This window comes from Arthrobacter sp. 10L424 (assembly GCF_056395325.1).
Genome location: NZ_JBFTJH010000007.1, coordinates 1 through 187,089, shown reverse-complemented (window position 1 = coordinate 187,089; position 187,089 = coordinate 1). Strand labels below are relative to the sequence as shown.

Sequence of the window (187,089 nt, the reverse complement as noted above, 5' to 3'; positions counted from 1 at the left end):
CCCATTCCGAACCCGGAAGCTAAGACCCACAGCGCCGATGGTACTGCACCCGGGAGGGTGTGGGAGAGTAGGTCACCGCCGGAACATCATTACACGGTCGAGAGCCCCAACCACAGGTTGGGGCTCTCCCGCATTTAACCCACAAACCAAACCACACCCCCGGGCGCATACGGTCCAACCCTCCCGCACGACCGGTACGCGCCGCACAGGCCCTCTCGCACATCCGGGGGCATAAAACCCGACCCTCCCGCACCTCCGGGGGCACATAGCCAAACCCTCCCGCACGTCCGGTACGCGCCGCCCCGACCCTCCCGCACACCGGGGGGCGTATAGCCGCACCCTCCCGCACCTCCTGCCGGAGCGTCCAGGGGTCCACACCATCGCCGGCAACCACAACGGCCCCACCCGCCTCCGAACCGCGCACGCCAGGCCAGCAGCCGGCCGGATGCCGCCGTCGTCGGCCACCGGGACAAGCGCGGCAGCGTCGCCCCGGATAGCAGCGGATCTGCGGCAGCGCCGGGGCGGATGCCGCCGGAGCTGCGGGAGCGACGCCGTTATTCCTGCCGGATCTGCAGGAGCGTTGGTACCTAACCTGCCGGACGTGAGGGAGCGCCGGGGCGCGGGTAGAGTTGGTGCCCATGGATAACCTCTTCAGCCACGCAGCCCCTGACGCCGACAAGACGCCGGAACCAGAAGCGGCAGACGGGCTGGACCCTGTCGTCTATAGCGTCACTGTGCCGGGCGCCGTCGCCCGCGCGTTCGTGGGTTTCACCGAGCACACCCACCTGTGGTGGCCGCTGGAGGAGCACGGTGTCTTCGGTGCCGGCTCCTATGTGGAGTTCGAGGAGAACTTGATCCTGGAGACTGCGGATGACGGCAGGACCTCCATCTGGGGGTCCATCGACGACTGGCAGCCGCCGCTCTCCTTCCACGCCAGTTGGCACCCCGGCTCGTCCGCTGCATGGTCCACGGAATTGCGCGTCGCGTTTCGGGCCGTCGAGGGCGGTACGGAGCTGCGCCTCGTCCACAGCGGGTGGGAGGGCGCCGAGGACCCTGCCGCAACGCGGGCGGATTACGCCGCCGGCTGGCCCGGAGTCCTGGACCGGTTTGTGCGTTTCATGGGTGGTACCAGCGACTGAGCGCGGCCGGATCGGCACTGAGCGCGCGGCAGGGGCATCAGCGATGCCGGACCCCCGATGCCTGGAGCCACGCCACAATCAACCCGTCACTCCGGCGCGCCCGGATCCACGCCTTAGACTGAAGGCCGGATTCGACGAACTGGAGACCGCATGAGCATCATCGACGAGCTCACCTCTGCCCTGGGCCCGGCGAAAATCGCGCTGGATGCCCCCACCCTGAGCGTCTACGCCGTGGACCAGGCGCCGGTGCTGGACTATCAGCTGCCGCAGGCCGTTGTCCATGCCGAATCGATCGACGACGTCCAGGCCACTGTCCGCGCCTGCGCCGCCCGCGGAGTGCCGCTGGTGGCCCGCGGCGCCGGCACCGGCGTGTCGGGCGGAGCGCACGCGAGCAAGGGCTGCGTCGTGCTGAGCCTGGAACGGATGAACCGCATCCTGGACCTCAACCCCGACGACGAGACGGCCGTCGTCGAACCTGGCGTCGTCAATGCTGACCTCAACGCCGCCGCGGCGCTCCACGGGCTGATGTACGCCCCGGACCCGGCCAGCTTCAAGCTCTCCACCATCGGCGGCAACGTCGCCACCAATGCCGGCGGCCTGCGCTGCGCCAAGTACGGGGTTACCCGGGACTCGGTGCTGGCGCTAGACGTCGTACTGGCGGACGGCTCGCTCATCCACACCGGCCACCAGACGTTTAAGGGCGTCGCCGGCTACGACCTCACGGGGCTGTTCGTGGGCTCCGAGGGGACGCTGGGAATCGTCGTCGGCATCACCGTCCGGCTCAAGTACCTCCCGCAGGACGTCCACACGATCGCCGCTTTCTACCCGGATTTCCGCAGCGCCGCGGCGGGCGTCCTCGCCGTAGGCAGGGCCCGCGTGCAGCCGGCCATCATGGAACTGCTCGACAGCGGCACCCTTGCGCAGCTCGATGAGATCCACGGCTCGGACCTCGCAACCCGCGGCCAGTCGCTGCTGCTGATCCAGACCGACGGCTTCGGCGCGTCGGCGGAGGCGGCGGCCATCCGGCCGGTCCTCGTGGCGGGCGGTGCCGTGGTGACGATGGAGGCCAGCGCGGAAGCGGAGCGGCTCGTGGACCTGCGGCGCAACAGCCGGGGCGTGGAAGTCGACGACGAATACCGGGTTGGCGAGGACGTCGCCGTCCCGCGCTCCCGGCTGGTGGACTACGTCGCCGAACTGGAGGCCATGGCCGCGGAATACGGGGTCAGGCTCAAAGTGGTGGCGCACGCCGGCGACGGGAATCTGCACCCGACGTTCTGGGTGGACCGGGTGGACGCCGCCGTGGACGCCGGTGCCATGGAGCGCCTCGGCGCTGCCCTGGACAAGTCCATCACGGTGGCTCTGGCGATGGGCGGTACCATCACCGGGGAACACGGGATCGGCCAGTTCAAGCTGCGCTGGCTGGGGCTGGAACAGAAGAAACCCGTGCGTGAACTGCAGCACCGGATCAAGGAACTCTTCGACCCCGCCGGCATCCTGAACCCCGGCAAAGCGATTTAGCCCGGCTGTGCTGTTACCGGCGTGCCCCTAGTCGTCAGAGTCGGGGTATTCGTCGATTGACTCGTCGCCGCCGTAGCGAGATTCCTCGGTTTCGACCTCCAGGATCTTGAGCAGTCCTGTGTCCGGGTTGAGCATAATGGCAGCCTCGTCCCGGCGGTGGCGCAGCTCGGAGTCAATGTAGGACTGCACGGCTTCGGCCAACGGGATGTGCCGGTTCTCCTTCTCGGACATGTACCAGCGGTGCTCCAGGATCTCGTGCACCGCTTCCGCCGGTTCCAGCTTCCCGGACAGGTCGCGGGGGATGGAGCGGACGATCGGTTCGAAGATCTGGCTGACCCACAGGTGGGCGCTGTATTCCTCGTCCATCCCGGGGTTGTTGTCCGCCCGGAAGGAATCCATGTCGTTCAGGAGCCGGCGGGCCTGGTTTTCCTGCGCATCCAGGCCGGTCAGGCGCAGCAGCCGGCGCTGGTGGTGGCCTGCGTCGACCACCTTGGGCTGGAGCTGGATAGTGGAACCGTTCTGCGTCGTCTTGATCGCGTATTCCTCGACGTCGAACCCCAGCTCGTTGAGCTTCCGGATGCGGGCGGCCACGCGCCAGCGTTCGCCGATCTCGAACGATTCCTTCTCCGTCAGCTCGGTCCAGAGGCGGCGGTAGCTGTCCATGATGAGCTCGCTCGTGGCCACGGGGTCCACTTTTTCCTCGATGAGGCCGCCGTCGAGCAGGTCCATGAGCTCCCCGGCGATGTTGACGCGGGCGATTTCCAGATCGTATTCGCGCTGGCCGGTGGAGAGGTCCGGATACAGCTCGCCGGTCTCCGCGTCCACGAGGTAGGCGGCAAACGCGCCGGCGTCGCGGCGGAACAGCGTATTGGACAGCGAGACGTCGCCCCAGTAGAAGCCGATCAGGTGCAGGCGGACCAGCAGCAGGGCCTGGGCGTCGATCAGGCGCGTCAGGGTGTCCTTGCGCAGCATCTGTGAGAAGAGCGCACGGTACGGCATGGAGAACTTCAGGTGCCGGGTGACCAGCACGGGGTTCAGCGGACGGCCTTCCGGGGTGGTGCGGCCCGTGATGACGGCGACAGGTTCCACGCAGGGGACGTCCAGCCGGGCGAGTTTGCGGAGCATGTGGTACTCGTGGCGGGCCACGTGTTCCGAGGTTTCCTTGATGGCGATGACCGAGCCGCCAAGATGGGCGAAGCGCACGATGTGGCGGGAGATGCCGCGGGGGAGGGCGGCGAGGTATTCCGCCGGCCAGTCTTCCAGTGCGATGTGCCACGGCAGGTCCAGGAGTTCCGGCTCGGTGGCGGCGGCCGTGATGCTCAGCGAGCTCGAGGACACGGATCCCTTGCTGTCATTGGCGCTGGCGGCTTCGAACCGGGGCAGCTTGCCGATCTGGCCGTAGTCGGTGGGCTCGTCGTGCCACTGGGCACTGTTTTCCTCGGTGCTGGGGCTTTGCTCGGTCATAAACCAATTCTTCCGTACTAAGGGCGCCGGCCCTAACGAATGGGTGCTGCAACGTCAGTTAAAGCCCGACGGCGGCCCTCCAGTGAGGAGGACCGCCGTCGGACGCGCGATACAGGTGCCGTGGGTGGGCCCACGCTGGCTGGGTTCCCTGGCCGACGCGGAGCGAGGCTAGGGAGCCGGTGGGGACTAGTCGCCCAGGCGCAGACCCGTCTTGGTGTCGAACAGGTGTACGTGGCCTGACTGCGGGCGGACCCAGACGGTCTCGCCCTTCATCGGGGGACGGCGGCCGTCGACGCGGGCCACGATGTCGTGGTCCTTGCCGTCCAGCGTGGTGTGACCGTAAACGTAGGCGTCCGCGCCGAGTTCCTCGACGACGTCGACCTCAACCTGCAGGCCTTCGCCCTCCGGTGCGGTCTCCAGGTCCTCAGGGCGGGAACCGACGGTGACAGTCTGGCCGTGGGCTTCCTCGAGGACGTCGCGCGGTACCGGGTACACGGTGCCGCCGAACTGGACGCCGCCATCGACGACGGGGAGTTCCAGCAGGTTCATCGCGGGGGAGCCGATGAAGCCGGCGACGAAGACGTTCTTCGGCTTGTCGTACAGATTGCGCGGGGTGTCGACCTGCATCAGCAGGCCGTCCTTCAGCACGGCGACGCGGTCACCCATGGTCATGGCCTCGACCTGGTCGTGGGTCACGTAGACCGTGGTGACGCCCAGGCGGCGGGTCAGGGACGCGATCTGCGTGCGGGTCTGCACGCGGAGCTTGGCGTCAAGGTTCGACAGCGGCTCATCCATGAGGAAGACCTGAGGGTTACGCACGATGGCGCGGCCCATGGCCACACGCTGGCGCTGGCCGCCGGAGAGTGCCTTCGGCTTGCGGTCCAGGTACGGCTCGAGGTCCAGCAGCTTGGCGGCTTCACGGACGCGCTCGGCGCGCTCTTCCTTGCTGACGCCGGCGATCTTCAGGGCGAAGCCCATGTTGTCCGCAACCGTCATGTGCGGGTACAGGGCGTAGTTCTGGAAAACCATGGCAATGTCGCGGTCCTTGGGGGGAACGTCGGTGACATCGCGGTCGCCAATCAGGATTCGGCCGGCGTTGACGTCCTCAAGACCTGCAAGCATGCGCAGGGAGGTCGACTTGCCACAGCCGGAGGGTCCAACGAGGACCAGGAATTCGCCGTCGGCGATTTCAATGTTGAGCTTGTCAACAGCGGGCTTATCCGTGCCCGGGTACAGACGTGTTGCGTTATCAAAAGTAACTGTAGCCACAGTTATCAATCCCTTCACCGGCAGGTACGTGCCGGACGATCCGTAGTGAATGGTCTTATTCTTCAGTTGTTAATTCAGTTGTCAGCACCTAATCGTGCGCATACTCCCCGGCCGAAGCCGAGGAGTATCCAATGACGCCGCACGGTACTTGTGCGCCACATCACAACCAGAGTATGTCAGATGTATGGCAAAAGGGTCAAAGTGTTACAGATGTCACATGTGATTCGGCCGACTTCCGGGCCGGCATGAGCTAGGGGTCACACGCCGAGAGCGCGCTTCCGTTCCCGCAGCAGGGCCTCCAGCAGTTCGGAAACGTGTACCGGAGCCTCGACCCGGAACTGGGCCTGGGTGAAGTCCAGGCCCACTTTCACGCCGATATCCCCGGGGAGCAGGCGGGCCAGGGCGTCCTCGTCGGTGGTGTCATCGCCGGCGAAGATGGTGGCGGTCGCGTCGGTCGCCTGGCGCAGGAAGGCTATGCCTTCCCCCTTCGAGGCATGGATCACCGAGGTTTCCAGCACCCGGTTGCCGCTCTTCAGGAACACGCCGGGCCGGTCCTGCAGGACGGCCCGGGCCGCGGCGACGGCGTCCTCGGCGACATCGTCCGTGGCCAGCCGGGTGTGCAGTACGACGCCGGCCGGCTTGTCTTCCAGCAGGGTACCCGGCGCCACTTCCACGATGCCCTCCAGCTCGCGCCGGACGTCCGCGAGCAGTTCACGCCGGTCATCATCGAGTTCCAGCTTCGAAGACCCGGGTCCCATCCAGACCTCCGCACCGTGGCTGCCGATCAGCAGGGTCTTCTCCGGGGGGAAAGCGACCGCCCGCAGGCTGTCCAGTGCCCGCCCGGAGATGAGCGCCGTCGTCGTCCGCGGAAGTTCGGTCAGCGCGGCGAAGGCCGCGGCCGAGCGGGGGAGGGAGCGAGCATCCCCGGCATGGTCCACGAGCGGGGCCATGGTGCCGTCAAAGTCCATCGCGACCAGCAGGTGCTCCGTCGAGGCGATGGCGCGCAGGGCCGCCAGCAGGTCCGGGGAGAGCGAAAGGGGGGTCTGCTCCGGGGATAGCTCAGGAGTCATCGCGGATCACCTTCTCTTTGAGCGCGTTCAGGAAGTCGGCGGACCAGAGATCAACATCGTGGTCCAGGATCTGTTTGCGCATTGAACGCATCCGCCGCGCGGCTTCCGCGGGCTGCATGTTGACGGCCTTCATGATGGTGTCCTTGAGGCCGTCGATGTCGTGCGGGTTCATGAGCAGGGCCTGCTTGAGCTGGTCCGCGGCGCCCGCGAACTCGCTCAGCACCAGCGCGCCGTCATTGTTGGTCCGGGCGGTGACGTATTCCTTGGCCACCAGGTTCATCCCGTCCCGCAAGGCGGTGACGAGCATGACGTCGGCCGCCAGGTACAGCGCCACCATCTCCTCGACGGGGTAGCTGTGGTGCAGGTAGCGGACCGCAGTGTTCTGCATCGTGTCGTAGGTGCCGTTGATGTGGCCGACGGTGCCTTCGACTTCCTCGCGGAGCAGGCGGTACTGCTCGACGCGCTCGCGGCTGGGGCTGGCCACCTGGATCAGGGTGGCGTCCTCCACGGTGACCTCGCCGTCTGCCAGGAGCTCCTCGTAGGCCTTGAGCCGGTGCCGGATCCCCTTGGTGTAATCCAGCCGGTCGACGCCCAGCAGGATGGTCTTCGGGTTGCCAAGGTCCCGGCGGATCTGCTCGGCGCGCTCAATGATTTCCGGATTGCGGGCCAATTCGCTGATCGCTTTGACATCGATGGAGATCGGGAAGGCCTGGGCGCGGGCAATATGGGTGGTCTCGCCGTCGTTGCCCTTGACGTGGACCTGCTGCTGCTTGACGCTGGCGCCGAGGAACCGGCGGGCGGAGCGCATGAAGTTGCCGGCGTCGCTGCTGCGCTGGAATCCGACCAGGTCGGCGCCGAGCAGGCCGTCGATGATGGCGCGGCGCCAAGGCAGTTGGGCGAAGATCTCCGGCGGCGGGAAGGGAATGTGGTTGAAGAAGCCGATCTTGAGGTCCGGGCGGGCTTCGCGGAGCATCTTGGGGACAAGCTGGAGCTGGTAGTCCTGCACCCAGACCGTGGCGCCCGGGCCGGCGTGGTGGATGACGGCGTCCGCGAACCGGCGGTTGACCTTGCGGTAGGAGTCCCACCAGGTCCGGTGGAACTCCGGCGGAGCAATCACGTCGTGGTAGAGCGGCCAGAGCGTGGCGTTGGAGAAACCCTCATAGAAGAGTTCAATGTCCTGCGTGCTCAGCTGGACCGGAACGAGGTCGATGCCGCCATGGCTGAAGGGCTCGAGCTGCTCGTCCGGTGCGCCGTGCCAGCCGACCCACGCGCCGTCGGTCTTGGTCATCATGGGGGCGAGGGCCGTGACCAGGCCGCCGGGGGAGCGGCGCCAGCCATCCTCACAGCCGGGCTCGTCCGGGGAGCACCGGTCGACAGGCAGGCGGTTGGAAACCACCATGAAGTCATACTGCGCGTCCGGATCGGTGTCGCTGGTGCCGTGCACGGCAGCGTCTTGCACGGACGCGTCTTCGGATTTTGGATCCGATTCGGCGTGTTTCGTGGCCTGCATTGGTGCCCCCTGGGGATCGCTCGTGGCTCCTATCCACCCTAGCCGGGCGGAATCTTCTGTGCTATTCGTCCGTTGGGACGCGTAGGGGAAGGTTGAAAGCGCAAGTTCCCAGTTTTCTCCCCTAAAATGATGAATTGCCACCCCGTGGACACCACAGGCCGATCGACCCGAGGAACTAATGAGCCCCGCAAACGAACCCCGTCAGTCCAAGTCAGAGCGCACTGCCGCGGCCCGCGAGAAAGCCCGTGAGATCCGCGAGGCGCAGCTGAAGAAGGACAAGCGCAACAAGCTGCTCATCGGCTGGGGCATCGTCGCCGCCGTCGTCGCCATCATTGTTGTGGTGGCGCTGGTTGTTACCACAAACCTCCAGAACAACGCGCCGGTCGCGGATGAGGGGCCCACCCCTGCCAACGGCAACGTTTACGGCGGCGTGACCCTGCTGGCGAACACCGAGGTGGCGAAGACCGAGCCCGCCACCGTCCGGGTCGCCGACATTCCCGCTCCGGCCGCAACCCCGCCGGCAGTGGTGACGGCGCCCGGTGCCGAGGCCGAAGCCGGCAAGCCGGTCAAGGTGGTCCTCTACATCGACTTCATCTGCCCGGTGTGCAAGAACTTCGAGGCCCAGTACAACGAGACCCTCACGAGCCTTCGCAACGAAGGAAAGATCACCGTCGAGTACCGTCCGCTCGGCTTCCTGGACACCCGCTCCACCACCAACTACTCCTCCCGAGCGGCCAACGCGGCGGCCTGCGTCGTGAATGAGTCGCCGGAGAAGTATGCGGACTTCGTCAATGTGCTCTTTGAGAAGCAGCCAAAAGAGGGCGGCGCCGGCATCTCGGACGCGGATCTGAAGAAGATGGCCACCGACATCGGGGCCAAGAGCATCGACACGTGCGTGGAACAGAAGACCTTCCGCCCGTGGGTAAAGTACACCACCCAGCAGGCTGCCTCCATCGGTGTCACCGGAACACCGACCGTCTTCGTTGATGGCCAGCAGTGGGGCAAGGGCGAGAGCGCCCAGACCCCGTTCGATCAGTTCCTGAAGGCCGCCATCGACGCGAAGCAGTAAACGGCCCAGCTCATAGCCAGGCCCGTGATAACAAAAACGGGCCCGGCTCCGGATTCTTCCGGGGCCGGGCCTGTTTTTATGACCGGGCATCCGTGGGCTAACCTTATCTAGCGCCATGGCGCCAGGTCCTTCGTTTGCGGCCCGGTGCCGGCCCGTGCGCAGGAAATGCCTCCTTAGCTCAGTTGGCCAGAGCACCGCTCTTGTAAAGCGGGGGTCGTCGGTTCGAATCCGACAGGGGGCCCGAGAAGAACCGCGTCGCTACCGGGATGTTGCCCGGTGGCGGCGCGGTTTTCGTTTGGCCCTCACGTAGCCCGTTGCGCTGCTCCAGCGGGACGTTAGGCCCTAGACCGTATTAAGGGTGAAGCGGAGTCTGGGCACATGAGCGAAACCAATCCGGGCAAGACGCCGGACATCAAGTCCACCGAACTCGATGAACAGCCGACGGCGGTGCTGCGCGAGACCGTTCCGATGAACGCCCTGAAGGAGTTCTTTGGGCGCGCCTACCAGGCCGTGATGACCGCGGCGGAACAGCAGCAGGTCCAACTGGCGGGCCCGCCGTTCGCCCTTTACCACGGGAAGCCGACCGACGTCGTGGACGTGGAGGCTGGCTTTCCGGTGGCCGCACCCCTGCCGTGGCCGGGCAGCCAAGGCGGAGTGACCGCGGGGTCCCTTCCCGCCGGCCGCGCAATGGAGGCGATGCACGTGGGTTCATACGAGAAGCTACCTGAGACCTACAGCGCCATCACGGGAAAAATGCAGGCCGAGGGGGTGACCCCCGGGAAGGTGATGTGGGAGTACTACCTCAGCGATCCGGCCGCCGAACCTGACCCGGCGACCTGGAAGACACTCGTCGTCTGGCCGGTGGCCGGAGGGGTGTCCCGCCGCTGACCTGCCCCGGAACACGTCCATGGAGCCGCCGGCTGTGGCCCGTTGGGCACGTCCCGGATACACGCGCTCGACGTAAACTGTCGGGTTCACCACACTATTCTTCATCTGCGTGCATAATGTCCTAAACTGCTTCACTGAGGTGCCTGAAATGGCGCTGCGCAGCAACGAAAGTGAACCCCCAAATGGCTACCGATTACGACGCACCACGCAAGACAGAAGAAGAGTCTCCCGCTGAGTCGCTGGAGGCCCTTCAGGCGTCCCGCGGCGGCGGCGCGCAGACTGCTGTCATCGACGTCGACGAGAACGACACAGCTGAAGGCATCGATCTTCCCGGTGCCGATCTTTCCGGCGAGGAACTGACCGTCATTGTTGTTCCCGAGCAGTCCGACGAATTTACCTGCTCCTCCTGCTTCCTGGTCCGGCACCGGTCCCAGGTGGCCAAAGAAAAGAACGGCCTGAAGTACTGCCGCGACTGCGAAGGCTAGGGGATCTTCCACCGCGCACCACCACCAAGGCAAAGCGAAGCGCCGGAACCCGCAAGGGGACCGGCGCTTCGCCGTTTCCACGAGTTTCCATGAACACGCACGACGGCGGCGCAACCGTCCCGTGACCCGGTGCGGCGCTGCCTAACGGTTGGACGCCTATCCGTCTGGGGCCCTCGATTCAGCTAGGAATCGCTCCTATTCTGGAGCTATCTCATCTCGCGAGGGGGCGGCCCAAATGAAGAAGTTCCGGGTGTGGCTGATAGCGATCCTGGTGGCTGTTGGTTCGGGGCTCGTGGCGCCCGGGCCCGCATCAGCGGCTCCCTACTGCGGGCTGGTGTGGGGATCCCTGGTCAAAGCGGACCCCGCCATGAGCCAGGCCAAACTGACCAGCGTGCGCACCGGCCGGCACTACTGCTTCGACCGCCTGGTCATTGAACTCAACGGGCCCGTCGGCGGCTACACCGTCCGCTACGTGCCGCAAGTTACGCAGGACGGTTCCGGAGCGCCGGTCCCGCTGCGGGGGCAGGCGTTCATCCAGGTTGTGGCCAATGCCCCGGCCTATGACGACAACGGCAATGCCACCTACAACCCGGCAAACCCGAATGAACTGGCCGACGTCAACGGCTACCAGACGTTCCGGCAGGTGGCCTGGGCGGGGAGCTTCGAAGGGCTTTCAACCCTTGGGCTCGGGGTAAGGGCCCGGTTGCCGTTCCGCGTATTTAGCCTGGCCGGGCCGGACACGGGCTCTCGGCTGGTGATCGACGTCGCGCACTTCTGGTGAGACGTGGTTCCGGGCAGGATGATCCCCGTTAAAGCGAGTTGAGGTCCGCCCGGAGGGGGTACTCGCGGCCGTCCAGGACCAGCTGGGCGCAGCGGCGCGTCATAGGGTTCAGCACGATCGGCGCCATCAGGTTCACCGTGGTGGCTTTGGGGGAGTGGTTGAGCACCACGAGGACCTGGAGGTCCTGGTCGTGCTCCAGTTCCAGGGCCTGCAATGTGACCGCAGGGACCGGCGGGGCGTAGCCCGGAACGAACACGGCGGCATCGGCGAGGAAGAGCCGCACCGGGCTGGGCGAACCTGCTTCCAACGCGTAGAGGCCAGTGGCGCCTTCGACGCTGCGCAGGGTGAAGTCCTGGACGTTCTCGAGGCCCGGCATGGGCGCGGTGAAAGTCACCGGGGTGTTGGTGACGGGCGCATCAGCCACGGGCGTGTTCATCGCAGGAAGTCCATCAGCGTGGGCTGCAGAACCCGCGCCGTGGCGGCGAGAGCCACTTGATAGTTCGTTTCCTGGAGCTTCAGGTCCATGATGACGCTGCCGAGATCTGCCTTCTCAATGCCGGTCCGCTGGGCATCCAAGGTGGCCTCCAATTCTGTGTTGACGATGCCGGCGCGCTCCAGCTGCGCCTGGCGTGTTCCTACTTCAGCACGTCCGTCGACGATGCTATTAAATCTAAGCTCCACGTTGCCGAGTTGCGTCGATGTGGGGGCCGTTCCGGCTTTCAACGCGACAGAGATCGAGTTGATGGCGTCGAAGACGGAGCTTGCGCCGCTGCCAAAGATCTTTTCGCCGTCGGCGTCGACACGAACAGTCTGGGTGGCACTGAAGCGACGTTCCACGGGGCTGGCTCCTGCGCCGGTGAAGCTTGGCGGCATGGCACCGCTGAAAGCCTCTGACTCATCAGAGTTCCCGGCGAAGATGTTCCGGCCCAAGTGCTTGGTGTTGGCGATCGAGACAAGGTCCTTGTTCAGGGCCTCCAGCTCGATGGCGATGGCGTTTTTGCCGGACTGGTTCAGCGAGCCGTTACCTGCCAGCACGGTGAGGTCCTTGACGCGGTGCATGATATTAGTGGCTTGCTCGAGTGCGGAATCCGCCGCCGTCAGCCAGGTGTTGCCGTCGTCGATGTTGCGGCCGTACTGGGCGTTGGCGGCGAGAAGGGAGCGGGTCTCCAGCGCCTTGGCAGTAGCGGCGGGATCGTCCGAGGGGCGGGAGATCTTGTTGAGTGTGGTGGCCTTGTCCTGCAGGTCTGACAGCCGGGACTGCTGCGTCTGGAGGGTCCGCAGCGCGTTTGCGCTCATGGTCAGGTTTGTTACACGGTTCAGCATGGTCTACCTTCCTACCAATCCGGTGCGGTTGATCAGGACGTCAAGGGCTTCGTCGACGGCGGTCATCACGCGTGCCGCGGCCTGATAAGCGTGCTGGTTGGTGAGCAGGCTGACGTTTTCTTCGTCTAGGCTGACGGAAGTCTGGGAGGCCCGGCCGGTCAGGGCGGAGGCCTGGGCTGCGTTCGTGAGTGACTCGTGCTGCTGGGCACCACGGGACTGCACGCCGATCCCAGTGACGATGCCCGACCAGATCTTGTCCGGGGAATCCGCTCCGGTGCCGAGCTGCGAGATCTGGTCCGCAATGCCGGTGTCCAGGGCGCCCTCGTTGGGGCGCTTGAGTGCAATGCCGGCGATGTTAGCGGGTCCCTTGATGCCAAGCGCCTCGCTTCCGGCCGGACCCACCGTGAAGAAGTCATGACCCCCCGGGTTGCCCGAAGTATCGTCGGCCAGCTGGCCCTGGCGGTGGACTTCATTGACGATTCTGGCCAGGTCGCTGGCGAAGCTGTTGTAGGACGCCGCCGCCTGGGCAATCGCACCGCCCTTGTCGGCCGGCGCCAGTACCGAGAGGGCGCCGGCGAGTTCGCCGCCGTCGAGGGCTGCTGTGCTACCGGGAGCGGGCGTGGTCCACTCGACGCGAGGGGCATTGCCGCTGGCATCGGCCAGCCTCGTTGCGCCCGCCAGCTGCAAGGTCCGTACGGAGCCGCCCGTGACGAGGGCGTTGCCGCCGACGAGGACGTCCACGGTGCCGTCCGGCTGTTCGCGGACGGTGCCGCCGGCGAGGCCTGCGATTTTGTCGGTCAGTTTGGCCCGGGCGTCGATCAGCTCGTTGGCCGATCCGCCGGCGGCGAGCGTGGAGCGGATGGTGGTGTTGTAGGAAGCAACCTGGGCGGCTGCCGCGTTGACGGCGGTCACCGCGTCCTGTGCCTGACCGAGGACACTGCTCCATTGCGAGTCGAGGGCCTTGTAGGCGGAGGAGATCTTGTCCGTCACAGAATTGGCGGCGTTCAGCAGCAAGCCCTTGGGCCCGGACTTGTCCGGCTGGGTTGCGGCGCCCTGCCATGCTGACCAGAAGCCCTGCAACGCGGTGGAGATGCTGTTGTCGCCGGGTTCCTGAAGGACTCCCTCGATGCCCTGAAGCGCTCCGGAACGGACGCTGGCGTAGCCGGCCTGGGCGCCTGCGGAGCGGACACCGGCGTCGAGGAAGCTGCTGCCCAGCCGGGCGATGGCGTTCACGGACACCCCCTGCCCGGCCTGCAACGCTCCGCCGCTGAAGAGTCCACGGGCGGGTGCTGCCACAGAAGACTGATCGACGCGCTGCCGGGTGTACCCCTCGGTGGCGGCGTTGGCAATGTTCTGTCCGGCCACGTTCATGCCCTGCTGGGCTGCGGTCAGCCCGCGGTAGGCGGTGTTCAGGGCGCCAAAGGTACTCATGGTCGCTTCCTTAGAATTGCTTGTCGAAGATGCGGGAGCCGGCGGTGTCCCCGGTCTTGCCGTGCGCGTCGTAGGTGCCCGCGGCGGCAGCCGGGCGCAGATCGGCCAGTGACTCCTGGGTGGAGCGGACGGCAGTGCGCAGGTACTGCTCGTTGGAGTCGCGCAGTTCCTTGATCAGGGCGGTCTGGCGGGTCAGTGCGGTGAGGTGGGCAGTGAGGATCTCGGCCCAGGCACCTTCCGGGGCGGCAGCGGCGAGGTCAGCCAGGGAAGCGTCCGTGGGGAGTCCCCAGACCTCGGCGACGACGGCGGCCTCGATAGTGCGCGCCAGGCTCGCTTGGGCCAGGTGCCCGAGGACCTGTTCCACTTCCCGGGTGCCGTGGGGCAGCCAGCGGGACTTGCCCGAGGTAAGCAGCAGTTGCTCTTCTTCCAGCTTGAAAGTAAGAACGTCCAGGAGTTCACGCTCCCGCCACAGCAGGGCTGAAAGTTCGTGGATGGCCATGTTCCGGACGGCTCCCTCAAAGGTGACTAATACGGTGGTGCCGGGCATGCAGTACATAAGGAGTCAGCTGCAGCCTTCAGCAGGGTTCGTAGAAACTATCGGCAGGGGAGAGGGATGCGTTAGCGGGAATAAGGCTGATTACAGGCGGAATAGCGGGGAAAGCCGTCAGAAAAAGATTTTCGCAATTTTCCTTACGTGTGTATTCGAAAGGGCGATAGCTACTGCTGAAGGCCCACGGATGGGCCATCGCTTACAGTCCCACTCACGGAGGAAACATCATGGGCTTCCAGATCAACAACAACCTCGCGGCGAACAACTCTTACCGCAACCTCAACAACACCCAGAACGACCTCTCCAAGTCCCTGGAGAAGCTGTCCACCGGCCTGCGCATCAACCGCGCCGGCGATGACGCAGCAGGCCTGTCCATCTCCGAGGGCCTGAAAGCTCAGGTCACCGGTTCGGCCCAGGCCGCCCGCAATGCCCAGGACGGCATCAGTGTTATCCAGACTGCCGAAGGCGCCCTGACCGAGGTTCACTCCATTCTGCAGCGCGTTCGCGACCTTGCTGTCCAGGCCGGTAACGACTCGAACAACTCTGACGCCCGTGATGCGATCAAGGACGAAGTCAACGCACTTGGCGGCGAGCTCAAGCGCATCGGTGACTCCACCAACTTCAACGGCRCGAAGCTGCTGAATGGCTCGGCGACGGCAGTTACCTTCCAGGTCGGTGCGGGTGACCAGGCTACAGAGGACCAGWTCGTTCTGGATCTCTCAGGTGCCGACGTGTCGGCTCTCGGTACCACCATCTCAGCACTCACGTTTGACACTTCAGCCAATGCGCTTCTGTCCATCACTGCAGCCGACACCGCAATCAAGGACATCTCGGCCGAGCGTTCAAACCTGGGTGCAACTCAGAACCGTCTGGAGCACACGATCAAGTYGCTGAACGTTGCCGGTGAGAACCTGCAGGCCGCTCAGTCCCGCATTGCCGACGTCGACATGGCTCAGGAAATGGTTAAGTTCACCAAGGCCAACATCCTGTCCCAGGCCGGCACGGCAATGCTGGCCCAGGCAAACCAGTCCAGCCAGGGTGTTCTTTCGCTCCTGCGCTAAACCGGTTCCGGCCGTTCGGTAGTCCAGCAGTAGGGCTCCCACTCTGATCGGACGAAGACTTAATCCCGATCAAGTTCCAGCGGAAGGGCCGGACGATGCGAGCAATCCATCGTCCGGCCCTTACGCGCAACGTCTGAAGTTCCGAACACCAAGCAACAACAGTCATGTGCGGCAATGAAAGGCAGCGATGGGAATCTCACTCGACGGACTAGCCAGTGGGCTCGACACCACTGCCCTCATCAGCTCCGTAATGCAGGTTGAGGCCATCCCGCAGACGCTGCTGAAGTACAAGTCCCAGGACCTCCAGTCCATGGTGTCCGCGCTGCAGGGACTCAACAGCAAGGTAGCCGCGCTCGCCACCCAGGCCACTTCCGCGGCCAAGCCTGGAGCCCTTGACCTCAACACCGCAACCACCAGCAGCGACAAAGTCACCGCCACCACCACGGCCGCCGCCAAAGCCGGTGCGCTCGACTTCCAGGTGACCAAGTTGGCGCAGACCCAGGTCACCGTTACACCCAAAGTGAACGCAGTGGTCGGCTGGCCCTACACCACCATGACCATCAACAGCGGTGGCCAGTCGTACACGATCGAGCCGCTCTCCAGCAACCTCGACGACGTCGTGAAGTCCGTCAACGCGGCCGGAGCCGGCGTTACCGCCAGCAAGGTAGCTGTCGGCGCTGGCGAGTACCGCCTGCAGTTCACAGCCACTAAGTCCGGCGAAGCCGGTGCCTTCACCATCAGCGATCCCGGCACGACGTTCACCGACGTCAAGGCGGCGCAGGACGCGGAGATCACGCTCTGGCCGAACTCAACCGTGACGCAGACCGTGAAATCGTCAACCAACACTTTCACGGATCTCCTCCCAGGCGTCTCAGTCACCGCCAAGGAAGTAAGCGCCACGCCCGTTACGCTCACCGTGGCCCGCGACGACGCCGGCATCACCAAGCTCGCCTCAGACCTCGTCTCCGGCGTCAACGGGATCTTCTCCTACGTTGCCGCCAGGACCGCCGTCACCAGCACCACTGGCACGAGCGGGACCTCCACCAAGGCTGGCATCTTCGCCAGCGACAGCGCCGTGCGCTCCGTGAACCAAAACATCCTCTCCGCCGCGTCCTTGCCGGTGGGCACCCCGCCGCGGTCGCCGTCGGAAATCGGGATCAGCATCACCAAGACCGGCACCATGGAATTTGACGAGAAGAAGTTCTCGGCCGCCCTCGCCGCCGATCCCGCAGGCACCGCAGCCAAGGTTCAGGAGATTGCCACGCGCGTCGCCGCGGCCGCGACTAATGCCTCAGACAAATACGACGGCACGCTGACCAAAAAAATCACTGGCCAGGAATCCGAAGTCCGTGACCTCGCGAACCGGATCAGCGACTGGGACACCAGACTTGAGTCCCGTAAAGCCACGCTGCAGCGTACCTATTCGGGCCTGGAAGTGGCCCTTAGCAACATGCAGGCCCAGCAGTCGTGGCTCACCGCCCAGCTCGGCGGCCTTTCTTCAGGAAGTAAATCGCAATGACCACCACGTCCTTCGGCAACGGCTACGGCGGCGCCGCCCAGCGCAACCAGTATCTCGCCGATTCCGTCCTCTCGGCCCCGCCGGCTCGCCTGCTCACCATGCTCTACGACCGCCTCATGCTGGACCTCGGCCGGGCGGAAAGCGCGCAGGAGTCTGCCAACTGGCCCGTCGCTTCGGAGAACCTCCTGCACGGCCAGGCCATCATCGCCGAACTTATCTCGTCGCTCAAGACGGACGCCTGGGACGGCGCCGACGGCCTCCTTGGCCTGTACAACTACGCCTTCACCGCCCTGGTCAACGCGAACATCCAGCGCGACCCGGCACTGACCCGCGAAGCCATCGAACTCCTGGAACCCTTGCGCCAGGCCTGGCACGAGGCGGCCGCCGCGATTCCGGCACCGGCCGGTGCCGCTGCATTCGCAGCCGCCCCCACGGGATTTTCCGCAGCGGGCGGATGGAACACCCAGCCAGGAACAGGTGGCGGGAGCCTCGGGTTTGGGTAACCAAACGGACGTGGAGACCGGCTTCGGGGGAGCCGGCATCCAGCTCTCCGAATCCACCCCGAGCACGCCCGCGGACACTGCCCTGGCGGCGTGGAATGCGATTCTGGACGTGCTTGAGATGGCCGTTGGCGCCGCAGAGCGCACCCTGAAGGACCCGCTCGGCCCGCTGTCCGCCGCACCCCAGTCCGTGGCGGCGCCCCTGCTGGAGACGCGTTGGCAGCCGCCGGCGCCTCCGGGGCCGTTGCCGGCCGAAGCCCGGCGCCGCGCAGTCGCGCTCTCGGCGGCCCAGGAGCGCGTCGCCAAGAGGCTCGAGGAGGCCCGGCTGGACGTCGCGAAGCAGCTGCAGGCGGTCGCTTCCGTTCCCGGCGTCGGCGGTCCCTCGGGTGCCGTCTACCTCGACGTGAACGGCTGACCGCACCCGGCCTCGCAGCCCGCCGAAACCACCCGGCAAAAAACCTGCAAAAATACTTTCACATTTTCTGCTAACGCGCGGCTGACCAGTGCCGATAACCACTGATAGAGCACGGATCGCTCGTTTACCGGCCACGGATCGGCCACCCCACCATCCCAGGCAGGACTCTGTGCTCGAATCCGTGACTTCCGCCGCCTTGGCCAGCGCCATGGACGGCCTCGCGCTGCGCCAGCGCGCCATCGCGAACAACATCGCGAACGTCAACACGCCGAACTACCGCGCGAAGCGCGTTAGCTTCGAGGCAGCCCTCGCGGACTCCGTGCGGTCCGGTGTCGGCAGCGTCGGGGCCACCACCGGCACCTCGCTTGAGCCCACCCAGTTGAACGGCAACAACGTCAACCTGGACACCGAGACTCTGTCCAACATCGACACCGTGCTGCGCTTCCAGTTCGCGGCCCGCGCCATCGGCGGGGAATTCAATGCAGTGCGCGCCGCGATGAGGACCAACTAATGACCTTCGACGCAATCGGCATCGCCGGCTCAGCCTTGACGGTTCACCGCAAATGGCTCGACGCCGTCTCGGACAACCTGGCCAACATGAACAACGCCTCCCGCACCAACGGACCAGCATTCCAGGCCAAGTACGTCGAGGCCGCCGAAGGCGCCGAGGGCAGCGGCGTCTACGTCAAGAGCACCCAGCTCGGCAACGGCGAAGGCCGGATTGTCTACCAGCCGGACCACCCCCTGGCCGACGCCGACGGCAACGTGAAGTACCCGGACATCGACATGGCCGAACAGATGGGCGCCCTCATCATCGCCCAGCGCGGCTACCAGGCAAACGCCCAGGTTGTGGACCGCGCCCGTGAAAGTTACTTGGCCGCCCTTGAGATTGGAAGATCCTGATGCCTGTTTCCCCAATCGCTCCCGTCCAGGGCGTTATGCCCACCGACTACATCTCCGGTGCGGGCGCCGCCACCGGCACTGACGGCTCCGCCTTTGGCGCGTCCCTCACCGGTGCCGTCGACAACCTCCAGCAGCTGCAGTCAACATCGAAAGAGCTCGCCATCTCCGCCGTCACCGGCAACCTGGACGACATCCACAACGCCACCCTTGCCTCCAGCCGGGCCCAGATCACGCTCGAGCTCGTCGCCGCCATGCGCAACAAGGGCGTTGACGCGTTCAACGAGATCATGAGGATGCAGGCCTGATGCCTCCGCAGATTACGGGCTTCTTCCAGCGCTTCGGCGCGGGCCTCAAGGGCTTCACCACCGGTCAGCGCACCGTCGCCGTGATCGGCGCCGCCCTGCTGGTAGTCGGCATCATCGCCCTCTCGGCCTGGCTGTCCAAGCCCGCCCTGACGCCGCTATTTTCTGGTCTCAAAGACACCGACGCCAACGGGATCGTGGAGCAGCTGCGTAAGGACAACGTGCCGTATGAGCTCAGTGACGGCGGCTCCACCATTCTGGTGCCGCAGGACAAGGTCTACGACGAGCGCCTCAAAGCCGCCGCCGCGGGCCTCCCCACGGCCGCAGCTACCGGCTACTCCCTGCTGGACAAGATGGGCGTCACCTCCTCCGAGTTCCAGCAGTCCGTCACCTACAAGCGGGCCCTCGAAGGGGAACTGGCGAGCACCATCTCCGCTATGGACGGCGTCAAGACCGCCGCCGTCCGCCTCGCGATTCCGGAAAAGACCGTCTTCGTCTCCAAGACCCCGGACACCACCGCCTCCGTCTTTGTGGAGACCGCCCCCGGCTCCACGCTCTCCGGCGATAAGGTCCAGGCGATCGTCCACCTGACCTCTGCCGCCATCGAAAACCTCAAGCCCGCCAACGTCTCTGTCGTCGACTCTCAGGGCAACGTCCTGTCCTCCGTCGGCGGCGGCGCCACGGGATCCGCGTCCAAGCAGGCCACTGACTACCAGCAGCGCACCTCCGACGCCGTGAAGGCCGTCATGGACCGCGTGGTTGGCCCGGGGAACTCCACCGTGGCCGTGGCCGCGGACGTCACCGGCGAATCCGCCCAGCAGAAAAGCGAAACCTTCACCAACGCCGAGGGCGCCCTTCCGCTCAGCGAGTCCTCCAAGACGGAGAAGTACACCGGCACCGGGGGAGGCGCCGCGGGCGTCCTCGGGCCGGACAACATTGCGGTTCCCGGCGGCACCAGCGGCAACGGCAACTTCGATTCGTCCACCGAAACCAAGAACAACGCCGTCAACAAGATCACCGAGGACCGGGTGATCCCGGCAGGCGCCGTCAAACGGCAGACCATCTCCGTCGCCGTCGACCAGGCCTCCGCCGGTGGACTCAACCTCGCTTCGCTGACCGCGCTCGTCACCGCCGCCGCCGGCGTCGACGCCACCCGCGGCGACGTCGTGACCGTTGAAGTCGTGCCGTTCAGCACCGCCGCCGCGGACCAGGCTGCCGCGTCCCTCGAGGCCGCCAAAGCCGACCTTGAAGCCCAGAAACAGTCTGCGTTCTTCGGCACCCTGGTCACGGCAGGCAGCATCCTGCTCGGTTTGCTGATCCTCGCCCTCGTCATCGCCATGGTGCTGCGCCGCCGGCAGAAGCGCGAACCGGTGGATCTTGGCGAACGCCTCGACCTGGAGATGATTCCGGTAATGCCAACCGTCACGGCACTGCCGCCGGCACCCGCGACGTCGGCCATCCCGCTCACCGCCCTGCCGCCGATGGTGCCGCCGCCCGCCCAGGTGGAGGCAGAGCGGCGCCGCTTCGAGATCGACAGTATGGTCGCCTCCAACCCGGAGAAAGCGGCCGACTACCTGCGCGGCCTCATGGATGACAGGCAACCGGTATGAAACTAGCCGATTCGACCCTCACCGGCACCCAGCGCGCCGCCGTCGTCCTCATGCAGATGAGCCCGGCCAACGCCGCCAAGGTGATGGCCCAGTTCAACGACACCGAGGCCGAGGACATCGCCGCGGAAATCGTCCGGCTCCGCAAAGTGGATCCTGATGTCGCCGAGCAGATCATGAAGGACTTCCACGAGGCTGCGATGTCCAGCCCGCGGCAGGCCCGCGGCGGCCGCGAGCTTGCCGAAGGCCTCCTCGAGGCATCCTTTGGCTCGGAAAAGGCCGCCGGCCTGCTCAACCGGCTCACCGTCAACATGGCCGGCAAGTCCTTTGAGTTCCTCGAAGACATAGAACCGGTCCAGATCCTTGCCCTGATCGACGGCGAGCTGCCGCAGACCATCGCCCTGGTCCTGGCCCACCTCAGCCCCCGAAAGGCCTCTGCCGTGATGTCCGGGCTGCCCGGCTCGCTGCGGGCCGACGTCGCCCTGAGCATCGCGACCATGGGTTCCGGTGCGCCGGAGGCAATCGGCATTGTGGCCGACACCCTCAAACTGCGCGGCGGCGCGGCTGTCTCACAGCAGGCGTCCAAGGTGGTGGGCGGCATCCAGCCGCTGCTGGAAATCATCAACCGGACCGACGCCGGCACGGAACGCTCCGTGCTGGACGGCCTGGACCTGCTGGATCCGGACCTCGCCGTGGAAATCCGCGCCCAGATGGTCACCTTCGACGACATAGTGAAACTGGAACGCCGCGACGTGCAGCTGGTCCTCCGCGGCCTCGACGCGTCCGTGCTGGCCGTGGCCATGAAGGGCGCCTCGGAGCCCGTCCTGGAGACCATCACCACCAACGTTTCCGGCCGCAACCTGGAGATCCTCGAATCCGAGATCGCCGCGCTGGGGCCGCTGCGCGCCTCCCAGATCGAAGAAGCCCGTGCCGCCGTGGTCCGGTCCATCCGCGAACTCGAGGCCGAAGGCCAGATCACCATCCAGCGCGGGGACGAAGAAGATTATGTCTACTGACGGGACCGCTACCGACAGCGCGCCGGCCCGGATCATCTTCCCCTCGCTGCGCGCCAGCGGGCCCGCCAGCGAACAGGCCGGCTACACCGAAGGCCACGCCGCGGGCTACGCGGCCGGCGTCCGGGCCGCCGCCAAGGAACAGCGCCGCTGGCGCGACCGCATGACGGCCGAGCAGGCCGCCACGCTGGCCTCCGGGCAGCAGGACCTCGACCGAGCGGTCCGCGCCCTGGCCGTGGCCCGGACGGACTTCGCGCACCGAAACGTCCAGGCCCTGCACGACGCCGAGGAGGTCCTCGCCCGCACGGCGCTGGAACTCGCCGAGGCCATCCTGGGCTACGAACTGGCTGAGGGAACCCGGACCGCCCGCGCCGCCCTGGACCGGGCCCTCTCCGGAAACGACGCCGCCACAGTGCTGGCCATCCGGCTGAACCCGGCTGACATCGAGGTCCTCGCCGAGGAAGGCCAGGACCTGCCGGCCGGCCTGCCGCTGCTCGCCGACCCGTCGCTCAACCGCGGCGACGCCAAGGTCGAATACCAGCAGGGCTGGCTCGACGCGAGCCTCGGCAACGCCCTGGCACGCGCCCGCGCGGCGCTGCTGGGCGACCAGGACCGGGCAGAGAATTCTTCGGGGGACCAGCGATGATCGCCGAGTGGCGGCCCAAGGGGGCCGACTACGCCTCGGCCCTGCGCGCCGCCGCCCCGCAGCGGGTCGGCGTCGTGACCTCCGTCATGGGCCTTGGCCTGGAAGTGTCAGGACTCGACTGTGCCCTGGGTGACCTGGTGACCGTGGGCTCGCACCCGGGACTCGACGCCGAGGTGGTGGCGGCCCTGGACAGCTCCGTGCGGTGCATGCCGCTGGGCCGGCTCGCCGGTGTCGCGGCGGGCGATCCCGTCCGGGCCAAGGGCAGTACCGTCCTGGTCCCCACCGGGCCAGGGCTCTTCGGCCGTGTCATTGACGGACTCGGCCGGCCTATTGACGGCAAGGGACCGCTCACCAGCGGCCCCCGCGTGCCGATCGACAACGAAGCGCCCAATGCCATGAAGCGCGCCCGCATCGACACTGCCCTGCAGACCGGGGTCCGTGTGCTGGACACGATGACCACGCTCGGCAAGGGCCAGCGCATGGGACTCTTCGCCGGTTCCGGCGTCGGGAAATCGTCCCTGCTGTCGATGATTGCCCGCGGCACGGACGCGGAGGTTTCGGTGATCGCCCTCGTGGGGGAGCGCGGCCGTGAAGTCCGCGAATTCCTCGAAGACGATCTCGGCCCTGCCGGCCTGGCCCGGTCCGTCGTCGTCGTCGCCACCTCCGACGAACCCGCCCTGATGCGCATGCGTGCAGCGTTCACCGCGACCCGCATCGCCGAATCCTTCCGCGACAACGGCCAGGACGTCGTCTTGATGATGGACTCCCTCACGCGCGTGGCGATGGCGCAGCGCGAGATAGGACTCTCCGCCGGCGAACCGCCCGCCACCCGCGGCTACCCGCCGTCGACTTTTTCCATCCTGGCCCGGCTGCTGGAACGCGCCGGCACCGCCGAGACCGGCTCCGTCACCGGCATTTACACCGTACTGGTGGACGGCGACGACCACAACGAACCGATCGCCGACGCGGCGCGCTCCATCCTGGACGGCCACGTGGTCCTGGACCGGAAGCTTGCCGTCACCGGGCACTTCCCCTCGGTGGACGTGCTCGGCTCGGTGTCCCGCGTCGCCACCAAGGTCAACGCCCGCCCGCACCTTGAAGCGGCGGCCACCTTGCGGCGCGTCCTCGCGGCCCGCAAGGCCGCGCAGGACCTGATCGACGTCGGCGCCTACCAGACGGGTACCAACCCGCTGGTGGACGCGGCCCTGAACCACGAGCAAGACGTCAGCGCCTTCCTGCAGCAGCCGATGGACGAATCCACGGCCCACCCCGAGTCCTGGCAGCGGCTCAACCACCTCACCTCGATCCTGGGAGCAGCAGCATGAACCGCCAATTCTCACTGGTAGGGCTCCTGCGCCTTCGCCAGATCCAGCAGGACCAGGCGGCCACCGGGCTGGCCAGCGCCCGGTCGCGCTCCAGCTCCGTGCGGTCCCGCGAAGCGTCAGCGCGCCGCAGCCTCGCCGACGGCAACGTGCCCATTTCCAGCTCCGCATCCCTGCGGGCCGTCGCCGCGGCCCGGTCCTCTTCCCACAGCATGCTCGCGGACCTGCAGAACCTCTCGCGGATCGCGGAGACCGAGGAGGCCACCGCCCGCGAGGAGTTCATCGCCGCCCGCACCCGTTCCGTCGGCCTGGAGAAACTGAAGGCCCGCCACGACGCAGAGGTCCACACGGCGGACCTGCGAGCCGAGCAATCCACTCTCGACGAGATCGCCTCCACCGTCTGGCACCGCGAAGAGCAGGAGGTGAGGTCATGAGCATGACCGAGGCAATCGGCCGGATGCAGGGCATCCAGTCGATGATCGCTGAACTGACACGCCCCGCATCCTCCGAGGCCAACGCCGCCGCGCTGAAGTCGGCGGCCGCAACCTCACTCGCTACCGGGACCGGCAGCGGAGACGCGGCGTCCTTCACCGAGGCGCTGACCGCCGCGCTGGGCGGAACCAACGGCACCGACATCTCCTCCCTCACCAACAGCCTGGGGCTCGGCGGAACGACGGCGATCGGCGCACTGAAGGGCCTCACCGCACCAGCGACCGTTCCCGCAGCCGGGGCGGCGACGGGCACCGACGTCGTGGCCATGGCCAAGAAGTACATCGGCGTCCCCTACGTCTGGGGCGGAACCAACCCGGCCACCGGCATGGACTGCTCCGGCTTTACGCAGAGGGTCTTCAAGGACCTCGGCATCGAGATTCCCCGTGTGGTGAGTGACCAGATGCGCCAGGGCACGCCGGTGGCGTCCCTGGCCGAGGCCAAGCCCGGTGACCTGCTGGTGAGCTTCGGCGGGGACCACATCTCCATTTATCTGGGCAACGGCAAAGCCATCGACGCGCCGGTCCCCGGCAAGACCATCCAGATCCGCGACGCCTGGGAGCAGCACTCCAACCTGACCTCCATCCGGCGCATTGTCCCGGCAGGGACGGCGTCATGAAAGGCATGGATTTGGCCTCCTCCCTGGCCGCGCCGGTCCAGGGCCGCGTCCAGGACGGCGCCCGCGGACAAGCGTCCGTCGGGAGCAAGGACACGGCGGCGTTCGCGGCGGTGCTCGACGACGTTCAGGGCTCAGCGGACTCAACGCATGGTCCAACCCCCGACGCCGGCAGTGAGGTAGCCGATGACGCGCAGAACAACACTTCGTCCGGCGCCTTGGACCAGCAGCCCGGCGGGGGAGCCGACGGCGGGGCCGCCACTGTGCAGGATCCTTCCAACGCCGCCAACGTAGCGTCGCTTTCGGGTACCTCCTACACGGCGGCTGTTACTCAACTGCCCTCCGATGGCCAGGCCGGTCTGGCGAATACGCTGCCCGCCTCGGGTGTGCCTGCCGCTTCGGCCGTTCCCGCTATGGGTATTTCCGGTGTTCCGGGCACCGGCAGCCGGGAACAGGCCGGGACGGCCGTCGCCGACTCAGTGACAGTGACGCCGGGGCAGCGGCCCGGACTCGATCCCCGGTTTACGTCAGTCGCAGGACCGCAGCCTGGAACCGTACCGCCTGGAACCGTACCGCCTGGAACAGCTCAGCCAACCGCACTGGCGGGGGCGCCGGGCGAACAGATCGCCGGCATCCGCCCCAGCCAGGCACTTCGCGCTGCGGCTGGACCCGCGGCGGTTCCCGGCACCGGCGCGATAGTGACGACTGGCAAGGTGACAACAGCTTCCTTGGCGGCCCAGCAACCTGCCGGCGCGCAGGACCAGGCCCTGGCGCCGTCCAATGCCGTCACCGTAACGCTTCCAATGCCTCCCGGGGGTCCCGGCACGACCGCCCCGGCCGGTGCGCCTCAGGAATCCTGGCCGGTGCAAACAGTTTCCGCAGCCACAACAGCCACAGCAGCCACAGCGGCCACAGCGGCCACAGCGGTGACTGGGGCGCCCGCAGCCCCTGCGGAAACTAAAACGGTTGCGGTAACCCCGTCCGTTGGGAAACCAGTACCACCAGCCGTTCCTGCAACGCCCGCTGCACTGCCGCCGGCAACAGCAGGCCAAGCCAATGTGCCCGCCGTGGCCGCCGGCACCGCCTCCGGTTTCCCGGGCACGGCGCCCGCCGAAGGCAGCACGTCCGGTGCCTCCCGCATTGAAACGGCACCCGCGGCCGCATCAGCTTCCGCGCCCGCCACGGCTCCCGCCGATGCGCTCGTCACGGCCGGAAGCGCAGCAGCCGCAACCCCGGTCAGCCAGCCGCCGTCGTCAACCGCTTCCGCGCCGCAACCCGCGGCCCCAGCGGCGCCCCAGCCGGGCGCCACGCTCCAGCCGCAGTTGGCTAAGCCGCTCTTCACGCTCGCCGGAGCCCCGCAGGGGCAGCACATCATGACGCTGCAGGTCACCCCCGAAGACCTCGGCCCGATGACGGTCAGGGCGCACATTGATGCCGCAGGCGTCAGGATCGAACTCTTCGCCCCGGGCGACGCCGGACGCGAGGCCATCCGCGGGGTCCTGCCGGAACTCCGCAAGGAACTCGCCGATGCGGGCTTCGGTGCCAGCCTCGACGTCTCCGAACACACCGGGCCGGGCAACACAGCCCGGGACGGCACCAGCCAGGACGGAACCAGCCAAGGCGGCGCCGGGCGGGACTCCGGCTCCGGACCGGGCAACCGCAACGGACCTGGCGAACAACGGCCGGGCCACCGCTGGGAAGCCCTGGCCGATGGCGCGGCCCTGCGCGACGCCAGGATACTGAACGGCCCACAGACCACCCTCGACATTCTTGTCTGACACGAAGGAAAGCGACTCATGACGATTCAGCCCATCGCCTCCCAGCCCATCGGGGCCGCGGGGGAGACCGCCCAGGCTGCTGCCGTGCGGGCACCCGTGCAGACCATGGATTCGGAGGTCTTTATGTCCCTCCTGGTGGCTCAGCTCAAGAACCAGAACCCGAGCGCGCCCATGGACACCAACCAGATGATGAGCCAGACCATCCAGCTCTCCATGATGGAGAAGATGCAGGAACTGACAACCAACAGCAAGGAAGGGTTCTCCCTGCAGATGCGCCAGGCCGCCGCCCAGCTGGTCGGCCAGTCCGTCGACTACACACTGGGCGACGGCACCACAGGCACCGGAATCGCCAGTTCCGTGTCCTACTCCGGGGCAGTTCCCACCGTCAAGGTCGGCGAACTCTCCATCCCCCTAGACTCCATCACCGGGCTCACCGCACCGGCCGCTTCCTGACCAGTTTTCCACCCGTAGAAAGGCAGTTCCCATGCTCCGCTCGCTGTATTCCGGAATCTCCGGCCTCCGCGCCCACCAGACCATGCTGGACGTCACCGGCAACAACATTGCCAACGTCAACACGGCTGGGTTCAAGGCTTCTTCCACCCAGTTCCAGGACACGCTCTCCCAGATGACCCAGGGCGCCTCCGCGCCGCAGGGCGAGACCGGCGGCAGCAACCCCGCCCAGATCGGCCTCGGCGTCCGCGTCGCCGGCGTCAGCACCAACTTCGCCCAGGGCTCCTCGCAGAGCACCGGCCGCGCCACTGACCTGATGATCTCAGGCGACGGCTTCTTCGTCACCAGCAAGGGCGGCCAGCAGCTCTTCACCCGCGCGGGCGCCTTCAGCCCCGACGCCGCCGGCCAGCTGGTCAGCCCCGACGGCGGCATCCTGCAGGGCTGGGCGGCAGACGTCAACGGTGTGGTCAACACCGGCGGCGCGGTCAATGGCATCACGCTGAACTCGAACACCCTGGTTCCGGCCAAGGCAACGTCTTCGGTTACGCTGGACGGCAACCTGCCCAGCGACGCCGTTGTCGCTCCGCCCACCACGCTTCAGCGCGTTGTCAAGGTCTACGACGCTGCCGGTGCCGAGCGGAACATCACTGTCGATTTCACCAAGACTGCCACCGGCTGGGGCGTTTCAGCCAAAGACGGCGCGGCCACCTCCAACATCACGCTCACCCAGGGTACGGGCGGCACGCTGACCCCGAGCGGTCCCTTGGCGGTCAACGGAGTCGACGTAGATCTCACCTCGGCGTCGGGATTCGCCGGGATGACTTCCCTCGCCGTCAGCGGCCAGAACGGCTCCGCTGCCGGCAAGCTGCAGTCCTACACCATCGGGAACGACGGATCCGTGATCGGTTCCTTCAGCAACGGCGTCAAGCAGGTCCTCGCCAAGATCGCGCTGGCCAACTTCACCAACCCCGCGGGCTTGGAGAAGGCTGGCGGCTCCTCGTACGTCGCCACCGCCAACGCCGGCGGCGTGCAGCTCGGCGGAGCAGGCGACGCCGGCATCGGCAGCCTCGCCGCCGGCTCGCTGGAAATGTCCAACGTGGACCTCTCCCAGGAATTCACCAACCTGATCGTCGCGCAGCGCGGCTTCCAGGCCAACGCCCGCATCATCACCACCTCGGACGAGGTGCTGCAGGAGCTCGGCAACCTCAAGCGCTAAATAATCGGAAACCCCGGTCGTCTCCCGCTGATGGCGTCCACTCCCTGCCCAGCCTGGCGGAAGTGGGCGCCATCGTCGCGATCATCGCCCAGCACCACGCAACGCCGACCACGAAGACGCTGCAGACACGAGGCGCGGATATCTCGCCTATCAGCGGGCCTGCGCTCGCTCGCCATACACTCACGGCATGACCACCCTTTCTGTCCGGCCACGGTTCCGCTCGCTTGTGCCGCTGAATCTCCGCACTGGCATCCTGCTGCTTGTCCTTTTCGGGCTGGCGCGCGTGGCCCTCGTTCTGCAGGCGAACGTGACTGGCAGCTATCAGGCTGTCAGCGTCGTTTTTGTGGCGATGATTGCGCTGCCGTGGATACTTCTGACCAAGGAAGGGCGCCAGCGCGTCGGCCTGGTCCGGCCAACGCGGCGACGCTGGATCGTGCCGGCCGCGATAGCCGGTGTTGCAATGGCGCTCGCAGTCCATTACACGGCTGCCGCTGTGTGGGGACACAGCATGTCCAATCCGTTCGCATACATCGCACTTTCGTATTCAAACGTGCCGGCGTCGCCCTCCGAGGACGGCCGCTTGATCTACTTCATCATCTTTGCCGTCGTCGGGATGCTCTTCAGCCCGATAGGTGAAGAGGTGCTGTACCGCGGAGTGGCCCACGAGAGTTTCGCCGCGCAACTCGGTGACCGGCGGGCAGCCCTCATCGACGCGGCAGCGTTTGCAGTAACCCATCTGGCGCACTTTGGGGTGGTGTTTGTGGCCGGCTCCTGGGCGTTCCTGCCACTCCCGGCGCTGTTCTGGGTGGCTGCGATGTTCGCGGCGTCCCTGGCGTTCTACGGCTTCCGGAAGCTCACGGGATCATTGGCCGGGGCAGTAGTTGCTCATGCCGGGTTTAACCTCGCCATGAACTGGATCATCTTTTACGCGATCATGCCCTAACGACGACCGAGCCACCGCGGAACCGCCGGAGGAGACGGATCCGTCTGCTCAGGCTTGTGCAGCGGCGCGCGGCGGGTGCTGCGGCATCCGTCGCGGGTAGGATCGTGAGGTGAAAAAACAATCCTGCAGTGCCTGCGACTCGGCCGTGTTCTTTGAAAACTCAGTCTGCCTGCACTGCGGAACGAACCTCGGCTACGTGCGGGAGCTCCGCGCGATCGTCGCAGTGGACGGGCAGGGGCGGCACAAGGACTCCTCCGGCACCGAACGGTACATCTGCACGAACCTGATGCTCTCCGGGTGCACCTGGCTTGCCCCGAAAAGCGGCGGCCAGTGCTTCAGCTGTGACCTCACGCGGACACGCCCGAACGACAAAGACGCCAAGGGCCTTTCCCAGTTCATTGTGGCGGAGCGGGCCAAGCGTCAGCTCATCGCCGAGCTGGACGGGCTTGGCCTGCCGATCGTCACCCGCGCGGAAGACCCCAACTAGGGCCTCGCTTTCGACCTGCTGTCCAGTGCCAACGAGAACGTGGTCATCGGACATGCCTCCGGGATCATCACCATTGACCTCGCCGAGAGCGACGACGCTTACCGCGAAAGAATGCGCGCCCGGCTCGATGAGCCGTACCGGACGATGCTCGGGCATTTCCGGCACGAGGTGGGCCATTATTTTGAGGACGCGCTGGTTTTCAGCGATGACGAGCGGACCCGCGCGGCACGGGATCTCTTCGGCGACGACACCAAGGATTATCAGGCAGAGATTGACCGCCACTACTCCAAGGGCGCCCCGGCGGACTGGGAGCAGCACTACATCTCCCGGTACGCAACAATGCACCCGTACGAGGACTTTGCCGAGTCCTTTGCCCACTATCTGCACATCAGCGACACCATCGAAACCGCCCGGGAATTCGGCCTGGTATCGAAGACGTCGGAGACCTCGTCTTTCCGCGCCCTAGTGGAAACCGAATGGCTGCCGCTCTCGATCGCACTGAACCAGGTCAACCGGAGCATGGGGAAAGACGATTTGTACCCCTTCGTCCTCCCAGGCGCGGTGATCGACAAGCTCGAGTTCGTCCACGCCCTCCGCACTTCAGCGAAGGCCTCCGCCTAACGAACCGGCCGCCTCTGCCGACAGTAGGAGGAGAACACCCTTCCCTTGCTGAACCACGCTGAGCGGAACACGCTGAGCAGAAAAACAGAGCAGAATCGGCCCATGATCGTCGTTACACGCCTCAACGGAACGCGCTTCGCGGTCAATCCGGACCTGATCGAGCGTATCCACGAGAGCCCGGACACCCATCTGGTGACCCTGGACGGCGCCGCCTATGTGGTGCTGGAAAGCCTCGCGGAAGTGGTCGAACTTATTGCCGACTACCGGGCGTACGTCCTGAGTAAGGCGAGGGACTTTCCCGCCGTGACGGGATACCCGCTGAGCCTCGTGCCGCCGTCGGACCCCGCGGACGATGGCCGCCGCCCCGCACCTGAGCCACCAAGAAAGTAATCCATGGATCCCGCAACAGTCATAGGACTGCTCCTCGCCTTTGGCTCCCTCATCGTTATGGTCCTGCTGGAAGGCGGCAGCCTCTCCTCACTGCTGCTGCCCGCTCCCATGATTCTCGTTTTCGGGGCCACCCTGGCCATCGGGCTCGCCGGCAACACCCTCAAGGACGTCATCCAGGCGTTCAAAGCAGTGCCGGCGATGTTCATCGGGAAAACCGCGAAGCCGCAGGACAGCATCGACCAGATGGTCCGGTTCGCGGAAAAGGCGCGCAGCGAGGGCCTGCTGTCCCTCGAGGAAGAAGCCGCCAGCGTCAACGATCCCTTCCTTGCCCGGGCCCTGCAGAACATCGCTGACGGCACCGACGCCGAAGACCTCCGGATGCAGATGGAGGATGAAATCGACACGAAGGCGCGCAGTGACCACTCCAACTCGAAGTTCTTCGCGTCCCTCGGCGGCTACGCCCCCACCGTCGGCATCGTCGGAACCGTCGTGTCCCTGACCCACGTCCTGGAAAACCTGTCCAAGCCGGACGAGCTGGGGCACATGATCGCCGCCGCGTTCGTTGCCACGCTCTGGGGGCTGCTGTCCGCCAACTTCATCTGGCTGCCCTTCAGCGGACGCATGGCGCGGCTGTCCGAACTGGACATCGAACGCCGGACGCTGCTCATGGAAGGGATGCTCGCCGTGCAGGCCGGCGCCCAGCCGCTGTTGCTCGCCGAGCGGCTCCGCTCCATGGTTCCCGAGCACCAGCTTAAGAGCTCCGGAAGCGGCCGCAAGGCGGCTGCCGGCGACGCTGAAACGATGGACGCTGCGGCGTGAGTGGCCGCCGGCGCCCCCGCAAGAAACCCGAAGAGCACCACGTCGACGAACGCTGGATGGCGTCCTACATGGACATGGTCACGGTCCTCATGTGCCTCTTCATCGTCCTCTATGCCATGTCCACGGTGGATGCGAACAAGTTCGAGAAACTCCGCAATTCCCTCGCCACCGGCTTTGGAGCCGTCGCAAGCGAAACGGTGGACACCGCCGAGGGCACAGTGGTACCGCCGGAATTCGTGGACGAACACCTGGAAGCCTTCGCCGCGATGAAGGCGCAAGATTCAGCGGCGGCCCCCGACGCCCTCGCGGCGGCCCTCAAGGAAGTGGACCGGCTGCGTGCCCTGGAGGAGCAGATGAAGGCAGCCCTGGCAGCCGCCGGGCTCAGCGAAAACGTTGAGTTCCAGATCGACCAGCGCGGGCTCACGGTCAAGCTGGTCGGCTCCCAGACTTTCTTCGCACCGGACCGGCCGGAACTCACCGAGCGGGCCTCCCAGGTCCTGAAAATCATCTCGCCCATCCTCGGGCCAGCGGCCCTGGAGATCATGGTCGAAGGCCACGCGGCCAACGGCGTGACCGCCTACCCGTCCACGTGGGAGCTCTCGTCGGCACGTGCGGTGAATGTCCTGCGCTATATGGTGGACCGCGGCGGAATCGCCCCGGGAACCATCGGCGCCGTCGCCTTCGGCTCCGCGCGGCAGGTCAACGACGATTCCACGCCGGAGCTCATGGAGCTGAACCGCCGGGTCGACATCGTGATCATCTCGGACCAGCCCGACGTCGTCCGGGCACTGATTCCGGAAGTGCTGAAGCACAGCCAAAAATAGCGACTGTAATGCCTGCAATAGTGCAGCCTGAATTGCCACTTGGATTGCCTCCGGCATACTGCTTACGCCACGCGATCCCTTGCCGATAGTGGCAACCGTGAGTGTTTTGGATGAGCGGGAAGTGGTGCGGGAGCGGACGGTAAGCGTCTACGACTTCCGGCGCCCCGCGACGCTCGCCCGCGAACACAGCCGCGTCCTGGAACTCGCCTTTGAAACCTATGCCCGCCAGTGGGGAACCCAGCTGACCGCCAAGGTCCGCGTCAAGTCCGTGGTGCGGCTCGAAGACGTCAGTATGCTCAGCTACGACGAATACGCCGCCTCACTGCCCGCGGTCACTGCGATGGTGCTGTGCACAGTGGAGGGCCACGATTCCAAGCTCGTGGTGCAGTTCCCCGCCCCGGCCGCCCTCGGCTGGGTGAACCGGATGCTGGGCGCCTCGAACGATGCGCCCATGCCGGACCGCAAGTTCACCCAGATTGAACAGGCCCTGGTCAAAGGCCTTATGGACGAGGCCCTTGAAGACCTTGGCTACTCCCTGGGACCGCTGCTCAGCGAAACCGTACGGGTGGACACCATCCAGTACAACTCCCAATTCGCCCAGGCCGCAGCCCCCAGCGAACTGATGATCGTCGCGGCATTCACCATGAACGTCGGCGACATGAGCGCCCCCGCCACCCTGGCCGTCCCCGCGAGCATCCTGCTGGGCCGGCTCAAGAAGGTCAACCCGACCGACAACCGCGGAGATGCCGCAGCACGCGTCACCGCCCAGCTGGAACGGGTCCCGGTGGAACTTTCCGTCCGGCTTTCGACGTCGTTCGTCACCCCCAGCCAGGTCCTGGGCCTCGCGGTGGGCGACGTCCTGACCTTGCCGCACCTGGAAAACCGTCCGTTTGACCTCACCCTGGACGGCACGCGGCTCGCCACTGCCGCCCCGGCCCGCAACGGGTCCCGCGCGGCCGCCGTCATTGTCACAATCGAGGAGAATCACCGATGAGCATCACCCTGACCAGGCACGAATCGTCGGCGGAACGGCTCGTTGAAGAACTGCCGAGCCCGGTTGCGCTCAAGGTGCTGGCCCTCGTGCCGGCCCGTGCCGCCGCGCCCTACGCCCGCCAGGCCGTCACCGCGACCTTCGTCGGCTCCGTTACCGCAGACCTTGCCCTGATGCTGAGCGACCGCACCTTCCTCGACGAAGCCGCGGGTGGTATGGCGGGGACCCAGCCCGGCGTCGTCTCGGTGACCGACGTGCTGCGCCCTGCGATGGAAAGCGCCAGTTCCGTGTTCGGCGCCGGGGTCCTGAGCGACCTGCGTGAGTCCGATGCCTCCGGGCTGCTTTCGGACCCCGACACCGCCGTCTTCGAGCTTTCCGACGGCTCCAACGCCGCCGCTTGGTTCGCCGTCCGCCTCCGGGAGCACAGCACCAGCCAGGACCGTGCCGGGGACGTGTTCGCCGGCGGCGAGGCCGTAGCCGGCCGGCTCGGACGGATCAACAACATCGAAATGGCCCTGACCGTGGAGATCGGCCGGACGCGGATGTCGGTGCGGGACGTGCTCTCGCTCGAACCGGGCAAGATCATTGAACTCGACCGCTCGGCCGGTGCCCCGGCAGACGTCCTGCTCAACGGCCGGCTGATCGCCCACGGCGAAGTGGTGGTTTTGGACCAGGACTACGCCGTCCGGATCACCCGCATCCTCGACGTTGCCGAGGGGCTCAGCTGAATGGACGCACTGATCCTCGGGCTGCGGGTATTCGTGGCCCTGGGCGCGGTGCTTGGCCTCATGTGGTTGCTGCAGCGCCGGCTCGGCAAAGGCACCGGGCGGCGGCGGGCTGACCGTGCCCTGACCATTGTCAGCCGGCAGAGCGTCGGCCAGAAGGCCTCCGTGGTGGTGGTCGACGCCTCCGGGCAGCGTTTCCTGCTGGGCGTCACCGAACACGCCGTCAACGTCCTGCACACCGGCGACATTCCGGCCGAAGCCGAAGAAGCGTCGGTTCCTGAAACCCGCCGCGGAGCCGGCGAATTCGCCCGGGTCCTTTCCGGGTTCGGCGCGCTTCCCAGCGGGCAGTCCAGCTTCGAAGAACTTCCCGGCGACGGCAGCGAAGACCCTGCCGGCTCCAGCCCCGGGAACGCCCCGCCGTCCCGCCGCAGCACCCTTCACCGGGACTCCCACGCCCGCGGGCCCGGGCTGCGCGGCAACGCGTCCGGCGCGGCCGGCCACCCGCCCATGCACGGTTCGATCCTTGCCGGCTCCACGTGGAAGCAGGCCGCTGCCGCTCTCAGGAGCGGACGACGCAATTGAGCTCCCTGACTTTCCGCTCCGCCCCGGCAGTTTCGGCTGCCCCCACGCTTCCGCCCGTCGCTGCCGCTGAGACAGCCCGGCCGGGCTCCATCCAGCCGGCCCCGTTCCGATTTGGCAGGGCCGTGGTCCTGGGCCTTGCCGCCGTCCTTTTCGCGGTGCTGCTGCTGTGGCTGAACGCCTCGGCCGGCCACGCCGCCCCGATCGACCCCACCCCGCCGGTCGCCCCGACGGATCCGGCGAACCCCGGCGGCGGCAACGTCAACATCGAGATCAACGGTCTCGACGGCAAACCGTCGACGGCGGTCCTGACCCTGATCGGCATCACCCTGCTCTCGGTGGCGCCGGCGCTGCTGCTGATGATGACGTCGTTCACGAAGATCTTCGTGGTCCTGGCGATGACGCGCAACGCCCTGTCGCTGCCGTCCATCCCGCCGAACCAGGTCCTCGCCGGGCTGGCCCTGTTCCTCTCGATTTTCGTTATGTGGCCGGTCATTAACGAGATGAACACGCTCGGGATCCAGCCTTACCTCAACGGCACCCTGGACTTCAACGGGGCCGTGGGCGCTGCCAGCGGCCCGCTGCAGCAGTTCATGCTGGCCCACACCCGGGAAGAGGACATCGCCCTGATGTCCCGGGCCGCCGCACAGGAGAACCCGGCAACGCCCGAGGCCGTTCCCATGCAGACCCTCATTCCCGCTTTTATGATTTCGGAACTGCGCGCCGCGTTCATCATCGGCTTCGTCATCTTCATTCCCTTCCTCGTGATCGACCTCGTGGTCTCCGCGGCCCTTATGTCCATGGGCATGATGATGCTCCCGCCGGTGATGATTTCACTGCCCTTCAAGATCCTGCTTTTCGTCCTGGTGGACGGCTGGGGCCTGATCATCACGTCCCTCATCCAAAGCTATGCAGGCACCGGATGAACGCCAACGCCGTCCTGGACATCTGCCTCCAGGCCATGATCGTCGCGGCCAAGCTCTCGGCCCCCGTGCTGGTGACAGCACTCGTGGTGGGGCTTGCCATCGCGCTGCTGCAGTCCATCACGCAGCTGCAGGAAGCCACCCTGTCCTTCGTGCCCAAGGCCGCGGCCGTGGCCGTCGCCCTCGTGATCTGCGGCCACTGGATGATCTCGGAGATGGTCGCCTTCACCAACGATCTGTTCGCCAAGATCCCGGCGCTGCTGGGAGGCCTGTGAGGTGGGCATACCGATCGACCCGACGTGGCTGGAAGCGGTTCTGCTGGCCACCGTCCGGATGACGGCTTTCCTGATCGTGGCTCCGCCCTTCGCGTCTCAGGCCTTCCCCGGCCGCGTGAAGGCCATGCTCGGGCTGGGACTTGGCCTTGCGGTCTCCCAGTGGGTGTCCGCCGGCTACACACCGCGGGACACAGCCGGCTTCATCACGGGGGTGGTCCTCGAGCTGGTCACCGGGCTGGCTCTGGGTTTCCTGGTGCTGGTGATCTTCTCCGCCGTCCAGTCCGCCGGCAGCCTGATCGACCTCTTTAGCGGATTTCAGCTGGCCCAGAGCTTTGACCCCCAGATGAACGTCAACGGCGCTCAGTTCACCAGGCTGCTGCAGATGGCCGCGCTGGCGTTGCTGTTCGCCTCCGACGGATACCAGCTGGTCATCACCGGGCTCACGGGCAGCTTCGTGGCACTGCCCCTGGCCGGCGGCATCGATCTGGCCCAGCCGGTCCAGGCCATGACGTCGGCGGTCACCGGCATGTTCCTCGCCGCTGTCCAGATCGCCGGGCCGCTCGTGGTGGTCTTGTTCCTCGCCGACGTCGGGCTGGGCCTGCTGACCCGTGTGGCCCCGGCGCTCAACGCCTTCTCGCTCGGCTTCCCGCTCAAGATCCTGATGACGCTGATGCTGGCCGGGTTCATGTTCCTGGCGCTGCCTAGAATCGTCTCCAGTCTCGCCAACCAGGCCGCCAAGACTGTGCTGGGGGTGGGCTGATGTCGGATTCACAGGAGAAAACCGAAGAGGCCACCGACAAACGGATGAAGGAGGTCCGCTCCAAGGGCCAACTTTCCCGTTCCCAGGACCTCACCGCGTGGGTCGGCGTCGGCGCCGCCGCCATCATGATTCCGGCCACCGTTGAACGCGCCTCGAACGCCGCCACGGACCAGCTCTTCAGCGTCCGCGGCATAGTTGCGGCCCCGGACCCGGGCAAGGCCGTCAAAGCGTTGGAGGACGGTCTCGCCTCCATGGCCGGGATCGTCGGCCCCATGCTGATTGTGGTGTTCATCGTGGTCCTCGCCGGGTCCGCGCTGCAGGGCGGCGTGCACATGAAGAAATTCAAGCTGGACTTCGAGCACTTCAAACTTCTCGAGGGCCTGAAGCGCGTCTTCGGCACCCAGGCGATCTGGGGCGGCGTCAAGGCGCTGCTGAAGGCCAGTGTGGTGGGGCTGGTCCTCTACGGCGTCGTGCAGGGGCTGGTTCCGGTGTTGCTGACGGCGGGGGGAATGCCGGTCTCGGGGGTTGTGCAGGCCGCGGGAGGCGGCATCGCCTCGCTGGTCCAGTTTGCCGTGGCGGCCGGCATCGTGCTGGCGGTGGCGGACTTCTTCGTCGTGATGCGCCGTAACCGCAAGAAGACCAGGATGTCCAAGAAGGAAGTCCAGGACGAGAACAAGAGCAGCGAAGGCGACCCCCTGATCCGCTCGCAGCGGCGGGCCCGGCAGATGGCGATGAGCCGGAACCGCATGATCGCGGCGATCGGGGACGCCGACGTCGTGCTGGTCAACCCCACACACTTTGCCGTGGCGCTTAAATACGAACCCGGAAAGTCCGCCCCACGCGTGGTGGCCAAGGGAGCCGGCCACATCGCGGCCAGGATCAGGGAAGAGGCCGAGGCGAAGAACGTGCCGATGGTCCAGGACATTCCGCTGACCCGGGCCCTGCACAGCGCCTGTGACCTGGGCCAGGAGATCCCGGTGGATTTCTACCGCGCGGTGGCCGGCGTCCTGGCCTTCGTGATGTCGCTTAAGGCCCGCGGCGCTGCCAGCGGGATGCACCGGATGGCAACTGCCGTATGAACACTGCTCCAACCAGCGTCTGTGAAAGGACCGCATCATGAAGAAGTTCGCCCCGCTGACAGTGCCAATCGGCATCGTCGGTATTGTGCTGCTGCTGATTGTTCCGGTGCCCGCGCCCCTGCTCGACGTCCTCATCGTCTGCAATATCCTGCTGGCGCTCCTGGTCCTCCTGACCAGCATGTTCGTGAAGAAGCCCCTGGACTTCTCGGTGTTCCCCTCCCTTCTGCTGGTCGCCACCCTCTTCCGGCTGGGCCTGAATGTCGCCTCCACCCGGCTGATCCTGGGGGAGGCGCACGCCGGGCAGGTCATCGAGGCGTTCGGCCAGGTGACCGTGGGCGGCTCCATGATCATCGGCGCCGTCGTGTTCCTCATCCTTGTGGTCATCCAGTTCATCGTGGTCACCAAAGGTGCGGAGCGCGTGGCCGAAGTCGGCGCCCGCTTCACCCTCGACGCGATGCCGGGCAAGCAGATGGCGATCGACGCCGACCTCAATGCCGGGTTGATCACGGACACCCAGGCCCGCGAACGCCGCGCCGAAGTCTCGGCCGAGGCCGACTTCTACGGCGCCATGGACGGCGCCTCGAAGTTCGTCAAGGGTGACGCCATTGCCGGGCTGATCATCATTATCATCAACTTCGTCGGCGGCATCGCGATCGGCATGCTGCAGGGCGGCATGGAGATCGGCGACGCCGTAAACACGTACGGCATCCTGACCATGGGCGACGGGCTCGTGACCCAGATCCCGGCATTGCTGATGGCAGTCTCCACGGGCATGATCGTGACCCGATCCAACGCCGAAGCGGACATGGGCCGCACTGCGTCCACCCAGCTGCTGCAGTCACCCAACGCGCTGATGATCGCCGGCGTCGCGGCCATCGCGATGGCCCTCATCCCCGGCATGCCGCCGCTGCCGTTCATCCTGGTCGGTGTTGGCCTGCTGTTGGCATCGCGCCGGATCGCGGCCCAAAAAGCGCAGGAGGCAAAGACCCTGGACGCCGAGGCCAGTGCCCTGAATTTCCCGGAAATGGATCCGAACGAGAAGCTGCTCGAGGACATGCGCGTCCATCCGGTGGAGATCCTGCTCGCCCCCGACCTCGTGGATATGGTCTCCGGCGCCTCCGATGACCTGCTGGCCCGGGTGAGGTCCCTGCGGCACAAGATTGCCATGGAGCTGGGCCTGGTCATTCCGCCGGTCCGCACCAGAGACAGCGTGGACCTGCCCCCGGCGAGCTACTCAATCCGGATCGCCGGAGTCGAAGCTGGCGCCGGCACCGCCCCCAGCGGCCAGATGCTGGCCCTGGGCGACAGCCTCGACTCGCTCCCCGGCATCGCGATGATTGAGCCTGTGTTCGGGCTGGCCGGGAAATGGATCCCGGCGGAAATGCGGCACAACGCGGAGATGACCGGCGCCACCGTGATCGACCGTGTTTCGGTCCTGGTCACGCACCTGTCCTCGATCGTCACGGCCAACGCCGCCCGGCTGTTGTCCCGCGAGGACGTCCGGGTCCTGACCGAGGGAGTGCGGAAGCAGAGCCCCTCCGCCGTCGACGAACTCACCCCCGCGCTGCTCTCCCTCGCCGAGTTGCAGCGCGTGCTCCAGGGCCTGCTGGATGAGCAGGTGCCCATCAACGACCTGGCCAGGATCTACGAGGCGCTCACCCTCCGCGCGAAGGTCTCCACCGACCCGGAATCACTGGTCGAATCCGCGCGGCAAGCCCTCGGCCCGGCGCTGACGGCCAAGTTCATGGACGGCCCGGTGCTGAACGTGATCATGATCGACCCCGTCCTGGAACAGCACATGCTCGAGGACATGCGGCCCGCCGAGGGCGGCAGCCAGATCGTGATGAACCAGGACAGGCTCGACGCAGTCCTCCGCTCGGTGCGTTCCGCCGTCGACTCCGCAGCGGCCGCCAACCGGCCGGCCGTGCTGGTCTGCGCGCCGGCGCTTCGCCCCGCAGTCCGCCGCCTCGTGGGAGCGCAGCCTGGCTCGGTGCCGGTACTGTCTTACCGCGAAGTCACTTCAGCCAACGTCCGGATCGAAACAGTAGGAGTCGTTCGCCATGCAGAACCGCTTTCGGCTTAAGGGCGCCTCGCTGGAGGAGATCCGCCGCAAGGCGGAACAGCAGCACGGCCCCGCGGCACGCATCGTCTCGGCGGAACGGGTCATCAGCCCAGGGATCGCCGGACTCTTCGCCGGCGACCGTTACGAGGCGATCGTCGAGGTGGTGACGGGGCACGAGGTGGTCACCGGTGAGGTGGTTCCCGATCCCGACATCCTGGCCGAGGCTGACGCGCCGGCGGCACCGCCGGTAGAGGCTGCAAAGCCCGCGGGGGCTGCGCCCGCCCACGACTTGAAAGGCGCCGCAATTGCGGCCCTGCTCGAGGAAGCCGACGCCGCGGAATTGAGCCTGCACCGCCCCGGCAACGCCGGGCTCTCGACGGAGTCCCCGGACTTCGCTGATCTGCTTGAACAGCTCGGCACCGGCCTGCGCGGCCCGGCCGCCGCCCCGGGTGTCCCGGCCAGCCGCAACCGGCAGGACTCCGGGGCCACTGCCCCGGCTCCTGGCGCAACCGAACTGACGTCCGGCGCTGCGGCTCCGGCAGCACCGGCGCCCGCCCCGGCCCAGGTCCTCGAGTCCGTGCCGGTGCCGCTGAGCGGTACCGGTGATCTGGTGGTCCTGGTCGGGCTCGACGACGACGCACTGGACACGGCCCTGGCGATGTCCACGGTCGCCGGCGGCGCCGATGTGCGCACGGCAGGCAAACTGTCCGCCTATGGCCATCTGCACGTGGAAGGACGCCAGGGCGCGACGGCGGCCCGCGCCCACGCCGTGATGACGGACCAGACCGTGCTCGTGGCCTTCGGCCTCGGGAAAGCCCGCGATGCCCTCGCCCGGCTCCAATCCGTCGCCATGCTCTCCGCCGACCAGCTGTGGGTAGTGGTCGACGCCGGACGCAAACAGGAGGACACGGCGCGCTGGGTCGGTGTGCTCGCCGCGCAACTGGACATCACCGGGGTAGCGGTTGTCGGGGCGGCGGAGACCGCCACTCCGGAAACCGTCAACACGCTTGGACTGCCGGTGGGTTGGATCGACTCCGGCCAGGCCCGTTCGGTCAGGATCTGAGATGCGCGGCACGATCCAGGCACCACACCAGCAGCAGGATACGTCGGCAGCTCAGCACAGCGAAGGGTAGATTGAGAGGATGCTGGTACTTACACGCAAGCCGGGCGAACAGATCATGATCGGCGACGGGATCGTCATCACTGTTCTCGAAGGCCGCGGCGACGGTGTTCGGATAGGCATTGAAGCACCCCGCGGGGTGCCGATCCAGCGCCGGGAAGTCATTGAAGCCATTGCCGCGGCGAACCTGGCGGCGGCTGAAGCGGGCGCGGAATCCGGCCCGGACACGGAAGACGCGCTGCGCGGGCTCCTGCCGCCGTCGGCCCCAGCCCCCGCCGCGGACTGAATGCCGGGACGGGAACCCGGTCAGCCGCGGTTGCCGCCGAGGTACTGGTCCAGGAGGGGCTGTTTGGTCCTGCGGGTGACTGCCAGGGCGCGCTCAATGTTCCCCGCCGTCGTCAGCTGATCAAGAACCCCAGCGGTGTCCGCCTGCACAGGCGCGGCGTCGCCGTTGCGCGGACCGGCCGACGCGCCGGATGCCACTGGACGGCTCAGGTTGCGCAGCGTGTCCTCGCTGGTCCGGGCGGCATCGTTGAGCTGCCGGAGCAAAGTGCGCAGACCGTCCAGATGATCCTGCAGGACTTCGGCCCAGGCGCCGGGCGGTGCCCCCGCGACGAGCTCATTCAGCGTCGCCTGGGCGGGCAACCCCCACTCGGCCGCCACCGCTGCCGACTCGACACTCCGTGCCAGCGCTTCAAAGCGCAGCCGGTCAAGGACGCTCTCCACTTCGGAGGCGGTGAAGCTCAACCACTGCAGGTTGCCGGCCAGGACATGGAGACGCTGCGTCTCCAGCCTGAATAAGAGCAATTCCAGCTGACGGCGCTCCTGCCAGAGAGCCGCCGAAAGATCACCTGCACCCATGGGCCCCATTCCCCTTGCCGCCCCCGGCCGAGAAGCCTTACCGCATTTTCAGCCAAGCTTTTCCCTGAGGTTACACGCAGAGAGGGGATCAGGTGATAGGTTTCGTTCTGGGTGCTGCGCCCGGGTTTTTGAACTCCGACTTCCATGGGGGAGCACGGGGCCCATTTCGGGTGCGGCTCTCGGTCTTTTAAGGCTGCCGGATCCTGTCTCATGGGGGGACATTCTATTGAATCGCGTGGAACGCAACGAGATGGTCACACAGCATCTTCCGCTGGTGGGCTACCTCGTCTCAGACTTGTGCTCAAAGGCGTCACACCTTTCTCGCGATGACCTGGCGTCGGCGGGCGCCATTGCCCTGATCACCTCGGCGGACTCCTTCGACCCGGACCTCGGGGTGCCGTTCGGTGCTTTTGCGCGCCGGCGGATCCTGGGTGCTTTTGCCGACGAGATGCGGGCGAGCGACTGGGCCACCCGCTCGGCGCGGCGCCGGATCAAAGAAACGATGTCGGTCCAGGAAACCCTCGCCGCAGCCCTCGGGCGCACCCCCAGCGTCGACGAGATCGCCGCGGCCCTCGGTGTCCAGCAGAGCGTCGTCGAGGCAGCCCTCGCCGATGCCTCCCGGACGCTGACGCCCCTGGATGAAGCCGTCGTTGACACGCTGGCCGCCGAGACCCTGACCCCTGAACACTCCGTGCTCGCGGACGAGCGGCTCCAGTACCTCCGCGCGGCGGTGAAGTCCCTCCCCGAACGGATGCGCTACGTCGTCGAGGAGATCTACTTTGGCGACCGGACCGTCAAGGATCTGGCCGCGGAACTTGGATCTACCCACGCGGCGGTCTCCCAGCAGCGCGCCGAGGCCATCCGGCTCATGCGTGACGGCCTGACCGCGCACTATTCGGACGATCCCGGGCAGGGCTTCGAACCCCAGTCGCGGATCACCCCGAAACGCCGAAATGACTACCTTGCCCAGCTGGCAGAGACCACCACGGGCGGCATTACGCGGGCGATCTTCCCGCAGGGGCCGGTGCTCAACCAGGCGGTCTGAGCGGTTTCGGACGTCCTCCCCGGCCGGTAGTAAGCCGACTTAGTAAGCTGACCGAGAAATTCTTCCAGGGGCGTCGCGTCCCTCTATGCCCTGGGGTAGCGTCGGTAGCATCGAATCCAGCGGTATCGAACGCAATAGCGGCTTGGTAAAAGCGGATTCAACAGTCGCAACGGTATCGGACTTACTCAGGAGGACGCATGAAAGCATCACCAACGCTCACGACGAACCTGCAGGCAGTGCTAGTAGACCTGATCGAACTTCACGTTCAGGGCAAGCAGGCGCACTGGAACATCGTCGGGACGAACTTCCGGGACCTCCACCTTCAGCTGGATGAGATCATCGACGCCGCCCGCGCCTTCGCGGATGACCTGGCGGAGCGCATGCGTGCCCTGCACGCCCTCCCCGACGGCCGCAGCTCCACGGTGTCCAAGTCCACCTCGCTCGCTGAATTCCCGGCCGGCCTGATCAACACGAAGGACGCCATCGAGCGGATCGTCGCCGCCCTCGAGGCCGCCGTCGGAACCATGCGCAAGGTTCACGACGAAGTGGACGAGGAGGACCCCACGACGGCGGACCTGCTGCACGAGTTCATCGCCAAGTTTGAGCAGTACGCGTGGATGGTCAACGCCGAGACGATGCGGGCCAACGCCAGCGTCACCACGGCGGACAGCAAGTAGCAGCCGCCAGCAGTTTCAGCGCCCGGCGCCGGTTCCCACCGGCGCCGGGCGCTCGGCATTTAATCCTGGTCTCCAAGATGCAGAGTCCTACGGACTACCGCGCCGTTGGCACCTTCCGAAGGACGACGGCGGCGAGGACTGACGCTCCCGTCATCAAGACCAGCGCGATGGCTGCCGTGATGTGGACGCCCGAGTCGAAGGCGGCGCGGGCTGCGGTCATTACCGCGTCCGCCAGCGGTCCCGGGAGAGCTTCGGCCAGTTCCACGGCACCGGCAAGGGTCTCGCCGGCCTGGGCGGACGCCTCGGCGGGGGCGCTCTCGGCGACGGCGGCGGGCAACCGGAGATTGCCCTGGTAGGAGGCCGTCAGAATCGAGCCCAGGATGGCGGTGCCGAGCAGTGAGCCGATTTCGTAGCCCGTCTCGGAAATTGCGGCCGCCGCGCCGGATTTCTCCGCGGGTGCGGCGCCCAGGATCAGGTCGTTGGAAATGGTTTCAGCGGCGCCCACGCCGAGGCACAGCACCAGCAAGGCCGCCAGCAGCAACGCGGGGCCGTTGCCATGATCGCCGAAGGCCACCAGGAAGTAGCCCGCGGCGCTCAGGAGCAGCCCGCCGGCCACCACGAAACCGGGCCGGACCTTCTTCACCAGCGGGACCACCAGCAAGCCGGCCGCCACGGTGGCGATCAGGGCGGGAACCATGGCGACGCCGGATTCCGAGGGGGACTGGCCCTCGAGCAGCTGCAGGTGCTGCGCGAGGAACAGGATGAAGCCGTTGAAGGAGAACAGCGCCAGCACGTTCGCGATGATGGCGGTGCTGAAGACCCGGTTGCCGAAGAGGCTGATATCCAGAAGCGGAGCGGTGCGGTTCCGTGCCCCGGCGTCAGACGGTGCCGTCCTGTTCTGTGCCGGACCGCTTTGTGCCGGGGCTGCCGGCAGCAGGTGCCGCTGGCGCCGGATGAAGACGTAGCCCATCAGCAGGCCAAAGCCGATGGCGGCCAGCGGTTCCGCGGCCAGTCCGTGGGTGGCCAGGATCTTGATGCCATAGACCACGGGCACCATCACCAGCAGGGACAGGATGATGCTGGGCACGTCCACGCGGCCAGGATTCGGGTCGCGGGATTCCGGGATCAGGGCCGGCCCCAGGACCAGCAGCGGCAGGATGATCGGCACGGCCACGAGCAGGATCGCGCCCCACCAGAAGTGCTCCACCAGCCAGCCGCCGAAGATCGGGCCCAGCGCGGCGCCGCCGGAGAAGCCGGCGGCCCAGATGGCCACGGCCAGCCGGCGCCGGTTGGGTTCGGGGAAGATGTTGCGGATCAGGGAAAGGGTGGAGGGCATCAGCATGGCGCCGAAGAACCCCAAGCCTGCGCGTCCGGCGATCAGCCATTCGGCGCTGGGGGCGAAGGCGGTGACCGCCGAGACGGCAGCGAAACCCGTGCTGCCGACGAAGAGCAACCGGCGGCGGCCGATCCTGTCCCCGAGGCTACCCATGGCCACGAGAAGACCGGCCAGGACCAGGGGATAGGCGTCGACAATCCAGAGCAGCTCGACTCCGGTGGCGTCGAGGCTGCGCGCGATGGCCGGCAGCGCAAAGGTCAGGGCCGTGTTGTCGACGGCCACGAGCAGCACCGGAAACATCAACAGCGCCAGCGCCAGCCAGTCGCGCCACGGGGCACGCGGTGCATGGCTGGTTGTTGCCCCGGCGGCGGACTCGCCAACTGCGCCGGTGCTGTTGCGGGTGAAGGAAGTGTTGCTCATGGACTTAACTGTACCGTCTGGACGGTACAGTTAAGAAATGAAGCCCCCGCCAGGGGGCATGATAGGACCCATGGCCAGAAAACCCGTCGCCCGCGAAGCCGTCCTCGACGCGTTCGAATCCCTGCTGATCGAAGAGGGCGAGCGTGCCGCGACGCTGGATGCCGTGGCCCGGCTTGCCGGCGTCTCCAAGGGCGGGCTGCTGTACCACTTCCCCAACAAGGAAGCGATGATCTCCGTTCTGCTGGAACGGCTGGACCGGCTGCTCGCCGAGGACCTCGCTGCCATGGCCGCCGCCCCCGAAGGCGCTGCGGCGTTCTTCATCAAGTCCTCGGTCTGGGCTGACACGCCGCTGGACCGGGTCTTCGTCGCTGCCACCAGGCTCGCTGAGGTGGCCCATCAGGAAACCCTGCGGCGGATGGCCGCCGTGCAGGCGTCCTGGCTGGAACTGCTGGCGGCCGACGTCGGCCCTGCCATGGCCAAGCCGGTCCTTTATATGGGTGACGGGCTGTATTTCAATGCGATGCTGGCCCGCGGGCCAGGGGGATGGCTGCCGGAGGTCGGCCCCGACGTCGCAGGTCTCCTCACTGCCCTCGAGCGTCTCCGCGGCTAAGCCTGCGGCGGCCAGTCCGCCCCCGACGGCGGTCCCAGCGCGTAACTCTCGCAGGGGACCCGCCGCGGGTTTGCGGACGCGGGCCGGGCGTAGGACAATGAGAGCTGTGACTGTTGTCACGCCAAGTTAATATGCCTTTGATCTGCGGCGGGAGAGTTCTGCTTGTAGGTGCAAGCGGGCGCCGTAGGAGCAAATCCTCCCCAGGAATCTCTCAGGCCCATGTACCGCCGCGGCAAGGCAACTCTGGAAAGTAGCAGGCTGTCTTCTGACATGCTGTGCTCACCGACGGTGCAAGCGGAGCCATGCGAGAGCACGGTTGCGCGGAAACTCTCAGGTCCAATACAGAGCGGGGAGGAACCCGAGTCAATGTGGCGTACCCTGCGCCGCCTTAGTTATGGAGTTCCTTGTGACTGTTACCTCAGCCTCCACGTCCTTCGTTGACCGGCACATCGGCGCCCGCCGTGAGTCCGACGTCGACGCCATGCTGAAGGCTGTCGGCTATGACACCGTCGACGCCCTCGTGGACACCGCCGTTCCGAAGGACATCCGCCAGGACTCCCCGCTCTCGCTCGGCGCAGCGCTCAGCGAAGTCGAAGTCCTCGCCGAACTGCGCCAGCTGGCCGCGAAGAACAAGACCGCGGTCCAGATGATCGGCCAGGGCTACTACGACACGGTCACTCCGGCCGTCATCCGCCGGAACATCCTCGAGGCCCCGGCCTGGTACACGGCCTACACGCCGTACCAGCCGGAAATCTCCCAGGGCCGGCTCGAGGCGCTGCTGAACTTCCAGACCATGGTCCAGGACCTCGTGGGACTGCCGATCGCCAACGCCTCGCTGCTGGACGAAGCCACCGCCGTCGCCGAGGCCGTGCTGATGATGCGCCGGGCGAATAAGAACAAGGCCGCCCACGACGGCAAGACCGTCCTCGACGCCGACTGCCTCCCGCAGACCATCGCGATCGTCCAAGGCCGCGCCGAGGCCCTCGGCTTCGAGGTCGAGGTCGCGGACCTCTCCAAGGGACTGCCCGACGGCGTCATCAACGGCGTCGTCCTCCAGCAGCCCGGCGCCGCCGGGCGCGTGTTCGACCACACCGCCGTGATCGCCGAGGCCAAGGAACGCGGCGCCCTCGTCACCGTCGCCGCTGACCTGCTCGCGCTGACCCTCATCACGCCGCCCGGCGAGCAGGGCGCCGACATCGCCGTCGGCTCTACCCAGCGCTTCGGTGTTCCGCTGTTCTTCGGCGGCCCGCACGCCGCCTACATGGCGGTCCAGAAGGGCCTCGAGCGGTCCATGCCAGGCCGCCTCGTTGGTGTCTCCAAGGACAACGCCGGCGTCCCGGCCTACCGCCTCGCGCTGCAGACCCGCGAGCAGCACATCCGCCGCGAGAAGGCCACCTCCAACATCTGCACCGCCCAGGCGCTGCTGGCCATCGTGTCCTCGTTCTACGCCGTCTACCACGGCCCGGACGGGCTGAAGGCGATCGCCGAGACCGTCCACGGCCACGCCAGGACCATCGCCGCCTCCCTGAAGGCCGCCGGCCTGAACGTGCTGCACACGTCGTTCTTCGACACCGTGACCGTCTCGGTGCCCGGCAAGGCCGCCGAAATCGTCGCGGCCGCCGACGCCAAGGGCATCAACCTGCGTTCCATCGACGCCGACACGGTCGGCATCTCCGCCGATGAGGCCACGACGGCGGCAATCGTCGCCGACGTCGTCGCCGCGTTCGGGGCTGGCGTCGCAGACAGTGACGCCGGCTTCGCCCTGGACGCCGCCGTCGAGCGCACCTCCGACTACCTCCAGCACCCGGTCTTCAACACCCACCGCTCCGAAACCCAGCTGCTGCGCTACATCCGCCGCCTCTCGGACCGCGACCTCGCCCTGGACCGCACCATGATCCCGCTGGGCTCCTGCACCATGAAGCTGAACGCCACCGCCGAGATGGAAGCCATCTCCTGGCCGGAATTCGCCTCCATCCACCCCTTCGCCCCGGAATCCCAGACCGCGGGCTGGCGCGAACTGATCGAGGACCTCGAAGCCCAGCTCACGGAGATCACCGGCTACGACCAGGTCTCCATCCAGCCCAACGCCGGATCCCAGGGAGAGCTCGCCGGCCTGCTGGCCATCCGCGGCTACCACCTTTCCCGCGGGGACGAACAGCGCAACGTCTGCCTGATCCCGGCCTCGGCCCACGGCACGAACGCGGCCTCAGCCGTGCTCGCCGGCATGAAGGTCGTTGTCGTCGCCACCGCCCCGGACGGCACGATCGACCACGCCGACCTCTCTGCCAAGATCGAGCTGCACAAGGACGCCCTGTCCTGCATCATGATCACCTACCCGTCCACGCACGGGGTGTACGACGCCGACGTCCGCGAAGTCTGCGACGCCATCCACGCTGCCGGCGGCCAGGTCTACATCGACGGCGCCAACCTCAACGCCCTCGTCGGTCTGGCCCAGCCCGGCCTGTTCGGCGGCGACGTCTCGCACCTGAACCTGCACAAGACCTTCTGCATCCCGCACGGCGGCGGCGGCCCCGGCGTCGGCCCGGTCGCGGCGAAGGCCCACCTGGCACCGTTTATGCCCGGCAACGCGGCGGATCCGGCCAACGGCGAAAGCGGCACGCCGATCTCCGCCTCCCGCTACGGCTCGGCCGGTGTGCTGCCGATCTCCTGGGCGTACGTGAAGCTCATGGGCGGCCAGGGCCTCACCGAGGCCACCAAGTCCGCCCTGCTCGCGGCGAACTACATCGCCTCCCGCCTGAACGACTTCTTCCCGGTGCTCTACACCGGTGAAGGCGGACTCGTAGCCCACGAATGCATCCTGGACCTGCGCGAGCTGACGGCCAAGACCGGCGTGACCGCCGAGGACGTCGCCAAGCGCCTCATCGACTATGGCTTCCACGCGCCCACCCTCGCGTTCCCGGTGGCGGGCACCCTGATGGTCGAACCCACCGAGTCCGAGGACCTCGGCGAGATCGACCGCTTCATCACGGCCATGATCGCTATCCGCGCCGAAATCGACCAGGTGGCCCACGGCGACTTCACCGTGGAGCACAGCCCGCTGCGCAACGCACCGCACACCGCAGCAGCCGTCATCAGCACCGACTGGGCGCGCGAATACCCGCGCGAACAGGCCGTCTTCCCGGTGCACACGCTCCGCCAGGACAAGTACTTCCCGCCGGTCGGCCGGATCGACGGCGCGGCTGGCGACCGCAACCTGATCTGCTCCTGCCCTCCCCTCGAAGCCTTCGAGGACCATTCCGACGACTCCGCCAACTGAAGGACAGCGAACGATGACTGAGAACTACACGGCCCTTTACGAAGAGCACAAGAAGCTCGGCGCCTCCTTCACGGACTTCGGCGGCTGGCAGATGCCGCTCAAGTACAGCTCCGAACTCGCAGAGCACCACGCCGTCCGCAAGTCCGCGGGCCTGTTTGACCTCTCCCACATGGGAGAAGTCTGGGTCACCGGCCCGGATGCCGCAGCCTTCCTGGACTACGCCCTCGTCGGCAAGATCTCCGCGATGGCCATCGGCAAGGCCAAGTACTCGCTGATCTGCAACGAGGACGGCGGCATCATCGACGACCTCATCACCTACCGCCGCGGCGAGCAGAAATTCCTGGTGGTCCCCAACGCCGGTAACGCGAAGATCGTCGCCGCGGCCCTCGCCGAGCCCGCTGGTGCATTCGACGTCACTGTCGAGGACGCGTCCGCCGAAACCTCGCTGATCGCCGTGCAGGGGCCCAAAGCCGAGGAGATCCTGCTGCGCCTGGTCCCCGCCGCGCAGCACGAGCTCGTCACCGGGCTGAAGTACTACGCCGCCGTCGAAGTACCGTTCATGTTCGGCGGCGCCAGCCAGGACCTCCTGCTGGCCCGCACCGGCTACACCGGTGAAGACGGCTTCGAAATCTTTGTCGCAAACGACGGCGCCGCCGCCCTCTGGCAGGCGCTCGTCGCCATCGCCGAAGACGGCGAACTGACCGCTGCCGGGCTCGCGTCCCGCGACTCGCTCCGCCTCGAGGCAGGCATGCCGCTCTACGGCAACGAGCTCTCCCTCGACGGCGACCCGTACGCCGCCGGGCTGGGCCCGATTGTCGCGCTGTCCAAGGAAGGCGACTTCGTCGGCAAGGCCGCCCTGGCCGCGAAGAAGGAAACCGGCGCCGGATCCACCACGGGCCGCAAGCTCGTGGGCCTCAAGGGCCTCGGACGCCGGGCCGGCCGCGGCCACTACCCGGTCCTCAAGGACGGCAACACGGTCGGCGAAGTCACGTCCGGCCAGCCCAGCCCGACCCTCGGCTACCCGGTCGCGATGGCCTACGTCGACGTCGAGTTCACCGAACCCGGCACCGCCCTGGACATCGACCTCCGTGGCAAGGCCGAGCCCTTCGAAGTGGTCGCACTGCCTTTCTACAAGCGCCAAAAGTAGCCCGCGGGTGCCGGTCCCTGAGCCCTGGCTGGCTCCGGGACCGGCCGGCCGGGTTTTCACGCGTGCTCGCTCGCTTGACCCGCCGTCCCCCTAACCTCGCAAGCTCGGTCAGGGAACCCGGACGGCGGTCACTCGCTTAGACGCACGCTTTCGAAAACCCAGTCGACCGGGCCCTCGATATCGGCTCACCGCCCGAACCCAGCACCTTGGAAAGCGCCTTCGAAAGCCAAAAGTGCTGGAGGATGAACCGCCTGCCGAGGGTCGGCTCGTCCCAACGGTGTACTACGCCAAGCTCGATCATTGGGGGTTGAGCTTGACGACACCCTTGAAGCCGGGGGAGCAGCCAGGCCCCAGAAGAATACGAACGGCCACTGTTCTTTCCGGAGAACCGCTGGCCCCGAAAACTGAACTGAATAATGGCGGATGAGGGGATTCCGGAAGCGTGCGTCTAAGGGAGCGTCGCGTCCGCCCAGCGGGCGCCTTCGCGACCGAGCACGCGGAGGAATTGCCTCATCCGCCACCAAAACCCAGCCACAATTGATGTAGCCCACGACTCTTCAAACGCAAAGGAAAAACAAATGGCAAGAGTTGCCCCTGAACTGCAGTACTCCGACGAGCACGAGTGGGTTGCGCGGGAGGCCGGGAACGTTGTGTCCATCGGCATCTCCGCCGTCGCCACCGATGCCCTCGGCGACATCGTCTACGTGGACCTGCCCGAAGTTGGCGCCACGGTGACCGCGGGGGAGACCTGCGGCGAGGTCGAGTCGACCAAGTCCGTCTCGGACCTGTACTCGCCCGTCACAGGCGAGGTCACCGAGATCAACCCCGCCGTCGTCGACGATCCCGCCCTGATCAACAGCGATCCCTACGGCGCCGGCTGGCTCTTCAAGGTGGCTGCCGAATCGGACGGCCCGCTCCTCTCCGCGCAGGAGTACGCGTCGAAGAACGGCGGCGAGCTGTGAGCGCCGCTGCCGGCGCCGTAACCGGCACGTTCGAGCAGGTAGTCTCCCCTTCCCTGGACGCGGACCTGTCCGCGCTGGATCCGGAGATCGCCGCGAAGATCGACGCAGAGCTGACCCGCCAGCGGGACGGCCTGGAGATGATCGCCTCGGAGAACCACACGGCCAAGGCCGTCATGCAGGCGCAGGGCTCCGTGCTGACCAACAAATACGCCGAGGGCTACCCAGGCAAGCGCTACTACGGCGGCTGCGAACACGTCGACGTCATCGAGCAGCTCGCCATCGACCGGGTCAAGGCCCTGTTCGGCGCCGAGTACGCTAACGTCCAGCCGCACTCCGGCGCGCAGGCCAACGCCTCCGTGATGCACGCCCTGATCCGTCCGGGCGACACCATCATGGGCCTGAACCTGGCCCACGGCGGGCACCTCACCCACGGCATGAAGATCAACTTCTCCGGCCGCCTCTACAACGTCATCCCGTACCAGGTCCGCGAGGAGGACCACCGGATCGACTTGGCAGAGGTGGAGCGTCTGGCCCAGGAGCACAAGCCGCAGCTGATCGTTGCCGGTTGGTCCGCGTACGCCCGGCAGCTGGACTTCGCCGAGTTCCGCCGGATCGCCGACTCCGTCGGGGCATACCTGATGGTCGACATGGCCCACTTCGCCGGGCTCGTCGCCGCAGGGCTGCACCCCTCACCGGTGCCGCACGCCCACGTCACCACCTCCACCACGCACAAGACTCTCGCCGGTCCGCGCGGCGGCATCATCCTCTCCAACGACGCCGACATCGCCAAGAAGATCAACTCGGCCGTGTTCCCCGGCCAGCAGGGCGGCCCGCTGGAGCACGTCATCGCCGGCAAGGCCGTGGCCTTCAAGATCGCCGCGTCCCCGGAGTTCAAGGAACGCCAGGAACGTGTGCTCGCAGGCGCCCGGATCCTCGCCGACCGGCTGGTCCAGCCGGACGTCACCGCCAAGGGCATCAACGTGATCTCCGGCGGCACCGATGTGCACCTGGTCCTCGTGGACCTGCGCAACTGCGAACTGAACGGCCAGGAAGCCGAGGACCGCCTCGCGGAAATCGACATCACCGTCAACCGCAACGCCGTCCCGTTCGACCCGCGCCCGCCGATGGTCACCTCGGGCCTGCGCATCGGCACCCCCGCGCTGGCCACCCGCGGTTTCGGCGAGGCGGCTTTCGCGGAAGTTGCGGATATCATCGCTGAGGCCCTGATCGCCGACGCCGGCGCCGACCTGTCCGGTCTTCGCTCCCGGGTGGAGGCCCTCGCTTCCGCCCACCCGCTCTACCCCTCGGTTGATAACCTCGCCTAAGGGACGTATTACAGAAGTAGTAGCAGTACAGATCACGACGCCGGGCCGCCGCCACAAGCTGCCGCCCGGCGTCGTGCATCCGGCGGCACTGCCGCCAACCGGCGGCCGCACCGCCTTCCGGCAGGACCCCCTGCCGGGCCACAGTTAAAAGCCAGTTAGGAACCGACAATGGCCGTTGGAGTCTTCGACCTCTTTTCCATCGGAATAGGACCATCCAGTTCACACACGGTGGGACCCATGCGGGCTGCCGCAGTGTTCGCCGAGGAGCTCAAGGCTTCTGGGGTGCTGGACCGGGTGGCATCGCTGCGCGTTGACCTCTACGGCTCCCTCGCCGCCACCGGCCACGGCCACGGCACCATGACCGCGATCCTGCTCGGCCTGGAAGGCTTCCACCCCGAGCTGATCCTCCCCGAGGAAGTCGAGGAACGGCTCGCCGCGATTGCCGAGACTGGAAAACTGCAGCTGGCAGGCTCCGTGCCGCTGCCCTACGGCGTCAAGGACATGATCCTGCGCCCCCTGACCATCCTCCCGCGGCACACCAACGGCATGACGTTCACCGTCTCCGACGCCGGCGGCGAAATCCTGCACTCCGCCACGTTCTTCTCCGTCGGCGGCGGCTTCATTGTCCGCGAAGGCGAGGAGGACGCCGCGCTCAAGGAACTCGACGAATCCAAGAAGGAACTGCCGCTGCCCTTCCGCACCGCCGCGGAGCTGCTGGGCCGCTGCCAGTCCAAAGGCCTCTCCATCGGCGAGATCATGTTCGTCAACGAGCGAGCCTCCCGCACCGAAGAAGAGATCCGCGAAGGCCTGCTGCACATTTACTCGGTGATGGAAGGCTGCGTCGAAGTCAGCCTCAAGCGCGAGGGGCTGCTGCCCGGCGGACTGAAGGTCCGCCGTCGCGCCCCCGACTGGCATGAACGCCTCATGAAAGAGGACAAGGACCGGGACCCGAAGTACTGGCAGGAGTGGGTCAACCTGATTGCCCTCGCCGTGAACGAGGAAAACGCCTCGGGCGGCCGCGTGGTCACGGCCCCGACCAACGGCGCCGCCGGCATCATCCCCGCCGTGCTCTACTACGCCCTGCACTTCGCCCCCGGCATGGACAAGGCCACCCAGGCCGACCGCGACGACGTGGTGGTCAAGTTCCTGCTGACCTCCGCCGCCATCGGGGTGCTCTACAAGGAGCAGGCCTCGATCTCCGGCGCCGAGGTCGGCTGCCAGGGCGAGGTGGGCTCGGCGTCGTCGATGGCCGCCGCCGGCCTGGCCGAAGTCATGGGCGGAACCCCGCAGCAGGTGGAAAACGCCGCGGAAATCGCGATGGAACACAACCTCGGCCTGACCTGTGACCCGATCGGCGGGCTCGTGCAGATCCCCTGCATCGAGCGCAATGCCATCGCTGCCGCGAAGGCCATCAACGCCGCCAAAATGGCCCTGTGGGGCGACGGCACGCACCGGGTGTCCCTCGATGAAGTCATTGTGACCATGCGGGAGACCGGCAAGGACATGAGCTCCAAGTACAAGGAGACCGCGATGGGCGGCCTCGCCGTGAACGTGGTGGAGTGCTGAGACAGCTGTTCAGCGTCAGTTGTGCAGCGCCGCCCAGAGGTTCAGCGACGCGGCGAACACGATCCAGGACAGGTAGGGCAGCAGCAGCAGACCGGCCGTCCGGCTGATCGGTCCGAAGTAGAGGATGGTGACGGCAACGGCCGCCGCGAGGGCGACGATAATGCCAAAGGCGATCCACAGCGCGGAAGTGCCGAGCACCGGGTACAGGCCGAAGAAGACCGGCGTCCACAGCAGGTTCAGGACCAGCTGGACGGCATAAGCCGTCAGGGCGGGCCGCGTTCCCTCGGTCCGACGGCGCCAGACCAGCCAGGCGGCCACGGCTATTGCGGTGTAGAGGAGGGTCCAGACCGGCCCGAATACCCAGTTCGGCGGTGACCACGGCGCCTTGTCCGCGGTGGCGTACCAGCCGTTGACGTTGTTGGCGGTGGCAAGCCCGCCGAGCCCTGCCACCAGGGCGGAAGCGGCGAGGAAGGCCAGCAGTCCCAGCAGTTGGGGACCCAACGCGCGCATCGGGGCCGGGTGTCCCTGGCGTCCGGATCCTGTGGCAAGAGATTGTTGGTCAGACGGCATGCTTCCAGCGTAGCGGCTCCGTTCCGGGCCGGCGTCTGGCCGGACCACGGACCGGACGACGGGCCGGACCACGGACCTTGGCGGATAGACTTGAACCTGCATGTCCGCATGCCGCCGACGCTCCTACCGCAATGATTGGATACCGCACCCTTGCGTGAATTCACTGCCCGCTTTGCCTCTGCCGAAGAGATCGCCAACTGGGATGCCCACGTCACCGCGAATCCCAATGGCGGCAATCTCCTGCAATCGGAGGCGTTCGCCGAGGTCAAGCAGCATTTCGGCTGGAAACCCCTTCACCTTGTCTACGAGACGGCCGATTACGCGAGCTACAACCTCGTCCTGGAGAAGTCCTTCCCGCTGCTGGGCAAACTCTGGTACTTGATCAAGGGCCCGGATGTGGCCTCCGTCGAGGACATCCCCGGCATCGCGGCGGCCAACGCCGAGTTCGTGAAGCGCGCCAGGCTGGGGGTCTTCGCCATCAAGATTGAGCCGGACATCGTGCTCTCCGATGCCGCCAAGAGCGTGATCGAAGGCGCCGGCCTCGTCAAGACGCACAACCTGCAGCCAAACGACTCGACGGCACTGCTGGACATCTCCCCGGAAGAGAACCAGCTGCTGCGCAACCTGCACTCGCGGGGCCGCAACGCCGTTCGCCGCGCCATCCGCGAAGGGGTGGAGGTCCGCAACGTAGAGCCCACGGAAGAGAACTTCCGCGCCATGTACGCGCTGATGACCAACACCGTGGAAGCCAAGTCCCAGGTCCGCGTCCGCGAATACGACTACTACCAGCAGTTCTGGACGAATTTCATCAAACGGGACCAGGGGCGGCTCCTGTTCGTTTATGAGAACGGCGTGCCGTCGGTGGGCGCCTTCGTCATCAACTACGGCCGCAAGGGCACATACAAGGATGGCGGCTCGCTGCAGAAGCGCGGCCAGTACGGCGACTCCCACCTGGTGCAATGGAAGGCCATCAACCAGCTCAAGGAAATCGGCTGCACCGAATACGATTTCTGCGGCACGCCTCCCAGCGACCAGCTCAAGGACACGTCCAACCCGTTCCACGGCCTGGGCCTGTTCAAGACCAGCTTCAGCAAGACCGTGACGGATTTTGTGGGCTGCTATGACCAGGTGCTGAACCCGCTGAAGTACAAGGCCTGGATGGCCGCGGGGGAGCGCGTTGCCCGCCAGCTCTACACCCGCCGCACGGGCCAGCAGTTCTACTAAACCGGCTGCCACGGAAAACTGAGGACGCCGGAATGATTAAGGAACCTGACGGCCGCCGCAGGCCGCACACTGACGGGCTGCCCAAGACCGAGCCGATGTCGGCCACGCAGGTGCGGCAGAACGCCGCGGCCAAGCGGATGCTGCGCCGGCTGGTCCAGGGGGAGAACCCGCCCACCGCGCCGATGAGCATCGTGGACCGGCTCGCCGGCAGCCCCTACGCCAACCCGATGATCCAGGTGGGCGGGGTTGACGCCTCGGCCCGGAAGACCATCGACTTCGCGCTGCACCTGGCCGAGTCCATGTTCCGTTACGGCGCCGGTGCCCTCGAAGTGGAAACCAGCATCATCGCCATTACGGCAGCGCTGGGCCTCAAACACATCGAGGTGGACATCACCAACCAGTCGGTGGCCATCAATTACGCTCCCAAGGACCAGACGCCGATCTCGCTGCTGCGCGTCGTGCGGTCCTGGACCAACAACTACGCCGGCCTGTCCCAGGTCCACCAGCTGGTCACTGAAATCGTGGCCGGCGGGGTGGGCCGTGACGAGGCCGTGCGCAGGCTTGAGGAGATCACCCGCAGCGCCAAACCCTTCCCCCGCTGGATGGTCACCGTGGCGTTCGGAATCTTCTCCGCCGCCTTTGTTGGTGTCCTGGGCGGCGGACCGGGCGCCTCCGCGGTGGCATTGGTGTCCAACCTGCTGGTCAGCCTGCTGGCCCGGCAGTTGGGCCGCTGGCGTACCCCGGACTTCTTCATCACGGCCTCCTGTTCATTCCTGGTCACCTTCATCGCCCTGCTGTTATGGCGTTTCGGCGGCCTGGTGGGAATTCAGATTCCTCCGGCAATCGTGGTGGTCGGGGGGATCCTGCTGCTCCTGCCGACCGGGCGGCTGGTCTCCTCGGTCCAGGATGCGATCAACGGCTTCCCGGTCACCGCGGCCGGCCGGTTCCTGTCCACCATGCTGACCTTCGGCGCGCTCGTGGCCGGAATCGCCGTGGGATTCGTGGTGGGGGACATGATGGCGATGGAATCCATCGACGTCACCGAAACATTCCCGCCGGCGTATCCCTTGTTCGTGGTGATCCTTCTGATCGCCATTGCGGTGCTGATGATCGGCATCACCGAACAAACAAGCTGGACCCTGCTGCTGCCGACGGCGGCCGTGGGGGTGGTGGGCTATCTGGTCCTGTTGGAGGCAGGGAACCTGGGCATCGGCCAGCGTTTTTCGCCGGCCGTGGCCGCCGTCGTCATCGGCCTGCTTGCGCGGGTGGTGGCGCTCCGGATGGGCGCCCCCCAGCTGGTGGTCGCCGTTCCGGCCGCGCTGATCCTGCTCCCCGGACTCACCATATTCCGTTCCATGTATGTACTGACCATCGAGGAATCGGAAATCCTGCTCGGCGCGGGGGGCATGCTCAACGCCGGTGCCATCGTGATGGGTGTGGCGGCCGGCATCGTGCTCGGTGACACCCTTGCCCGGCCCCTGACCCGCGGCCTGGCCAGCAACGAACGACGGCGGGCGCGGCGCCGCTAGGTCTCCTCTGCGGGCTGCGCCCCGGGGTTCCCCACCTTTGGCGGGTTCCGACGGCGTGCCGGGGCGCCACGCGGGGAAGTCCCGCCGTCGGGATCGCAAAGGTGGGGAAACTCCCCGGCGCCGTCAGGACCTGCCTGTCCTAAAATCTTCCCGGTCAGAGTTTCCCTATGGGGAGCTTCTTCTCCGCCTGGAAGTCGTCTTCCACGCGGCCGTTCGCCCAGTAGCCGGACAACGACACCTGGGCGCGTTCCAGCCCGTGGTTCACGTACAGCACATCCCGCAGGCTCTTCATGTAGCCGCGCTCGCCGTGCGCAAAGACGTGCACGCGGCCCTCGGGCCAGTCGGCGTCGCGCACGGCCGTGACCAGCAGGTCACTGGCCCCGGCCGGCACACCGCCGCGCAGGAGCCAGCGAAGCTCGACGCCGGCTGGCGCGGCAATTGCCTGGATGTCCGCGTCGCCGTCCACCTCAAGGAAGGCGAGTCCGCGGGCGTCCGCCGGGAGCGCTTCGATCGACGCACCGATGGCTGGCAGCGCGGACTCGTCACCCGCGAACAGGTACCAATCCGCGGCCGGATCCGGGTTGTAGCCGCCGCCCGGGCCGGTGAACACCATGGCGTCGCCGGGCTGGGCGGACGCGGCCCACGGTCCGGCCAGGCCTTCGTCCCCGTGGATCACGAAGTCGATGGCGAGTTCCCCGGCCGCCTCGTCGACCCAGCGGACGGTGTAGGTCCGGGTGTGCGGCCACTGCTCCCGCGGCATGGACTCCCGGATTTCCCAGAGGTCCAGCGGATCCGGGTAGGTGATCCCGGGCTGCGGGAACACGATCTTGACGTAACGGTCCACGAAGGCGTTGTTCACGTAACCGGCGAAACCCGGGCCGCCGGCGATGATCCGGACCATGTGCGGCGAGAGCTGCTCGCGGCGCAGGACGGTGAGGTTGGTCTGCGGGCGGGAATTCCGGGTGGCCGAGGTGGCGGCGGGCACTGATGTCATAGTGCCAAGCCTAGCCAAGAGCCTGAGCCCGGCCGTACTGTGAAGCCGGCTAGGGAAGGGGCGGCAGTTCCCAGTCCACCGTGCCGTCGCCCTGTTCCCGCAGCAGCGTATTGGCCCGGCTGAAAGGCCGGGACCCGAAGAATCCCCGCGCGGCCGAGAGCGGGCTCGGATGGGCGCTGGCTATCACCGGCGTGGCACCCAGCAGCTGACGCACGGTCTCGGCGTCCTTTCCCCACAGGATCGCCACGAGCGGCGCTGGCGCACCGCTCGGCGTCGTGCGGTTCACCAGGGCGCTGATCGCCGCCGCCGTGATGGCTTCCCATCCCTTGTTCCGGTGCGAGCCGGCCGCCCCTGCCCGGACACTCAAGACCCTGTTCAGCAGCAGCACACCCTGGTCCGCCCAGCCGCTCAGGTCGCCGTGGATCCGCGGCGGCAGCCCCAGATCGGCGTCGAGCTCCTTGTAAATATTTGCCAGGCTTCGCGGGATGGGCCGGGTGGCGCCGTCCACGGCGAAGGACAGCCCCACGGCGTGGCCCGGCGTCGGATACGGGTCCTGGCCCACGATCAGCACCCTGACATCCGCCAGCGGCTGCCGGAATGCCCGCAGGACGTTCGACGGCGGCGGCAGGACCGCGTGGCCACCGGAAACCTCGTCGCCCAGGAACCGCAGGACATCCCGCAACTGCCCCTCGGCCGGCGCCAGCACTTCGGCCCAGCCTGGAGCCACGAGCTTATTCAGCGGCAGGGCGGCCAGTCCGGCGTAGCCGACGGCCTCGGCTGCGGGGGCCTCCAGCTCGAACAAGGCATCGGAATCAAGGGAATCGGAGTTCGGCACAGGGCCATTCTCGCAGGGTGGCAAATGACAACCCTGTTATTCGTCCGTAGCATGGGGGAAGACTTTTCACCGGAACCAGCCGGGCCGGAACAAGCAGGGAGTGTGTGGTGGCCGAACAAGCGCAAGAGCACCTTTCGACGGCGGAGTCCGTTGCCGCGGATGTCCGCGCCGAGTCGCCCCTGAGTAGCCGGGATCAGCAGATGCTGGCGCTGGAACGGCAATGGTGGAAGTACGCCGGAGCCAAGGAACAAGCCATCCGGGAACTGTTCGACCTCTCCGCCACGCACTACTACCAGATCCTCAATGCCCTCATCGATACCGAGGATGCGTTGGCCCATGATCCGATGTTGGTGAAGAGAATGCGTAGACTACGTACGTCACGCCAACGTGCGCGCACTGCCCGCCGCTTGGGCTCAGACGCATAAAAGCACAGCCGGATGCACGGATTCCCGCGCACCGGCCGGCGTGGACAATTCGTCAGAAATCAGCAAGGACGTCGTTTTACCATGACCAAATACGCTCGGGATGAATTTGATCGGATCCCGGAGACCTCCACACGCCAAGGTGTCCACCGGGCCGTCGCCGAATCCAGCCGCCGCCGTCTGGCGCCCATCCTGGCCGTCGGCGCTGCGGCCCTGGCCGTTGGCCTCGTGGCCTTCCTGATTCTGCCGAAACTCGGATTCTCCACCGGCGGTAACACGGTGGCCGTTTCGGCCGAGCAGGGTGCCGACAGTGCCGCAGCATCGCCCGCGCCCACAGCCTCCAGCCCCGCTCCCAGCGAGACACCGTCTGCGGCTGCCACGCCGTCCGCCACGCCGACGCCGACGCCGACTTCCGCCGTCGACAAGACCCAGCCGGTGGCGATTTACAACGGCACCACTACCGCGGGACTGGCTAACCGCGTTGGCGGAACCGTCTCCACCGCCGGCTGGAAGCTCGGCATGCTCGGAAACTGGGGAGGCGTGCCGCAGAAGAGCTCGGTCGTCTTCTACAGTGGCGCCGCGCAGAAGGGCAATGCCGAGGCCCTCGGCAAACTCCTCGGCATCCAGACCGTGGTGGACTCGGCCGAATTCCAAGTGCCGCTCGTCGTGGTGCTGGGCCCCGGCTTCGAGTAGCCCGTTCCGGTTACGCCTGAATAACTATTCGCAGACGGACCGGCCGGCTCCCTGCGCACCGGCCGGACGGTGTGGGTAGAGTACTTGCGGACAACTTTTGCATTCTGTGTTGTGCATTCTGCGTTATGCATTCTGCCGCCCGCAGTCCGCGGCGCACATCGTGGTGTGCCGCCCGCAATCCGACTGAAAGTGTGGACACCATGGCATTGGGAACCGTCAAATGGTTCAACGCCGAAAAGGGCTACGGCTTCATCACCGTGGACGACTCCGGGGCCGATGTCTTCGTGCACTGGTCAGCGATAGCGGGCGAGGGCTACCGCGCCCTGGATGAGGGGCAGCGCGTGGAACTCGAAGTCGGCGAAGGCGAAAAGGGCCCGCAGGCCGAAAGCGTCCGGCCCGCCTAGTGACCTTCACCTCCGCAGCGCACGTGTCGCAGGACCCTGCCGCAACGATTTCCGGCCGGAAGGCTGCCGGCGGCACGGTCGGGCGCCGGAGGGTGGGCCTGCGGCGCGGCCGGGCCGTGGCCGTGGCGGTTGTTGCCGCCCTGGTTACCACGGCATGTTTGGGTCCGGCGGGCGGTGCCCGTGTCGAGCAAGCCGACGCCAGCGGCGACGGGACCCTGCGGATCGGCCTGATCCTCGACAACACCGGCCCGCAAGACTTCCTCAACGCGCCCCAACTCGCCGCCGCGAAGCTCGCCGTCAAGGAAATCAACGCTGCAGGCGGTCACAAGGGCAAACCGGTGGAGTTGCTTCCGTCGACCGTCAGCGGAGACACCGCAGCGCAGGCCAAGGCACTCGTTGCCGCCAAAGCGGACATCGTCATCGGTCCGACGGACTCCAGCCGGGCGCCCGCCGCCATCGACGTCCTGTCCAACGCCAAGGTGGCCATGATTTCCCCCGCGAACACCGCCAGCGGGCTCAGCAGCTACGAGAGCAACGGCTACTACTTCCGCACCTCGGCGGCCGACATCGCCCAGGCCCCCGTTCTCGTCAAGCTTGCCAAGGACAGCGGCGCTGCAACCATTGCCGTTGTGTACGAGGAAGGCGCCTACGGCAAGGACGTATCCAACGCGGTGGCCGCCGCCGCCAAGGAAGCCGGGCTCGGGCCACTCACCGTCGCCGGGTTCGCCCCGGGACAGGCGCAGCAGGCTGCTGCTGCAGCGAAGGCAGCGGCCCCCGACGCCGTCGTGCTGGTCTCCCGTGCCGGTGCCCAGGGTGCCATCGCCGAGCTGAACAACGCCGGCCTTGCCCGCAAGAAGCTCATCCTCAGCGACGGAGCGGTGAGCCAGTACGGTTCAGGGCTGGGTTCCCGCGCCCTCGACGGTGCGCGGGGGATCCTGCCGGGAACCTTTGCCTCGGCCCACTTCCAGGGCGAGCTGGTTTCCGTGGATCCTGGACTGAAGGACATGACGTTCGCCGCGGAGACCTACGACGCCGTCAACCTTGCCGCCATCGCGGCGGCCGCAGCGCAGGACGACGCCGGCACCTCCATTGCGGCGAGCCTGCTCACCGTCTCGGGCGGGACGGCCCCGACGTCAGGCAACGGCGGGCCCGCCGGTGAGGCCGCGGTGTGCAAGAGCTACCAGGAATGCACCGACGCCATCCGGGCAGGCAAACGCCCCGACTACGACGGCGAATCCGGTCCGGTCGGCTTCGATTCCAACGGTGACGTCAGTTCCGCAAACTATGTTGTCTACACCTACGGGCCGGACAACACGGCAACCATGAGCGGCAACGAAACTGCCAGCAGCAGCGGGACTTAATCGCCCGTAGCGTAGTGTGCCGCGCCTGAGAGCCGCCAGCACGCCAATGGAGGGTCATCCTGCGCGACCACTGCTTGCACTCTCCCCGGGGGAGTGCTAATTATTGAGTTAGCACTCCCGCGTATTGACTGCTAAAACGACGCCCGGTTCGCCCGGCTGCGGAGTTGAGGCAGCCGATCCAGGAGCGAAAGAAATACCTGGCTGGGGTGAGATCCCGGGCCCAACGGCATACAGAGGCCGCCGGGCCAGGGATCGTCCGTCGCGGGCACCGCAGCAAAGGTTCATTCTTAACGACTGTCCCGAAAGGACTACTGCCGTTATGGCCAAGATCATTGCATTTGATGAAGAGGCACGCCGCGGTCTTGAGCGGGGCCTGAACATCCTCGCCGACGCCGTCAAGGTCACCCTCGGCCCGCGTGGACGCAACGTCGTCCTCGAAAAGAAGTGGGGCGCCCCCACGATCACCAACGATGGCGTTTCCATCGCCAAGGAGATCGAGCTGGACGATCCTTACGAGAAGATCGGCGCCGAGCTGGTCAAGGAAGTTGCCAAGAAGACGGACGACGTCGCCGGCGACGGAACCACCACCGCCACCGTGCTGGCACAGGCCCTGGTCAAGGAAGGCCTGCGCAACGTCGCGGCCGGCGCTGATCCCCTGTCCCTCAAGCGCGGCATCGAGAAGGCCGTCGAGGCTGTCACCCGCGAGCTCCTGGCCTCCGCCAAGGAAATCGAAACCAAGGAAGAGATCGCCGCCACCGCGTCCATCTCCGCCGGTGACAACGAAATTGGCGCCCTGATTGCCGAAGCCCTGGACAAGGTCGGCAAGGAAGGTGTCATCACCGTCGAGGAGTCCAACACCTTCGGCCTGGAGCTGGAACTCACCGAAGGCATGCGCTTCGACAAGGGCTACATCTCCGCCTACTTCGTCACCGACGCCGAGCGCCAGGAAACGGTCCTCGAGGATCCGTACATCCTGATCGTCAACTCCAAGATCTCCAACGTCAAGGAACTGGTTGCTGTCCTCGAAAAGGTCATGCAGTCCTCTAAGCCGCTGCTGATCATTGCCGAAGACATCGAGGGCGAGGCCCTGGCCACCCTCATCGTCAACAAGATCCGCGGCACCTTCAAGTCCGTTGCCGTCAAGGCTCCGGGCTTCGGCGACCGCCGCAAGGCGCAGCTCGCGGACATCGCCATCCTCACCGGTGGCCAGGTCATCTCCGAGGAAGTCGGCCTCAAGCTGGAGACCGCCGGACTCGAACTCCTGGGCCGCGCCCGCAAGGTCGTTGTCACCAAGGACGAGACCACCATCGTCGAGGGCGCAGGCGACGCTGACCAGATCGCCGGCCGCGTTTCCCAGATCCGCGCCGAGATCGAGAACTCCGATTCGGACTACGACCGCGAGAAGCTGCAGGAACGCCTGGCCAAGCTGGCCGGCGGCGTTGCAGTCATCAAGGCCGGTGCCGCAACCGAAGTTGAGCTCAAGGAACGCAAGCACCGCATTGAGGACGCTGTCCGCAACGCCAAGGCTGCTGTCGAAGAGGGCATCGTCGCCGGCGGTGGCGTTGCCCTGATCCAGGCCGGCGCCAAGGCGTTCGCCAACCTGCAGCTCGCAGGCGACGAGGCAACGGGTGCGAACATCGTCCGCGTCGCCATCGACGCCCCGCTGAAGCAGATCGCCTTCAACGCCGGCCTCGAGCCCGGCGTTGTGGTCGACAAGGTCCGCGGCCTGCCCGCAGGCCACGGCCTGAACGCAGCCACCGGCGAGTACGTCGACCTGCTGGCCGCCGGCATCAACGATCCGGTCAAGGTCACCCGCTCTGCCCTGCAGAACGCGGCGTCCATTGCCGGATTGTTCCTCACCACCGAGGCCGTTGTGGCCGACAAGCCCGAGAAGGCTGGCGCCCCGATGGGCGGCGGCGACGACATGGGCGGCATGGGCGGCATGGGCGGTTTCTAACCACCCGGCCTCCAGGCCCTGAACGCCTGGCTGACGGATTTCCGTCAGCAACGGCACGCTTGACGACGGCGGTCCCTCCTTCGGGTGGGGCCGCCGTCGGCGTTAAGTGGCCGCCCAAACGTTCCCTCAGTTGTTGCGGTGGTTTGTCCGACGTTCTCTCCGTTGAAACGGAGGTGAGGGAGCGATGGGCGGTTTGGGGCCCGAAGTGCGGGAGCGTTTGCTGGCATCCAGTGGGGCGGAGGTCTGGCAGGATAGTGCAGTGACGATTACTGCAGCAGCCGACGGTTCGGCTTTAGGAAATCCCGGCCCGGCCGGATGGGCCTGGTACGTGAACGACGACTGCTGGCGTGCCGGGGGATGGCCGCACGGCACCAACAACATGGGCGAGCTCATGGCCGTGCTGGACTTGTTCCGCTCCACCGCGCACCTGCCGGGGGAGGACCTGCACATCCTCTGCGACAGCCAGTACGTCATCAACTCCGTCACCAAATGGATGCCGGGCTGGAAGCGCAAGGGGTGGCGCAAGTCCGACGGCAAGCCGGTTATGAATGTCGACCTGCTCAAGGAGATCGACCAGGCGCTGGTCGGCCGCAAATACAAGTTTGAATGGGTGCGCGGCCACGCCGGGCACGACCTCAACGAGGCAGCGGATGACCGTGCCAGGGCCGCGGCCACGGCCTACCAGCAGGGTGTGACCGTGCGCCAGGGTCCAGGTTTCGGCGCCGCAGCCGAGGCGGCGGCAGAAGCCCTGGCCCCCGCAGCACAGGCAGGACCCGCTGCCGCGCAGGCGGCGACCCGCCCGGCGCACGCCCAGCCGCTCGCAGCGCAGGCGCTGACCGGCCGGCAGCAGTTGTTCGGAGAACCGACGCTCTTCGATGAACCCGATCTCTTCAGCGAGCTCGACGAGGACATCACGCCTGCGCCCGGCACGGACGCGAGCCCGGAAGCGATCGTCGAGGCGCTCGAGCGCGAACTCCTCCGGCCGGAAACGCGTGCCGACCTCGGCCGCACCGGGGTGCTGCTGCACCCGGACTTCACCGAAATCGGCAGCTCGGGCCGGATCTGGACCAAGGACGCCATGATGATGTCCTTGGAAGAGAACCCGGGCGGTACCGCCGAGCTGGAAATGCTGGGTGCAGACCGGCTGGGCGAGCAGACCGTCCTCCTGACGTACCGCACCCACACCCGCACGGGAACGGCCCTGCGCAGCTCCCTGTGGGTCCACGACGGCGCTCAATGGCGGCTGCGCTTCCACCAGGGCACCCCGGAAGCCTGAGCCAGCCTCCGCCGCACCGGGGGCCGGTCAGCTGAACCGCTGGGCGTTTGCCTGTTCGGCCTGGGCATAGCTCGCCGCTGCGGAATTCAGCGCCAGGTTGATCGACGCGAGGGATGCCTCGACTTTTCCCTGCGTCAGCGTCCACTCGGCGACGAGAGCCTGGAAATTGGTTGCGGCCGAGCCGCGCCACGTGGCCTGCAGCTCGTCGAGGCCGCGTTTCATGGCCTGGACGTCAGCGCCGATCCGGTCGACCGTGGCTTTGACGTTCGCGGACTTGAGCTGGAGGAGTTCCGTATCGACGGAGATGATGCTCATGGGATGGCCTCTCGACGGTGCCTGATCCGGGCTCTCCGGACACTGCGAGCCTAGGCAGGCCGCGGGACCGGGGAACGGGTCAGGTCCCTGTATGTGGAAAAGGCGTACAGAATTCCGGCCGGTTACTTCCCGGCAGTGTCACGGGCGCCGGAGCCGGCATGGGAACCCTGCTCTTCCATGGCCTCGTCCAGGAACGGCAGGCTGACCACGAGGGTGGCGCCGCCGCCGTCGGTCTTTGTGACCCGGACGGTGCCCGCATGCGAGCCGACGATGGCCGCGACGATCGCGAGTCCCAGCCCGCTGCCTCCGGTCTCCCGGGTGCGGGAGGTGTCGGCGCGGTAGAACCGCTCGAAGATCCGTGCTGCTTCCTCGTCGGGTACGCCGGGGCCGTGGTCACGGACCTCGATGACGGACTGCCGGGTGCCGTCGCCGTCGGTCCGGACGCCGACGGCCAGCTCAATGGGCGTTCCCTCAGGGGTGTAGCGCAGGGAGTTGCCCACGAGATTCCCGACCACCTGCCGCAGTTTGGCCTCGTCGCCCAGGACGGGAGCCGGCCCGGGGGAGCCGCCGTCGAGCCCGGTGAGGGTGATGACGCGGCCGCGGTCGCTCGCCTGGGTGTCCACGACGGCGTCGTTGGCAAGCAGCAGCAGATCGGCGGGCTTCTGTTGGAGCGGCCGTTGCTCGTCGATTCTGGCCAGCAGCAACAGGTCCTCCACCATGGCCCCCATCCGCTTGGCTTCGCTCTCGATCCGCCCCATGGCGGTCGCCACATCCTCCGGGGTGGCCAGGGCGCCGTGCCGGTACAGCTCGGAGAAGCCGCGGATCGTCACGAGCGGTGTGCGCAGTTCATGCGAGGCATCGGCGGCGAAGCGGCGCATTTTGGCTTCGGAGGCCATCCGGGCGGCGAAGGCCGTTTCGATGTGGGCCAGCATGGCATTGAGGGAGCTGCCCAGCCGGCCCACTTCGGTGTTGGGATTTTCGATTTCCACGCGCCGGGACAGATCGCCCGCGGCAATCGCCGCAGCGGTCTTTTCGACCCGGCCCAGCGGCCGGAAGGACCGGGAAATGCTCCAGGTGGCGATAAAGAAGGCCAGGACCAGGGTCAGCAGTCCGACGCCGACCACCACCAGGACGGCGTGTTCCATGACGGAGTCGACCGGCCCGAGGGGGAGCCCAATGACCACCACGGAACTGCGGTTGTTGCTGTCCACGACGTTGAGTGCGACGACCCGCCAGTTGCGTCCGTCCGTGCCGCGGACCTGGAAGGGGTTCTGCTCCCGGTCCGCTGTCTCGGCGGCGGTGATGCTCGTGATATCCGGGTGGATGTCCGGGTCCCCGCCGAACGGCACCGCCGGCTGCCCCGGCGCGAAGAGCATCAGCGAGTAGTCCGTGGGGACGCTATGGTTTTGGTCCCGCAACTGGCTGAAAGACTGCTGTTGGCGCACCGAGGCGACCGCGGCCCGGAGTTTGTCGTCGACCTGACCCTGCAGATAGCTGTGCAGCAGGGTCAGGGTCCCGGCGCCGGTGGCGGTGAGGGCCACCAGCATCAGTGCGGTCATGATGGCGACAAGCTGCGACCTCAGCGACGCCGACTTCCAACGGTGCAGCAACAGGATCAGCGCTTCTCGGCCGTCCGCAGCACGTAGCCGACGCCTCGTTTCGTCTGGATCAGGGCCGGGGCGTCAGGATCAAGGTCCACCTTGCGGCGCAGATAGGAGATGTAGGACTCCACGATCGAGGCGTCTCCGTTGAAGTCGTATTCCCAGACGTGGTCCAGGATCTGTGCCTTGGACAGCACGCGGTTGGGGTTCAGCATGAGGTAGCGCAGGAGTTTGAATTCGGTGGGGGACAGCTCGATCACGGTGCCGCCGCGGCGCACCTCGTGGGCGTCGTCGTCGAGCTCCAGGTCATCGACGCGGATGACCGCGTCGTCGTCCTGCAACGGCTGCGTGCGGCGCAGCACGGCGCGGATGCGGGCCACCACCTCGTCGAGGCTGAACGGCTTGGTGACGTAATCGTCGCCGCCCACCGTCAGCCCCATCACCTTGTCTTCGGTGTCATCCTTGGCCGTCAGGAAGAGAACGGGGAAGTGCTTGCCTGCGGCGCGCAGCCGGCGGGTAACGGTGAAGCCGTCCATGTCCGGCAGCATAACGTCCAGGACGGCGAGGTCCGGGGAATGGAGATCGGCCGCCGCCAGGGCCTCGCGCCCGTTGGACGCCGAGACGACTTCAAAGCCGGCAAAGCGCAGGGACGTGGACAGCAGCTCGCGGATGTTCGGTTCATCATCGACGACGAGCAGCTTGGCTTCGGGACCGTTCTTTTTCATAATTCCCATGATGCTCCCAGACTCTGGGAGTTTTCTGAATGAAAGATGTGTGTTGCATGCTCCCGCCGCGGCGGTCGCGGGGTACTTGTGGCGGTCAGGTCACTGTCCCGACGTCCTTGGCGTCCATGATCCGGTAGGCGTAGCCCTGCTCGGCCAGGAAGCGCTGGCGCTTGGCCGCGAAGTCCTGGTCCAGCGTGTCCCTGGCCACCAGGGAGTAGAAGCGTGCGGCGCGGCCGTCCTTCTTGGGACGCAGCAGCCGGCCGAGGCGCTGGGCCTCTTCCTGCCGGGAGCCGAAGGAGCCGGAGACCTGGATCGCGACCGAGGCCTCAGGCAGGTCGATGGAGAAGTTGGCGACCTTGGACACCACGAGGGTCTGCACGTCGCCGGCGCGGAAGGCATCGAAGAGCTTCTGGCGTTCCTTGACGGACGTGTCGCCCTTGATCACCGGCGCCTGCAGGCGCTCGCCGATCTCGTCGAGCTGGTCGATGTACTGCCCGATCACCAGCAGTTGCTCCCCGGCATGTTCGGCGACGAGCTGTTCCACCACCAGCGTCTTGGATTCGGACGTGGCGCACAGCCGGTACTTGTCCGCGTCCTCGGCCATTGCGTAGGCCACGCGTTCGTCCCGGGGCAGGTCGATCCGGACTTCGACGCAGTCGGCCGGGGCGATGTAGCCCTGCGCCTCGATGTCCTTCCACGGCGCGTCGTAGCGCTTCGGACCGATCAGGCTGAAGACCTCGCCCTCGCGGCCGTCCTCGCGGACCAGCGTGGCGGTGAGGCCGAGCCGGCGCCGGGCCTGCAAATCCGCGGTCATCCGGAAAATCGGGGCGGGCAGGAGGTGGACCTCGTCATAGATGATGAGTCCCCAGTCGTTGCCGTCCACCAGTTCCAGATGGGGGTACAGCCCGCCCCGCTTAGTGGTCAGGACCTGGTACGTTGCGATGGTGACGGGACGGACTTCCTTGACGGAGCCGGAGTATTCGCCGATCTCCTCTTCGGTCAGGGATGTCCGCTTCAGGAGTTCGTCCTTCCACTGCCTCGCGGACACTGTGTTGGTCACCAGGATCAGGGTCGTGGTGGAGCTTGTGGCCATCGCGGCGGCCCCCACCAATGTTTTCCCGGCTCCGCAGGGGAGCACGACGACGCCGCTGCCGCCGGCCCAGAAGTTCTCCATTGCCAGCTGCTGGTAGGGGCGGAGCTTCCAGCCGGACTCGTCGAGCATGATGGGATGCGGCGTGCCGTCGACGTAGCCGGCCAGGTCCTCGGCCGGCCAGCCGATCTTCAGCAGAAGCTGCTTGAGCTGCCCGCGCTGGGAGGAGTGCACCACAACGGTTTCGCCATCGATCCGCGGGCCCAGCAGAGGAGCGATCTTCTTGGCGCGGCTGACCTCCTCCAGCACCGGATAGTCGGAGGTGCGCATGACCAGGCCGTGCTGGGGATCTTTTTCGAGCCGCAGCCGGCCGTACCGGGACATGGTCTCTTCGACGTCGATCAGCAGGGAATGCGGCACGGGGAAACGCGAGTACTTCAGCAGCGTGTCCAGCACTTTCTCGGCGTCGAGGCCGGCGGCCCGGGCATTCCAGAGGCCCAGCGGCGTGAGCCGGTAGCTGTGCACGTGTTCGGGGGCGCGTTCCAGTTCGGCGAAGGCGGCGATGGCGTGGCGTGCTTCGGTGGCGAGTTCGTGGTCGACTTCGAGCAGGATGGTCTTGTCACTCTGGACGATCAGCGGTCCGTCGTTCACTGGAGCAATTCCTCCGCGGCTTCTACGTCAATAATCCGGTGGATGGACAGTACGCGTTCAGTGTCCTTCTCCGGGTCGAACACCCGGACCCGTCCACCGTTCACTGCTACCGGAACAACGGTTTCCCGCACGGAATTCCCCAGGCTGTCGACGACGTTCATCACCACGCGCTGTTTGAGCCGGATCGCCTTTTGCAGGGTCTCCAGGCCCAGCTGGGTTGCTTCTTCGCTGCCCGGGGCCGCCGTGGAAGGCCCGACGGCGGCCCCCGCGGAGGGCCGCTCGCTGCGCAGCACGGCCAGCTGGGCGTCGACGTCGGCTTCCGGAGGGGCCGTGCGCGGGGCGCTGTAGACCGGGCGGGCACTGCCGGGCAGTGCGGTGGTGCGGCGCAGCCGGATGCCGCCCGCCTCGGATTCCTCGACGGCGGGGGACAATCCCAGGCTTCGGAGGACCTGGGCTGTGTCCCGCGGAGCGGCGTGCGAGACCAGCACGGTGGGTGCGATCCGGACCAGTCCGAGGTTGGAGGCGCCGGGAGTGTTCAGCAGCTCCAGGAGGGCCGTTTCGTCGTCGCTCTGGATGAAACTCACGGCGGATCCCACCCGCAGCCTGGCATGGCGGGCTGCGGTGTCCTCGATCAGGTACTTCAGCGGCTGCGGGATCGCCGTGGCCGAGTGCAGGCCCAGGAAATCCAACAGCGCCTGGGCATCCTGGCCCGCGTCGAGCGCGCGCCGGACTGAGGAGACGGAGAAACGGTAGATCGTGGCCGGTCCCTGGCCCTCGGCGTCGGCCATGGTGAGGAGCTTTTCCGTCAGTTCCGGAGCGAGGTAGCCGGGTGCCACGGCGGTGAGGTCCGCCTGGAGCAGAACGTGGTTCAGGGCCGCCGGCAGGTGTTCGCCCAGGATCCCCAGTGCCTCGTCGGGCTGTTCGGCCGCGATCGCCGCCCCGATCTGGCTGAGGGCGCCCGAGCCGATGAGGCCGAGCATCTCCGACTCGGCCAGGACGCCACGGATGAGGGAACTGAAACGCCGTGCCATCCGGGGCTGGGTCCAGTCGGCGCGCTCCAGCACCGCAGCGGCGTCAAGCACCGGGGCCTGACCGTCCGACGCCGCGGCCTCCTTTGTCAGTTCAGCCAGGATTTCCAGGATCCGCTTCCGGACCACCGGGGCGTCCGGGCGCTGGGCTTCGGCTGAAAGCGCGTTGATGGTACTCCCGGCGGTGCCGCGGTGGACGGCCTGGGCCGCGGCCTGGCCGTTGACGGGCTGCCCGACGAGGGAGGGCGCGCGCTCGCTGGCAAGCCAGGCATTGACGAGCCAGAGCCATTGCTCCTGCCGCGGAAGCGTGAGCCATTCAAGCTGCGCCGGCTGGACCCAGGCGGAACTGTCCACGTCCAGGCGGATGAGACCGGACAGGGCGCACAACTCCGCCAGCACGCCGGCGTCGTGCATCTCGAGCCGCAGCCCGTCAGCCAGTCGCTTCAGCTCGCGGACGCCCACGCCGCCGCTGCGCAGGGTGACGAGGGGCTGCTCGCGAACAATATAGAGCAGTTCAGCGACCAGCCGCAGGGTCTCGGCGATCGCGCCCAGGGCGGCATTGCGGCGCAGCGCGGCAGAGGTGGAACCCAGCCGCGGCACGGGGGGAGCCAGCGCAAACTTCTCGATGACAAAACCGCCGCGCAGCGAGACGCCGACGCTGTGCGGCAGCTCCACGTGGGCGGCATCGAGCGGCACCAGCAGCCCGCGGGCGAGGAGCCAGTCCACCGGCCCGACGTCGGCGGCCTCGTGTAGCACGGAGGCGCGCCGTTGCGCCTGGGGAACGGCGCCCATGGCCCAGTTCCCGAAGCGTGCGAGCAGCGCGGTGGTGCGGTCCGGGGCGGTGTCAAGGATCTGCCGGAGGGATTCGGGAGTGGCCGTCCAGTGCTGCAGCGACAGGGCGGCTTCCATCGGGGTGGTTGCGGGGGCGACCGCCGCACCGCTGCGGTGGAGCTCCGCGACGAGCTGGACCACGCGCTGCGCGAAGGCCGGTTGGAGCCGCACGAGTTCGGTGTAGCTGCGTCCCAGCCCCGCCGGATAGATCCCGATCACGTCCTTGAGGCTGCCCACCGGCAAGTAGTACCGCTGTTTCGCGCCGGCCGGGACTGCGCCGTGCGGGGGCTCCGCCCGGTGGACGAGGGCCAGCTCCTGCAGCGAATGCAGCATCTTTTCGATCGACGCCAGGGTGGAGCCGTTGATCAGCTTCTTCAGCATCGGGGCGGAGGCGCTGTGCCCGGTATCGGTGTTGGTGCACAGGTGCAGGGTTTCGAGGACCTGCATTTCCGGGCGGTTGAGCCGCTCCAGGGCGCGTTGCACGCTAACGCGGCCGCTTGCCCGGGCGGCGAGGGCCGCGAAATCCGGCACGCCCGGTGAAATGAGGTCCGGCCGCGCGGAGAACAAGGCACGCAACGAATCATCGCTGCGTGCCTGCAGTTCCTTGCTGAGCGCGCGGATCAGGGACATCAGTGCAACGCTACCTTTCGTCCGGCCCTCGGGTGCGCCGGCGGGCTGCAACGCCGTCGATCACGAGCAAGAGCATCAGCAGGAAGGCCACGGGAAGCCCGTAGAGCGCCGTGGAGGTAATCCACACCGGCGACACGGCATTGTTGAAGGCCATCGCCATCACGACGCCGACCGCCGCGAGCGACAGCACGGCGGCGACGGCCGCAACGATCAACAGTGGCCGCCGGAAACGCAATGGAGTCATGGAGCTAACGCTAACAGTCCGGCCAGTTCCGCGCCCCAAACGGCCAAAGTGGGCCGGGCACGATAACCTTGAGGGAACAGACCAACACGGTCCGGGCAGTCATACCCTGAACCCGCATATCAATGCGGATGCGGTGACCGTCGGCCGTGTCACCAGCAGAACGAAGAAGGTTGATTACGTGCCTACCGGCAAGGTCAAGTGGTATGACAAGGAAAAGGGCTTCGGATTCCTCGCGGGCGAGGACGGCCAGGAAGTCTTCCTGCCGAAGTCCGCGCTGCCTGAGGGCGTAACCGAGCTCAAAGCAGGCACCCGGGTTGAGTTCGGCGTTGCCGACGGGCGCAAGGGCGCCCAGGCCCTGGGCTTGCGCGTGCTGGACAAGACACCGTCCATCGCCAAGGCCAAGCGGCCCAGCGCGAAGGACCTCGCCCCGCTGGTCCAGGACCTCGTCAGCGTACTGGACAACCTGTCCGGCACACTGTCCGCCGGCAAGTACCCGGAAGGCAACAAGGGCAAGGCGATCGCCGTCGCCCTGCGTAAGGTTGCCGACGAGCTGGACGCGTAAGGCCCGGCGATGACTCCGGAAACCGATCTGACCGGGCCCACAGCCGTGGACAGTACAGTTGTGGACAGTACAGCCGTGGACAGCACAGCGGTAGATAGCGCTGCCGCCGGTGACAAGAAAGCCGGAACCAAGGCGGGCTCCAAGCCGCGCGCCGGGGTGCCGGCCTGGCGCACCGGAAAGCCGGATGCCTTCCTGGCCGCCGCCGTCGACATCGCGCGTGCTGCCATCGAGGGCATCGCCCCCGCCGAACAGATCGGCCAGCACCTGGCGGCCAAGAGCGAAGGCGACCGCCTGGTCACGCACCTCTTCGAGTCAAAGCTGGCCGGCTACGGCGGCTGGCAGTGGTACGCCGTCCTGACCCGGAACTCCAGGTCCAAAGTAGTTACGGTCGACGAGCTGGGCCTGCTGCCCTCCGAAAACTCGATCCTGGCGCCCGAATGGATTCCGTGGGCCGAACGGGTCCGCCCCGGCGATGAGCAGGGCGAGGAAGAACCCGGTGAAGCCCCAAACGCGGTGCCCCGGGAAGACTCGGACGAGGCCACCTCTGACGCTGACGCGCCGGAATCCGACGCCGGCGGCGCGCCCGAAGACAATGCCGCCGAGGACGCCGACGACTCCGACGATGCCGACGACGCCGACGACGACGCTCCGCAGGGCGCGTTGACCGCCGTGGAGGCTGACTAGCGGTTGGAACTCTCAGGGGCGCTGCACAGTGAGGGCTGGACATGATGTCCACCTTCAAGTCCCTGCATATCCTGAACTACCGGATCTGGTTCATCGGCGCCATCATCTCCAACATCGGGACCTGGATGCAGCGCACTGCCCAGGACTGGCTGGTCTTTGACCACCTGACCGAGCACGACGCCGGGGCCATGGGCATCACCATGGCACTGCAGCTCGGACCTCAGTTGTTCCTCGCCCCGGTGGCCGGGCTAGTGGCCGACCGCTTCAACCGCAAGCAGCTGCTCGTCCTGACCCAGTCCGCGATGGCACTGTTGAGCGCAGCCCTCGGCATCCTCGTGGTGTCCGGGGCCGCCCAACTGTGGCATGTTTACGGTTTCGCCCTGCTGCTGGGCGTCGTTTCGGCCCTCGACGCCCCCGTGCGCCAGACTTTCGTCTCCGAACTGGTCCGGGACGACTACCTTCCCAACGCGGTGGCCCTCAACAGCGCCTCCTTCAATGTGGCCCGGATGATCGGCCCCGCTGTGGCCGGTATCCTCACGGTCGCTGTCGGCCCCGGCTGGGTTTTCCTGATCAACACGCTGACTTTTGTGGCACTGCTGCTGAGCCTGTGGAAGATACCCTCAGCGTCGCTGCGCCAATTGCCCCGGGCCGCACCCGGTAAGGGCAGGATCCGCGAGGGGCTGAGGTACGTGCGCTTCCGGCCGGACATCGTGGTGGTGCTGGTCGCGGTCTTCATCGTGGGCACCCTGGGCCTGAACTTCGTGCTGTTCATCGCGGCCATGGTCGGCACGGAATTCGGCCTGGACGCCAGCGCCTTCGGGCTGATGAACTCCATCATGGCCATCGGCTCCGTCGCCGGCGCCCTGCTTTCCGCCGGGCGCAAGAAACCCAGGCTGCGGATCATTTTCGGGGCGGCCGGAGCCTTCGGCGTGGCCTCCGGCATAGCCGCGCTGGCGCCCAGCTACTTCTGGTTCGGCGTGGCGCTGGTTCCCGTAGGGCTCTTCGCCATCACGATGATGACCAGCGCCAACGGCTACGTCCAGACGACCACGGATCCCGTGATGCGGGGCCGGGTGATGGCCCTTTACATGGCGATCTTCATGGGAGGCACACCGATCGGGGCGCCCTTCGTGGGCTGGGTCGCGAACGTGGCCGGCCCCCGATGGTCCCTGAGCGTCGCGGCGGCGTCCGGGCTGATCGCGGCCCTGATCGGGCTGGTGTGGATCATCCGTGCCAGGCAATTGCGGATCAGGTATGACCGCCGGGCCCGCGGGCTGCGCCATTTCCGGGTCGTGGCCGCCGGCGCGCCCGGCCATGACGCCACCGGCCCTGACGCGGAAGGCGCCGGCGCAACCGGCGCCTGACGCCGACGGCGCCGCCCGGGGATGCGACACCCGGACGACGCCGCCGACGGCGGTGGAAGCTGGCGCTGCCAGCCCCGCCTGATTCGGGGGAGCTACTTCTTCAGTTCGCCCACAACGAAGTCGATGCATTCCAGCAGCGCCGATACATCGTCCGGCTCGATCGCCACGAACGTTGCGATGCGGAGCTGGTTGCGGCCCAGCTTGCGGTAGGGCTCGGTGTCCACGATGCCGTTGGCGCGGAGCACCTTGGCGATTGCCGCGGCGTCGATGGACTCGTCGAAGTCGATCGTGGCAATGACGTTGGAGCGGTCCTCGGCCTGCGCCACGAACGGGGTAGCGTACTCCGAGGCCTCGGCCCAGCGGTAGATGCGGCCGGCCGAATCCGCGGTGCGCGCGGAGGCGAAGTCCAGACCGCCGCTCGCGTTGAGCCACTGCACCTGGGCGTCGAGGGTGACGAGCGTGGCCAGGGCAGGGGTGTTGTAGGTCTGGTTCAGCCGCGAGTTGTCGATAGCCGTCTGGAGGTCGAGGAAATCCGGGATCCAGCGGCCGCCGGCCTTGATCCGGGCCGCCCGCTCCAGCGCTGCCGGGGAGAACAGGCCAAGCCACAGGCCTCCGTCGGAGGCGAAGTTCTTCTGCGGGGCGAAGTAGTAGACGTCCGTTTCGGCGACGTCGACATCCAACCCGCCGGCCGCCGAGGTGGCGTCAACCAGCACGAGGGAGCCTGCATCGGCGCCGGCCACACGCCGGACCGGAGCTGCCACGCCGGTGGACGTCTCGTTCTGCGGCCAGGCGTAAACGTCGACGCCGGCCTCAGCCCGGGCCGCCGGGCGGGTCCCCGGCTCGGACTTGATGATGGAGGAGTCCGCCAGGAAGGGTGCCTTGTTGGTGGCGGAGGCGAACTTCGAGCCGAATTCGCCGAAGGACAGGTGCTGGGCCTTGTTGTCCACGAGCCCGAAGCTGGCAATGTCCCAGAACGCTGTCGACCCGCCGACGCCCAGGATGACCTCATAGCCCTCGGGTGCGCGGAAGAACTGGCTCAGCCCGCTCCGGACCGATCCCACGAGGTTCTTGACCGGCGCCTGGCGGTGGGAGGTTCCCAGCAGCCCGGAAGCCGCAGCGAGGGCCTCTATCTGTTCCGGGCGGACCTTGGACGGTCCGGCGCCGAACCGGCCGTCCTTGGGCAGGAGGTTGGCGGGAATCGTGATGCTGGTGTCGCTCACAGTGGCTCCAATTTTCGGCTGGTACAAAGCGTGGCTTGGGAGGCGGCCCGGCAGGGTGGCTGCAACGAAGCCTTGCGTTTCATTCTGCCTGACTGCCCGGCGGGGGAGGCAAAAGAGCCCGTCATAGTCCGGTCACTGAGATTATCCGGAGTAATTCAAAATAGGCTAAGCTGACCTGCGAACGTACGGCGGACCCCGCCAGGGCGCAAGCAGCTCGCGGTACGGTGGGAACACGCAAGGACGGCGCTCGAGGAGCTGAGCTGAATGACGGATCTGATCGATACCACCGAGATGTATCTTCGGACCATTCTGGAACTTGAAGAAGAGAACATCGTTGCCCTCCGCGCCCGCATCGCCGAACGGCTGCGTCACTCGGGCCCCACTGTTTCCCAGACTGTCGGCCGCATGGAGCGCGACGGGCTGGTGGTCGTTTCCGGTGACCGGCACCTTGAACTGACGGAAACCGGCCGGAAACGTGCGATTGAGGTCATGCGCAAGCACCGCCTTGCCGAGCGCTTGCTGGCGGACGTCATCGGGCTCGACTGGGCCTATGTGCATGAGGAAGCCTGCCGCTGGGAACACGTCATGAGCGAGCGGGTGGAGCGGCGCATCTTCGAGCTGCTGGATCACCCCACGGTGTCTCCCTATGGCAACCCGATTCCGGGCCTCGCGGAACTCGGCGGCCTGCCATCCCAGCCCTACGGGGATGGCGTGGTGAACCTTCTCGAAGCCATGGCCGGCTACGGTCCGGATTCCCGGGTCCGGGTCAACCGGCTGGCCGAGCCCATCCAGGTCGAACCGGAACTGCTCGTCCAGCTCGACGAAGGCGGTATCCGGCCCGGAGCCCTGGTGTCGCTGGAACGGGTAGGGGAGTACATCTCCGTCCGGGTACCCGATATCGAAGGCGCCCTGGAACTCCCGCCCGAGGTTGCGGCCCACGTCTTTGTTACCGTCGGTTAACAGGACTTAACCCACTGCTCATCGGACGACCCATGAGTTATGCACAGATTCGATAACGGATTTATCTCTGCGAGGCTTAATCGCCTATAGTTGATCACTAGTACCGATACCAAAGCGTTATCTGATCCGAAGCCGAGCTCTGCCAGCGGATCAGTAGCAGAGTCACCTTCTGGCAGGGGCGGGGGAACCACTTCCGGCTGTTCATCAGCCTTGGGGTGAAGTCCGTCAGCGGCAAGCACACACCACAGAGGGACTCTTTGGATGCCTCTGTGTCTGGACGCCTGCCACGGCGGACCGGGTCTTTGAACTCTCTGACCCGAATCCGACAGCTAACTCCGCAGGCTCTCCAGAGAGGAACCGTTTTTGACCACCCAGACCGCCAGGGGCCGCCGTCGTGCGACCGGTCCCGCTCCGGAGCCGCGACCGGCCGTCGCCGTCCTGGCCGACCGCCCACGTGACGCGCACCGCGACGAACGCAGGGGCCGCCGCAGCCCGTTCCGCCAGGTAACAGACTTTGCCGCCGCCAGCGGCGTTGGGCAAAAGGCCGGCATTGCACTCGCCGCTACGGGACTGGTCCTCACCGTCACCGTCCCCGCCACTGGCCCCGTTATGGCCACCAACGCGGGGTCGACGGGATCCATCTCGGCCGCAGTCCAGCCTGATGTCACGGCTGGCGAGGCCAAAATCGACTTCAACCGGACCGCCGTCACCACCCAGGGCGACCCGGACGGAAAGCTCAAGCAGTTGCTGAGTGCCCAGTCCGTCGGTTCGATCACCCGCGCGGCCTCCGCCGGAAGCCTCGGGGCGCCGCTGGCCCAGTTGAAAACCGCGTCACCCTTTGGATATCGCGTCAGCCCCATTACAGGCGGCTCCGGCGAGTTCCACCGTGGCCAGGACTATTCCGCCCAGTGCGGCACGGCCGTCCTGGCTGCAGCCAGTGGGACCGTGACGTTCACCGGCTGGCACCCCTACGGCGGCGGCAACCGTGTCGTGATCGACCATGGCAACGGCCTGGAGACCACCTACAACCACTTGTCCTCAGCCACCGTCAAGGTTGGCCAGCAGGTCTCCCGCGGCGAGGTCGTGGCGATGAGCGGCACCACAGGCGCCTCCACGGGCTGCCACCTTCACTTCGAGGTCATGGTCAACGGCGAAGTTGTCGACCCGACCGGCTGGCTGTAACAAAGCTGATCGGACGCTCTCGCATTCTTGTGACACGCCGTGATCCGAATGTGACATTGAGTCCCAACTGTTGTAAGTTTGACCTACGCCAACTTTTCCGAAGTTGGCGCTCTTGAGTGGATTGCCTAGCTCTGCCACCGCTCAAGGTCCGTTCGCATTACATCGTCTGGCAGGGGCGGGGGAACCAATTTTGGCCTTCGAAAGAAGGCCTTGGGGTTAAGTCGCAAAGCTTCCCAGGAAGCAGCGCGGCCGGGTGACTCCCATCCGAATCCGACAGCTCACCTCGCAGGCATTGGGAGAGGCTACTTTCGTGTCTTCACGCCACAATGCTGCGCGTCACCGCGCTTGCGCGGCTCTTACGAGCCCGCTGAAATCCGACTCCTCGGTTGCCCTTGCCGGCGCCCGGAACGGATCTCACACCGCCGCCTCAATCTCTGCTGAGTCCGGCCCGCAGGCCATGCACCTGCACGCAGTTCCCGCTTTTGGCGCGTCTTCGCAGTACACCCTTCGCTAAGTAACCCACTTCGGGGCGATCCGGCGTACCCCCAAGATGCCGGAGCGTCCTCAGCACGCGCCTGAAAAGCGCGGCCACAGGATCACGAAAGAGAGAACTTAATGACTACTCGTGCAAACGCACGGCACCGCGCCGAGGTCACCAAGACCAACTCGCTGGCTGTTATTGCCAAGGCTGTCGGCGACAACGCCGGTGGCGTGGGCCGCCAGGCAGCAGTCATCGCTGCTGCTTCCGGCCTCGTCCTGACCAGCGGCATCGCAGCCAACGCTGCTGAGGCCAACGTCCAGCGCGAATCCACCTCCGCTTCCACCCTCGAAGTCCAGTCCGCCGCCCCCGCGGCCATCTCGGCTGCTTCCAGCATCTCGATCGCTTACGACAAGACCGAAGTCGCCACCATTGCGGCCCCCGTCAAGGCGAAGCCCGTCGTGAAGGTCCAGGAAACGCCCACCGCCAACACCGCCGGCACCAAGGTCGGCGCCGCCGCCACCGCTTCCGTGGCCGGCGCCAAGGCTCCGGCCGGCGTCGCCAGCGGCATGGGCGCCACGATCGCCGCTGCCGCCTACGCCCAGATCGGCGTTGGCCAGGATTGCACCGCACTCGCCACGAACGCGCTGGCTGCTGCAGGTATCAACTACCACGGCTGGCCGGCAGGTTACCTGTCCCTCGGCCGCACCGTGAGCGCCGCCGAGGCACAGCCGGGCGACCTCGCGTACTACCAGAACGGTGGCGCGGGCATGGCCCACATCGCTGTTTACGTCGGCAACGGCATGGCAGTTCACGGCGGTTGGAACGGTGGGACCACTTCCCTCCAGACCGTAAACGTCGGCTCCGGCCCGGTCTTCATCCGCGTCGGCGGCTAAGGACAACAGCTTTTTACGCAAAGGACCCCTGCCATGCGGCAGGGGTCCTTTGCGTTGCCGCAACGTGAACTTCAGCCGACACGGGCCACGGCCGGCAAAAAAAGATTCGGTGAAACGGCACCTCGGTGTTTACTCTTGTTTTGTCGATCCATAGCCCGACCATGCAGAGGGCAGCCGGCCCTCGTGCCCCTGGCGGGTGCGGCCGTGAAGAGGTATGCGGATGCGCACTCTCGTTCTGAATGCTGGATATGAACCGCTGGCGGTTGTGACCTTCCGCCGGGCGCTCGTCCTTGTGCTGACTGGAAAGGCCAGTGTCGTGGCGGAAGGCGACGATCCCGTCGTTGGACCGCAGGACGTCCTTGGCCGGCCCTCGGTGATTCTGCTGAATCGCTACATCAGGCCCCGGTACAACACCCTGACGACCGTCAGCCGCCGCGGCGTGCTCCGCCGGGACGGGCACCGTTGCGCCTATTGCGGCAAGGCCGCCCACACCATCGATCATGTCCAGCCCAAATCCAGGGGTGGTGCGGATTCGTGGGAAAACCTCGTCGCCGCCTGCCTGCGCTGCAACAACGCCAAAGGCGACCACACGCCCGCCGAAATGGGATGGAAGCTCAGCTTCAGCCCCGCGCCCCCCAAGGGCGCAACCTGGCAGATCAAGGAGCTGGAGAAGCCCACCCCGGCCTGGGACCCGTTCCTGCTGCCGGAATCTGCCGCCTGAAACGGCGCCGCCGGCTGACCGTCGGGCCGGACTTCATCGCTTGCCGGCTGGTGGCCGATCTTTGCGACGCGGCGTCCGCGCCGGAGCGCGTTAGGCTGGGCCGGTGGAATTCGATGCAGTCATCCTTTCCGGGGGCCGGTCCTCCCGGCTGGGCGGCGTGCCCAAATCGGGGCTGATGCACGACGGCGCCACCCTCCTTGATCGTGCCCTGCAGGCCGCGCGGGGCGCGGCGGCAGTCGCCGTCGTCGGACCGGACCCGGGAACGTTGCCGGAAGGCGTGCTGAGTTGCCGGGAGGACCCGCCCTTTGCCGGACCGGCCGCAGCCATCGCGGCAGGCCTCTCCGCCCTGGAAAGGCACCGCGGTGCGGCCGGCCGCCCCCGGCCAGCGGCGCCGTTCACCCTGGTCCTGGCCTGTGACATGCCCCGGGCGGGCGCCGCTGTCCGGGCCTTGCTGGAAGCGGCAGGGGAAGCTCCTCCGGATGGCGGGCTGATGGCGGTGGCCGCCGACGGGCGTCGGCAGCCGCTGCTGGGTTTATATGGCACGGTTGCGCTACAACGGTGCGCCCGTGAAGCCGGGAAGCGCGGCACACTCGAAAACGCCTCGGTGTTCGCCCTTCTTGCTAGTCTGGAGGTGCGGGAAGTCAGCGTGCCCGGGGGGTCTACGGATGATGTGGATACCTGGGACGATGCGTCCGCATTAGGGGTAACCGTTCCACTCGGCAGCCATGGCCGCGACAGCCATGAGGCGGCCACCCGGCCCGGGGCTCCCCGGCAGAATTCGACCTTGGAGGCAAGCGGTGAAGAGCCAGGATGAAACACTGGAAGACTGGTGCCGTGCCCTGCTTCAGGCCCTGGAACTGGAAGACGTCGAGGTAGATGTGAACGCGGTTCTGGCTTTGGCCGGGGTGGCGGCGCACTCCGTGGTCCGCCCGGCCGCGCCCCTGACGACGTTCATCGCCGGTTTCGCGGCAGGCCTGGCCTCAGGCTCCGGTCAGGCCACCGATGCGGTCTCGATGCAGGCAGCAATGGGCGTGGCCGGCAAACTCGCCAAAGACTACGCAGCCAACGAAGCCTCCGGAGCATGACGCCTGCACCCCCTTCCGGCAGCGCAGCTGCCGCCGGGGATGAGCATGCCGGCGACATGCCCGCTGTAAGCCGCTCCGGTGCGACTCCCGGGGGTGGAGCCAGCGGCCCCGCCCCGGTCGAGGAACCTGAGGTGCCGCACCGGCACCTCGCGCACACCTGGCAGGAAGCCTGGCAGCTCGCCTTCGACTGCGCAGACCCCATCCCCGCCGCGCCCACTGCCCTTCGTGACGCCTTGGGGAGAAAACTCGCTGCCGACGTGGAAGCGCTCGTGGACATGCCGCACTACGCCTCGTCCGCCATGGACGGCTGGGCCGTCAACGGCAGCGGGCCCTGGATCCTCGCGGAACCCGGCCAGCGGCTGGCCCCCCACCAGGCGAGCCCGATCGCCACGGGCGGGCTGATCCCGCCCGGCGCGAAGGCCGTGCTGCGGAGTGAAAGCGGCGAGATAGCCGCCGATGAGGACGGGCTCCCGGTTCTGCAGCTCGCCGGCGCCGCCAAACCCGGTGAGCCCCGGAACGGTGAGCACATCCGGAAGGCGGCGGAGGAAGCCGCCGCCGGCGAAGTCCTGATCAAGCGCGGCACCCTGCTCAATCCCGCCCACCTGGCCCTCGCAGCCCTCGCCGGCCACGATGCGCTCCCGGTCCAGGGCAAGGCGCTGGTCCGTCTCGTGTTCACCGGCTCCGAGGTCGTCGCGGCAGGGATTCCGCGGCCGGGGGAGGTGCGCGACACGTTCGGTCCCCAGCTCGCGGCCGTTGTGGAAATGCTCGGCGGGATCTGTGCCGGCGAAACGAAAATAGGCGACAGCTACGCCGAGTGGCTCGCAGCGCTCGAGGACACCGAACCCGCCGAGGGCGCCGGCGAGGGTGCTGCGACCCAGCCTTCCGTGCATCCCGCCGCCGACCTGGTGCCAGCCGCTGAACTGCTGCCCGCCGACGTCGTCATCACCACCGGCGGCACCGGCCGGTCAGGCACGGACCACCTGCGCCGTTCGGTCGCCGAACTGGGCGGACGACTTCTCATCGACGGCATCGCTATGCGGCCCGGCCACCCCGCCGTCCTGGCAGAACTGCCCGACGGCAGGTTCATTATCGGGCTGCCGGGCAACCCGCTCGCGGCCATGATGGCACTCTCGACCATCGGGGCCCCGCTCCTGGCCGCGCTGGGTCACCGGACGCTGCCGCCGGTCACCGAGGTGCCCTGCGGCTCCATGATCGAGCCGGACCCCGGCAGGACCCGGCTGATGCCCTTCCGGCTGGTCTACGGCATGGCGTCCCCGGCGCAGCACACCGGCCCGGGAATGATGCGCGGACTGGCCGCCGCCGACGGCGTGCTGGTGGTCCCGCCGCACGGCGTGCAGCTCGGGGAACCGGTCCCGGCCTTCGCCCTCCCCTGGGGCGCGGCCCTCGCGGACCTGATGCCGGCCCAGGACAAACCTGCCCCCAAACGGGCCGCCCGGAAGCCCACGGGTACCGGCGGCCCCGTGGACTGGAGCGAACTGCTGGGGTAGTGCCCGGTGCAAAACCCGCGCTGGCCACCCGGCCCGGCGCTTGCCATGATGGAGTTATGTTGGTTAGGAGTACCTGATGGGCCGCGTCACGCAGCGCCGCAAGGTGCACAAGTATGTACTGGACGGTTCGCCACAAGCCCTCGAATTCCCGGTGCGCCACCGGGAGGACGTGCTGGCCGTCGAGGAGCCGCTGGAAATCCGGATCGGCAGCCTGTCCTTCTCTGTGACCATGCGGACCCCCGGCAACGACTTTGACCTTGTCGCGGGCTTCCTCGTTTCCGAGGGCGTCATCTGGACTCCGGACCAGCTCGTCTCGCTGCGGTTTTGCGCCGGGGAGGACGAGGACGGGGTCCAGACGTTTAACGTGGTGGAAGCCCAGCTCAGGCCCGACGTCGTCCGCCCCGACACCGGACGGAACGTCTACACGTCCAGTTCGTGCGGCATCTGCGGCACGGACTCCATCGAGGCCGTGCACAAGTCCTCGCATTTTAGTCCCGCGGCCGACCCGCTGATGGTTCCCGTGGCCACGCTCGCGTCGCTTCCGGACAAGCTGAGGGAAGCGCAGGCCGTGTTTGACGTCACCGGAGGCGTGCACGCCGCCGGCCTGTTCCGGATCGCCGGCGACGGTTCCGCCGAACTCCTGTGCCTGCGCGAGGACGTGGGACGTCACAATGCCGTGGACAAGGTGGTGGGCTGGGCCCTCCGCGAAGGTCTGCTGCCGCTGCGGGGAACCGTGCTCCAGGTCTCCGGGCGGGCGTCGTTCGAACTGGTGCAGAAGGCCGCCCTGGCCGGCATCCCCGTCCTGGCCGCGGTCAGCGCGCCGTCGAGCCTGGCCGTCGAGCTGGCCGAGGCCAGCGGCATGACGCTGGCCGGATTCAGCCGCGGCACATCGCTGAATGTGTATGCAGGCGCCCACAGGGTGGGCCTGCCCGCAGCCGTCGGCGGGTGAGGCCCGTTCTCGGTTCTGGCTTGAGGGCCGGCGGCGAAGTAAGTTATATCCATCGATTGGATGCATTTCAGCGTCATCCACGCCAGCGCTAAGAGGAACACATTGCACGACGACCGCCGTCTCACGGAAGTCCGGCTCGACCGCTTTGTTCGCGAACGCGTCGCCCCCGCGGTCTACCCGCGCAGCGTGCCGCTCACGCTGAGCAGCTGGGACGTCCCGGATGAACCGGTTCCTGTCCTGGAGGCGCTGCGGCAACAGTTCGCGCCGCAGGAGCATGGAGCGGCGTGGGGGCGGCCGTGGAGCACCAAATGGCTGCGCCTGCAGGGGCAGGTGCCGGACTCCTGGGGCACGGCGGCGGACACTTCGGTGGAAGTCATCGTGGACCTTGGCTTCAGCAGCGACCTTCCCGGCTTCCAGTGCGAAGGCATCGCCTGGCGGCCGGACGGAACGATCGTCAAGGCCATCTCGCCGCGCAACCAGTACATCCCGCTCAAGCTCCTGGGCAGCGGAATGTCCGTGGATTTTTATGTGGAGGCGGCCGCCAACCCCGACCTGTCGCAGGGGTGGACCTTCGCGGCCACCCCTTACGGGGACAAGGCAACCTCGGGCAACGAGCCAAAGTACCGTCTCGGCAGGATCGTCATTGCCGAACTCAACCAGACCGTCTGGGAACTGCAGCAGGACATCTGGACCCTCAACGGCCTGATGCACGAACTGCCGATGGAACTGCCCCGCCGCCACGAAATCCTTCGTGCGCTGGAACGGATGCTGGACATCATGGACCCCGAGGACGTCCCGGGCACAGCAGCGGCGGGGCGGGAGGCCCTCGCTGGTGTCCTGGCCCGGCCGGCCTACGCCTCGGCACACCACCTGCTCGCCACCGGGCATGCGCACATCGACTCCGCGTGGCTCTGGCCCGTCAGAGAAACCATCCGCAAATGCGCCCGCACCTTTTCCAACGTGGTGGCCCTGATGGACGAGGATCCCGGGTTCGTGTTTTCCTGCTCCTCGGCCCAGCAGTTGGCCTGGATCAAGGAATTTTATCCGGAGCTCTTCGGACGGATCCGGGAGAAGGTCATGACCGGCCAGTTCGTCCCGGTGGGCGGCATGTGGGTCGAATCGGACACCAACATGCCCGCCGGCGAGGCCATGGCCCGCCAGTTCCTGGAGGGGAAAAGCTTCTTCCTCGCCGAGTTCGGCGTCGAATGCGAGGAAGCCTGGCTTCCGGACTCGTTCGGCTATTCGGCGGCCATGCCGCAGATCGTCAAGGCCGCCGGCAGCAAGTGGTTCCTGACCCAGAAGATCTCCTGGAACCAGGCCAACCGGATGCCGCACCACACCTTTAATTGGGAAGGAATCGACGGCACCCGGCTTTTCACGCACTTCCCGCCGGTGGACAGCTACAACTCGGAACTCAGCGGCCGGGAGCTCGCCCACGCCGAGCGGAACTACCGGGACCACGGCCGGGGCACCATCTCGCTGGTCCCGTTTGGCTATGGCGACGGCGGCGGCGGGCCCACCCGCGAGATGCTGGCAGCGGCGCGCCGTACCGCGGACCTGGAAGGATCGCCGAAGGTGGAGCTCGGCCCGGCGGCCAGCTTCTTCGCCCGGGCCGAGGCCGAGTACGAGGCACTCCCCGTCTGGGTTGGCGAGTTGTATCTCGAGCTGCACCGTGGCACTTACACGAGTCAGGCTAAGACAAAACTGGGCAACCGTCGCAGCGAGCACTTGCTGCGCGAAGCCGAGCTCTGGTGCGCCACGGCCGCTGTCCGCACCGGGTACAGCTACCCGGCGGCGGAGCTCAAGCGTCTCTGGCGGCTGGTCCTGCTGCAGCAGTTCCATGACATCCTCCCCGGCAGCTCCATCGCCTGGGTGCACCAGGACGCGGAACGGAACTACACGGCCGTGGGCAAGAGACTTGAGGCGATCATCGACGACGCCGCCGGAGCCGTGCTGGGGGCAGGGGACACAGACTTCCTGCTCAACGCAGCCCCGCACGTTCGCAGCGGTGTCGCCGCGCTGGCCGCGGCCGTGCCGGCCGTCGACGGGCAGACCGTGCTGGTCACCGAGTCTGCCGGCGGCTACATCCTCGACAACGGGGTCATCCGGGCCGTCATCAACGCGGGCGGCCTCCTTGAATCCCTGGTCGACCACGCGAGCGGGCGCGATGCGATCGCCCCCGGGCAGTACGGGAACCTGCTGGAGCTGCACCGGGACACCCCCAACGAATGGGATGCCTGGGACATCGACGCCTTCTACCGCCGCAACGTCGTCCAGCTCACCGACGCCCGCTCGATGGCCGTGGAACACAGCGGCCCGGACGCCGTCGTCGTGGTGGAACGGCTGGCGGGTACTTCTGGGGTGACGCAGCGGATCTCGCTGGGGCCGGGAGCGGAATCTTTGGCGATTTCCACGGCCGTGGACTGGAAGGAAAGCGAAAAGCTGCTCAAGCTCGGGTTCGCGCTCGATGTCCGGGCGGACCGCTCGGCCGCGGAGACCCAGTTCGGCCATGTCTTCCGCCCGACTCACCTGAACACCTCGTGGGAGGCTGCGAAGTTCGAGATCTGCGCCCACCGGTGGATCCACGTGGCCGAACCTGGCTACGGCGTGGCTATTTCCAACTCGTCGACCTACGGCCATGACGTCACCCGGAACATCCGGGAGGACGACGGCGGGACCACCACCACCGTGCGGCTCTCGCTGCTGCGCGCACCCAAGTTCCCCGACCCCGGTGCGGACCGCGGCCGGCACGAATTGAACGTCACGATCCGGCCCGGTGCCAGCATCGCCGACGCCGTCCAGGAGGGCTACCGAACGAACCTTTCACCGCGGGTTCGCAAGGGTGCCCACGGCGCAGATCCGCTCGTTGCCGTCTCGAACCCGGCCCTGGTCGTTGAAGCCGTGAAACTGGCCGAGGACGGCTCCGGCGACGTGATCGTGCGGGTCTACGAATCGCTGGGGGAGCGGTCCGGGGGGCTGGTGACGGCTGGCTTCGACGTCAACGGCGTCCACACCGTGGATCTGCTGGAGCGCCCGGCCGGTGCGCCGGGCGTGACCCTGGCTGGGAACTCGGCGGAACTGGCGCTGCGGCCCTTCCAGCTGGTGACCCTGAGGTTCGTGCGCTGAGGTTGCCGCGCTGAGGACCGGAACGTCGAGCAGGGAGCTGGCCCGCGCGTCCGAATGTGCCGTTAAACAGGCTGAGTGGGAGCGGTCCAGCCGGACCGCTACCACTCATCCCCCCAATGGCGTTTGGGCGGCTGCCTCGGCTCCGCACGGATTGTTCCCGTTCACGAAGCGTATGCCGCTTTCACACATTCATGATTCTCTCACGGTCTAATGATTTTGTGAATGCTCAGCCGAGGTTCCGGCGTAATGTTGCCTTAGCGTTACCTGATGGGTTGCTGATCAGCCCGGAGAACCACAGGGCGGCAAGGCCTGCAACGTAGCCCAGAACCGCCGTGTAGTTGACGAAACGCAACGCCTCGGCCCAGGCGGCTGGGGCCAGTGAGACCGGAAGGCTAAGGATCGCGAACAGGGCCCCCAGGAGGACCAGCAGGGCTCCGGCCCTGACCAGGCGAGGCTGTCGGCTCCTGACCGTGGCCAGCAACGGGGGAACCAGAATGAGCGACACGAACGCCGGGTAGGTACGGCCCGCAGCGGTGTAATAGGCGGCCAGGGCGGCGTTCCTGCCGCCGACGTCGGAGGGGACCCGCAGCCCCGCCGATGCCCCGGCCGTGTCCAGCAGGAGAAACGTCGCCAGCACGGCCAGGCAGCAGAGCGCCAGCGCCAAGCGGCCGGCAGTGCCCGCGATGAGGCCGTAGCCTCTGGTGGCCGCGAGGCCCCTGGTGATGCGGAGGCCCACCAGCAAAACTGTCGCGAAGACAAGATAGCGCAGGATCAGGCTCGTCACATGCCGTCCACCCAGGGCGCCGTCAATCGCCACGTAGAGCTCGGAGACGGCGAGCAGGCTGCAGATCGTTGCCAGCAGGAGGATGCCGAAGACGGTTCTGTTCCGGCCCTTCACGGCGTCCGGGACCCGCAGGAGGAGCGCCACGCAGCACACGGTCAGTGTCGCCCACTCCAGCGTTGCCATCATCGGGATCTCTCAAATCGCTTGGCGGCTCAGCCCCCAATGCCTATCCAGTGAAGTCAGTTTGCATCTTCGGTGTCCGCTTAGCCACTGCCTTGGACGGCCAGTCAAGAGCGAACGGTGCGCTTCGACATCAGGCTGGAGATCCAGACGAAAGCGAGACCCAGGGCAAGACACAGTATCGAACTGAAATTGATAATGGATTCCACATATCCAACCTCCGACGGGATCAGGGGGAAGAAGGAGCCGAAGGCCATACCCGCGAAGGCGACGGTCAGCAATAGCGCTCCGATGCGGATGGCCAGGGGTAGTCTCTGGCCGACGGCAAGGCAGGTAGCGGGCAGGATGCAGGCTGCCACGTAGGAGGGGTACAGGCGACCGGCAGCGGCATACGACTCGATGAGGGCGGCATTCTGAGGGCTCCTGGCGGGGAGGTCTCTCAGCCCGGTTTCGGTTCCTGCGGTGTCGGCCAACAGGAAGAGGACCAAGGTGGCGATGCCTATGACGGAGAGAACTCCTCGACCGGCGGGGCCGACGATGAGGCGGATGCTCTTCCGCGCGTCGAAAGCCTTGGCTATCCGGTATCCGGCCAGAAGTACTGTCCCGTAGACCACGAACCGAAGGATGAGGTTGGTGTAGTTCTGCGAACCGAGCCACGAATCGATGGCCACATAGCTCGCATCAATGCCCAGCAGAATGGCGACGGTCAGGAGCAGGAAAACGCCGAAAAGTGACCGGTTCTCACCGCGCAGGGCACTGGGAATCCGCGCGATCGCAACAATGGCGCAGACCGCGAGAGTTGTCCACTGCAGGATCGAGATCATCCGAGAGGCCTGCCAGCGAGGCGCTTGGCCGCCAGCACCCGGCTGAGCCACATCAGTGTGAGCCCCAGGACGAGGCCGAGAATGGCGGTGGAGCTGATGAAGTACTGCAGGTAGGCGAGATGCCGCGGCAACAGGTCACTGAATGACAAAAGAATCATGGCGCAGGATCCTACGGCTAGGACCGCGGCCCCGCTCCGTGGAAGCCGTGGCAGCCCGCTTCTCATGGTCCTGATGGTGGCCGGCAACAGGCATGCGGCGACGAAGGACGGGTAGAACCTGCCGGCAACCGTATACAGCTTGATGAGCTCGACGTTGTTGGCACTCTGGTCCGGTAGCGTGCCCAGTCCGGTCGAGCTTCCCGTCGTGTTGGCAAGGAGGAACGGGACCACCGTGGCGACCGCTACGAGGGCCAGTACTGCGAGGCCAACCGGACCGACGATGAGCCACACGCTGCGTTGTGCGTCGAAGCCCTTGGCGATCTTGTATCCGGCCAGAAGAACCACACTGTAAATGAGGAAGCGGAGGATGAGGTTCGCAAAGTTCTGCGAACCCAGCCATGCGTCCACGGGAAGGTACACGGCGTTAATGCTCAACAAGATCGCAAACGCTGACAGCGCGAAAATACCGAATATTGACCGGTTTTCACCCCGGAGCGCACTGGGGACACGGATTATTGCGACGAGGGCGCAGACCGCCAACGTAGTCCACTGCAGGATCGCGATCATCCGAGGTTCTCCCATATCTTTTTTGTCTGTTCGTGTTCCTGCTCCTGGCGGCGCAAAGTCCGGCCTAGGGACTGCAGGCGCTCGCCGGAAAGGGCCGTGAGCTCGCCGTCGGAGAGTGCGTCCAGGGCCGCCTGCCTTGCCTCCGGCACCCAACCGGCTTCCCGCTCCGTCAACAGTCCGGTGGCGACGAGTCCGCCCGTGAATCCTACGCCAGCCGCGCGCGCGGTAGCGACCGCCAGTTCCGGGGACAGCCGGTTAGCGGTCAACTGCGCCGAATAGTTCTGGGGCGCGACTCCCGTTGCCGCCGAAACGCGGTGCCGCAGTTCGCCGTCGTCGATCGCGTCCACCCAGTTCCGGACGGAGGTGGCGTGCGGGGCTGCGCTGAGCGCGGGGGTCAACGCGCTGCCGCTGTCGCCGAAGCCGCCATACGCCGGGGACGAGCGGGAAATAACCGCGCGGAGCAGGTCCATCGTCGCAATCTGGCTCACGAGTTCTGCAGCGGTGGGCGGCTGCGGCTGCTTCGCAAGCTCCGCATAGCTGTCAAACGAGCCGAGGTCGGCCAGTGGGTTGCGTTTCAGGGCGCGGCTGATGCTTACCAGGGTGGTTTCCGCGACCTTTCCCCGAACCAGCTGCTGGGCGAGCGTGGTGCGTTTGATCCCGGAGATCCTGCAGATATCGGCCGTGCTCGCGGTGGGAGCAACGCCATGGAGCCAGTGTTGAAACGCCTTGGCGGGTAATGGCATCTATGGCTTCCTGCGGAGTCGAATGGAAGGGGCGCTTCTGAAGATCGGTGGAGCAAGAACTGCATTGATTTTACGGGAGGTGCTGATTCAACTATGCTAGATCCTCGAACCCGCTGGTCCGTACACCCCCCAAGTCCGGACCAGCGGGTTCTTTCATGCCCGGCGGCTATTGGCCGCCCGGAGCGCCCCCCGGCCCTCTGTTTTGGGCCGCGGTGAGAGGATGGACTAATGACTGCAACCCTTGTTGCCAAGGACCTCGCCGGTGGTCACGACCACCGCACACTCTTCTCCAAACTCTCCCTGACCGTCGCACCGGGCGACGTCGTCGGCGTCGTGGGAGCCAATGGTGCGGGCAAATCCACCCTGCTCCGGCTCCTTGCCGGAGTGGACGAGCCGCAGGAAGGCACGGTCAGCCTTGCCCCGGCCGACGCGTTCGTGGGCTGGCTGCCCCAGGAGCACGAACGGATCGCTGGCGAAACGGTGGGCGGATACATAGCCCGGCGTACCGGCTGCGCCCAGGCCACTGTCGAGATGGAATCCGCGGCGGAGGCCCTTGGTGCCGGAGCCCCCGGCGCCGACGACGCCTACTCCCATGCCTTCGACCGCTGGATGGCCTCCGGCGCCGCCGACCTGGAAGAACGCATCCCGGCTGTGCTGGCGGACCTCGGCCTGGAGGTAGGCCAGGACGCGGACATGACGGGGCTTTCCGGCGGCCAGGCCGCACGCGTGGCGCTCGCGGCACTGCTCCTCAGCCGCTTCGACGTCGTGCTCCTGGACGAACCCACCAACGACCTGGACCTCAACGGGCTGGCCAGGCTGGAGGCTTTCGTGCAGGGGCTCCGCGGCGGCGTCGTGCTGGTCTCCCATGACCGCGAGTTCCTCGCCCGCTGCGTCACCACCATCGTGGAACTCGACCTCGCGCAGAATTCCGTGGCCGTATACGACGGCGGGTACGAGGCCTACCTCGAAGAACGCGCCGTCGCGCGCCGGCACGCCCGTGAACGGTACGAAGAGTTCGCCAACACCAAGGCAGACCTGGTGTCCCGGGCCCGAACCCAGCGCGAGTGGAGCTCCCAGGGCGTCCGGAACGCGATGAAGAAGAACCCGGACAATGACAAGATCCGCCGCGCGGCCAGCACCGAATCTTCCGAAAAGCAGGGCCAGAAGGTCCGCCAGATGGAATCCCGCATCGCCCGGCTCGAAGAGGTCGAAGAACCCCGCAAGGAATGGCAGCTGCAGTTCACCATCGGGGCGGCGCCGCGGTCCAGCGCTGTTGTGGCGACGCTTCGCGACGCGGTGGTCCACCAGAGCGGTTTCACCCTCGGACCCGTTAACCTGCAGCTCAACGCCGGGGAACGGATCGGCATCACCGGGCCCAACGGCGCCGGGAAGTCCACCCTGCTCCGCCTGCTGCTGGGCGTCCAGCGGCCCGATTCCGGCGACGCCTCGATGGGCGCCTCCGTGGCGGTCGGCGAAATTGACCAGGCCCGCGGGCTGCTGGCCGGCGGGCTGAAACTGGCAGACGCCGTCGAAGCCGTCCTGACGGACCAGTCCCCGGCGGAAGTGCGGACCCTGCTGGCCAAGTTCGGCCTCAAGGCAGACCACACCTCCCGGCCGGTCGACTCCCTGTCGCCGGGGGAGCGGACCCGCGCCGCGCTGGCCCTCCTGCAGGCGCGCGGAGTGAACCTGCTGGTGCTCGACGAACCCACCAACCACCTGGACCTCCCGGCGATCGAACAGCTCGAAGAGGCCCTCGAAGGCTACGACGGCGCCCTGCTGCTGGTCACCCACGACCGCAGACTGCTGGAAAACGTGCGCCTCGACGCGCGCTGGAACGTGAACAACGGCGTCGTCACGGAGCTGCTGGGCGCCACCGCCCCGAAAGGCAAGAACTCATGAGCATGGACCGGGTTGCGTGGAGCTCCTTGTACAACATCACGCGCGCCTCCAGCGGCTCGAAGCCGTTCTCGAAGGAAACGCTCAAGCGTGTGTTCAGCTTCGCCCGTCCGCACAAGGGCCGGCTGATCGCCTTCGTCCTGCTGTCGATCGTGATGGCCGTGCTGGCCGTCGCCACCCCGGTCCTGGCCGGGCAGGTGGTGGATGCGATCATCGCGGGCGCGGGCACCGACGTCGTGGTCTGGCTGGCCGTGCTGATCGCCATCGTGGCGGTCGCCGAGGCCGGGCTGGGACTCGTCACCCGCTGGCTGTCCTCCACGATCGGCGAAGGCGTGATCGTGGACCTGCGCACCAAGGTCTTCGACCACGTGCAGAAGATGCCGATCGCCTTCTTCACCCGCACCCGCACCGGGGCGCTTGTCAGCAGGCTGAACAATGACGTGATCGGCGCGCAGTCGGCGTTCGCCGGGACCCTGTCCGGCGTCGTCAGCAACGTCGTTGCCCTCGCCCTGACACTGGTGGTCATGCTGGGCAAGTCCTGGCTGGTGACGGTGCTGGCCATGATCCTGCTGCCCATCTTCCTGATTCCGGCCCGTCGGATGGGTTCCAAGCTGGCCGACCTGCGCCGCGAGGCCGCGGAACACAACGCCTCCATGGGCACGCAGATGACGGAGCGTTTCTCCGCCCCGGGCGCCACGCTGGTGAAGCTCTTCGGCCGCCCCGACGAGGAATCCCGGGAGTTCGCGGCCCGCGCGGGCCGGGTGCGGGACATCGGCGTCCGCACGGCGATGCTGCAGTTCACCTTCGTGACCGCCCTGACGCTGGTCTCGGCGCTGGCCCTCGCCCTGGTCTACGGCCTGGGCGGTTTCCTGGCGCTGCAGGGGCAGCTGGCAGCCGGCGACGTCGTGGTGCTGGCCCTGCTGCTGACCCGCCTCTACGCGCCGCTCACCGCGCTCTCCAACGCCCGCGTCGAGATCATGAGCGCCCTGGTCAGCTTCGAGCGGGTCTTCGAGATCCTGGACCTCAAGCCGCTCATCGAGCAGAAGCCTGACGCGGTGCAGTCGCCGGCCGGGCCGCTGTCCGTGGAGTTCGACGACGTCCGCTTCTCCTACCCGTCGGCGGACAAGGTCTCGCTCGCCTCGCTGGAAGACGTGTCCACGCTGGACACCCGCGGCGGCGAGGAGGTGCTGCACGGCATCAGCTTCCGGGTGGAACCCGGCCAGACGGTCGCCCTCGTCGGCTCCTCGGGCGCCGGCAAGTCTACGATCGCGCAGCTGCTGTCGCGCCTGTACGACGTCGATTCCGGTGCCGTGCGCTTTGGCGGAACCGTTCCCGGCACCGGCGTGGACGTCCGGGACCTGACCTTCGATTCCATGCGGCACACGCTCGGCATGGTCACCCAGGACGGGCACCTTTTCCACGAGAGCATCGCCTCCAACCTGCGTCTGGCCCGCCCGGACGCCAGCGACGAGCTGATGTGGGACGTGCTGCGGCAGGCGCGGCTGGAAGTCATGATCCGCTCGCTCCCGGATGGTCTGGACACGGTGGTGGGGGAGCGCGGGTACCGGCTCTCGGGCGGCGAACGCCAGCGCCTCACCATCGCCCGGCTGCTCATCGCACAGCCGCGCGTCGTCATCCTGGACGAGGCCACCGCGGCCCTGGATTCCACCAACGAGGCCGCTGTCCAGGAGGCGCTCAGCGCCGCGCTCGAGGGCCGCACCGCCGTCGTGATTGCGCACCGGCTGTCCACCATCCGGGCCGCCGACGCCATCCTGGTGGTGGAGGACGGCCGGATCGTGGAGCGCGGAACCCACAGCGGCCTGCTGGCCGCCGAGGGCCGCTATGCGGAGCTGTACCGGACCCAGTTCGCCGAGGCCAGTGCCGTGGCCGAGGAGTCCGTTCCCGGGCTCTAGCCTTGCTGGCCCGAGAGGGCTGGCAGGACGTGGTCGGTGAGCAGCGGGGCGAGGTCATCCGGCAGCTCCGCCGCCAGGTCCAGCCAGCGGATCTCGGCGATCTCGGCGGAGGGCCGGGCATGCCAGACTCCGGGGGCGGTGAAGACCGTGGCCTGGATCTGCGTCGCGGCCTCGTTGGCGGCGTCCGCGAACCAGACGCCCAGGAGCACCAGCTTGTCCGCCGCGAGGACGATTCCGACTTCTTCCGCCAGCTCCCGGGCGGCCGTCTGGGCGGCTGTCTCGCCCGCCTCGGGCTTGCCGCCGGGGTGCATGAACTTGTCCGTGCCGCGTTTGCGGACGGTGAGGAGGCGCCCGGCCTCGTCGAAGACACAGACGGCGGAAACCACAATGAGCGGGTTCATGGCGGGCGTGTTCATGCGGCGTCCGTGGTCCGGTGGAGCACGGACGTGAGCAGTTGGTCCTTGGCTGGGCCGGTGACATCCCACTCGTAGCGGAACTCATCCGGACCGGTCCAGGTGTACTGCACGCGGTAGTTGTCCGGGTCGCACCAGTGCTGGTCCCGGCCGCTCTGCGGGCCGAAGCCCATGCGGTGGAACGGCCTGCCGTCGGGGAAGAACATGTCCATCGTGTCCGGTGCGCCGGCGGGCCGCAGCAGGTATTCCCGGCTCGCCGGCCCGGCGAACGGTGTGCCCGCCGGTCCGCCGGGGACGGATGCCCAGGCAACGGTGCCCTCTTCGCGGAAGCGGAGGCCGCCGTCGGGCGTTTTGGTAAAGCGGACGACGCCGGTGAAGGACCCGCGGGTGCCGGTGGACATGTCGAGGAGGGTGCGTTCCACGGTCCAGGAGCCCAGCAGGTAGGCGCGGAGATCGAAGTCCGGAGCGGCGGCCGGCGGCTGGGGGTTCAAGTGCCCTCGATTGGAATCGAACCAACGACACCGGCTTTAGGAGAGCCGTGCTCTATCCACTGAGCTACGAGGGCGGGTATCCGTGCTGGACGGCCGCGGGCCGGCCCGTTCGGACACGGATATAAGCATACAAGGTGACGGGCCGTACTACGCTCTTGGCATGGCCGCCCCCGCTGACTCGCCGTCCCAAAACATTATCTACATCCCCGATCTGCCGTCCACGCGGTTTTATGCGGGCGCACTGGCGCTGCTCAGCGTGCTGCAGTATTTCGTGGCGGAGGCGGCCGTGATCGGCGCGTGGGCGGGGCAGCAGCCGTACAGCCGCCGGACCGGTTACATTAGCGATCTGGGCGCCGCGGGCTGCGGGCTTTTCGACGGCCGCGACGTCTGCTCGCCGGCGCATGTGCTCATGAACGCCTCGTTCGTGGTCCAGGGCATCGGGATGATGGTCGGCGCCCTGCTGCTGAGTTCGGCGCTGCTGTGCACGGCAGCGCGGCCCGGCGCACAGTTCACACTGGTGCCGGGTGGCCGTTTCACTTGGGCTGCCGCGGTCTCCGCACGTTCCCTCACCGCCGTCGCCGGAGCCGGCACCGTCCTGGTGGGGCTGGTCCCTGAGGACGCCGGTTCCGTGTGGCACGGGGTGGGCGCCATCATGTATTTCGGTGCCGGGAGCCTGGCCCTGTTGCTGCTGGGGTGGCTGTGGCTTCGGCAGACACCCCTTAGCTGGCCCATCCTGGTCTGCGGCCTCGTGTCTCTCGGCGCCCTGGTCACCGGCGGGGTGACAGGGATGGACGTGCCGGAGCCGGGGACCCTGGAGCGGCTCATGGGGTACCCCATCACCATCGGCACGGCCGCCGTGGGTCTGGTGGTAGCCCAGCGGGTGGGCCGGGACCGCTCGCTCCGGAAGTCCCGCGGGGCGCTGCAGGCATGAGCCGGGCCCGACCCCATAGGGCGGGCCCGGGGACGGCCTGAGCCCGCCCTATGGGGACGGCGCCGGCGTGGGAGCCGGCGTCGTCATCAGCTTCAGCAGTTCCTCGTCGCGGAGCTTGGACCACGGCGATTCCGGTGATCCCTGCAGGGCAGCCTCGGGGCTGTCCGTCTGAGTCCACCATTTCGCCTCAAACACCCGGCCCTCAAAGAGCACCCGGTCGCCCTTGCGGTAGACCTTGGCAGGCTCCCACTGCGGCGCGGTGCCGTCCGGGGCGGTGAGCTGCGGGGTGGGCCTGTCGCCTGGCAGTACCGGGCCGATGATGCGCCACGGCGTTGCGGCGCCCTGGAGCACCGGGTTGTCCGGCGTGTCGGCCCGGGTCCACCACTTGGCCTCGTAGACATTGGAGTGCCAGACGATCCGCTCGCCACTCGTGTAGGCGGTGCTTTCGTTCCAAACCGGGTAAGGGCTGGTCGACGGATCATCGGTGACGGCCGGGGCCCGCGTCGGCTGCGCCACGGCTGCTGGCGCGGTGGGAGGACTGCCGGTGACGCCGGCACCGAGAATCGTGGCAAACGTTGCTGTTCCCTGCTCGACGCCGCTGCAGCCGTCCGAGACTTGCGTGACGTCGGGGTAGTTGGGGCTGCATGTCCGGTCACGGTTCAGGGACCACATGGACAGGCGGCCGACGCCCTTGGCGCTCGCGTAGGCGCTGAGTTCCTCCGCGTCCTTGAGCGTGAAGATTTCACCGGCGATGTCGTTCTGGCCGATCATCGGCGTCAGCCCGATCTTGCGCCATACGGTCTCACTACCCAGCTCGCTGCCGGCGTCCCGGTACAAGCCGGTGAGCTGCCGGTGGGCGGCTTCCGCAGCCGAGACGGCATTCCCGTACATCGACCGGTCCGTCAGCCTGCTGCCGCCATAGTCCATGGTCATAATGTTCACGCCGGCCAGGTCAGTCCCCGCGGCGATCATCCGGCGCACGGCGTCGCTGCCCGCCGTCGTTAGTCCGTTGGGGTCTGCCGGCAGGGTCAGCCACACGGTGAGGTCCTTGCCGCTCCCGCGGCGATCCTGCTGCAGCGCCGCGACGGCCGCTGCCCGCCGGTCAAGGGAAGCGACGTCGCTGAGGGCTTCGCCTTCGATGTCCAAGTCGATGCTGCTGACGTTGTAGCGGTCCACGACGGCGCCGTAGGCGGCCTCGAGTTTGCCAGCGTCAGTGCAGGTCGTGGCCAGTTCCTTGTTGATCAGGCCGCCGAAAGAGATCGAGACGGTCCCGCCCAACTGCTGGAGCCGGGCAACCCTGCGGTCCACGTCCAGCGCGGATCCGGCCTCGTCGAGGGAGTAGGCGGCGCCCCAACTCGGGGTGCAGCCATTCCCGGCGTCCGCCACAATGAAGGACAGCAGTACGTTTTCGGCTTCCTTCGATACCGGGTCCTCGAAGGCGTAGCGCGGAGTCGCCGTGACGTCCACGTAGCCGGAGAAAATGGACGGAATGGATTCGGCCGTCCTCACATCCTGGAAGTTGCCCCATGCGGCCACACTTCCCGCCGTGATTGCCATGACGACGCCGGTGAGAATGCCCACCCGAACGATCGATAATTTGCGGCCTGGGAATCTTTTGGACACAGGGCCCCCTTATGTCTTTTAGTGAACCGCCGGGCACACGCCGGCCATCGGGATCAGTTCGTGGAATTTCCGGGGTGTCTTATGTCCGGTAGCGGTCTGACCTTGCATTATCATAAGGGCACTCACTGGAACATTCCGGTGCACCGGGCGCGATTTGTCGTCAGCGCACGCCAAAACGCCGATTTTGCAGTCTATGGGGACCAATGTCTGATCAGCTAGTCTTGCCGCGCCCTGACGCAGAAAGCGTCGTTAGTGAACAAAAGGGTGCAGTTCGGCGCCGTCAGTGGGGCGCTGAAAAGCGGTCCGAACCGCTTTCGATTGTTCACCCACGGCCCTCCCGCCGGAAAATTATCCTTGGCCGGCTGGGCATTCTCACCACGCTCCTTGCCTGGGTCAGCTACGTCATTTCGACAATTCTGCGGGAGTTGGCCGACAACCCGAATGCCGGGTTCAGATTCCAATTTGAGACAGTCTCCTATCTGGTTGTCGTAACATTCCTGACTTTTTCGGCGCTAATGTACCTGATAGCGCGTCAGGGTGCCCTGTACCGGTTCCGGGACCATTCACGGGTTCCGCGCGGGGAATTGGACCGCCACTTCGCTGACTACGCCGAAGGCATTACGGTGCTGGTGCCGTCCTACGCCGAGGAACCGCAAGTGGTGCGGGCCACGCTGTGGTCAGCAGCACTGCAGGAATTTCCCGACCTCAAAGTTGTCCTTCTGGTTGACGATCCGCCCAATCCCTCCGACCCGGCTGATCGAGCCAAACTTGAAAGGACCCGCGGCCTGTCGGCCGAAATTTCCGCGGCTATGAGCATCCCCGCGGCGCGGTTCAACTCCGCCCTGACGGATTTCCGTCGCCGTGCAAAGACGGTAGCTCCCAAAGAGCGCGCCGAGCTGGCGTTGCTGATCGTCGAGTACGAGGCGGCAGCAGAATGGCTGGAATCCATGGCGGCAGGCGAGCAGGTCGAAGACCACGTGGACGAGTTCTTCGTGGACCTGGTCCTGATGGGGCTCGCCCGCGAGCTGCGGCTGGTCCTGGTTGGCCTGAACGCTGCTTTCGTGCAGCACGCCTCGCCGCCGTGGTCCCGGCTCGACGAGCTGTACCTGCGCCTCACCTGGATCTTCAACGTTTCCACCGAAACTTTCGAGCGCAAGAAATACGCCAGCCTCTCGCACGAGGCCAACAAGGCGATGAACCTCAATGCCTACATTTCCCTGATGGGACACTCCTGGAAGGAAGAGGACACCGCCGACGGCGTGGTCCTGCGTAAAGTCCAGGGCGACGCCGAACTTGAAGACTCGGACCGGATCCTGGATTTCCCGGACACCACCTACCTCCTCACCCTCGACGCCGACTCGCTCCTTCTGCGGGACTACTGCCTCCGCCTGGTGTACTTCCTCGAATCGGCGGGCAACGAGCGCGTCGCCGTGACCCAGACGCCCTACTCTTCCTTCCGGGGCGCACCCACCCGGATCGAACGCGTCGCGGGAGCCACGACTGATCTGCAGCACATCCTTCACCAGGGAATGACGTACTACGGAGCCACCTTCTGGGTCGGCGCGAATGCCATCATCCGGAAGCGCGCCCTCGAGGACATCGTGGAGGTTGAAGCCAGGGGGGGATTCGAGATCCGGACGTACATCCAGGACCGCACTGTCATCGAAGACACCGAGTCCAGCATTGACCTTGGTCAGCACGGCTGGACTCTCGTGAACTATCCGGAGCGACTAAGTTACAGCGCCACGCCGCCCGACTTCGGCTCGTTGGTGGTCCAGCGCCGCCGCTGGGCCAACGGCGGACTCCTGATCCTGCCCAAGCTGTGGGCCCAGCTTCGCCAGCGCCGGTCAGACCGCCGCCGGATCCTGTTCCGCGAAGTGCTGCTGCGCGTGAACTACATGGCATCCATCGCCTGGGCGAGCTTCGGCCTGGTCTTTCTGCTGGCCTACCCCTACGACAGCCGGCTGCTGAGCCCCATCGTGTTCCTCGCCGCCCTGCCTTATTTCCTGGCCATGGGCAGCGATCTGCGTGACTGCGGGCACCGCTTCAGCGACATCCTGCGGATTTATGGTTTCAACCTGGTGCTGCTTCCGGTGAACCTGGCCGGGGTGCTGAAATCGCTGCAGCAGGCTGTCACCGGCGACAAGATTCCTTTTGTCCGCACTCCCAAGGTCAAAGACCGTACCGCCGCCCCCGGGCTCTACGTCCTGACGCCCTACGCGATCGTCGCGTTCTCGCTGCTGACAGTCTGGCGCGATGCCCAACTGGGTAACTGGGGCAATGTGGCATTCGCATCGCTCAACGCCATCTTGGCTGCCGGAGCAATTCGGGCCTACATCGGTGTGTTCAATTCCGTGGTCGATATTTTCCTCGGTATGGTCAACTGGCTGTATGTCAGTCCCCGGCCCAAGAAAGTAGAGGAGAGCCTCGTGGTTGAGAAGACAGCCGAGGAGGTCGACTGGGAGACCATTTTATACCATGGCGACCGCCGGTTGAACCGGGATCTCCGCGGTTCAACCGACCGCCGTCGTCGAATTGCTGTGCGGTGAGCGTCGAAGCGCCGGTGGCGCCCGATGAGCGCATTCCGGAGGAAGGCCCGGACGCCGATTTCCCGGCCGCGACGGAGACGCCGGCCGGTGCCGTGATCGGTGTCCGCGTGCGCGACGGCGGCATCATCGAAGTCGCGCTTCCGGCCAACGCCGAAATCGAGGGGCCCGAGGCGCGCGTGGCCGGCGCTACGGTCCGCGCACTGGCCAACGGCCGGCGTATGCCGGTGCTGCTGGTCATCACCGGGGTCGTGGGCGTCAGCCTCGAGGCGCGGCACGTCTATGCCACCTCCATTGCGGCGTCGGCCTTTGCCCTCGTGGGGGAAAGCCCTGTCGACCGCGTGATCGCGCACTACCTGCTGCGATCAAAGACCGAGACGATCCCGGCGCGATTCTTCACGTCCGAGGCTGAGGCCATCGATTGGTTAGGGCAATACACGAGTGAAGACTGATCCGCCGGACCCCAGGCTGCATGCCCTCGTCGAAGGCATCGTCCGCATCGCAGGAGGCGACCTGACCACCAGGATTCCCCACTCCGGTGCCAGGGACGACGTCGCCGCGGTCATTGCCGGGATCAACCTGATGGCTGACGACCTGCAGACCATTTATCAGGAACTTGAGGAACGCGTCGAAAGTCGGACGGCGATGCTGCGCGAGGCCCAGGTCGAGCTTGAGCGGATGGCACTGACTGACCCGCTCACCCAGCTCGCCAACAGGACGGCGCTCAATTCGGTCCTGAGTCACGCCCTTGCCGAAACGTCCCGAGGCGAAATGCCGCCGGCACTGCTGGTCCTGGACCTGGATTCCTTCAAGGGCATCAACGACACCCTGGGACACAGCGCCGGCGACGACGTCCTCCGCGTGATCTCCCGGCGTCTGCAGGACGCAGTCCGGGAGACGGATACCGTTGCACGCCTCGGCGGCGACGAGTTTGCCGTCATGCTGCCGAAGTCCAACTTGGTCCGGGCCCGGCGGGTCGCGAACCGAATCCTCAAGGCGCTCGGCGAGAGCCTGGAAGTCGGGGATCTGCGCATCACGTGCGGTACCAGCATCGGATTGAGGGTGGCGGAAGCCGGGCAGACCGTCGACGATCTGGTCATGGAAGCAGACACCGCGATGTACGCTGCCAAGGCCCAGCCGCACAGCAGTATCAAGGTGTTCGAGCCGGCCCTGCTTTACGCCCGCCGGCTGCAGAGCGTCATGATCACCGAAATGCGCGAGGCGATCCTCCAGGACCAGCTCACGCTGCACTACCAGCCGGTCGTGGACCTGGCCACCGGAAAGATCGAAGGTGTCGAGGCGCTGGTGCGCTGGAACCACCCGGAGCGCGGCCTGCTGATGCCCGATTCCTTTATCCCGCTCGCTGAAGAGACGGGGATGATCGTGGACCTCGGCCACTGGGTGTTGAGGAATGCGGTGCGCCAACTGAGGCGCTGGCAGCAGGACCTGAACGTGGACGCCGACTTCAACGTCCGGGTCAACATCTCGACCACCGAGCTGCAGAACCTCGATCTGATAGAACACGTCCGCGACATCCTCCGCGAAACGGGGGTGGACGCCGCCAACCTCATTGTCGAGTTGACGGAGTCCATGGCCGTCAATGGCGGGGATGTGGACAAATACTCCCTCAGCGGCCTGCGGCGTTTGGGCGTGCAGCTTGAGATCGACGACTTTGGCACAGGCTATTCGTCCATCAGCTACCTGCGGAAGCTTCCGGTCAACGTTGTCAAGATCGACAAGAGCCTGATCGACGGGCTGGGTTCAGACGCGGACGAGAGCAAATTCGTGGAGGCGGTGCTGCACCTCATCCACGCCTGCGGACTCAAAGCTGTGGCCGAGGGCATCGAGACGGCGGAGCAGGCCGCCGAGCTGGTCCGACTGGGCTGCTCAAGCGGCCAGGGCTACTATTTCGGCCGGCCAGTTCCGGCGTCGGAGATCGAGGCGCTGATCGGGCGGGCGAGCCCGTAGCTTCGGCGGCACGAAAAAACGGTGGGTGTCGGAATCCGACACCCACCGTTCGACTACGCCGTCTCCGCTAGTTCTTCGGAGTGGAGTTCGGCCACCATTCGACAGCCACTACAGAGCCCTGGCCCGAGTTTCCGGTTGCCGAGACGGCAGCGGAGGCGGACAGGCCTGCGGCAGCCAGCGCACCGGCGACGAGGAGTGTAGCGAGGGTTTTCTTCATTTGGACTCCTGATACATAAGGGGCTGATGTGACTCATGTGGTGCGAGTTCAGTATAGGGGCACCCGACACGCCTAGAAGTAACAATATGTCTGCCAACCATAACTCTTGTGTTATTTGCGCGTAGCTGCGCAACTCCTGCGTGAATACTTCGACGCTCCCGCTTGCACGTCATGTACATTTCCCTGCCCTTGGGGACGGATAATTGGGTCATGCAACAAAACACCTTGCCTCCCGCGTACTTCGCAGCTGAGCTTCGCGCCCGGCAATACCGGGGCGAACACGACTTCAAAGCGGCTGCGCGGAGCGCGGAGGAAGCTGCTGCAACGGCTGTGGCCGCGGGGGAAGTCGATGCCGGATGGGACATGAGCTTCTTCCAGGCAGAAAACCTCTTGGACGCGGGGGAGTTCGACGAGGCGGCGGCGCTTGCAGTTGCCTTGGTGAACGGTTCCTTTGGGGTCCCAACAGCGCAGGCCATGGCAAAGGCGCATATTCTCTTGGCAATGGCGAGCCAGCTAGCTGGGCTATTGGAGCAGGCTGCTGACTCGGCGCGAACAGCTGCAGAATTGACTGTGGAGGACGCCGACGTCGAGATTAATCTAAAGGCCCGCCATGCATTGATCGCTGCTCTGGCAGACTGCGGGATGTTGGACGAAGCCTGGAACGAGTGCACCATCCTCGCCAGCATCGTTTCGGAAGAAGTAGATGAGCAGCTTGCGGGCAAGGCTTACTGGGTTATTGGCAACGTGGCGTTCCTCTGTAACCGAGTCGACGAGGGGCTGCGATACCACGAACTTGCGGCGGCGACATTCTCGCCCGCCAGGAATCTGGACGTCTGGGCGAAATTCAACAAAGCGTCAGCAGCCATGCGATTGGCTGCGGACATCGCCGACGCCGACACATTGCGGTGCATCGAGCGCGCAGAACTGGCAACTGACGTTATCGGCGGAAGTTCGAATGACTATCACTTGTTGAAACTTAACCGCGCGCACTGGACGCTACTAGCGGGCGACGCCGCGACTGCTATAGGTCTTTTGGACGATCTTTGCAGGCTGGAGGACGGAATCTCTCCACAAAGGACCGGGGAGGCATGCCTGCTGCTGGGCAGAGCGTACATAGCAACCGGAGACAAGCCGGCGGCAAAGGACGTTCTGTTGCGCGCCGCTGAGCAATTCGAAACGGCGGGCGCCCCGCAGCGCGCGGACCAGGCTAGGGAGTACCTCGCCAGCGAGGCCTGAGACCACCCTGGCTCGGTTCCCCACCGGCCTGGCGGTTACATACCGCGGCGCATGCCCTCCGGGTGCGGCGACGGGTGGACGTAGTGGGATTATGTCCAGTGGCCGGGCCTAAGGCTGGGCATGTCCCGCGGTGGGAGCCTTTGCCGCCGCAGGCTTGCGGCCCAGAAACACCGCGGCGCCCCCAACAACCAGGCTCAGCACCAGCAGCACCCACCCGGCGACGGTGAGGCCGGATGGCAGGGCAACCTGCCCGGCGTCGACAGTTTGGGCGGACAGCATCGAATCGATGGCCGCATTGCCCCACAGCCTGACTGCCGCGAAGAGCAGGGGCACGGCCCACAGCGCCCAGCGCAGTCCCTTACGTGCCACGTTGGTGCCGATGAGCAGCAGCCACGTGAAGCCGAAGATCAGCGGGAAAAGCGTACCGGCGGTTTTGTGGATGTAGTTCAGCTGCCCGCGGGCGTCTTCGTCCATGGCGGTGCGCAGCTGCTCCACGTAGCCGGAGTCGAAGCCGCCGACCAGGGAATCCGGCATAGCAAGACCCCCGCTGAGCTGGGTGAGCTGGTTCAGTGTGAGCAGGTGGAGGTACCAGAACAGGAACAGGCTGGCCACAACACCCGCAATCAGGATCAGGTTGCTGTTGCTCTGCGCCTTTTGCGGGGTCCGGCTGGTGCTGGGGTTGATCACCGACGGCAGCTGGTGCTGGGGGACGACGGCGTTCGCGCCGTGCTTCTTGATCCGCTGTGCGGGTGTCTTGGCCATGGCTCCATTATCGCCCGGGCACAGAAGTCATTGAGCGCGGATCCCGCGACGCCGTCCGCTGTCCGCCCGCCGCCTGTTCACTGCAGGCAGGCGCCGATAGGCTGGAGCGCGTGACCGAACTAGGAAAACACCGGCTCGGCCGGCACAGCTCCGCTGAACTCAATCCCGCACTGGACGACTACCAGCTCGCCGAGGCCCTCGTGCGCGAGGCCGGGACCCTCGCGCTCCTTATGCGGCAGGCCGGCTTGGAAGGCCGGCAAAAGACCTCGGTTTCCGACGTCGTTACGGCCGCGGACCACGCGGCCGAGGCTTACGTGCTGGAACAGCTCCAGCGCTGCCGGCCCGACGACGGCATCCTCGGCGAAGAGGGCGCCTCCGTGGACGGCACCAGCGGCCGGACCTGGGTTATCGACCCGGTGGACGGGACATACAACTTCCTGCACGGGTCCACCTACTGGTGCTCCGCCATTGCCTTGAAGGACTCATCCGGTGTCGTGCTCGGCGGAATCTTCCAGCCGGAGGAGGACAAGCTCTGGCTCGGTGGAATAGACAGGCCCTCAACCCTCAACGGCGAACGGCTGACCACTTTCGGTACGGAGGGGGCTCCCGGCGCCGGCCGTTCGGACGTGCCCCTATCCGAACTCGGCGCCGCGACTTACATCCACCCCACCTGGCTGGCCGACCCGCTGTGCGCCATGCCATGGCACGCCGCCGCGACCTCCGCCGCCGCGCTGCGCATGTTTGGCTCCGGCTCCTGCGACCTCAGCCGGGTGGCCGACGGCGAACTGGGCTGCTGGTTCCAGCACAGCTGCCCGGAGTGGGATTGGCTGCCGGGGAAAGCCATCGTCCTCGCTGCCGGCGGCGCGGCCGACGTCGTCCGGGTCAACGGACTGGACTGGTTCGTCGCCGGAGGCACGACGGCGGTCCGTCACCTGCGCGCCGCCCTCGAATCCGGCTCCGTGACGTAGGCCCGGGCGCCCAACTCCCCGCCGCGCGGCACATGCCCCGTTCGTGGGCCTGAGACTGGACATGCTCAGTCCTCGCTTGCACGGGTGGGGGTCATGCTCATGCTTGGCCGCGGGGCGTGGGCATGCGGGCATTGTGTCCAGTGGCTGCGGGCGGGTCGGGGCATGTGCCGAGGGGGCGGACCTGACTGTCAGTGGCACCGCCTAGACTTGTTAACACCATGGATATGTTGTTTGACCCTTACGCCGACGGACCCTTCCAAGCTGCCTCGAACACGGCGGCGCGCACCAAAACGCCTGCCGGCCATGGGATGGCGGCGCTGGATTCCGCACTGAATTCTGCCTCCGGCGCCGGGTCCAGTGGCGGCCACGGGGGCAATCCGGCCGGGGAACCGGACCACCACCGGCTTCCGGGCGCGGCCGAGCTCCTGGAGGGGCTGAACCCGCAGCAGGAAGAGGCCGTCAAGCACGCCGGCAGCGCCCTGCTGATCGTCGCGGGCGCCGGCTCGGGCAAGACCCGCGTGCTCAGCAACCGCATTGGCTACCTGATCGCCACCCGGCGCGCGCACCACGGCGAAATCCTGGCCATCACCTTCACCAACAAGGCAGCCGCGGAAATGCGCGAGCGGGTTGAGGCCCTGGTGGGCGGCCGGGCCAAGACGATGTGGGTCTCCACGTTCCACTCCTCGTGCGTCCGGATCCTGCGCCGCGAAGCCAAGAATGTCGGCCTGAACTCCAACTTCTCCATCTACGATTCCGCCGACTCGCTGCGCCTCATCACCCTCGTGGCCAAGAACCTGGACCTCGATCCGAAGCGTTTCGCGCCCAAGGCAATCCAGCACAAGATTTCGGCGCTCAAGAACGAACTGATCGACGCTGACAGCTACTCCTCCAGCGCGAACTACAACGATCCCTTCGAACAGGCCGTCGCCGAGGTTTTCAAGGGCTATACGCAGCGGCTGCGCCAGGCCAACGCGATGGACTTCGATGACCTGATCGCCGAGACGGTCTACATGTTCCGCGCCTTCCCGGCGCTCGCCGAATCCTACCGGCGCCGTTTCCGGCACGTCCTGGTCGACGAATACCAGGACACCAACCACGCCCAGTACGCGCTCGTCCGCGAGATCGTGGGCGAAGGCCCCGGCGCGGCTGAACTCACGGTCGTGGGCGACTCGGACCAGTCGATCTACGCCTTCCGCGGCGCCGACATCCGCAACATCGTGGAGTTCGAGAAGGACTACCCCGACGCCCGCACCATCAAGCTCGAGCAGAACTACCGCTCCACCCAGACCATCCTCAGCGCTGCCAACTCGGTCATCTCCCGCAACCCCAACCGGCCGGAGAAACGACTGTGGACGGCGGAAGGCGACGGCGAGAAGATCGTCGGCTACGTCGGCGAGAACGAACACGACGAAGCCCAGTTCATCGCCAAGGAAATCGACCGCCTGCAGGACGAAGGCGACCTCCGCCCCGGCGACGTCGCCATCTTCTACCGCACCAACGCCCAGTCCCGCTCCATCGAGGATGTCCTGGTCCGCGTCGGACTCCCGTACAAGGTGGTCGGCGGGACCCGGTTCTACGAGCGCAAGGAAATCAAGGACGCCCTCGCCTACCTGCGCGTCCTGGTCAACCCGGACGACGACGTCAACCTCCGCCGCATCCTGAACGAGCCCAAACGCGGCATCGGCGACCGCGCCGAGGGGGCCGTGGCCTCCCTCGCGCAGCGCGACAGGATCTCGTTCATGGCCGCCGCCCGCCGCGCCGACGAGGCACCCGGCATGGCCACCCGCTCCGTCAACGCGGTCCAGGGCTTCGTGAAGCTGCTCGACGACCTCGCCGAGGTGGCCTCCGGGTCCGGTGCTGCCGCGGCCCTGGAGGCTGTCCTCGAACAGACCGGCTACCTCGCGACCCTTCGTTCCAGCACCGACCCGCAGGACGAATCCCGGGTGGAGAACCTCGCCGAACTCGTCGCCGTCGTGCGGGAATACGAGCGGGACAACCCCGAAGGTTCCCTCGGCGCCTTCCTGGAAGGCGTCTCCCTCGTGGCCGACGCCGACCAGATCCCGGACGCGCCGGCAGGCACCGCCGACGAGCTGGCCGCCGCCGTCGCCGAAGCCAAGCGGCTCGGCGTGGTCACCCTGATGACCCTGCACACAGCCAAGGGACTGGAATTTCCGGTGGTGTTCCTGACCGGCATGGAGCACGGGCTGTTCCCGCACCAGCGCTCTGCCACCGACCCCAAGGAATTGGCCGAGGAACGCCGGCTGGCCTACGTCGGCCTGACCCGGGCCCGGAAGCGCCTGTACCTGACCCGCTCCGAAGTGCGCAGCATGTGGGGCCAGAGCCAGTACAACCCGGCCAGCCAGTTCATCGAGGAAATCCCGGCCGAGCTGGTGGAGTGGAAGCGTGAGGGCTCCACCCGCCAGGCCGGCGGCTGGGGGAGCGGCGGCTCCATTGGCTCGAGCCGGTACGGCGGATCCTTCTGGGGAGCGGGCACGGCCCGCGGCACGGAGGCCAGCCCCTCGGCCGGGTTCAACGCCGATGTTCCTGCGGCCATCGCCAAGAACCGGGTGCAGCCGCAAAAGGAGGTCGTCGCCGTCAGCGTGGGCGACAAGGTCAACCACACGAGCTTCGGCAACGGCACTGTGCTGGCCGTCGAGGGTGCCGGGGACAAAACCGTCGCCAAGGTGAAGTTCAGCGTCGGCGAGAAGCGGCTCCTGCTCCGCTACGCCCCGCTGACAAAGCTCGACGCCTAAGCGGAACGGGCCCGCCCGCCAGCGGCCGGGGACGCTGGGCGGCACCAACAACTCCGGCGCCCGGATTCTTCGGCCTGCGCTGCATCGTTGTGCCGGGGCCCCGACCCGTCTACAGTCTGAGCATCGGGCGCCAGGAAGCGGCATTCCGCTCCGGTGCGCTACCGCAAGCCACGACGGGGCGCCGCATGAAAATTCTGTTGGCCAGCCAGACGATAGCCGGACACTTCAATCCCATGACGGGCATCGGTGTCCGTTTGAAGGACGAGGGCCACGAGGTCGGCTGGTACACCGGCCGCACGCTCGCCGGCAGGCTGGACGAGCTGGGCATCCCGCACTATCCGTTCGATCGCGCGATTGAACACACCGGGGACAACCTCAATGAGCTCTACCCGCAGCGCGCCAAGCTCAAAGGACCGATGGCCATCAGGTTCGACGGCGAACGGATCTTCGCCAGCAACGTCACGAATTTCTTCGAAGACATCAGGGACGTGCAGCGGCGCTTCCCGTTCGATGCCGTCGTTATGGACAACACCATGTTCATCCAGCGGCTCGTGGCGGTGGTGCTGGGCAAACCGGTGATCAGTTTTGTCCCTATCGGCAACATGGAAAGCGATCCGCTGGTGCCGCCGATGTTCTTCGGCTTTGCCCCGGCGCGGAACCCGGCCGACAGGGTCCTCCATTCGGGCGCGCGGCTGGTCTCGGACCAGTTCGTCACCAAGCCGGCGCGGAACAGTTACGTCCGGCAACTCGCCGGTTACGGTCTCCGCACCGAACGGGGCCACCCCATCACCGACGAGCCCTACCTGTGGTCGAATGCGATCATCCAGACTGGCACTGCCTCGCTGGATTTTCCGCGGCGGAACGTCAACCCGAAAGTCCACTACGTCGGCGCCCTGCTGCCTCACCGGGCGGGAGCCGCCGACGGGCCGGACGCCCCCACCACGCAGTCCGCCCCCGCGCCGTCCGCCGACGCCCGGCAGCCGACGGCGGCGGACGGAACCCACCGCCGGACCGTCGTCGTCACGCAGGGAACGGTCGACAACAGGGACCCGGCAAAGCTGATGATCCCCGCCATCGAGGCGCTGAAGGACACGGACACCCTCATCATCGTGGCCACCGGCGGCGCGAACACCGAAGAACTCCGACGGCGGTACCCGCAGCGCAACGTCGTTGTCGAAGACTACGTCGACTTCGCCCGGGTCTTTCCGGCCACGGACGTCTTCGTCACCAACGGAGGCTTCGGCGGGGTGCTGCTGAGCCTGTCCCACGGGGTCCCGCTCGTGACGGCGGGCCTCAATGAGGGCAAGAGCGACGTCAATGCCCGGGTGGAATACGCCGGCGTCGGGGTCAATCTAAAAACCGAGACACCCAGCTCCGCCGCGATCCGCTCCGCCGTCGACACGGTACTGGGAGATCCGTCCTGGCGCGCCCGGGCGCAGGCGGTACGGGGGCAGTTCGAGGCGGAAGACAGCATCGGCGCCGCCGTCGACGTCATCACAGCTGCCGCCGCCGGCGGGACAAGCGGCGGCGGGACACCCGGCGTCGGGGGCTGACGCCGTCAGCCGCGGGCGCCGTGCATTCCTGCAGGCATAATGGAGCCCATGCGACGGACACTTCTGGGGATCCTGGCCGCCCTCACCCTGCTGGCGTCCACGGCGTGCACCATCACGCAGAAGGACCCGGACTACGTTCCGCCCGCGCCCCTGCCCGCGCTGGAGCAGCTCAGGCAAGCGCCCCTGGCGGACGCCACGAAGTACACGGCAGGCCAGGACGTCCTCAGCTTCGCCACCGCGGACCGGAACATTGTCTGTTCCCTGACGTCGGCCAGGGGCGGGCACGTGAATCTGCCCTACGAGCAGAACGGGTTCCCGGACTCCGCCAACAACAAGTTGGCCACCGTCCCGGTGGCGCACTGCGAACTCGCGGACTATCCCAAGCCTGAGGCCCAGGACATCGCAGACGATTGCGGCGGGACGGGGCTCGGCTACCTCGGGGGCGCGGTGCTGCTGACGCCGGAAAAAGCCGGTTACGGCGAATGCCGCTCGGGCGTCACACAGCAGGAAGCGGAATTCGGGCCCAGGGGAAGCCGCACGGGCCCGATCTCCCAGCTGCCGGTCCTCGGAGAGGGCCAGGGTTTGGAGCGTAACGGCCTGCGCTGCTCCGCCTACAACGGCGGTGTCGCCTGCGGAAACGTCTCCGCCGGCGTCGCCTTCTTCGTTACGCGGGACCGTTACGAACTGATTCCAAACACCGGGAAACAAGCCGCGCCGGGCCCCTCAGCGGCCCCAAAAACCCCGTAATCTAGCGGTTTTTCTACGCTCCATAGAATAGTGTCCTTACTCACATAACGGGTACTCTGGAACGGGCCGCTCCCAAGGAAGGACTAGAGTTCCGAAAGGAGCATTGCGCCGTGTGGCTCGTTTCCAGCTAGTCGCAGGGTGCGTTTATTCCGCAGCCCGGTAACCGCGATAACGTGGGGTCCGGCTGTACAGAAACTACTTCGACGTAGAAGGACACTAAACCGTGGACCTGTTTGAATACCAGGCGCGCGATATGTTCGAGGCGCACGGTGTACCCGTGCTTGCTGGCATCGTGGCGCACACCCCTGAAGAAGCAAAGGCAGCTGCCGAGAAAATCGGCGGCGTAACTGTCGTAAAGGCGCAGGTCAAGGCCGGAGGCCGCGGCAAGGCCGGCGGCGTCAAGGTCGCCAAGACCGCTGACGAGGCGTTTGAACACTCCACCAACATCCTCGGCATGGACATCAAGGACCACACCGTCCACCGCGTGATGATCGCCCAGGGTGCAGACATCGCCGAGGAATACTACTTCTCCGTCCTTCTGGACCGGGCCAACCGCAACTACCTGGCCATGTGCTCGGTTGAAGGCGGCATGGAAATCGAGCAGCTCGCCGTTGAGCGCCCCGAAGCCCTGGCCAAGATCGCGATCGACCCGGCCGTCGGCATCGACCAGGCCAAGGCCGACGAAATCGTCGCCGCTGCAGGCTTCGCCGAGGAACTGCGCGGCAAGGTCGCCGCCGTCATCCTGAAGCTCTGGGACGTCTTCAAGAAGGAAGACGCCACCCTCGTGGAGGTCAACCCGCTGGTCCTGACCGGCGCCGGTGACATCGTTGCCCTCGACGGCAAGGTCTCCCTCGACGAGAACGCGGACTTCCGCCACCCGAAGCACGCGCACCTGGAAGACAAGGACGCTGCTGACCCGCTCGAGGCCAAGGCCAAGGCGCAGGACCTCAACTACGTCAAGCTGGACGGCTCCGTGGGCATCATCGGTAACGGTGCCGGCCTGGTCATGTCCACCCTCGACGTCGTTGCGTACGCCGGCGAGAACCACGGCAACGTCAAGCCCGCCAACTTCCTGGATATCGGCGGTGGAGCTTCCGCCGAGGTCATGGCAGCAGGCCTCGACGTCATCCTGGGCGACCCGCAGGTCAAGTCCGTCTTCGTCAACGTCTTCGGCGGCATCACCGCCTGTGACGCCGTCGCCAAGGGCATCGTCGGTGCACTGGCCGAGCTGGGCAACTCCGCGAACAAGCCGCTGGTAGTCCGCCTCGACGGCAACAACGTTGAGGAAGGCCGCCGCATCCTGGCCGAGGCAAACCACCCGCTGGTTACCCTGGCCGCCACCATGGACGAGGGCGCCGACAAGGCTGCCGAGCTCGCCAACGCAGCTAAGTAAGGGACGCACCATGTCTATTTATCTGAACAAGGACTCCAAGGTCATCGTCCAGGGCATCACCGGCGGCGAAGGCACCAAGCACACCGCCCTGATGCTGAAGGCCGGCACCAACGTTGTCGGCGGCGTCAACGCCCGCAAGGCCGGCACCACGGTCCTGCACGGCGAGACCGAGATCACCGTCTTCGGCACCGTCAAGGAAGCCATGGCCGAGACCGGCGCCGACGTCTCCATCGTCTTCGTGCCGCCGGCCTTCACCAAGGACGCCGTCGTTGAAGCCATCGAGGCCGGCATCGGCCTGGTCGTCGTGATCACCGAAGGCGTGCCGGTCCAGGACTCCGCCGAGTTCTGGGCACTGGCCCAGTCCAAGGTCGACGCCAACGGCAAGCAGGTCACCCGCATCATCGGACCGAACTGCCCCGGCATCATCACCCCGGGCGAGGCCCTCGTCGGCATCACCCCGGCCAACATCACGGGCAAGGGCCCCATCGGCCTGGTCTCCAAGTCGGGCACCCTGACTTACCAGATGATGTACGAACTGCGCGACCTCGGCTTCTCCACCGCCATCGGCATCGGCGGCGACCCGGTCATCGGCACCACCCACATCGATGCGCTCGAAGCCTTCGAAGCCGACCCGGAGACCAAGGCGATCGTGATGATCGGCGAAATCGGCGGCGACGCCGAAGAGCGTGCCGCCGACTACATCAAGGCACACGTCACGAAGCCGGTTGTCGGCTACGTGGCCGGCTTCACCGCTCCGGAAGGAAAGACCATGGGCCACGCAGGCGCCATCGTCTCCGGTTCCGCGGGCACCGCGCAGGCCAAGAAGGAAGCCCTCGAGGCTGCCGGCGTCAAGGTCGGCAAGACGCCGTCCGAGACCGCCAAGCTCCTGCGCGAGGTCTTCGCAGCCCTCTAGGCTCCAAGCACCGCCAAGCACCAACGCAACGCGGGGTCACTTCCGGTCCGTCCCACCCGCTGGGATGGACTGGAAGGGACCCCGCGTTGTTTGTTTAAGAACGACGACGGCGGTCCTAGACTTTCGCGCCGGCCAGCAGCTCCTCGAGCCGCTCGTAGGCCTCGGAGAGTCCACCCTCCATCCCGGACCCCGCCATGCCGTCGCGGGCCTCCATGCTGGGATAGACGGCATGCGCGGTCAGCCGGGTGCGGCCCCCGCCGAGGTCCTGGAAGGTCAGGGACTCGATGCTGACGACGTCCGGGTAGCCGTCGAACTCGAAGGTCTGGATGGCGAACTCGTTTTCCCGGACTGTGTGGAAGACCCCGCTGAAGCCGTAGGGGGTTCCGTCCGGTGCCGTGTGGGTGTAGCGGTAGCTGCCGCCGGCGCGGAAGTCGTAGTGGTCGACGTCCATGGTCAGCCCCCGCGGGCCGAGCCACTGGGCGACGAGCTCGGGTTCCTTGTGGGCCCGGAATACGTCGGCGACGGGAAAATCGAACTCCCGCTCTATGTCGATGAAGGGCAGGCCTTCCGGAACACTGAGTTTAAGCGCGTTGGTCATGATGATGAATCCTTTGCCTGTGTGCCGCGTGCTGCGGCGCTGGATTGGAGCACGGCGTCAAGGCTGCGGAACTGCCCCTCGCGGACCAGCCGGTACTGGTCGATCCATGCGGTGAGCGCCTCCAGCCGTGCGGGGTTCAGGTGGACGGGCCGGCGCTGGGCGTCACGAGTGCGCGTGACCAGCTGTGCCTGCTCGAGGACCTGGATGTGTTTCGAGACCGCCTGCTTGGTGATCGCGAAAGGTTCCGCCAGTTCGTTCACGGTGGCAGGGCCCCGGCTGAGCCGGGAAATGATGCGCCGGCGGACGGGGTCGGCGAGGGCCAGGAAGGCTGCGTCGAGCTGTTCGTCGTCGCGTTCGTCCACGGGGTGTCTCACTTCCCTCCCGGATCCGGTGGTGTCTCTCTGCTGCTCCACTGGCAGTGACTGTGATCAAAAACTTCGGTGATCAACCACTTTGTTGATCAACCTCTAGGTTGTCAACGCTACCCCTGATCCCATGTCGGCGCAATAGTGCAACGCGGGGTCACCTCGCGCCCATCCCGCGCCCCGCGATGGACGCGGCCTGACCCCGCGTTGCTGTTTACTCTTGCTCTGCGTATCTTCAATTTGTTAGTATGTCAGGACAAACTAATGAAGGAGTAGCGAGTGCCCCTCGTGCGAATAGACGTCAATCAGGGCCGCAGTCCCGAACAGCTCCACTCGATCAGCCGGGGTATCCATGACGCCATCCTGGCAGAATACGGCATTCCGGAGCGGGACTACTTCCACGTCCTGACCGAACATCCGGCGGGGCAAATTGTCGCTCAGGACGCCGGCCTCGGCTTCGAGCGCACGCCGGATGTTGTCATGATCCAGATCTTCACCCAGGCCGGGCGGGACCAAGGGGCCAAGCAGTCGCTGTTTGCCGCCATCGCGGAGAAGCTGGCCGCCGTTGGCGTCGCAGGCGAGGACGTATTCATCGGCTATGTCGAGAACTCGGCGGGGGACTGGTCGTTCGGATTCGGCCGGGCGCAGTACGTCACCGGCGAGCTGGGCGTGCCCGGCCGGTAGCCCGCCGGCGGCCGCAAGGGTGCGCAGACGGCCGCTGCGGCGGACGGGCGGCGGGTGCATTTGGCCTCCCCGTGTCATGTTGTAAATATGTCAGTACAAACCTTTGACAGCACATAGATTCTAGGGCAAAGTAGTGGATGTGGCCCGGCTCACGCCGGCTTCCTAAGCACCGAAGCTCAGGCTGCGCAAGGTACCGAGTCTCCACCAGAAAGGTCCGCGATCACCGTGACCCACGAACTTCTCACGATCGGGCGCATCAGCGTTGATATCTACCCGAATGACATCGGGGTGGATCTGGAGGATGTCACGTCCTTCGGAAAGTACCTTGGGGGATCGCCGTCCAACGTGGCGGTCGCAGCCGCCCGCCACGGCCGCCGCACCGCCGTCATCACCCGCACAGGCGACGACGCCTTCGGCAAGTATCTGCACCGCGAGCTTCGCAAGTTCAACGTGGATGACTCCTTCGTCACCCCGGTGAAGGAATGGCCCACCGCGGTCACGTTCTGCGCAATCAAGCCGGCTACGGACGAGTTCCCGCTCTACTTCTACGGACGGTTCCCCACGGCGCCGGACCTGCAAATCAAGGCCGGGGAGCTTGACCTCGCCGCCATCAGGGACGCCGGCATCTTCTGGTCCACCGTCACGGGCCTCTGCCAGGAACCCAGCCGCACGGCCCACCTCGCTGCCCACGAGGCCAGGCCCCGCACTGCACTGAAACCGGGGCAGTTCACCATCCTGGACCTCGACTACCGGCCGATGTTCTGGGCCTCCGAAGCCGAAGCCCGGGCGCAGGTCGCCAAGATCCTCCCGCACGTCACGGTCGCGATCGGCAACGACAAGGAATGCGCAGTCGCTGTCGGTGAAGGGACCCCGGACCAGCAGGCGGACCGGCTGCTCGCCGCCGGCGTCGAAATCGCCGTCGTGAAGCTGGGCCCGGACGGAGTGATGGCAAAGACCCGCACCGAACGTGTTGTGTCCGCTCCGGTCCCGGTGGAAACCGTCAACGGACTCGGAGCCGGCGACTCCTTCGGCGGGGCCTTCTGCCACGGACTGCTCTCCGGCTGGCCGCTCGCGCAGGTCCTCGACTTCGCCAACGCGGCCGGCGCGCTGGTCGCCTCCCGGCTCTCCTGCGCTGATGCCATGCCGACGCCGGACGAAGTCACCTCCCTGCTCGCCGAACGCGGCCGCCTGGTACCGGGCACCCACGCCCCCGAAGGAGCCACCCTGTGAGCCTCATTCCAGCATCCGTGACCGCCGCCGTCGACGACGATCCCCGCCGCTACGAGCACCTGAGCGCCATCCGGCTCGAGGATCCCGCCGCGATCGCCCGCGCTGCCAAGGCGCGCCGCCGCCACCCCGGCGTCAAGGCAGGCAAACAGAACTTCATCGTCGCCGCCGACCACCCCGCCCGCGGCGCCCTCGCGGTCGGCAACGACCCGGTGGCGATGGCGGACCGCCGCCAGCTGCTGGACCGCCTGCAGATCGCCCTCGCCAACCCGGACGTGGACGGCATCCTCGCGTCCCCGGACATCATGGACGACCTGCTCCTGCTCGGGGCACTGGACGGCAAGCTCGTCTTCGGCTCGATGAACCGCGGCGGGCTCGCCGGCCTGGTCAACGAGTTCGACGACCGCTTCACCGGCCACACGGCCGCCGCACTGGAAGCACTGGGGGCCGACGGCGGCAAGATGCTCACCCGCATCTGCCTCGGCGACCCGGACACGGTGGCAACCCTGGAAGCCACCGCCAAAGTCATCGATTCGCTCGCCGAACGCAGGCTCATCGCCATGGTGGAACCCTTCCTCTCCGTCCGGGAACACGGCAAGGTCCGCAACGACCTCTCCACCAACGCCGTGATCAAATCGATCGCCATCGCCGAGGGACTCGGCTCCACCAGCGCCTACACCTGGATGAAGCTCCCGGTCGTGGCCGAGATGGAACGCGTCATGGCGGCCACCACCATGCCCACCGTGCTGCTCGGCGGGGATCCGGACAGCAGCCAGGACGACGTCTTTGCGACCTGGGAAGCGGCCCTCGCGCTGCCCGGCGTCCAGGGACTCACCGTCGGCCGCACCCTGCTCTACCCGCACGACGGCGACGTCGCCGGCGCCGTCGCGACCGCGGCCTCCCTGCTGAACCGGTCCGTCCAGCGCACCCTGTCCACCCGCACCGCAGAAGTATCGGAGTAACGTCCCATGGGAATGAGCACTGCCTCAGGAACACGCAGAATGACGGTCGCGCAGGCCGTCGTCGAATACCTGTCCAAGCAGTACACCGTTGACACGGTCGGCGGCCAGGACTTCCGGGAGCGCCTGATTCCGGGCATGTTCGGCATCTTCGGCCACGGCAACGTTGCCGGCGTCGGGCAGGCCCTCAAGCAGTACCAGCAGCTCGATCCGACGATCATGCCGTACTACCAGGGCCGTAACGAACAGGCCCAGTCGCACCAGGCCGTCGGCTATGCCCGGCACACCCGCCGCCGCCAGACCTTTGCGATCAGCACCTCGATCGGCCCGGGTTCCTCGAACCTGCTCACGGGCGCCGCGCTGGCCACCACCAACCGGCTGCCCGTGCTGCTGCTGCCGAGTGACACCTTCGCGACCCGCGCCGCGGACCCGGTGCTGCAGCAGCTCGAGCAGCCCTACGCCTACGACATCACCGTCAACGACGCCTTCCGTCCGCTGTCGAAGTTCTTCGACCGCGTGACCCGCCCCGAGCAGCTGTTCTCCGCGTTCCACCACGGCCTGCGCGTCCTGACGGACCCGGCCGAGACCGGCGCCGTCACCATCTCGCTGCCCCAGGACGTCCAGGCCGAGGCCTTCGACGTGCCCCAGGAGTTCCTCACCGAACGCGAATGGCGGATCCGGCGCCCCGACGCCGACGACGAGGACATCCGCCGCGCCGCCGAGGTGATCCGCACCGCCAAACGCCCGCTCATCATCGCCGGCGGCGGCGTCCTGTACGCGTACGCCAACGAGGAACTCGCGAAGTTCGCTGAGCTGACCGGGATCCCGGTGGGCAACACCCAGGCCGGCGTCGGCGTCCTGCCTTGGGACCACAAGCTTTCCCTCGGCGCCATCGGCTCCACCGGCACGACGGCGGCCAACGCCATCGCCGCCGAAGCGGACCTGATCATCGGCATCGGCACCCGCTACGAGGACTTCACCACCGCGTCCCGGACCGCCTTCCAGAACCCTGACGTGCAGTTCATCAACATCAACGTCGCCCCGATCGACGCCTACAAGCACGGCACCTCCCTGCCGATCGTCGCGGACGCCCGCAAGGCGCTCGTCAAGCTGAACCAGGCCATCGGCGGCTACCGGATCGGCGCTGACCTGGAACGGCAGATCGCGGCCGAGAAGACCCGCTGGGACGCCACGGTGGACGAGGCCTTCGGCACCCGCTTCACCCCGCTGCCGGCCCAGAACGAGATCATCGGGGCCACGCACCGGGCCATGGATGCCCAGGACGTCGTCATCTGCGCCGCCGGGTCCCTGCCGGGGGACCTGCACAAAATGTGGCGCGTCCGGGACCCGTTTGGCTACCACGTGGAATATGCCTACTCCTGCATGGGCTACGAAATCCCCGGCGGGCTCGGCGTCAAGCGCGCAACCCTGGCCGAAGCAGCGCGGGGCGGGGCGCAGCGCGACGTCGTCGTGATGGTGGGGGACGGCTCCTACCTGATGATGCACACCGAACTCGTCACCGCCGTCGCCGAGCGGATCAAACTGATCGTGGTCCTGATCCAGAACCACGGCTATGCCTCCATCGGTTCGCTCTCCGAGTCCCTCGGCTCGCAGCGCTTCGGCACGCAGTACCGCGCCCTGGACAAGAAGCACCACAGCTTCGACGACGGCGACCGGCTCCCCGTGGACTTGGCCCTGAACGCCGAAAGCCTCGGCGCGAAGGTGATCCGGATCGAACCGGGGGAGAAGGTCATCGCCGAACTCGAACAGGCCGTCCGGGATGCCAAGGCCGCCCCGGAACGCGGCGGCCCGATTGTCATCCACGTCGAATCCGACCCACTGCTGGATGCCCCCAGCTCCGAGTCCTGGTGGGACGTGCCCGTCTCCCAGGTCTCCGAGCTCGACTCCACGAAACAGGCCTTCCAGACCTACGCCGACCACAAGAACCGCCAGCGCAAGCTGCTGGGCTGAGCTGGCCGCTGAACCCGGGCCCGCAGCCACCACTGACTCCAACTCCCAAGGACATTCCGATGAGCACCCTCACCACCACCAAAACCATCCACCACTTCATCAACGGCGCCGAAACTGCAGGCGCGGGCAACCGCACCCAGCCCGTGTACAACCCCGCCACGGGCGCCGTCACCGCGGAGCTGCGGCTGGCCAACCGGGCGGACCTGGACGCCACGGTCGCCGCCGCCCGGGCTGCCGCCGATTCCTGGGGCGACTTCTCCCTGGCCAAGCGCACCGCCGTGCTGTTCAAGTTCCGCGAACTCGTCGCGGCCCACGTGGACGAGCTTGCCGAGCTGATCACCGCCGAGCACGGCAAGGTCCTCTCCGACGCCAAGGGCGAGATCGGCCGCGGCCTCGAGGTCATCGAGTACGCCTGCGGCGTCCCGACCCTGCTCAAGGGCGACTACTCGGACCAGGTCTCCACGGGGATCGACGTGTTCTCCTTCCGCGAGCCGCTCGGCGTCGTCGCCGGCATTACCCCGTTCAACTTCCCGGTCATGGTGCCGCTGTGGATGGCGCCGATGGCCATCGCCACCGGCAACGCTTTTATCCTCAAGCCCTCCGAACGGGATCCCTCCGCCTCGATGCTGCTGGCCAAGCTGTGGATGGACGCGGGCCTGCCCGACGGCGTCTTCCAGGTCCTGCACGGCGACAAAGAGACCGTGGACGGCCTCCTGACCCACCCGGACGTGGACGGCATCTCCTTCGTCGGCTCCACCCCGATCGCCCAGTACGTCCACGAAACCGCCACCAAGCACGGCAAGCGCGTCCAGGCCCTCGGCGGCGCCAAGAACCACGCCATCATCCTGCCCGACGCCGACCTCGACAATGCTGCGGACCACCTCGCCGCCGCCGCCTTCGGCTCCGCCGGGGAACGTTGCATGGCCATCTCCGTCGCCGTCGCCGTGGGTGACGCCGCCGACCTGCTGGTCAAGAAGGTCGAAGAGCGCGCCCTCGCCGTCAAGGTCAACAACGGCACCGAGCCCGGCGCCGAGATGGGACCGGTCATCACCCCGGCGTCCAGGGAACGCATTGTCCGGATCGTCACCGAAGCCGAGGCCGCGGGAGCTGCCATGGTGGTGGACGGCCGCGACCTCGTCGTCCCCGGCCACGAAGACGGCTTCTGGGTCGGCCCCACCGTCATCGACCACGTCAAGACCGAAATGACCGCCTACAGCGAGGAAATCTTCGGGCCCGTCCTGGTTGTGGTCCGGGTGGAAGACCTCGACGCCGGCATCGCTCTGATCAACTCCAACCCCTACGGCAACGGCACCGCCATCTTCACCTCCTCCGGCGCCAACGCCCGCAAGTTCCAGCGCTCCGTCACGGTGGGCATGATCGGCATCAATGTGCCGCTGCCCGTGCCGGTGGCGCACCACTCCTTCGGCGGCTGGAAGGCCTCGCTCTTCGGCGACAAGCACATCTACGGCCCCGAAGGCGTCTCCTTCTACACCCGCGGCAAGGTGGTCACGTCCCGCTGGCCGGAACCAACCCACGCCTCAGGCGCCTCCTACAACTTCCCGTCCAACTGACGACCCGACTCACCACCATCGACTGCTCCGTAACCGCCGTTTTGAACGTCCAAAACGGCACCTGCGGAGCAATCGATGAGAAGGAATGGCAATGACTGAGAACAAGCTGATCATCGGCACCGCACCGGACTCGTGGGGCGTCTGGTTCCCGGACGATCCGCAGCAGACCCCGTGGGAACGCTTCCTGGACGAGGTGGCCGAATCCGGCTACAAATGGATCGAACTTGGCCCCTACGGCTACCTCCCCACCGACCCCGGCCGCCTCGCTGAGGAACTCAAGTCCCGCGACCTGAAAATCTCGGCCGGGACCGTGTTCACCGCGTTCCACCGCGGACTGGACCAGTGGGAAACCGCCTGGGAACCGGCCCGCAAAGTCGCCGAACTCACCGCCGCGATGGGCGGCGAGCACATGGTAGTCATCCCGGCCATGTGGCGCGACGACGTCACCGGCGAAGCGGTGGAAAGCGGCGAACTTAGTGAGAAGGCTTGGAGTGACCTGTTCGCCGGCCACAACCGGCTTGGCAAGACCCTGCTGGAGGACTTCGGCCTGCAGCAGCAGTTCCACTCGCACGCAGACTCCCACGTCGGCGCGCAGAAGGACATCGAGACCCTCCTCGCCGCCACCGACGCCAAGTACCTCAACCTCTGCCTGGACACCGGCCACGCCGAATACTGCGGCGCTTCCAGCCTGGATCTGATAAAGAACTACCCGGACCGGATCGGCTACCTGCACCTCAAGCAGATCAACCCGGACATCCTCAAAAGGGTCAACGAGGAGAACCTGACGTGGGCTGCCGCAAACCTGGCCGGCGTGATGACCGAACCGCCGAGCGGACTGCCGGACCTGCGTGCCGTCATCGAAGCCGTCGAGGCGCTGGACCGGCCGATCTTTGGCATTGTGGAGCAGGACATGTACCCCGTTGCCTTCGACGTCCCGATGCCGATCGCCAAGCGGACCCGCAACTACCTGCTCTCCTGCGGCTCCCGCACCGCGGTCAACTAGACGCAAACCAGAACGAAGGACAAGAACCATGACGAAGACCCTCCGCGTAGCTGTCATTGGCGCCGGCCGTATGGGCGCAGACCACATCCAGCGGCTCAACACCCGCATCCACGGCGCCGAAGTTGCCGCCGTCGTCGACGTTGACCTTGCCCGCGCGCAGGCGGCCATCGAAGGAATCCCGGGCGCCGTCGCCCTGGCCGACGCCGACGAGGCGCTCAACAACGGCGACGTCAACGCCGTCCTGATCGCCACCCCCGGCTTCCTGCACGAGGACATCCTGCTCAAGGCGATCGCCAAGGACATCCCGATCCTGTGCGAAAAGCCGCTCACGCCTGACGCCGCCTCCGCCTGGAAGATCGTCCAGGCCGAGGAGAAGCTGGGCCACCAGCGCATCCAGGTCGGCTTCATGCGCCGGTTCGACGCCGAATACGCCGCCCTGGGCGACATCATCCGGAGCTCCGAACTCGGTGAACTGCTGATGCTGCACCACCAGCACCGCAACCCGACCACCCCGGCCGGCTTCACGAACGAGATGCTGATCAACGATTCCGTGGTCCACGAGTTCGACGCCATCCGCTTCTTCACCGGCGAGGAGATCACGTCCGTCCAGGTCCGCCTGGGCAAGGCCACGAGGAACGCCCCGGCCGGCCAGCACGACCCGCAGCACGTGCTGGTCGAAACGGAGTCCGGTGTCCTGGCCGACGTCGAGATCTTCGTCAACGCCAAGTTCGGCTACGAGGTGGCAACCCAGGCCGCCTTCGAGGACGGCATCGTCAACATAGGCGGCGACAAAGGCCCCTACACCCGCAGTGCCGGCCGCTGGGGCGGGAACGTCACCCCCGGCTTCGAGGAGCGCTTCGGCGCCGCTTACGACGTCGAGATCCAGTCCTGGGTGGACGCCGCCCTCCGCGGTGAAATCGGCGGTCCGACGGCGTGGGACGGGTACGCCACCGCAGCCTGCTGCGAGGCCGGTGTCGAAGCGCAGAAGAACGGCGAGAAGGTCGCCGTGAAGCTGAACCCGAAGCCCGGCCTGTACAGCTAGGACCAACGGGAGGTGCCGCGGCCCCTCCCGTTCGTTCGTGCCACGCACAACCCGACTGACCCACAATGGAGTGTTCCACGTGAAAATCGCACTTGATCCCACGCCCTTCCACCACTCGCACAGCCTGCTCGAATTTCCCCGGGTGGTGGCGGACCTCGGCTACAAGTACATGCAGATGACCCCGCACGCCGACCTCATCCCGTTCTACAACCACCCCAAGGCCGACGACGAACTGGTGGGCCAGCTGAAGGCGGCCTGCAAGGACGCCGGGATCGAAATCGCCTCCGTGCTGCCGGTTCTCCGCTGGTCAGGCCCGGACGAGGACGCACGCGAAGCCGCCGTCCGCTACTGGAAGCGTGCCATCCAGATCGCCGTGGACCTGGGCGTCAGCACGATGAACACCGAATTCAGCGGCCGGCCGGAGAAGGCCGAGGAATCGGAACGCGCGTTCTACCGCTCCATGGAGGAACTGCTGCCCATCATCGAACGCGAAGGCATCGACCTCCTGATCGACCCGCACCCGGACGACTTCGTCGAGGAGGGCCTGGCCGCGATCCGGGTGATCCGCGGCCTGAACTCCAAAAATGTCGGCCTGGTCTACGTGGCTTCACACAGCTTCCACATGAAAAACGCGCCGCTGGACATCATGCGCGCGGCGGGAGACAAGCTGCGCCTGGTCCACGTCGCCGACACCATGGACCACCACGCCTCACACGGGCTGCGCTACATCACCAACCCGCCCGGCAACCCGGTCCGGGTGCATCAGCACCTGAAAATCGGCGACGGCGACGTGAACTGGGACGAGTTCTTCGGCGGCCTGCACGAAATCGGGTTCCTCGACCGCGAGGACACCGTGATGGTCTCCAGCGTGTTCGCAGAGGACGACGACGCCGCCGAGGTCTCCCGCTACCAGCTGGAGACCATGAGGCAGCAAATCCAGAAGGTGAGCGTATGACGTCTACGGCCACCGCCCACCAGCGGAAGGTGCCGGGAAACCACAAACGGGCGCTGCGCACAGCGACCATCATTTCCACCTTCGGCGGGCTGCTCTTCGGCTACGACACCGGAGTGATCAACGGCGCCCTGCCGTACATGCAGGAAGACCTGGGCCTGACCCCGCTCACAGAAGGGCTGGTGACCTCCTCGCTGCTCTTCGGCGCGGCCTTCGGCGCCCTGTTCGGCGGGCGCCTGGCGGACCGCAACGGCCGGCGGAAGATGATCATGGTGCTGGCCGTGATCTTCCTGATCGGCACCCTGGCCTGCACGTTCGCCCCGAACACCGAAGTCATGATCCTGGCCCGCTTCGTCCTCGGCCTCGCCGTCGGCGGCGCGTCCGTCACCGTGCCCGTCTACCTCGCCGAAGTCTCGCCGAGCGCCCGGCGCGGACGGATCGTCACCCAAAACGAGCTGATGATCGTCACGGGCCAACTGCTGGCCTTCATCTTCAACGCCTACCTCGGCAACACGTTCGGGGAGTCCGGCGGGATCTGGCGCTGGATGCTCGTCATCGCCACCCTGCCGGCAATCGCGCTCTGGATCGGGATGAACTTCATGCCCGAAAGCCCGCGCTGGCTGGCCTCGATGGGCAGCTTCGGCGAAACCCTCAGTGTGCTGCAACGGATCCGCTCCCAGTCCGAGGCCCGGGCCGAGTTCGAGGAAGTCAAGGCCATGGCCGTGGAGGACTACAAGTCCAAAATGGGTTCCTGGAAAGATCTCAGCGTCCCCTGGCTGCGCCGCATCTTCGTGGTGGGTGTCGGCCTCGCTGTCATCCAGCAGATCACCGGCGTGAACTCCATCATGTACTACGGCACCCAGATCCTCGCCCAATCCGGCTTCGGAAGGGAAGCCGCCTTGACGGCGAACATCGCCAACGGCGTCATCTCGGTCGTGGCCACGTTCGTTGGGATCTGGCTGCTGGGCAAGGTGGGCCGGCGCAGGATGCTCATCACCGGCCAGATCGGCACGACGGCGGCGCTGCTGCTGATCGGACTCTTCTCCCTGATCCTGCCCGAAGGCACCACCCGCGGCTTCGTGATCCTGGCCCTGACCGTGACGTTCCTGGCCTTCCAGCAGGGCGCGATCTCCCCGGTCACCTGGCTCATGCTGTCCGAGATCTTCCCGCTGAAGATCCGGGGCCTCGGCATGGGCGCCTCAGCCTTCGTGCTGTGGACGGTGAACTTCCTGGTCGGCTTCGGCTTCCCGCAACTCCTTGCCGCGATCGGGCTCTCCAACACCTTCTTCGTCTTTGCCGTGCTGGGCGTCGGAGCCATCACGTTCGCCGCGAAGTACATTCCGGAGACCAAGGACAAGAGCCTGGAAGACCTGGAGCACCACTTCAAGAACGCGGCGGCCAAACAACCCGCCACCGCCTAGCCTGACCAGGAAGCCCGCCCCGGCACCACCCAAGTAACCAGCAGCAGGGGCCGTTTTGAACCCTCAAAACGGCCCGTGCTGCTAGCCAGTTGCGCTGCCGTGGTGCGGGGCGTGCTGTGTCCCCGCCCTAGACCACGGCGTGGAGCCGGGGGAGCGCATCGACCAGCGGCGCCAGTTCCGGCACCTCCTGCGCCTCGGCCAGCGCACGCTCCAGTGTGGTGTCATGGCTGGGCCGGGCCTCCTCCAGCAGCTTGATCCCGCTCGGGGTGAGCTCCGTGTAGATTCCCCGGCGGTCATCGGCGCACAGGATTCGCGTCAGCAGGCCCCGGTCCTCGAGCCGGTTGACCAGCCGCGTGGTGGCGCTGGCGCTCAACGCGGTGGCGCGGGCCAGCTGCTGCATCCGCATGTGCCAGCCGTCCTGGCGGCTCAGCGCATCCAGCACCGTGTACTCGACGACGGACAGCTGCGCCGCAGCCTGCAGCGCGCGTTCCAGCTCCGCCTCGATCAGTCCGTGCAGGGCCGCCAGGGTCCGCCAGCCTTGTGCCCGGACCTCGACGGCGTCGTCCTTGATGCCCATCAGTTCTTCCCTTCAGATCGGCCTGCCGGGTCCCCGGAAACCAGGGAACGCCCACAGCCCACAATTTAGTTGCTTGCGCGGCATACTTGCTTGTGCAACAATAAATAACGCGTCTGCAACTAATATCTTACGCTTCACACTTCTTTCCGTACAGTTTTTGAAGGAGCTCCTCCATGCCCATTGGCCTGATTGCCCTCGCCCTCGGCGGGTTCGGGATCGGACTTACCGAGTTCGTCATCATGGGCCTGCTGCCCGAAGTGGCCGCCGACTTCCGGGTCAGCGAAGCCACGGCAGGCTGGCTCATCTCCGGCTATGCGCTCGCCGTCGTTGTCGGGGCGCTGCTCCTGACGGCCGCCGTGACACGCTTCGAGCGCAAGCCCGTACTTGCCGTGCTGATGGTGCTGTTCATCGCCGGCAACCTGGTCTCCGCCGTCGCGCCGGACTATGGGCTGATGATGGTCGGCCGCATCATCGCGGCGCTCGCGCATGGCGCCTTCTTCGGCATCGGCGCGGTGGTCGCCGCCAGCATGGTCGCCCCCACCAAAAAGGCCGGCGCCATCGCCATCATGTTCACCGGGCTCACGGCGGCCAACGTCCTCGGCGTCCCGTTCGGCACGATGCTGGGCCAGGCCGCCGGCTGGCGGTCCACGTTCTGGGCCATCACGGTCATCGGTGTTCTGGCCCTGGTCGGCATCCTCACCCTGGTCCCGAAAACCGGTGCGGGCCAGGCCGGCGGACTGCGCGGTGAACTCCGCGCCTTCCGGTCCGGCCAGGTCTGGCTCTCCATCCTGGTCACCATCCTTGGCTACGGCGGCATGTTCGGCGCCTTCACCTATATCGCCTTCACGCTCACCGAGGTCACCGGGTTCACGGCCTCCACCGTGCCGTGGCTGCTCATCCTGTTCGGCGTGGGCCTCTTCATCGGCAACACCGCGGGCGGCAAAGCGGCCGACCGGAACGTGGACCGCACGCTCCTGGTGGCGCTCTCCGCGCTGGTGGTTGTCCTCGTGGTCTTCGCCCTCACCGCCGGCAACCAGCCAATGACCATCGCCTCCATGGTGCTGCTGGGCGGGTTCGGCTTCGCTACCGTCCCCGGGCTGCAGATGCGGGTCATGAAGTACGCCACGACGGCGCCCACGCTGGCTTCCGGCGCCAATATCGGCGCCTTCAATGTGGGCAACGCCCTGGGCGCCTGGCTGGGCGGCGTGACCATCACCGCCGGTCTCGGCTATACCTCGCCCATCTGGGCAGGCGCGGGCATCACGCTGCTCGGCATGGCCGTCATGGCGTTCGCGGCGGCCGCGGCGAAGCGGCACGACGCCGGACGACCCGGCGGAGGCCAGGGAACCGGCGTCGGAACCGGCGAAGCTGGTGCGGACCTCAAGCGGGACGGCGCGGAGCTCCAGCGGGCGTAGCCCCTGGGCAGTGTGGACATAACGACGACGGCGGCCTTTCGGGGCCGCCGTCGCTGTCGTTTCCAGGCACTGGGCGTCCCGTGGAACGCCCGCAATCCGGTGCTTCTTTACGGCGGGAAGGGCGATCGTTACGTGATTACATCCTAATGTCAGGACAAACTATTGACATTAGTGAGCTATATCACCATGATCAGTTGTAGATGGCTCACGGACTGACGCAACGAAGCGGTCGGCGTGACCCGGAATCAAAGGAGGTTGATCGTGACCAAGTTCTCGTGGCGGAAGACGGCCCTAGTCGCGGCTGTAGTACCCATGCTGGCCCTGAGCGCGTGTTCGAGCACCGGCGGCAAGCCCGCTGACACGGGCAATGCGGCCGGCGGGGGCCAGGTCGCCTCCACGGAGCGGATCAAGATTGCCTTGATCACCCACGCTCCCGCCGGTGACACCTTCTGGGACACCGTCCGCAAGGGCGCCGAGGAAGCGGCAGCGAAGGACAACGTTGAGCTGCTGTACACGGGCGATCCGGAAGCCGGCCGCCAGTCCCAGCTGATCCAGCAGGCCATCGACCAAAAAGTCGACGGCATCGCGGTAACCCTCGCCACGCCGGACGCGCTGAAGGACTCACTCAAGAAGGCCACCGACGCGGGCATCCCGATTGTCAGCCTGAACGCCGGTGAATCGGTCTCGGCTGCGCTGGGAGCATTCACCCACTTCGGCTCCAACGAGCAGCTCGCCGGTCAGGCCGTGGGCACCAGGCTCGCGGCAGAGGGCTACAAGCACCCGATTTGCGTAATCCAGGCGCAGGGGCACGTGGGACTCGAGGCGCGGTGTGCCGGTGTGAAGGCCAAGGTGCCAGGGGCGGAGATCCTGTACGTGAACGGTGCGGACATGACCTCGGTCGAGTCGACTGCCACCGCAAAGCTGCAGGCCTCCAAGGATGCTGACGTCATCATCGGGCTGGGCGCTCCCATCACCCTGACCCTCATCAAGTCTGTGGCGACCGCCGGAAGCTCGGCCAAGGTTGCAAGTTTCGACCTGAACAAGGAGCTGGCGTCGAAGATCGTCGACGGTACTGTCCTTTTCACGGTTGACCAGCAGCCGTGGCTGCAGGGCTACGGCGCTGTGGATGCGCTGTGGCAGAACAAGCGCGGCGGATTCAAGATCGGCGGCGGCCAGTCCGTCCTGACCGGACCCGCGATCGTCGACAAATCAAATGCAGCCGATGTCCTGAAGTTCGCCGAGCAGGGTATCCGCTAACAGCCCGCTGGCCGCGCCGGCCCCGCGCCGGCCCGGCAGCAAGGAGACTTATCATGACCATCACCCAGACCAAGATAAAATCGCCGGCGCCCGATGAGCGCGTCGCCAAGCGCAGCCCGTTCCAGAAACTCCTCGGACGTCCCGAGGTCGGTGCCCTGGTCGGCGCCATCGTCCTCTTCATCTTCTTTGCGTTGGTGTCCCCGACGTTCACCCAGCCCGGTGCGCTGGCGACCATTATGTACGGCAGCTCCACGATCGGGATCATGGCCGTGGGGGTGTCCTTGCTGATGATCGGCGGGGAGTTCGACCTCTCCACCGGTGTCGCCGTGATCTCCTCGGCGCTGACGGCGTCGATGTTCAGCTGGTACTTCAGCACGAACGTTTGGGTCGGCGTCGGCCTGGCCCTGGTGGTCTCTTTGTCCATTGGCTTCATCAACGGCTGGATCCTGATCAAGACCAAGCTGCCGTCCTTCATCGTCACCCTGGCGACGTTTCTGATGCTGACCGGCCTGAATCTGGGCCTGACCCGGCTGATCGGCGGTTCGGTGTCCTCGCCTTCGATCGCCAACATGGAGGGCTTCGCCTCCGCCCGGGCGGTCTTCGCCTCTTCGGTGAGCATCGGCGGGGTCGACGTCAAGATCACCGTGTTCATCTGGTTCGCGCTCGTCGCGGTGGCCACCTGGGTGCTGATGCGGACCCGGGTCGGGAACTGGATCTTCGCCGTCGGCGGCGACGCAAACGCGGCCCGCGCCGTGGGCGTGCCGGTCAAGGCCACCAAGATCGGCCTGTTCATGGCCGTCGGGTTCTGCGCCTGGATCCTGGGCATGCACAACCTCTTCGCCTTCGACACCGTGCAGTCCGGTGAAGGCGTGGGCAACGAGTTCCTCTACATCATCGCCGCGGTGATCGGCGGCTGCCTGCTCACCGGCGGCTACGGCTCGGCGATCGGCGGCGCGATCGGCGCGTTCATCTTCGGCATGGCCAATAAGGGAATCGTCTACGCACAGTGGAACCCGGACTGGTTCAAGTTCTTCCTCGGCCTGATGCTGCTGCTGGCCACAATCGTCAACCTCATCGTCAAGCGCCGCGCGGAACTCAAGTAAAGGGGCCCGGACCCATGAATGCCAACGAGATCGACCAGCAAACGCTGCTGCAGAACGAAAAAGATCCACTCACCCACACCCCGGTGCACCTGCTTTCCCTCGACGGGGTCGCCAAACACTACGGGAACATCATCGCCCTGAGCGATGTCACGATGGCCGTGGACAACGGCCGGGTCACGTGCGTGCTGGGCGATAACGGTGCGGGTAAATCCACGCTGATCAAGATCATCGCCGGCCTGCACCAGCACGACGCCGGGATCCTGAAGGTGATGGGCGAGGAACGGAAATTCACCTCTCCCCGTGACGCGCTGGATGTGGGCATCGCCACCGTCTACCAGGACCTCGCCGTGGTGCCCTTGATGCCGATCTGGCGGAACTTCTTCCTCGGTTCCGAGCTCACGTCCGGCTTCGGCCCGTTCAAGAGCATGGACGTCGAGAAGATGAAGGAGATCACGCTCAAGGAACTCGCCGCGATGGGCATCGACCTGCGCGACGTCGAACAGCCCATCGGCCAGCTCTCCGGCGGTGAACGCCAGTGCGTCGCGATCGCCCGCGCCGTGTATTTCGGCGCGAAGGTCCTGATCCTCGACGAACCCACCGCGGCCCTGGGCGTGAAGCAGTCCGGCGTGGTCCTCCGGTACATCCTGCAGGCCCGCGATCGCGGCCTCGGCGTCATCTTCATCACCCACAACCCGCACCACGCCTTCCCGGTCGGCGACCGGTTCCTGCTGCTCAAACGCGGCAAATCAATCGGCTACTACGACAAAAAAGACATCACCCTCGACGAACTCACCGCCCAAATGGCCGGCGGCGCCGAACTCGCCGAACTCGCCCACGAACTCGAACAACTCGGCGGCCACAGCGACATCGTCAAGGAAGTCAAGAACGAAGTCGCCGACGTGGCCCAGACCACCGGCAAGACCTTCTAGGCGCAGCCGTCCCGATTCCCGAAAGGACAAGCCTTTGGCTTACCTGAACCGCAACCCGTCCGACGCCACCCAGCCCGTCCGGATCGGACTGATCGGCTCCGGCTGGATGGGCGCTTTTCACGCCGAGAGCATCGCCCGCCGGGTCCCCGGCGCCGAGCTCACGGCCATCGCCGACCCCAATGTTGAATCCGCCGCCGCGCTGGCATCCGCCCTGGGTGCCGGCAAGGTGACGGCCGACGCCGGCGACATCCTTGCCGACCCGGAGATCGACGCGGTGATCATTGCGAGCCCCGCCCGGTTCCACTCGTCGCTGATCGCCCAGGCCGCCGCCGCCGGCAAGCACGTCTTCTGCGAGAAGCCGGCCGGTCTTGGCCTCGACGAACTCGACGCCGCCTTGGCCGCCGTGGAGACGGCAGGGGTGCACTTCCAGATCGGGTTCAACCGCCGGTACGCGGCGGACTTCCAGGCGGCCAAGAAGGACCTCGCGGCCGGAACGGTCGGGACGCCGCAGCTGCTGCGTTCGCTGACGCGGGACCCGGGCACGGGAAGCATCCCGAACGCAGCCAGGGTCCCGGCCTGGACCGTTTTCCTGGAAACCCTGATCCATGACTTCGATACCCTCAACTGGTTCAACGAAGGCGCCGAGCCGGTGGAGGTCTACGCCATTGCCGATGCGCTCGTGGAACCCGGACTGCGCGACCAGGGCTTCCTGGACACGGCAGTTGTGACCATCCGCTACAGCAACGGCGCCATCGCAGTGGCCGAGGCAAACTTCAGCGCCCTCTACGGCTACGACATCCGCGGGGAGGTCTTCGGCTCCAAGGGCATGGTGCAGGCCGGGCGCGCCACGGAAACCGCGGCCCGCCGGTACACCGCCGACGGGATGTCGGCCGATACTCCCCGGCTGAACGTGGAGCTCTTCCGGCAGGCCTACACGGATGAACTCATCGACTTCGCTGAGGCCGTGCGCGCTCGGCGCGACGGCCGCAGTGGCGATGCCGCGCCGTCGTCGGCGGCTTACTCACTCACGCCGGGGGCAGCGGACGCCCGGCGGGCGCTGGCCGTGGCCCTGGCCTGCATCGAGTCGGTCAAGCGCGGGACCCCAGTGCGAGTCAATACAGCGGCCGTCAACCCAGCGGCCGTCACCGAGACGGCAGTCCTCTGATGCGTCTTGCCGTCTGCGCGGAGATGGTCTTCACGGACCTCCCGTTCACGGAGCGGGTGCGCCGGATCCACGAGGCCGGCTTCGACGTCGAACTCTGGGACTCGCGCACCAAGGACATCGGTGCGCTGAAGGCCACCGGGGCGGTGTTTTCCTCCATGACCGGATATACCGCCGGCAGCCTGGTGGATCCCGACACGGCTGACGAGGTGGTGCGGACGGCGGAGTCGCTCATCCCCACCGCCCTGGAGCTCGGCGTGAGCCGGATGGTGGTGCACCCGGCTGAACTCATCGACGGCCAGGCGGCCCGCCCGGTCTACCGGGCCACCGGCCAGATGTGGGCCACCGGGGCCCGGACCCTGGAGCGGCTCGGCAAGCTCGGCGAGAGGAACGGGGTGACCTTCTGCCTCGAGAATCTCAACACCATCCTCGACCACCCCGGCATCCCGCTGGCCCGCGCCAAAGACACCCTGGCGCTGGTTCAGGCCGCCGGGCACCCGAATGCCAGGCTCATGCTGGATCTCTACCACGCCCAAATGGGGGAGGGGAACCTGATCGAGCTCGTCCGGAACGCACTGCCGTACCTTGGCGAAATCCAGGTGGCGGATGTTCCCGGGCGCTGTGAACCCGGCACCGGGGAAATCAACTATGCGGCCGTCGCCAGGGCGCTCGCGGAGGCCGGCTACGACGGTACCGTGGGCATGGAAGCCTGGGCCAGCGGTGACAGCCATGCGTCCCTCGAGGCCTTCAGGGCAGCATTTACCGTGCCCGCACTACACACGGGAGCTCAAGTATGAAAGACGTTATCCTCGGACTGGTCGGCGTGGGGCGGATCGGCGTCATGCACGCCAACAACACCGCCTCGCTCAACGACGTCCTGAATCCGCAGGGCATCAACGTCCGGCTCCGGCTCACGGACGTCGCTGAAGACCACGCCCGGTCCATAGCCGCCGGGCTCGGCGCCGAGTTCCTGCCGTCCGTGGAGGCGCTCCTCGTCTCCGGGCTGGATGGCCTCGTCATCGCCACGGGAACCGGAACCCACCCGGACCTGATCAAGGCCGGGGTGGACGCCGCGATTCCGGTCTTCTGCGAGAAACCCGTGGCCCTGAACGTGGCGGACGCCCTGCCCGTGCTGGAGTACATCCGGGACCGGCAAGGCGTGGTGCAGATCGGCCACCAGCGCCGCTTCGACGCCGGCTACCAGGAGGCCCGGCGCGCTTACCAGGCCGGCGAGCTGGGCTGGATCCACTCCCTGCGCGCCGTCACCTGCGACATGGCGCCGCCGCCGGTCGAGTTCCTGGCCAGCTCCGGCGGGCTGTTCCGGGACTGCTCCGTCCACGATTTCGACATCCTCCGCTGGCTCACCGGCCGCGAAATCGTCGAGGTCTATGCCAAAGGGTCCAACAACGGGGACCCGGCCATCGGGGCGGCCGGCGATGTGGACACGGCCCTCGCGCTGGTGACGTTCGACGACGGCACCGTGGGCACGGTCTCGGCCACCCGCTACAACGGTGCCGGCCACGACGTGCGCCTGGAAATTCAGGGCTCGCGCAGTTCGCTTCTGGTCGGCCTGGACGACAAGACGGCGCTGGCCTCGGCCGAAGCCGGGGTTACCTTCCCAGCCGGCGAGCCCCACCGCACCTTCGCCGAGCGGTTCCACCAGGCCTACCGCTCCGAGATGGCCGCCTTCGTCGAGCTGATCCTGGGCCGCCGCGAGAACCCCTGCACCCCGGAAGACGCCGTGGCCGCCTCGCGCGTGGCGGACGCCGCCCAGGAATCCCTCGCCACCGGCGTGCCGGTCCGTGTGGTCCAGCCCGTGGCCCACCGCACGGGCGCCTGATCTGGCACTCCACCCCGGTTCCGTCGCCGGGGTGGAGCGCCGAAGACTAAAGAACCCCGAAGCCGTCAGGCTCCGGGGTTCTTTAGTCTTCGCCAGACTCTGCCGTTTCAGGCGCCGAACGGCAGCCGCGGGTCGAGATCCTGGCCCTCCCAGGTTTGGCGGATCCAGCCGTGATGCGGGTCGTCGCTGATCAGCCAGTCGCGGACCGGGCCGGGGCCCGCCATCACGTTGAGGTAGTACAGGTCGTAGCCCGGGGCCGCCATTGCCGGACCGTGCCAGCCGTAGGGCACCAGCACGACGTCGCCGGTCCGCACCTCGGCGGAAACGTCGATGGGCCGCTCGTCGGAGGCGTAGACCCGCTGGTAGCCGATCGCGTCCACCAGGCCCGGCCGCGCCGGGTGGCCCGGAGCGGCCCGGGTTTCGAAGTAGTAGATCTCCTCGAGATTGGTCTCGCCGTCCTTTTCCTCGTCGTGCTTGTGCGGGGGATACGAGGACCAGTTGCCGGCCGGGGTCAGGACCTCGCACACGATGAAGCGGTCCGCCTCCAGTGCCGCGGGCGTGCCGAAGTTGTGGACCTGGCGGGAGCAGTTGCCGGCTCCGCGCAGTTCCACCGGCGTCTCCGCGGCCGCGATGAGGCGGGTGGGGTAGGACGCTTTGGCGGGAGCGGTGGCCACGGCGACGCGTCCGCCGTCGGGCGACGTGATGGTCACGGCCTTTCCGGTGCCCGAATACAGGACGTCGCTGGGACCGCTGAAGACGCTGTCCCGGCCGGCCAGCCGGTATTCCTCGCCCTCGACCGACACGGTGAAGGAGCCGTTGAGCGGGACCACAATGCGTTCCTCATCCGCGGCGGGAAGTTCGACGGCGGCCGCCGCACCCAGCGTGGCGACCTTCAGGCCGGTGTGGGCCCATCCCTCCACCTCAAGAGTGGAATCGGCGGTGCCGAGCGAGACGTCCCATTTTCCCTGGGTGGCGGCGCCAAGCGGATAGACCCAATTGGCCATGAGTTCTGCCCTTTCGTTGCCGTGCCGGAGGGGCGGCGCGGATGTATGCGGGGTGGCGGGATCAGGACGGCCGGGGAGTGCCCGGGAGCCCGGGACGGGCAGCGTCTACCGCTGGACCAGCGTCATCTCGAAGCTGTAGGAATCGGCACGGTAGACGTGGTGGCCGGTCTCTACCTGGCGTCCGGTGTCATCCACTGCGGTGCGCTCCATGGTGACGAGGGCCGAGCCGGGGGTGGTCTCCAGGAGGGGCGCCTGGTAGTCGTTGGCGATCATGGCGCCGATCCGCTGTGAGGCGAGCCGGAAGTTCACGCCGCCGTTGCGCAGGATCCCATAGAGGCCCTGGGAGCCCAGGAGCGCCTCGTCGATGGCGGTGATGTCATCGCGCACCCAGTTCTCCATCAGCGCCAGCGGTTTTCCGCCGACCTTCCGGAGCCGGGTGAAGTGGTAGACCTTTGCGCCGACGGGAAGCTGGAGCGCCGCCCGGGTGGCGGCGTCGGCCTCATCGTGGGAGAAGCTCAGCACCTCCGTGGTGGGCTTGCTGCCGTTGTTGCTGAGGTCATCAAAGAGGCTGGACAGCTCAAGGGGGCGCCGGACCTGGCTCGAAACCACCTGCGTGCCGACGCCGCGCTTGCGCACCAGCAGGCCCGAGCGGACCAGTTCGTCCATGGCCTTGCGCATCGTGGGGCGGGAGAGGTTCAGCTGCGCGGCAAGGTCGATCTCGTTGTCGAGCCGGCTGCCCGGGGGAAGCACCCCGCCGTGGATCGCGGCCTCGATGCCCTGGACCACCTGGTGGTAGAGCGGCACCGGAGAGGACCGGTCAATGTTGAGATTGAGCTGATTAGCCACTTTTTGCATCGCCACTGTTGAAGCGCTCCCTTGTGCCCCGGACCGGAAACCCGGTACGGCCGCCGATCGTTCGTCGGCGTATGTTTTTTGCAGCTGTATGTTCTCTTGATAGGACATACTGCCTAAGTAGATGGTATCAGGGGACGTCCGGGGATGTCAGGAGCCAATACGCGCGGATTTACCGGCGCCGGCAAATGTCGACAAAGGCCCGGAACGGGGTGAGCCGTTCTTCGGCCGGGAGTTCCAGCGCCTCGGGATGCCACTGCACTGACGCGACCCAGCGACCCGGGTCCTCCAGCGCCTCGACGGTCCCGTCTTCGGCAACCGCTGTCACCACGAGTCCTTCGGCGACCCGGGCCACTGCCTGGTGGTGGCCGGAGGCAATCTTGACCGTGATGGTTGCGGCGCTGCTCCGATCGCTGAGATTCCCCGTCGCGCCGTCCCCAGGGCCGCCATACAGTCCAGCCACCTTGGTTCCGCCCTGCACCTCGACCTCGTGCCACGCCCACGGGCCGGCGCCCTGCACGGGCGTGGGCTCCCGGTGCGCCACGGTCCCCGGATCCATGTCCTGGATCAGCGTTCCGCCGTAGAGGACGTTGAGCAACTGGTGCCCCCGGCAAACGCCAAACACCGGCACCCCGGCGTCGATCGACCGCCGCGCCACCGCCAGGTCCAGCTCGTCCTGGGCATGGCTGACGTCGTAGCAGGCATCACCGGGCACCTCGCCGTAGAGCCGGGGGTCCAGGTCGCCGCCGCCCGGAAGGACGACGCCGTCGAGCGCCTCGAGAGGCTCGTCCGGTGACGTGAGCAGGACCGGTTCGCCGCCGCCGTCGCGCACCAGGTCCACAATGTAGTCGAAGAGCCCATTGGCCTCCGCCACCCGCGGATCGGGGTCCGTGGAACTGCTGAGCCGGACGGGAATGCCGATGCGGGGCCGGCTGCTGCGGGGGAGGGGCGGAGTCTGCATGATTTATTTTGCACCACAATTTCCGCCTCACAACGCAGGGCTAGGATTGCCGGATGACCAACAGATATCTCGTGTCCCGCAGCCGCTTCATCGCGGCCGCTCCGGAGGCCATCTTCGAGGTGCTCGCCACCCCCGCACTGCACAGCGTGATCGACGGTTCCGACACCGTTAAGGGTGCCCAGCCGCGCGGCCCCGAACGGCTCGCGCTTGGGGCGAAGTTCGGCATGGAAATGAACATGAAGATGGACTACAAGATCCTCAACACGGTCTGCGAGTTCGAGGAAGGCCGGCGGATCGCGTGGCGGCACTTCGGCGGCCACGTCTGGCGCTACCTGCTGGAGCCTGCGGCGGACGCCGCAGGCAACCCCGGGACCCTCGTTACCGAGCAGTGGGACGCGCGGGAAGTGCGCGCCAGGATCCTGCTGCGCCTGGCCGGTTACGTCCGCCGCCACCCGGCCAACATCGAGCAGACCCTCGCCAAGCTGGACGCCTACATGAACTCCGGGGCCGCATCCGGCGCAGGGTCAGGTTCCGGCCCGGATCAACTCCGCTAGGCGCCCGGATGAGTGCCGCCCGCAGCCTGCACCCCAGTCCGCGCACGCTGGAGATCGAAAGCCTGGACGGCTTCGACCGGCTGGTCGCAGCCGGGGCGAGGTCCATGCAGGGCTGGCATGCCCAGTCGCTGGACCTGCGCGGACGGACGGCGCAGCTCGAGGCCATGCAGGCGCAGGGCGGAATTTTCCTCGGGTGCACCTTCGACGCCGGCGTGGAAGAATCACTGCGCAGCCGCGGCGCCCTCATCTTCCCCAAGCTTGAGGCAGTGCCGTTCAACCCTTACCGCGGGCGGCTTTACACCCCGCAGGAGCTCTACGAGGGAATCACCGAATCGCGCTATGAGGACACCCCGGACGCCAGGGTGTACCAGTGGAGTATCCGGCCGGGACAGCGCCATCGCCTGGACGCAACCCTGGCCGCGGCCCTGCACGACCATTCGATCGGCGATGCCCTCGATGAGCTGACCCGCTCGGAACTCTGCGCCGGCCGGACCATGGTGGGCGTGATGGGCGGGCATGCCGCGCACCGCGGTTCCGCCGTTTTCGAGGAGGCCGCGCTGCTGGGACGGCTCCTGGCGAGGGATGGCCGGGTGGTTGCCACCGGCGGCGGTCCCGGGACCATGGAGGCCGCCAACCTCGGCGCCTACCTGAGTGATGCCCCGGAGCAGGACTTCCGGCGGGCCCTGGACGACCTCGCCGCGGTCCCCGGATTCCGGCCCTCCGTCTCGGCGTGGGCGCGCTCCGCCGCCGCCGTCGTCGAACGCCACCCGGGCGGCACACCGTCGCTGGGCATACCCACCTGGTTCTACGGGCACGAGCCGCCGAACTTCTTCGCCACGCACATCGCCAAATACTTCGCGAACGCCATCCGCGAGGCCATCCTGCTGGAACTGTGCAACGGCGGCATTGTCTTCCTGCCCGGCTCCGGTGGCACGGTGCAGGAAATCTTCCAGGACGCCTGCGAGAACTACTACGGCACGCCGGAAACCATCATGCCGATGGTGCTGGTGGGGCACGAGCACTGGCTCCGGCGCTACCCGGCGTGGCACCTGCTGCAGAGCCTCGCGGCGGGACGGCGGATGGAGAGCAGGATCTTCCTGGTGGACACGGTCGAAGAGGCACTCGCCGTCCTGGACAGCTAGGCGCCTAGAGGTCCTTGCGGCACTGCGCCTTGCCGAGTTCGTACAGGCCGTTCAGGTCGCCGGCGGCCAGACCGTCCGGGGCGCCGATCTCCGGATACATGAGCTGCACCGGGTCGTTCACATGCTCCAGCCCCATCACGTGGCCGAGCTCGTGCAGGATCACCGCGGTGGCGTACGCTGCGCCGTCCGTCCGGCCCAGGTCCTCTGCGATCTGCGGGGCATCGAGTTCCAGGCTGCCGGTGACGAAGGTCTTGGGCCCGTCGCCGAAGCTGAAGTGGGTGCTGCCCCCCGTGCCGATCACCGGGCCCTTGAGCTGCGGCGCCTGGTCCGGGGTGGTCCACGCGATCAGCAGCGGCGCCCAGCGTTCCCCGTAAACGTCCTTCTGGTACGGGACGCGGGACTGGGAGGGCGCCTCGGTGGTCGCGCCGTCATTGACGAACTTAATGCCGGTCGCCCGGGACATCGTCCTGATCGCGTCCTCGACCAGACGCTCGGCACCCTCCGGAGCCAGTGCCGCGTTCACTACGTAGTGCAGCGGCCGGCACGGCGAATAGCCCACCGGGGTGCCATCGCCGTTCACGGCCAGGAACTTGTAGGAGCTGCTGGCAACGGCCGGTTTCTGCGGGTGTCCGAGCGGCTTGTCCTGCTCTTCGACGCCGGGCGGGGGAGTGTCTGTCCGCACCGCCTCCGCCGACGCCGGCTGGCCGGGCTGGCCTGCCATCGCCGTGCCCGGTCCGGTGCCGCGGCTGACTTCGAAGAGTCCGGCGAAGCGCGGGTCCCCATAGATGAAACCGGCGGCCAGGAATGCGGCGCAGGCAATCAGCGCTGCGGTCGCCAGGCCGCGGAAGATCCTCCACGTGGTGCGGGGGCGGCTGTGCCGCGGTGACCGGTCCCGGAACTCAGGACCCTCCACTAGGCGACCACGGCGCCGAAGGCCATGCCCAGCAGATACGTCACGCCGGCCGCGCCGATGCCGATCGCCAGCTGGCGGAGGCCGCGGCTCGCGGGCGAGGTGCCGGACAGCAGGCCTACGACGCCGCCGGTGACCAGGAGCGCCAGGCCCACCAGGACGGCGGAGACCACGAGGGCGGCAATTCCGGTCATGCCCAAGACGAACGGGAGGATCGGCACGATGGCGCCGGACGCGAAGAAGCAGAAGCTCGACGCCGCCGCGCTCCAGGCGGTGCCGACGGCTTCGTGCTCGTCCCGGGTTTCCGGGACCTCCGGCTGCAGGGAAAGGCTGGGATCGCAGTCGCAGTCCAGCAGGCCCATGCGCTCCGCGACGCGGTGTTCTGCGGCTTCCCGCGACATGCCGCGGGCAAGGTAGACCAGCAAAAGTTCGTTGTGTTCGATGTCCAGCGAGGGTGCGGCGGACAGGGTGATCTGGGTGGGGCGGGTCGCGGCCAGGAGTTCGCGCTGGGAACGCACGGAGATGAATTCGCCGGCACCCATGGACAATGCGCCGGCCAGCAGCCCGGCGACGCCGCTGAGCAGGACCACGGAACTGCCCACGCCGGAGGCGGCCATGCCCATGACCAGGGACAGGTTGCTGACCAGCCCGTCGTTGGCGCCGAACACGGCGGCGCGGAAGGTGCCGGCCAGCCGGTTGCGGCCACGGGTGGCGAGGCCCCGGACCACTTCCTCATGGATCTGTTCGTCGGCGACCATGGCCGGCGTGGCGGACGGGTCGGTGGCATACGGCGAGCGGCTTTCGGCCCGCTGGGCGAGGGCCAGGACAAACACCGAGCCGAAGTGGCGGGCCAGGAAGCCCAGCAGCTGGCTGCGGAGTGAGGCGGGGCGCGGGCGGCCCGTCTGGTCGCCGAGCAGCTGGAGCCAGTGGGCTTCGTGACGGCCCTCGGCTTCGGCCAGGGCGAGGAGGATGTCGCGCTCTTCGCCGCTGCGGTTCTGGGCCAGGTCCCGGTAGACGGCGGCTTCGGCCCGTTCGTCGGCGAGGTACTGCCGCCACCGCTTGATGTCCGCGGAGCTCGGCGCCGCAGCGGGAGTCTCGTGGCGGGGTGCCGGGCTCTGGGGTTCGGTGTTGAAGGGATCAGATGTGGCGTGCTGGGACACGGAAGCTCCTGGGCTTGAAAGGGCATGGTTCGGCCCCGTTGCGTCTCCAGCGTACCGCGAATTTCCGCGGATTTTCGGCTGGTGATCCTGTGTGGGGAGTTTAGGCCGACCGCAAAAAAGTACGGCGCCGCGGGGCAAGTCCGGGCCGGGCCGTAGCCGGACTTTCCCCGGGCCGTTGAGCCCTTGACCGTCCGGGGCCGCGGTGTTCGAATGAAACCCACGGCGGGTTCTCCGGAGCCTACTGCCGCCACCGAGGGCCTACGGAGGTTGCACCATGGACAACAGCGGATCCCATCCCGGCCAGCCGGCGAGGGACACGGTCGAATCTGATCCGGCCTATGACTACGCGGAGGACACCCCCGTCGATGCATCGGAGACCGAGGAGGAGGAACTGCTCGAAGAGGCCGATCGGCTGGTTCCGCTGGACAAGGACGATTTCCTCGGCGAGGACCAGCCGGTGGCGCCCCGGGACGGGGACGAATTCCGCCAGCCGGAGGAAGCGGAGTAAACGGCGCTCCCTAATGGACGTCGGCAGTTAAGGTATTTGGGACTGCCATTGGAACGACGTGTGGAACGACGACGGCGGCGCCTCCCGGAAGGGAAGCACCGCCGTCGTCGTTGGTTCAGTTGCCGTTGGGATCCGCAGCCCGGCGGGTCCCGCAGCGAACCGGGCGCTTGGCCCGCCAGGGTCCTAGTGGGTCAGGACAGGAACCTGTTCGTCCTCGGCAGCGCCGCCGGCCACCCGGCGGTGCCAGTTGGCCATGACCGCGGGATCCGTCGGCTTGGTCAGCAGCGAGACTGCGATGTAGACCACGGCGGAGGCCAGCAGGCCGAAGTAGATCGGCTCGTTGGCGTAGATGCCGTCCAGCGGCACCTCGGCGTTGATCTCGAGGATGATCATGGTGCCGAGGGTGATGACCGAGCCCACGGCCATGGAGGCGGCTGCGGCAACACCGGTGCCGCGCTTCCAGACCAGGCCGCCGAGGATGGCAACGAGGAGCCCGCCGACCAGGATGTCGTAGGCGATGGTGAGGGCCGCGACGACGTCCTTGGTGATGATGGCGATGACGATCGCCACGATGCCGAGCCCCAAGACCCACATGCGGTTGGCCTTGACGTCGTGCTCCGGGTTGTCCGTGTCATCGGTGTTGATATTCTTACCGAACCAGCTGGCGACGAACGGCAGCACGTCGGCGCGGGCCACGGTGGCGGCCGCGATCAGTGCGCCGGAGGCGGTGGACATCATGGCGGCAACGGCGGCGGCGAGGACGAGCCCGCCGATGCCGATCGGCAGGAGCTGCGTGGCAACTTCGGCGTAGACAACGTCCTTGCCGAGGGCCTTGACGTCGATGTTCGGCAGCGCGACACGGGCGCCGAGGCCGATCAGGGCGCCGGCAGCGCCGTAGAGGATGCAGTAGATGCCGGCGGTGGCGCCGCCCCAGCGGGCGACCGTGGGGGTCTTGGCGGTGAAGACGCGCTGCCAGATGTCCTGGCCGATCAGCAGGCCGAGAGTGTAGACCACAAAGTAGGTGATGATGGTCTGGACGCCGATGCCGTCAATCTGGAAGAAGCTGGCATCCACGCGGGCACGGATGCCCTCGAAGCCGCCGGCGGCGTTGAGCGTGAACGGCAGCATCAGCAGGAAGATGCCGACTGTCTTGATGACGAACTGGACCTGGTCGGCCAGGGTGATGGACCACATGCCGCCGATGGTCGAGTAGACCAGGACGATCGCGCCGCCGATGGCGATGGCAAGGGCGCGGTCCCAGCCGAAGAGCACCACGAAGATGGTGGCGTAGGCGCCGGTGGACGTGGCGCAGAGCATCAGCGTGTAGGCCAGCATAACGATGCCGGAGGTCTGGGTGGCGTGGCTGCCATAGCGCAGGCTCAGCATCTGGGAAACGGTGTAGATTTTGAGCTTCTGGATGGTGCTGGCGAACAGCAGGCTGAGCAGCAGCACGCCGACGCCGATCGCGACCACGAGCCACATGCCGGAGATGCCGAACTTGTAGCCCAGGCCGACGCCGCCGACCGTGGAGGCGCCACCGAGCACGACGGCGGCCATGGTTCCCGTGTAGAGGAACGGGCCGAGGCGGCGGCCGGCCACCAGGAAGTCGCTGTTGTTCTTGGTGCGGGACTTACCCCACCACCCGAACGCCAGCATGGCGACCAGGTACACCACCACAATGGCGATGTTGACGAAACGTGCATCCATTAAGGGCTCCTCAGAGCTGTTCGGAGCAGGGCTGAACCGGCCGGCGCTCAGCAGGGCGCCGGGGATCAGCTGCTTCTTGACGGGTACGGTGACTGACTGACTGCCGGCGGAAATGTCCCTTGGGTAAGGTGTCTTTTCGGCAGCTATTGCCTTATAGGCAACACTTGTTGCCAAACAGTATGTTGTGATCCGGGTAACAGTCAAGACGCATTACGCGTCGCGGGTGGATCCGGCGTCCACGACGGGCCGTCCCGCTAGTATTGCTCCAACGATGGGGCCGAGCGGCCGGCCGTGAAAGGTTCCTAAATGAAGGCTCTACCAGTAGAACCGAGCAACGTTCCCGTTGCCATCGGTTCCCGGATCCGCGCCGCCCGGCAGTCGCAGCGGCTCACCATCGAGCAGGTCGCCGACGCCACCGGGCTGACCAAGGGATTCCTCAGCCGGGTCGAGCGGGATCTCACCTCTCCGTCGGTGGCGTCCCTTGTGACACTGTGCCAGGTACTTTCCATTTCGATCGGCGACCTTTTTGCCGCCCCGGAAACGCATCTCACCAAAAAGAACGAAGGCCCGCGGATCTCGCTCGGCGGCGAGGGGATCGTTGAGCGGCTCCTGACCGCGCGCTCAGAGCGCCGCGTACAGATCATCCAGGCCGTGATCGAGCCCCGCGGCCGCGGCGAATCGGAACTCTACGCGGTGGACTGCGACGTCGATGTGCTCCACGTTGTCCGGGGCAGCATCCGGCTGATTCTCACCAATGAGGAATTCGAACTGCACACGGGGGACACCGTGACCTTCCCGGGCCGTGAGCCGCACACGTGGGTGAACCCGACTGACGACGCCGTCGAGGTCCTCTGGGTGCTGGTCCCCGCCGCGAGCCGCTAGGTTTCCGGGTCTGGTCTGGCCGGCGCCTTTGTGGCTGCGTTCCTGCCCAGTTACTCCCTTCCTGGCCGCCAGCAGCAGTTGGTAGTCCCCGGAATTTCGCTGGCTCCGCTTTGTGGGCGCCGGAGCAAATGGGAAGGGGCGTCAGCGCGCGGGCTGTGGACGCCGGCCCAGCATCGCCCGGATCTCGGCCAGGACGCGCTCCGGTTCGAACCAGATGTGCTCGGGCATGTACCGGAGCACGGCAAAGCCGCTCAGGGTTGAGGCGTTGTTGCGGCCCAGGTCCCGGCGTAGGGACTCGCGGCTGGAATGGAACGCGAAGCCATCCACCTCGACAATCAGATATCCCTCGATCAGGAAGTCGACCCGGCCGATCCCGGGCAGGTAGACCTGCGCGTCATAGCCAATGCCGTTGGACCGGAACAGGTGCTGGGTGTCGACCTCAACAATGGATTCAGCCCGCAAATCCAACTGGTGCAGCGCTTTCAGAGCCCGGCCGGACCGGTCTGCTGTGAGCTGGGCCTTCAACAGCTCGAGCGGGACGCCATGCAGGCGCATGGCAGAGGTGGCGATGGCTGCTGATGCCGGGGGAGCGAGGCAGGTCAGTGCATGCAGCACCACGTCCTCGATCCCGGCCAACGGCATCGTGGGATGACCGTCGAACCGGACCGTCCGGTGCCGGATGAAGCCATCCCCGCGGCCGTGGTTGCACGCGAGGTGGTGGCGGGCCGGGGCCTCTCGCAGCCAGAGACCGTAATGTCCCGCCGCGCTCGCGCAGCTGACCCGGGCGTTGTGCCGGATCGCGGCCCCGAACTCGGGTTGGCACTCGGGGAGGATAAAGACGCCGCGCCGGGGCTGGCAGACAACCGTGGCCAGCCGGGAAATGTCCGTCCGGGAGTAGCCGGCGGCCAACAGTTGCCCGGTCCGGGCGACGCCGCCGAGCTGGGTCAGGAAGTCCAAGGGGTCCATCCAGTCAGTACACGGCCGCGACGGCCTGGAAAGTGCCGGCGGATTGTGCTATCTGGATAAGTTACGCCCACAACTTCGTGGCTCGGTGCCCCTGGCCTGGCCCGGCCGCGGTCCTGCCCAGTTACTCTCAGCGGCACCGGCCCCAGTCCAACACAGCCCCCCGGTTTTCCGCGAAATCGCGCGGCGCGGGCGGCCTGCGGCTGGAAGTAACTGGGCTGGAGCGCAGGGCAACGGCTCGTCCAGGCCGTCGGCCGCCCTGGCGACCAGACCCAGCCAGCCCGAGGGATCGAGCCTGAACATGGGCTTGGCGGGTGCCCCAGAAATGTTCAATTAGATTAGCCGGACATTCGGCCGCGCTCCTGCCCAGTTACTCGCCGCAGTACCGGGGCAAGGGCAAGTGCAGCCCCCGGTTTTCCGCGAAATCGCGCGGCGCCGGCGGGTTGCGAGCGTAAGTAACTGGGCAGGAGCGTCAACACCGCCCACCTCGGTCCATCGCCGCCTGCCCGCCAGTCGCTCGCGGGCCGCCCGCCCGCCTGGCCCCGCCGCCACCAGGCTTGGCGCACAAGTAAACATTTGATGCACAAGAGACAACTTCGAGTGTATGATGGCTGTCACACCCGTCGGTCAATCCTCGAAGGAGAGGCTTTCTTTTGGAAGAGTTGCGCATCGAGGCCAATGGCAACCTTGGCCCCATCGATTCATCCCGCATCCCGCGCTACGCGGGAGCCGCCACCTATGCGCGCCTGCCGCGGCTGGACCAGGTCGCCAAGGCGGACGTCACCGTTGTGGGCGTGCCCTTCGACTCGGGCGTCTCGTACCGCCCCGGCGCCCGTTTCGGGTCCAACCACATCCGCGAGGCCAGCCGCCTGCTGCGCCCCTACAACCCGGCCTGGGACGTCAGCCCCTTCGAAAACATCCAGGTGGCCGACGCCGGCGACATGGCCGTCAATCCCTTCAATATCAATGAAGCGATCGAGACCATCCAGCAGAACGCCCTGGACCTGACCGCCTCCGGCAGCAAGCTGGTGACCCTCGGCGGGGACCACACCATCGCGCTGCCGCTGCTGCGTGCCGCCGCCGAACGCGCCGGCGAGCCCGTCGCCATACTGCACTTCGACGCGCACCTGGACACCTGGGACACCTACTTCGGCGCCGAATACACCCACGGCACGCCCTTCCGCCGCGCAGTCGAGGAAGGCCTCCTGGACACCGAGGCCATCAGCCACATCGGCACCCGCGGACCGCTCTACGGCAAGAAGGACCTCGACGACGACCACCGCTTCGGCTTCGGCATCGTCACCTCCGCCGACGTCTACTACCAAGGTGTACTGGAAACTGTCGCCAAGGTCCGCGACCGGATCGGCAACCGTCCGCTCTACATCTCGGTGGACATCGACGTGCTCGATCCCGCCCACGCGCCCGGCACCGGAACCCCGGAAGCCGGCGGCATCACCAGTCGCGAGCTGCTGGAGATCATCCGCGGCTTCCGCGGCATGAACCTGGTCGGGGCCGACATCGTCGAGGTGGCCCCCGCGTACGACCACGCGGACATCACCGGTGTCGCCGCCAGCCATGTTGCCTACGAGCTCGTCACCCTGATGGCGGACCGCGCGGTGGAAGGCGACCGCTTCGGTGCAGCCAACGGCTACGCCGCCCAGGCCCTCGGCCAGGAATCCCGCCGCCCGGCCGGCTTCGCGGCGCCGGCGTCCCAGCGTGTCGCGAGCGGGGTGTCCCAGTGACCGGCGTGCGCAACGGCGGCGACCTCGTCGTCGAGACCCTCGAGGCCCTCGGGGCCAAAACCGTCTTCGGCATCCCGGGCCAGCACGCCCTGGGCCTCTTCGACGCCATGGGCCGCGGCAACCTGCACTTCGTCTCCTCCCGGGTGGAGAACAACTCGGCCTTCGCCGCCGACGGCTACTCCCGCGCCACCGGCGAGGTCGGCGTCCTCTTCCTCTCCACCGGCCCGGGCGCGCTGACGTCCCTGGCCGGGCTGCAGGAGGCCTACGCCACCGGTGTTCCCATGGTGGTCGTGGCGAGCCAGATCCCGCTGGAAGGACTCGGCGCGCGCCGCAAGGGCATGCTGCACCAGCTCGATGACCAGAAGGCCTCGGCCGCGAACGTCACCAAGAGCCAGCGGCTGATCCAGCACGCCTCGGGCATCCCCTCCGCCATCCAGGACGCCTGGACCGAGGCCATCTCCTCGCCGCAGGGCCCCGTGTGGCTGGAAATTCCGCAGAACGTGCTGCTGGATCCCATCATGGTTCCCCCGGTGGAGGACGCCCTCGCCGAAGCGGCCGACAATCCGCCCCGCGTCGAACTCGTCCGCGAGGCCGTGAAATGGCTGTCGACGGCGGAACGTCCCGCCATCATCGCCGGCGGCGGCACCCGACGCGGCCGGGCCGAGGACTCCCTGCTCTCCATTGCGGAGAAGCTCCGGGCTCCGGTCATCTGCACCCCCGGCGGCAACGGCGCATTCCCCTGGAACCATGAGCTCTCGCTGCAGTCCTGGATCGAGGACCAGCACATGACGGAGCTCCTCGAGGACGCCGACGTGCTGATCGTGATCGGCTCCTCGCTGGGCGAAGTCACGTCCAACTACTTCACCTTCGAGCCGCGCGGCCGGATCATCCAGATCGACGCCGAACCCCGCGTGCTGGAATCCAACCGGCCCGGCCTGGGCATCCGGGCCGACGCCGGCCAGGCGCTCGCCGCCCTCGACGCCGCCCTGACGGAACCGCACGGGGAGCGTGCGGACTGGCACGGCACCTCGCCGGAGACGCTGGTCAAGGAAACCCTGGCCAAGGTCAAGGCCCGGCTGGAATCCCAGGACCTCGGCAAGGAACTCAAGTTCATGGCGGACATCCGGGAGGCCGTCCCCGCCGCCATGCAGACGTTCTGGGACATGACCATCTCCGCCTACTGGGCCTGGAGCTGCTGGGACGCCCGCGAGGGCCAGTTCCACTCCGCGCAGGGCGCCGGCGGACTCGGCTTCGGCTTCCCCGCGGCGATCGGCGGCGCCGTCGGCCTGGAAACCACCGGCCAGCCCGGCGGCTCGGCCCGCGTGCTCGCCGTCTCGGGCGACGGATCGGCGATGTACTCCATCTCCGAGCTGGCCACGGCCAAGCAGCACAACGTCCCGGTCACCTGGCTGATTGTCGACGACGGCGGCTACGGCATCCTGCGCGAATACATGGTGGGCGCCTTCGGCAAGGCCACCGCCACGGAGCTCGCCCGCCCCGATTTCGTCCAGCTGGCCGAGGCCTTCGGGGTTCCTGCCGTCCGGGTTGCCCCCGAGGACGTCGGGGATGCGCTCAAGGCCGGTTTCGCCGCCGACGGACCGAACGTCGTCGTCGTCGAAACCCTGCTGCAAATGTTCGCCCCCACCCATCTGGAGGCCTGAGCGACTACGCGACTCCCACTAGAAAACGTTCAGCGCGGACCGGCAGCACTGCTGCCGGTCCGCGCCGGCGTTTAAGCCGGCGGCACCCCCGAAAACAGGGTTAGTTTCCCAAAGTAACTAATTTCCTGCTATATTTGTTGCCTAAGGCAAGCAAGGCCTGCAAAGGCAAGAAGTAGGGAGCCGTGATGGCAGTCGCGCCGGACACCGCAGCCAAACTCGTCCACCAGATCTTTGATCTGCAGCGCGCCGTCCGCTGCGTAGCCGCCGTAAAGCTTCGCGGCGAGGACACAGGTGTGGCCCTCCAGGGCGTGCTGCGTTTCGTGGGGGAGGGGGAAGCCCGCGCCACCACGCTCGCGGACCGGCTCGGAGTCAGCGCCCCCGTCCTCAGCCGGCACATCGCCGAACTGGAGGAACAGGGCTACGTGGTCCGCCGGCCGGACCCCTTGGACGGACGGGCGCAGCTGATCGCGCTCTCCGCGTCAGGAGTCGAGAAGCTCCGTTTCATCGAGGAGCAGCGCGCCGCCGCACTCCTTGGCTTCCTGCAGGACTGGAGCGAGCAGGACGTCGCAGAGACAACGAACACCCTCCAGAAACTTGCTGAGTCCCTCAGGACATCAGCCCGGGCAACGACGGCCGGATCCACCACCACGACCGACATTGTTTAAGGAACGCCCCATGGCAGCAATCACAGAACAGCCCCCCGCACCGCCGGCGGTGATGACCCACCGCCAGATCATGGAAGCCCTGACCGGCCTGCTGGCCGCATTCTTCACCGCGATCATCAGCAGCACGATCGTGGCGAACGCCCTGCCCACGATCATGTCCGAGCTGCACGGGACCCAGACTGACTTCGCGTGGGTCATCACCGCGGCCCTGCTGGCCAACGCCGCGACCACCCCGATCTGGGGCAAGCTGGCTGACCTCTTCAACAAGAAGTTCCTGGTCCAGCTCAGCATCGTGATCTTCGTGGCCGGGTCCGTCATGGCGGGCCTGTCGGAGACCATCCCGCTGCTGCTGACCGCCCGCGTCATCCAGGGCGTTGCCATGGGCGGGCTCACCGCGCTGGCCATGGCCATCATCGGCTCCATCATCCCGCCCCGCGACCGCGGCAAGTACTCCGGCTACATGGGCGCCGTCATGGCCGTGGGCACCGCCGGCGGACCGCTGCTCGGCGGTTTCATCGTGGACAGCCCGCTGGGCTGGCGCTGGACCTTCTTCGTCTGCGTCCCGCTGGCCGTGATCGCCCTGATTCTGCTGCAGGTCACCCTAAAACTGCCGCACGTCAGGCGCCCCGCGAAAATTGACTGGCTCGGCTCCATCCTGCTGACCTCCGGCGTGAGCCTGCTGCTGATCTGGGTGTCGTTCGCCGGCAACCCGGACTACTACGACTGGTGGTCCTGGCAGAGTGTGGCCATGGTGGGCGGCGGCGTCGTCCTGCTGGCATTGCTCGTCCTGGTGGAATCCAAGGTGTCGCAGCCCATCATTCCGCTGAAGATCATTTCGCAGCGCACCACCGCCCTCGCCATCCTGGCCTCAATCGCGGTCGGCGTCGGGATGTTCGGTTCGTCCACCTTCCTCGGACAGTACTTCCAGGTGGCACGCGGCGCGTCGCCCACCGAAGCGGGCCTCCTGACCCTGCCCATGATCGCCGGCAACCTGATCGGTTCCGTGGTTTCCGGGCAACTGATCAGCCGGACCGGAAAATGGAAGCGGTACCTGATCGCGGGAGCCATCCTGCTGATCAGCGGCCTCGGACTGACCGGAACCATCGATCACACCACCGAACTCTGGCAGACCGGCGTCTACACCGCGATCCTCGGCCTCGGCCTGGGCCTGCTGATGCAGAACCTTGTCCTGGCCGTGCAGAACACCGTGCGGGCCAGCGACATCGGGACCGCCAGCGCCTCGGTGGCGTTCTTCCGGTCGGTCGGTGGCGCCATCGGTGTCTCCGTCCTGGGCGCCGTCATGGCCAACCGGGTCAAGGTACTCGCCACCGAGGGACTCACCTCCGCGGGGATTCCCGTCGGCGGGGGCGCCGGCGCCAGCATGGACCTGAAGGACATGCCGCAGCCCGTCCGCGAAATCATGCGGGCCGCCTACGGCGACGCGACCGCCCAGATCTTCATGATTTCCGCGATCATCGGCCTGGTTGCCCTGGTGGCGATCCTCTTCATCAAGGAACAGCCGCTGCGGCGCACCGTGGACATCGTCAGCCCTTCAGTAAAGGGCGACGGCGGCCAGGCCCCGTCCGCCGCGACTGCGGTTGAGTCGGCGGCCCCCGCCTCGGCGGCATCCGCCAGCCCCGTGGCCGGGACCGGAATCGTCGACCTCGACCGGGAATTCGTCGACGTGCTCAGCCGGGAGCGCGAAAGCCACCGCCTGGGCGACTGAGCGGGCTGCAAGCTGGCGGTTCCGCGGCCGTCCCGGACAGGGGCGGCCGCGGGCTCGACGGGAATTCGCGGAGCGAAAGTACGCCGTTTGGATGATTTTCCGCCGCAGATGTTCCCCGCGGGCCGGTCGTTTCGTACAGTTGGATGGCTATGGCTGTCGGCCCCCTCTGCTAGTAATAGGAGCATCCGGTGGATGTTCCCTCGCCAGAACCTTCTCCAGCCTCATTTATTCGGTATTTCCTTAAGGACTCGTGGGCATGCTTGTCACTCTCATACGGCGCTATTCGAAGCCGTATCTGCCATACATCTGGGCAGTCATTTTCTTCCAGCTCGCCTCTACCATCGCGGCGCTGTACCTTCCCAGCCTGAACGCCCAGATCATTGACGAGGGCGTCTCCCGCGGCGACACGGACTACATCTGGCGCACCGGCGGCGTGATGCTCGGCGTAGCGCTGATCCAGGTCGCCACCGCGATCGCCGGGGTGTACTTCGGGTCCAAGGCCGCCATGGCTTTCGGCCGCGACCTGCGCCGCGGCGTGTTCCGGAAGGTCACGAGTTTTTCCGCGAAGGACGTCAACGTTTTCGGCGCCCCGACGCTGATCACGCGCGGCACCAACGACGTCCAGCAGGTGCAGATGCTGATGCTGATGGGCCTGAACTTCATGGTGGCCACACCCATCATGTGCATCGGCGGCATCTTCATGGCCGTCCGCGAGGACCTCAACCTGTCCTGGCTGGTCTGGGTTTCGGTGCCGGTGCTCATCGTGGTGGTGGGCTACCTCGTGGTCCGCCTGATGCCGCTCTTCCGGTCCATGCAGGTCAAGATCGACCGGCTCAACGGCATCCTCCGCGAGCAGATCATCGGCATCCGCGTCGTCCGTGCCTTCGTCCGCGAACCCCACGAGGCCGAGCGGTTCGGCGCGGCCAACAAGGAACTGACCGATGTCTCGCTGAAAATCGGTGCGCTCTTCGTGCTGATGTTCCCGGCTATCGGCATGATCCTGCACATCTCCACCGCCGCCGTGCTGTGGTTCGGCGGGCAGCGGGTCGACGCGGGCGAAATGCAGGTCGGCCAGCTTACGGCCTTCCTGCAGTACCTGCTGCAGATCCTGATGGCGGTCATGATGGGTACCTTCATGGCCATGATGATTCCGCGCGCCTCGGTCTGCGCGGACCGCATCGGCGAGGTGCTCGACGTCGAACCCTCCATCCACGAGGCACTCACTCCCGTGGCGCCCGCCGCAAAGGCGGGCCGCGTCGAATTCCGGAACGTGTCTTTCGCCTACCCCGGCGCCGAAGCGCCGGTGCTAAGCGACATCAGCTTCACCGCTGAGCCCGGCCAGACCGTGGCGATCATCGGCTCCACCGGCGCCGGCAAGTCCAGCCTGCTTTCCCTGCTGCCCCGCCTCTACGACGCCGCCTCGGGGGAGGTGCTGCTCGACGGCGTCCCCGTCACGCAGCTGGACCGGGCGGAAATCACCGAGCGCGTCGCCATGGTGCCGCAGCGGCCCTACCTGTTCTCGGGGACCATCGAACACAACCTGCGCTTCGGCAAGCCCGAGGCCACGGACGAGGAACTGTGGGACGCGCTGACCGTGGCCCAGGCCGCAGACTTTGTGCGCGAGAAGAAGAACGGACTCGGCTCCCGGATTGCCCAGGGCGGCACCAACGTCTCGGGCGGCCAGCGCCAGCGGCTCTGCATTGCCCGCGCCCTCGTCACCGAGCCGAAGGTCTTCCTGTTTGACGACTCCTTCTCCGCCCTCGACGTCGCCACAGACGCCAGGCTCCGCCGGGCACTGAAGGCGAAAACCGCCGATGCCACCGTGATCATCGTCGGCCAGCGCGTCTCCACTATCGCCGACGCCGACCAGATCCTGGTCCTCGACAACGGACGGATCGTGGACCGCGGCACGCACGAAGAACTGCTGGAGACTTCCAGTACCTACCAGGAAATTGTCGAATCCCAGCTGACCGCGGAGGCAGTGGCATGAGCACCAAAGAGAACGTCTCGCCAAACGCCGGAAAGCAGGCCGAGCCGGCCGCCGAATCCCAGCTCTCCGACCCACAGGTCCCCGGCGCGGATCCGGACGACGATTTCTACGAAGAGGAATACCGGCCCGGCGAGGCCGACGGCGGCATGTTCGGCGACATTCCGGCCAAGAAGGCCCAGCACTTCTGGCCCTCCGCGAAACGGCTGATGGGCCTGCTGAAGCCCGAGCGGGCCGGCATCATCGTCGTGCTTGCGATGGTGACGGTCGCCGTGGTCCTCAACGTCGTGGCGCCCCGGATCCTCGGCCAGGCGATGGACGTGATCTTCGGCGGCGTCGTCGGCAAGCAGCTGCCGGCCGGCGGCACCAAGGAGCAGTTCGTCGAGGGCCTGCGCGCCCAGGGGCAGGACAACTTCGCGGACATGCTCTCCAAGATGGACGTCGTCCCCGGCGTCGGCATCGATTTCCAGGAGCTCGCGTTCCTGATCAGCGTGGTCCTGGTGATGTACTTCGTCGCCAACATCTTCCTCTGGCTGCAGGGCTACGTCCTGAACATCCTGGTCATGCGGGTTGTCCGCAAGCTGCGTGACGATACCGAGAAGAAGCTCAACAGGCTCCCGCTGAACTATTTCGACACCCGCCAGCGGGGCGACATCCTCTCCCGTGTCACGAACGACGTGGACAACATCCAGCAGGCGCTGCAGCAGGCCTTCGCGCAACTGGTGAACTCGGCGCTGACGGTCATCGGCATCGTCATCATGATGTTCATCGTGTCCTGGCAGCTGGCGCTGATTGCCCTGGTCGCGCTGCCGCTCTCGGCTGTCGCCGCCGGCATCATCGGCTCCCGCAGCCAGAAGCTCTTCGCCGCCCAGTGGAAGAACACCGGCGAGCTCAACGGCCAGATCGAGGAGTCCTTCTCCGGCCACGACCTGGTCCGGGTCTTCGGCCGAGACGCCGACATGCTGGAACGCTTCGACGAACGGAACGAGGCCCTCTACATGGCCAGCTTCGGGGCGCAGTTCGTCTCCGGCATGATCATGCCGGTCATGCAGTTCGTGTCCTACCTCAGTTACGTCGGCATCGCCGTCGTCGGCGGTCTCCGCGTGGCTTCCGGCGCGATGAGCCTGGGCGACGCCACCGCGTTCATCCAGTACTCGCGCGAATTCACCCAGCCGCTGGGCCAGATGGCGGGCATGGCCAACATGCTCCAGTCCGGCGTCGCCTCCGCGGAGCGGGTCTTTGAATTCCTCGACGCCGACGAGCAGGACGCCGAGACCGCCACCGAGCAGCTGCCGGCCAAGACCGACGGCCACGTCGAGTTCCGCAACGTCACCTTCAGCTACACCCCGGACAAGCCGCTGATTGAGGACCTGTCCTTCACGGCCGAGCCCGGGCACACCGTCGCGATCGTCGGCCCTACCGGTGCCGGCAAGACCACCCTGGTGAATCTCGTGATGCGCTTCTACGAGCTCCAGGACGGCAGCATCACCCTCGACGGCGTCGACATCACCCATCTGAGCCGCGCGGAACTGCGCGCCAAGGTGGGCATGGTGCTGCAGGATGCCTGGCTGTTCGGCGGGTCGATCTACGACAACATCCGCTACGGCAAGCTGGACGCCACCGAGGAACAGGTGATGGAGGCGGCGAAGGCCACCTTCGTGGACCGCTTCGTCCGCGCCCTGCCGGACGGCTACAACACCGTCATCGACGAGGAAGGCAACAACGTCAGCGCCGGCGAGAAGCAGCTGATCACCATTGCCCGGGCCTTCGTGGCCAATCCTTCGCTCCTGATCCTGGACGAGGCCACCAGCTCGGTGGACACCCGCACCGAAGTGCTCGTCCAGAAGGCGATGGCCGCCCTGCGCACCGACCGCACCAGCTTCGTGATCGCCCACCGTCTCTCCACCATCCGCGACGCCGACACCATCCTGGTGATGGAGGCCGGCCGGATCGTGGAGCAGGGTGCCCACGCCCAGCTGCTGGACCTCAAGGGCGCCTACTACCGCCTGTACATGTCCCAGTTCGCCGGTGAGGACGCCGACCAGGTGCTCGAGGACGACGCGACGGCGGTGCACAGCTGAGCACCGACGGCCGTGCGGCGGAGTCCGCAGAGCCAGCGTCCGTGCAGGCCCGGCGCATCGAGGTGCAGATCCCGATGCGCTGGGGCGACATGGACGCCTACGGCCACATCAACAACGTCCAGATCGTCCGGATCCTCGAGGAGGCCCGCATCGCGGCCTTCGGGCCGCCCCGGGGCTCCGGGCTGCCGGGCCTTGAGCCTCCGGTTCCTCTCTTCAACGAGGTCCCGGAGGGCACGCTCGCGTTGATCGTGGAGCACAAGATTCGCTACGTGCGGACGCTCGAGTACCGCAATGTGCCGGCCCTGGTCCAGCTGTGGATCGGCGCGGTGAAGGGTGCCAGCTTCGACATCCACTACCTCGTCCAGGATCCCGTCACCCGGGAGGACTGCGTCCGGGCCACGAGCCATCTGGCGTTCGTTGACGAGGCCACCGGAAGGGTGCTCAGGCTGACGCCGGAGCAGAAAGGGAAGCTCGCCCGGTTCACGCCGGTTCACTCCGGATGAGCCAAGCTTCCTCCCAGCGTGCCGGGCAGAACCGGTCCCATTGGCCTCTACCTCGCTCTACGTATCGTCCCTAGAATGAACAATCTGAGGGCAGTCAGCCCCGAAGCCAAGGAGCGCGGATCATGGCGAACAAACGAGCACAGATGATGGCGAACAAGCGCAAGAACTACGCCCGGAAGAAGGCGTGGAAAGACCTTTCGCCGGCGGCGAAGTTCGGAACCATCACCACCGCCGCCGTCCAGCTGTCGCTGCTTGTCGCGGCCCAGACGGACATCACGCGACGCCCGGCGGATCAGATCCGCGGCAGCAAGGCGATGTGGCGCGTCGCCACGCTGATCAACTTCGTCGGCCCGGGCAGCTACTTCACCTTTGGCGTCAAGCGGCATCCCGCCGTCAAATAGCGACGGCTGAATGGGAGGCCGGCCGCTCTTCCGCACCTACTTCTCAGTAGGTTCCGGGCGCACCGTGATGCGGGCTGTCAGCTTAAGCCTGTAAATTGAAAGCATGACCCCATCCAAAAAGCCTGCCATGCACCGCGCCCTCGGCATCTCCAAGGAGATCGAAGACGCTGCGTGGTTTGTCTTGGGGCCTGGGCTGCATGGCAAGCCGTCCGCCTTGGACGGACGCACCAAAACGTGGTCGGTGCAGGCCGCCGCGGAGCTGCTGGACCGCCTCGAACGCGGGGTCCCGGATCCCAAAGCCCCCATGATGACCAACCTGCGGCAGAACCTCCAGAACGCGTCCCGGGGCGCCAAGCAGCTGGCCGTGGAGCTGCTGTTCCTGCAGTCCCTGCCGCTGGCCCACGAGGTGAAATCCCTCAAGGTCAAACGCGCACGGGTGGCGGAGGCCGCGTCCTGGCTGGAGCCCCCGCTGGAACTGCCGGACGAGCTGTTCGCCGGCATGACCGATCACGGCGTCATCCGGGACCGCACCGCTGAGTTCAACTGGACCATCTGGGACCACCTGAAATGGCTCTGCCGGTTCGTGCAGCACGTCGCCCAGCGTCCGGCCGGCGCCGTCGCGGCGGCCGTGAAGGATCCGCTGGCCTTCCACCAGCTGGTGGCCGGCACCCCCGATGACCAGCCGGCCATCCGCCGCAGCATCGAATTCCTGGTCTGGCCCAGCTACTTCGAGCCGGTGGTGGCCGACGTCGAGCGCCAGGAGATCCGCGACGCCTTTGCCTCCCTGGTGGGCGGGGCGAAGGGCGACACTGACGAGGAAATCTCCGCGGACATCCACCGCATCCGGCTTCACCTCGACGAACAGGCCGGCCAACGGATCGACTGGTACTCCCGGCAGCTGGTGAGCCAATGGCGGAAGGTGGGCGACCCCGGCCGGCGTGCGTGGCTGCTGCGCACCCACCACGACAACACCGAACTGCTCGGCGCCTGGCAGGCGGAGGAATCGGTAACGCTCGACGTCGAGCACCTCCGCCTGCTGGACCCCGGCGTCACCGCCGGGCTGGTCCAGCACGCCGTGGACGAGGACTACAAGCACCTCGGCTACGTGGAGCGGGAGGACACCAAGACCGCTGTTTTCGCCTTCCTGACCGTGATGAAGCCCGGCGACCTGACCCTGTACCAGAGCGCCGGCACCGTCCGGGTGGGGGTGGTTCTCGGTGAGCCTGAGCACCACGAGGACAACCGCCGGCTGCGCCGCAAGGTCCGCTGGTTCGACGAAACCCACAACATGACCGAGCTGCCCCGCCACGTGCAGCGGCAGCTGGCCACCTCCGGCATCATCGTGGACATCACCCGTGTCATCCAGGCCCTTGAAGCGCTGCTGCCCGCGGAAGCGGAAGCCGAGCCCGGCGACGGCACCGAGCCGGCCGCCGTCGTCGAACCTGCCATTGAGGGGTTCCGCCCGCTGACGCCGGAGTTCGCCGCATCGCTGCACATGGACCTGGAGCCCCTGCAGGAGATCGCCGAACTGCTGGAGGAGAACCGGCAGCTGGTGCTGTACGGCCCGCCCGGCACGGGCAAGACCTACCTGGCCAAGCACCTGGCCGCCCAGCTCGCCGGCGACACCACCGACGAACGCGTCAAGCTGGTGCAGTTCCACCCCTCGTACGCTTATGAGGACTTCTTCGAGGGTTTCCGCCCGGACAAGACCGAAGAGGGCCAGGTGTCCTTCAAACTCGTGGCCGGGCCGCTGCGCCGGATCGCCGAAGAGGCGGCCAAGCCCGGGAACGAGAGCAAGCCGTACTTCCTGATCATCGATGAGATGAACCGGGCGAACCTCGCGAAGGTGTTCGGCGAGCTGTACTTCCTGCTCGAATACCGTGACGACCGGATCTACCTGCAGTACAGCCCCAACGAGCCGTTCACACTGCCGGACAACCTCTACATCATCGGCACCATGAACACCGCGGACCGGTCCATCGCGATGATGGATGCCGCCATCCGCCGCCGCTTCTCCTTCATTGAGCTGCACCCCAAGACCGGGCCGGTGAAGGGCTCACTGCTGCGGTTCCTGCAGGCCCGCGACCTGGATACGACGCCGGCCCTGCTGATGGACGCGCTCAACGACGCCATCGATGAGTGGGACCGGGACCTCATGATCGGCCCGTCCTACTTCATGAAGAAGTCCGCCCAGACGCCGAAGGGCCTGCGCCGGATCTGGAAGTACGAGCTGATGCCGCTGCTGGAGGAGCACTACCACGGCCAGCTGAACCGGGCCCAGCTGGAGGAGCGGTTCGGGCTGGACCCGCTGCTTGACCGCCTTGCGCGCGCCTAGCCGGCCGAAGCCCGCCGGCCACGGCGTACCGGGGTCCCAGCCTGCGCGTCGGATCGTCCTCGACGAGCTCTCCGGCGGCGTCGTCGACCGGCTGGACCCGGACAGCGCGGCCTTCCTCAACGGCAGCGGCCTGGCCAAAGCCTCGCCGATGGGCATGGGGCTGTACCGGATCGAGCCCGTGGGCAAAGTCGGTTCGGTGCGGACGCCGACGGTGCAGCTCGAAGTGCGGCCCAAGGAACGGCTCGGCCTGGACCGGCTCCTGTTCCTGCTCGGCTACGCCGGGGACCAGGGCTTCCGGGAGGATTCGGTCGCCGCGGTCGAGGAAGCGGATCTGTGGAGTGCACTGGCGGAGTCGCTCGCACAGCTCTCGGACCGTGCGCTCAGCCGCGGGGTCCTGCAGGGCTACCTGAATGTCGACGAATCGCTGCGGACGGTCAAGGGCCGGATCCGCATCTCGGACCAGATCTCGCGCCGGCCCGGGATGCTCGTGCCGCTTGAGGTGTCCTACGACGAGTTCACCGAGGACATCGCGGAAAACCGCATCCTGCGGGCGGCGCTGGAACGGATGTCGCAGGTCCCGGGTGTGCGGCCCGAGGTGCTGAGCCGGCTCCGCCAGCTCAAGGGCAAGCTCGCCGCCGTGACCCGGCTGCAGTCCGGCGCTCCCTTGCCGGCATGGCGGGCCAGCCGGATGAACACCCGGTACCAGGCTGCGCTGCGGCTCGCCGAGGTGATCCTGCGCCACGCCTCGGCGGAGGCCGGCGACGGCACGCAACAGTCGGCGTCGTTTGTCGTGGACATGTCCGTGGTCTTCCAGGACTTCGTGGGGACCGCGCTCCGCGAGGCCATGGCCGCATATCCGGGGGAGATGCGCCTACGCTACAACGCGCTGCTCAACGAGGCCGTGCGCGATTCAGACCGGATCGTGGTGCAGCCCGGCGCCGTGCACTTCCTGGGCGGCCGGCCGGTGATGGTCTACGACGCCAAGTACCAGGCCGCGGCCGATGCCGGGGCGTCCCTGTCGGGGGACCACTACCGGATGCTGGCGTACTGTACGTCCCTGCGTGTGCCGACGGCCTGGCTGGTGTATCCGGGCGCGGGCGAGATCAAGCTGCGCAGGATCCTCAACACAGATATCGACGTTGTGGAGTTTCCCCTCGACCTGTCGAGGCCGCCGTCGGAAATTCTGGCCTCCGTGGCGGATCTCGCACAGCAGTCCTGGGGCGAAGTAGTGCGTCAGGCGACCATCAGCCGCTGACATACGCTTTGGATTCGCCTCTAGCTGGCTTCCTCGTCCACGGAAACAGACAGGAGGTGGCTCAAGAGGGCCTTCTCCGGCTGGCCGGGGTTGTTGGCGACATGCCGGCGAAGTTTTTCGCGCACCTGAGCCTCTTCGGGCTTGGTGTCGGAGAGAATCGCATCAATGATCGCGGATACCTGCCGACGCAGGGGTTCGAGATCCGGATCGACTTCGGGGGACCGCCGGTACTCCTGCGGCCGAAAGCCAGAGGAGGACTTTGACGGCCAAGTGGCAGTCATGGGCGACGTAGTGGACCTCAGCAAGTGCGGCATCTGGCGCTCCCGTGGAGTAGTAGTACGACTAAGTGCGGACCCGGTAGGGTCGTTGTCCCCAGATTCGGATATTACCCGAGGCAGAACACTCTGTCTCGCATAGACGCAAAGTGATTCTTATGCCGCTCTCAGCTAATGCCGGACTGTCAGGACCGCGGCCGCGTGGCGCGGCCGATGGCGGGTCCGTTGCGCCCGGGGTCCGGGAAAGGATTCTCACGGTCGCCTACGAACTGTTCTCCGCCCGCGGTGTCCGCGGCGTCGGCGTGAACGAACTGATCAGCCGCTCGGGCGTGGCGAAGGCGAGCTTCTACCGGCACTTTGCGTCCAAGGATGAACTGGTGCTCGCCTTCCTGGCGCGAAGGGACCAGCAGTGGACCGTGGACAAGATTCTCGCCGAAGCGTTGCGGAGGGGAGCCAACCCTGAGGAGCAGCTGCTGGCGGTCTTTGACGTGTTCGCCGACTGGTTTGCGCGCGAGGACTTCGAAGCGTGTTCGTTCGTCAACGTACTGCTCGAGATGGGTCCCGGGCACCCCCTCGGCAAGGCCAGCATCGACTACCTCGCGAAGATCCGCGGCCACGTGCAGCAGTTGGCCGAGGAAGCGGGGCTGCGGGATCCGGAAGAGTTTTCCCGGTCCTGCCACATCCTGATGAAGGGCTCGATCGTTTCAGCGGCCGAGGGGGACCTTGCCGCGGCCGGCCGCGCCCGGCAAATGGCCGGTTGGCTGATCGACCACCACCGGGTGTAGTTTTCTGGGGCGGAGGCCGACGCGGGTGGTGCTGCGGCGGGTGGTTTTGGGGCTGCGTGTGCTGCGGCGGGGCGGTGGTTGCTGGCCCGCAGGAACTCGTCCAGCTGCTTTTCCAGCGCGGAAAGATCCTTGAGCCCGCACTCCCAGACGGTGAGGACTTCCCAACCAAGGCTCTCGAGCTGATCGCGCTGTAGGGCGTCGCGGTTCCGCGTCCGGGTGCGTTTGGTTTCCCAAAACTCGGCGTTGGCCTTGGGCGCGTGCTGCCCCGCCCTGCAGTCATGGAAGTGCCAGAAGCAGCCGTTGACGAAGATGACTTTGTGGCGGCCGGCGAAGACCAGGTCCGGGTTGCCGGGGAGGCGTCCGCCGCGGGTGGTGCCGTGCAACCGGTAGCGGTAGCCCTTGGCGTGCAGCAGCTTCCGGACCAGCAGTTCAGGCTTTGTGTTCTTCCCGCGGATACGGGACATATTCCAGCTGCGCCGCTCGGGTGTCAGCTTGTCCGCCATGAATTAAGTCTAGGCGGCGGTGTCCGGTCTGACGGCGGACCGGTGGGGCGGTCGGCCGGTGGAGCCCAGCGGGATTGGGCCGATGAACGCTCGACGGCGGTGGCCAAGCCGAGCAGGCGACGTTGCCGCCGTCGTACGGCTGTTAGATCTCCCGCTCCGGATGCTCGCCGAACTGGAAGTGTCGCCCGCTGACGGTGGTGGGCTCGATCTCGACGTAGAAGTCCTTCAGAGTGGGCACCCACGGCTTGAGCCCCAGGGCCTCTGCCGCTGCGATGTCGGCGGACTGGTCCAGCACCCGGGCCGTGCCGCGAAGGACAACCGACCAGGCCTCGTCTGAGAGGATGCCGTCCGTTTCGAACAGCACCTTGGCATTGATGGTCAGTTCAGCGAGTTTGTTGCCGGGGGCTGTCCGGAGGTAGAGCTTCCGGCCGCTCGCGGCGTAGTTCACCGGGAAGATGTCTGGCTCGCCGGCCACGATGACCACGAGCCGGCCGTGTTTGGTGCCCTCAATCAGCTTCCAGCACTGATCGTCGTCGAGTACGAGAACGGGGTTTTCGTCTGCATGTTCGAACATCATGGGTTCATTGTTCTGGCCCGTGTAGAAAAGCGCCAGAGGCTTGCGAGGGGAAATCGGCGGGGGCCGGGGTCAATCGAGCACCTGTGGATAACTTTGATGTCCGGAATGTGATGTCAGTTACCCTTAAGGCATTGTTTGGCTTCAGGCGTCTTGATTTTCTATCGGGGGGAATAGCTGACCATGACATCTCGCACTTCAACCTTCGGCCGCCGCCGACGCATTTGCGCCGTCATGGTTGCGATGACCCTGTTGCCAATCACAGCGTGCACTGGTGGAGGAACAACTCCTGGTGCAACAGCCGCGCCGGCGACGTCGAGCTTGGCTGCGACGCCGACTCCCACGGCTACTCCCACCCCGACGGCCAGCTACAAACCGGCGGACGCCTCCGGCAGGGCACAGAACGTGCCAGTCCCGGTGCTTCCGGAAGCGGCGAAGGCGGAGACCAAGGAAGGGCTCGAGGCGTTCGCGCGGTATTGGTTTCAGCTGCTTAGTTATGGCTACGAGACCGGCGACATATCGCGGATTGTGGAAATCACGAGTCCGGGTTGCCGAGCATGCGAGCGGGCAAAGGCAGTCATGACGGGTTGGAACGAGCAAGGGCGGTGGCTGGTTGGTGGCAGGGTGGATACACCCTCCGTCAGCACGACATTTGTCGTGGCACCCGATGGCAACTATCAGGTCGCTATCCAAGGTTCACAATCGTCGATTTCCTACTACAACGCCGGTGGAACACTGCATCAAGCCGACCCAAAGCCCGAGGACACTGGCAATTTAATGCTCGCTATTTTCCGCGATGGCGCCTGGTACGTGAATAACATTCAGCCAATAGTCGGCTAGCCAAATGAAAAAGTCATTGTGGTTCAGACTAGTCTGGCTCGCGGCAGTAGTCGCCGGACTGCTACAACCCGTGCCAGCGTTTGGTGCCAATGACTTGCCGCCTATTACCGGTGACTGGGGAGAGGACACCGTCGATGTAGGCGGCTGGACGGTCGACTCAGGCACGGGTCGATTCGTCTGGGCCGAACCGGGAGCCACGCATGCCGACCCCAACCAATACAAGTACGAGCTGCAGTGCCACCTGGGCGGCGGCGACTTTGACACGGACTGCCTTGCCGTCCTCGTGGATTGTAAGAATGGGCCCGACGGAAAAGAAGGAATTCCAGTCGTCTGGCTGAAAGCGCCGGCGGGAGTGCCGAATCCAACATGGACCTTTCACTCCGGACCCACGTGTCTCTTCGACCCGAGACCGGAGGACTTGCTTCCCAGAATTGCCGCCATGATCCAAACGGAATTCCAACGGTTGCCGGTCGCTGCAGGTTCCGTCACGGCCCAGCCGAGCCCGCACACTCTCAGGGGCGCTGAGACCAACTTCTTCGCGGCCGCGGCCGAGCAACAATTCGACGTCACCATCCTGGCCCAGAAGGTGCATGTTGTCGCCAGACCCGTCCAATACACCTGGAGTTACGGCGACGGTACCTCGTTTGGGCCGCAGACTGCCGCCGGCGGCCCCCTCCCCCAGGAGCGCTGGGGCGAAAAGACCGCCACCAGCCACGTCTACACCCAGACCGGCGACTTCCCAGTGGTGCTGACGACCCACTTCCAGGGGACTTACTCTGTCAACGGCAGCCCTCCCTTGCCTATCCCGGGCCAAGGCCAGTTCAGTTCGCCCCCACAAACTGTGAGCGTGTGGCGTTCCATCACCCGGAACTACGCCGACGACTGCCTCCGCAACCCACAGGGTCAGGGTTGCCCAGGCGTCGCGCCTCCGGCGCCTTAGGGCTTGGACACGCTGGTCCACAACACCGGCACCGCGGTGAAGATGATCGTCCACCGGCAGTGATCCGAGTCGCACATGGAATAGTTGCAGGCGCCCTGCAGTTGCCGCATACAGACTCCAATGTCTTGTGAAAGGAACTGCATGCTGTTTTCTCCGATGACCCTCGGCGAGCTGGAACTGCCCAACCGACTCGTGATGGCGCCGCTGACCCGCGTCCGCTCCGGCAGGGAAGGCATCCCCGGGCCTCTCGTGGTCGAGCACTATCGGCAGCGTGCGTCGCTCGGACTGATTGTCAGCGAGGGCACCTACCCCAGCCGCGCCGGCCGGGGATTCCCGGGCCAGCCCGGCCTCGTGACCGAGGAACAGCTCAAGGGCTGGGCCAACGTCACTTCCGCTGTGCACGCCGAGGGCGGCCGAATCTTCGCCCAGGTCATGCACGCCGGACGCGTCACGCATGAAGACACCAACGGTGGCCACGAAGTCGTCGCGCCCAGCGCCATTGCGATCGACGGCCAGACCCGTACCTACGAGGGCAAGCAGCCCTTCCCCGTGCCCCGCGCTCTGTCCACTACTGAGCTTCCGGGCATCGTCCAGGAATTCGTCACGGCGTCCCTCAACGCGATCGGTGCGGGTTTCGACGGCGTCGAGCTTCACTCCGCCAACGGCTACTTGCTGCACGAATTCCTGGCTCCGTCCTCCAACCAGCGCGATGACGTCTACGGCGGCTCGCCGGCGAACCGGGCACGTTTTGTCATCGAGGTAGCCCAGGCCGTCGCAGACGCCGTCGGAGCGGACCGGGTCGGCATCAGGATCTCGCCGGAACACAACGTCCAGGGAGCTGTTGAGATCGACGAAGCGGATGTCAATGAGACCTACCAGCTCCTCGTGGACGCACTGGCGCCCCTGAAGCTCGCCTACCTGAGCGTGCTGCACAAGGACCCCACGAGCGAGCTCGTGCGGGACCTGCGCACCCGCTTCGCCGGAACCTTCCTGCTCAACTCCGGATTCGGTGTCATCACCACCCGCGAGGAAGCCCAGGCCCTGGTTGCAGACGGCCACGCTGACGCCGTCGTCGTCGGACGGCCCGCCATCGCCAACCCGGACCTGGTCCGCCGCTGGCGTGAAGGACTCCCGACCAACGAGCCGGACCCGGCCACGTACTACACCGACGACGCCAAGGGCTACACGGACTACCCGGCGTACCAGAACTAGTACCGGCCGTCTCCCAGCAGCACACCCGCACCGCACCGCTGGACATGTCCCTCGGTTGCTACCTTCACGACTGGACATGTCCCGCGGCGGTCGCGGAAGGTGGGCAAAATGCCATTCTGCCCACCTTCCGTGCTTAAGAATGGACATGTCCCTTGGTCGCGGGTGCGAGGACTGGACATGCTCGGTGGTCTCGGGTTTGGGAGCTCGGCCGCGGCTGGTCCTATAGGATTTGATCATGAAACCTTCGTCCGGGAGCGGGACCGAGATGCGCCCCGCAGGCCGTCCCGTCAGCCGCCAGGTCCTCGCCGACCACGTGTACGAGGAACTCCTTGCATCGCTGATGGACGGGAGACTCGAGCCCGGGGCCGCGGTGAGCATCGATGGAACCGCCCGGGAGCTTGACGTGTCCCCGACGCCGGTCCGCGAAGCGCTTGCCAGGCTCGAACACACCGGTATGATCCGCCGCGTGGCGCTCAAGGGGTACCGGGTCGCGCCGGTCTTCACGCAGGAAGACTTCGCTGAACTCATGGAAGCGCGGCTGGCGATCGAGCCGGTCAATGCCCGCCTCGCATGCGCCCGGTTGACCCCGGGGCACCTCGCCGAGTTAACGCAGGCCGTCGCCGATCTCAAGAAGGCGCCCAGAGGTCCCTCTTTTGCCGAATACCGCGACTACTTGGAGGCTGACGAGCGCTTCCACCGGCTGATCGCAGAATATACCGGCAACCAGTTTATGGTTGCCGCCTACGCTGCCCTCGGCGGTCAGGTCCAGCGCTTCCGGCTCTTCGGAGGAGTGGGCATCACCGACGCCGAACACGCCATAGCCGAGCATCAGTCCGTGCTGGACGCACTGTCTTCCGGCGACCCGGAGCAGGCGGCCGACGCCATGGCCGAGCACGTGCGGAAGGTCCGCGGCCGGGCCATCGCCGATGCTCCGGCGCCGTAGTTTTTTCCCAGATCACAGACACTACGTCAGCGGTCCGATAACTTTTCTGTGATGCCCTTCACAAATGAATCACATACCCTATAGGATCTTCGATTGTGGCGGCTATGGTGCCGGCATCGGAATCACGAGGGAGTGAACAGTGCATACAGAGACTTTGGCCGCTGGGCCCAAGGAATCAGCAACACGCCGCACCATCAAGAATCTGCGGTGGTGGATCCTGGGCTGGGCGCTGGCCGCCGGCATCATCAACTACATGGACCGCAGCGCGATCTCTATCGCCGCCCCGCAACTGATCAAAGAATTCGGCATGACCCGGACGGACATCGGACTGCTCGGCACTGTGTTTTCCTGGACGTACGCCTTCTGCCAACTGCCCGCCGGGTGGCTCGTGGACAAACTTGGCGCCCGCCGGATGTACTTCCTCGCAATTGCCGGCTGGAGCATCGCCACCGCGCTGATGGCCGTCGGAGGCAAGATGTGGCACTTCGTCGCCTTCCGCTTCCTGCTCGGCGTCACCGAGGCGCCAAACGGCCCGGCGTCCGCCAAGCTCACGGCGGACTGGTTCCCCCGCGCAGAGCGTGGGCAGGCCACAGCCATCTGGGACAGCGGCTCCAAGTGGGGGCCGGCGATTGCGCCGCCGGTGTTGACCGCCATCATGCTGGCCTTCGGTTGGCAGGCCATCTTCATTTTCCTCGGAGTCGCCGGACTGGTGCTGGCACTCGCCTTCTTCATTTACTACCGCTCCCCGGAAGAGCACAAGCGCATCAGCACAAAAGAACTGGACTACATCGAATCCCAGCGCGCCTCACAGGTCCTCACGGCCAAAAAGGTCTCTTGGCTCGGACTCTTCAAGCACCGCCAGATCTGGGGAATGATGGCAGGCTTCTTCTGCGTCATTTGGATCTGGAACATCTTCATCGTCTTCCTGCCGCTGTACCTGCAGGAAGAGCGCGGCGCCAGCATCGCAACGTCCGGCTGGCTGGCAGCGGTCCCGTACCTCGGCGCTGCCATCCTCGGCATCACGGGCGGCTGGGTCATGACGCGCTACTCCAAGAAGGCCGGCCGCGATCCGCTCCTGGCTAAGCGCCACGTGATGTCAGTCGCCGCCGTCGCCGCCGGCATCCTGATCTGCCTGATTCCCTTCGTAGATTCGCTGCCGCTCGCAATCGTTGTGATGACCGTCGCGCTGGGCTTCGTCGCCACTATGCAGGCCGCCGCATGGGCAATGCCCGGCGACATCGTCGACAACTCCCAGGTGGCATCGGTCGGCGCCATCCAGAACTTCGGTGGCTACTTCGGCGGTGCCTTCGCCCCGCTGCTCACCGGCGTGATCGCCGACGCAACCGGCTCCTACGCGCCGTCGTTCGTCATCGGCGGCATCATTGCTGCCCTCGCGGCAGTGGCGTACACGGTATTGGTTCGCGGGCCCATCAAGGACAAGGATGCAGCACTCGAACCGGCGAACGGAACGGACGCATGAGCTCATCAACCGATGAATTGACGACGGCTGACTCCGCGGCTGTCGCTTCCCTGCCCTTCACTGTGGCCGTCACGGCCGACGCTGCCCGGCCCGACGGAAGCTCCATCCATGGGGACCTGGGGCTGCAGCGGCTCGGCGAGCACGGCATCAGCTGGAGCGTCCTGCCCAGCTATACAGACCCGGTGCCGCTCGCTGATCTCGACGGCGTCCACGCAGTGCTGTCGCTGGGGCACATTGCTTTCGATGCGCGCACCGTGGACCACGCCCCGGACCTGAGGCTGATTGCCCGCTTCGGGGCAGGGTACGAAACGATCGACCTGGAGGCCTGCACCCGCGCCGGCGTCGTCGTCACCAACACCCCGGACGCCATCCGGCGGCCGTTGGCAGTGGCGGGACTGACCCTCCTCCTGGCTCTCTCACACAAGCTCCTCGCCAAGGACAGGCTGACGCGGACTTCGGATTGGGCCCGGCGAGAGCACTACCGCGGCGCGCCGCTGGTGGGGCAGACGGTCGGCATCGTGGGTTTCGGCAGCGTGGGTGCCGAGCTAGCCCGCCTGCTGGCCCCGCTCGGGTTGAACGTGGTGGGCAACAACCGCAGCGGCCGCCATGCGGAGGCCGCCGGCCTCGGCGTCGAGATGCTGGGCCTGGACGAGCTCCTGGAGCGCTCCGATTACATAGTGCTCTGCGCGGCGCTGACCCCGGCGACCGAGAAGCTCATCGACGCCGCAGCGTTGGCCCGGATGAAGGCAAGCGCCTACCTGATCAACATAGGCCGCGGAAAGCTCGTGGACACGGATGCCCTCCGGGACGCCCTGCGGAACGGCCGTCTCGCCGGAGCGGGACTGGATGTTTTCGAACCGGAGCCCCTCCTTCCGGATGACGAGCTGCTGAGCCTCGACAACGTGGTCCTCTCCCCGCATTCGCTGTGCTGGACCGAGGACTTTACACGGGACGTGGCCGCCAGCGCCCTCGAGTCCATCCTGGCTGTGGCGGCGGGGGAGCGCCCCGCCAACGTCCTGAACCCGGGCGTCTTCGCGACGGAGGCATTCGCCGCGAAGCAGGCATAACCCGGGTGTGACCTTGACAACACCGCACGCGATAGTAAATCCTATAGGAAACAGGATTCCACGAAGGAGTGAACCCATGGCCTACACAGCCGAAAACTGGCCCATCACCGCGGCCCTGCTGCAGTTCCCGGGCGTCGACGCCTCGGGGACCCACATCAACGACGCCGAGGCTTCCGCCTGGGCCGACGTACTCTCCGAAGTCAAGGAGGCAGGCTTCACCAACGCGGACCTCACCGACAGCTGGGTCCGGCCCGGCGACCTGAGCCCGGCCCGCCTCGCGGAATTCAAGCAGACCGCTGAAAATGTCGGCATCGGCATCCCCGTCATCTCCGCCATCCGCCGCAGCGTGATCGAGGAGCGGAACTGGGAAGCGAACCTGGCGTACAGCCACCGCACCATCGACGCCGCCGCCGAACTCGGCTGCGAGGTGGTCTCCTTCGGCCTGCACCAGGCCATCACTGCTGAGCAGCAGAAGCAGCTCTGGTTCTGGACCGTCGAAGGATACAAGGACCCGGTGGGCGACAAAGAAACCTGGGGCAAGGCCGTGAGCCGCCTGCGGGAACTCGGCCAGCATGCGGCCGACGTCGGGATCCTGCTCTCGCTCGAAATGTATGAGGACACGTACCTGGGCACCGCGGATTCTTCAGTCCAGCTGGTCCAGGACATCGGCCTGGCCAACGTCGGCATCAACCCTGATATCGGCAACCTGATCCGGCTCCACCGCCCGATCGAGGACTGGCGCGAAATGGTGGCCAAGACGCTTCCGTACTCCAACTACTGGCACATGAAGAACTACATCCGCGATGAGGATGTGGCCCGCGACAGCTACGTCGCCATGCCCGCGCCCATGGAAAGCGGCCTCATCAACTACCGCGAGGCGTTCAAGATCGCACTCTCGGCCGGCTTCCAGGGAATCCTCTGCACCGAACACTACGGCGGTGACGGACTCAGTGTCACCGCCAGTAATCAGGACTACCTGCGGCGCCGGATCCTGCCGAAGACTGACGGCTATGCCCTCGGCCAGAGCCAGGTGGCACAGGGCCGGCAGCAGCCGGCGACCGCAGAACTCGCCGGCGTCTGACCCAGCGTCTGACCAGGCGTTCGGTGCGGCCGCACAGCCAATTGAGGGCGGCCGCACCACCGCAGTTCTCCCAGCAATACTTCACCAACACGGATTCAATGAGGAACCATGACCCAGATCTTCGACAACCCCGCTGACTTTGCGGATGAAGCGTTGGACGGCTTTGTGGCAGCCAACCGCGGGTACGTCGCCCGTGTGGACGGCGGCGTCGTCCGATCCACTGAGGTCCCGGCCGGGCAGGTGGCCCTGGTGGTTGGCGGCGGCTCCGGACATTATCCCGCCTTCGCAGGACTCGTGGGACCCGGGCTGGCCGCGGCCTCGGCCTGCGGCAACATGTTTGCGTCCCCGGCCGCCGGCCAGGTCTACCGGGTGGCCAAGGCCGCCAACGCCGGGGGAGGCGTACTGCTGAGCTATGGCAACTATGCCGGGGATGTCCTGCACTTCGGCCAGGCCCAGCTCCGCCTCAACGCGGAGGGCATCAGAACCCGCACAGTTCTGGTAACGGACGACATCGCCAGCGCCCCGCTTGACCATATCGAACAGCGGCGCGGAATCGCCGGCGACCTGACGGTCTTCAAAATCGCCGGAGCAGCCGCCGAAGCGGGACTGGACCTGGACGACGTCGAACGGCTGGCTATCCGGACGAACTACCGTACCCGGTCGCTGGGCGTGGCATTCGACGGGTGTACCCTCCCGGGAGCCGAGGCTCCGCTGTTCGCGGTGCCCGCAGGACAGATGTCCCTGGGCCTGGGCATCCATGGCGAACCGGGGATCTCGGAGCACCCGATGCCCACGGCCTCTGAACTCGCCGAACTGCTGGTCACCAGGCTTCTCGCCGACAAGCCGCACGACGCCGGCAGCCGCGTCGTGGTGGTTGTCAACGGCCTCGGCACCGTCAAGTACGACGAGCTGTTCCTGCTCTTCGGAAAAATCGAAAAGCTTCTGGTCGCGGCCGGGCTCACCGTAGTGGAACCCGAATGCGGCGAGCTCGTCACCAGCCTGGACATGTCGGGGCTCTCCCTGACCCTCCTGTGGCTCGATGACGAACTGGAGCAGTACTGGGCGGCCCCGGCCGACACACCGGCATTCCGCAAGGGCAACCTGACACCGCGGCCGGCCCGTCAGATGACCGTCGTGGACGCGGAAGTGGCGTCCGCCGTTGAACGCCCCACGGCCGCAGCGGCAGAGCTCGGACGGCAGGCCGCCGCAGTGCTCCGTCAGGTGCGGGACGTCGTCGTCGAACATGAAGAGGAACTGGGCCGGCTGGACGCAATCGCCGGCGACGGCGATCACGGCATCGGGATGCGCCGAGGCGTGGAAGCAGCGGTCACTGCCGGCGAGCAGGCGGCCGGGAACGCCGGCGGCGCTTCGCCGGCGTCCGTCCTCACGGCCGCGGGGGAAGCCTGGAGCGAACGCGCAGGCGGTACCTCCGGCGCGCTCTGGGGATCCGCAATCATCGCCGCGGGCCTGGCCCTGGGAAACCGGGACAGCTACAGCGGCGAGGATGCCGCCGACACGGTCACCGCCTTTGTCGCCGCGATCACTGAACTCGGCAAGGCAGATCCAGGGGACAAGACCATGGTGGACGCCCTGCTGCCTTTCCGGGACGCGTTCTGCTCAGCGCTCGACGGCGGCGCTTCCGCCGCTGAAGCGCTCGCCGACGCCGCGGCTGCCGCGCAGGCCGCCGCCGACCGGACCGCGGACCTCCGCCCGCTGAAGGGACGCGCCCGGCCGCTCGCGGAAAAGAGCCTTGGCCATCCAGACCCCGGGGCGGTTTCGTTCGCCCTCATTGCAGCAAGAATTTCCGCCCACACCGAAGACCGGCTCGCTAACCCCGAACTGGCCCAGCAAGGAGTACAGGCATGAGCACAACAACAGGCTGGCGCGTCGTCGTCGGCAATGACGAGGCCGGCGTCGAATACAAGAACGCACTCAAAGCCCTGCTTGAGGCGGACCCCCGCGTCGCCTCCGTGCACGACATCGGAGTCGGCGCCAACGATTCCACCGCCTACCCTCACGTCGCCGTTGACGCCGCCCGCAAAGTCGCCGAGGGCGACGCCGACCGGGCCCTGCTGATCTGCGGCACCGGCCTGGGCGTGGCCATCGCGGCCAACAAGGTCCCCGGCATCCGCGCCGTCACCGCGCACGACAGCTACTCAGTGGAGCGATCCGTGCTGAGCAACAACGCGCAGGTCCTCACGCTCGGACAGCGCGTCATCGGCCTGGAGCTCGCCAAGAAGCTCGTCGGCGAATGGCTGGGTCACCGGTTCGACGAAAACTCTTCCTCCGCCGCCAAGGTGGACGCCATCTGCTCCTACGAGCCCGAATACACGAAGGCAGTCTGACATGACCGCATCAGCTAACACCGCAGCCGGCATTAACGCCGCCCGCAAGATCGCCGTCGTCGGCTCCGGCTACATGGGCGGCGGGATCGCGCAGGTCCTGGCCCTCGGCGGAGCCCGCGTGGCCCTCGCGGATGTTTCCGCCGAAGTGGCGCAGAAGAACTACGAGCGGCTGCTGGCCGAATCGGACGAGTTCGTTGCCGCCGGGCTCTTTCCGGAGGGCTCCACGGCGATCCTGAAGGAGAACCTCTGGGCGGCCAAGGACATCGAGGAAGCCGTGGCAGATGCCGACTTCATCGAGGAAGCCGTTCCCGAAGTCATCGCCATCAAGCACCAGACGCTGGCCCGTATCAGCGCCGCCGCCCGCCCGGACGCCATCATCGGGTCCAACACCTCCACCATCTCCATCGCGGAGCTGTCCGAGCCCGTCAGCAACCCGGGGCGATTCCTGGGCGTGCACTTCTCCAACCCGTCCCCGTTCATCCCGGGCGTGGAGATCATTCCTCATGCCGGCACCTCGGCGGCAACCATCGGCGCTGTCCGTGACCTCGTCCACGCCGCCGGCAAGCAGACCGCCGTCGTCAAGGACGTCACGGGCTTTGTGCTCAACCGCCTGCAGTACGCCTTGTTCCACGAGGCCGCCCAGCTGGTGGAGCAGGAAATCGCGACCGCGGAGGACATCGACACCCTGGTCCGCACCACCTTCGGCTTCCGGCTGCCGTTCTTTGGACCGTTCGCCATCGCCGACATGGCAGGGCTGGATGTCTACAACTTCTGCTACAAGTCGCTGCAGACGGAGTTCCCGGAGCGTTTCGCGACGCCGAAGGTCCTCAGCGACCTAGTCGACGCCGGGAAGCTGGGCACCAAGACCGGTGCCGGCTTCCTCAACGTGCCGGCCGAGCGCACCCCCGAGCTGATTGCGTACCGGAACAAGGCGTATGTGGCCATGCAGAAGCTCATTGACGAGCTTGGCCCCGCCCCCATCAACTAAGCCCCGCCACTTTCAAGCCTTCAGGAGTATTCCCATGAACACCTTCCCCGCAGAACGCACCGCCATCGTCACCGGCGCCGTCTCGGAGCGTGGCATCGGCCGCGCGACCGCCAAATATCTGGCCTCGCAGGGCTGGAACGTCGGCATCATCGATCTCGACGACGCTCTGTGCAAGGCGGCTGCCAAGGAACTGGCCGCCGAGCACGGCGTGAAGGCGTTCGGAGCCGGCGCCAACATTTCCGACGAAGCGTCCGTCCGGGCGGCCATCGACGCGATCGAGGCGGAACTTCCGCAGATCGTCGCTCTGGCCAACGTGGCCGGTGTCAGCTCGCCGGTCCCGTACCTGGAACTCGACGCGGCCGAGTGGGACCGCGTGCTGAGCATCAACCTCAATGGCGTCCACTACGCCACGCGCCGGGTCGCCGAGTCCATGGTGAAGAACAGGATCGGGCGCATCGTGAACATCTCTTCCGTCTCCGCGCAGCGCGGCGGCGGCACGTTCTCCAAGACGCCGTATTCCGTGGCCAAGGCCGGCGTGATCGGGCTGACCCGCTCCACGGCCCGCGAACTGGGCGAGTACGACATCACGGTCAACGCCATCTCACCGGGCCCCATCGACACCGACATCATGGGCGGCACGCTCAGCGAGGAACGCAAGGACGAACTCACCAAAGACCTCGTGGTGAACCGGGTGGGCTCCACCCGGGACATTGCGGCCGCCATCGCCTTCCTCATCAGCGAGGACGCCGGGTACATCTCCGGCCAGACGCTGAATGTGGATGGCGGACTCTACATGCACTAGGGAAGAACAAACGTGGCACAGCCAAAAAACACCCCCGCGACAGGGTTCGCGTCATGGAGCAAAGCACGGAAGCTCTATCTCGCAGTCGGAGTTCTGGCCTGCCTGGCCGGAATCATGATCATCGCATTTTCTCGCTAGGAACTTTCCCGCTCCACCGCTTTACCCGCACCTGATTCATCCTGAGTTACACCACTGATTGCTCGACGAGGAGTTTTTGATGTCCGTAACAACAACGTCCACTAGGGACCTCCTGGAGACGCCGGTACTGAAATCGGCGATTTCCAAGGCGTCCTTCCGGCTTATGCCCATGTTGGTCATCCTCTACGTGGTCGCCTTCCTGGACCGCACCAACGTGGGCTTCGCCGAAGCCGCTCTGGGAGTGGACAGGGGCATCACGGCCGGCGCGTACGCACTGGGAGCCGGGATCTTCTTCATCGGCTACGCCCTCTTCGAAATCCCCAGCAATCTCCTCCTGACGAAGTACGGTGCCAAGGTCTGGTTGGCCCGTATCGCCATCACGTGGGGCATCGTCTCCGCGTGTTTCGCGTTCGTCCAGGGCGAGACGTCGTTCATCATCCTGCGGTTCCTCCTCGGTGTCACCGAGGCCGGTCTCTTCCCGGGCGTCATCATGTTCCTCGCCGCGTGGTTCCCCAACAAGGTTCGCGTCAAAATGTTCGCCATCTTCTACCTCGCGCAGCCCTTCTCGCAGATGATGGGCGCGCCGCTGTCCGGCTGGCTGATCAACATCGGCGACCAGGTCCCCGGCGTGCAGGGCTGGCAGGTCATGTTCTTCGTTGAAGGCATGCTGGCGGTTGTGGCCGGCATTGCCGCGTTCTTCTTCCTCATCAACAGCCCGCAGGACGCCAAGTTCCTCAACAAGGACGAGAAAAAGGCACTCCTGGACGTCATGGCTCTGGAGGATTCCGTCAAGGAGGAGACCGGACCGCGCGGTGTGCTCGCCGCGATGAAAAATGGCAAGGTCTGGTACTTCACGGTCATCTACTTCTGCCTCCAGATCGCCGTCTACGGTGTGACGTTTTACCTTCCGCAGCAGGTGGCCCAGCTGACCGGCCAGAAAGTCGGCTTCGCGGTGGGCATGATGGCCGCCATCCCTTGGTTCTTCGGCATCTTTGCCTGCTACTTCATCGGCAGGGCCGCCAACACCGTCATCCGTCGTCGCCTATGGGGTACCGGACTGTTCATCTCCACGGGCCTGTGCATCTTCGGTTCCGCATGGGCGGGCGCCAACCACCTTCCGGTGCTCGGTATCCTCTTCATCACGCTGGCTGTCTGCAGCTTCCTCTCCATCGGTCCCATCGCCTGGTCCTACCCGACGGCGTTCCTCACCGGCACCGCCGCGGCGGCAGGCATCGGCCTCATCAACTCCCTGGGCAACCTGGGCGGTTTTGTGGCCCCGATCCTGCGGACCTCGGTCAACCAGATCACTGCCTCGGACACCGGAACCATGGGCATCTACGCCCTCGGTGTGCTCCCGTTCCTGGCTGCGGCCATGATGTTCGCGACCAAGCGGTTCAAGAACAAGGCAGACGACCTGCTGGAGCAGTAGCAACCGTCCAGACCCGCCGGGCGCACCAAGCGCGCCCGGCGCGTCCGGGCATCGACCGGCTCGGCCGGGTTCGAGCAGAAAGCACCAACATGCAGCAAAGTGACACCAGCCAGACCTTCCCTCCACTGCTGGTGGGCGTCAGCTCCAAGATGTACCTCGGCTACCAGGACAGCCTGGACTGGCTGGGGCAGCTGCGCCACGAAGTGGACACCCGTCCGGCCCTCGCGGCCGGACGGGTTGTCCCGTTCGTGATCCCGTCGTTCCCGCTTCTCCCGGCGGCCGCCGCGCTTCTGGCGGGTTCGCCGCTATTGCTGGGTGCGCAGAACTGCGGCTGGGCGGAAGGCCCGTGGACCGGGGAGGTGGCCCCGTCCATGCTCGCGGAGCTTGGCGTAAGTCTCGTTGAGATCGGGCACGCGGAGCGTCGCCGGCACTTCGGCGAAGACGACAGCATGATTGCCCGAAAAGTCCGGGCCGCCGCTGCAGCCGGGCTGAATCCGCTGCTCTGCGTGGGAGAGCCCGACCGCGGCAGCGCCGCCAACGCCGCGGAATTCGTGTATCGCCAGATCCGCTCGGCCGTGGACGGCGACTGGGAACTCGCCAGCCGGCTCGTCCTCGCCTACGAACCCGTCTGGGCCATCGGTGCGGCCGAGCCCGCCGCCGCGGTCTACGTGTCCGACGTCGTCCGGCGGCTCCGGAGCCACGTCGCCACCGCCGGACTGGAGAACCTTCCCGTCATCTATGGCGGCTCGGCCAAGCCAGGGCTTTTGCCGACGCTTGACGGCGTCTCGGGCCTGTTCCTGGGCAGGTTCGCGCACGATCCGGTGAACTTCGGCGCTGTGCTGGACGAAGCCCTCCTGCTCGCGGAAGGCCTCCCGGCGTCCCGCTGAGCATGTCCCGCCTCAGTCCACGTTTACCGCTGGACATGCCCCGCGGGAGCCACGAGCAGTTGGCAGAATGCCATGGTGTCCACTGTTCACGGCGAAGAATGAGCATGTCCCCTGGACGCCGTGACAAAAGAGTGGTCCCGTCCCGCGGGCTGGCGGGCAAAGCTCAGGAAGCCACCGACCGCTGGCACAACCCGATGAACCAGCCCAACTGCTCCAGCCCCTCGGGGTGCGGGGGGAGGTAGTTGGTCAGTTCGGGTGAACGGACCACGACGGCGCGCCACTGGCCGCGGGAGACTGCCACGTTGATCCGGTTGCGGGAGAGCAGGAACTCCATGCCGCGCGGCGCCTCGGCCACCGCCGAGCACGCCATCGATACAATCACGACGGCGGCCTCCTGGCCCTGGAACTTGTCCACGGTTCCCACCCGGACTCCGGCGAGTCCCGCCGCATCGAGCGCGTCGCGGATGACATTGACCTGGGCGTTGTACGCGGCCACCACCAGGATGTCCGCCACGCCCAGCGGACGCGCACCCTGCTCCGAATGCCAGCTCAACCCCAGATGCCGCTTCACCTGGCGGACAACCTCGTCAGCCTCCTCGGAGGACGACGTGATGTTGCCGCTGTGTTCCACCAGGACGGTCTCGATCCCGGCAGGAACCCCCTCGAGCCGCCGGAGGTCAGCGGCTGGCGCCGATTGCAGCCTGCCCTCATAGGAGAGTTCGGAGACGGCCACGCACAGCTCCGACGTCATCCGCCACGAGTCGGCCAGGAAATAGCCCAGTTCCGGCGGCAGCGTGGCGTGACCGGCGGAAACCCAGCCCAAGGCTGACTCGTCCACGGGCTCGGGGTGGGCGCCCTGGCTGACCTGCGGCAACTGCTGGGGATCGCCGAGCAACAGCAGCCGGCTGCTGGCCTGGGCCACGGCCAGGGTGTTCGCGAGGGAGAACTGTCCGGCCTCGTCGATCACCAGCAGGTCCAGAGACCCGGCCGGGACATTCGCTCCCGTCATGGTCCACGCCGTGCCGCCGACTAGCGCCCCGCCGGGTGAACTGAGCAGCCGCGCCACATCCTGCGCCGAACGCTGAGCCCAGGGAAGGGGCTCCGAGTGTTTCACGTCCTTGGCGACCACAGACGGATCGACGCCGGCCTTGGTCACAGCCGTCTTCAGCAGATTCTCCACCACTGCGTGGGACTGGCCGACGACGCCGACCTTCCACCCAAGCGCCACCAGCCGGGCGATGACGTGCGACCCCACATGGGTCTTGCCGGTCCCGGGAGGACCCTGGACCGCAACGTAGGAATGATCCAGGGCCTCGACGGCCGCCGTGATCGCGTCGATGAACCGGTCCGGACCGTCGCCGGGCAGGGGCAGCCGTGCCCCGGAGACGAGACGTGGCGAAACCCGGCGGACCAGATCCAGGGCCGGATGGCGCGGGAGGGCGGACCCAGCCTGCAACGCCGCAGTGACCCCGGCAGCCAGGGCCGCCAAGGCGTCCTCGAGGCTTTTGGTCTGGATGGGTTGGTTTTCGGTCAGCGCTACCGGAACCTGGGCATACGGCTCGATCGCCTTGCGCAGCTTGTCGCGGATGATGACGGTGTCCTTGCCGTCCTCGTGTCCCAGCTCCAGGACCTCGGTGCCGAACCAGCCGTTGCGCCCGGTCCCATCGATACCTGTGCCTTCAAGCCCGGCCGGAAGCGGCGGCTCGTACATGCGGAACCACGTGCTGCCCTCACGGAGGTCCGAGCCTGGACTGACCGTGCCGATGAGTTTCACCCTCCGCTCCGGAAGCTTGGCTCCGTCCTTCCACCAGTCCTCGAGCACCTCCGCATTTTCAACGAGGAAAACGTTGCGGTCCTGCTGGTGGTGCGTGTCGGGGCCGTTCTCGCAGCGGTCGAAGTGCGCCCACCAGAACGCCTTGCGCTCCCGGCGGTGATAGCAGACCGCTGCCGCCAGCATCGAGACCGCCTTCCGGTCATCCTCGGACAGCCCGACGCCGGGAGCCGCCAGTGCGGTCAGCGCCACTTCGAGCGGGTCCAGGTCGGCGGCACCAGGCCCGATGACTGGATCCCTGACAGCGCCGGTGACAGTGCCGGCGCCGGCCGACGTCGTGGGGGAGGCGCCGTCGCCGGGTTCGACCCCGCCGAGTGGTGTGATCCCTCGCTCCCGGGCCAGTCCCAGGAGCCAGTTCCGGAGCTCCAAGGTGGAGAGGCAGTCGTATTCGTTGTAGTCGGAGATCCCCGCGAGGATGGTGGCCGCTTCCTCGGCCCGGCCGTCGTCGCGGGCATCGCAGTAGTGGGCGTAGGCAACCACCGAGGCGCCGGCGTCCTTCACGTCCCCGGAGCGCAGATTCGTCCCCATGTAGAGCGGCTCGAGTTTCTTGATGCTGTACGAATTCTCGGAGATCCGGATGCTGTTCCGAACGGTCTGGTAAAGATCCACCAGAAGTCCGTCCCGCAGCCACTGGTCCACCGTGTCTTCGCCGGCAACGTGCATCACGGAAAGCTTCCGGAGCGCCGTCTTCTCGTAGGCGGCGTAGTGGTAGACGTGCATGTCCGGGTAGTCCTGCCGGCGCTTCTGCACATACTCCAGGAAATCGAGGAACGCCTGTTTCTCCGCCTCCCGGTCATGTGCCCAGAACGGCCTGAAAACTCCGGCGACGCCGGGACCTGTCGGTGCCTCGATGACGCCGAACAGGTACTCCAGCCCCCAGATTCCGGTGGTGCTTTCCTGCCACAGGGGATCGCCCTCGAAGTCGAAGAAGATGTCACCCTCGCTGGGCGGGGGCAGCTCGGCGAGCGAGTTCTCCGGGATCACGCCGAAGCGGATGTTGTGCTCTTCGCCGTCCTTGAGGAAGCGGACCTCACCGTCCGCTGCGCTGATGCCGCTCTGCATCCTGGCCTGGTCCTGCAGGCGCAACAGCGAGGTGCTGGGATCGACCAGGGTGGCTTCCGCGAGTTCCCGGACCGTGCGGATGCCGTCGGCGCGGAGTTTCTTGCGCTGGGCCGAGTTCATCCGCGCCACGAGCAGCAGATCATCGGTGGCCACGACCTGCTCCTGGCAGTAATCGCAGCGGCCGCAGGCGGTGACTCCGGGAGAGTCCCACCGCACGGGGCCGGGCTGCGCCAGATGCGAGGAGGTCAACGCCAGGAAGCGGTCCCGCCGCTCCCGGAACACCGGCAGGATCTCCAGAAGCTTGTGGTGGCTTCTGACGTAGTCGAAGCCGCCGCCCGGGAGCGGAACGGTGGCTCCCAGGACCAGGGTCACCGCAGGGTCCGGCGCAATAGCGGCCTTCAGCAACTGGTCGCCGTAGGCCGCAAGCTGAAGCAGTGCCGTCACCTTGGCGTGGCGCGCCAGCTTGGTGTCGAACACGGCATAGCTGCCGTCGGCCTGCCGCACCAGGAAATCGGAGCGGCCATGGAACTGGCCGTCGAAAAAAGCCGCCTGGAACACCACATCGGCGCCGGAGCGCAGGGCGTCGATGGATTCCCGGTGCTTGGCCAGCAACGTGGCGCGGTCCATGGCCTCGGCCGGCACGACGTCGTACACGCCGCGGCCGGCGGCCGGATCCCAGTGACCGAACTCCTCGACGAAGCGGTCAAGGACTCTGTGCTCGTGGAGATCGCCCAATACGGCGGCATGCCTGAGCATCTCGTCTTCTTCGAAGGATGCTTTGGGGGAGCGGCCCAGCTTCTCGTCGAGCTTCCGGAGCAGCTGGTACTCACAGCTGGCGGCCGTCACGAGGTCGCTCGCGGAGAAGACCAGGTCCGGTGCGGAACCTGGGACTTCCGGTTCAAGGAAAAACACTGTGCCCCCGATGTTGTTGCACTGCCGCGTTGCAGGCGCTGCTGCCTTGGCCGGAAGATCAATGCAACCCCGGCCGTGTGCTCTTCAAGCTATCAAAGCCCTCCGACATTTCCGGCGGGCACCCGGCGGAACGGGCTGGTTCCTGACGCAGGCCCGGCGTATGGTCTGAAAGACCATGACCGAACAGCAGCCCTTCCAGCTGGTGCAGCGCTACCCGCATTTCGAGTTGCGCCGCTATCCCGCGCATGTCGTCGCCGAAATTCAGGTCACCGCGACGTTCGACCGAGCGGGCAACGCAGCTTTCCGCCACCTGTTCAACTACATCAGCGGCAACAACACCGCCCGTCAGAAGCTGGCGATGACAGCCCCGGTGATCCAGGAACCCGGCCCGTCGCAGCAGCTGGCGATGACCGCCCCCGTGCTCCAAAGCGGTCCGTTGCCGGAAAGCGGAGAACCCGCAGACTTTGTGGTGGCCTTTGTGCTCCCCGCAGACCTGACAGCGGAGACAGCCCCGGTCCCTGCGGACTCCCAGGTCAAGATCCGGACCGTCCCCGGGTCCCTGGCCGCGGCCCTCCGGTTCTCGGGCAGCGGGTCGGAAACTGCCTTCGAAAGGCGCAACGACGGCCTGCAGGCGGCACTGGTGCTGGCCGGACTGGCAGCCGCGGGTCCGCCACGATTCGCGCGCTTTGATCCTCCGTTCAAACCTTGGTTCCTGCGGCGAAACGAGGTGGTTCAGGACGTCGAGCATGCCCACCCAGCTGCCGGCGCCGCCACACCCTGACCCCGGTGAGGCAAAATGGCTGGGTGACTCAACTTCCCCAGCGTCCTTCCCCGTCAGCTTCCACACCGTCGCCCCAGACCCGGACCAAGACCCAGACTCCGCACACCCAGGAGTCCGGCATCGCGGCCCAGATCGCCGCCGAACTTGGCGTGCAGGCCTGGCAGGTCAAGGCCGCCGTGGACCTGCTCGACGCCGGCTCCACTGTGCCCTTCATCGCCCGTTACCGCAAGGAAGCCACCGGGACGCTCGATGACACCCAACTCCGCGAACTCGAGGAGCGGCTGCGCTACCTGCGCGAGCTGGAGGACCGCCGTCGGACAGTCCTCGAAGCGATCGCCGCCCAGGGTGCGCTGACCCCGGAACTGCAGGCCGCGATCGTCGGCGCCGACACGAAGTCGCGGCTGGAGGACATCTACCTCCCGTTCAAGACCAAGCGGCGGACCAAGGCGCAGATCGCCCGCGAGGCCGGCCTGGAACCGCTCGCCGATGCCCTGCTGAAACGGCCGGAGCTGGATCCGGAACGGGAAGCGGCCAAGTATCTCAACACCGAGCACGCCATCGGGGACTCCGTCACGGCGCTCGCCGGCGCGCGCTCCATCCTGGTGGAGCGGGTCGCCCAGGACGCCGACCTGGCTGCCACGCTGCGGGAGCGGCTCTGGGCCCAGGGCCGGATGGTGTCCCGCGTCAAGAAGGGCAAGGACGCGGAGGGGCAGAAGTTCAAAGACTATTTCGAGTTCTCGCAGCAGCCGTCGGGGATGCCCTCGCACCGCGTCCTGGCGCTGCTGCGCGGCGAAAAGGACGGCGTGCTGGAGCTGGATCTTGCCGAGGCTGAACCGAACGACGACGCCGCCCTCACCGCCGCGCGCGGCCGCTACGAAGCCGCTGTGGCCCGGTTCCTCGGCGTTGCCGACCGCGGCCGGCCCGCCGACGCCTGGCTGCTGCAGACCGCACAGGTCGCCTGGCGCTCGCGGGTGCTGGCCCGGCTCACCGCTGATCTGCGGAGCCGGATGTTCGCCGCCGCCGAGGACGAGGCCGTGCGGGTCTTCGCCGCCAACCTGAGGGACGTGCTCCTCGCCGCGCCCGCCGGGAACCGCGCCACCCTGGGCCTGGACCCGGGACTGCGCACCGGGGTGAAAGTCGCTGTCGTGGACGGCACCGGCAAGGTGGTGGCGACCGACACCATCTACCCGCACGCCCCGGCCCGGAAGTGGGACGAGGCGCTGCGGACCCTCGTGAACCTGGCTACGAAGCACGGCGTCGAACTCGTGGCGATCGGCAACGGTACGGCGTCCCGGGAAACGGACAAGCTCGCCGCCGAACTGTTGAAGCAGCTCAGCGCCGGCTCGGATCCTGCCACCGACACCAAGCCGCAGAAAATCGTTGTCTCGGAAGCAGGCGCCTCCGTGTATTCCGCCTCGGCACTGGCGGCCGCGGAGCTGCCCGGCATGGATGTGTCCCTGCGTGGCGCAGTGTCCATCGCACGGCGGCTGCAGGACCCGCTCGCGGAGCTGGTGAAGATCGAGCCGAAGTCGATCGGCGTCGGGCAGTACCAGCACGACGTCACCGCCGCGAAGCTGGACCGCAGCCTCGACGCGGTGGTCGAGGACTGCGTGAATGCGGTGGGCGTGGACGTCAACACCGCCTCGCCGGCGCTGCTGAGCCGCGTGGCCGGCGTCGGGCCGCTGCTGAGCGAGAACATCGTGGCCTACCGGAACGAGCATGGCCCGTTCAGCAAGCGCAGCGAGCTGAAGAAGGTGCCGCGGCTCGGCGCGAAAGCCTTTGAGCAGTGTGCCGGCTTCCTGCGCATCACCGGGGGAGCGGAGCCGCTGGATGCCTCCAGCGTGCACCCGGAGGCGTATCCGGTGGCACGGAAGATCAGGGCCGCCGCCGGCGGGAAGGGTCCGGCTGCGGGCAGCTTCGCCGCCCTGAATCCGCAGGACTTTGTTGACGGTGCCTTCGGCCTGCCGACGGTTCAGGACATCATCGCCGAGCTGGAGAAGCCCGGCCGTGACCCGCGTCCGGCTTTCGCGGCCGCGACGTTCTCGGAAGGGATCGAGAAGATCTCCGACCTCAGGCCCGGCATGGTGCTCGAGGGGACCGTGACCAATGTGGCGGCGTTCGGAGCGTTCGTCGACGTCGGGGTTCACCAGGACGGCCTGGTGCACGTTTCCGCGCTGGCGAACCGCTTCGTCTCCGATCCCCGCGACGAGGTCAAATCCGGCCAGGTGGTGCGGGTCAAGGTACTGGAAGCCGATCCGGAACGGAAACGCATCTCCCTGACGCTGAGGCTCGACGACGAACCGCCAGCTTCCGCGGCACGCGGGGGTGGCGGCCGCGTGGGCGGCGGCCGCGCGGGAGGCGGGCGTGCGGCCGGGGGTCCGGCCGCCCCGGGTGGCCCTGCTGCGCGGCCGGATCGCCCGCGACAGGCGGCACCGCAGGCGCCGGCGCAGCAACATTCCGGGCAGAAGCCGTCCGGGAAGCCGGCGCCCGAGCGGCGGACACCCGCCAGGCAACCTCAGAAGTCGGCGCCTGCCCCGGCGCCGGCCAACACAGCAATGGCCGAAGCACTCCGGAGGGCAGGCCTCGGAAAGTAGCACGCAAAAGCAGGCCCCCAAAGGAGGCCCCCAAAGGAGGCGCCAAATGAGGCCCCCAAAGCAGGCGGAAAAGAGGCCGCAGAAAAGCAGGTCACCGAGCCCAAAGCGACCGCTCATCGCGCAATTCCTACCGCTCGTCGCAGAAGTAGTACGTTTACTGTCGATCTGCACCATGATTGCCGGAGGCAACGGCCCAATAGCGGGTCTTTCGCCTCTATGCCGCAGAGACACCGACGTCTTCGACAAGCAAGGGGAGCAATTATGGGCTGGCTGGACCGTGACCGAACAATCGCCCCGCCGGGATTCAACCGGTGGCTGGTGCCGCCCGCGGCGCTCGCCGTGCACCTGTGCATCGGCCAGGCCTACGCCACGAGTGTCTACAAGACAGCGCTGGTGAAGCACTTCGGCGCCAGCCTGACCGAAATCGGTGTGATCTTCTCGATCGCGATCGTGATGCTGGGCCTTTCTGCCGCGATCATGGGCACCTGGGTGGACAAGAACGGCCCGCGCAAGGCGATGTTCACCTCGGCCGTGTTCTGGGCCAGCGGCTTCCTGGTCGGCTCGCTCGGGATCTTCAGCGGGCAGTTGTGGCTGGTCTACCTCGGCTATGGCTTCATCGGCGGCATCGGCCTGGGCATCGGCTACATCTCGCCGGTCTCCACCCTGATCAAGTGGTTCCCCGACCGCCCGGGCCTCGCGACCGGCATGGCCATCATGGGCTTCGGCGGCGGCGCCCTGATCGCCAGCCCCGTCTCCACCGCGCTGCTGAAAATGTACGACCCCAACTCCGGCGCCAAGGGCTGGGTGGCCAGCGGCGACTCCGTCGGAAAGCTCTTCCTGACACTCGCCGTCGTGTACCTCGCATACATGATGTTCGGCGCGTTCACCATCAAGGTCCCGGCCGACGGCTGGAAGCCGGCCGGCTTCGACCCGGCCAAGGTCAAGGCCGCCACGCTCGTCACTACGGACAACGTCTCCGCCCGGAACTCCGTCAAGACCCGGCAGTTCTGGCTCGTCTGGATCGCCCTCTTCTGCAACGTGACAGCGGGCATCGGCATCCTCGAGCAGGCCGCGCCGATGATCCAGGACTTCTTCCGCCAGTCCGACGGCGTGTCCCTGGTGAGCGCCGCCGTCGCCTCCGGCTTCGTGGGACTGCTCTCGATCGGCAACATGTCCGGCCGCTTCGCCTGGTCCGCGACGTCGGACGTGACCGGCCGCAAGCGCATCTACATGATGTACCTCGGGGTCGGCGCGGTGCTCTACACGGTGCTGGCGCTGGCCGGCTCCAGCACCACCTTCCTATACGTGGCGCTCGCGTTCATCATCATCTCCTTCTACGGCGGAGGCTTCGCCACCGTCCCGGCCTACCTGCGGGACCTGTTCGGCACCTTCCAGGTCGGGGCGATCCACGGCCGGCTCCTGACGGCATGGTCGGCGGCCGGCATCGCCGGGCCATTGATCGTCAACGCGTTCCTCGATGCCCAGGGAAAGCCCGGCCAGTTGACCGCGGCGTCCTACCAGCCCGCGCTGCTGACCATGGTGGGGCTGCTGGTGATCGGTTTTGTCGCCAACCTGCTGGTCAAACCGGTCGATTCCCGGTTCCACGAACCACGCCCCGACCGTGTCCGCTCCGAAGAACCCGCCATGGAGGCCTGAGATGAGTACTGCGCAGACGACTGTGAACGCGTCCACCGGAAAGCTGGTGGTCGCCTGGGCGCTCGTGGGTGTGCCCCTCGGGTACGGCGTATACGAGACACTGACCCGCGTGGCGGCCCTGTTTGGCTGACGTCGACACAGGTTCCCTGGCTTCCCCGCGCACCGGCACGGCGGAGGCCGCGCCGGAGTCCCCGGTGGAGTTCACCCGGCCCGATGCGTTCACCACCCGCCCCACGCTCCAGGGCACCTTTGGGATGAGCGCCTCCACACACTGGCTTGCGACGGCGGCCGCCCAGGCGGTGCTGGAACGCGGCGGTAACGCGTTCGACGCCGCGACGGCGGGGGCCTTCGTGCTGCACGTTGTCGAGCCGCACCTGAACGGTCCCGGCGGGGACATGACCGGCGTCTTCGTCACCGGGGCCGAACCGGGCACGCCGGTGGTCCTCATGGGCCAGGGTCCGGCCCCTGCCGGAGCCACGGTGGAGCACTACCTCGCCGAAGGCCTGGAACTGGTGCCCGGCTCCGGTGCGCTGGCCGCCGCGGTTCCCGCCGCCGTCGACGCGTGGCTCCTGCTGTTGCGGGACCACGGGACCCTGGAACTGGGCGACGTGCTGGAATGCGCGATCGGCTACGCCCGCGACGGGCACCCGATGCTGGGCAGGGTCGGGACGACCATCGCGGCCGCGGCCGAGCTGTTCCAGACGCACTGGCCCACGTCGGCCGACCTGTGGATGCCCGGCGGACGGATCCCGGCCGAGGGGGAGCTGGTCCGGAACCCGGCCTACGCCCGGACACTGCAGCGGCTGGTCGACGCCGGGGCCGCCGGGTCTGAGGGGTCTTCGGATGAGACTCCGGGCGGGTCCCAGGGGAGCGGCTCCCGCGAGCGTGGCCGCGGGAAGAGCCCCGGCAACGGCTCAGGTGGGCACGCCCGCAAGGCCAGGATCGACGCCGCCCGCCGGGAATGGCGCGAGGGTTTCGTGGCCAAGGCCATGGTGGAGTCAGTCCTGACACCGCACCGGCATTCCTCCGGCACGGATCATCGGGGTGTCCTTGAACTGGAGGACCTCGCCGGGTTCGAGGCAGGCTACGAGGCCGCCGCCACCGTGGAGTTCCGGGGGCACACGATCGCCAAGACAGGGCCGTGGGGGCAGGGTCCGGCACTGCTTCAGACGCTAGCGATCCTCGAGGGGTTCGATGACCGGTATCTGGATCCGTCCACCGAGCTCGGCGTGCACACCATTCTCGAAGCCCAGAAGGTGGCACTCGCGGATCGGGAAGCGTACTACGGCGACACGGACGTTCCGCTGGAGTATCTCCTCTCCGCTGAGTACTGCGCCAGCCGCCGGGCGCTGATCGGGGAGCGGGCGTCGCACGACTTCCGGCCCGGCATAGTGCCCGGGTTTGAGCCGTATCTGCCGCCGCTGCGGACCAGCTACACACCTCCGGCGCTCGCGGGGGCGGGCTCCGGCTCCGCCGGGGCCGTCGGGCTTGGAGTGGGCGAACCGACCGTGGCGCCGAGCGGGGAGACCCGGGGTGACACCTGCCATATCGACGTCGTGGACCGCTGGGGCAACATGGTCTCGGCCACGCCGTCGGGCGGCTGGCTGCAGTCCTCGCCCGCCATCCCGGAACTGGGCTTCTGCCTCGGGACCCGGTTGCAGATGACCTGGCTGGAGCCGGGCACACCCTCGACGCTGACGCCGGGCAAGCGGCCGCGCACGACGTTGACGCCGACCCTCGTGCTGCGGGACGGACATGCTGTGACAGCACTCGGGTCGCCGGGCGGGGACCAACAGGATCAGTGGCAACTGCCGTACCTGCTCCGCACGATCGTTGGCGGCTACTCGCCGCAGCAGGCCGTCGACGCGCCGACCTTTCATACGACGTCTATGCCTGGATCATTCTGGCCGCGCACCTGGGAGCCCGGTGGCGCCGTCGTCGAGGACCGGCTCGGTGAGGACGTCATCGCGGGACTTGAGCGCCGCGGTCACGTTGTCACGAGGGTGGGCGGCTGGACGCTGGGACGCCTTTCCGCCGTCGTGCGGGATCCTTCGACGGGAGTACTGCAGGCGGCGGCAAATCCCCGGGGCGCGCAGGGGTACGCCGCGGGGCGGTAGCCGCGGGCTTAGAGAGTTGCGCTGGTACTGCTCTGCCGTGAGTGGCGACACTCAGGATCTCAGCCGGTGAATTCGTTGAGCGCGATCATGTTGCCTTCTGAGTCTTTCAGGAACGCGGATTTGGCCTGGCCGAAGTCCATGACGTCCCCGCTGGCTTTGCCCTCCACTCCTGCGAAGCTGGCAGGGCCGAGAGGCTGGAACGTGGCACCGCGGGCCTTGAGGGCCTCGACGAGCTCCTCGATTCCGGTGACCATAAAACTGATCATGGGGTACGGCGGTGGCGTGCGGTCGCGCATCTCGCTCAGGGCAATGCTCGAGCCCTCCGCTGCGCCGAAAATCATGGGGTCGTCGGACGGTCCGGTCAGCAGGTCGAGGCCAAGGGACGTCACGGTAGAACCTGCGGGCTCGGTCCCCGTCTTGGGCAGGCAGGATCGGGTTGACGTAGAAACGGTTGAGCATACGTGGCGTCCTCGTTCGCAGTGCGATTGCGGATGCTTCCATCGTGGCAGAGTCCTGCCGTCAGCGGTCGGGCAGTCTGGCGACGGCTGTCAGCCGGCCGCCACAAGCCGGTCCAGAAAGCGGACCGACTCCGCGGTGACCTGCTGCTGCGCCTGTTCGCGGGAGATGCCTGGCTCGCCGTCCCCGGGTTGCTCACCGTAGTCTCCGAAAAATGCGTGCACGCCGCCCTCCACCGTTGCGTAGACGGTGGCCGGCGGGAGCAGGGGCTTTGACGCCGCGACCTTGTCCGGAGTGGTGAGGCCGTCGTTTGAGCCGGAGACCGAGAGCACCGCGAGTTCAACGGACTCCGCCATGCTGTCCGCAGGATACGAGGCAAACAGCAGGAGCCCGGCGACGTCGGGGTTCGATTTTGCGAAGGTGGACGCGCTCACTCCGCCCAGTGAATGCCCACCGACGGCCCACGACGTGATATCTGGATGCCGGTCCATGACTCCGCGGGCCTGGCCGGTGTTCAGCAGAGCGATGCCCAGAGGTACTTTCAAGATGACGACCAAATAGCCAGCGTTGGCCAGTGGGCGCAGGATGTCCTGGTAGGCGCGCGCATCAACCCGCGCCCCCGGGTAGAACACGAGACCCGCGCTGGCCTTCCCTTCCGGGGCGAGAGTGATGGTGGTGGCGTCCTCGGTGGTGGTCGTCTGCGTTGTCCCGGTTGGCTCCGTGGTCTGGCCGGCAGTAGCGCTGGGCTGGTACGGGAACGGGTTGAGCCACGCCAACCCCGCGACGAGGCCCACGGCAACAATCCGAGCCACAAGGCCGCGGAACAACTGCCAGCGCGACACCCTACGCTGTGGCTGTGGCTGTGGCTGTGGCTGTGGCTGTTGACGTTGTGGCAGGATTCCCGGGTTTTTCAGGCTGAATCGTTCAGGCAGTGTCCGTCGTTTGACGAGTCTGAACATCCAGAAGATGCCCAGTATGGCCACGGCCGAGAGCAGGATGGGCAGGGCCGGGTGACCGCCGAGTACGGCGCTGTTACCGAACAACATCCAGAGCGGGACCACGATCAGCGTTAACGCGGTTGCGAGGCCGCTCCAGTAAAGGACTGCTGAACTAAATCCCGAGGAGTCGAGCTGCGCGGCTTTCGCCGGGGCGTCCGGCGGATCATGAGCAACTGAGTTTCCAGGGCTCTCCGGTCTGGCATCTTTCACAGTTCGATGTTATCTCCATGATCGAGATATTTGGTTTCCCGGGGTTGTGTCCAAACCCTCACGCGCTGCCGCCGGTCCTTTCTAACCACGGAGTCAGGCGGCGTGGTTGAGGTCTGTGGGGTGGAAGTAGTAGTTGCGTCGGGGTTTTTGGCGTGGGTCGATGTGTGGGGGCGGGATGAACCAGGGGATGCCGGTGCGGAGTTGGATGGTCCATTGTTCTTTGTGGATCAGGTGGTGGTGGTGTGAGCAGAGCAGG

General features: G+C 66.8%; 171 protein-coding genes, 2 tRNA genes, 1 rRNA gene, 2 pseudogenes and 4 riboswitches. Of the genes and pseudogenes, 130 read left to right on the top strand and 46 right to left on the bottom strand.

The genetic code is table 11. From position 1 onward, the window contains the following. The 3 genes from rrf to AC1DC5_RS13855 form a co-directional block, all read left to right on the top strand. Positions 1 to 84, top strand: a 5S ribosomal RNA gene (gene rrf / locus AC1DC5_RS13865); the annotation flags it as partial. 554 nt (positions 85 to 638) lie between these two features. Beyond that, a complete protein-coding gene (locus AC1DC5_RS13860; RefSeq protein ID WP_476865528.1) occupies positions 639 to 1,139 on the top strand; it encodes an SRPBCC domain-containing protein in 501 nt (166 codons plus the stop codon). A 150-nt stretch (positions 1,140 to 1,289) separates the two neighbouring features. Next, positions 1,290 to 2,657: an FAD-binding oxidoreductase gene (locus AC1DC5_RS13855; protein WP_476865527.1), complete on the top strand. Its 1,368-nt coding sequence runs from the start codon at positions 1,290 to 1,292 to the stop codon at positions 2,655 to 2,657. Between the two features lie 27 nt (positions 2,658 to 2,684). Here the strand turns inward: AC1DC5_RS13855 and AC1DC5_RS13850 are convergent, their stop codons facing one another. The 4 genes from AC1DC5_RS13850 to AC1DC5_RS13835 all read right to left on the bottom strand — a co-directional run bounded on the left by AC1DC5_RS13850 (position 2,685) and on the right by AC1DC5_RS13835 (position 7,970). Then, positions 2,685 to 4,121, bottom strand: a complete 1,437-nt coding sequence (locus AC1DC5_RS13850) for a DUF4032 domain-containing protein (RefSeq protein ID WP_476865526.1) — start codon at positions 4,119 to 4,121, stop codon at positions 2,685 to 2,687. Between the two features lie 186 nt (positions 4,122 to 4,307). Continuing rightward, positions 4,308 to 5,390 carry an ABC transporter ATP-binding protein gene (locus AC1DC5_RS13845; protein WP_441405007.1) on the bottom strand — a complete coding sequence of 361 codons (1,083 nt, stop codon included), beginning with the start codon at positions 5,388 to 5,390 and terminating at the stop codon, positions 4,308 to 4,310. A 257-nt stretch (positions 5,391 to 5,647) separates the two neighbouring features. Continuing rightward, a complete protein-coding gene (otsB, locus tag AC1DC5_RS13840; RefSeq protein WP_476865525.1) occupies positions 5,648 to 6,460 on the bottom strand; it encodes a trehalose-phosphatase in 813 nt (270 codons plus the stop codon). Next, positions 6,450 to 7,970, bottom strand: coding sequence for an alpha,alpha-trehalose-phosphate synthase (UDP-forming) (locus tag AC1DC5_RS13835; protein ID WP_476865524.1), 1,521 nt, complete (start codon positions 7,968 to 7,970; stop codon positions 6,450 to 6,452). The genes otsB and AC1DC5_RS13835 overlap by 11 nt, the downstream gene beginning before the upstream one ends. Before the next feature lie 178 nt (positions 7,971 to 8,148). On the opposite strand from AC1DC5_RS13835, the gene AC1DC5_RS13830 reads away from it, so the two are divergent. The 5 genes from AC1DC5_RS13830 (at position 8,149) to AC1DC5_RS13810 (ending at position 11,193) form a co-directional block, all read left to right on the top strand. After that, the gene (locus AC1DC5_RS13830) at positions 8,149 to 9,039 is read left to right on the top strand and encodes a DsbA family protein (protein WP_476865523.1); all 891 of its coding nucleotides are present in this window, start codon (positions 8,149 to 8,151) and stop codon (positions 9,037 to 9,039) included. Positions 9,040 to 9,206: 167 nt separating this feature from the next. Further along, positions 9,207 to 9,280, top strand: a tRNA-Thr gene (locus tag AC1DC5_RS13825). 137 nt (positions 9,281 to 9,417) lie between these two features. Then, complete coding sequence (locus tag AC1DC5_RS13820; RefSeq protein WP_476865522.1) at positions 9,418 to 9,927, top strand: GyrI-like domain-containing protein; 510 nt, start codon at positions 9,418 to 9,420, stop codon at positions 9,925 to 9,927. A gap of 182 nt (positions 9,928 to 10,109) precedes the next feature. Next, positions 10,110 to 10,412 (top strand): DUF4193 domain-containing protein, encoded by a 303-nt coding sequence (locus tag AC1DC5_RS13815; RefSeq protein WP_056741192.1) that lies wholly within the window; start codon positions 10,110 to 10,112, stop codon positions 10,410 to 10,412. Between the two features lie 235 nt (positions 10,413 to 10,647). Next, positions 10,648 to 11,193 carry an AMIN-like domain-containing (lipo)protein gene (locus AC1DC5_RS13810; RefSeq protein ID WP_476865521.1) on the top strand — a complete coding sequence of 182 codons (546 nt, stop codon included), beginning with the start codon at positions 10,648 to 10,650 and terminating at the stop codon, positions 11,191 to 11,193. A gap of 28 nt (positions 11,194 to 11,221) precedes the next feature. Here the strand turns inward: AC1DC5_RS13810 and AC1DC5_RS13805 are convergent, their stop codons facing one another. From AC1DC5_RS13805 to AC1DC5_RS13790, 4 genes are read right to left on the bottom strand one after another with little or no spacing between them, the layout of a single operon-like run. Continuing rightward, entirely contained in the window at positions 11,222 to 11,617 is a 396-nt protein-coding gene (locus AC1DC5_RS13805) for a flagellar assembly protein FliW (protein WP_476865520.1), read from the bottom strand. Positions 11,618 to 11,625: 8 nt separating this feature from the next. Then, positions 11,626 to 12,516 carry a flagellar hook-associated protein FlgL gene (gene flgL / locus AC1DC5_RS13800; RefSeq protein ID WP_476865519.1) on the bottom strand — a complete coding sequence of 297 codons (891 nt, stop codon included), beginning with the start codon at positions 12,514 to 12,516 and terminating at the stop codon, positions 11,626 to 11,628. A 3-nt stretch (positions 12,517 to 12,519) separates the two neighbouring features. Then, positions 12,520 to 13,947, bottom strand: coding sequence for a flagellar hook-associated protein FlgK (flgK, locus tag AC1DC5_RS13795; RefSeq protein WP_476865518.1), 1,428 nt, complete (start codon positions 13,945 to 13,947; stop codon positions 12,520 to 12,522). A gap of 10 nt (positions 13,948 to 13,957) precedes the next feature. Continuing rightward, complete coding sequence (locus AC1DC5_RS13790; protein ID WP_476865517.1) at positions 13,958 to 14,446, bottom strand: flagellar protein FlgN; 489 nt, start codon at positions 14,444 to 14,446, stop codon at positions 13,958 to 13,960. A gap of 278 nt (positions 14,447 to 14,724) precedes the next feature. Between AC1DC5_RS13790 and AC1DC5_RS13785 the strand changes: the two genes are divergently transcribed. The 32 genes and pseudogenes from AC1DC5_RS13785 (at position 14,725) to AC1DC5_RS13630 (ending at position 41,218) form a co-directional block, all read left to right on the top strand. Next, entirely contained in the window at positions 14,725 to 15,558 is an 834-nt protein-coding gene (locus AC1DC5_RS13785) for a flagellin N-terminal helical domain-containing protein (RefSeq protein WP_476865516.1), read from the top strand. Between the two features lie 187 nt (positions 15,559 to 15,745). Further along, positions 15,746 to 17,077, top strand: coding sequence for a flagellar filament capping protein FliD (fliD, locus tag AC1DC5_RS13780; protein WP_476865515.1), 1,332 nt, complete (start codon positions 15,746 to 15,748; stop codon positions 17,075 to 17,077). Beyond that, positions 17,074 to 17,580 carry a flagellar export chaperone FliS gene (locus tag AC1DC5_RS13775; protein WP_441404995.1) on the top strand — a complete coding sequence of 169 codons (507 nt, stop codon included), beginning with the start codon at positions 17,074 to 17,076 and terminating at the stop codon, positions 17,578 to 17,580. The genes fliD and AC1DC5_RS13775 overlap by 4 nt, the downstream gene beginning before the upstream one ends. Beyond that, complete coding sequence (locus tag AC1DC5_RS13770) at positions 17,573 to 17,992, top strand: hypothetical protein (protein WP_476865514.1); 420 nt, start codon at positions 17,573 to 17,575, stop codon at positions 17,990 to 17,992. The genes AC1DC5_RS13775 and AC1DC5_RS13770 overlap by 8 nt, the downstream gene beginning before the upstream one ends. 169 nt (positions 17,993 to 18,161) lie before the next feature. Next, positions 18,162 to 18,503, top strand: a complete 342-nt coding sequence (locus AC1DC5_RS13765; protein ID WP_476865513.1) for a flagellar basal body rod protein FlgB — start codon at positions 18,162 to 18,164, stop codon at positions 18,501 to 18,503. Further along, positions 18,503 to 18,895: a flagellar basal body rod protein FlgC gene (locus tag AC1DC5_RS13760; RefSeq protein ID WP_346927724.1), complete on the top strand. Its 393-nt coding sequence runs from the start codon at positions 18,503 to 18,505 to the stop codon at positions 18,893 to 18,895. Before AC1DC5_RS13765 ends, AC1DC5_RS13760 begins: the two co-directional genes overlap by 1 nt. Further along, positions 18,895 to 19,200 (top strand): flagellar hook-basal body complex protein FliE, encoded by a 306-nt coding sequence (fliE, locus tag AC1DC5_RS13755; RefSeq protein WP_441404992.1) that lies wholly within the window; start codon positions 18,895 to 18,897, stop codon positions 19,198 to 19,200. Before AC1DC5_RS13760 ends, fliE begins: the two co-directional genes overlap by 1 nt. Continuing rightward, a complete protein-coding gene (gene fliF, locus AC1DC5_RS13750) occupies positions 19,200 to 20,807 on the top strand; it encodes a flagellar basal-body MS-ring/collar protein FliF (protein WP_476865512.1) in 1,608 nt (535 codons plus the stop codon). The genes fliE and fliF overlap by 1 nt, the downstream gene beginning before the upstream one ends. Continuing rightward, positions 20,804 to 21,820, top strand: a complete 1,017-nt coding sequence (gene fliG / locus AC1DC5_RS13745; RefSeq protein ID WP_476865511.1) for a flagellar motor switch protein FliG — start codon at positions 20,804 to 20,806, stop codon at positions 21,818 to 21,820. The genes fliF and fliG overlap by 4 nt, the downstream gene beginning before the upstream one ends. Beyond that, on the top strand, positions 21,810 to 22,463 hold the full coding sequence (locus tag AC1DC5_RS13740; RefSeq protein ID WP_476865510.1) for a FliH/SctL family protein: 654 nt from the start codon (positions 21,810 to 21,812) through the stop codon (positions 22,461 to 22,463). The genes fliG and AC1DC5_RS13740 overlap by 11 nt, the downstream gene beginning before the upstream one ends. Further along, the gene (locus AC1DC5_RS13735) at positions 22,460 to 23,788 is read left to right on the top strand and encodes a FliI/YscN family ATPase (protein WP_476865509.1); all 1,329 of its coding nucleotides are present in this window, start codon (positions 22,460 to 22,462) and stop codon (positions 23,786 to 23,788) included. The genes AC1DC5_RS13740 and AC1DC5_RS13735 overlap by 4 nt, the downstream gene beginning before the upstream one ends. Continuing rightward, positions 23,785 to 24,219, top strand: a complete 435-nt coding sequence (locus AC1DC5_RS13730) for a flagellar FliJ family protein (RefSeq protein ID WP_476865508.1) — start codon at positions 23,785 to 23,787, stop codon at positions 24,217 to 24,219. Before AC1DC5_RS13735 ends, AC1DC5_RS13730 begins: the two co-directional genes overlap by 4 nt. Further along, positions 24,216 to 24,893 carry a C40 family peptidase gene (locus AC1DC5_RS13725; protein ID WP_476865507.1) on the top strand — a complete coding sequence of 226 codons (678 nt, stop codon included), beginning with the start codon at positions 24,216 to 24,218 and terminating at the stop codon, positions 24,891 to 24,893. The genes AC1DC5_RS13730 and AC1DC5_RS13725 overlap by 4 nt, the downstream gene beginning before the upstream one ends. A gap of 1,064 nt (positions 24,894 to 25,957) precedes the next feature. Further along, positions 25,958 to 26,668, top strand: a complete 711-nt coding sequence (locus AC1DC5_RS13720; RefSeq protein WP_476865506.1) for a flagellar hook-length control protein FliK — start codon at positions 25,958 to 25,960, stop codon at positions 26,666 to 26,668. A gap of 18 nt (positions 26,669 to 26,686) precedes the next feature. Continuing rightward, the gene (locus AC1DC5_RS13715; protein ID WP_441404985.1) at positions 26,687 to 27,121 is read left to right on the top strand and encodes a flagellar hook assembly protein FlgD; all 435 of its coding nucleotides are present in this window, start codon (positions 26,687 to 26,689) and stop codon (positions 27,119 to 27,121) included. Between the two features lie 31 nt (positions 27,122 to 27,152). After that, the gene (locus AC1DC5_RS13710; RefSeq protein ID WP_476865505.1) at positions 27,153 to 28,334 is read left to right on the top strand and encodes a flagellar hook protein FlgE; all 1,182 of its coding nucleotides are present in this window, start codon (positions 27,153 to 27,155) and stop codon (positions 28,332 to 28,334) included. A 187-nt stretch (positions 28,335 to 28,521) separates the two neighbouring features. Next, entirely contained in the window at positions 28,522 to 29,277 is a 756-nt protein-coding gene (locus tag AC1DC5_RS13705) for a lysostaphin resistance A-like protein (protein WP_476865504.1), read from the top strand. A 109-nt stretch (positions 29,278 to 29,386) separates the two neighbouring features. Next, positions 29,387 to 29,764, top strand: coding sequence for a zinc-ribbon domain-containing protein (locus tag AC1DC5_RS13700; protein ID WP_476865503.1), 378 nt, complete (start codon positions 29,387 to 29,389; stop codon positions 29,762 to 29,764). 12 nt (positions 29,765 to 29,776) lie between these two features. After that, positions 29,777 to 30,385: pseudogene (locus AC1DC5_RS13695) on the top strand (putative zinc-binding metallopeptidase); the annotation flags it as partial. Between the two features lie 102 nt (positions 30,386 to 30,487). Further along, positions 30,488 to 30,775: a flagellar FlbD family protein gene (locus AC1DC5_RS13690; protein ID WP_476865502.1), complete on the top strand. Its 288-nt coding sequence runs from the start codon at positions 30,488 to 30,490 to the stop codon at positions 30,773 to 30,775. Positions 30,776 to 30,778: 3 nt separating this feature from the next. Further along, positions 30,779 to 31,594: a motility protein A gene (locus AC1DC5_RS13685; RefSeq protein WP_476865501.1), complete on the top strand. Its 816-nt coding sequence runs from the start codon at positions 30,779 to 30,781 to the stop codon at positions 31,592 to 31,594. Then, on the top strand, positions 31,591 to 32,418 hold the full coding sequence (locus AC1DC5_RS13680; protein ID WP_476865500.1) for an OmpA/MotB family protein: 828 nt from the start codon (positions 31,591 to 31,593) through the stop codon (positions 32,416 to 32,418). The genes AC1DC5_RS13685 and AC1DC5_RS13680 overlap by 4 nt, the downstream gene beginning before the upstream one ends. Before the next feature lie 97 nt (positions 32,419 to 32,515). Then, entirely contained in the window at positions 32,516 to 33,412 is an 897-nt protein-coding gene (locus tag AC1DC5_RS13675; RefSeq protein WP_476865499.1) for a flagellar motor switch protein FliM, read from the top strand. Then, positions 33,409 to 34,137, top strand: a complete 729-nt coding sequence (fliN, locus tag AC1DC5_RS13670) for a flagellar motor switch protein FliN (protein WP_476865498.1) — start codon at positions 33,409 to 33,411, stop codon at positions 34,135 to 34,137. The genes AC1DC5_RS13675 and fliN overlap by 4 nt, the downstream gene beginning before the upstream one ends. After that, positions 34,138 to 34,716, top strand: a complete 579-nt coding sequence (fliO, locus tag AC1DC5_RS13665; RefSeq protein WP_476865497.1) for a flagellar biosynthetic protein FliO — start codon at positions 34,138 to 34,140, stop codon at positions 34,714 to 34,716. Positions 34,717 to 34,805: 89 nt separating this feature from the next. Further along, positions 34,806 to 35,639 carry a flagellar type III secretion system pore protein FliP gene (fliP, locus tag AC1DC5_RS13660; protein ID WP_476865536.1) on the top strand — a complete coding sequence of 278 codons (834 nt, stop codon included), beginning with the start codon at positions 34,806 to 34,808 and terminating at the stop codon, positions 35,637 to 35,639. Then, on the top strand, positions 35,636 to 35,911 hold the full coding sequence (gene fliQ, locus AC1DC5_RS13655; RefSeq protein ID WP_224048616.1) for a flagellar biosynthesis protein FliQ: 276 nt from the start codon (positions 35,636 to 35,638) through the stop codon (positions 35,909 to 35,911). The genes fliP and fliQ overlap by 4 nt, the downstream gene beginning before the upstream one ends. 1 nt (position 35,912) lies before the next feature. Continuing rightward, entirely contained in the window at positions 35,913 to 36,671 is a 759-nt protein-coding gene (locus tag AC1DC5_RS13650) for a flagellar biosynthetic protein FliR (protein WP_441404975.1), read from the top strand. Continuing rightward, positions 36,671 to 37,750 (top strand): EscU/YscU/HrcU family type III secretion system export apparatus switch protein, encoded by a 1,080-nt coding sequence (locus tag AC1DC5_RS13645; RefSeq protein ID WP_476865496.1) that lies wholly within the window; start codon positions 36,671 to 36,673, stop codon positions 37,748 to 37,750. Before AC1DC5_RS13650 ends, AC1DC5_RS13645 begins: the two co-directional genes overlap by 1 nt. Positions 37,751 to 37,787: 37 nt before the next feature. Then, positions 37,788 to 39,833, top strand: a complete 2,046-nt coding sequence (locus tag AC1DC5_RS13640; protein ID WP_441404973.1) for a flagellar biosynthesis protein FlhA — start codon at positions 37,788 to 37,790, stop codon at positions 39,831 to 39,833. Further along, entirely contained in the window at positions 39,811 to 40,875 is a 1,065-nt protein-coding gene (locus AC1DC5_RS13635; protein ID WP_476865495.1) for a hypothetical protein, read from the top strand. Before AC1DC5_RS13640 ends, AC1DC5_RS13635 begins: the two co-directional genes overlap by 23 nt. A gap of 79 nt (positions 40,876 to 40,954) precedes the next feature. Then, positions 40,955 to 41,218 carry a carbon storage regulator gene (locus AC1DC5_RS13630; protein ID WP_441404971.1) on the top strand — a complete coding sequence of 88 codons (264 nt, stop codon included), beginning with the start codon at positions 40,955 to 40,957 and terminating at the stop codon, positions 41,216 to 41,218. 20 nt (positions 41,219 to 41,238) lie between these two features. Here AC1DC5_RS13630 and AC1DC5_RS13625 read toward each other — a convergent pair whose 3' ends face one another. Further along, positions 41,239 to 41,793, bottom strand: coding sequence for a flagellar protein FlgN (locus AC1DC5_RS13625; RefSeq protein WP_476865494.1), 555 nt, complete (start codon positions 41,791 to 41,793; stop codon positions 41,239 to 41,241). 226 nt (positions 41,794 to 42,019) lie between these two features. Between AC1DC5_RS13625 and AC1DC5_RS13620 the strand changes: the two genes are divergently transcribed. Both AC1DC5_RS13620 and AC1DC5_RS13615 read left to right on the top strand, forming a co-directional pair. After that, on the top strand, positions 42,020 to 42,838 hold the full coding sequence (locus tag AC1DC5_RS13620; RefSeq protein WP_441404969.1) for a sigma-70 family RNA polymerase sigma factor: 819 nt from the start codon (positions 42,020 to 42,022) through the stop codon (positions 42,836 to 42,838). Between the two features lie 197 nt (positions 42,839 to 43,035). Then, complete coding sequence (locus tag AC1DC5_RS13615) at positions 43,036 to 43,515, top strand: Dps family protein (RefSeq protein WP_441404968.1); 480 nt, start codon at positions 43,036 to 43,038, stop codon at positions 43,513 to 43,515. Positions 43,516 to 43,609: 94 nt separating this feature from the next. Here the strand turns inward: AC1DC5_RS13615 and AC1DC5_RS13610 are convergent, their stop codons facing one another. Then, complete coding sequence (locus AC1DC5_RS13610) at positions 43,610 to 45,271, bottom strand: MFS transporter (RefSeq protein WP_476865493.1); 1,662 nt, start codon at positions 45,269 to 45,271, stop codon at positions 43,610 to 43,612. A gap of 70 nt (positions 45,272 to 45,341) precedes the next feature. On the opposite strand from AC1DC5_RS13610, the gene AC1DC5_RS13605 reads away from it, so the two are divergent. The 6 genes from AC1DC5_RS13605 to AC1DC5_RS13580 all read left to right on the top strand — a co-directional run bounded on the left by AC1DC5_RS13605 (position 45,342) and on the right by AC1DC5_RS13580 (position 54,158). Then, positions 45,342 to 45,881 carry a TetR/AcrR family transcriptional regulator gene (locus tag AC1DC5_RS13605; protein ID WP_441404966.1) on the top strand — a complete coding sequence of 180 codons (540 nt, stop codon included), beginning with the start codon at positions 45,342 to 45,344 and terminating at the stop codon, positions 45,879 to 45,881. A gap of 138 nt (positions 45,882 to 46,019) precedes the next feature. After that, positions 46,020 to 46,118: riboswitch (glycine riboswitch) on the top strand. A gap of 1 nt (position 46,119) precedes the next feature. Beyond that, positions 46,120 to 46,236: riboswitch (glycine riboswitch) on the top strand. A gap of 39 nt (positions 46,237 to 46,275) precedes the next feature. Continuing rightward, positions 46,276 to 49,158, top strand: a complete 2,883-nt coding sequence (gene gcvP / locus AC1DC5_RS13600) for an aminomethyl-transferring glycine dehydrogenase (protein ID WP_476865492.1) — start codon at positions 46,276 to 46,278, stop codon at positions 49,156 to 49,158. 13 nt (positions 49,159 to 49,171) lie between these two features. Continuing rightward, complete coding sequence (gene gcvT / locus AC1DC5_RS13595; protein ID WP_476865491.1) at positions 49,172 to 50,305, top strand: glycine cleavage system aminomethyltransferase GcvT; 1,134 nt, start codon at positions 49,172 to 49,174, stop codon at positions 50,303 to 50,305. 578 nt (positions 50,306 to 50,883) lie between these two features. Continuing rightward, entirely contained in the window at positions 50,884 to 51,267 is a 384-nt protein-coding gene (gene gcvH / locus AC1DC5_RS13590; RefSeq protein WP_441404963.1) for a glycine cleavage system protein GcvH, read from the top strand. Further along, positions 51,264 to 52,592, top strand: coding sequence for a serine hydroxymethyltransferase (gene glyA, locus AC1DC5_RS13585; RefSeq protein ID WP_476865490.1), 1,329 nt, complete (start codon positions 51,264 to 51,266; stop codon positions 52,590 to 52,592). The genes gcvH and glyA overlap by 4 nt, the downstream gene beginning before the upstream one ends. A gap of 168 nt (positions 52,593 to 52,760) precedes the next feature. Further along, entirely contained in the window at positions 52,761 to 54,158 is a 1,398-nt protein-coding gene (locus AC1DC5_RS13580; protein WP_476865489.1) for an L-serine ammonia-lyase, read from the top strand. Positions 54,159 to 54,173: 15 nt separating this feature from the next. On the opposite strand, the gene AC1DC5_RS13575 is transcribed toward AC1DC5_RS13580, so the two are convergent. Then, positions 54,174 to 54,668 carry a TspO/MBR family protein gene (locus AC1DC5_RS13575; protein ID WP_476865535.1) on the bottom strand — a complete coding sequence of 165 codons (495 nt, stop codon included), beginning with the start codon at positions 54,666 to 54,668 and terminating at the stop codon, positions 54,174 to 54,176. Between the two features lie 210 nt (positions 54,669 to 54,878). On the opposite strand from AC1DC5_RS13575, the gene AC1DC5_RS13570 reads away from it, so the two are divergent. Next, positions 54,879 to 55,952: a lipid II:glycine glycyltransferase FemX gene (locus tag AC1DC5_RS13570; protein WP_476865488.1), complete on the top strand. Its 1,074-nt coding sequence runs from the start codon at positions 54,879 to 54,881 to the stop codon at positions 55,950 to 55,952. Positions 55,953 to 55,984: 32 nt separating this feature from the next. Then, the gene (locus tag AC1DC5_RS13565) at positions 55,985 to 57,481 is read left to right on the top strand and encodes a threonine/serine exporter family protein (protein ID WP_476865487.1); all 1,497 of its coding nucleotides are present in this window, start codon (positions 55,985 to 55,987) and stop codon (positions 57,479 to 57,481) included. 154 nt (positions 57,482 to 57,635) lie between these two features. Here AC1DC5_RS13565 and AC1DC5_RS13560 read toward each other — a convergent pair whose 3' ends face one another. Beyond that, positions 57,636 to 58,475 (bottom strand): siderophore-interacting protein, encoded by an 840-nt coding sequence (locus AC1DC5_RS13560; RefSeq protein WP_476865486.1) that lies wholly within the window; start codon positions 58,473 to 58,475, stop codon positions 57,636 to 57,638. A 49-nt stretch (positions 58,476 to 58,524) separates the two neighbouring features. Next, the gene (locus AC1DC5_RS13555) at positions 58,525 to 59,310 is read right to left on the bottom strand and encodes a uracil-DNA glycosylase (RefSeq protein ID WP_476865485.1); all 786 of its coding nucleotides are present in this window, start codon (positions 59,308 to 59,310) and stop codon (positions 58,525 to 58,527) included. Between the two features lie 107 nt (positions 59,311 to 59,417). Between AC1DC5_RS13555 and AC1DC5_RS13550 the strand changes: the two genes are divergently transcribed. The 6 genes from AC1DC5_RS13550 (at position 59,418) to AC1DC5_RS13525 (ending at position 65,423) form a co-directional block, all read left to right on the top strand. Then, on the top strand, positions 59,418 to 59,735 hold the full coding sequence (locus tag AC1DC5_RS13550; protein ID WP_476865484.1) for a DUF3263 domain-containing protein: 318 nt from the start codon (positions 59,418 to 59,420) through the stop codon (positions 59,733 to 59,735). An 81-nt stretch (positions 59,736 to 59,816) separates the two neighbouring features. Continuing rightward, entirely contained in the window at positions 59,817 to 60,425 is a 609-nt protein-coding gene (locus AC1DC5_RS13545) for a LytR C-terminal domain-containing protein (protein ID WP_441404955.1), read from the top strand. Between the two features lie 200 nt (positions 60,426 to 60,625). Beyond that, a complete protein-coding gene (locus AC1DC5_RS13540) occupies positions 60,626 to 60,829 on the top strand; it encodes a cold-shock protein (RefSeq protein ID WP_056426478.1) in 204 nt (67 codons plus the stop codon). Between the two features lie 98 nt (positions 60,830 to 60,927). After that, positions 60,928 to 62,190, top strand: coding sequence for an ABC transporter substrate-binding protein (locus tag AC1DC5_RS13535; RefSeq protein ID WP_476865534.1), 1,263 nt, complete (start codon positions 60,928 to 60,930; stop codon positions 62,188 to 62,190). Positions 62,191 to 62,509: 319 nt separating this feature from the next. Next, on the top strand, positions 62,510 to 64,147 hold the full coding sequence (gene groL, locus AC1DC5_RS13530; RefSeq protein WP_144673165.1) for a chaperonin GroEL: 1,638 nt from the start codon (positions 62,510 to 62,512) through the stop codon (positions 64,145 to 64,147). A 259-nt stretch (positions 64,148 to 64,406) separates the two neighbouring features. Continuing rightward, complete coding sequence (locus tag AC1DC5_RS13525; RefSeq protein WP_476865483.1) at positions 64,407 to 65,423, top strand: RNase H family protein; 1,017 nt, start codon at positions 64,407 to 64,409, stop codon at positions 65,421 to 65,423. 27 nt (positions 65,424 to 65,450) lie between these two features. On the opposite strand, the gene AC1DC5_RS13520 is transcribed toward AC1DC5_RS13525, so the two are convergent. From AC1DC5_RS13520 to AC1DC5_RS13495, 6 genes are all read right to left on the bottom strand, one after another. Next, positions 65,451 to 65,738 (bottom strand): WXG100 family type VII secretion target, encoded by a 288-nt coding sequence (locus AC1DC5_RS13520; protein WP_476865482.1) that lies wholly within the window; start codon positions 65,736 to 65,738, stop codon positions 65,451 to 65,453. A 122-nt stretch (positions 65,739 to 65,860) separates the two neighbouring features. After that, positions 65,861 to 67,348, bottom strand: coding sequence for a sensor histidine kinase (locus AC1DC5_RS13515; protein WP_476865481.1), 1,488 nt, complete (start codon positions 67,346 to 67,348; stop codon positions 65,861 to 65,863). A gap of 5 nt (positions 67,349 to 67,353) precedes the next feature. After that, positions 67,354 to 68,064: a response regulator transcription factor gene (locus tag AC1DC5_RS13510; RefSeq protein ID WP_441404951.1), complete on the bottom strand. Its 711-nt coding sequence runs from the start codon at positions 68,062 to 68,064 to the stop codon at positions 67,354 to 67,356. A gap of 94 nt (positions 68,065 to 68,158) precedes the next feature. Then, positions 68,159 to 69,805: a DNA repair helicase XPB gene (locus tag AC1DC5_RS13505; RefSeq protein WP_441404950.1), complete on the bottom strand. Its 1,647-nt coding sequence runs from the start codon at positions 69,803 to 69,805 to the stop codon at positions 68,159 to 68,161. Continuing rightward, entirely contained in the window at positions 69,802 to 72,294 is a 2,493-nt protein-coding gene (locus AC1DC5_RS13500) for a helicase-associated domain-containing protein (RefSeq protein ID WP_476865480.1), read from the bottom strand. Before AC1DC5_RS13500 ends, AC1DC5_RS13505 begins: the two co-directional genes overlap by 4 nt. A gap of 10 nt (positions 72,295 to 72,304) precedes the next feature. Further along, complete coding sequence (locus tag AC1DC5_RS13495) at positions 72,305 to 72,538, bottom strand: hypothetical protein (protein WP_144673147.1); 234 nt, start codon at positions 72,536 to 72,538, stop codon at positions 72,305 to 72,307. A gap of 178 nt (positions 72,539 to 72,716) precedes the next feature. Between AC1DC5_RS13495 and AC1DC5_RS13490 the strand changes: the two genes are divergently transcribed. From AC1DC5_RS13490 to AC1DC5_RS13480, 3 genes are read left to right on the top strand one after another with little or no spacing between them, the layout of a single operon-like run. Next, positions 72,717 to 73,100, top strand: a complete 384-nt coding sequence (locus AC1DC5_RS13490) for a cold-shock protein (protein ID WP_024366560.1) — start codon at positions 72,717 to 72,719, stop codon at positions 73,098 to 73,100. A gap of 9 nt (positions 73,101 to 73,109) precedes the next feature. Further along, the gene (locus AC1DC5_RS13485; RefSeq protein WP_476865479.1) at positions 73,110 to 73,784 is read left to right on the top strand and encodes a DUF3027 domain-containing protein; all 675 of its coding nucleotides are present in this window, start codon (positions 73,110 to 73,112) and stop codon (positions 73,782 to 73,784) included. 44 nt (positions 73,785 to 73,828) lie between these two features. Next, positions 73,829 to 75,148 carry an MFS transporter gene (locus tag AC1DC5_RS13480; RefSeq protein ID WP_476865533.1) on the top strand — a complete coding sequence of 440 codons (1,320 nt, stop codon included), beginning with the start codon at positions 73,829 to 73,831 and terminating at the stop codon, positions 75,146 to 75,148. Positions 75,149 to 75,240: 92 nt separating this feature from the next. Here the strand turns inward: AC1DC5_RS13480 and serC are convergent, their stop codons facing one another. Continuing rightward, on the bottom strand, positions 75,241 to 76,368 hold the full coding sequence (gene serC / locus AC1DC5_RS13475) for a phosphoserine transaminase (RefSeq protein ID WP_476865478.1): 1,128 nt from the start codon (positions 76,366 to 76,368) through the stop codon (positions 75,241 to 75,243). A gap of 264 nt (positions 76,369 to 76,632) precedes the next feature. Here serC and AC1DC5_RS13470 point away from each other — a divergent pair, with 264 nt between their 5' ends. The 9 genes from AC1DC5_RS13470 (at position 76,633) to AC1DC5_RS13430 (ending at position 87,273) form a co-directional block, all read left to right on the top strand. After that, positions 76,633 to 77,328 (top strand): iron-dependent transcriptional repressor DtxR, encoded by a 696-nt coding sequence (locus AC1DC5_RS13470; protein WP_476865477.1) that lies wholly within the window; start codon positions 76,633 to 76,635, stop codon positions 77,326 to 77,328. A gap of 145 nt (positions 77,329 to 77,473) precedes the next feature. Further along, positions 77,474 to 77,687, top strand: a riboswitch (cyclic di-AMP (ydaO/yuaA leader). Between the two features lie 4 nt (positions 77,688 to 77,691). Beyond that, a complete protein-coding gene (locus tag AC1DC5_RS13465) occupies positions 77,692 to 78,510 on the top strand; it encodes a M23 family metallopeptidase (protein WP_441404945.1) in 819 nt (272 codons plus the stop codon). Between the two features lie 136 nt (positions 78,511 to 78,646). Then, positions 78,647 to 78,816, top strand: a riboswitch (cyclic di-AMP (ydaO/yuaA leader). A gap of 309 nt (positions 78,817 to 79,125) precedes the next feature. After that, positions 79,126 to 79,884 (top strand): NlpC/P60 family protein, encoded by a 759-nt coding sequence (locus AC1DC5_RS13460; protein ID WP_441404944.1) that lies wholly within the window; start codon positions 79,126 to 79,128, stop codon positions 79,882 to 79,884. A 220-nt stretch (positions 79,885 to 80,104) separates the two neighbouring features. Then, positions 80,105 to 80,605: an HNH endonuclease gene (locus AC1DC5_RS13455; RefSeq protein ID WP_441404943.1), complete on the top strand. Its 501-nt coding sequence runs from the start codon at positions 80,105 to 80,107 to the stop codon at positions 80,603 to 80,605. Positions 80,606 to 80,708: 103 nt separating this feature from the next. Continuing rightward, positions 80,709 to 81,419, top strand: a complete 711-nt coding sequence (gene mobA / locus AC1DC5_RS13450) for a molybdenum cofactor guanylyltransferase (RefSeq protein ID WP_441404942.1) — start codon at positions 80,709 to 80,711, stop codon at positions 81,417 to 81,419. After that, positions 81,403 to 81,690 carry a DUF6457 domain-containing protein gene (locus tag AC1DC5_RS13445; RefSeq protein WP_441404941.1) on the top strand — a complete coding sequence of 96 codons (288 nt, stop codon included), beginning with the start codon at positions 81,403 to 81,405 and terminating at the stop codon, positions 81,688 to 81,690. Before mobA ends, AC1DC5_RS13445 begins: the two co-directional genes overlap by 17 nt. After that, entirely contained in the window at positions 81,687 to 83,198 is a 1,512-nt protein-coding gene (locus tag AC1DC5_RS13440) for a molybdopterin-binding protein (RefSeq protein ID WP_476865476.1), read from the top strand. Before AC1DC5_RS13445 ends, AC1DC5_RS13440 begins: the two co-directional genes overlap by 4 nt. A 76-nt stretch (positions 83,199 to 83,274) precedes the next feature. Continuing rightward, on the top strand, positions 83,275 to 84,147 hold the full coding sequence (gene fdhD, locus AC1DC5_RS13435; protein ID WP_441404939.1) for a formate dehydrogenase accessory sulfurtransferase FdhD: 873 nt from the start codon (positions 83,275 to 83,277) through the stop codon (positions 84,145 to 84,147). A 102-nt stretch (positions 84,148 to 84,249) separates the two neighbouring features. Beyond that, a complete protein-coding gene (locus AC1DC5_RS13430; RefSeq protein ID WP_441405016.1) occupies positions 84,250 to 87,273 on the top strand; it encodes an alpha-mannosidase in 3,024 nt (1,007 codons plus the stop codon). A 226-nt stretch (positions 87,274 to 87,499) separates the two neighbouring features. Here AC1DC5_RS13430 and AC1DC5_RS13425 read toward each other — a convergent pair whose 3' ends face one another. From AC1DC5_RS13425 to AC1DC5_RS13410, 4 genes are all read right to left on the bottom strand, one after another. Further along, positions 87,500 to 88,243 (bottom strand): hypothetical protein, encoded by a 744-nt coding sequence (locus tag AC1DC5_RS13425; protein WP_441404938.1) that lies wholly within the window; start codon positions 88,241 to 88,243, stop codon positions 87,500 to 87,502. A 101-nt stretch (positions 88,244 to 88,344) separates the two neighbouring features. Then, positions 88,345 to 89,061 carry a hypothetical protein gene (locus AC1DC5_RS13420; protein ID WP_441404937.1) on the bottom strand — a complete coding sequence of 239 codons (717 nt, stop codon included), beginning with the start codon at positions 89,059 to 89,061 and terminating at the stop codon, positions 88,345 to 88,347. Beyond that, positions 89,058 to 89,657 carry a hypothetical protein gene (locus AC1DC5_RS13415; RefSeq protein WP_441404936.1) on the bottom strand — a complete coding sequence of 200 codons (600 nt, stop codon included), beginning with the start codon at positions 89,655 to 89,657 and terminating at the stop codon, positions 89,058 to 89,060. Before AC1DC5_RS13415 ends, AC1DC5_RS13420 begins: the two co-directional genes overlap by 4 nt. Positions 89,658 to 89,782: 125 nt before the next feature. Then, complete coding sequence (locus AC1DC5_RS13410) at positions 89,783 to 90,529, bottom strand: hypothetical protein (protein ID WP_441404935.1); 747 nt, start codon at positions 90,527 to 90,529, stop codon at positions 89,783 to 89,785. A gap of 228 nt (positions 90,530 to 90,757) precedes the next feature. Here AC1DC5_RS13410 and AC1DC5_RS13405 point away from each other — a divergent pair, with 228 nt between their 5' ends. After that, entirely contained in the window at positions 90,758 to 92,428 is a 1,671-nt protein-coding gene (locus AC1DC5_RS13405; RefSeq protein WP_476865475.1) for an ABC-F family ATP-binding cassette domain-containing protein, read from the top strand. Further along, positions 92,425 to 94,338 (top strand): ABC transporter ATP-binding protein, encoded by a 1,914-nt coding sequence (locus tag AC1DC5_RS13400; RefSeq protein ID WP_441404933.1) that lies wholly within the window; start codon positions 92,425 to 92,427, stop codon positions 94,336 to 94,338. Before AC1DC5_RS13405 ends, AC1DC5_RS13400 begins: the two co-directional genes overlap by 4 nt. Here the strand turns inward: AC1DC5_RS13400 and AC1DC5_RS13395 are convergent. The 3 genes from AC1DC5_RS13395 to AC1DC5_RS13385 form a co-directional block, all read right to left on the bottom strand. Then, complete coding sequence (locus AC1DC5_RS13395; RefSeq protein WP_441405015.1) at positions 94,335 to 94,739, bottom strand: NUDIX hydrolase; 405 nt, start codon at positions 94,737 to 94,739, stop codon at positions 94,335 to 94,337. The genes AC1DC5_RS13400 and AC1DC5_RS13395 overlap by 4 nt on opposite strands. An 11-nt stretch (positions 94,740 to 94,750) precedes the next feature. Continuing rightward, entirely contained in the window at positions 94,751 to 95,242 is a 492-nt protein-coding gene (locus tag AC1DC5_RS13390) for a DUF6314 family protein (protein ID WP_476865474.1), read from the bottom strand. A 1-nt stretch (position 95,243) separates the two neighbouring features. Further along, positions 95,244 to 95,316, bottom strand: a tRNA-Arg gene (locus AC1DC5_RS13385). Between the two features lie 86 nt (positions 95,317 to 95,402). On the opposite strand from AC1DC5_RS13385, the gene AC1DC5_RS13380 reads away from it, so the two are divergent. After that, the gene (locus AC1DC5_RS13380) at positions 95,403 to 96,173 is read left to right on the top strand and encodes a DUF998 domain-containing protein (RefSeq protein WP_476865473.1); all 771 of its coding nucleotides are present in this window, start codon (positions 95,403 to 95,405) and stop codon (positions 96,171 to 96,173) included. A 48-nt stretch (positions 96,174 to 96,221) separates the two neighbouring features. Here AC1DC5_RS13380 and AC1DC5_RS13375 read toward each other — a convergent pair whose 3' ends face one another. Then, on the bottom strand, positions 96,222 to 97,754 hold the full coding sequence (locus tag AC1DC5_RS13375; RefSeq protein ID WP_441404930.1) for a chitinase: 1,533 nt from the start codon (positions 97,752 to 97,754) through the stop codon (positions 96,222 to 96,224). Positions 97,755 to 98,311: 557 nt separating this feature from the next. Between AC1DC5_RS13375 and AC1DC5_RS13370 the strand changes: the two genes are divergently transcribed. The 3 genes from AC1DC5_RS13370 to AC1DC5_RS13360 are packed head-to-tail and all read left to right on the top strand — an operon-like array spanning position 98,312 to position 102,310. Then, the gene (locus tag AC1DC5_RS13370; RefSeq protein ID WP_476865472.1) at positions 98,312 to 100,345 is read left to right on the top strand and encodes a glycosyltransferase family 2 protein; all 2,034 of its coding nucleotides are present in this window, start codon (positions 98,312 to 98,314) and stop codon (positions 100,343 to 100,345) included. Next, positions 100,342 to 100,794 (top strand): DUF7793 family protein, encoded by a 453-nt coding sequence (locus tag AC1DC5_RS13365; protein WP_441404928.1) that lies wholly within the window; start codon positions 100,342 to 100,344, stop codon positions 100,792 to 100,794. The genes AC1DC5_RS13370 and AC1DC5_RS13365 overlap by 4 nt, the downstream gene beginning before the upstream one ends. Continuing rightward, entirely contained in the window at positions 100,784 to 102,310 is a 1,527-nt protein-coding gene (locus AC1DC5_RS13360) for a putative bifunctional diguanylate cyclase/phosphodiesterase (protein ID WP_476865471.1), read from the top strand. The genes AC1DC5_RS13365 and AC1DC5_RS13360 overlap by 11 nt, the downstream gene beginning before the upstream one ends. 67 nt (positions 102,311 to 102,377) lie before the next feature. Here the strand turns inward: AC1DC5_RS13360 and AC1DC5_RS13355 are convergent, their stop codons facing one another. Further along, a complete protein-coding gene (locus tag AC1DC5_RS13355) occupies positions 102,378 to 102,527 on the bottom strand; it encodes a hypothetical protein (protein ID WP_476865470.1) in 150 nt (49 codons plus the stop codon). Between the two features lie 210 nt (positions 102,528 to 102,737). On the opposite strand from AC1DC5_RS13355, the gene AC1DC5_RS13350 reads away from it, so the two are divergent. Beyond that, a complete protein-coding gene (locus tag AC1DC5_RS13350) occupies positions 102,738 to 103,763 on the top strand; it encodes a hypothetical protein (RefSeq protein ID WP_476865469.1) in 1,026 nt (341 codons plus the stop codon). Between the two features lie 108 nt (positions 103,764 to 103,871). Here AC1DC5_RS13350 and AC1DC5_RS13345 read toward each other — a convergent pair whose 3' ends face one another. Then, entirely contained in the window at positions 103,872 to 104,525 is a 654-nt protein-coding gene (locus AC1DC5_RS13345; RefSeq protein ID WP_476865468.1) for a hypothetical protein, read from the bottom strand. Positions 104,526 to 104,635: 110 nt separating this feature from the next. Here AC1DC5_RS13345 and AC1DC5_RS13340 point away from each other — a divergent pair, with 110 nt between their 5' ends. The 6 genes from AC1DC5_RS13340 (at position 104,636) to sucD (ending at position 112,852) form a co-directional block, all read left to right on the top strand. Then, complete coding sequence (locus tag AC1DC5_RS13340; RefSeq protein ID WP_476865467.1) at positions 104,636 to 105,493, top strand: inositol monophosphatase family protein; 858 nt, start codon at positions 104,636 to 104,638, stop codon at positions 105,491 to 105,493. 224 nt (positions 105,494 to 105,717) lie between these two features. Continuing rightward, positions 105,718 to 108,246 carry a DNA helicase PcrA gene (pcrA, locus tag AC1DC5_RS13335; RefSeq protein ID WP_441405014.1) on the top strand — a complete coding sequence of 843 codons (2,529 nt, stop codon included), beginning with the start codon at positions 105,718 to 105,720 and terminating at the stop codon, positions 108,244 to 108,246. Positions 108,247 to 108,431: 185 nt separating this feature from the next. Continuing rightward, positions 108,432 to 109,799: a glycosyltransferase gene (locus AC1DC5_RS13330; protein ID WP_476865466.1), complete on the top strand. Its 1,368-nt coding sequence runs from the start codon at positions 108,432 to 108,434 to the stop codon at positions 109,797 to 109,799. 39 nt (positions 109,800 to 109,838) lie between these two features. Then, positions 109,839 to 110,546, top strand: a complete 708-nt coding sequence (locus AC1DC5_RS13325) for a hypothetical protein (protein WP_476865465.1) — start codon at positions 109,839 to 109,841, stop codon at positions 110,544 to 110,546. A 223-nt stretch (positions 110,547 to 110,769) separates the two neighbouring features. After that, positions 110,770 to 111,939, top strand: a complete 1,170-nt coding sequence (sucC, locus tag AC1DC5_RS13320) for an ADP-forming succinate--CoA ligase subunit beta (RefSeq protein WP_476865464.1) — start codon at positions 110,770 to 110,772, stop codon at positions 111,937 to 111,939. A 10-nt stretch (positions 111,940 to 111,949) separates the two neighbouring features. Continuing rightward, positions 111,950 to 112,852 carry a succinate--CoA ligase subunit alpha gene (sucD, locus tag AC1DC5_RS13315; RefSeq protein ID WP_441404919.1) on the top strand — a complete coding sequence of 301 codons (903 nt, stop codon included), beginning with the start codon at positions 111,950 to 111,952 and terminating at the stop codon, positions 112,850 to 112,852. A 115-nt stretch (positions 112,853 to 112,967) separates the two neighbouring features. On the opposite strand, the gene AC1DC5_RS13310 is transcribed toward sucD, so the two are convergent. Beyond that, a complete protein-coding gene (locus AC1DC5_RS13310; protein WP_441404918.1) occupies positions 112,968 to 113,450 on the bottom strand; it encodes an SRPBCC family protein in 483 nt (160 codons plus the stop codon). Then, complete coding sequence (locus tag AC1DC5_RS13305) at positions 113,447 to 113,812, bottom strand: ArsR/SmtB family transcription factor (protein ID WP_476865532.1); 366 nt, start codon at positions 113,810 to 113,812, stop codon at positions 113,447 to 113,449. Before AC1DC5_RS13305 ends, AC1DC5_RS13310 begins: the two co-directional genes overlap by 4 nt. Before the next feature lie 282 nt (positions 113,813 to 114,094). On the opposite strand from AC1DC5_RS13305, the gene AC1DC5_RS13300 reads away from it, so the two are divergent. The 9 genes from AC1DC5_RS13300 (at position 114,095) to AC1DC5_RS13260 (ending at position 124,645) form a co-directional block, all read left to right on the top strand. Continuing rightward, complete coding sequence (locus AC1DC5_RS13300) at positions 114,095 to 114,499, top strand: tautomerase family protein (protein ID WP_476865463.1); 405 nt, start codon at positions 114,095 to 114,097, stop codon at positions 114,497 to 114,499. Between the two features lie 225 nt (positions 114,500 to 114,724). Next, positions 114,725 to 115,729, top strand: coding sequence for a 5-dehydro-2-deoxygluconokinase (iolC, locus tag AC1DC5_RS13295; protein WP_476865462.1), 1,005 nt, complete (start codon positions 114,725 to 114,727; stop codon positions 115,727 to 115,729). Next, positions 115,726 to 116,688 carry a Cgl0159 family (beta/alpha)8-fold protein gene (locus tag AC1DC5_RS13290; RefSeq protein ID WP_476865461.1) on the top strand — a complete coding sequence of 321 codons (963 nt, stop codon included), beginning with the start codon at positions 115,726 to 115,728 and terminating at the stop codon, positions 116,686 to 116,688. Before iolC ends, AC1DC5_RS13290 begins: the two co-directional genes overlap by 4 nt. Before the next feature lie 39 nt (positions 116,689 to 116,727). After that, positions 116,728 to 118,656 (top strand): 3D-(3,5/4)-trihydroxycyclohexane-1,2-dione acylhydrolase (decyclizing), encoded by a 1,929-nt coding sequence (gene iolD, locus AC1DC5_RS13285; protein WP_476865460.1) that lies wholly within the window; start codon positions 116,728 to 116,730, stop codon positions 118,654 to 118,656. Positions 118,657 to 118,715: 59 nt separating this feature from the next. After that, positions 118,716 to 120,227: a CoA-acylating methylmalonate-semialdehyde dehydrogenase gene (locus AC1DC5_RS13280; protein WP_476865459.1), complete on the top strand. Its 1,512-nt coding sequence runs from the start codon at positions 118,716 to 118,718 to the stop codon at positions 120,225 to 120,227. Between the two features lie 91 nt (positions 120,228 to 120,318). Further along, positions 120,319 to 121,230, top strand: a complete 912-nt coding sequence (locus tag AC1DC5_RS13275) for a sugar phosphate isomerase/epimerase family protein (protein ID WP_441404911.1) — start codon at positions 120,319 to 120,321, stop codon at positions 121,228 to 121,230. 28 nt (positions 121,231 to 121,258) lie between these two features. Continuing rightward, on the top strand, positions 121,259 to 122,272 hold the full coding sequence (locus AC1DC5_RS13270; protein WP_441404910.1) for a Gfo/Idh/MocA family protein: 1,014 nt from the start codon (positions 121,259 to 121,261) through the stop codon (positions 122,270 to 122,272). Positions 122,273 to 122,351: 79 nt separating this feature from the next. Further along, positions 122,352 to 123,227, top strand: coding sequence for a sugar phosphate isomerase/epimerase family protein (locus AC1DC5_RS13265; protein WP_441404909.1), 876 nt, complete (start codon positions 122,352 to 122,354; stop codon positions 123,225 to 123,227). After that, positions 123,224 to 124,645 carry a sugar porter family MFS transporter gene (locus AC1DC5_RS13260; RefSeq protein ID WP_441404908.1) on the top strand — a complete coding sequence of 474 codons (1,422 nt, stop codon included), beginning with the start codon at positions 123,224 to 123,226 and terminating at the stop codon, positions 124,643 to 124,645. The genes AC1DC5_RS13265 and AC1DC5_RS13260 overlap by 4 nt, the downstream gene beginning before the upstream one ends. A gap of 127 nt (positions 124,646 to 124,772) precedes the next feature. Here the strand turns inward: AC1DC5_RS13260 and AC1DC5_RS13255 are convergent, their stop codons facing one another. After that, positions 124,773 to 125,222, bottom strand: coding sequence for a MarR family winged helix-turn-helix transcriptional regulator (locus AC1DC5_RS13255; RefSeq protein ID WP_441404907.1), 450 nt, complete (start codon positions 125,220 to 125,222; stop codon positions 124,773 to 124,775). 173 nt (positions 125,223 to 125,395) lie between these two features. Between AC1DC5_RS13255 and AC1DC5_RS13250 the strand changes: the two genes are divergently transcribed. The 7 genes from AC1DC5_RS13250 to AC1DC5_RS13220 all read left to right on the top strand — a co-directional run bounded on the left by AC1DC5_RS13250 (position 125,396) and on the right by AC1DC5_RS13220 (position 132,928). After that, positions 125,396 to 126,637: an MFS transporter gene (locus AC1DC5_RS13250; protein WP_441404906.1), complete on the top strand. Its 1,242-nt coding sequence runs from the start codon at positions 125,396 to 125,398 to the stop codon at positions 126,635 to 126,637. A 261-nt stretch (positions 126,638 to 126,898) separates the two neighbouring features. Continuing rightward, positions 126,899 to 127,894, top strand: coding sequence for a substrate-binding domain-containing protein (locus tag AC1DC5_RS13245; RefSeq protein ID WP_441404905.1), 996 nt, complete (start codon positions 126,899 to 126,901; stop codon positions 127,892 to 127,894). 53 nt (positions 127,895 to 127,947) lie between these two features. Then, positions 127,948 to 128,997, top strand: a complete 1,050-nt coding sequence (locus AC1DC5_RS13240; protein ID WP_441404904.1) for an ABC transporter permease — start codon at positions 127,948 to 127,950, stop codon at positions 128,995 to 128,997. 14 nt (positions 128,998 to 129,011) lie between these two features. After that, positions 129,012 to 129,926, top strand: coding sequence for an ATP-binding cassette domain-containing protein (locus AC1DC5_RS13235; protein ID WP_441404903.1), 915 nt, complete (start codon positions 129,012 to 129,014; stop codon positions 129,924 to 129,926). A 34-nt stretch (positions 129,927 to 129,960) separates the two neighbouring features. After that, the gene (locus AC1DC5_RS13230) at positions 129,961 to 131,091 is read left to right on the top strand and encodes a Gfo/Idh/MocA family oxidoreductase (RefSeq protein WP_476865458.1); all 1,131 of its coding nucleotides are present in this window, start codon (positions 129,961 to 129,963) and stop codon (positions 131,089 to 131,091) included. Beyond that, positions 131,091 to 131,885 carry a TIM barrel protein gene (locus AC1DC5_RS13225; protein WP_476865457.1) on the top strand — a complete coding sequence of 265 codons (795 nt, stop codon included), beginning with the start codon at positions 131,091 to 131,093 and terminating at the stop codon, positions 131,883 to 131,885. The genes AC1DC5_RS13230 and AC1DC5_RS13225 overlap by 1 nt, the downstream gene beginning before the upstream one ends. After that, complete coding sequence (locus AC1DC5_RS13220) at positions 131,882 to 132,928, top strand: Gfo/Idh/MocA family oxidoreductase (protein WP_476865456.1); 1,047 nt, start codon at positions 131,882 to 131,884, stop codon at positions 132,926 to 132,928. Before AC1DC5_RS13225 ends, AC1DC5_RS13220 begins: the two co-directional genes overlap by 4 nt. Before the next feature lie 107 nt (positions 132,929 to 133,035). Here AC1DC5_RS13220 and iolB read toward each other — a convergent pair whose 3' ends face one another. From iolB to AC1DC5_RS13205, 3 genes are all read right to left on the bottom strand, one after another. Then, positions 133,036 to 133,932: a 5-deoxy-glucuronate isomerase gene (iolB, locus tag AC1DC5_RS13215; protein ID WP_476865455.1), complete on the bottom strand. Its 897-nt coding sequence runs from the start codon at positions 133,930 to 133,932 to the stop codon at positions 133,036 to 133,038. Positions 133,933 to 134,037: 105 nt separating this feature from the next. Continuing rightward, on the bottom strand, positions 134,038 to 134,778 hold the full coding sequence (locus tag AC1DC5_RS13210; RefSeq protein ID WP_441404898.1) for a GntR family transcriptional regulator: 741 nt from the start codon (positions 134,776 to 134,778) through the stop codon (positions 134,038 to 134,040). A gap of 178 nt (positions 134,779 to 134,956) precedes the next feature. Then, positions 134,957 to 135,745, bottom strand: a complete 789-nt coding sequence (locus AC1DC5_RS13205; protein WP_476865454.1) for a gamma-glutamyl-gamma-aminobutyrate hydrolase family protein — start codon at positions 135,743 to 135,745, stop codon at positions 134,957 to 134,959. A 53-nt stretch (positions 135,746 to 135,798) separates the two neighbouring features. Between AC1DC5_RS13205 and AC1DC5_RS13200 the strand changes: the two genes are divergently transcribed. Then, complete coding sequence (locus tag AC1DC5_RS13200; protein ID WP_476865453.1) at positions 135,799 to 136,299, top strand: SRPBCC family protein; 501 nt, start codon at positions 135,799 to 135,801, stop codon at positions 136,297 to 136,299. Positions 136,300 to 136,307: 8 nt separating this feature from the next. Then, positions 136,308 to 137,441 (top strand): LOG family protein, encoded by a 1,134-nt coding sequence (locus AC1DC5_RS13195; RefSeq protein ID WP_476865452.1) that lies wholly within the window; start codon positions 136,308 to 136,310, stop codon positions 137,439 to 137,441. Between the two features lie 4 nt (positions 137,442 to 137,445). Here the strand turns inward: AC1DC5_RS13195 and AC1DC5_RS13190 are convergent, their stop codons facing one another. Together AC1DC5_RS13190 and AC1DC5_RS13185 are read right to left on the bottom strand one after the other, a co-directional pair. Continuing rightward, the gene (locus AC1DC5_RS13190) at positions 137,446 to 138,354 is read right to left on the bottom strand and encodes a matrixin family metalloprotease (RefSeq protein ID WP_476865451.1); all 909 of its coding nucleotides are present in this window, start codon (positions 138,352 to 138,354) and stop codon (positions 137,446 to 137,448) included. Then, the gene (locus AC1DC5_RS13185) at positions 138,354 to 139,511 is read right to left on the bottom strand and encodes a VIT1/CCC1 transporter family protein (RefSeq protein ID WP_476865450.1); all 1,158 of its coding nucleotides are present in this window, start codon (positions 139,509 to 139,511) and stop codon (positions 138,354 to 138,356) included. Before AC1DC5_RS13185 ends, AC1DC5_RS13190 begins: the two co-directional genes overlap by 1 nt. Positions 139,512 to 139,785: 274 nt before the next feature. Here AC1DC5_RS13185 and AC1DC5_RS13180 point away from each other — a divergent pair, with 274 nt between their 5' ends. Next, the gene (locus AC1DC5_RS13180; RefSeq protein ID WP_476865449.1) at positions 139,786 to 140,019 is read left to right on the top strand and encodes a hypothetical protein; all 234 of its coding nucleotides are present in this window, start codon (positions 139,786 to 139,788) and stop codon (positions 140,017 to 140,019) included. Between the two features lie 183 nt (positions 140,020 to 140,202). Here the strand turns inward: AC1DC5_RS13180 and AC1DC5_RS13175 are convergent, their stop codons facing one another. After that, on the bottom strand, positions 140,203 to 141,726 hold the full coding sequence (locus AC1DC5_RS13175; RefSeq protein WP_476865448.1) for a sodium:solute symporter family protein: 1,524 nt from the start codon (positions 141,724 to 141,726) through the stop codon (positions 140,203 to 140,205). 306 nt (positions 141,727 to 142,032) lie between these two features. Here AC1DC5_RS13175 and AC1DC5_RS13170 point away from each other — a divergent pair, with 306 nt between their 5' ends. After that, entirely contained in the window at positions 142,033 to 142,608 is a 576-nt protein-coding gene (locus tag AC1DC5_RS13170) for a helix-turn-helix domain-containing protein (protein WP_066433908.1), read from the top strand. A gap of 141 nt (positions 142,609 to 142,749) precedes the next feature. Here AC1DC5_RS13170 and AC1DC5_RS13165 read toward each other — a convergent pair whose 3' ends face one another. Then, the gene (locus AC1DC5_RS13165) at positions 142,750 to 143,574 is read right to left on the bottom strand and encodes a DUF559 domain-containing protein (protein WP_476865447.1); all 825 of its coding nucleotides are present in this window, start codon (positions 143,572 to 143,574) and stop codon (positions 142,750 to 142,752) included. 650 nt (positions 143,575 to 144,224) lie between these two features. On the opposite strand from AC1DC5_RS13165, the gene speB reads away from it, so the two are divergent. The 10 genes from speB to AC1DC5_RS13115 all read left to right on the top strand — a co-directional run bounded on the left by speB (position 144,225) and on the right by AC1DC5_RS13115 (position 157,927). Beyond that, positions 144,225 to 145,313, top strand: coding sequence for an agmatinase (gene speB / locus AC1DC5_RS13160; protein ID WP_476865446.1), 1,089 nt, complete (start codon positions 144,225 to 144,227; stop codon positions 145,311 to 145,313). Beyond that, complete coding sequence (locus AC1DC5_RS13155; RefSeq protein ID WP_476865445.1) at positions 145,310 to 146,974, top strand: thiamine pyrophosphate-binding protein; 1,665 nt, start codon at positions 145,310 to 145,312, stop codon at positions 146,972 to 146,974. The genes speB and AC1DC5_RS13155 overlap by 4 nt, the downstream gene beginning before the upstream one ends. A 185-nt stretch (positions 146,975 to 147,159) precedes the next feature. Beyond that, the gene (locus tag AC1DC5_RS13150; protein ID WP_476865444.1) at positions 147,160 to 147,639 is read left to right on the top strand and encodes a MarR family winged helix-turn-helix transcriptional regulator; all 480 of its coding nucleotides are present in this window, start codon (positions 147,160 to 147,162) and stop codon (positions 147,637 to 147,639) included. 10 nt (positions 147,640 to 147,649) lie between these two features. After that, a complete protein-coding gene (locus AC1DC5_RS13145) occupies positions 147,650 to 149,365 on the top strand; it encodes an MFS transporter (RefSeq protein WP_476865443.1) in 1,716 nt (571 codons plus the stop codon). Positions 149,366 to 149,621: 256 nt separating this feature from the next. After that, positions 149,622 to 151,355 carry an ABC transporter ATP-binding protein gene (locus AC1DC5_RS13140; protein WP_441404885.1) on the top strand — a complete coding sequence of 578 codons (1,734 nt, stop codon included), beginning with the start codon at positions 149,622 to 149,624 and terminating at the stop codon, positions 151,353 to 151,355. A gap of 146 nt (positions 151,356 to 151,501) precedes the next feature. Next, complete coding sequence (locus AC1DC5_RS13135) at positions 151,502 to 153,433, top strand: ABC transporter ATP-binding protein (RefSeq protein ID WP_476865531.1); 1,932 nt, start codon at positions 151,502 to 151,504, stop codon at positions 153,431 to 153,433. Between the two features lie 74 nt (positions 153,434 to 153,507). After that, positions 153,508 to 153,936 carry an acyl-CoA thioesterase gene (locus AC1DC5_RS13130; RefSeq protein ID WP_441405012.1) on the top strand — a complete coding sequence of 143 codons (429 nt, stop codon included), beginning with the start codon at positions 153,508 to 153,510 and terminating at the stop codon, positions 153,934 to 153,936. A gap of 122 nt (positions 153,937 to 154,058) precedes the next feature. Further along, complete coding sequence (locus tag AC1DC5_RS13125) at positions 154,059 to 154,337, top strand: hypothetical protein (RefSeq protein WP_441404884.1); 279 nt, start codon at positions 154,059 to 154,061, stop codon at positions 154,335 to 154,337. 103 nt (positions 154,338 to 154,440) lie between these two features. Next, complete coding sequence (locus AC1DC5_RS13120) at positions 154,441 to 156,672, top strand: McrB family protein (RefSeq protein WP_476865442.1); 2,232 nt, start codon at positions 154,441 to 154,443, stop codon at positions 156,670 to 156,672. Continuing rightward, positions 156,659 to 157,927 carry a 5-methylcytosine restriction system specificity protein McrC gene (locus tag AC1DC5_RS13115; RefSeq protein ID WP_476865530.1) on the top strand — a complete coding sequence of 423 codons (1,269 nt, stop codon included), beginning with the start codon at positions 156,659 to 156,661 and terminating at the stop codon, positions 157,925 to 157,927. The genes AC1DC5_RS13120 and AC1DC5_RS13115 overlap by 14 nt, the downstream gene beginning before the upstream one ends. 20 nt (positions 157,928 to 157,947) lie before the next feature. Here AC1DC5_RS13115 and AC1DC5_RS13110 read toward each other — a convergent pair whose 3' ends face one another. Next, positions 157,948 to 158,208 carry a hypothetical protein gene (locus AC1DC5_RS13110; protein ID WP_476865441.1) on the bottom strand — a complete coding sequence of 87 codons (261 nt, stop codon included), beginning with the start codon at positions 158,206 to 158,208 and terminating at the stop codon, positions 157,948 to 157,950. Between the two features lie 152 nt (positions 158,209 to 158,360). Between AC1DC5_RS13110 and AC1DC5_RS13105 the strand changes: the two genes are divergently transcribed. After that, on the top strand, positions 158,361 to 158,987 hold the full coding sequence (locus AC1DC5_RS13105; RefSeq protein WP_476865440.1) for a TetR/AcrR family transcriptional regulator: 627 nt from the start codon (positions 158,361 to 158,363) through the stop codon (positions 158,985 to 158,987). A gap of 86 nt (positions 158,988 to 159,073) precedes the next feature. Here AC1DC5_RS13105 and AC1DC5_RS13100 read toward each other — a convergent pair. After that, positions 159,074 to 159,490, bottom strand: a pseudogene (locus AC1DC5_RS13100) (very short patch repair endonuclease); the annotation flags it as partial. 142 nt (positions 159,491 to 159,632) lie between these two features. Then, positions 159,633 to 160,067, bottom strand: a complete 435-nt coding sequence (locus AC1DC5_RS13095; protein WP_476865439.1) for a pyridoxamine 5'-phosphate oxidase family protein — start codon at positions 160,065 to 160,067, stop codon at positions 159,633 to 159,635. A gap of 180 nt (positions 160,068 to 160,247) precedes the next feature. Between AC1DC5_RS13095 and AC1DC5_RS13090 the strand changes: the two genes are divergently transcribed. The 13 genes from AC1DC5_RS13090 to AC1DC5_RS13030 all read left to right on the top strand — a co-directional run bounded on the left by AC1DC5_RS13090 (position 160,248) and on the right by AC1DC5_RS13030 (position 174,216). Then, a complete protein-coding gene (locus AC1DC5_RS13090) occupies positions 160,248 to 160,904 on the top strand; it encodes a DUF6318 family protein (RefSeq protein WP_476865438.1) in 657 nt (218 codons plus the stop codon). 439 nt (positions 160,905 to 161,343) lie between these two features. Continuing rightward, positions 161,344 to 161,844: a PKD domain-containing protein gene (locus AC1DC5_RS13085; protein WP_441404877.1), complete on the top strand. Its 501-nt coding sequence runs from the start codon at positions 161,344 to 161,346 to the stop codon at positions 161,842 to 161,844. A 141-nt stretch (positions 161,845 to 161,985) separates the two neighbouring features. Beyond that, entirely contained in the window at positions 161,986 to 163,056 is a 1,071-nt protein-coding gene (locus AC1DC5_RS13080) for an alkene reductase (RefSeq protein WP_441404876.1), read from the top strand. A gap of 235 nt (positions 163,057 to 163,291) precedes the next feature. Further along, the gene (locus AC1DC5_RS13075; RefSeq protein WP_441404875.1) at positions 163,292 to 163,999 is read left to right on the top strand and encodes a GntR family transcriptional regulator; all 708 of its coding nucleotides are present in this window, start codon (positions 163,292 to 163,294) and stop codon (positions 163,997 to 163,999) included. 139 nt (positions 164,000 to 164,138) lie between these two features. Next, the gene (locus tag AC1DC5_RS13070) at positions 164,139 to 165,479 is read left to right on the top strand and encodes an MFS transporter (RefSeq protein ID WP_441404874.1); all 1,341 of its coding nucleotides are present in this window, start codon (positions 164,139 to 164,141) and stop codon (positions 165,477 to 165,479) included. Then, positions 165,476 to 166,546, top strand: a complete 1,071-nt coding sequence (locus AC1DC5_RS13065; RefSeq protein WP_476865437.1) for a 2-hydroxyacid dehydrogenase — start codon at positions 165,476 to 165,478, stop codon at positions 166,544 to 166,546. The genes AC1DC5_RS13070 and AC1DC5_RS13065 overlap by 4 nt, the downstream gene beginning before the upstream one ends. 76 nt (positions 166,547 to 166,622) lie before the next feature. Continuing rightward, entirely contained in the window at positions 166,623 to 167,627 is a 1,005-nt protein-coding gene (locus AC1DC5_RS13060) for a sugar phosphate isomerase/epimerase family protein (protein ID WP_476865436.1), read from the top strand. A 108-nt stretch (positions 167,628 to 167,735) separates the two neighbouring features. Continuing rightward, positions 167,736 to 169,493: a dihydroxyacetone kinase subunit DhaL gene (dhaL, locus tag AC1DC5_RS13055; RefSeq protein ID WP_476865435.1), complete on the top strand. Its 1,758-nt coding sequence runs from the start codon at positions 167,736 to 167,738 to the stop codon at positions 169,491 to 169,493. After that, positions 169,490 to 169,972 carry a ribose-5-phosphate isomerase gene (locus tag AC1DC5_RS13050; RefSeq protein ID WP_441404870.1) on the top strand — a complete coding sequence of 161 codons (483 nt, stop codon included), beginning with the start codon at positions 169,490 to 169,492 and terminating at the stop codon, positions 169,970 to 169,972. Before dhaL ends, AC1DC5_RS13050 begins: the two co-directional genes overlap by 4 nt. A gap of 1 nt (position 169,973) precedes the next feature. Then, the gene (locus AC1DC5_RS13045) at positions 169,974 to 170,960 is read left to right on the top strand and encodes a 3-hydroxyacyl-CoA dehydrogenase family protein (protein WP_476865434.1); all 987 of its coding nucleotides are present in this window, start codon (positions 169,974 to 169,976) and stop codon (positions 170,958 to 170,960) included. Between the two features lie 34 nt (positions 170,961 to 170,994). After that, complete coding sequence (locus AC1DC5_RS13040) at positions 170,995 to 171,762, top strand: SDR family NAD(P)-dependent oxidoreductase (RefSeq protein ID WP_476865433.1); 768 nt, start codon at positions 170,995 to 170,997, stop codon at positions 171,760 to 171,762. A 217-nt stretch (positions 171,763 to 171,979) separates the two neighbouring features. Beyond that, the gene (locus AC1DC5_RS13035) at positions 171,980 to 173,329 is read left to right on the top strand and encodes an MFS transporter (protein WP_476865432.1); all 1,350 of its coding nucleotides are present in this window, start codon (positions 171,980 to 171,982) and stop codon (positions 173,327 to 173,329) included. Positions 173,330 to 173,418: 89 nt separating this feature from the next. Continuing rightward, positions 173,419 to 174,216: a triose-phosphate isomerase family protein gene (locus tag AC1DC5_RS13030; RefSeq protein ID WP_476865431.1), complete on the top strand. Its 798-nt coding sequence runs from the start codon at positions 173,419 to 173,421 to the stop codon at positions 174,214 to 174,216. 163 nt (positions 174,217 to 174,379) lie between these two features. On the opposite strand, the gene AC1DC5_RS13025 is transcribed toward AC1DC5_RS13030, so the two are convergent. Continuing rightward, positions 174,380 to 178,021 carry a TM0106 family RecB-like putative nuclease gene (locus AC1DC5_RS13025; RefSeq protein ID WP_476865430.1) on the bottom strand — a complete coding sequence of 1,214 codons (3,642 nt, stop codon included), beginning with the start codon at positions 178,019 to 178,021 and terminating at the stop codon, positions 174,380 to 174,382. 175 nt (positions 178,022 to 178,196) lie between these two features. Between AC1DC5_RS13025 and AC1DC5_RS13020 the strand changes: the two genes are divergently transcribed. From AC1DC5_RS13020 to AC1DC5_RS13000, 5 genes are all read left to right on the top strand, one after another. Beyond that, positions 178,197 to 178,802, top strand: a complete 606-nt coding sequence (locus AC1DC5_RS13020) for an SOUL family heme-binding protein (RefSeq protein WP_476865429.1) — start codon at positions 178,197 to 178,199, stop codon at positions 178,800 to 178,802. A gap of 23 nt (positions 178,803 to 178,825) precedes the next feature. Beyond that, positions 178,826 to 181,396: a Tex family protein gene (locus tag AC1DC5_RS13015; protein WP_476865428.1), complete on the top strand. Its 2,571-nt coding sequence runs from the start codon at positions 178,826 to 178,828 to the stop codon at positions 181,394 to 181,396. 261 nt (positions 181,397 to 181,657) lie between these two features. Beyond that, positions 181,658 to 183,052, top strand: coding sequence for an OFA family MFS transporter (locus AC1DC5_RS13010; protein ID WP_476865427.1), 1,395 nt, complete (start codon positions 181,658 to 181,660; stop codon positions 183,050 to 183,052). A 1-nt stretch (position 183,053) separates the two neighbouring features. Further along, entirely contained in the window at positions 183,054 to 183,182 is a 129-nt protein-coding gene (locus tag AC1DC5_RS13005; protein WP_441407285.1) for an MFS transporter small subunit, read from the top strand. A gap of 124 nt (positions 183,183 to 183,306) precedes the next feature. After that, positions 183,307 to 185,169: a gamma-glutamyltransferase family protein gene (locus AC1DC5_RS13000; protein ID WP_476865529.1), complete on the top strand. Its 1,863-nt coding sequence runs from the start codon at positions 183,307 to 183,309 to the stop codon at positions 185,167 to 185,169. Positions 185,170 to 185,228: 59 nt separating this feature from the next. On the opposite strand, the gene AC1DC5_RS12995 is transcribed toward AC1DC5_RS13000, so the two are convergent. Next, positions 185,229 to 185,558, bottom strand: a complete 330-nt coding sequence (locus AC1DC5_RS12995) for a VOC family protein (protein ID WP_441407284.1) — start codon at positions 185,556 to 185,558, stop codon at positions 185,229 to 185,231. Between the two features lie 159 nt (positions 185,559 to 185,717). Then, positions 185,718 to 186,437, bottom strand: a complete 720-nt coding sequence (locus AC1DC5_RS12990; protein WP_441407283.1) for an alpha/beta hydrolase — start codon at positions 186,435 to 186,437, stop codon at positions 185,718 to 185,720. Between the last annotated feature and the right edge of the window lie 652 nt (positions 186,438 to 187,089).

Bases quoted from the DNA above. Each gene is read 5' to 3' on its own strand.
- AC1DC5_RS13860 (WP_476865528.1), top strand. From the start codon at position 639: ATGGATAACCTCTTCAGCCACGCAGCCCCTGACGCCGACAAGACGCCG.
- AC1DC5_RS13855 (WP_476865527.1), top strand. From the start codon at position 1,290: ATGAGCATCATCGACGAGCTCACCTCTGCCCTGGGCCCGGCGAAAATC.
- AC1DC5_RS13850 (WP_476865526.1), bottom strand. From the start codon at position 4,121: ATGACCGAGCAAAGCCCCAGCACCGAGGAAAACAGTGCCCAGTGGCAC.
- otsB (WP_476865525.1), bottom strand. From the start codon at position 6,460: ATGACTCCTGAGCTATCCCCGGAGCAGACCCCCCTTTCGCTCTCCCCG.
- AC1DC5_RS13835 (WP_476865524.1), bottom strand. From the start codon at position 7,970: ATGCAGGCCACGAAACACGCCGAATCGGATCCAAAATCCGAAGACGCG.
- AC1DC5_RS13830 (WP_476865523.1), top strand. From the start codon at position 8,149: ATGAGCCCCGCAAACGAACCCCGTCAGTCCAAGTCAGAGCGCACTGCC.
- AC1DC5_RS13820 (WP_476865522.1), top strand. From the start codon at position 9,418: ATGAGCGAAACCAATCCGGGCAAGACGCCGGACATCAAGTCCACCGAA.
- AC1DC5_RS13815 (WP_056741192.1), top strand. From the start codon at position 10,110: ATGGCTACCGATTACGACGCACCACGCAAGACAGAAGAAGAGTCTCCC.
- AC1DC5_RS13810 (WP_476865521.1), top strand. From the start codon at position 10,648: ATGAAGAAGTTCCGGGTGTGGCTGATAGCGATCCTGGTGGCTGTTGGT.
- flgL (WP_476865519.1), bottom strand. From the start codon at position 12,516: ATGCTGAACCGTGTAACAAACCTGACCATGAGCGCAAACGCGCTGCGG.
- flgK (WP_476865518.1), bottom strand. From the start codon at position 13,947: ATGAGTACCTTTGGCGCCCTGAACACCGCCTACCGCGGGCTGACCGCA.
- AC1DC5_RS13790 (WP_476865517.1), bottom strand. From the start codon at position 14,446: ATGGCCATCCACGAACTTTCAGCCCTGCTGTGGCGGGAGCGTGAACTC.
- fliD (WP_476865515.1), top strand. From the start codon at position 15,746: ATGGGAATCTCACTCGACGGACTAGCCAGTGGGCTCGACACCACTGCC.
- AC1DC5_RS13775 (WP_441404995.1), top strand. From the start codon at position 17,074: ATGACCACCACGTCCTTCGGCAACGGCTACGGCGGCGCCGCCCAGCGC.
- AC1DC5_RS13760 (WP_346927724.1), top strand. From the start codon at position 18,503: ATGACCTTCGACGCAATCGGCATCGCCGGCTCAGCCTTGACGGTTCAC.
- fliE (WP_441404992.1), top strand. From the start codon at position 18,895: ATGCCTGTTTCCCCAATCGCTCCCGTCCAGGGCGTTATGCCCACCGAC.
- fliF (WP_476865512.1), top strand. From the start codon at position 19,200: ATGCCTCCGCAGATTACGGGCTTCTTCCAGCGCTTCGGCGCGGGCCTC.
- fliG (WP_476865511.1), top strand. From the start codon at position 20,804: ATGAAACTAGCCGATTCGACCCTCACCGGCACCCAGCGCGCCGCCGTC.
- AC1DC5_RS13740 (WP_476865510.1), top strand. From the start codon at position 21,810: ATGTCTACTGACGGGACCGCTACCGACAGCGCGCCGGCCCGGATCATC.
- AC1DC5_RS13735 (WP_476865509.1), top strand. From the start codon at position 22,460: ATGATCGCCGAGTGGCGGCCCAAGGGGGCCGACTACGCCTCGGCCCTG.
- AC1DC5_RS13730 (WP_476865508.1), top strand. From the start codon at position 23,785: ATGAACCGCCAATTCTCACTGGTAGGGCTCCTGCGCCTTCGCCAGATC.
- AC1DC5_RS13725 (WP_476865507.1), top strand. From the start codon at position 24,216: ATGAGCATGACCGAGGCAATCGGCCGGATGCAGGGCATCCAGTCGATG.
- AC1DC5_RS13715 (WP_441404985.1), top strand. From the start codon at position 26,687: ATGACGATTCAGCCCATCGCCTCCCAGCCCATCGGGGCCGCGGGGGAG.
- AC1DC5_RS13710 (WP_476865505.1), top strand. From the start codon at position 27,153: ATGCTCCGCTCGCTGTATTCCGGAATCTCCGGCCTCCGCGCCCACCAG.
- AC1DC5_RS13705 (WP_476865504.1), top strand. From the start codon at position 28,522: ATGACCACCCTTTCTGTCCGGCCACGGTTCCGCTCGCTTGTGCCGCTG.
- AC1DC5_RS13690 (WP_476865502.1), top strand. From the start codon at position 30,488: ATGATCGTCGTTACACGCCTCAACGGAACGCGCTTCGCGGTCAATCCG.
- AC1DC5_RS13685 (WP_476865501.1), top strand. From the start codon at position 30,779: ATGGATCCCGCAACAGTCATAGGACTGCTCCTCGCCTTTGGCTCCCTC.
- fliN (WP_476865498.1), top strand. From the start codon at position 33,409: ATGAGCATCACCCTGACCAGGCACGAATCGTCGGCGGAACGGCTCGTT.
- fliO (WP_476865497.1), top strand. From the start codon at position 34,138: ATGGACGCACTGATCCTCGGGCTGCGGGTATTCGTGGCCCTGGGCGCG.
- fliQ (WP_224048616.1), top strand. From the start codon at position 35,636: ATGAACGCCAACGCCGTCCTGGACATCTGCCTCCAGGCCATGATCGTC.
- AC1DC5_RS13645 (WP_476865496.1), top strand. From the start codon at position 36,671: ATGTCGGATTCACAGGAGAAAACCGAAGAGGCCACCGACAAACGGATG.
- AC1DC5_RS13640 (WP_441404973.1), top strand. From the start codon at position 37,788: ATGAAGAAGTTCGCCCCGCTGACAGTGCCAATCGGCATCGTCGGTATT.
- AC1DC5_RS13635 (WP_476865495.1), top strand. From the start codon at position 39,811: ATGCAGAACCGCTTTCGGCTTAAGGGCGCCTCGCTGGAGGAGATCCGC.
- AC1DC5_RS13630 (WP_441404971.1), top strand. From the start codon at position 40,955: ATGCTGGTACTTACACGCAAGCCGGGCGAACAGATCATGATCGGCGAC.
- AC1DC5_RS13625 (WP_476865494.1), bottom strand. From the start codon at position 41,793: ATGGGTGCAGGTGATCTTTCGGCGGCTCTCTGGCAGGAGCGCCGTCAG.
- AC1DC5_RS13615 (WP_441404968.1), top strand. From the start codon at position 43,036: ATGAAAGCATCACCAACGCTCACGACGAACCTGCAGGCAGTGCTAGTA.
- AC1DC5_RS13610 (WP_476865493.1), bottom strand. From the start codon at position 45,271: ATGAGCAACACTTCCTTCACCCGCAACAGCACCGGCGCAGTTGGCGAG.
- AC1DC5_RS13605 (WP_441404966.1), top strand. From the start codon at position 45,342: ATGGCCAGAAAACCCGTCGCCCGCGAAGCCGTCCTCGACGCGTTCGAA.
- gcvP (WP_476865492.1), top strand. From the start codon at position 46,276: ATGGAGTTCCTTGTGACTGTTACCTCAGCCTCCACGTCCTTCGTTGAC.
- gcvT (WP_476865491.1), top strand. From the start codon at position 49,172: ATGACTGAGAACTACACGGCCCTTTACGAAGAGCACAAGAAGCTCGGC.
- gcvH (WP_441404963.1), top strand. From the start codon at position 50,884: ATGGCAAGAGTTGCCCCTGAACTGCAGTACTCCGACGAGCACGAGTGG.
- AC1DC5_RS13580 (WP_476865489.1), top strand. From the start codon at position 52,761: ATGGCCGTTGGAGTCTTCGACCTCTTTTCCATCGGAATAGGACCATCC.
- AC1DC5_RS13575 (WP_476865535.1), bottom strand. From the start codon at position 54,668: ATGCGCGCGTTGGGTCCCCAACTGCTGGGACTGCTGGCCTTCCTCGCC.
- AC1DC5_RS13565 (WP_476865487.1), top strand. From the start codon at position 55,985: ATGATTAAGGAACCTGACGGCCGCCGCAGGCCGCACACTGACGGGCTG.
- AC1DC5_RS13560 (WP_476865486.1), bottom strand. From the start codon at position 58,475: ATGACATCAGTGCCCGCCGCCACCTCGGCCACCCGGAATTCCCGCCCG.
- AC1DC5_RS13545 (WP_441404955.1), top strand. From the start codon at position 59,817: ATGACCAAATACGCTCGGGATGAATTTGATCGGATCCCGGAGACCTCC.
- AC1DC5_RS13540 (WP_056426478.1), top strand. From the start codon at position 60,626: ATGGCATTGGGAACCGTCAAATGGTTCAACGCCGAAAAGGGCTACGGC.
- groL (WP_144673165.1), top strand. From the start codon at position 62,510: ATGGCCAAGATCATTGCATTTGATGAAGAGGCACGCCGCGGTCTTGAG.
- AC1DC5_RS13520 (WP_476865482.1), bottom strand. From the start codon at position 65,738: ATGAGCATCATCTCCGTCGATACGGAACTCCTCCAGCTCAAGTCCGCG.
- AC1DC5_RS13510 (WP_441404951.1), bottom strand. From the start codon at position 68,064: ATGAAAAAGAACGGTCCCGAAGCCAAGCTGCTCGTCGTCGATGATGAA.
- AC1DC5_RS13500 (WP_476865480.1), bottom strand. From the start codon at position 72,294: ATGTCCCTGATCCGCGCGCTCAGCAAGGAACTGCAGGCACGCAGCGAT.
- AC1DC5_RS13495 (WP_144673147.1), bottom strand. From the start codon at position 72,538: ATGACTCCATTGCGTTTCCGGCGGCCACTGTTGATCGTTGCGGCCGTC.
- AC1DC5_RS13485 (WP_476865479.1), top strand. From the start codon at position 73,110: ATGACTCCGGAAACCGATCTGACCGGGCCCACAGCCGTGGACAGTACA.
- AC1DC5_RS13480 (WP_476865533.1), top strand. From the start codon at position 73,829: ATGTCCACCTTCAAGTCCCTGCATATCCTGAACTACCGGATCTGGTTC.
- AC1DC5_RS13470 (WP_476865477.1), top strand. From the start codon at position 76,633: ATGACGGATCTGATCGATACCACCGAGATGTATCTTCGGACCATTCTG.
- AC1DC5_RS13460 (WP_441404944.1), top strand. From the start codon at position 79,126: ATGACTACTCGTGCAAACGCACGGCACCGCGCCGAGGTCACCAAGACC.
- AC1DC5_RS13455 (WP_441404943.1), top strand. From the start codon at position 80,105: ATGCGCACTCTCGTTCTGAATGCTGGATATGAACCGCTGGCGGTTGTG.
- AC1DC5_RS13440 (WP_476865476.1), top strand. From the start codon at position 81,687: ATGACGCCTGCACCCCCTTCCGGCAGCGCAGCTGCCGCCGGGGATGAG.
- fdhD (WP_441404939.1), top strand. From the start codon at position 83,275: ATGGGCCGCGTCACGCAGCGCCGCAAGGTGCACAAGTATGTACTGGAC.
- AC1DC5_RS13425 (WP_441404938.1), bottom strand. From the start codon at position 88,243: ATGATGGCAACGCTGGAGTGGGCGACACTGACCGTGTGCTGCGTGGCG.
- AC1DC5_RS13420 (WP_441404937.1), bottom strand. From the start codon at position 89,061: ATGATCTCGATCCTGCAGTGGACAACTCTCGCGGTCTGCGCCATTGTT.
- AC1DC5_RS13410 (WP_441404935.1), bottom strand. From the start codon at position 90,529: ATGCCATTACCCGCCAAGGCGTTTCAACACTGGCTCCATGGCGTTGCT.
- AC1DC5_RS13405 (WP_476865475.1), top strand. From the start codon at position 90,758: ATGACTGCAACCCTTGTTGCCAAGGACCTCGCCGGTGGTCACGACCAC.
- AC1DC5_RS13400 (WP_441404933.1), top strand. From the start codon at position 92,425: ATGAGCATGGACCGGGTTGCGTGGAGCTCCTTGTACAACATCACGCGC.
- AC1DC5_RS13395 (WP_441405015.1), bottom strand. From the start codon at position 94,739: ATGAACCCGCTCATTGTGGTTTCCGCCGTCTGTGTCTTCGACGAGGCC.
- AC1DC5_RS13380 (WP_476865473.1), top strand. From the start codon at position 95,403: ATGGCCGCCCCCGCTGACTCGCCGTCCCAAAACATTATCTACATCCCC.
- AC1DC5_RS13370 (WP_476865472.1), top strand. From the start codon at position 98,312: ATGTACCTGATAGCGCGTCAGGGTGCCCTGTACCGGTTCCGGGACCAT.
- AC1DC5_RS13355 (WP_476865470.1), bottom strand. From the start codon at position 102,527: ATGAAGAAAACCCTCGCTACACTCCTCGTCGCCGGTGCGCTGGCTGCC.
- AC1DC5_RS13350 (WP_476865469.1), top strand. From the start codon at position 102,738: ATGCAACAAAACACCTTGCCTCCCGCGTACTTCGCAGCTGAGCTTCGC.
- AC1DC5_RS13345 (WP_476865468.1), bottom strand. From the start codon at position 104,525: ATGGCCAAGACACCCGCACAGCGGATCAAGAAGCACGGCGCGAACGCC.
- pcrA (WP_441405014.1), top strand. From the start codon at position 105,718: ATGTTGTTTGACCCTTACGCCGACGGACCCTTCCAAGCTGCCTCGAAC.
- AC1DC5_RS13330 (WP_476865466.1), top strand. From the start codon at position 108,432: ATGAAAATTCTGTTGGCCAGCCAGACGATAGCCGGACACTTCAATCCC.
- AC1DC5_RS13325 (WP_476865465.1), top strand. From the start codon at position 109,839: ATGGAGCCCATGCGACGGACACTTCTGGGGATCCTGGCCGCCCTCACC.
- sucD (WP_441404919.1), top strand. From the start codon at position 111,950: ATGTCTATTTATCTGAACAAGGACTCCAAGGTCATCGTCCAGGGCATC.
- AC1DC5_RS13310 (WP_441404918.1), bottom strand. From the start codon at position 113,450: ATGACCAACGCGCTTAAACTCAGTGTTCCGGAAGGCCTGCCCTTCATC.
- iolD (WP_476865460.1), top strand. From the start codon at position 116,728: ATGACGGTCGCGCAGGCCGTCGTCGAATACCTGTCCAAGCAGTACACC.
- AC1DC5_RS13280 (WP_476865459.1), top strand. From the start codon at position 118,716: ATGAGCACCCTCACCACCACCAAAACCATCCACCACTTCATCAACGGC.
- AC1DC5_RS13275 (WP_441404911.1), top strand. From the start codon at position 120,319: ATGACTGAGAACAAGCTGATCATCGGCACCGCACCGGACTCGTGGGGC.
- AC1DC5_RS13270 (WP_441404910.1), top strand. From the start codon at position 121,259: ATGACGAAGACCCTCCGCGTAGCTGTCATTGGCGCCGGCCGTATGGGC.
- AC1DC5_RS13260 (WP_441404908.1), top strand. From the start codon at position 123,224: ATGACGTCTACGGCCACCGCCCACCAGCGGAAGGTGCCGGGAAACCAC.
- AC1DC5_RS13255 (WP_441404907.1), bottom strand. From the start codon at position 125,222: ATGGGCATCAAGGACGACGCCGTCGAGGTCCGGGCACAAGGCTGGCGG.
- AC1DC5_RS13250 (WP_441404906.1), top strand. From the start codon at position 125,396: ATGCCCATTGGCCTGATTGCCCTCGCCCTCGGCGGGTTCGGGATCGGA.
- AC1DC5_RS13240 (WP_441404904.1), top strand. From the start codon at position 127,948: ATGACCATCACCCAGACCAAGATAAAATCGCCGGCGCCCGATGAGCGC.
- AC1DC5_RS13235 (WP_441404903.1), top strand. From the start codon at position 129,012: ATGAATGCCAACGAGATCGACCAGCAAACGCTGCTGCAGAACGAAAAA.
- AC1DC5_RS13225 (WP_476865457.1), top strand. From the start codon at position 131,091: ATGCGTCTTGCCGTCTGCGCGGAGATGGTCTTCACGGACCTCCCGTTC.
- AC1DC5_RS13220 (WP_476865456.1), top strand. From the start codon at position 131,882: ATGAAAGACGTTATCCTCGGACTGGTCGGCGTGGGGCGGATCGGCGTC.
- iolB (WP_476865455.1), bottom strand. From the start codon at position 133,932: ATGGCCAATTGGGTCTATCCGCTTGGCGCCGCCACCCAGGGAAAATGG.
- AC1DC5_RS13205 (WP_476865454.1), bottom strand. From the start codon at position 135,745: ATGCAGACTCCGCCCCTCCCCCGCAGCAGCCGGCCCCGCATCGGCATT.
- AC1DC5_RS13200 (WP_476865453.1), top strand. From the start codon at position 135,799: ATGACCAACAGATATCTCGTGTCCCGCAGCCGCTTCATCGCGGCCGCT.
- AC1DC5_RS13195 (WP_476865452.1), top strand. From the start codon at position 136,308: ATGAGTGCCGCCCGCAGCCTGCACCCCAGTCCGCGCACGCTGGAGATC.
- AC1DC5_RS13180 (WP_476865449.1), top strand. From the start codon at position 139,786: ATGGACAACAGCGGATCCCATCCCGGCCAGCCGGCGAGGGACACGGTC.
- AC1DC5_RS13175 (WP_476865448.1), bottom strand. From the start codon at position 141,726: ATGGATGCACGTTTCGTCAACATCGCCATTGTGGTGGTGTACCTGGTC.
- AC1DC5_RS13170 (WP_066433908.1), top strand. From the start codon at position 142,033: ATGAAGGCTCTACCAGTAGAACCGAGCAACGTTCCCGTTGCCATCGGT.
- AC1DC5_RS13165 (WP_476865447.1), bottom strand. From the start codon at position 143,574: ATGGACCCCTTGGACTTCCTGACCCAGCTCGGCGGCGTCGCCCGGACC.
- AC1DC5_RS13150 (WP_476865444.1), top strand. From the start codon at position 147,160: ATGGCAGTCGCGCCGGACACCGCAGCCAAACTCGTCCACCAGATCTTT.
- AC1DC5_RS13145 (WP_476865443.1), top strand. From the start codon at position 147,650: ATGGCAGCAATCACAGAACAGCCCCCCGCACCGCCGGCGGTGATGACC.
- AC1DC5_RS13140 (WP_441404885.1), top strand. From the start codon at position 149,622: ATGCTTGTCACTCTCATACGGCGCTATTCGAAGCCGTATCTGCCATAC.
- AC1DC5_RS13135 (WP_476865531.1), top strand. From the start codon at position 151,502: ATGTTCGGCGACATTCCGGCCAAGAAGGCCCAGCACTTCTGGCCCTCC.
- AC1DC5_RS13130 (WP_441405012.1), top strand. From the start codon at position 153,508: ATGCGCTGGGGCGACATGGACGCCTACGGCCACATCAACAACGTCCAG.
- AC1DC5_RS13125 (WP_441404884.1), top strand. From the start codon at position 154,059: ATGGCGAACAAACGAGCACAGATGATGGCGAACAAGCGCAAGAACTAC.
- AC1DC5_RS13120 (WP_476865442.1), top strand. From the start codon at position 154,441: ATGACCCCATCCAAAAAGCCTGCCATGCACCGCGCCCTCGGCATCTCC.
- AC1DC5_RS13110 (WP_476865441.1), bottom strand. From the start codon at position 158,208: ATGACTGCCACTTGGCCGTCAAAGTCCTCCTCTGGCTTTCGGCCGCAG.
- AC1DC5_RS13105 (WP_476865440.1), top strand. From the start codon at position 158,361: ATGCCGCTCTCAGCTAATGCCGGACTGTCAGGACCGCGGCCGCGTGGC.
- AC1DC5_RS13095 (WP_476865439.1), bottom strand. From the start codon at position 160,067: ATGATGTTCGAACATGCAGACGAAAACCCCGTTCTCGTACTCGACGAC.
- AC1DC5_RS13090 (WP_476865438.1), top strand. From the start codon at position 160,248: ATGACATCTCGCACTTCAACCTTCGGCCGCCGCCGACGCATTTGCGCC.
- AC1DC5_RS13085 (WP_441404877.1), top strand. From the start codon at position 161,344: ATGATCCAAACGGAATTCCAACGGTTGCCGGTCGCTGCAGGTTCCGTC.
- AC1DC5_RS13080 (WP_441404876.1), top strand. From the start codon at position 161,986: ATGCTGTTTTCTCCGATGACCCTCGGCGAGCTGGAACTGCCCAACCGA.
- AC1DC5_RS13075 (WP_441404875.1), top strand. From the start codon at position 163,292: ATGAAACCTTCGTCCGGGAGCGGGACCGAGATGCGCCCCGCAGGCCGT.
- AC1DC5_RS13065 (WP_476865437.1), top strand. From the start codon at position 165,476: ATGAGCTCATCAACCGATGAATTGACGACGGCTGACTCCGCGGCTGTC.
- AC1DC5_RS13060 (WP_476865436.1), top strand. From the start codon at position 166,623: ATGGCCTACACAGCCGAAAACTGGCCCATCACCGCGGCCCTGCTGCAG.
- dhaL (WP_476865435.1), top strand. From the start codon at position 167,736: ATGACCCAGATCTTCGACAACCCCGCTGACTTTGCGGATGAAGCGTTG.
- AC1DC5_RS13050 (WP_441404870.1), top strand. From the start codon at position 169,490: ATGAGCACAACAACAGGCTGGCGCGTCGTCGTCGGCAATGACGAGGCC.
- AC1DC5_RS13045 (WP_476865434.1), top strand. From the start codon at position 169,974: ATGACCGCATCAGCTAACACCGCAGCCGGCATTAACGCCGCCCGCAAG.
- AC1DC5_RS13040 (WP_476865433.1), top strand. From the start codon at position 170,995: ATGAACACCTTCCCCGCAGAACGCACCGCCATCGTCACCGGCGCCGTC.
- AC1DC5_RS13035 (WP_476865432.1), top strand. From the start codon at position 171,980: ATGTCCGTAACAACAACGTCCACTAGGGACCTCCTGGAGACGCCGGTA.
- AC1DC5_RS13030 (WP_476865431.1), top strand. From the start codon at position 173,419: ATGCAGCAAAGTGACACCAGCCAGACCTTCCCTCCACTGCTGGTGGGC.
- AC1DC5_RS13020 (WP_476865429.1), top strand. From the start codon at position 178,197: ATGACCGAACAGCAGCCCTTCCAGCTGGTGCAGCGCTACCCGCATTTC.
- AC1DC5_RS13010 (WP_476865427.1), top strand. From the start codon at position 181,658: ATGGGCTGGCTGGACCGTGACCGAACAATCGCCCCGCCGGGATTCAAC.
- AC1DC5_RS13005 (WP_441407285.1), top strand. From the start codon at position 183,054: ATGAGTACTGCGCAGACGACTGTGAACGCGTCCACCGGAAAGCTGGTG.
- AC1DC5_RS13000 (WP_476865529.1), top strand. From the start codon at position 183,307: ATGAGCGCCTCCACACACTGGCTTGCGACGGCGGCCGCCCAGGCGGTG.